Annotated in this window: 146 protein-coding genes, 2 tRNA genes and 1 rRNA gene (1 of these 149 cut by a window edge); 39 read left to right on the forward strand and 110 right to left on the reverse strand. The window is 39.9% G+C overall.

Annotated features, from left to right (window positions below; translation table 11 throughout):
• The 33 genes from KIH23_RS03875 to recR form a co-directional block, all read right to left on the reverse strand.
• Positions 1-105, reverse strand: partial view of an NAD-dependent epimerase/dehydratase family protein gene (locus KIH23_RS03875; protein ID WP_213211353.1) — the 5' portion only. 954 nt of this gene lie to the left of the window's left edge; only the first 105 of its 1,059 coding nucleotides appear in the window; the start codon lies at positions 103-105; its stop codon lies beyond the left edge, outside the window.
• A 19-nt stretch (positions 106-124) separates the two neighbouring features.
• The gene (locus KIH23_RS03880; protein WP_213211354.1) at positions 125-1,261 is read right to left on the reverse strand and encodes a glycosyltransferase family 4 protein; all 1,137 of its coding nucleotides are present in this window, start codon (positions 1,259-1,261) and stop codon (positions 125-127) included.
• Entirely contained in the window at positions 1,261-2,178 is a 918-nt protein-coding gene (locus KIH23_RS03885) for an NAD-dependent epimerase/dehydratase family protein (RefSeq protein WP_213211355.1), read from the reverse strand. Before KIH23_RS03885 ends, KIH23_RS03880 begins: the two co-directional genes overlap by 1 nt.
• Before the next feature lie 15 nt (positions 2,179-2,193).
• A complete protein-coding gene (locus KIH23_RS03890; protein WP_249684771.1) occupies positions 2,194-2,727 on the reverse strand; it encodes an acyltransferase in 534 nt (177 codons plus the stop codon).
• Positions 2,724-3,791, reverse strand: a complete 1,068-nt coding sequence (locus KIH23_RS03895) for a glycosyltransferase (RefSeq protein ID WP_213211356.1) — start codon at positions 3,789-3,791, stop codon at positions 2,724-2,726. Before KIH23_RS03895 ends, KIH23_RS03890 begins: the two co-directional genes overlap by 4 nt.
• Positions 3,781-4,800, reverse strand: a complete 1,020-nt coding sequence (locus tag KIH23_RS03900; RefSeq protein WP_213211357.1) for a hypothetical protein — start codon at positions 4,798-4,800, stop codon at positions 3,781-3,783. Before KIH23_RS03900 ends, KIH23_RS03895 begins: the two co-directional genes overlap by 11 nt.
• Positions 4,797-6,692: an asparagine synthase (glutamine-hydrolyzing) gene (gene asnB / locus KIH23_RS03905; protein WP_213211358.1), complete on the reverse strand. Its 1,896-nt coding sequence runs from the start codon at positions 6,690-6,692 to the stop codon at positions 4,797-4,799. The genes KIH23_RS03900 and asnB overlap by 4 nt, the downstream gene beginning before the upstream one ends.
• A gap of 1 nt (position 6,693) precedes the next feature.
• Positions 6,694-7,824, reverse strand: coding sequence for a CapA family protein (locus tag KIH23_RS03910; RefSeq protein WP_213211359.1), 1,131 nt, complete (start codon positions 7,822-7,824; stop codon positions 6,694-6,696).
• 1 nt (position 7,825) lies between these two features.
• The gene (locus tag KIH23_RS03915) at positions 7,826-8,716 is read right to left on the reverse strand and encodes a hypothetical protein (protein WP_213211360.1); all 891 of its coding nucleotides are present in this window, start codon (positions 8,714-8,716) and stop codon (positions 7,826-7,828) included.
• Between the two features lie 12 nt (positions 8,717-8,728).
• Positions 8,729-10,189, reverse strand: coding sequence for an MBOAT family O-acyltransferase (locus KIH23_RS03920; RefSeq protein ID WP_213211361.1), 1,461 nt, complete (start codon positions 10,187-10,189; stop codon positions 8,729-8,731).
• Positions 10,190-10,199: 10 nt separating this feature from the next.
• Positions 10,200-11,324: a hypothetical protein gene (locus KIH23_RS03925; RefSeq protein WP_213211362.1), complete on the reverse strand. Its 1,125-nt coding sequence runs from the start codon at positions 11,322-11,324 to the stop codon at positions 10,200-10,202.
• 2 nt (positions 11,325-11,326) lie between these two features.
• Positions 11,327-12,397 carry an EpsG family protein gene (locus KIH23_RS03930; protein WP_213211363.1) on the reverse strand — a complete coding sequence of 357 codons (1,071 nt, stop codon included), beginning with the start codon at positions 12,395-12,397 and terminating at the stop codon, positions 11,327-11,329.
• Positions 12,398-12,547: 150 nt separating this feature from the next.
• Complete coding sequence (locus tag KIH23_RS03935) at positions 12,548-13,657, reverse strand: glycosyltransferase (protein ID WP_213211364.1); 1,110 nt, start codon at positions 13,655-13,657, stop codon at positions 12,548-12,550.
• A 12-nt stretch (positions 13,658-13,669) separates the two neighbouring features.
• On the reverse strand, positions 13,670-14,752 hold the full coding sequence (gene wecB / locus KIH23_RS03940; protein ID WP_213211365.1) for a non-hydrolyzing UDP-N-acetylglucosamine 2-epimerase: 1,083 nt from the start codon (positions 14,750-14,752) through the stop codon (positions 13,670-13,672).
• Positions 14,745-15,266 (reverse strand): acyltransferase, encoded by a 522-nt coding sequence (locus tag KIH23_RS03945; protein WP_213211366.1) that lies wholly within the window; start codon positions 15,264-15,266, stop codon positions 14,745-14,747. The genes wecB and KIH23_RS03945 overlap by 8 nt, the downstream gene beginning before the upstream one ends.
• A gap of 2 nt (positions 15,267-15,268) precedes the next feature.
• Positions 15,269-16,258 carry a glycosyltransferase family 2 protein gene (locus KIH23_RS03950; protein WP_213211367.1) on the reverse strand — a complete coding sequence of 330 codons (990 nt, stop codon included), beginning with the start codon at positions 16,256-16,258 and terminating at the stop codon, positions 15,269-15,271.
• The gene (locus tag KIH23_RS03955; RefSeq protein ID WP_213211368.1) at positions 16,258-17,226 is read right to left on the reverse strand and encodes a glycosyltransferase family 2 protein; all 969 of its coding nucleotides are present in this window, start codon (positions 17,224-17,226) and stop codon (positions 16,258-16,260) included. Before KIH23_RS03955 ends, KIH23_RS03950 begins: the two co-directional genes overlap by 1 nt.
• Positions 17,223-18,710 carry an oligosaccharide flippase family protein gene (locus tag KIH23_RS03960; protein WP_213211369.1) on the reverse strand — a complete coding sequence of 496 codons (1,488 nt, stop codon included), beginning with the start codon at positions 18,708-18,710 and terminating at the stop codon, positions 17,223-17,225. The genes KIH23_RS03955 and KIH23_RS03960 overlap by 4 nt, the downstream gene beginning before the upstream one ends.
• A gap of 1 nt (position 18,711) precedes the next feature.
• On the reverse strand, positions 18,712-19,836 hold the full coding sequence (locus KIH23_RS03965) for a DegT/DnrJ/EryC1/StrS family aminotransferase (protein WP_213211370.1): 1,125 nt from the start codon (positions 19,834-19,836) through the stop codon (positions 18,712-18,714).
• Entirely contained in the window at positions 19,833-20,714 is an 882-nt protein-coding gene (locus KIH23_RS03970; RefSeq protein WP_213211371.1) for a formyltransferase family protein, read from the reverse strand. The genes KIH23_RS03965 and KIH23_RS03970 overlap by 4 nt, the downstream gene beginning before the upstream one ends.
• On the reverse strand, positions 20,707-21,486 hold the full coding sequence (locus tag KIH23_RS03975) for a DegT/DnrJ/EryC1/StrS family aminotransferase (protein WP_213211372.1): 780 nt from the start codon (positions 21,484-21,486) through the stop codon (positions 20,707-20,709). Before KIH23_RS03975 ends, KIH23_RS03970 begins: the two co-directional genes overlap by 8 nt.
• 146 nt (positions 21,487-21,632) lie before the next feature.
• Positions 21,633-22,571 carry a hypothetical protein gene (locus KIH23_RS03980; protein WP_213211373.1) on the reverse strand — a complete coding sequence of 313 codons (939 nt, stop codon included), beginning with the start codon at positions 22,569-22,571 and terminating at the stop codon, positions 21,633-21,635.
• Positions 22,553-22,972, reverse strand: a complete 420-nt coding sequence (locus KIH23_RS03985) for a sugar 3,4-ketoisomerase (protein WP_213211374.1) — start codon at positions 22,970-22,972, stop codon at positions 22,553-22,555. Before KIH23_RS03985 ends, KIH23_RS03980 begins: the two co-directional genes overlap by 19 nt.
• Before the next feature lie 4 nt (positions 22,973-22,976).
• Positions 22,977-23,387 carry a sugar 3,4-ketoisomerase gene (locus tag KIH23_RS03990; protein ID WP_213211375.1) on the reverse strand — a complete coding sequence of 137 codons (411 nt, stop codon included), beginning with the start codon at positions 23,385-23,387 and terminating at the stop codon, positions 22,977-22,979.
• Positions 23,388-23,396: 9 nt separating this feature from the next.
• Complete coding sequence (gene rfbB, locus KIH23_RS03995) at positions 23,397-24,443, reverse strand: dTDP-glucose 4,6-dehydratase (RefSeq protein WP_213211376.1); 1,047 nt, start codon at positions 24,441-24,443, stop codon at positions 23,397-23,399.
• Between the two features lie 132 nt (positions 24,444-24,575).
• Entirely contained in the window at positions 24,576-25,091 is a 516-nt protein-coding gene (locus KIH23_RS04000; protein ID WP_249684772.1) for a UpxY family transcription antiterminator, read from the reverse strand.
• Positions 25,054-25,560 (reverse strand): ArsR family transcriptional regulator, encoded by a 507-nt coding sequence (locus KIH23_RS04005; protein WP_213211377.1) that lies wholly within the window; start codon positions 25,558-25,560, stop codon positions 25,054-25,056. The genes KIH23_RS04000 and KIH23_RS04005 overlap by 38 nt, the downstream gene beginning before the upstream one ends.
• A gap of 110 nt (positions 25,561-25,670) precedes the next feature.
• Positions 25,671-27,056, reverse strand: a complete 1,386-nt coding sequence (locus tag KIH23_RS04010; protein WP_213211378.1) for a UDP-glucose 6-dehydrogenase — start codon at positions 27,054-27,056, stop codon at positions 25,671-25,673.
• A gap of 9 nt (positions 27,057-27,065) precedes the next feature.
• A complete protein-coding gene (locus KIH23_RS04015) occupies positions 27,066-28,343 on the reverse strand; it encodes a nucleotide sugar dehydrogenase (protein WP_213211379.1) in 1,278 nt (425 codons plus the stop codon).
• A 23-nt stretch (positions 28,344-28,366) separates the two neighbouring features.
• Positions 28,367-29,350 carry an SDR family oxidoreductase gene (locus KIH23_RS04020; protein WP_213211380.1) on the reverse strand — a complete coding sequence of 328 codons (984 nt, stop codon included), beginning with the start codon at positions 29,348-29,350 and terminating at the stop codon, positions 28,367-28,369.
• 6 nt (positions 29,351-29,356) lie between these two features.
• Positions 29,357-31,828, reverse strand: coding sequence for an exopolysaccharide transport family protein (locus KIH23_RS04025; RefSeq protein ID WP_213211381.1), 2,472 nt, complete (start codon positions 31,826-31,828; stop codon positions 29,357-29,359).
• A 3-nt stretch (positions 31,829-31,831) separates the two neighbouring features.
• The gene (locus tag KIH23_RS04030; RefSeq protein ID WP_213211382.1) at positions 31,832-32,626 is read right to left on the reverse strand and encodes a polysaccharide biosynthesis/export family protein; all 795 of its coding nucleotides are present in this window, start codon (positions 32,624-32,626) and stop codon (positions 31,832-31,834) included.
• A gap of 73 nt (positions 32,627-32,699) precedes the next feature.
• Positions 32,700-33,320 (reverse strand): recombination mediator RecR, encoded by a 621-nt coding sequence (gene recR, locus KIH23_RS04035; RefSeq protein WP_213211383.1) that lies wholly within the window; start codon positions 33,318-33,320, stop codon positions 32,700-32,702.
• Positions 33,321-33,408: 88 nt separating this feature from the next.
• On the opposite strand from recR, the gene KIH23_RS04040 reads away from it, so the two are divergent.
• The gene (locus KIH23_RS04040; RefSeq protein ID WP_213211384.1) at positions 33,409-34,908 is read left to right on the forward strand and encodes a sodium:solute symporter; all 1,500 of its coding nucleotides are present in this window, start codon (positions 33,409-33,411) and stop codon (positions 34,906-34,908) included.
• Positions 34,909-35,027: 119 nt separating this feature from the next.
• Here the strand turns inward: KIH23_RS04040 and KIH23_RS04045 are convergent, their stop codons facing one another.
• Positions 35,028-35,393 carry a CoA-binding protein gene (locus tag KIH23_RS04045; protein ID WP_213211385.1) on the reverse strand — a complete coding sequence of 122 codons (366 nt, stop codon included), beginning with the start codon at positions 35,391-35,393 and terminating at the stop codon, positions 35,028-35,030.
• 107 nt (positions 35,394-35,500) lie between these two features.
• Here KIH23_RS04045 and KIH23_RS04050 point away from each other — a divergent pair, with 107 nt between their 5' ends.
• Positions 35,501-36,124, forward strand: a complete 624-nt coding sequence (locus KIH23_RS04050; protein ID WP_213211386.1) for a MarC family NAAT transporter — start codon at positions 35,501-35,503, stop codon at positions 36,122-36,124.
• Between the two features lie 58 nt (positions 36,125-36,182).
• Here the strand turns inward: KIH23_RS04050 and ctlX are convergent, their stop codons facing one another.
• The 37 genes from ctlX to rpsL all read right to left on the reverse strand — a co-directional run bounded on the left by ctlX (position 36,183) and on the right by rpsL (position 59,784).
• Positions 36,183-37,118 (reverse strand): citrulline utilization hydrolase CtlX, encoded by a 936-nt coding sequence (gene ctlX / locus KIH23_RS04055; protein ID WP_213211387.1) that lies wholly within the window; start codon positions 37,116-37,118, stop codon positions 36,183-36,185.
• Between the two features lie 179 nt (positions 37,119-37,297).
• Positions 37,298-38,218, reverse strand: a complete 921-nt coding sequence (locus KIH23_RS04060; RefSeq protein WP_213211388.1) for a dimethylarginine dimethylaminohydrolase family protein — start codon at positions 38,216-38,218, stop codon at positions 37,298-37,300.
• 135 nt (positions 38,219-38,353) lie between these two features.
• On the reverse strand, positions 38,354-39,637 hold the full coding sequence (locus KIH23_RS04065; protein ID WP_213211389.1) for a citrate synthase: 1,284 nt from the start codon (positions 39,635-39,637) through the stop codon (positions 38,354-38,356).
• Positions 39,638-39,820: 183 nt separating this feature from the next.
• Complete coding sequence (gene eno, locus KIH23_RS04070; RefSeq protein WP_213211390.1) at positions 39,821-41,107, reverse strand: phosphopyruvate hydratase; 1,287 nt, start codon at positions 41,105-41,107, stop codon at positions 39,821-39,823.
• Between the two features lie 112 nt (positions 41,108-41,219).
• Positions 41,220-42,329 (reverse strand): glutamine-hydrolyzing carbamoyl-phosphate synthase small subunit, encoded by a 1,110-nt coding sequence (gene carA, locus KIH23_RS04075; RefSeq protein ID WP_213211391.1) that lies wholly within the window; start codon positions 42,327-42,329, stop codon positions 41,220-41,222.
• 318 nt (positions 42,330-42,647) lie between these two features.
• On the reverse strand, positions 42,648-43,205 hold the full coding sequence (gene rplQ, locus KIH23_RS04080; protein ID WP_213211392.1) for a 50S ribosomal protein L17: 558 nt from the start codon (positions 43,203-43,205) through the stop codon (positions 42,648-42,650).
• Between the two features lie 32 nt (positions 43,206-43,237).
• Entirely contained in the window at positions 43,238-44,230 is a 993-nt protein-coding gene (locus KIH23_RS04085) for a DNA-directed RNA polymerase subunit alpha (RefSeq protein ID WP_213211393.1), read from the reverse strand.
• A 16-nt stretch (positions 44,231-44,246) separates the two neighbouring features.
• Positions 44,247-44,852, reverse strand: a complete 606-nt coding sequence (rpsD, locus tag KIH23_RS04090; protein WP_213211394.1) for a 30S ribosomal protein S4 — start codon at positions 44,850-44,852, stop codon at positions 44,247-44,249.
• A gap of 89 nt (positions 44,853-44,941) precedes the next feature.
• Positions 44,942-45,325, reverse strand: a complete 384-nt coding sequence (rpsK, locus tag KIH23_RS04095) for a 30S ribosomal protein S11 (RefSeq protein WP_026714629.1) — start codon at positions 45,323-45,325, stop codon at positions 44,942-44,944.
• Between the two features lie 11 nt (positions 45,326-45,336).
• Complete coding sequence (gene rpsM, locus KIH23_RS04100) at positions 45,337-45,711, reverse strand: 30S ribosomal protein S13 (protein WP_213211395.1); 375 nt, start codon at positions 45,709-45,711, stop codon at positions 45,337-45,339.
• A gap of 2 nt (positions 45,712-45,713) precedes the next feature.
• On the reverse strand, positions 45,714-45,830 hold the full coding sequence (ykgO, locus tag KIH23_RS04105; RefSeq protein ID WP_002987490.1) for a type B 50S ribosomal protein L36: 117 nt from the start codon (positions 45,828-45,830) through the stop codon (positions 45,714-45,716).
• Positions 45,831-45,843: 13 nt separating this feature from the next.
• Positions 45,844-46,059 carry a translation initiation factor IF-1 gene (gene infA / locus KIH23_RS04110; RefSeq protein ID WP_026714631.1) on the reverse strand — a complete coding sequence of 72 codons (216 nt, stop codon included), beginning with the start codon at positions 46,057-46,059 and terminating at the stop codon, positions 45,844-45,846.
• A 1-nt stretch (position 46,060) separates the two neighbouring features.
• Positions 46,061-47,404, reverse strand: a complete 1,344-nt coding sequence (secY, locus tag KIH23_RS04115; RefSeq protein WP_213211396.1) for a preprotein translocase subunit SecY — start codon at positions 47,402-47,404, stop codon at positions 46,061-46,063.
• A gap of 10 nt (positions 47,405-47,414) precedes the next feature.
• Positions 47,415-47,867: a 50S ribosomal protein L15 gene (gene rplO / locus KIH23_RS04120; RefSeq protein WP_213211397.1), complete on the reverse strand. Its 453-nt coding sequence runs from the start codon at positions 47,865-47,867 to the stop codon at positions 47,415-47,417.
• Positions 47,868-47,878: 11 nt separating this feature from the next.
• A complete protein-coding gene (gene rpmD, locus KIH23_RS04125) occupies positions 47,879-48,061 on the reverse strand; it encodes a 50S ribosomal protein L30 (RefSeq protein ID WP_213211398.1) in 183 nt (60 codons plus the stop codon).
• Positions 48,062-48,077: 16 nt separating this feature from the next.
• Positions 48,078-48,602 (reverse strand): 30S ribosomal protein S5, encoded by a 525-nt coding sequence (gene rpsE / locus KIH23_RS04130; RefSeq protein ID WP_213211399.1) that lies wholly within the window; start codon positions 48,600-48,602, stop codon positions 48,078-48,080.
• A 7-nt stretch (positions 48,603-48,609) separates the two neighbouring features.
• Positions 48,610-48,960: a 50S ribosomal protein L18 gene (gene rplR, locus KIH23_RS04135; protein WP_213211400.1), complete on the reverse strand. Its 351-nt coding sequence runs from the start codon at positions 48,958-48,960 to the stop codon at positions 48,610-48,612.
• A 13-nt stretch (positions 48,961-48,973) separates the two neighbouring features.
• Entirely contained in the window at positions 48,974-49,516 is a 543-nt protein-coding gene (rplF, locus tag KIH23_RS04140; protein ID WP_213211401.1) for a 50S ribosomal protein L6, read from the reverse strand.
• Between the two features lie 19 nt (positions 49,517-49,535).
• The gene (rpsH, locus tag KIH23_RS04145) at positions 49,536-49,934 is read right to left on the reverse strand and encodes a 30S ribosomal protein S8 (protein WP_213211402.1); all 399 of its coding nucleotides are present in this window, start codon (positions 49,932-49,934) and stop codon (positions 49,536-49,538) included.
• A 107-nt stretch (positions 49,935-50,041) separates the two neighbouring features.
• Positions 50,042-50,311, reverse strand: coding sequence for a 30S ribosomal protein S14 (gene rpsN / locus KIH23_RS04150; RefSeq protein WP_213211403.1), 270 nt, complete (start codon positions 50,309-50,311; stop codon positions 50,042-50,044).
• Between the two features lie 3 nt (positions 50,312-50,314).
• Positions 50,315-50,866: a 50S ribosomal protein L5 gene (rplE, locus tag KIH23_RS04155; RefSeq protein WP_213211404.1), complete on the reverse strand. Its 552-nt coding sequence runs from the start codon at positions 50,864-50,866 to the stop codon at positions 50,315-50,317.
• Positions 50,867-50,868: 2 nt separating this feature from the next.
• A complete protein-coding gene (rplX, locus tag KIH23_RS04160; protein ID WP_213211405.1) occupies positions 50,869-51,183 on the reverse strand; it encodes a 50S ribosomal protein L24 in 315 nt (104 codons plus the stop codon).
• Between the two features lie 11 nt (positions 51,184-51,194).
• Positions 51,195-51,563 carry a 50S ribosomal protein L14 gene (gene rplN, locus KIH23_RS04165; RefSeq protein ID WP_007803649.1) on the reverse strand — a complete coding sequence of 123 codons (369 nt, stop codon included), beginning with the start codon at positions 51,561-51,563 and terminating at the stop codon, positions 51,195-51,197.
• Between the two features lie 2 nt (positions 51,564-51,565).
• Positions 51,566-51,823 carry a 30S ribosomal protein S17 gene (rpsQ, locus tag KIH23_RS04170; RefSeq protein WP_213211406.1) on the reverse strand — a complete coding sequence of 86 codons (258 nt, stop codon included), beginning with the start codon at positions 51,821-51,823 and terminating at the stop codon, positions 51,566-51,568.
• Between the two features lie 15 nt (positions 51,824-51,838).
• Positions 51,839-52,030, reverse strand: a complete 192-nt coding sequence (gene rpmC, locus KIH23_RS04175; protein WP_213211407.1) for a 50S ribosomal protein L29 — start codon at positions 52,028-52,030, stop codon at positions 51,839-51,841.
• Between the two features lie 11 nt (positions 52,031-52,041).
• Entirely contained in the window at positions 52,042-52,467 is a 426-nt protein-coding gene (gene rplP, locus KIH23_RS04180) for a 50S ribosomal protein L16 (RefSeq protein ID WP_213211408.1), read from the reverse strand.
• An 18-nt stretch (positions 52,468-52,485) separates the two neighbouring features.
• Positions 52,486-53,235 carry a 30S ribosomal protein S3 gene (gene rpsC / locus KIH23_RS04185; protein WP_213211409.1) on the reverse strand — a complete coding sequence of 250 codons (750 nt, stop codon included), beginning with the start codon at positions 53,233-53,235 and terminating at the stop codon, positions 52,486-52,488.
• Between the two features lie 8 nt (positions 53,236-53,243).
• A complete protein-coding gene (gene rplV / locus KIH23_RS04190) occupies positions 53,244-53,654 on the reverse strand; it encodes a 50S ribosomal protein L22 (RefSeq protein WP_213211410.1) in 411 nt (136 codons plus the stop codon).
• A gap of 6 nt (positions 53,655-53,660) precedes the next feature.
• Positions 53,661-53,939 (reverse strand): 30S ribosomal protein S19, encoded by a 279-nt coding sequence (rpsS, locus tag KIH23_RS04195; RefSeq protein WP_213211411.1) that lies wholly within the window; start codon positions 53,937-53,939, stop codon positions 53,661-53,663.
• Between the two features lie 6 nt (positions 53,940-53,945).
• Positions 53,946-54,770: a 50S ribosomal protein L2 gene (gene rplB / locus KIH23_RS04200; RefSeq protein WP_213211412.1), complete on the reverse strand. Its 825-nt coding sequence runs from the start codon at positions 54,768-54,770 to the stop codon at positions 53,946-53,948.
• 14 nt (positions 54,771-54,784) lie between these two features.
• Entirely contained in the window at positions 54,785-55,075 is a 291-nt protein-coding gene (rplW, locus tag KIH23_RS04205; protein WP_213211413.1) for a 50S ribosomal protein L23, read from the reverse strand.
• Between the two features lie 5 nt (positions 55,076-55,080).
• On the reverse strand, positions 55,081-55,710 hold the full coding sequence (gene rplD / locus KIH23_RS04210) for a 50S ribosomal protein L4 (RefSeq protein WP_213211414.1): 630 nt from the start codon (positions 55,708-55,710) through the stop codon (positions 55,081-55,083).
• Entirely contained in the window at positions 55,710-56,327 is a 618-nt protein-coding gene (rplC, locus tag KIH23_RS04215; protein ID WP_213211415.1) for a 50S ribosomal protein L3, read from the reverse strand. Before rplC ends, rplD begins: the two co-directional genes overlap by 1 nt.
• A gap of 96 nt (positions 56,328-56,423) precedes the next feature.
• Positions 56,424-56,729, reverse strand: coding sequence for a 30S ribosomal protein S10 (gene rpsJ, locus KIH23_RS04220; RefSeq protein ID WP_091141407.1), 306 nt, complete (start codon positions 56,727-56,729; stop codon positions 56,424-56,426).
• A gap of 11 nt (positions 56,730-56,740) precedes the next feature.
• Complete coding sequence (gene fusA, locus KIH23_RS04225; RefSeq protein WP_213211416.1) at positions 56,741-58,897, reverse strand: elongation factor G; 2,157 nt, start codon at positions 58,895-58,897, stop codon at positions 56,741-56,743.
• A 5-nt stretch (positions 58,898-58,902) separates the two neighbouring features.
• Positions 58,903-59,379, reverse strand: a complete 477-nt coding sequence (gene rpsG, locus KIH23_RS04230; RefSeq protein WP_213211417.1) for a 30S ribosomal protein S7 — start codon at positions 59,377-59,379, stop codon at positions 58,903-58,905.
• A gap of 24 nt (positions 59,380-59,403) precedes the next feature.
• On the reverse strand, positions 59,404-59,784 hold the full coding sequence (gene rpsL, locus KIH23_RS04235) for a 30S ribosomal protein S12 (RefSeq protein WP_213211418.1): 381 nt from the start codon (positions 59,782-59,784) through the stop codon (positions 59,404-59,406).
• A gap of 179 nt (positions 59,785-59,963) precedes the next feature.
• On the opposite strand from rpsL, the gene KIH23_RS04240 reads away from it, so the two are divergent.
• From KIH23_RS04240 to rlmB, 6 genes are all read left to right on the forward strand, one after another.
• Positions 59,964-61,631, forward strand: a complete 1,668-nt coding sequence (locus tag KIH23_RS04240) for a hypothetical protein (protein WP_249684773.1) — start codon at positions 59,964-59,966, stop codon at positions 61,629-61,631.
• A gap of 96 nt (positions 61,632-61,727) precedes the next feature.
• Positions 61,728-64,919, forward strand: a complete 3,192-nt coding sequence (locus KIH23_RS04245; RefSeq protein WP_213211419.1) for a SusC/RagA family TonB-linked outer membrane protein — start codon at positions 61,728-61,730, stop codon at positions 64,917-64,919.
• Positions 64,920-64,931: 12 nt separating this feature from the next.
• Entirely contained in the window at positions 64,932-66,371 is a 1,440-nt protein-coding gene (locus tag KIH23_RS04250; protein WP_213211420.1) for a SusD/RagB family nutrient-binding outer membrane lipoprotein, read from the forward strand.
• A 5-nt stretch (positions 66,372-66,376) separates the two neighbouring features.
• Positions 66,377-67,114, forward strand: coding sequence for an immunoglobulin-like domain-containing protein (locus KIH23_RS04255; protein ID WP_213211421.1), 738 nt, complete (start codon positions 66,377-66,379; stop codon positions 67,112-67,114).
• A 10-nt stretch (positions 67,115-67,124) separates the two neighbouring features.
• Entirely contained in the window at positions 67,125-67,622 is a 498-nt protein-coding gene (locus KIH23_RS04260) for a lipid-binding protein (protein WP_213211422.1), read from the forward strand.
• Between the two features lie 62 nt (positions 67,623-67,684).
• Complete coding sequence (rlmB, locus tag KIH23_RS04265) at positions 67,685-68,419, forward strand: 23S rRNA (guanosine(2251)-2'-O)-methyltransferase RlmB (protein WP_213211423.1); 735 nt, start codon at positions 67,685-67,687, stop codon at positions 68,417-68,419.
• Here rlmB and KIH23_RS04270 read toward each other — a convergent pair whose 3' ends face one another.
• On the reverse strand, positions 68,420-69,205 hold the full coding sequence (locus KIH23_RS04270) for a rhomboid family intramembrane serine protease (protein WP_213211424.1): 786 nt from the start codon (positions 69,203-69,205) through the stop codon (positions 68,420-68,422).
• Positions 69,206-69,351: 146 nt separating this feature from the next.
• Between KIH23_RS04270 and KIH23_RS04275 the strand changes: the two genes are divergently transcribed.
• Positions 69,352-70,629 (forward strand): replication-associated recombination protein A, encoded by a 1,278-nt coding sequence (locus KIH23_RS04275; RefSeq protein WP_213211425.1) that lies wholly within the window; start codon positions 69,352-69,354, stop codon positions 70,627-70,629.
• On the opposite strand, the gene KIH23_RS04280 is transcribed toward KIH23_RS04275, so the two are convergent.
• The 5 genes from KIH23_RS04280 to KIH23_RS04300 all read right to left on the reverse strand — a co-directional run bounded on the left by KIH23_RS04280 (position 70,626) and on the right by KIH23_RS04300 (position 74,933).
• On the reverse strand, positions 70,626-71,342 hold the full coding sequence (locus KIH23_RS04280; RefSeq protein ID WP_213211426.1) for a hypothetical protein: 717 nt from the start codon (positions 71,340-71,342) through the stop codon (positions 70,626-70,628). The two genes, KIH23_RS04275 and KIH23_RS04280, sit on opposite strands and share 4 nt — an antisense overlap.
• Positions 71,342-72,025 (reverse strand): YjjG family noncanonical pyrimidine nucleotidase, encoded by a 684-nt coding sequence (locus KIH23_RS04285; protein WP_249684774.1) that lies wholly within the window; start codon positions 72,023-72,025, stop codon positions 71,342-71,344. Before KIH23_RS04285 ends, KIH23_RS04280 begins: the two co-directional genes overlap by 1 nt.
• Before the next feature lie 54 nt (positions 72,026-72,079).
• Positions 72,080-72,775, reverse strand: a complete 696-nt coding sequence (gene radC, locus KIH23_RS04290) for a RadC family protein (RefSeq protein WP_213211427.1) — start codon at positions 72,773-72,775, stop codon at positions 72,080-72,082.
• Between the two features lie 103 nt (positions 72,776-72,878).
• A complete protein-coding gene (locus KIH23_RS04295) occupies positions 72,879-74,234 on the reverse strand; it encodes a UDP-N-acetylmuramate--L-alanine ligase (protein ID WP_213211428.1) in 1,356 nt (451 codons plus the stop codon).
• On the reverse strand, positions 74,235-74,933 hold the full coding sequence (locus KIH23_RS04300; RefSeq protein ID WP_213211429.1) for a tetratricopeptide repeat protein: 699 nt from the start codon (positions 74,931-74,933) through the stop codon (positions 74,235-74,237).
• Positions 74,934-75,212: 279 nt separating this feature from the next.
• Here KIH23_RS04300 and KIH23_RS04305 point away from each other — a divergent pair, with 279 nt between their 5' ends.
• The 3 genes from KIH23_RS04305 to KIH23_RS04315 all read left to right on the forward strand — a co-directional run bounded on the left by KIH23_RS04305 (position 75,213) and on the right by KIH23_RS04315 (position 97,665).
• Positions 75,213-82,013 carry a fibronectin type III domain-containing protein gene (locus tag KIH23_RS04305; protein ID WP_213211430.1) on the forward strand — a complete coding sequence of 2,267 codons (6,801 nt, stop codon included), beginning with the start codon at positions 75,213-75,215 and terminating at the stop codon, positions 82,011-82,013.
• Between the two features lie 306 nt (positions 82,014-82,319).
• Positions 82,320-89,801, forward strand: coding sequence for a fibronectin type III domain-containing protein (locus tag KIH23_RS13855; RefSeq protein WP_213211431.1), 7,482 nt, complete (start codon positions 82,320-82,322; stop codon positions 89,799-89,801).
• A gap of 241 nt (positions 89,802-90,042) precedes the next feature.
• Positions 90,043-97,665, forward strand: coding sequence for a T9SS type A sorting domain-containing protein (locus tag KIH23_RS04315; RefSeq protein WP_213211432.1), 7,623 nt, complete (start codon positions 90,043-90,045; stop codon positions 97,663-97,665).
• Between the two features lie 62 nt (positions 97,666-97,727).
• On the opposite strand, the gene KIH23_RS04320 is transcribed toward KIH23_RS04315, so the two are convergent.
• The 5 genes from KIH23_RS04320 to hpt all read right to left on the reverse strand — a co-directional run bounded on the left by KIH23_RS04320 (position 97,728) and on the right by hpt (position 103,910).
• Positions 97,728-99,878 carry a S46 family peptidase gene (locus KIH23_RS04320; RefSeq protein WP_213211433.1) on the reverse strand — a complete coding sequence of 717 codons (2,151 nt, stop codon included), beginning with the start codon at positions 99,876-99,878 and terminating at the stop codon, positions 97,728-97,730.
• 336 nt (positions 99,879-100,214) lie between these two features.
• Positions 100,215-101,216, reverse strand: a complete 1,002-nt coding sequence (gene obgE, locus KIH23_RS04325) for a GTPase ObgE (protein ID WP_213211434.1) — start codon at positions 101,214-101,216, stop codon at positions 100,215-100,217.
• Between the two features lie 157 nt (positions 101,217-101,373).
• Positions 101,374-102,648: a hemolysin family protein gene (locus KIH23_RS04330; RefSeq protein WP_213211435.1), complete on the reverse strand. Its 1,275-nt coding sequence runs from the start codon at positions 102,646-102,648 to the stop codon at positions 101,374-101,376.
• A 90-nt stretch (positions 102,649-102,738) separates the two neighbouring features.
• Positions 102,739-103,311, reverse strand: a complete 573-nt coding sequence (locus tag KIH23_RS04335) for an adenylate kinase (RefSeq protein ID WP_213211436.1) — start codon at positions 103,309-103,311, stop codon at positions 102,739-102,741.
• Positions 103,312-103,376: 65 nt separating this feature from the next.
• Complete coding sequence (gene hpt, locus KIH23_RS04340; RefSeq protein ID WP_213211437.1) at positions 103,377-103,910, reverse strand: hypoxanthine phosphoribosyltransferase; 534 nt, start codon at positions 103,908-103,910, stop codon at positions 103,377-103,379.
• A 10-nt stretch (positions 103,911-103,920) separates the two neighbouring features.
• Here hpt and KIH23_RS04345 point away from each other — a divergent pair, with 10 nt between their 5' ends.
• The 4 genes from KIH23_RS04345 to KIH23_RS04360 all read left to right on the forward strand — a co-directional run bounded on the left by KIH23_RS04345 (position 103,921) and on the right by KIH23_RS04360 (position 108,471).
• Positions 103,921-104,544 (forward strand): hypothetical protein, encoded by a 624-nt coding sequence (locus KIH23_RS04345; RefSeq protein WP_213211438.1) that lies wholly within the window; start codon positions 103,921-103,923, stop codon positions 104,542-104,544.
• Positions 104,545-104,631: 87 nt separating this feature from the next.
• The gene (locus KIH23_RS04350; protein WP_213211439.1) at positions 104,632-105,789 is read left to right on the forward strand and encodes a 5-(carboxyamino)imidazole ribonucleotide synthase; all 1,158 of its coding nucleotides are present in this window, start codon (positions 104,632-104,634) and stop codon (positions 105,787-105,789) included.
• Positions 105,790-105,831: 42 nt separating this feature from the next.
• Entirely contained in the window at positions 105,832-106,320 is a 489-nt protein-coding gene (gene purE, locus KIH23_RS04355; protein ID WP_213211440.1) for a 5-(carboxyamino)imidazole ribonucleotide mutase, read from the forward strand.
• Positions 106,321-106,446: 126 nt separating this feature from the next.
• Entirely contained in the window at positions 106,447-108,471 is a 2,025-nt protein-coding gene (locus KIH23_RS04360) for a M3 family metallopeptidase (protein ID WP_213211441.1), read from the forward strand.
• Positions 108,472-108,487: 16 nt separating this feature from the next.
• Here the strand turns inward: KIH23_RS04360 and KIH23_RS04365 are convergent, their stop codons facing one another.
• Positions 108,488-109,837: a T9SS type A sorting domain-containing protein gene (locus KIH23_RS04365; RefSeq protein ID WP_213211442.1), complete on the reverse strand. Its 1,350-nt coding sequence runs from the start codon at positions 109,835-109,837 to the stop codon at positions 108,488-108,490.
• 257 nt (positions 109,838-110,094) lie between these two features.
• Complete coding sequence (locus KIH23_RS04370; RefSeq protein ID WP_213211443.1) at positions 110,095-110,913, reverse strand: hypothetical protein; 819 nt, start codon at positions 110,911-110,913, stop codon at positions 110,095-110,097.
• A gap of 143 nt (positions 110,914-111,056) precedes the next feature.
• On the opposite strand from KIH23_RS04370, the gene gcvP reads away from it, so the two are divergent.
• The 9 genes from gcvP (at position 111,057) to KIH23_RS04415 (ending at position 120,376) form a co-directional block, all read left to right on the forward strand.
• Entirely contained in the window at positions 111,057-113,906 is a 2,850-nt protein-coding gene (gene gcvP / locus KIH23_RS04375; protein ID WP_213211444.1) for an aminomethyl-transferring glycine dehydrogenase, read from the forward strand.
• Positions 113,907-113,960: 54 nt separating this feature from the next.
• A complete protein-coding gene (locus tag KIH23_RS04380) occupies positions 113,961-114,341 on the forward strand; it encodes a group III truncated hemoglobin (protein WP_213211445.1) in 381 nt (126 codons plus the stop codon).
• A gap of 119 nt (positions 114,342-114,460) precedes the next feature.
• Positions 114,461-115,519: a 3-oxoacyl-ACP synthase III family protein gene (locus tag KIH23_RS04385; RefSeq protein ID WP_213211446.1), complete on the forward strand. Its 1,059-nt coding sequence runs from the start codon at positions 114,461-114,463 to the stop codon at positions 115,517-115,519.
• 180 nt (positions 115,520-115,699) lie between these two features.
• Positions 115,700-116,335, forward strand: a complete 636-nt coding sequence (locus KIH23_RS04390; protein ID WP_213211447.1) for a WG repeat-containing protein — start codon at positions 115,700-115,702, stop codon at positions 116,333-116,335.
• A gap of 99 nt (positions 116,336-116,434) precedes the next feature.
• Complete coding sequence (locus tag KIH23_RS04395; RefSeq protein WP_213211448.1) at positions 116,435-116,959, forward strand: methyltransferase; 525 nt, start codon at positions 116,435-116,437, stop codon at positions 116,957-116,959.
• 145 nt (positions 116,960-117,104) lie between these two features.
• Positions 117,105-117,740, forward strand: coding sequence for a WG repeat-containing protein (locus tag KIH23_RS04400; protein WP_213211449.1), 636 nt, complete (start codon positions 117,105-117,107; stop codon positions 117,738-117,740).
• Between the two features lie 91 nt (positions 117,741-117,831).
• Entirely contained in the window at positions 117,832-118,680 is an 849-nt protein-coding gene (locus KIH23_RS04405) for a glycosyltransferase family 2 protein (protein WP_213211450.1), read from the forward strand.
• A gap of 182 nt (positions 118,681-118,862) precedes the next feature.
• Complete coding sequence (locus KIH23_RS04410; RefSeq protein ID WP_249684775.1) at positions 118,863-119,609, forward strand: MlaE family ABC transporter permease; 747 nt, start codon at positions 118,863-118,865, stop codon at positions 119,607-119,609.
• Positions 119,609-120,376, forward strand: a complete 768-nt coding sequence (locus tag KIH23_RS04415; RefSeq protein ID WP_213211451.1) for an ABC transporter ATP-binding protein — start codon at positions 119,609-119,611, stop codon at positions 120,374-120,376. The genes KIH23_RS04410 and KIH23_RS04415 overlap by 1 nt, the downstream gene beginning before the upstream one ends.
• Positions 120,377-120,392: 16 nt before the next feature.
• Here KIH23_RS04415 and KIH23_RS04420 read toward each other — a convergent pair whose 3' ends face one another.
• From KIH23_RS04420 to KIH23_RS04440, 5 genes are all read right to left on the reverse strand, one after another.
• Complete coding sequence (locus KIH23_RS04420) at positions 120,393-124,226, reverse strand: gliding motility-associated C-terminal domain-containing protein (RefSeq protein WP_213211452.1); 3,834 nt, start codon at positions 124,224-124,226, stop codon at positions 120,393-120,395.
• 123 nt (positions 124,227-124,349) lie between these two features.
• On the reverse strand, positions 124,350-125,408 hold the full coding sequence (locus KIH23_RS04425) for a mannose-1-phosphate guanylyltransferase (RefSeq protein ID WP_213211453.1): 1,059 nt from the start codon (positions 125,406-125,408) through the stop codon (positions 124,350-124,352).
• Position 125,409: 1 nt separating this feature from the next.
• Positions 125,410-126,009, reverse strand: coding sequence for a SprT-like domain-containing protein (locus tag KIH23_RS04430; RefSeq protein ID WP_213211454.1), 600 nt, complete (start codon positions 126,007-126,009; stop codon positions 125,410-125,412).
• 3 nt (positions 126,010-126,012) lie between these two features.
• The gene (locus KIH23_RS04435; RefSeq protein WP_213211455.1) at positions 126,013-126,687 is read right to left on the reverse strand and encodes an SDR family NAD(P)-dependent oxidoreductase; all 675 of its coding nucleotides are present in this window, start codon (positions 126,685-126,687) and stop codon (positions 126,013-126,015) included.
• 176 nt (positions 126,688-126,863) lie between these two features.
• On the reverse strand, positions 126,864-127,178 hold the full coding sequence (locus KIH23_RS04440) for a hypothetical protein (protein WP_213211456.1): 315 nt from the start codon (positions 127,176-127,178) through the stop codon (positions 126,864-126,866).
• Between the two features lie 345 nt (positions 127,179-127,523).
• Here KIH23_RS04440 and KIH23_RS04445 point away from each other — a divergent pair, with 345 nt between their 5' ends.
• Together KIH23_RS04445 and KIH23_RS04450 are read left to right on the forward strand one after the other, a co-directional pair.
• Complete coding sequence (locus KIH23_RS04445) at positions 127,524-130,427, forward strand: sensor histidine kinase (protein WP_213211457.1); 2,904 nt, start codon at positions 127,524-127,526, stop codon at positions 130,425-130,427.
• Positions 130,427-131,173, forward strand: coding sequence for a LytR/AlgR family response regulator transcription factor (locus KIH23_RS04450; protein WP_213211458.1), 747 nt, complete (start codon positions 130,427-130,429; stop codon positions 131,171-131,173). The genes KIH23_RS04445 and KIH23_RS04450 overlap by 1 nt, the downstream gene beginning before the upstream one ends.
• On the opposite strand, the gene KIH23_RS04455 is transcribed toward KIH23_RS04450, so the two are convergent.
• The 10 genes from KIH23_RS04455 to KIH23_RS04500 all read right to left on the reverse strand — a co-directional run bounded on the left by KIH23_RS04455 (position 131,170) and on the right by KIH23_RS04500 (position 138,200).
• Positions 131,170-131,805 carry a hypothetical protein gene (locus tag KIH23_RS04455; protein WP_213211459.1) on the reverse strand — a complete coding sequence of 212 codons (636 nt, stop codon included), beginning with the start codon at positions 131,803-131,805 and terminating at the stop codon, positions 131,170-131,172. The genes KIH23_RS04450 and KIH23_RS04455 overlap by 4 nt on opposite strands.
• Before the next feature lies 1 nt (position 131,806).
• Positions 131,807-132,841: a D-alanine--D-alanine ligase gene (locus KIH23_RS04460; RefSeq protein ID WP_213211460.1), complete on the reverse strand. Its 1,035-nt coding sequence runs from the start codon at positions 132,839-132,841 to the stop codon at positions 131,807-131,809.
• A gap of 2 nt (positions 132,842-132,843) precedes the next feature.
• Positions 132,844-133,548 carry an NRDE family protein gene (locus KIH23_RS04465; protein ID WP_213211461.1) on the reverse strand — a complete coding sequence of 235 codons (705 nt, stop codon included), beginning with the start codon at positions 133,546-133,548 and terminating at the stop codon, positions 132,844-132,846.
• A complete protein-coding gene (locus KIH23_RS04470; RefSeq protein WP_213211462.1) occupies positions 133,536-134,024 on the reverse strand; it encodes a DinB family protein in 489 nt (162 codons plus the stop codon). The genes KIH23_RS04465 and KIH23_RS04470 overlap by 13 nt, the downstream gene beginning before the upstream one ends.
• Positions 134,025-134,045: 21 nt before the next feature.
• Entirely contained in the window at positions 134,046-134,447 is a 402-nt protein-coding gene (locus tag KIH23_RS04475; RefSeq protein WP_213211463.1) for a DoxX family membrane protein, read from the reverse strand.
• Positions 134,444-134,908, reverse strand: coding sequence for a YHS domain-containing (seleno)protein (locus KIH23_RS04480; protein WP_213211464.1), 465 nt, complete (start codon positions 134,906-134,908; stop codon positions 134,444-134,446). Before KIH23_RS04480 ends, KIH23_RS04475 begins: the two co-directional genes overlap by 4 nt.
• Before the next feature lie 3 nt (positions 134,909-134,911).
• On the reverse strand, positions 134,912-135,808 hold the full coding sequence (locus KIH23_RS04485; protein WP_213211465.1) for a hypothetical protein: 897 nt from the start codon (positions 135,806-135,808) through the stop codon (positions 134,912-134,914).
• Position 135,809: 1 nt separating this feature from the next.
• On the reverse strand, positions 135,810-136,232 hold the full coding sequence (locus tag KIH23_RS04490) for a DM13 domain-containing protein (RefSeq protein WP_213211466.1): 423 nt from the start codon (positions 136,230-136,232) through the stop codon (positions 135,810-135,812).
• Positions 136,233-136,301: 69 nt separating this feature from the next.
• Complete coding sequence (locus tag KIH23_RS04495; RefSeq protein ID WP_213211467.1) at positions 136,302-136,982, reverse strand: Crp/Fnr family transcriptional regulator; 681 nt, start codon at positions 136,980-136,982, stop codon at positions 136,302-136,304.
• 78 nt (positions 136,983-137,060) lie between these two features.
• Entirely contained in the window at positions 137,061-138,200 is a 1,140-nt protein-coding gene (locus tag KIH23_RS04500; RefSeq protein WP_213211468.1) for an acyl-CoA dehydrogenase, read from the reverse strand.
• A gap of 96 nt (positions 138,201-138,296) precedes the next feature.
• Between KIH23_RS04500 and KIH23_RS04505 the strand changes: the two genes are divergently transcribed.
• Positions 138,297-139,364, forward strand: coding sequence for an anhydro-N-acetylmuramic acid kinase (locus KIH23_RS04505; protein WP_213211469.1), 1,068 nt, complete (start codon positions 138,297-138,299; stop codon positions 139,362-139,364).
• Positions 139,365-139,375: 11 nt separating this feature from the next.
• Here the strand turns inward: KIH23_RS04505 and KIH23_RS04510 are convergent, their stop codons facing one another.
• Together KIH23_RS04510 and KIH23_RS04515 are read right to left on the reverse strand one after the other, a co-directional pair.
• Positions 139,376-140,281, reverse strand: coding sequence for a T9SS type A sorting domain-containing protein (locus tag KIH23_RS04510; protein WP_213211470.1), 906 nt, complete (start codon positions 140,279-140,281; stop codon positions 139,376-139,378).
• A 181-nt stretch (positions 140,282-140,462) separates the two neighbouring features.
• On the reverse strand, positions 140,463-143,741 hold the full coding sequence (locus KIH23_RS04515) for a zinc-dependent metalloprotease (protein WP_213211471.1): 3,279 nt from the start codon (positions 143,739-143,741) through the stop codon (positions 140,463-140,465).
• 239 nt (positions 143,742-143,980) lie between these two features.
• Here KIH23_RS04515 and KIH23_RS04520 point away from each other — a divergent pair, with 239 nt between their 5' ends.
• The gene (locus KIH23_RS04520) at positions 143,981-145,207 is read left to right on the forward strand and encodes a Glu/Leu/Phe/Val dehydrogenase dimerization domain-containing protein (RefSeq protein ID WP_213211472.1); all 1,227 of its coding nucleotides are present in this window, start codon (positions 143,981-143,983) and stop codon (positions 145,205-145,207) included.
• A gap of 80 nt (positions 145,208-145,287) precedes the next feature.
• On the forward strand, positions 145,288-146,181 hold the full coding sequence (locus KIH23_RS04525; RefSeq protein ID WP_213211473.1) for an energy transducer TonB: 894 nt from the start codon (positions 145,288-145,290) through the stop codon (positions 146,179-146,181).
• A 79-nt stretch (positions 146,182-146,260) separates the two neighbouring features.
• Here the strand turns inward: KIH23_RS04525 and KIH23_RS04530 are convergent, their stop codons facing one another.
• Positions 146,261-146,656, reverse strand: a complete 396-nt coding sequence (locus tag KIH23_RS04530; RefSeq protein WP_213211474.1) for an ExbD/TolR family protein — start codon at positions 146,654-146,656, stop codon at positions 146,261-146,263.
• Positions 146,637-147,350 (reverse strand): MotA/TolQ/ExbB proton channel family protein, encoded by a 714-nt coding sequence (locus KIH23_RS04535; protein WP_213211501.1) that lies wholly within the window; start codon positions 147,348-147,350, stop codon positions 146,637-146,639. Before KIH23_RS04535 ends, KIH23_RS04530 begins: the two co-directional genes overlap by 20 nt.
• Before the next feature lie 125 nt (positions 147,351-147,475).
• Here KIH23_RS04535 and KIH23_RS04540 point away from each other — a divergent pair, with 125 nt between their 5' ends.
• From KIH23_RS04540 to KIH23_RS04550, 3 genes are all read left to right on the forward strand, one after another.
• On the forward strand, positions 147,476-148,696 hold the full coding sequence (locus KIH23_RS04540; protein ID WP_213211475.1) for a bifunctional folylpolyglutamate synthase/dihydrofolate synthase: 1,221 nt from the start codon (positions 147,476-147,478) through the stop codon (positions 148,694-148,696).
• 67 nt (positions 148,697-148,763) lie between these two features.
• A tRNA-Val gene (locus KIH23_RS04545) sits at positions 148,764-148,838 on the forward strand.
• Positions 148,839-148,879: 41 nt separating this feature from the next.
• Positions 148,880-148,956, forward strand: a tRNA-Val gene (locus tag KIH23_RS04550).
• A 182-nt stretch (positions 148,957-149,138) separates the two neighbouring features.
• Here the strand turns inward: KIH23_RS04550 and KIH23_RS04555 are convergent.
• Positions 149,139-150,425 (reverse strand): UDP-N-acetylmuramoyl-tripeptide--D-alanyl-D-alanine ligase, encoded by a 1,287-nt coding sequence (locus KIH23_RS04555; protein WP_213211476.1) that lies wholly within the window; start codon positions 150,423-150,425, stop codon positions 149,139-149,141.
• A gap of 57 nt (positions 150,426-150,482) precedes the next feature.
• A complete protein-coding gene (gene gldJ, locus KIH23_RS04560) occupies positions 150,483-152,201 on the reverse strand; it encodes a gliding motility lipoprotein GldJ (RefSeq protein WP_213211477.1) in 1,719 nt (572 codons plus the stop codon).
• Positions 152,202-152,501: 300 nt separating this feature from the next.
• Between gldJ and porU the strand changes: the two genes are divergently transcribed.
• The 6 genes from porU (at position 152,502) to KIH23_RS04590 (ending at position 162,721) form a co-directional block, all read left to right on the forward strand.
• Complete coding sequence (gene porU / locus KIH23_RS04565; protein WP_249684776.1) at positions 152,502-156,239, forward strand: type IX secretion system sortase PorU; 3,738 nt, start codon at positions 152,502-152,504, stop codon at positions 156,237-156,239.
• Between the two features lie 37 nt (positions 156,240-156,276).
• Positions 156,277-157,458 (forward strand): type IX secretion system outer membrane channel protein PorV, encoded by a 1,182-nt coding sequence (gene porV, locus KIH23_RS04570; RefSeq protein WP_213211479.1) that lies wholly within the window; start codon positions 156,277-156,279, stop codon positions 157,456-157,458.
• 71 nt (positions 157,459-157,529) lie between these two features.
• Entirely contained in the window at positions 157,530-158,012 is a 483-nt protein-coding gene (gene cdd, locus KIH23_RS04575; protein WP_213211480.1) for a cytidine deaminase, read from the forward strand.
• A 139-nt stretch (positions 158,013-158,151) separates the two neighbouring features.
• The gene (gene pdhA / locus KIH23_RS04580; protein ID WP_213211481.1) at positions 158,152-159,150 is read left to right on the forward strand and encodes a pyruvate dehydrogenase (acetyl-transferring) E1 component subunit alpha; all 999 of its coding nucleotides are present in this window, start codon (positions 158,152-158,154) and stop codon (positions 159,148-159,150) included.
• Between the two features lie 13 nt (positions 159,151-159,163).
• Complete coding sequence (locus KIH23_RS04585) at positions 159,164-160,786, forward strand: 2-oxo acid dehydrogenase subunit E2 (RefSeq protein ID WP_213211482.1); 1,623 nt, start codon at positions 159,164-159,166, stop codon at positions 160,784-160,786.
• Between the two features lie 81 nt (positions 160,787-160,867).
• Complete coding sequence (locus KIH23_RS04590) at positions 160,868-162,721, forward strand: hydrolase/aminopeptidase (protein WP_213211483.1); 1,854 nt, start codon at positions 160,868-160,870, stop codon at positions 162,719-162,721.
• Positions 162,722-162,933: 212 nt separating this feature from the next.
• Here the strand turns inward: KIH23_RS04590 and KIH23_RS04595 are convergent, their stop codons facing one another.
• The 5 genes from KIH23_RS04595 to rrf form a co-directional block, all read right to left on the reverse strand.
• Positions 162,934-164,136: a reverse transcriptase/maturase family protein gene (locus KIH23_RS04595; RefSeq protein ID WP_213211484.1), complete on the reverse strand. Its 1,203-nt coding sequence runs from the start codon at positions 164,134-164,136 to the stop codon at positions 162,934-162,936.
• 24 nt (positions 164,137-164,160) lie between these two features.
• Positions 164,161-164,391, reverse strand: coding sequence for an FISUMP domain-containing protein (locus KIH23_RS13730; RefSeq protein ID WP_317197020.1), 231 nt, complete (start codon positions 164,389-164,391; stop codon positions 164,161-164,163).
• Positions 164,392-164,505: 114 nt separating this feature from the next.
• Positions 164,506-164,847, reverse strand: coding sequence for a four helix bundle protein (locus tag KIH23_RS04605; RefSeq protein WP_213211485.1), 342 nt, complete (start codon positions 164,845-164,847; stop codon positions 164,506-164,508).
• 71 nt (positions 164,848-164,918) lie between these two features.
• The gene (locus KIH23_RS04610) at positions 164,919-165,602 is read right to left on the reverse strand and encodes a fibrobacter succinogenes major paralogous domain-containing protein (RefSeq protein WP_213211486.1); all 684 of its coding nucleotides are present in this window, start codon (positions 165,600-165,602) and stop codon (positions 164,919-164,921) included.
• Positions 165,603-166,526: 924 nt separating this feature from the next.
• Positions 166,527-166,635: ribosomal RNA gene (rrf, locus tag KIH23_RS04615) — 5S ribosomal RNA — on the reverse strand.
• Positions 166,636-166,829: the final 194 nt, after the last annotated feature.

Genomic DNA, 166,829 nt, shown 5'->3' on the forward strand with positions numbered 1-166,829 from the left:
TTGATTGTTATCTACTCCGTGAATTTCCCATCCCAATTCGGCAAAATGCATACACACTTCTGAGCCGATTAATCCGGATGAACCGGTTACAAGTAGTTTTTTCATTTTTATTCTAGTAAAATAGTTAGGTCAAAATTTTCAATAAAGTTTGGGCCGCACGAGTCACGCGTTGCTCATAACTTTCATATATAGGTGTTGGAATTGCCGAGAAGTCACGGCCAACAAGTATTTCGCTGAGTTCTTCGTCGTTGTGTGGTGAAAAATAAGTGCCTTTTTCTTTGAGTTGCTCAACATTCACCGAAAGATTTGAACAAATTACCGGTTTCTGAAGCGAAATTGCATCTTCAATCACAGTACTCCAACCTTCAAACAAACTCGGTTGCAAAATGGCATCGGCATGACGCATAATTGACAGTTGTTTATCCCGTGGTAATACACCCAAAAAAGTTACTTGGTTGTGCAAGTTGTTTTGGTCCAGTATGCTTTTGAGTTCCGCAACATAAGGCGATTGCGTGTCTTCGGGAAGTTTTCCGGTAATAGCCAAATGAACGGTTTTGCCTTGCTTTTTGAGTCTTGCCAAAGCTTTCAAGGCAACCATATGATTTTTGTGTTTGTGAAACTGATTACTGATTACAAAATAATGTTCAGGTAAGTTGAATTGGCTGCAAACTTCTTCTTTGGAGTAGGTCGGAAATTTATCAACGATAGATACAAAGTGATATACGTGAAAGTTTACATGGCTCGGAATATCAAAAAAACGATAAAAATCACCTTTAACATCATGGCTTGAAACCACTAAATCTTGTGTATTCTTCAAAATGAATAAAACGCGTAAATGACGTTCGATTCGCTTAGCCAAACTAAAAAACTGCGGGTAATGTTTGTGCTGCAAATCAGCATACCACGAAATGAGTTTGCAATCTTTTTTGGATTTGACCGGATAATCGTGCAACGGAAAAATACTGTCTAATTGATATTGATCAATTAAATCATCAACAAAAAGATTTTTTTGTGTCAAGATTGATTTTAAAAAAGTGGTGTGTACCGTTGGATAAGGGCGAATAATTTTATGCAAATACGGATAATTGAGCTCATCAACAAACCGCTGCAAATCAGGCTTATAAAACAAATATATTTCAGGCTTGTCTTCGTCTGGCAAAAAATCAAGTGCTTTGATTAAGTTGACAATATAAATCACCCCACCCATCCATTTGGTAGAAAAGTGATATAAAATCCCGACACGTTTTCGTTTAACTTCCATTATTTCCAATTGTCAATTAAATCTTTGATACCTTCTTCAATGCTCCAATTTGGTGACCATCCGGTGCGCGTTTTGAGTTTATCGACATTGGCTAATAAATGCATACGTTCTACTTTTCGGGTACGTGCCGGATCAATCTCGACAGTGATTTTTTCGCCGAGTAATTCCTCAAAAGTAGCGACAATTTCAGTGACTGAGTATTCTATTCCTCGCCCTAAATTAAAGGTATCATAGCCTGTGTTTTCAAGGATTACCAATGCATAAACGGCATTAGCCATATCAAAGGTGTGAATAAAATCACGTTTTGGCGCTAAATTTCCGAGCGCAATAGTTCTGGCTCCGTTGCGCAATTGCTTTTCTATTTCAGGAATCAAATGCGGATTGGTTTCATTAGGGCCAAAGGCGTTAAAAAATCTGCAACAAATGGTGTCAATTCCTGTTGATAAATGAAACTCACTGCACAAACGCTCTCCGGTTAGTTTGGTTAATCCGTAAATATCTAAAGGTAAAAGCGTATGATTTTCGTCAACCGCGTGGTCTGAAATTGGGTATACGGCAGCAGTAGAGGCAAAAAATACCTTCTTGAGATTTTTAATCTTTCGGGCTGCATCAAGTATATTCATTGTCCCGCGGATGTTTATATCGGCCGACTCAAATGGGTTGGCATTGCAATACGGAATAAAGTGTATGGCTGCCAAATGAACAATTGCATCGGGCTGGACGCTATCAAATGTCTTATTTACAAAATCGGCATCTCGAATATCACCCTCAAAAAAATGTGCGTCATCCACCGAAATAAAAGCGCGACTTCCGAAACTCAAATTATCTAAAACGAAGACATCATGGCCTTCTTTTTGCATTTTCGGAACTATAGCCGAACCAATAAATCCTGCTCCTCCGGTAACTAATATTTTCATGTAGTATTTTGCTTTTTATTTTTTATCAATAATAACTTCTTGGTTTGATCGACTTTTGGTTTTATGGGCATATTCGCGAATGTCGCCAATAACTGTGGCTGGGTTTCCGGCAACAATACTATTTTCTGGAATGTTACCTCGTACTACTGAACCTGCACCAACTATAACGTTGTTGCCTATAGTTGTTCCGGGTAAAATGATTGAATTCATTCCGATAAAAACATTGTCGCCAACAACAATATCTCGAAAAATACCAATATCAGTTTTAGGTTTTTCATCAATGGCAATAAGTGCTGTAGTAAAGCTGTAATCGTGCGTTAAAAAATATACGTTCAGAGACACAACCACACGATCACCCAACGTTATTCGGTGAAAATCGTCAAAGTTGGCACTTTTGGCAATAAATCTCGGTTCGCCTTTTAAGTTCATCCCTACATGTCGCAACAATTGGTTGTAATAATGCATGTATTTTCGCGAATCAAAATACATCCACAAGCTGATCAAAAACTTGAGTACATAATAGATTAATTTATTGATTTTGCGTTTCATGAGGTGATGAAATTTAAAAACTGTTCTGCAACCACATCGGTTTTATACTTTTCCGAATCAATTAAAGATTGTTTTCTCATTTGCATACAAAGAGAATCATTTTTCATGAGTTCAGCCAATTTCTGGGCAAAGATTTCGGTATTTAACAACGGAATTAAAAATCCATTGGATCCATCACCAATGATATCTGATGGTCCGGCTACACAATCAAATGAAACACAAGTTACTCCATAAGATTGTGCCTCTATTAAAACATTCGGGAAACCCTCAGAAATTGAAGTAAAAGCAAAAATCTTAGCTTGTGCATAAAAGGCACCAATATCTTTTTGAGCGCCCCAAAGTTTTATATGTTGCTGATTTTTGAGCTGCTGATGTTGCTGTTCGAGTTTTTGGCGTTCTGGGCCATCGCCTACAATCCAAAGTTCCCAATCAGGTAGTGCAATTTGGTCAAAAATATCCAAAAGCAAATCAACTTTTTTGTTGGGAATCAAACGACCTACATACAGTACAATATTTTTCTTTTCAGTCATTTGATAATCATGGTCACGCCCTGGATTGGGTATTACTCGGATGTTTTTGTGGTTGAGTTCACGTTCAAAAAAAGCTTTGGAATAACTGGTTTGGGCAACAATTCCATGCGCTCTTCGGTAAACCAACTGACGCATTTTTTCATGAAAAAAGCCCCATTTTCTATCGGGCTGACTACGATCAGAGACATAGTATTTTGACGATGTAAAAAAAGAACTCAACAAAACAAATGAATTGTACATTTCGCCAAAACTCAAAACTGATTTAGGTTTTATCCTGCGAATAGTTTGAATCAAAAACCACAAAAGTTTGAGTGAATGATATAGGCGTAATCGTGGATTAAAAAAGAAATCGGGTTCAACCAAATCTACGCCTTCAGGTACCTGGTAAAAATTGTTTTGGCTTCTGGCCAACTTGATAATGGTTACTTGATGATCAGAATTTTTCTTGATGTATTGCGCAATTTCAATCATTACGCGTTCCATTCCGCCTACATTAAGTGAGGGAATCGCCAAACAAATTCGCTTATTCTCCATCTTTCAACATTAAATCAATCATCCAGCCGTACGGATCAAATGAACCCTCATACCAATTGAGATTTTCATCCCAATAACCTGTGCAAGGATCATAAACTTTATTGGCAAAACCGTAGCTTATTTCAACCAGCAACGGATTGTTTTGCTCATCAAAGATATAGTCGTATGCCACACATTGCGCATTGAGCTTTTGGGTATATTCAAAAGACATTTTAACACACCTTTCACCAAAAACACTGCGCTCATAGGCAAAAATTCCGCTGCCCGAAGCTCTGAAATCATTTTTACGCACCATCCGTTTTAATGCAAAAGCTTTATGGTCAATCACAATAATTCGGGTATCAGAGTCATTATTAGGAATAAAATCTTGAAACAAAATATAGTTGATTTCACGACCCATCACTTTTGAATATCGCGGCGGTATAAACAACCTGATGAAACCTTTGGCAATATCTTTAAGCTCTGCTTTACCGATGCCCCAACGACGAATCCGTTCTTTAAAACTTCCCCAGGCGTCATAGGCTTTAAAACCTGAGCCAAAAGCGGTTTTGATCATTCTTTGTGCTTCACCCAAACTGCGAACCAATTTGACATTCTGTGAACCGGCACCACCACGAAGCTTAAATACTTTCGGAAACTGCTGCTGTTTGGCCCACTGCAAAGCCGTTTGTTTTTCATAAAAAACCCAAGTCTGAACCGCCTCAAAACCCAATTGTTCAAACAAATATTTTTGCCCGACTTTATCGTCAAAATGCCAAGCAGTATTATAATTTGGAAATACTTTCACACCACATTGCTCAAGCGAAAACAAGAGCGATTTGGCCATGACAATATCTTTTGAATTTGACTGATGGTAATGCCACATCAGGGCTGAACAACCTTTGAGCTGTTCAATGATATCATTGGCATAGCAATCAACCAATTTATAGGCAATGCTGTTTTGCTGGCAATATTTTATCCAACGATAGTGAAATAAATCTTCGCTGGTATTTTTATGAATGGCTATCATGCGTCTAAATATTGTTGTGCCCACAATTCAAAACCCAACATGAGCCAAATGGCGTCGAGTTGTTCAGGTGTGGCTTTGATACTATTGCTAACCCATTGATTTAAAGCGGATGTTTCAAATAAACCTCGACGACTAATAGCTGGAGCAATTTGATTATTCCAACGATTTTGAAAACCCTCAGATGACATAAACGACCTAAGCGGAATTCCAAACCCCATTTTATCGCGATAGGCAAACGCTTCACCAAATTTATCGGCGCAAATTTCTTTTAAAACGGCTTTGGCTTCAAGTTTTTGGTTGTGTTTATCTACTACAATATGTGCAGGAATGTTTAATGATGTATGCACCATTTCATTATCTAAAAACGGTACGCGATTCTCAATAGAATGTGCCATCGACATTTTGTCTTGACGCATCAACAAATCGGGTAAATAGGTCAAAAGCTCGTATTTTCGTTGCCTAAGAATAGTGTCGCCGGTAAGTTTATCCAACATCTGAGTTCTTGAAGCAATAGCTTTTTTGAGTGAAAAATCTTTGCGTAAAGCTCGGGCATTCTTCGGACTTCCGTAGGCAGTTTCCATGACCAAGCGTTTGCTCTTTTGGCAATAGTAACTCAAAAACTCCCACAAATTGTCTTTGTTTCGTTTGAGTAATCCCAAAAATGATTTACTCAAATATGGCGATTGTGTAGCACGAACAAATCGGCTGTATCCCGCCAATGATTCATCGGCACCTTCACCACTGAGCAAAACCGTGACGTGTTTGCGAGCTTGTTCGCTGAGCAAAAAAATACCAATAGTGTTCGGATGATTGAGCGGCTGTTCAAAATGCCAAATTGCTTTTTCAAGAACATTAAAATAATAGTCTGCGTTCATTTCATACTGATGTGATTGCAGCGAAAGCGTTTGGGCAACTTGGTCAATATATGGCTTTTCGGTAAATTTTGGATCGCTAAAGGTGATGGATATGGTTTCAAGATTTCCTTCAGCCAATGACTTGGCGGCATAATAGCTCACCAAAGACGAATCAACACCTCCTGAGAGTTGACTGCCTAATTTTACATCGCTAATCATCTGTGAAGCCACACTTTTTTTGAGCGCATCTTCAAGACTTGCTTTAGCTTGATTTTGGGATATTGGCTGCAATCCTTCAGAATCAATCTGATAAAAAACATGGGTTTGTAATTGACCTTCATGAACGCTTAAATAGGTTCCGGGTGTGCAATTTCGAATGTCTTTAAAAAGGGTATTGTTGACTACGTTTCTGAACAATAAAAACTCATCAAGCCTTGAAAAATCAGCTTCAAATTTAAAATCGGGCAATGCTTTGAAACTCTTCATTTCAGAAGCAAAGGCCAATCTGCCTTTTTGCTCAAGCAAGTATAAAGGCTTAATACCAAAACGATCGCGCGCCAAAAACAAAGTATCAAGATTAAAATCGTAAATAGCCATAGCAAACATACCATTGAGTAACTCAATCATGCGTTCGATTCCGTATTCTAAATACAAATGCAAGACAATTTCAGTATCTGAAGTGCTTTTAAAAATGTGTCCTTTACTTTCGAGTTCAGGTTTAAAATCAAAAGCGTTATAAACCTCACCATTCATAATAAGAACCACTTTCCCGTCTGGGCTTTCCATGGGTTGATGCCCCATAGGCGATAAATCAAGAATGCTCAAACGATTAAAACCAAAAATCAAATCACATGGCTCATCAAAATCTTTATCGTTTTGAACATCACCCACAAAAGCTTTTTTTGCTAGAGTATTGATGCCAACTATACCTGAATCATCAGGACCTCTATGCTGCTGAATAGCAAGCATTTGCCTGATGTTTTTATTGGTTGATTCTAAGCGTGAATCAGTGTATAAATATCCTGTAAATCCGCACATACTATTCTATTGGATTGATGGAATGAATCAAAATATCTCGGTGTGCTTCGCAACGAACTAAGTTGGTCAGCAACATTTTTTTATCTTTTGAAATAATTGAAGGCAAAAAGCCTTTCTTGTATAAACTAGGTAAGTACTTTCCTTTGTAGGGCTGAATCCATGTATTCATAATCGGTTTCCAAGAAGCTACATATTTGTTGAATGCATGTTCAAGTTTTTCATCGTCTAAAATAATTTTATTGAGCTCTAGCAAATGATGCTTCATGCTCTGACTCTCAGATTCTGAGCACAAATAAACACCTGGCATCTGATTATTGTGGTTGGTAAAAGTCATTTCAAAACCAACTGACTGTCCTTTTTCAAATTTGAGACGAACCATCATGCCACGGTTCCAAGCTGAATCACACATTCCGTCCCAATCAAAACAAAAATTTCCCAAACTGTAAAAAATAGGAGCGTTTTGATAAACTTCATAACCCGAAACAATATGGGTGTGGTGTGCAATAACTGCAGAAGCTCCGGCCTCAACAAAAAATCGATACCAGTTTTTCATACGCGGACTCGGAAGATTGTAATGCTCGTGTCCGCCATGAGCTATTACCACTACAAAATCTGCTTGATTCTTGGCTTTTTGAATCTGACGAAAAACCGAAACCAAATCAATCGGATGACAACCGGGCTGATCTCCATGTGTTGTTGTCCACTCGTTTTCGGCTACATTAATAAAAGCCAAGTTTACTCCGTCTTTTGACCAATAATATGTTCTTGAGGCTTCGTCTAAATTGGCACCACTGCCCAAATAAGCAATCTCATGATGTAGTAATGCAGTATAGGTCTCTTGCATTCCAGAGGTACCGTAATCTTTAAAATGGTTGTTGGCAGTAGCCACAACAGCACAATTTAAATGCTTAAGTAAAACTGCCGTGTCCGGATGTGCCTTGATATGAGGCCCCGTTTTTTGAATAGCCGACCGACTTTGTGTGAGCGGACATTCTAAATCAAGTATATTTAAATCATTCTGCTGAAAAAAAGGCAAAACTTCTGAAAACATATAAGCCCAATCACCTTTTTGAAAGGTTTGTTCGACACGCTTCCACGGACAAAAATCACCGGTAAAACCAACCTGAATCATCTTATTGTGGTTTTGAAGTTGAAAACAAAGGTTTTAAAACAGTTTGATACCAATAGGCAGTTACTTTCTGACCGCCAAATTGGTTGAGATGATCGGCTGCCAACCAATCTTTATCTGCATCAAGAATGCTCTGACTTGTTTGAAAGTTGTTTAAGTTGTGCACAATACATTTTTGACCGTCGCTTAAAGTAACTTCGGAAACATACGGAAAATCATTTCTCCGGGCATTTGAACCCGGCAATTCAAGCAACAAAACTTTGATTTGATTTTGGGCACAAATCGAGACTATTTGAGCCAAATACGGATTTGTGTATAAAATGGGCTCTGCTTTTTGAGATTTGTAATCAGAATTATCCGCGATAATTTTTTTGGTTTTCCATTGACCTAAAACCATTTGCGCCTGACGATGATCGGCCGACATGAGAATCTTTAAAATGTCTACAGCCAACCATTGAAAGTTTAAAAGTGGAGGATTACTGATTATCTCTGTCAAACTCGGATGATAAAAGAATTCTATTTCGGGGTTTTTAAAAGGCTGATCATTGAGATATGATTTTCCGATAGCAGAAGACAAGCCAATAGCCACTATTTTGGGCTTTTTATTGTTTTTGAGATAAGCCTCTAACATCATTTTAGAGCTTGAAATATGATCACCGGCAATTGCCATATTATAATTACTGATGCCTTGTTTTTGCAGATATTCTGAATCTATACCGTCTAAGGCCATACTGTTGCCAAAAATAAGCAGATCAAAATTTTGATTTTTAAAAGAATGAACCTCATATACTTTTTTGAAACCCGGGCTCAAAACCATTAAAATTCCCAAATAGGCCACATTGACCAAAACGATAATCGCCAAAAACCAAATACACTTTTTAACAAACTGATTCATTGGGTTGCGCGTTTAAAATTGGAAATAAATAAAGTTGCTTTGTTTTCCGCCAAAAAGTAAAATCAAAACCATAACAAAGGTATAAATCATCCAACGTCGGGCGGGCTTTTGCATCATCGTTGGATTGAATTGCAAACCGAATTGCTTGTCGCGGTGCATCCATTCAACGAGCAGTAAAAAACCTATAAGCCCCAAGTGAATGACAAAATAAATCATATCATTTTTGCCTAAATAATCAGGCACTTGCAGCAAACTCTTTGAAAATATTTTACCGATGATATCAATTGCTTGCTCCATATTGGTTGCTCTGAAGAAAATCCAAGCGATAACCGTCATAAAAAAAGTAATCAAAATTTGGAAAAATTCTTTTATTGAAGGAAAAAAACTTTGGGTTGAGATAACCTCAAGATTATTTCTGTTTTTATTGAGTAATAATAGCGGAATAAAATAAATCGCATTAAGTAAGCCCCAAGCTAGAAAAGTCCAATTGGCACCATGCCAAAAACCGCTGACCAAAAATATCGCAAAAGTGTTGCGTACTTTCATGAGTGTTCCGCCTTGACTTCCGCCCAGCGGAAAATATAAATAATCTCTGAACCATGTTGAGAGCGAAATATGCCATCTTCGCCAAAATTCGGCAATATCTCTTGAAAAATATGGAAAGGCAAAATTGCGTAATAGTTCTATACCCAAAAGCCTTGAAGTACCTAAGGCAATGTCTGAATAACCCGAAAAATCACCATAAATTTGGAAGGTAAAAAATAAAGCTCCCAACAACAAACTGCTTCCGTTGTGCTCGCCACTGGCATTAAAAATTTCATTGGCGTAAGTGGCACAATTATCGGCAATAACTACCTTTTTAAATAAACCCCAGAGAATTTGACGCATACCATCAGCCGCCTTATCGTAGTTAAAACTACGTGGCTTTTTCACCTGTGGTAATAAATGTGTTGCGCGCTCAATAGGACCGGCCACCAGCAGCGGAAAATAGCTCACAAATACTGCGTATTCAACAAAATTCCTCTCGGCAGTAATGCGTTTTTTATACACATCAATAATGTACGAAAGCCCGTGAAAAGTATAGAATGAAATGCCAACCGGAAGGATGACTTTGAGCGTCCAAGGATGAATTTGCACTCCTGCATGTGTCAAGGCATTGGTGAGTTCCGTGACAAAAAAGTTGTAATATTTAAAAAAACCCAGAAAACCCAAATTGATCCCTATACTCAATATGAGCCAAAATTTGCTCTTTGATGGTGTGTTTGCTTGTTCAATTTTAAGTCCTGAAAAATAATCCAGAAAGGTTGAAAATGCCAATAAAAAAAGAAAACGCCAATCCCACCAAGCGTAAAAAACATAGCTAACCAGCAATAGCATGAGGTTCTGAGCCCTAAGATTTTTTTGAAAAACAAACCAATAAAGTATAAATACTAAAGGTAAAAACAGCGCAAATTCAAGTGAATTGAATAACATATAATTTCTTTTATTTTATAGTTATATCACAGAGTTCATCGGTTGAAATAAAACGGATATCGGGCCATTGCTTTAACATTTTTGAAAGCAAAATATCCAAGTCGTTCAGGCCGCGGGTTCTGTTATCAGTATTGATGAATCCGATAAAATTAATGCGATGTGCACAAATCACTGCCGGTTTGTTCCAATGAAATGCACTGGCAATTTGTGCCATACAGCTATTGACCCAATCTCGGTTGGGAGCCATTGACGGTTCAAACATACAGTTGCGCACATTGTACCGCATACCTAAAGAGTTCGTTTGCCCAAAGTAATGACGAACAGGATGATAACAATCAAACTTTCCGGTGGGAACTAATTGTGATCGCATACCTTGAATCCAACGAACACCATGGCTGGCGAGTGTAGATTCAATTTCTGTATCCCAGTTGTAGCAAGGGGCAATAAAAGATTTGCTCTCATATCCAAAGGTTTCTTTGAAAATTCGAAGGCCATCGGCTATAACTTCTTTTTGCTCGGGAATATCCGTTGGGCTGTCCCAATCATATGCTTCCATAAAACTGTAGTCATCTTGACCTGAGTAGGTAGCCTTTTGATTAAAACAGTACAAAGCCGCGGGATTGTTATTTTGCAAAACCCGAAGCCAACGCTTGTAATTGAGATGCTCGCGTCCGTGAAATTGAGGCTGAAAAACACCAGCTCGACTTCCTTGCAACCACAAATCTAAATTGCGGTTGTGCTCTGGATACTTTTTGAAAGTTTCAGTGAATTTCTCGTAGTGAAACTCTGTATAATTTGAGGCCTTAATTTTATCAAAATCCGGATTAGCCATAATTGCATTGGCTGTTAATTTAGCCAACTTACCGTCGGAACCCTTATGCTTTGACAATACCGCAAAAAGCATTTCTAAATCATCTTCTGATTCTAGCGCATCATATTGATAAACACTTTGACCTACACCAAATCCTTGCTTTTTGAAATCGGCAAAAACCTCGCTCGAAGGTGTTCTTATCGCTCCCCAATCATCTGATTCTATCAGCACTAACTTTTCATTTACCTTACAACCGGTTCGGTTAACTCCGGTAGCATTGAGGTAAGATTTAAGACTTTGCAGAATTTGCTGTTTTGATTTCAAAGCTATTTGATTAGATTAATGAGCGGAAATGGCAAATCAACAAAAAACACCAAAACAGGATTGGTTAATACTGTGGTAAAGGTGAGGGTTTCAAGCGAAACTCGCATCGAAATAAAAACAAAGAAGATCATCAATGGCGAGGCGATTTTGAACCATTTTCGGTAGTTGGCAAAATCGTATTGTGTCCAAAAATAAATAATCATCGCAAGGCCAAACATTTGTCCAATCATTTCAAATCGACTTCCCGAAGGCAACAACGACATGATATTACCAACAGCCATAATCAGCATTGAGAACCCATAGAGATTGATAAAAGTCGGCGATGATTCGGATTTTTTTTTGGGTGTAAAATAGATGACCGTAAACAAAATTGCGATAAACCATGTGAGTGCTTTGGTGTAGTAATCAATATACCAAACAGCCTGAGCATTGAATTCGGTAACGGTTTCAACATACTCATCACTGGTATAACGATTTACACGCGGAAGCAAAAACTCCGGTGCGGTACTTTCAATTTGGTTTCTGACAGCTTGAATATTGAGCGTAGATATAAAAAAACTTCCTAAAAAAACAAAATACAAAAATCGCCAAGAACTCTTGATCAAATAAAATAAAGCCAAAGCAATTAAAGGAACTACAAAAGAAAAATGCACCAAAATACTTGATGCTGCAATGAGAATTCCCTTTTTTTGATTATTAAACAAATGCAAAAATGCACCATAAAAAAAGATGTGCCCCGCGGTCCACATTCTGACTCCGTTAAGATTCCAAAAACCAATAACACAAGCAAAAGCTGCAATCATTATCCAGAATTCTTTCCCGGGCCATCTTACTCGCGCAAGATCAATCATCAGCCAAATGTTTCGGGAGTAAAAATAGCCGAAAACAAATCCAAACACAGCAAACAATAGGTTTCCACTATCAGTTACCATAGACATTAAGTAGGTCACCAATGGCTGATAAATATCAACCGTATCGCCGTCTTCAGAATAAAAACTGCTTATGAATGATTCCCAACTAATAGGCTGTTGATACAATTCTTGAAGTTTAGCTACATATCGCGTTGAGTCCATAAGCTCCGGACGGTACATAGTAAAACCATAAAAAATAATGAATAACCAAACGCTATTTTTCGCCCAAGTTTCACGATAGTGTTTAAAAGCCTGAATGACTCCCAAAACAGGTGAAAGCAGAAAAAAATTAAAGGCGTTATTCATATTTTCTTATTCTATATTTAAGAATTGCTGTGCAACACGCTCTATTCTGTATTGGTCAGCTTGCTCAATTTTGAATGCATTTTGGTAATCTTGATTTAGAAATTGATCGACAACTTCAGTTTTTAACCCACCAAATTTGATAGACAAAATAGGCTTTTCGATGATGGCAAAATCAATGAGTTTACTTGGTGTTTGTGTACTGCCGACATTTTCAAAATTGACTACAAAATGCATTTTACTCATTTCAAATAACAGCGCATCTCTTTTGACAATAGGTTTGAGTATAATTCTTCCTTTTGAATTTTCGATAAATGGTTCAACCATGTGCGGTGTGGTTGTATACACATGGAATTCAAATTTGATAGATTGATCAAGTGAATTCAAATAATTCAAAAACTCTGAAGGATCGCGACGACCCGGAATAAACATGCCTCCATAACCAAATATGATTTTTTCTTGATTAAGTGGTTCATTACTGCGTTGCACATCTTCAAATTTGAAACCTTGTGGAATAACGCGAATTTTAGATCTAAACTCCGGGTAATAACCATTGATTGATGCCGAAGTAGGCACCGTAATATAATCGGCCTTTCGACAAAATCTTTTCTCTAACCATCCAAAGTAGAAAGGTGGCTTAAAAGTATCGTTTTCTTGACCCATGTAGGGATCTCCGCAATCAGCTATCCATTTTTTGGCGATGGGTTTTTTTGAAGTTCTTACAGCGGCCACTCCCCAATGAATCGGATACGGAACAGCTACAGAAATCATCAAATCATAACCTGAAAATTGGCAAAGCGTCTTTTTGAGCAAAGAAATAATTTGAATGTTCGGATACTCAAAAAGCAAACTGCTGAATCTTGTAACCAACCGCCAAAATAAACGAACCAAACCAGAACCTTTGATGGTAAATGGCTTCCAAGTTATAGCGCCCATATTTTTGTATTCAATACCGTGTTTCGCACAAAACTCTGACACGTCCTCACGAGGATGGGTTAAAACAGTTACTTGATGCCCTTGTCTCACCAATTCTTTGGCAAGCTCGGTTGCTCTAAAGGAACGCGGTGAAATTTCAGGATAAAATCCGTTGGTGACGATTAATATTTTTTGAGCACTCATGTATTGAATTTATTAAAGTTTAATCAAGCAATCAACAATGCGCTCAGCGGCTTTTCCATCCCACTTTTCTGGAATTCCACCTTTTTTCCAATCTTGATTTAAGATTTTCTGCAAAGCGGGTTTGAGTGCTTTAGGATTAGTGCCAATCAATTCATTAGTTCCAATTGAAATGGTCTCCGGTCGCTCAGTATTGTCGCGCAAGGTCAAACAAGGAACGCCCATGATGGTTGTTTCTTCGGTAATTCCGCCTGAATCGGTAATGACTGCTTGGGCATGTTCAACCAAATAATTGAATTCTAAATAACCCAGAGGCTCAACAATATGCAAATGATTTGCAGTAATACCTGTTGATTGTAAAACCTTCGCCGTTCTAGGATGAATCGGAAAAATGACCGGCTTTCCGTTGGTGTTTTCAATAATTTCAGAAACCAATTGTTTTAAGTTATCCGGCTCATCAACATTGGCCGGGCGGTGAAGGGTTACAACAAAATAGGATTGAGGCTGTAACTGAAATGCGGACCAAAAATCCGGTTGTTTAAACTTAGATCGATTGGCCAAAAGTGTATCAATCATAACATTGCCCACAAAGAAAATTTTGTGCTCTTCTACACCGGCTTTTTTGAGGTTATCACCGGCCCAATGGGTTGTGGTAAAGAAATAATCTGTCAAAGCATCTGTCACTAGGCGATTAATTTCTTCAGGCATGCTCATATCAAATGAACGTATACCTGCCTCAACATGAGCCACTTTTACGTTTAATTTTTTGGCTACAATACTACAAGCCATAGTACTGGTTACATCGCCAACTACCAAAACCAAATCAGTCGGATGAGCCAAAAGTTCTTGTTCAAAGGCAACCATGATGGCGGCAGTTTGTTCAGCTTGTGTTCCACCTCCGCAATTTAAATTGATATGAGGTTCAGGAATATTGAGCTGCTGAAAAAAAGTGTGACTCATTTTTTCATCAAAATGCTGCCCTGTGTGCACTAATCGATAAGTGAGTGAAACATCAGACCTTTTGTTAATGGCATGAATGATGGGCGCAATTTTCATGAAATTAGGTCTTGCCCCAGCAATGATGGTAATTTTATTCATTTTTTGATATTATTTTGGCGGGAACCCCCGCAACAACTACATTCGACGGAAAAGATTTACTGACTACCGCACCGGCTGCTACCACTACATGGTCTCCCAAAGTGACTCCGGGCAAAATGACCGCGTTAGCACCTATCCAACAATGTTTCCCAATGATAACAGGATGGGTTGTTTTATCGTGTTTATGAAGATCTTTTTTATCGTGATTGGCCGAAATAATTTTAATGCCAGGGGCAAAAATGGTATAATCGCCAATATATATATTATTTATCCCTTGTACGTAACATCCTCCAGAATTAGCAAAATACTGAGCCACACCTTTGCCTAAATAAACGGTTTTACTGACAGTCGATGTAAAATGAACCATAAATGGAACTTCAGCATTGATGCGTAGAATTTTCTGAAAGAAAAAATTCACTAACCGAATATTGTTATTGGCCGGAGACAAGAGGTATTCCAACCAATTTGAAGGTTCATTTTTTTTCCAATTTTGATATTTAAATCTGTTGAACATAACTAATTGATCAGTTTAAAATAAACAGGAAATAACCATTTTGAAAAATTATAAACTTTGATGTATTGCTTATATTTAAAACGAAGCCCATTGGTTTCCAACTTAGAAAACCCTGCTTGTTTGAGTTTCTGAATGACCTTAAAATAAGATTTAAAATCTCTGCTGGCAATACTTGGTGAAAGGGATAAAACCACAAATTTAGCCATCACATGATGAATTAAATCCGATTGTTGATGGGTGAGTTTATTTTTTTTTCCAAAATGTTTGATATCGTCAATAGCCAAGATAAAACCATTGATAGCTTGTTCAGAATAAAATAATCTCGAATTGGTAGCTGAACCTTTTCGGGTAGTTCGCTGATAAAAAATTTCGTGATCAAAACCAACGCGCTCAGCCACAGCAAATACTTTCGCCAAAAACAAACCATCTTCTAAATACGGAACTCCTTTGGGATAATCTATTGAAAATTGGGTGAGTAGAGAGCGTTTGTAGAGCATGGCCCAGGAACGATCGGGGTCGCGAACATCATAATCCCGTGCGCGAAAATAAGCCTCTACTCCTGGATATATTTTGTCTGTAAAATTACTGTAACGGGTTTTCCACTCTGAATTTCCGTCGGCATCAAAAATTTCAAAGCCCATATACAGCACATCTAGGTTTCTACCTTCGGCTAAACTTAAAATACGCTCAAAAGTATTAGGCAACACATAATCATCCGGATCAATGGGTAAAATATAGTTTCCTTTAGCTTGGGCTATAGCATGATTACGCGCCATGGAAACCCCTTGATTTTCTTGATTTATTAGTATGATATTCGGATAAACTTGTTGCAATCCTGTAACGATAGCCGCGCTGTTATCCGGAGAACCGTCGTTGGTAACAATGATTTCGTAATCAGAAAGCGGAATATCTTGATGCTCGAGACTGCGAATGCTTTTCTCGATAAATTTTTCAACTTTATAAGCAGGAATAATAATACTTAAACGCACCATTATTGATAGAATATTTTTGATTTATTTTGTGGTAATCGCTTGTTAAAAGCATACACATATTGAAACGGATTCAAATATACTATTGCTAATTGATATAGCCTTTTAATCCATGGCTTATTTTGATTCAAACCTGCTTGCTCAAATGCTTTTGAGAAATAATATGTTTGATACTCAGAAGCGACGATTTCCCACGGCAAGTATGGATGTGCGAAGGTTTGACGAACTTTGAATGAATTAATAACCGAGGGTTTGAACAGCACTTCTTGTCCGGTATTATTAGTAGCTTTAGAGTGAATTCTGTAGCCTACCGTTGGCTCATGAAAATAGAACAATCGTTCTCCGGCCTGTGTTAGCTTTAACCACATCGGATAATCTTCAACCAATTTGTTTTCTTCATCGTAACCGCCTACTTCAAGAACGGCTTGTTTGTTCTGAAAAAAAGACGGTGTATAATGAATGCGATCTGAAAGCAACAACAATTGATATTGATCATGTGCTGTTAATTTTTCATCCATCAAATTATGTGGATAATCAAGCGGTGTGGTTTTGACATACGATTCGGGCTTAAAATAATCTTGATAAACCTTAATCTGACTAAAAACGATGCGAGCTTGTGGATTTTTGGCCACAAAATTCATATATTTTTCAATTCCGTCCGGAAGAATGATGTCATCACCGGCTATGAACTTCACGTATTCTGAAGGCGCAGCAGCGATGCTTCGGTTACAATTGGCCGAAATCCCGGTATTTTTAGAAACTGTAACCAATTCAATGCTGTGAAATCGCTCGTTAACCCGCGGTTGTGAAATCCAACTTTGAACCAACGCAACGGTGTTATCTTGAGAACAATCGTCTGAAACCACCAGTGCAATCGGGTTGTAGCTTTGATTGAAGATACTCTCGAGCGTTTCTTCGACAAAAGCGGCTGAATTGTACGTAGCTACCGCAACCGTTACCAATAGATTCATCCGGAAATGCGCGCTTTGAGGTTTAACAATATAGATTTGATGTTCATTCGCTTATTGAGTTCAACATAACACATCCCAAGGGTAATGGCTACAATAATAGCTTCAAAAAAATACGCCTGAGGGTAGCCCAAGGTATAAATGCAAACCATACACAAAGCCAACGGAATCATATCTTTAGCCAAGAGCAGATAAACATTTTTTTCAAAACTAAAGCTATATTTTACCTTAAGTACACTGAGCATCATGATGATAAATACCAGGTAACTTACCAACATAGATATACCCAAACCATCAATTCCTTTATAAGTGTAAAAACCAATATTAAACAACAACAACAGCATATTGGCTGTGATTTCTACACCCAAAAACAATTTATTGTCGCCTTTGGCTAGAATAATAAAACCCAAAACCCAAACCAAACCTTTGAGCGGTATAGCTAAAACTGCCCAAAAAATAAAGTTTTGTGCCGGCAAAAAAGAAGCACTCAATAACAATCTTATTAGTATTGGGGTGGTTGAAATAAGTAAGACCAATACGATTCCCAGAATGATTAAGACTAGTTCTGCTTGTTGATTTACTACTTGTTTCCATTGCTTTTCGTCGTGAATTAAAGCGGACAACCTCGGAAAATAATCGGTTGACATGGCAGTAAATACCATTCCTACATAACCATCAACGATAGCTAAACCAGCATTATACAAACCTACCTCAGACAAGGTTCCGGTTTTTGAAATATAACCATTCAGCGCAAAGGCAACAGCCGAGGCTAATAAATTTACTACTGTTAAACTAAGTCCAAGTTTAACCATGGGCATACCCAGATTTATGGTTTCTTGCCAACTAACTTTGACTTCGGTTAATTGTATTTTATTCTTAAAATAAAGCGATACCAAATAAGTAGCAAAAGCAGTAGCTATAATAGCAGGAACCACCCCTTTTATGCCCATGAAAAATAATATTGGCAAAGCCACCAACAAACCGGCAACGCCCCCAAATATATTAGCTTGAGCAAGATACTTGAGCTGTCTGGTTCCGCGCAACATGGTGTAAATTCCACCCATGAGTGCTCCAAAAATAAAGGTGCTGCTCAAGGCGATATATGACCAAGTATAATCGTGATTATTAAACGAAAACTGACTTAGCAAGGATGAAAATAACACCGTAATGAGAATTCCCAAGGCAGCAGTAATCCATATCCACTTTTTAAAAACTGCAAAAGTGATTTGCATTTGATGTTCGTCGCCCGAGGCATGAGCTTTTGACAAATCGCGCACAGCACTTTCGGTGAGCCCTAATGAACTTACCGTTTTAATTAAATTTAATCCCGACATAAACAAACCGTTTAAACCCATACCTGCGGTACCAATGAGCAACGCGACTGCTTTTCCGCGAATAAGTGTAACCAGTATATTAAATACTTGAACACCTCCAAAAATAGAAGTGGCTTTAAATATTGATTTGTAATGTGAGGCTTTCTCGCTCATTTCAGGCTTTAAAATGATTGATTGCGGTAATCACTTGGGTCACTTCGTCCTGAGTCATTACCGAACTAATGGGCAAACTCAAAACCGTATCGTGAATTTGATTGGTCAGTTCAAAATCAAGATGATTCATCTGGGCATACGCACCTTGTTTGTTGGGCGGAATCGGATAATGAATCAACGTTTGAATGCCACATTCGCTCAAATAGGTCTGAAGCGCATCGCGATTTGGATGACGAATCACAAACAAATGCCAAACGTGTTCCGGGTTTTCATTCGCCGAAAAACTTTTGTTCACCGGCCTCGGAAGAATCACCTCTGGATGTGTAATTTCTTGTAGATATCGCGCTGCTATATTTTTCCTGATTTGATTCTCAGTTTCAATATGCTTGATTTTGACGCTCAAAAAAGCCGCCTGAAGTTCATCTAATCGGCTGTTGAGACCAATAAATTCATTGACGTATTTTTTCTTGCTGCCGTAATTGCCCAAAGCACGCACACGCTCGACTAATTCAGCATCGTTGGTTGTTACGGCTCCGGCATCGCCCAAAGCGCCCAGATTTTTTCCTGGATAAAAACTAAAGCCCGATGCATCACCGAGGTTACCGGTTTTGACACCGTTGAAACTCGCGCCTATCGCCTGAGCATTATCTTCAATGATTTTAAGTTGATGCTTCTGCGCCAAAGCTGTCAAATCATCGCTCCAACAAACCTGACCATACAAATGCACCACCATAATGGCTTTGGTTTTGGGCGTAATATGCTTTTCAATCAAATTCAAATCAAGATTGTAACTTTCTAAAGTAGGCTCAACCAAAACCGGAACAAGCTGGTTATCAGTAATTGCCAAAACAGAAGCTATATACGTATTCGCCGGAACAATTACTTCATCGCCGGCAGCCATAACGCCCATATCAATGTAAGCTTTGAGAATCAGACGCAAAGCATCGAGTCCGTTGGCCACACCAATGGCGTGTTTTGCTCCGGTAAATTCGGCGAGTTGTTTTTCAAAAGTAGCGAGTTTATCTCCGGTCAAAAACCAACCTGAATCAATGACCTCAGCAGCTGCTTGTTTGAGCTCATCGGCATATTGCGCATTGATTTTTTGAAGATCTAAAAACTTGATCATAATCGTTGTCCTATTTTAAATAATGCTGACGGTATTATTTCTTGTCCGTCTAAACTGAGGCTTTCAATGGCCAAAGCGGTATCGGCTGTTTTGATCCAAACCGCACCTTCAGAGGTGATTAAAACCACCGCGCCGGGTACGCCTTTAGAGTGCATAAATCCGGAAATCATTGAAAGTTTGTTGATTTCGTATAAAGTGTTGTTGTATTTGAGTTTGAAACCCGTTCCCAAAGGGCGAGCAAAAACCATATTCCGCCCTATAAAATCTTGTGTTGGCTTGTTCCAATCGGTAATGATGCCGTCTTCGGGAACCAGCGGACAAGCATATATAAACGAAGCGCCTTCTTGGCTTTGCGGTTGTATTTTTCGTTGTAGAATGTCTTCAACTTTATGCGCTAGATTTTGCTCCATATCTGTTTTCATCGCTTGCTTGGCGTGAAAATACGTTTGATTGGGCTGGATTTCATAGCCGAACTTATAATAAATATCACCATCGTCTAGCTTGTCGTTGATGGCGTGTACAGTATAACCAACGGTATAATCGCCATTGAGAATTGACCATGAATTGGCATTGTTTCCGCGATAAACGGGCAACAATCCCATGTGAATGTTGAGCAAAAACTCAGTGCGAACCTCATCAACCGGAATAATCTTGTTGTAATTATAAACGATGATGGCTTGCGGCTGAAGCTCATTGGCTTGTGCAAAATCTAATATCGGGAGTTGATGTTCTTCTAAAAACGCATAAAAAAACGGAAACTTCGCACGTCGGTGATAATCGGGTACCACGCCTAAAACATCAAAACGACTTTCAAGCCAATGATACAAATCAATCATCGGCTGACCGAATCCGGCCAAAACAATTTTGGGTTTAGACATTTGCAAAATTTTGTTGATAATAATGAATTACTTGAATGAAGTAATCGATATCCGTTGTATTTAAATGTTGATGGCACGGAATAAAAAAAGCATCTTCACCATAAAAAACGCTGCTTTGAATTCCGTGATTGGCCAAAAAAACTTTCAGTGCCGGTAAATCTTTGATTTGATGATGATTGTTGAGCATAAGTACAGAAGGCACAACTGAATCAGAACTTTCAAATCTCAAACTGAATCCCATCTTTTGAAACGCTTCGGCCGCATATTGAAAATTGTCTTTGCGTTGGGCTATAATCGAATCGTTTTGAGACAAATAATGCGATAATGTTTTTTCAATATATACTTGCTCGTTATGATTTAACTCAGTGGTGAACGGTTGTGAAAATACTTGATTTGAAACGAGCAATCCTCCTATTTGTATCGGAAAAAATTTCGGAAAACTATAAGTGGTAAAATTGCCGTACTGCCCTACTTTATGCGCTGTATCTTGGCTAAAAAAAGTAGTACAACAATCTTCAATAATGGGCAACCCCAAAGCTAAGATTTCTTGCATTTTCGGGTGCGGATAACCAAACTCATGGTTGACAATGATGACTTTGGTATCATGCGTGACGGTTCGGTTCCACTGACAAAATTCTTCGATGGTTTTGGTCACACAAGAACTGATGTAAAAATTCTCAGAAGTGGTCAAAATCGTCACCACATCAAGCGGTTTGAGGTGGTACTGTTGGAGCGCCAAACGAATAGCTTCACGACCGTTAAAAGTAAACATCCACTTATTTTGACCGAATCTGTTATCAAAATAATTCTGGGCGAAATTACTTTCAGTGTATTGCGTATTCTGAGCCAAATGACACGTCTGAAAAGGGCTGATTCTATAAGCCGGTAACAAAAACGGGTCAGGATTCAGTACAAACATTAGTTCAAATCTTTATAAAATTCGGTTTTGATGCCGATACTGCAACCAATACTTTCTTTAAATTCACACAAACCGTGGTTCGGAATTGAATTCTCGGTGGACGGCCCAATATCAATGAGGCGAATACCTTGTTTTTGGTAGTATTCAAACAAATGATAGGATAAGAAATTCATGGTTTTACATTCGGCATAAGCCGGTAAATCGCCCCAATAAACTACTTGAACAATGCCATCGGCCACGTGAAAAACAACCGCTGCGGCTATATCATCTCTTTCTTTTTTGACCAAGAAAAAATCAACTTGAACCGCCGTCATGGTTTCTTGAACTTGCACCCAAGTCATTCTGAGCGGAAAACCTCTTTGTTGTCGGTTGAGCGCAATGATATCATAAGCTTGCTGACCATCTTGTGCAGAAAGCGGAATAAATTCAAGACCGGCTTGCAAGGAACGTTTGTAGTTTTTTCGGGCATTATACCAAAGAACTTTCATCACATAATCTTCGGTAAATTTTGCAGTTTCAAACTGATAATTGAGTTCAATATTTTGGCTGACAAAGCCGCTTCGGTACAAACAATTGTGGAATTTATTGAGTAAATCTGAACCGTAAATAAACGGCGGTTGTACGATGCGAATGCCGATATAGTTTTTAGATTTTGCCCAAGCGGTTAAAGCTTCAAGCGCCAAATCAATGGTTTGCAGCCGAACATCAACCGAGGTTGCTTCAAATCCGCCGAAGGGCGCAGAAAAAGGCGAAATTAATTTGCCTTCGCGAACGCCTAAAATCAATCCTAATCGGACTTTGGAATCTTTGAAAATCAAATAATAAACTTGCTCACATTTGTAGGCATTGAGCGCATTAAAAGCCGCCGAATTAAACACATGCGACGGTTGAGCAAAATTTTGCCCGTATAATTGATCGTTTACTTCGATGATTTCCATTGCGTAAACTGATTGTAATCTCTAAAATAATCGGCCTCATCATATTTGTGTGAAGCCAAAACAAAACAAATTGAGCCGCTCGAAAAATTGTCTAATTCGCGCCACAATCCCGAAGGCATATACACGCCCATATTCGGTCTTGAAAGGTGAAAGGTGCGCTTGACTTTTCCGTCATCGACAATCAAATCAAAACTACCGCTCAGAGCAACGATAAGCTGTTGTAACTCAGCGTGCCCGTGTCCGCCACGACTAAAACCACCCGGAACATCATATAAATAATACACCCGCTGCACATCAAACGGTACTTCTTGGCTGTTGCTCACGGCCGTTAGGTTTCCGTTGGCTTGATGATTAATGGGCAAAGTAACCATCGTGCAATCATAAACGGTTGATTTTTTCATAGCCTTAAGAAATCAAAAATTGAGGATAATCGCGGATGTAGTCTTCTTCAGAAAAATCGGCACTTGACAAATGAACCGAAACCGAATTAGTAGAAAAATTCTCTAAATGGCGCCAATGCATTGGTGGAATATACAACGCTGAATACGATCGATTTAAAACAAAACGCTTGGTTTCACCTTGTTGATTCACCACCACAATATCAATACTTCCGCTGATGACAATGATGATTTCTTCTTGTGTTTTGTATGCGTGACCACCTCTGGTTTCTCCGCCCGGAACGTCATAAATCCAAAAAACACGCTTGATGTCAAATGGAATATGTTCTGGATTTTGCATAAAAGACAAGTTCCCTCGCGCATCGGCGATTTTGGGCAACTCAATAATATGCGGTGTTGTGAAGTTTTCAGTGTTCATATCCAACGGTTATTGATATTGTTGGTCGTAGTATTTTTGGTAATTTCCGCTGGTAACACTCTCGAGCCAATCTGTATTTTGCAAATACCAATCAATGGTTTGGCTCAAGCCTTCTTCAAAAGTAACCGATGGTTTCCAGCCAAGTTCTTTGTTGATTTTGTTCGCATCAATCGCATAGCGCAAATCGTGGCCCGGTCGGTCTTTAACATAAGTAATCAATTGAGCAGAAGTGCCTTCTGGTCGACCGAGTTTTTCATCCATTTTTTGACAAAGCAAATGAACCAAATCTATATTTTGCCATTCGTTGAAGCCGCCAATATTATATGTTTCATGATTTTTTCCTTCGTGAAAAACCAAATCAATGGCTACGGCATGATCAATGACGTAGAGCCAATCACGCGTATATTTTCCGTCACCATACACCGGAAGCGGTTTGTTGTTGATGATGTTATTGATCATGAGCGGAATGAGTTTCTCCGGAAAATGGTTCGGCCCATAATTGTTTGAACAATTGGTAATAACATACGGCAAACCATAAGTTTCACCATAAGCACGAACAAAGTGATCTGATGCTGCTTTTGAAGCAGAATAAGGTGAATTCGGACTATAAGGCGTGGTTTCGGTAAACAATCCTTCGGCGCCTAAAGTTCCGTAAACTTCATCTGTGCTGATGTGGTAGAAACGTTTGCCTTGTTTATTGTCTTTCCAGATTTCGCGAACCGCATTGAGCAAATTCATAGTTCCGATGACATTGGTTCTGACAAAAGCGAGCGGATCGGTAATAGAACGATCAACATGAGATTCTGCGGCCAAATGCAAGACACCGTCAAACTGATGCTTAACAAACAAATCATTGACAAAATCAGCATCAGTGATGTCACCTTTTATGAATTCGTAGTTGGCTGATGACTCGATATCGGCAATATTCTCAAGATTTCCGGCATAAGTAAGTGCGTCGAGATTGTAGATTTTATATTCCGGATATCGATTTACAAATCGTCTGACTACATGCGAACCGATAAATCCTGCGCCACCGGTAATGAGTATTTTTTTCATGATGTTAAAAACTGAAAACGCTTAAACAATGATTTTAGGCGTAAGGTTTGGATTTATTTTGTTTTTTAGGAATGGCTCCGCCCCATCAGTCCCATTTTTGGCACTAACGAGGTAATTTATTTATTTGTTTTTTTACAGTTCTTCTCGATGAAGTGTAATCAATACACCCAGCTCACTCAGAACTAACTGCAAACTATTTTTATTCAGTTGGCGAATCATTCCTTCTTTGCCTTGGAATGGTCCAGCAGGAATCGATATCACATCCCCTATTTTATAAGCGCTAACCTCATACGAAGCTAATGCATTTTGAAGATGCTCTTGGAGCGCTTCAATTTCTTCATCGCGAACTACCGCAGGTCTTCCGAGCCAATAAACATAGCGAACCACTCCGCTGACTTGAAAAACCAAGTTCCTCTCTTTCTCATCCAATCGAACAAAAACATAAGAACTCAATAAAGGTTCTTGTATCTTTTTTTTTCGGTCAGACCATTGCTTGATGGTAGTTACCAAAGGGCAATAAACTTCAACACCCATTTGCGCCAACCGTTCGGCTACTTTTTTTTCTGTTCGGGGTTTAGTATAGAGCACAAACCAATTCATCGCAATATGCTTAAGCTGATTCGTAGATAACCAAACCGTCTCCGACATAGGTTTCTGCTAGATTAAACTGAACCTTGCGCTTGATTTCTTTTTCTACTTTGGCCCTGAGTTGTTCAATGTATTTCGAATCTAATTGTTCTCCAACTAAAATCACTTGAATTAATCCGCTGTCAATGCCTTTAGCATAGTCGCCAATAACGACTACTTTTTGCACTCGTCCCATACGCTGCAAAACAAGTTCAACCAGCGCATCTAAACCGATATGCTGGCGAACAATTTGCTGTAAAACACTAAATAATGGGTGTTTGGTATTGGCCTTGTATAAGACCTTATTTTGAAGGGATTCCTTTTTTAGATAACCTGCCTCCTGAAGATTATTGAGCTCTTTTCGGATGGCATTGGTAGATTCGTTGAGTTCTTCTGCTAAACCTCTAAGATATCCGTCGTTGGCTACATTGATAAAAAATTTAACAAGTATGCGCAGCCGAGTCTTGGAAGTGATTAAAGTTTCGAGCATTAAATTCGAATTAAAAATCGAGTAACAAAAGTACTCGAATTATTTCAATCACTAAAATTAAAATAAAATTTTAATTAAGCCAAGAAAGGTTGATAAATCTTAAAAAAATCTTAATATGCGCTTCCTACTGAGCTAAAAACGAAACCAATTTCTTTCATTTTCTTAGCGTCTAAAATATTTCTACCGTCAAAAACAAAGGCAGGCTTATGCATGCTGTCAAAAATTCGTTTCCAATCATAGTTCTTAAATTCATCCCACTCGGTGAGAACAGCTATGGCGTGCGAACCTTTGCATGCTTCATACGGATCTTGATAAACAGTGACATTTTTATCAATATTTGAAAGCTCATTTGTTGCAGAATATGCTAAGTCATATCGGACTTGTTTTTCACCAACCTTTGGGTCAAATACTGCTACTTTGGCCTGCTCAAGCAATAAATAATCTGCTACATCAATAGCTGCGGATTCACGAGTATCATTGGTGTCTTTCTTGAAAGCCCAGCCTAAAAAGGCGATTTTTTTTCCTGAAACGGTATTATATAACGTTTGTACAATTTTGTGGGCAAATCTTCTTTTTTGATGATCATTCATAATAACCACTTGCTCCCAATAATCAGCTACTTCGTCTAGTCCGTATGATTTTGCAATGTATACCAAGTTTAGAATATCTTTTTGAAAACATGAACCGCCAAATCCTACAGATGCCTTTAAGAATTTTGAACCTATACGACTGTCCATTCCAATAGCTCTGGCTACTTCATTGACATCAGCGCCTGTTTTTTCACATACTTCAGAAAGCGCATTTATAGAAGATACGCGCTGCGCTAAAAAGGCATTAGCAGTTAACTTGGACAATTCAGAAGACCATAAATTTGTAGTTAATATTTTGTCTCTTGATACCCAATTGGCATATATTTCAACCAAAGATTCTATAGCTTGAGCATCATTGCCGCCAATGAGCACGCGATCAGGGTTTAATAAATCTTCAACAGCAGTGCCTTCAGCAAGAAATTCAGGATTTGACAAAATCTGAAATTGTACTCCATTACCAGTATTGTCTAAAATATTCTTAACTGCCTCAGCTGTCCTAACCGGAAGCGTTGACTTTTCAACAACAATTTTATTATCCTTCGCAACAGAGGCAATCTGTCGAGCACACAATTCAATATACTTCAAATCAGCAGCCATGCCTTTTCCCAATCCGTACGTTTTGGTTGGCGTATTAACTGATATGAAAATCATTTGCGCCTCATCAATACCCTTTTCAACTTCGGTAGTAAAAAATAAATTTCTACCGCGGGCTTCACCAACCATATCACTTAAACCAGGCTCAAAAATCGGAATATTATTTACATCCGGATCGTTCCATGCAGCGATTCTCTCTTCATTTAAATCAACAACAGTAACTTTGATATGAGGGCATTTTTGGGCAATAATGGCCATTGTTGGGCCTCCAACATAACCGGCTCCGATACAACAAATTGAAGTAATTTTCATAGTTCTAAATTATAGTTTACCATCAGCTACATTACCTAAAATTCCTTTTACATCATATAAAACAGCATTTTCTTTTTTAATTTTTTTATAGTCTAAGTTGGCAAATACATCGTGTGCCACACCCAAAACAACGGCATCAAACTGATCTTTTGGACACTCTGAATTGGTGATCAAACCATATTCGTGCTTGACTTCATCTGGGCTTGCCCATGGATCGTAAATACTTACTTGAATTCCGTAATCAGCTAATGAAGAAATAACATCAACTATCTTGGTGTTGCGAACATCAGGACAGTTTTCTTTAAAAGTAATTCCCAACATTAAAAGCTTTGCGCCATTGACAACAACACCTTTTTTAATCATGAGTTTAACCACTTGTGAAGCTACATATTCACCCATACTATCATTGAGCCTACGACCTGCCAAAATAATCTCAGGATGATAACCAACCTCTTGTGCTTTTTGTGCTAAATAATAAGGATCTACTCCGATACAATGTCCACCCACAAGCCCCGGTTTAAACGGAAGAAAATTCCATTTGGTTCCTGCCGCTTGTAGTACTGCATGGGTGTCAATTCCGAGCAAATTAAATATTTTTGAAAGCTCATTCACAAAAGCAATATTGATATCTCTTTGAGAATTTTCAATAACCTTAGCAGCTTCGGCTACTTTAATGGTTGGTGCCAAATGAGTTCCGGCAGTGATAACCGATTTATATAAGTCATTAACTTTTTTACCAACCTCAGGAGTTGAACCCGCTGTTACTTTGAGAATTTTTTCAACTGTATGTTGTTTATCACCAGGATTAATGCGCTCCGGAGAATAACCTGCAAAAAAATCAACGTTAAACTTGAGCCCGCTTACACGTTCTAGCACAGGTACACATTCTTCTTCGGTAACGCCAGGATAAACCGTTGATTCATAAATAACGATATCACCTTTTTTAAGCACCTTTCCAACTGTTTCACTCGATTTGTACAATGGAGTTAAATCAGGACGATTGTTTTTGTCAACCGGTGTCGGCACAGTCACTATATAGTAAGTACAATCCCGAATATCATCTAAAGAAGTACTGCACAACAAACCTAAAGCAAGTGCATCATCTGATTTTTGTTTAAGCACCGATTGTAATAATTCGGCTTCAACTTCAAGTGTACTATCAACACCAAGATTGAGCTCGTCAACCCTACTTTGATTGATGTCAAAACCTACTACCGAATATTGGGTAGCAAACAATCTTGCTAGCGGCAAGCCTACATAGCCTAATCCAATTACTGCTATTTTCATTTATATAATTGTTATAATCTGTATTATTTTAAATTTTCCCAATACCATTGAACTGCTTGGTTTACGCCTTCTTGTAAGGAGAACTTAGGATCATAACCCAATAGTTCTTTGGCTTTGTCAATACTAGCCAACGAATGCGGGATATCACCTGCTCGATTAGGTCCGTAAACAACTTCAACCTCAGCAATTTTAGCATCAAAGCTTGACAAAGCTGATTTCAAGTATCCAACCAAATCATTAAGTGTTGTTCTATCGCCAAAAGCGGCATTAAAAACGGTATTGACAGCCTGCGGATTTTGTGTTAACATAGCCCGTTCATTGATTTGCACTATGTTATCAATATAGGTAAAATCACGAGAATAATTCCCATCACCATTAATAATAGGGCTTTCGTGTTTCATGAATTGCATCACAAATTTTGGTATCACAGCCGCATAGGCTCCGTTTGGGTCTTGCTTTCGTCCAAAAACGTTAAAATATCTCAATCCGATGGTTTCTAAACCATATACTTTATAAAAAATATCAGCATATAATTCGTTTACATATTTGGTGATGGCATAAGGAGATAAAGGCTTTCCAATAACATGCTCAACTTTAGGCAAGGATTCAGAATCACCATATGTTGAAGAACTCGCTGCGTAAATAAATCTTTCCACTTGAGCATCACGGGCCGCTACAAGCATATTCAAAAAACCTGAGACATTTACCTCATTTGAAGTAATAGGATCATTAATAGAACGCGGAACCGATCCTAATGCTGCTTGGTGCAATACATAATCTGCATTTTGAACTGCCTTTTTACAGTCGTTTAAATTTCTAATATCCCCTTCAATTAAAGTAAAATTTGGATGTTGGATTACTGCGTTTAGATTATGTCGATGACCTGTTGCGAAGTTATCTAAACAAACTACCTGATGCCCTTTTGCAATAAAATGCTCACAAAGATTTGATCCGATAAATCCGGCACCACCGGTAATAGTTATTTTGTAGACTTCTTTGGTTGACATGATCGCTTATTGTTTTTTTCGTCTAAAAATGGACAAAATTTTCTCAAAAATATTCTTTGGCTTATCATCTTCATGATAACCGTTTCCGTAGTTTCCGTAACCATAACCATAACCGTAACCGTAACCATAGCCATAACCTGTTCCATATTTGGCTTTGTTTTCAAAACCGTTCAGAATGATACTGATATTTTCAAGCTCACCCCGTTTAAATCGGTTGTTAAGCAAAGTAACCATGTCTTTCTTGGTATAATTCTGACGCATGATATACAGCGTTAAATCGGCATATTCAGCCAGCTCAATTGCATCAGAAACCAAACCAACAGGCGGTGTATCAAGAATAATGTAATCGTAACGCGATTTGAGCTCTTGCATAAAATCACGCATACTTTGCCCGATGATTAACTCTGAAGGATTAGGCGGAATTGGCCCAGAGGTAACCACATCCAAATATGGAATATGTGTTTTTTGAATAACCTCATCAATGTTTTTTTGGCCGATGAGATAATTGACCACACCTACATCATTCTTAATATTGAAATCTTCAAAGATTTTTGGTTTACGCAAATCAAGACCAACTATAACGGTATTGCGCTCACTCATGGCAAAAACCGTGGCCAAATTTAACGAACAGAAAGTTTTACCTTCACCACTGATGGACGAGGTGAGCATCAAAGTTTTTGAACCGGATATGTCTTTCTTTTTATACATGAACTGCAAAGAAGAACGAACTGCTCTAAACGATTCTGACAAAGCCGATTTTGGTTTTTCAAAAACCGAAAGATTTGAACTGGTATATTTTAGCCCAACTACACCAATAAGTGGGATATTGGTTAGTCGACTAATATCTTCTGTATTGAGAATTGAATTTTCTAAAAAGAAAATAACAAAAACAATAAGCAAAGGAATCAACAACCCGAGAAAAGTTGCCAAAACATAATTTACACTGGTATTCGGACCAATAAGCCCTCCGCCAGTATCTTTGGCGGTATCAATAAAATGAATATCTGATAAATTGGCCGCTTTGACAATTTCGGCCTCGTTTCGTTTTTGTAAAAAATTATTGTAAATATTGTCGCTCAAATCATATTTGCGCAATATCTTGAGGTATTCTTGTTTGTCTTCAGGCAGTTTTTTGATATCACCCTCAATCTTACCGATTTTGTTGTTCACCAAACTCAAATCGTATTTTAAAGAACTTGTTAATGAAGCAATATTTTCAAGCAAAACAGATTTCATAGATTCCATCTGCATGTCAAAGTCTTTAAAAATGCGCTCACTTTTAACCGAGTAGGCCAATTGTGATCGCTGAATTGATAATTCAATCAACTTTGAAACGTTGGCCAAAATATTCGGATCTTCAATACCCGCAACAGTTGGTGCCGGAAGTTTTGAATAATCTGCATTGTTCCTGAGGTAACTCTTGAGTGTATTGCAATAGGCAATTTTACGAGCAATTAAATCTTTTTCTACATCATAATTCATGAGTTGACCCGACATACTTGAGCCTTCTTCTTGAATAGCCAAAATGTTTTTGTTGCTGTTAAAAGATTTGAGTTGATCACCGGTAACTTTGAGTTGATCTCCTAATGAAACCAATGTACTGTCAATAAATTCAATCGTATTGGTGGCAAATTGATTCTTGCGATCTAATTGAACTTTGATGAGCATTTTGACGGTCTCATTGAGATAATCTTCCATGCGTTTTTTGTTCGTTCCTTGTAGGGAAAGCCTCAAAATTGAAGGTGCCTTCTGATCAATATCAACTTTGATTCCTTGGTAACGAGCCACTGTTTCATCAAAGTCTTTGAATCGAATATAGTATTCATTGCCTTTATAAAATCCGGGATTGTCTTTAATTTCAAGAACAAAATTCATGAAAGGCAAATTCACGCGTTGACCTGTGCGATAACGCTTTTTAAATTCACCGGGAACTACTGCTGTTTGACTTTTAGAGTTATCTGTATAATTGACCAAGTTTACGCTTTTTCCTTCAAAGGGAATGTCAATATAATATTCTGATTCTGTGATGAATTTAATTTTCATCAAAGTTTCATACAACTGTGGTTTGCTTGGATCAACGGTTACATAAAACGGAACTCTTCCGTAAGCGTCTTGGTAGTTGTATTTTCCTTTTTCAAGATAATCCACGTAATAATGTAACTTATTCACCACCAATTCATTATGCGAACGAGAACGCATAGTATTGGATATATTCTGAACTTGGTCTGAAGTTCCTCCCCAATTAAAAACCAAACTCGTATTGGTGGTAAAAAACGGATTATTTTCTTCTTTGATGGCAATAGAAGTTTCCATTTGATACACTTTTTCTTTGCGAATATTGACCTGATGTGCAATAGTAAAAGTGATGATTAATGACAATATAAACCATTTCCAGTAGCTGGTGATTTTGATTAAAAAGCCTTTGAAGTCAAAGCTATTCTGACTCTCAAAAAACGAAAAATCTTTGGTATCAATCATGGTTTAGTTGCTTCTTAAAAGGATCAATGATGTGGTAATCAACGTAAGAACTGACAAAACGGTTGAAAGTGATTCTATACCCGTTTTTCCGGTGCCCCAAGATTTTTGTTTGAGTGGTTTAATATAAATATAATCATTGGGTTTGATGTAATAATAAGGCGATTTCATGGCAGTCACATCAGTCAGATCTAAATCGTGCATTTCATATCCTGATGGCGTTTGACGAATCACTGTTACGTTGTGTCGGTCACCGGTCATGGTGATATCACCAGCATTGGCAATGGCTTCCATGATGTTAAGCTTATCAACATACAAAACTTTACTCCCCGGAGCATTTACCTCGCCGTTGATGGTATATCTAAAACCAGATAATTTAACCGTAACAAAAATATTAGCTTCTTTATTAAAGTATTCTTTGAGCAATCGGTCTTCAATATGCAAACGCACTTCATCAAGAGTTTTACCTAAAACATTAACTTCCTCAAGTATGGGCATTCGGATATTTCCGTGATCATCAACCGAAAAGCCATCGTAATACAAGGCTGTTTCTGTTCGGTTGCCTTCCAAAACTTGATTCTTAGGCGAAAAAATCTCAACCAATTTAGGATCGTTAGCTTTGATTGAAATTGTAATAATATCAGAGATTTGCAATCGATATGGTTTCGAAGCTATCTGATTAACCTCTGTACTTTCTTGTTGTGATCCCTTTTTTTGAAGATATATTAAATCTTTAGTCGGTACACATGAGGAGAGTAATAACCCAAAACCAATAAGTACCAACAATAAGCGCTTGTTCATGCTGTTGTAAAAATTTAGCCAACAAAGATAATTTTTATGGCGGAATAACAAAAAAGAACCCACTGAATATTACCTAATTATTTTTGAAAGAAATTTCAAGCGGAATTCTTTGTCTAATGCTTCTACCCAAGGTGATCTCATCAGCATACTCAAGCTCATCTCCAACTGAAATTCCTCGGGCAATAGTTGTTGTAATTACATCAGTATCTTTGATTTGTTTGTAGATGAAAAAATTGGTTGTATCACCTTCCATAGTTGAGCTCAAAGCAAAAACAAGCTCTTTAACCGACCCTGATTTTACTTTGTCAACCAATGAAGAAATTTTGAGTTGGCTAGGGCCTACACCATCAATAGGTGAAATTTTTCCGCCCAAAACATGATAGATTCCACCAAACTGACGCGTATTTTCAATAGCCATAACATCACGCACATCTTCAACCACACAAATCAGTGCATGATCACGGCTTGAATTAGCGCAAATATCACAAAGTTCTGTATCTGAAATATTGTGACAGCTCTGACAAAACCTAATATCCTCACGTAAAGCTGTAAGTGCTTGGGTTAAAAAAGCCGTTTGCTCTTGAGGTTGACGCAACAAATGCAGGACCAAACGCAAGGCAGTTCGCTTGCCGATTCCAGGCAATTGTGCCATTTCGTCGACGGCTTTTTCTAGTAATTTTGATGAAAATTCCATAGTCGCGAAGGTACATATTTTGACTTTGTAATGGTTGCAATTTTTGAAGATAATTTGTGTAATTTGGCCGCAACTAAAAAAACTTCGCATGACGCCAACGTCCATTCTCACCTTGATTATTTGTTATTTCGGGATGTTATTTTTCATCTCGTATTATACCAGCCGAAAAAACTCCGGAAACGACGCTTTTTTTAAAGCCAACAAAAATTCAAAATGGTATTTGGTAGCCTTCGGGATGATTGGAACCGCGCTGTCAGGCGTTACTTTTATCTCGGTGCCCGGCGAGGTCGGAAACCCCGACAATCAGTTCAAGTATTTTCAGTTTGTGCTGGGCAATGCCATTGGTTTTCTGATTATTGCCAAGTTGCTTTTGCCGCTCTATTACCGTATGAATTTAACCTCAATTTACGGTTATATCGAGAAGCGTTTAGGAACAGTCAGCTACAAAACCGCAGCTTTTATTTTCTTGCTCAGCCGAACCATTGGCTCTGCTTTTAGATTGTACTTGGTGGTGATTGTTTTGCAGCGTTATGTATTTGATTTTTACGGAATTCCGTTTGCCGCAACGGTGCTCATTTCACTCGGGTTGATTTTTGCCTACACCTATCGCGGCGGGCTCAAAACCATTATCATCACCGATACTTTGCAAACATTTTTCTTGGTATCCTCGGTGTTTTTGACCATTTATTTTGTGTGCGACAGTTTGCATTTGTCTTTTTTTCAAGCCTTTGAACAAGTCAAAAACAGCGGTTACTCAAAAATCTTTTTTTATGAAGATTACCTCAAAGGAACCTACTTTTTAAAACAAATCCTCGGCGGAATTTTTGTAACCATTGCCATGGTTGGGCTCGATCAAGATTTGATGCAAAAAAACCTCAGTTGTGCCACCATTGGCGAGGCGCAAAAAAACATGTTCACTTTTACCGGGATTTTTGTGGTGATCAATTTGTTCTTTTTGAGCGTAGGTGCTTTGTTGTATATGTATGCCGCGCAAAACCACATTGAGGTTCCTACAGATTTGATGACCGGAAAACCGCGAACTGATTTGCTCTTTCCGGAGATTGCATTTCACCATTTGAGTTTGATACCGTCGGTAGTGTTTTTGCTGGGCTTGACGGCCGCCACTTTTGCCACAACCGATAGCGCGCTCACAGCATTGACCACTTCATTCTGCGTTGATTTTCTCGGGATGGATAAAACCGAAAACGCGCACAAACACTCCGTTAAAACGCGTCATATGGTGCACATTGGGTTTTCAATATTGATGTTTTTGGTGATTGTGATTTTTAACGCGATCAACGATGCCTCGGTGGTGAGTATGATTTTTAAAATTGCCTCTTATACCTACGGACCGCTTTTGGGCTTGTATGCCTTTGGTTTGTTTGTCAAAACCAAAACGGTTCACGATAAATTTGTGCCTTTGATTTGTGTGATATCGCCGGCCATTTGCTTTTTGATCAGCAAGAATTCGGCATTGCTTTTTGGCGATTATGTTTTTGACAACGAACTCATCATCGTCAACGGACTGCTCACATTTATCGGATTGTATGCCATCAGCAAACCGGCCGAATCGCAAACGCAGTTTTAAGCCACACGACTGCCCTAGCCCGGATGGCAGCGGCATCCTTTTGAACCTGCGAGGTTTTGAAAACCTTGTAGGTTTAAAAGATAAAGCGAACAGCCGGACCGAGCTCCTAAAAAGGTATTTTAATACTGATTTGTAGCCAACAAAACCAACGTACAAGCTTCTTCTACGCCAATGCTATTGCTTTTGAGCAACTGGTAAAACTCAGGGTTTTCGGTACCCGGATTAAAAATCACGCGCTTGGGTTGTGACTCAATGATGTAATTGTAGTATTCGCGTTGGTTGCGCGGATTGAGATACAGCGTGACGGTGTCAATGTTTTTAACGGGAACCATTTTGGTCTGGATTTTCACACCAGCCACCTCACCTGATAGCTGCCCAATGGCCACCACAGGATGGTTGTGATTGATGAGTGAATGAATGGCACGATTGGCGTAACGGTCTTCTTTGGTGGTAGCACCCAGCACTAATGTTTTTTTCTTTTCCATGGCGCGAAGTTACGAAGATGAAGGCTTTTGACGCGCTAAAATTAACTTTAGATTAATTTATAGTTTAACTTTGCGGGCATCGATGGCGGTAACTTTACCCAAAAAATATGGAAATTTTTGTTTACCTTTTTTTCGCATTGTTCTCGGTATTAAACCCAATCGGAACGGTTCCGATTTTTGTGGGGCTCACACAAGATGACACGCAAAAAGAACGTTCGCGCATTTCGCTCTGGACTTCGATTGATGTTTTTATTATTTTGTTGATTTCGTTTTTTGTTGGGAAATATGTACTTGATTTCTTCGGAATCACCATTACTGCACTGCGTATTACCGGAGGAATCATCATTGCGAGTTCTGGTTTTTCGTTGCTCAACGGCCGATTCAACAAAAACAAAGGAATCAACAAAAAAGTAGAAGAAGAAATTCAGGTGCGCAACGATATTGCTTTAACACCACTCGCCATGCCCATGTTGGCCGGTCCGGGCTCAATGTCTTTGCTGATTACTTATTATCAGGAACACCATTCTACTGAAGAAATTATAGCGTCATGTTTGGCGATAATGGCGACTTCGTTGGTGATTTTTATTATTCTCAGAAGTGCGCATTATCTTTCTAAAATGTTGGGCACTTCAGGAATTGTAGCGATTTCGCGAATTGTCGGTTTCTTGACTATTGCCATTGGTGTTCAATACATCATCAGCGCGATTTTGAGTATTATTCGCGGGATATAAAACAAAAAATCCGATGAAATCTACATCTCATCGGAATTTATTATTTCACTTTTGTTGATTACTGCTTTGGCAGAAAAACCTCGGCCATCATGCAACGCGCGCTTCCGCCGCCGCAAGCTTCAATGGTGTCTAAACTTGAACTCAAGATGGTGGCGTGTTTTTCGAGCTGGGTAATTTGTGCCGGTGTTAAACTTTTGTGTGCCGATTGGCTCATGACCAAATAACGACGGTTGTCGCTGCCGCGCACTTCAAGCATATTTCCTGCAAAATTATTGACTTGATCTTCGGTAATGAGGATGATTTCTTTGCCGTCTTCGCGCAGGTTGTCGAGCACCATTTTGCGCTCTTGCTTGTCGTCAATGCAATCCGCACAAATTACAGCAAAGGTTTCGCCCAAACACATCATCACGTTAGTGTGATAAATGAGTTTGCGCACACCGTCAACGGTTTGATAGGCTTCAAAAATAATAGGATTATATTCAAAATCTTCACAGAATTCGATGAATAATTCTTCATCGGCACGCGGTGAAAGCGCACAATAAGCCTTGCCGTTTTGTCGGTCTAAAAGCAAACTTCCGGTGCCTTCGAGAAAAATATCATCGTCTTCAGCCGAAGTGTAATCCATGATTTCATTGATAGCAAAACCGCGCTCTTCAAGCAAATCAAGAATGTCTTCACGGCGCTCATGACGGCGGTTTTCGGCAAACATCGGATAAAGCACTACATCGCCGTTTTCGTGAAACGATATCCAGTTGTTCGGAAAAATCGAATCAGGCGTATCGGGATGCAAGGTGTCTTCAACCACCACCACATCAACACCCACCATGCGCAGTTTGTTGACAAAAGCGTCAAATTCTTCGCGGGCACGGGCATTGACCGTCTCAGGTGTAAGTCCGTCGAGTACTTTTTGGTAGTAATTATTTACGGCCGTTTGCTCGTTCATTCTAAAAGCTACCGGTCGAATCATCAAAATGGCGTTGGCAGTCTGTTTCATTTTGTAAACTTCAATATTCGTTATTCGTTAATCAAATTTCTGAGTTATTCTTTCATTTTTTTTTGAACGCGAGGTTGATTTTGACGCTAAGCCCGCGTTAGGGATTGTAGCAAAAAGCCCGCAGCGCAGCGAGGACTTGAAGCGAAAGCCCGGCCGAAGGCAACGCCCAAAACAACCTATTAGTCGCGAATGAGCGGCAAGGTTGAACAGCGCAAAAGGCCTTCTTGCTTGGCGATTTCGGCATACGGAATTTCTTCGACGGTAAAGCCTTGGCTGCGCAACCAGTTGTTGAGACGCGTGAAATTCTTTTCTGAAACTACCACATCAGGCGCAATGGAGAATACGTTGGAGTTCATATCGTACATTTCATCGCGGGTGATGTGAAATAAATTTTCTGGACCGAACAAATCAACGAGTTGTTGGTATTCGCGCTCATCGCGGAATCCGCCTTTGTAAATGATGGCTTTGTTGGTTCCGACGGGCTGAAAACAGCAATCAAGATGCAAGGCGTTGTCGCGCGCATCGCTCCAAGATTTGACCAAATCAAAGGTGAGCACTTTTTTGTGCGGAAAATGTTCTTTGATCAAATCAATACCGGCTTGGTTGGTGCGAGCGGTTTTTACATCTTTATAATCGGCGCCGCGATAGGTTCCGATAAAAATATATTCGTTCCAAAGCAAGACGTCGCCGCCTTCAATGTGGATGTTTTCTTTGTCGTGAATGCGGATGACTTTGGCCGGATCAACTTGATCGATGATGTATTGAATGGCCGGGAATTCTTTGTCGCGCTCGGGCAAAATGCCGGCTTCGATGATCTTATCATCAATAACAAAAGCGATGTCGCGCGAGAAGATTTGGTTTTCGTTCGGGACGAGTTCGGGGCGGTAAACTTGTACGCCGTATTTTTGGAACACTTGGTTAAACGCTTCCATTTCTTGAATCATATCGGCTTCTTGCGGGTAAGTTCCGGCCAATAGGTGTTCTAATGATTTAGGATCGTAGGCATCTTGGGCTTTGGGTGTCGGTCCGTTGCTCACGGCAGTTCCGAGCACCACGGCCCTCAGTCGGGAAGTTTCGTTGGTTACGTGTAAGGATAACATAAAGTGTTTTTGTATAAAAGCAAATATAAAGAAAGTGGCGTGATGGCAAAATTTCGAAGCAAGTTTCGTTGATAAATATTTTTGGGATGAAAAAAGCCACTCGTTGGAGTGGCTTTCTCTGTAACTGAAATTTGATTATCGCTGATTCATCGGTTTGAAATCACGCAACGGATGTCCGGTGTAAATTTGACGCGGACGGCCAATAGGTTCTTTGTTGATACGCATTTCTTTCCATTGAGCAATCCAGCCCGGAAGACGGCCAATGGCAAACATCACCGTAAACATATCGGTTGGAATTCCTAAAGCTCTGTAGATGATTCCCGAATAGAAATCTACGTTTGGATACAATTTTCTTGAAACGAAATAATCGTCAACCAAGGCAGCTTCTTCGAGTTTTTTGGCAATGTCCAAGATCGGATCATTCACTCCTAAAGTTTGTAATACTTCATCCGCCGCTTTTTTGATGATGCGCGCACGTGGATCAAAGTTTTTGTATACGCGATGTCCGAAGCCCATCAATCTAAACGGATCGTCTTTATCTTTGGCTTTGGCCATGTACTTATCGCAATCACCACCGTTTTTGTGAATTTCTTCGAGCATTTCTAAAACCGCTTGATTGGCTCCGCCGTGTAATGGCCCCCACAAAGCAGAAACACCTGCAGAAATTGAGGCAAACAATCCGGCATGTGATGAACCCACAATTCTAACGGTTGAAGTCGAGCAGTTTTGTTCGTGATCAGCATGCAAGATGAACAATTTATCTAAAGCGTCAATCACGACCGGATTAGCGCTGTACGGCCCTGTGGGTAAAGCAAACATCAAATGCATGAAATTCTCAACGTAACCTTTGGTGTTATCGTAATAGTTGAGTGGATAACCCATCATTTTGCGGTACGTCCAGGTAGCAATCACCAAGAATTTACCCATGGTTTTGCAAACGGCCTCATACATTTCTTTTTCATTGTCAACATTGACTACTTTCGGGTTAAAAGCCGTAAGCGCACTGGTTAATGAAGAAAGAACACCCATAGGATGCGCAGTTTTCGGGAAACCGTCGATGATGTTTTTCATCTCTTCATTGACCAAAGTATACTTGCGAATATCGTTTTCAAATTGTGTCAATTGCTGTTTTGTTGGCAATTCACCGAAGATGATTAGGAAAGCTACTTCTAGGAAATCAGCTTTGTCAGCCAGATCTTCAATGGCGTATCCGCGGTAACGCAAAATACCTTCTTCACCGTCGAGGAAAGTAATTTCGCTGGTACAAGAACCTGAATTTTTGTAACCCGGATCCATAGTAATGGCTCCAGATAAGTCGCGCAATTTGTTGATGTCGATACCGACTTCGTTTTCGCTTCCGACAATAACCGGAAACTCATACTTTTTGCCGTCTAACTCGAGTGTAGCAATTTTTGACATAATATTTAAGGAAATTTTTATTGGAATAATAATTTAACAAAACTAGGGAATTCAAAATGAAATAGAAAAAGAATTTGACAACGATTTCGTTAATAATATTATAAAAATTGCAAGATTAGTATATACTGATTGGTAAAACAAAAAACCCGCCATGAAGACGGGTTATATTTATGAATTGATTAATTATTTAAAAGCGCGCTCACCCGGGAAATAAGCCGTATCGCCCAATTCTTCTTCGATGCGCAAAAGTTGATTGTATTTGGCCATACGATCAGAACGCGAGGCTGATCCGGTTTTGATTTGGCCACAGTTTAATGCTACCGCTAAATCAGCAATGGTGTTGTCTTCGGTTTCGCCCGAGCGGTGCGACATCACCGAAGTATAACCTGCATTGTGTGCCATATTGACCGCGGCTATGGTTTCAGATAAAGTTCCGATTTGGTTTACTTTGACGAGTATTGAATTAGCAATGCCTTTCTCAATTCCGGTGGACAAACGTTGCACGTTGGTTACAAATAAATCGTCGCCCACGAGTTGCACTTTGTCGCCGATGAGTTCGGTCAAATATTTCCAACCGTCCCAATCGTCTTCATACATACCGTCTTCAATAGATATGATGGGATAGTTTTTGCTGAGTTCAGCCAGATATTCGGCTTGTTCTTTAGACGATCGTACTTTTCCGGTTGGACCTTCAAATTTGCTGTAATCGTATGTTCCGTCTTTGTAGAATTCTGAAGCAGCACAATCTAAGGCAATCATGACTTCATCGCCAAAACGATAACCTGCATTTTCAACTGCTTTCTTGATGGTGTCTAAAGCGTCTTCGGTTCCGCCTGCTAAATTCGGAGCAAAACCACCTTCATCGCCCACCGCTGTTGATAAACCGCGATCGTGCAATACTTTTTTAAGGTTGTGGAAAATTTCGGTACCCATTTGCATCGCATGTGTGAAGTTTTTGGCTTTGACCGGCATGATCATGAATTCTTGAAAGGCAATCGGAGCATCTGAATGCGAACCTCCGTTGATGATGTTCATCATCGGCACCGGAAGCGTATGCGCAGAAACTCCGCCCACATAGCGATACAATGGCATGCCTAATTCATTCGCAGCGGCTTTAGCCACAGCCAATGAAACGCCTAAAATAGCGTTGGCGCCAAGGTTTGATTTATTGGGTGTTCCATCAAGCTCAATCATACGCTGATCAATCAAGTTTTGTTCAAACACAGAAGTTCCAAGTAATTCTTCGGCTATTTTGATGTTGACATTTTCAACCGCTTTCATCACGCCTTTACCCATGTAGGCTTTACCGCCATCACGCAATTCAACAGCTTCGTGTTCTCCGGTTGAAGCTCCTGACGGAACCGCAGCACGACCCAAAACGCCGTTCTCGGTAACTACATCAACTTCAATGGTTGGATTTCCTCTGGAATCTAAAATCTGCCTTGCATGAATTTTTACGATAATGCTCATAATTTTCTATTTTAAATTTTAAATAATCAATTTTGGTGTTGTTGTTTTACAAATATATCGCATCTGATATTTTATCAAGCCTATTTTTCTGAATCTTATCAACGATAACGATTTAGTGCACTACAGTTTTGAGTAAGCCTACAAAATCGTCGAACAAATAGCTCGAATCATGTGGGCCGGGACTGGCTTCAGGATGGTATTGCACTGAAAAAACAGGTTTTGATTTCATGCGCATTCCCGCCACCGTTTGATCATTGAGATGATAATGCGTGATTTCTAAATCAGGATGTGCTTCTAGTTGCTCTCTGTTGACGGCAAATCCGTGGTTTTGCGAAGTAATTTCGCCTTTGCCCGTGAGCAAATTCATGACCGGATGATTGATTCCGCGGTGACCGTTGAACATTTTATAGGTAGAAACGCCATTGGCCAAAGCTAAAATCTGATGCCCAAGGCAGATGCCAAAAACAGGTTGGTTAGAAGCCATCATTTGCTGCGCAGTAGCAATCACCTCAGTGAGTGGTTCGGGATCACCGGGCCCATTGGATAAGAAATAACCATCAGGCTCAAAAGCTTGCAATTCTGAAAACGGCGTGTTGTACGGAAAGACTTTTATATAACAATCACGCTGAGCCAAATGACGCAAAATGTTGGTTTTAATACCCAAATCAAGCGCAGAAATTTTGTGTGTGGCTGATGGATTTCCGAAAAAATAAGGCTCACGAACCGAAACTTTTGAAGCCAATTCCAAGCCTTTCATATTCGGAACTTGGGCTAATTGTTTTTTGAGTTCTTCAATCGGAGTTCCATCAGTGCAAATAACCGCATTCATGGCACCGTTGTCGCGGATGTAACTGACCAGTGCGCGCGTATCAACATCTGAAATTACAACCAGGTTTTGTTTTTCAAAGTAATCATACAAAGAGCCTTCTGAATCCGGGCGGGAATGATTAAAACTAAAATTGCGGCAAACCAGGCCGGAGATTTTGACCGAATCAGATTCGATTTCTTCTGCATTGACGCCGTAGTTTCCGATGTGGACATTGGCCGCCACCATGATTTGTCCGAAATACGACGGATCGGTAAAAATTTCTTGATAGCCGGTCATTCCGGTGTTGAAGCAAACTTCGCCAAAAGTGGTTCCGGAAACACCAATGGATTTACCGTAAAAAACAGTGCCATCGGCCAAAAGTAAAATAGCTTGAGGTCGGGTTGTGTATGTCATGAGTTGTGTGTTGTTGCGCAAATTTAATGGTATCGCTTTAGGTTACAAAGTCAAGAGATTGCTTTTTTATGAGCGTTTATGAACATGTTTTGAAAAAGAGATTTTATGGATAGCCCCGATTGACGTGGAAATCCTTTTAAAATGGGCTTCCGGTGTGAAGCAGCGGGAAGCGATTTTAAAAGATTGCAACGCAAAGCGGGACAGGTGTTGGTGGTGAAACATGATGTTTCGCTTCTGATTTTTAGAATGGTTTGAAAAGACATAAAAAAAGGGACAAAACTAATGTCTTGTCCCTTGATATTTAGAATTCTGAATTCATTACTCAGCGTTCTCTTCGTTGGTTTCTTCAGCAGCAGCTTCTGGAGCTTCAGGAGCTTGCTCTGTAGTTTCAACAATTGGCTCTTCAGCTTTAGGCTCTTCAACTTTTGGAGCTTCTGCTTTGGTTTCAGCTGCTTTAGCTTTACCTCCACGACGGCTTTTAGTTTTCTTAACCTCTTTTTTGCCTCCGTTGTACAATTCGTTGAAGTCAACTAATTCGATCATCGCCATATCAGCGTTATCTCCTAGACGATTCCCCAACTTGATGATACGAGTGTAACCACCCGGACGATCTCCTACTTTAGCTGCTACATCGCGGAACAAATCTGTTACCGCATATTTGCTTTTCAAGTAAGAGAACACGATACGACGATTGTGCGTAGTATCTTCTTTTGATTTTGTAATCAAAGGCTCAACATATTGTTTTAAGGCCTTAGCTTTAGCAACAGTCGTATTGATGCGCTTGTGCTCGATCAATGAACAAGCCATATTAGCCAACATAGCTTTTCTGTGTCCAGACTGTCTGCTTAAGTGATTTATTTTCTTTCCGTGTCTCATTTCTGTAAAATTTAAACCTCAGTGGGCTTAGATTAATCTTTGTCTAATTTGTATTTTGATAAGTCCATTCCGAAAGTTAAATTCTTCACAGCAACTAATTCATCCAGTTCTGTCAAAGATTTTTTACCGAAGTTGCGGAACTTCATCAAGTCATTTTTGTTGAACGATACCAAGTCACCTAAAGTCTCTACTTCAGCTGCTTTCAAACAGTTCAAGGCACGCACTGACAAGTCCATATCAACCAATTTGGTTTTGAGCAATTGTCTCATGTGCAATGATTCTTCATCATATGATTCTGTTTGTGCGATTTCATCAGCCTCAAGGGTAATGCGCTCATCAGAGAACAACATGAAGTGGTGAATCAATACTTTGGCAGCTTCTGTCAAGGCGTCTTTCGGATTGATCGAACCGTCGGTCTTGATTTCGAAAATCAGTTTTTCGTAATCCGTTTTTTGCTCCACACGGAAGTTTTCGATCGCGTACTTCACATTGATTACCGGAGTATAGATTGAATCGGTAAAGATAGTACCAATAGCAGCATTTTGCTTTTTGTTCTCTTCTGCAGATACATAACCGCGCCCTTTTTCAATCGTCAATTCGATGTTGAGCTTGATTTTGCTATCCATGTTGCAGATCACCAATTCAGGATTCAATACTTGGAAACCAGAAATGAATTTTTGGAAATCGCCCGCTGTTAGTTGGTCTTTTCCTGTAACCGAAATAGTCACAGATTCGTTATCGACATCTTCGATTTGACGTTTGAAACGAACTTGTTTCAAATTCAAGATGATTTCGGTAACATCTTCAACAACTCCAGAAATTGTAGAGAACTCATGGTCAACGCCTTCAATACGAACAGAAGTAATTGCATAGCCTTCTAAAGCAGAAAGCATAACTCTTCTGAGTGCGTTGCCCACAGTCAATCCGTAACCAGGTTCTAAAGGTCTGAATTCAAATTTACCTTCAAAATCGGTAGAATCGATCATGATCACTTTATCGGGCTTCTGAAAATTAAATAATGCCATAGTTACGTCTTAGTTATTATTTGTTGTACAATTCGACGATGAGTTGTTCCTTGATATTTTCAGGAATCTGCAATCTAGCAGGAACAGAAACGAATGTTCCTTCTTTGGTGTCATTGTTCCAAGTAATCCACTCATATACATGTGCAGAATTTGACAATGAACGCTCAATTGATTCCAATGATTTTGATTTTTCACGAACGGCAACTTTATCGCCAGGTTTCAATTGGTATGAAGGGATGTTGACCACTTCACCATTTACCGTAATGTGACGGTGAGAAACGATTTGACGGGCAGCTCTTCTTGAAGAAGCAATACCCATTCTGAATACTACGTTGTCTAAACGGCTTTCGCAAAGTTGAATCAAAACTTCACCAGTTACTCCACGAGCAGCTGATGCTTTTTCGAACAATCCACGGAATTGTTTTTCAAGGATTCCGTAGGTATATTTTGCTTTTTGCTTCTCCATCAATTGGACAGCGTACTCAGATTTTTTACCTCTCTTTTTAGCCAAACCGTGTTGTCCTGGAGGGTAATTTCTTTTTTCGAAGGCTTTGTCATCTCCGAAAATAGCTTCGCCAAACTTACGGGCGATTTTTGTTTTTGGACCAGTATATCTTGCCATTTTAAATTGTTTAAGGCAGCGATTATGAATTCAGGTCTTATCCTTCGATAATCGAGAACCTGCCTAGGTTATACTATAAATTTTGAGTATTAAACTCTACGTCTTTTAGGAGGACGACATCCGTTGTGCGGCATAGGTGTAACGTCAATGATTTCAGTTACTTCAATACCACCGTTGTGAATTGAACGAATCGCAGACTCACGTCCGTTACCCGGTCCTTTCACATACACTTTTACTTTCTTAAGTCCAGCCTCAAGAGCTACTTTGCTGCAATCTTCAGCAGCCATTTGCGCAGCATAAGGAGTGTTCTTTTTAGAACCTCTGAATCCCATTTTACCGGCAGAAGACCAAGAAATCACTTCACCTTTTTTGTTGGTGAGTGAAATAATGATGTTGTTGAAAGTGGCACTAATATGAGCTTCACCCGTTGACTCAACGATAACTTTACGCTTTTTTGTAGTTGCTTTAGCCATATTATTACTTATTATTTAGTTGCTTTTTTCTTGTTAGCAACAGTTTTTCTCTTACCTTTTCTCGTTCTAGAGTTGTTTTTGGTTCTTTGACCTCTAAGCGGAAGACCAGATCTGTGACGGATTCCTCTGTAACATCCGATGTCCATGAGACGTTTGATGTTTAATGAAGTTTCTGAGCGCAATTCACCTTCAATTTTGAATTGTGAAACTGCATCACGGATAGCACCGATTTGCTCATCATTCCATTCTTGAACTTTGATGTCTTCGCTAACGTTAGCTTGAGCCAAAATTTCGCTAGCACGGCTTTTTCCAATTCCGAAGATATAGGTCAAAGCGATAACTCCTCTTTTGTTTTTTGGGATGTCTACCCCTGCTATTCTTGCCATAATTATCCTTGTCTTTGTTTGAATCTAGGATTCTTTTTGTTGATTACGTATAATCTTCCTTTTCTACGAACGATGATGCACTCGGCACTACGTTTCTTTACTGATGCTCTTACTTTCATCTTTTTTAATATTTTAGTATCTGTAAGTAATTCTTGCTTTTGACAAATCGTAAGGGCTCATTTCAAGTTTAACTTTGTCGCCTGGAAGCAACTTGATATAATGCATACGCATTTTACCTGAAATGTGCGCAATTACAACGTGTCCATTTTCTAATTCTACGCGAAACATTGCATTGGACAATGCTTCAATGATTGATCCGTCTTGTTCTATTGCTGATTGCTTTGCCATATTAAGCTACTGCTTTTCTGTTTTTACCGCTCTTCATCAAACCATCATAATGCTTGTTCAACAAATATGAATTGATCTGTTGGATGGTATCAATCGCAACACCAACCATAATAATCAAAGACGTGCCTCCGAAGAACATAGCCCATGATTGTTGTACACCCAAACCAACTATAATAGCTGGGAACACAGCAATTAAAGCAAGGAATAATGAACCAGGGAATGTAATTAAGGACATAATGTGATCTAGATAATCAGAGGTTTCAACTCCGGGACGAATTCCGGGAATAAATCCACCGCTTCTTTTTAAATCATCGGCCATTTTATTGGTAGGAACTGTAATTGCAGTGTAAAAGAATGTAAAGATTACAATCAATGAAGCAAAAACAAAATTATACCAAAAACCAAACATATCACTAAACGCAGCCGCAACTGATTGAGATGTCTCAGTTTGAGACAAACCAGCAAGAGCTGCAGGAATGAACATAATGGCTTGAGCAAAGATGATTGGCATAACACCGGCAGCATTCAATTTCAATGGAATCCATTGTCTGTTTCCGCCCATCATATCTTGTTCAAAATCACCTGTAGTTGTACGACGTGCGTATTGAACCGGAATTCTTCGAACAGCCATAACCAACAATACACAGGCAATAATGACCAACAACCAAATAATAACTTCAAGCACCAACAACATTGGTCCACCGTTATTATTAGTAATAGTTGAAGTAAACTCTTGGATAAATGCTTGTGGAAGGCGAGCCAAAATACCCACCATAATCAAAAGCGAAATACCATTTCCGATTCCTTTATCTGTAATTTTCTCACCCAACCACATCGCGAAAATAGTTCCGGTGGTCAAGATCAATACCGATGAGAACAAGAAACTGAATGAGTCAAAACCTAACAAGAATGCACTTGAAGGAATGGTTCTGTACAAATTGTAAATGTAACCAGGGCCTTGAACCAATGTAATTACAATGGTCAACCAACGGGTAATTTGGTTGAGTTTTTTTCTACCGCTCTCTCCGTCCTTTTGAAGTTTTTGCAAATATGGAATCGCAATTCCCATAAGCTGAACTACAATCGAAGCAGAAATATACGGCATGATACCCAAGGCAAATACTGAAGCTTTTGAGAAAGCTCCCCCGGTAAACATGTCCAAAATTGAACCAATACCATTTTTGGTTTGACCTGCCAGACTGTGCAATTGTGATGCATCAATACCCGGAAGGGTAACGTGCGCACCAAAACGGTACACCAACAAAAGTCCTAAAGTGAAAAGGATTCTGTTTTTCAGCTCCTCGATTTTCCAAACATTGGCTAATGATTCAAAAAACTTCTTCATCGTAAGAAAATTATAGGGTTACAGCTTCTCCACCAGCAGCTTCAATAGCAGCTTTTGCAGTGGCAGTAAACTTGTGAGCAGATACTTTTAATTTAGCTTTCAATTCACCTCTACCCAAAATTTTTACAACTTCGTTTTTGGTAGCTAAGCGATTGGTCACAAATACAGACATATCTACTGTATCGGTAACCATTCCGTTGTCAACTAAAGCTTGTAATGTATCTAGATTAACACCTTGATATTCTACACGATTGATGTTTTTGAATCCAAACTTAGGAACACGTCTTTGAAGCGGCATTTGACCACCTTCAAAACCAATCTTTTTAGAATAACCCGAACGAGACTTAGCTCCTTTGTGACCTCTTGCAGCAGTGCCCCCTTTTCCAGAACCTTCTCCGCGTCCTACTCTTTTATTCTGATTGTGCGTTGAACCTTCAGCTGGTTGTAAGTTACTTAAATTCATAACTATGATTTTTATTTAACTTCCTCAACGGAAACTAAGTGTTTAACTTTATTTATCATTCCAAGGATGGCAGGATTTGAATCGTGTTCAACTACCTGACCCATTTTGCGCAATCCTAATGCTTCCAAACCTCTTTTTTGAGTCAATGGGCAGTTGATTTTGCTTCTGATTTGTTTTACTAATAATTTAGCCATAATTTCTCCTTGTGAATTAACCTTTAAATACTTTCTCTAAAGAAACACCTCTTTGTTTGGCAACCGTATGAGCGCTTCTCATTTGCATCAAAGCATCAAACGTAGCTTTTACCACGTTGTGTGGATTAGATGATCCTTGTGATTTTGACAATACATCGTGAATACCCACTGACTCAAGTACGGCACGAACTGCACCACCGGCAATTACTCCGGTACCGTGAGAAGCTGGCATCAAAAATACACGTGCTCCGCCAAATTTACCTTTTTGTTCGTGTGGAACTGATTGACCAGCAAGTGGAATACGCACCAAGTTTTTCTTAGCATCTTCAACTGCTTTAGCAATCGCCTCAGAAACGTCTTTAGATTTACCTAAACCGTGACCTACTACACCGTGCTCATCGCCTACTACAACAATAGCAGAAAAGCCAAATGCTCTACCACCTTTAGTTACTTTAGTAACACGATTTACCGCTACCAAACGATCTTTTAATTCAAGACCGATGGGTTTTACTATTTCTATGTTTTTATACTTATTAGACATGATAATATTAGAATTTAAGCCCGGCTTCTCTTGCGCCTTCAGCTAGTGATTTAATACGGCCGTGGTATAAATAACCTCCTCTATCGAAAGTAACTGTATCAACCCCAGCTTTCAACGCTTTCTCTGCGATGAGTTTTCCAACTGCACCTGCAACTTCAACGTTAGTTCCTTTATTTACTCCTTTTTCTCTTGAAGAGGCAGCTGCCAAAGTAACTCCATTCACATCGTCGATAAGTTGTGCATAGATCTCTTTATTGCTTCTGAACACAGAAAGTCTTGGTTTAGCAGCAGTACCGCTAACTATCTTTCTAATTCTGAATCTAATTCTCTGTCTTCTATCAGATTTTGTTAATGACATAATGTTATCTTTTTTAAGCTGATTTACCTGCTTTTCTTCTTAATACTTCGTCTACAAACTTAACTCCTTTTCCTTTGTATGGCTCCGGTTTACGGAAGCTTCTGATTTTAGCAGAAACTTGACCCAACAATTGTCTATCGTGAGAAGTTAGTTTTACAATTGGGTTTTTACCTTTTTCAGAAATGGTTTCCAATTTTACTTCTGGAGCGATTTCTAAAACAATGTTGTGTGAAAAACCTAAAGCCAAATCCAATTTCTGTCCTTGGTTTGAAGCTCTATAACCTACTCCAACCAATTCAAGTTCTTTGGTGAAACCAACAGATACACCGGTAATCATGTTGTTGATTAGCGCACGGTACAAACCGTGTTTTGCTCTTTGATCTTTGTGGTCAGAAGAACGCTCAACGAGAACGCTACCTTCTTCAACTTTTACAGTTACATCTGAGTAATCTTGTGATAGTTGACCTAATTTCCCTTTTACGGTTACGTTTGAATCAGTAACCTCTACAGTAACACCTGCAGGGATTGTGATGGGGTTTTTACCTATTCTTGACATCTTTCTTCGTCTTTAAATATTAGTATACGTAGCAAATTAACTCACCACCCACGTTCAATTGTTTCGCTTGCTTTCCGGTCATCAAACCTTTAGAAGTTGAAACGATTGCTATACCTAATCCATTAAGGATTCTAGGCAATTTGGCAGCGCCAGCATACTTACGTAAACCCGGTTTACTAATTCTTTGAATATCTTTGATTACAGGCTCTTTAGTATCTTTATCATACTTCAAAGCAATTTTGATAGAACCCTGAACGGTATTCTGTTCAAACTTGTAACTTAAGATGTAACCTTGATCAAACAAGATTTTTGTGATTTCTTTTTTCAGATTAGAAGCAGGAATCTCAACAACTTTGTGGTTTGCTGCCACAGCGTTTCTGATTCTTGTCAAATAATCCGCAATTGGATCTGTATACATGTTTATTGATTTGCGGTAGTGGTTTTCAATAGAAACTATTTCTTCGAACCTGCTACCAATTATACTCTGTTATTTACTTTACCTTTATCAAAAGGCAATGCCAACTGTTACCAGCTGGCTTTTTTTACTCCTGGAATTAACCCTTGATTGGCCATTTCACGGAACGTTACACGCGAGATACCAAACTGACGCATATAACCTCTTGGTCTACCGGTAAGTTTGCAACGATTGTGCATACGAACTGGCGAAGCGTTTTTAGGTAACTTTTGTAAGCCTTCATAATCTCCGGCTTCAATTAAAGCTTTTCTTTTCTCAGCGTATTTAGCAACCGTTTTAGCTCTTTTTACCTCACGGGCTTTCATTGATTCTTTAGCCATATCTTAATTCTTTTTAAAAGGTAATCCTAGTTCAGCTAATAATGATTTTGCTTCTTTGTCTGTTTGAGCATTGGTTACAAAAGTAATATCCATACCTGAGATTTTGTTCACTTTATCAATGTCAATTTCAGGGAAGATAATTTGCTCCAATACACCCAAGTTGTAGTTACCTCTTCCGTCAAAACCAGTAGCTTTGATTCCGCCGAAGTCACGTACACGTGGCAAAGCTGAAGTAATCAAACGATCAAGGAATTCATACATTCTATCGCCGCGCAAAGTAACTTTGGCACCAATTGGCATTCCTTTTCTCAATTTGAAAGAAGCAACGTCTTTTTTAGAAATCGTAGCTACCGCTTTTTGACCTGTGATTTTTGTCAACTCGTCAACAGCATAATCAATCAATTTCTTGTCAGAAACCGCTGCACCAACTCCTTTGCTTACAACAATTTTCTCTAATCTAGGAACCTGCATTACATTTTTGTATGCGAATTCTTCTTTAAGAGCAGCGACTACGCGACTCTTATATTCTTCTCTAAGTCTTGGTGTATAAGCCATAACTATAATACTTGATTAGATTTTTTAGAAACTCTTACTTTTTTGTCTCCTTCTACTTTGATTCCAACACGGGTTGCTTTTTTAGATTTTGGATCAATCAAAGCAATGTTTGAAATATGGATAGGAGCTTCTTTCTTAACGATTCCGCCTTGTGGGTTTTTAGCACTTGGCTTAGTGTGTTTAGACACCATGTTTACCCCTTCAACAATCGCTTTGTTTTTCTCACGGTCTACTTTAAGAACTTTGCCTTCAGCACCTTTATGGTCACCGGCAATTACTTTTACAGTATCGCCCGATTTGATTTTTAGCTTTGTCATATTCTTCAATATTAAAGCACTTCAGGTGCTAGTGATACAATTTTCATGAATTGTTTCTCGCGCAATTCTCTCGCAACCGGACCAAAAACACGTGTACCTCTCATTTCACCTGCAGCGTTCAAAAGAACACATGCATTGTCATCGAAACGGATGTAAGAACCATCGGCTCTTCTCACTTCTTTTTTGGTACGTACAACTACTGCAGTTGAAACCGCTCCTTTTTTAACGTTTCCGTTTGGAGTAGCGTCTTTAATAGATACTACAATCTTGTCACCAACAGAGGCATAACGACGTTTCGTTCCTCCTAAAACACGGATGGTAAGAACTTCTTTTGCTCCCGTGTTGTCTGCTACTTTTAGTCTTGATTCCTGTTGTACCATAATTATTTCGCTCTTTCAATGATTTCAACTAATCTCCAACATTTTGATTTACTGAGTGGACGCGTTTCGCTGATTCTCACAGTATCGCCAATGTTGCAGTCATTTGTTTCGTCGTGTGCTACGTATTTTTTCGTTTTCAATACGAATTTACCGTATAACGGGTGCTTTACTTTAGTTACTTGTGCAACAACAATAGACTTGTCCATTTTGTTTGAAGTAACCACACCGATTCTCTCTTTTCTTAAATTTCTTTTTTCCATTTTCAGCTACTTTAATTATTGTAACTCTCTTTTGGTAAGCTCAGTTGCTAATCTGGCAACAGTTCTGCGAACTGATCTGATTTGCATAGGATTCTCAATAGGAGAAATCGCATGAGCCATTTTGAGATCGTTATAGGTTTTTTTTGTCTGAGTCAATTTTTCCTGTAACTCTGCTACGGAAAGATCTTTAATTTCTTTTTGTTTCATAATGCTTAATATTATGCTTCGAAATCTCTGGCTACAACGAATTTAGTTTTTACAGGTAGTTTTTGAGCGGCCAAACGCAATGCTTCTTTTGCAACTGCTAATGGCACCCCACCTACTTCAAACATCATTCTTCCTGGTTTAACAACAGCTGCCCAATATTCAACGGCACCTTTACCTTTACCCATACGAACCTCTAGAGGCTTTTTGGTAATAGGCTTATCTGGGAAGATTTTAATCCATAACTGACCTTCACGTTTCATGTAACGAGTTGCAGCAATACGAGCAGCTTCAATTTGACGTGAGGTTAGGAACATACCTGTTTCGTGTACTGATTTAATTCCGAACATACCGTTAGAAAGTTCATGACCACGATTGGCATTTCCTTTCATTCTACCTTTTTGTACCTTGCGGTATTTTGTTCTTTTAGGCTGTAACATTTTTCTTTAATTTAAAAATTACTTTCTCTTACGAGCTTCACCTTTTCCGCCTTTAACAGATTTGCGTTCTCCTCTAGGAGCATCGCCTTTTCCGCCAGCAGCTTGTTTTTTGTCCATTCCTACAAGCGGAGAAAGATCTCTCTTGCCGTAAACTTCACCTTTCATGATCCATACTTTGATACCCATACGACCATAAGTAGTATGCGCTTCAGCCAAAGCATAATCGATGTCAGCTCTGAAAGTTGATAGAGGAATACGTCCTTCTTTGAAATTCTCTGAACGAGCCATCTCAGCACCGTTTAAACGACCAGAAATCATAACTTTGATTCCTTCTGCATTCATACGCATTGAAGCAGCAATGGCCATTTTAATTGCTCTTCTGTATGAAATACGGCTTTCGATTTGACGAGCGATGCTTGACGCAACTAGAAAAGCATCTAATTCAGGTCTTTTGATTTCAAAGATGTTGATTTGAACCTCTTTGTCTGTAATCTTTTTCAATTCTTCTTTGAGCTTGTCTACCTCTTGACCGCCTTTACCAATGATGATACCTGGACGAGCCGTAGTGATAGTAACGGTTACAAGTTTCAAAGTTCTTTCAATGATTACTTTTGATACACTAGCTTTTGATAAACGAGCGTGGATGTACTTTCTGATTTTGTAATCCTCAGCGATTTTGTCGCCGTAGTCATTACCGCCAAACCAGTTAGAATCCCAACCTCTGATGATACCAAGTCTGTTTCCGATTGGATTTGTCTTTTGTCCCATACTGTTTATTAATTGCTTTGTGTGTTATCTAATTGTCCTAATACGATCGTTACGTGGTTAGAACGTTTTCTAATTCTGTGTGCTCTTCCTTGTGGAGCCGGACGAAGTCTTTTCAACATCATACCACCATCAACACGGATTTCTTTCACGATTAAGCCTGCTTCAGCTACGTTTCCGCCTTCATTCTTCTGCTCCCAGTTATTGATCGCAGACAACAAAAGTTTTTCTAATTTGCGTGAAGCTTCTTTAGTGCTGAATCTTAAAATATTCAACGCTCTTTCTACCTTCTGACCTCTTACCAAGTCTGCTACTAAGCGCATTTTTCTAGGTGAAGTAGGGCAGTTATTCAATTTTGCAAAAGCAATCGATTTGTTCGATTCTTTTCTTGCATTTGCTGTTTCTCTTTTACGAACTCCCATGACTTCTTATTTTTTACCTTTATTTTTTGCTCCAGCATGACCTCTAAAAGATCTAGTTGGTGAAAACTCTCCTAATTTGTGCCCAACCATGTTTTCAGTCACATACACAGGAACGAATTGACGTCCGTTGTGTACAGCGATGGTTTGCCCAACAAAGTCTGGAGTAATCATAGAAGCTCTTGACCAGGTTTTCACCACGCCTTTGTTTCCATTTTCAACATTATCCAGAACTTTTTTCTCTAATTTATAGTGAACGTAAGGTCCTTTCTTTAATGAACGTGCCATATCTTATTATTTCTTTCTGCGTTCTACAATATACTTATTGCTCGGATTAGCCAAGGCACGTGTTCTGTAACCTTTAGCCGGAAGACCTTTTCTTGAACGTGGGTGACCTCCAGATGAACGTCCTTCACCACCACCCATTGGGTGATCAACAGGGTTCATTGCTACCGGTCTTGTTCTTGGTCTTCTGCCCAACCATCTTGATCTACCTGCTTTACCTGAAACGATTAATTGGTGATCAGAGTTAGACACTGCTCCAATCGTAGCCGAACAAGTTAACAAGATCAATCTTGTCTCACCTGAAGGCATTTTGATGGTAGCATATTTTCCGTCTCTCGCCATCAATTGCGCAAATGTTCCAGCCGAACGAGCAATAACAGCTCCTTGACCAGGACGCAATTCGATGCATGAAATAACAGTTCCCAAAGGAATTTTGCTTAATGGCATGCTGTTGCCGATTTCTGGTTGTGCACCTTCACCAGACACTACTGTCTGACCCACTTGCAAACCATTTTGGGCAATTACATACGTTTTCTCTCCATCAGCATAAGCCAACAAAGCGATGAACGCCGTTCTGTTTGGATCGTATTCAATTGATTTAACTGTAGCAGGGATTCCAGCTTTAGTTCTTTTAAAATCAATAACACGATAACGTTTTTTGTGACCACCGCCTGTGTAACGCATGGTCATCTTTCCTTGACTATTTCTACCTCCAGAGCTTTTTATCGGCGCTAACAATGAGCGTTCCGGCTTATCAGTCGTGATAGCGTCAAAACTATTCACAACTCTAAAACGCTGGCCCGGGGTAATAGGTTTTAGTTTTCTAACTGACATAATGCTGCCTCTTATTAGATGTTGTTATAAAAATCAATTGTTTCTCCTTCTTGTACTTGAACAATCGCTTTTTTGAAAGCGTTCGTCTTTCCGCTGATCAGTCCGCTCTTAGTGTATTTAACTGAACGATCTGGTCTTACATTCATAGTATTAACAGAAACCACAGAAACCCCATAAGCAGCTTCAACCGCTTTCTTAATCTCTACTTTGTTGGCTTTCTTGTTTACCACAAAACCAAATTGATTCAGCACCTCACCTTGTTTGGTTACTTTCTCAGTTACGATAGGTTTAATTATGATGCTCATCCTAATTATTTACTTAAATTTTCTTCAATTCCTTCTAAAGAACTCTCTAAAAGTACTAAATTATTAGCGTTTAAAACAGCATAAGTGTTTAATTCTGAGCTAGTTACAACGCTAGACGCCTTTAAATTGCGTGAGGACAAATATACATTTTTATTTGTATCACCCAACACGAACAAAGATTTTTTGTTATCTAAGCCCAAAGCTTTCAATACAGTAAGGAAATTTTTGGTGCTTGGCGCTTCAAAATCAAAGTCTTCAACTACGATTAAGTTTGACTCTTTAGCTTTTAATGTCAAAGCTGATTTTCTAGCCAAACGCTTCAAAGTTTTGTTCAATTTGAATGAGTAGCTGCGCGGACGTGGTCCGAATACAGTACCTCCACCTTTGAACAATGGACTTTTTTTACTTCCTGCACGAGCCGTACCAGTACCTTTTTGCTTTTTGATTTTGCGGGTACTTCCGATTACTTCAGCACGTTCTTTAGCTTTATGCGTTCCTTGTCTTTGGTTAGCCAAGTATTGTTTAACATCTAAATAAATCGCGTGGTTGTTAGGCTCAATAGCGAAAACAGAGTCAGAAAGTTGTACTTTTCTACCTGTTTCTTTTCCGGTTTTATCTAAAACTTTTACTTCCATTACTTCTGAATGATTACATAAGAGTTATTGTGTCCTGGAATACACCCTTTAACAAGTAAAAGGTTTTTGTCAGCTACCACTTTTAAAACTCTAAGGTTTTGAACTTTAACATTATCAGCTCCCATTCTTCCAGCCATTCGCATTCCTTTGAATACACGTGAAGGATAAGAGGATGCACCCACAGATCCAGGCGCTCTCAAACGGTTGTGCTGACCGTGAGTTGATTGTCCAACACCACCAAAACCGTGACGTTTAACAACACCTTGGAAACCTTTTCCTTTAGATACTCCTTGAATATCTACAAATTCACCTTCTTCAAAAATAGTTACGTCGATAACGTCACCTAATTTTTGTTCTGTTGCGAAATCTTTGAATTCAACGACTTTTTTCTTAGCTACAGTTCCAGCTTTTTTAAAGTGACCAACAGCCGCTTTAGTGGAATGTTTCTCATCTTTGTCATCGAAACCAAGTTGCAACGCTTCATACCCGTCAACCTCATTGGTTCTGACTTGGGTAACAACACATGGTCCAGCTTCGATTACAGTACAAGGAATGTTTTTCCCGTTCTCATCGAAAATGCTGGTCATGCCGATTTTTCTACCAATTAACCCAGACATATAAAATAATTAATAATTAATAAATTCTTTTTGATTTAGACATAAGTAAAGTACCGAGACCGAAATCCCGGTACTTTTACCTAGATGTTTTTATGATCACACTTTGATTTCAACTTCAACACCACTTGGCAACTCTAATTTCATAAGCGCATCAATGGTTTTTGAAGATGATGAATAAATATCAATCAATCTTTTGTATGACATTACTTCGAATTGCTCTCTCGCTTTTTTGTTTACGTGCGGAGAACGCAATACGGTGAAAAGTTTTTTATGCGTAGGCAACGGAATAGGACCTGTCACTACAGCACCAGTACTTTTTACTGTTTTTACGATCTTCTCTGATGATTTGTCCACCAACATATGATCGTAAGACTTCAATTTTATTCTGATTTTTTGACTCATCTTGTTAAGAATTAAGCGTTACCTTTTGCTTTTTTAATTACTTCTTCTGAAATATTAGAAGGAGTTTGTTCGTAGTGAGAGAACTCCATAGTTGAAGTTGCTCTACCAGAAGAAAGTGTTCTCAAAGTAGTTACATAACCGAACATTTCTGACAAAGGAACGTGTGCTTTAATAGTTTTAGCACCAGCTCTGTCTCCCATGTCGTTTACTTGACCTCTTCTTCTGTTCAAGTCACCAACGATATCACCCATATTTTCTTCTGGAGTAATTACTTCGATTTTCATGATTGGCTCAAGAATTACAGCTCCAGCAGCTTTTGCTACTTCTTTGTAACCCATTTTAGCAGCCAATTCAAAAGAAAGCGCATCAGAATCTACCGGGTGATATGAACCGTCCAAAAGAGTAACTTTTAAACTATCAACCACATAACCAGCTAAAGGACCTTGCTTCATAGCTTCGCGGAAACCTTTTTCTACAGCCGGAATAAATTCTTTAGGAACGTTACCTCCTTTTACTTCGTTCACAAATTGCAAACCTACAGGAACTTTACCATCTACTTCATCAGCAGGTTGTAAACGGAATACGATGTCACCGAATTTACCACGACCACCCGATTGTTTTTTGTAAACCTCGCGATGTTGCGCTGATTTTGTAAAGGCTTCTTTGTACTCAACTTGTGGCTCTCCTTGATTTACTTCAACTTTGAACTCACGTTTCATACGGTCTACCAAGATATCTAAGTGAAGCTCACCCATACCAGAAATAATGGTTTGACCTGAAGCCTCATCAGTTCTAACTGTAAACGTTGGATCTTCTTCAGCCAATTTAGCCAAAGCCATACCCATTTTATCAACGTCTGCTTTAGTTTTAGGCTCGATAGCGATACCAATTACCGGATCAGGGAATTTCATTGACTCAAGGATGATTGGGTGTTTTTCATCACACATAGTATCACCTGTCTTGATGTCTTTGAAACCTACAGCAGCTCCGATATCACCCGCCTCGATATATTCGATTGGGTTTTGTTTGTTCGCGTGCATTTGGTAAATACGAGAAATACGCTCTTTGTTACCTGAACGTGTGTTCAAGATATAAGAACCTGCATCTAAACGACCTGAATAAGCACGGAAGAACGCCAAACGACCAACATATGGATCGGTAGCAATTTTAAATGCCAAAGCAGCAAATGGCTCGTTTACATCTGGACGACGTAAAATTTTAGTTTGATCTTCTTCTAACAAATCAGCATCATCAGGGTGAATACCTTGAATACCTTCTTTGTCAAGTGGAGATGGTAAATATTTACATACAGCATCCAACATAAATTGAACACCTTTGTTTTTAAATGATGAACCAGCAATCATCGGAATGATCGCCATATCAATGGTAGCAGCTCTTAACGCATTGTTGATTTCTTCCTCAGTGATTGAGTTTTCATCTTCCATGTATTTATCAAGCAAGTTCTCATCGTACTCAGCAACTGCTTCAATCAAAATTGAACGGTATTCTTTTACCTCAGCAACCATATCAGCAGGAATATCTACAATATCAAAAGTAGCTCCTTGCGTTTCATCATGCCATACAATAGCTTGGTTCTTAACCAAATCAACCACACCTTTGAAATCAGCTTCTTCACCAATTGGCAAAGTAATCGCTACTGCATTTGATTTCAACATATCGCGAACTTGTTGACAAACTCCTAAGAAGTTTGAACCTTGACGGTCCATTTTATTAACAAATCCCATACGAGGAACGCGGTATTGGTCAGCCAAACGCCAGTTGGTTTCTGATTGCGGCTCAACACCGTCAACCGCAGAAAACAAGAATACCAATCCATCTAATACACGCAATGAACGGTTTACCTCAACGGTAAAATCAACGTGTCCTGGAGTATCAATAATATTGAAGTGATATGGTTTTGATTCTGGAATTAATTTACCTTGAACAGTTGGAAAACTCCACTCACAAGTTGTAGCAGCAGAAGTAATGGTAATACCACGCTCTTGCTCCTGAGCCATCCAGTCCATAGTAGCCGCACCATCGTGCACCTCACCAATTTTGTGAGACTTACCCGTATAGAACAAAATACGCTCTGTAGTAGTTGTTTTACCGGCATCAATATGCGCGGCAATTCCGATATTTCTAGTGAATTTTAAATCTCTTGCCATCTTAATTAAAATCTAAAGTGAGAGAATGCTTTATTAGCTTCTGCCATTTTGTGGGTATCCATTCTCTTTTTAACAGCAGCTCCTTCTTCTCTGGCAGCAGCCAAAACTTCTGAAGCAAGTCTTTGAGCCATAGATTTCTCGTTTCTTTTACGAGCATAGAGAATCAACCATTTCATCGCAACTGAAATTTTGCGATCTGGTCTGATTTGCATTGGAATTTGGAAAGTAGCTCCACCTACACGACGCGAACGAACTTCTACGTGCGGCATTACATTAGTCAATGCATCTTTCCAGATTTCAAGCGCTGACTTCTCAGCATCCTGCTTTTTAGATTCAACGATATCAATAGCATCGTAGAACACTTTGAAAGCAGTTGATTTTTTACCATCCCACATCAAGTTGTTTACGAAACGCGTAACCAATTGATCGTTAAATTTAGGATCTGGTAAAAGAGGTCTTTTTTTAGCCTGTCTTTTTCTCATGTCTTTTCTTTAAAAGTTTTTAGATTACTTTTTGTCTTTAGGGCGTTTAGCTCCGTATTTAGATCTTCTTTGCGTTCTTCCGGCAACACCTGATGTATCAAGCGCTCCACGAACGATGTGGTATCTAACTCCCGGTAAATCTTTTACCCTTCCTCCCCTAACTAATACTATCGAGTGCTCTTGTAAGTTGTGACCTTCTCCTGGGATGTAAGCATTCACCTCGTTACCGTTTGTCAAACGCACACGCGCAACTTTACGCATCGCTGAGTTTGGCTTTTTAGGTGTCGTGGTGTAAACACGCGTACATACGCCTCTTCTTTGTGGACAAGAATCTAAAGCAACCGATTTACTCTTCTTAGTTATCTGGGTTCTTCCAGTTCTTACTAATTGTTGAATTGTTGGCATAATTAATACTAAAAAAATATTATGTTATAAATTCCCGCTTTTTACGGGGTTGCAAATGTAGAAATATTTTTTTTCAAAACAAATCTTAATTCATTAATTTTCAAACGTATTCTTCAACATTTTACATCATACGATAAAGTGTGGTTTTTTGCGTTACATTTGACCTAAGGAAATTGATTTTGAAAAAGTTTTTTTACTTTTTGATTATGTTGCTTTTATCCGGAAATGCTCTGGCTCAAAAACAATATCTAAAAATTATAGCCGAAAACAGAGTAGAACAAAAACGCATCGACTCAATCGGATACAATGCAAAATTTGAAAGCCTGAAAAGCATTATTGATGAATTCAACTTGTTCCATAAAAAACTTCAAACTATTGGGTACATAGAATCTGAAGTTATCAGGCAAGAAAAAGTGAATGACTCGGTTTTTGCTTTCAGAATAAAACTTGGAAATCAAGTAAAGGAGTTGCATATATATATAGGTAAAGATTCACCCCTTAAAAAACTCGAAATAATTGACACTAAAACAGACACCGTCAAAGTCACTTATTCTGAGACAGAAAAATATTTACAACAAATCTTAAATCTTCTTGAAAAGAAAGGTTGGGCTTTATCACAAGTCAAACTCACCAATATCACACGCAACCACCAAAAACTATTTGCTAACCTCGAGATAAAAACTGAAAGCGAAAGACATTTTGACGATATTGTTATTAAAGGTGACGTAAATTTTCCGGCAAGTCATTTAAAACAACTCAAAAAAAATTACAGAAAAAGAATCTTTAGTCAACAAAATTTAAAAAGTTTCGCCTCAGAGATTGACAAATTCAGATTTATCAGACAAACCAGATATCCGGAAATTCTTTTCAAACCAGATTCAACCAAAATTTATTGTTATCTAGAAAAAGCAAAGGCCAATAACTTTGAAGGCTTCGTAGGTTTTACCAACAGCGAAACCAAAAAACTAACCGTAAACGGATACCTTGATTTGACACTGAACAATCTTTTAAAATCAGGCGAAACTTTTTCACTGTATTGGAAGAGCGACGGAAAAGACCAAAAAACATTTAACACCAACATCAATTTGCCTTATATCTTTAAAAGTCCATTGGGCATTAAAGCGCAGTTGAATATCTTCAAACAAGACAGTACTTTTCAAAACACCAAAACCAATCTTGACCTGGGATATTTTTTCAATTATAGCACACGCTTATATTTAGGATACCAATCAACGGAATCTAGCGACATTCAAAATCAAAACACCCAAATACTCAATGATTACAGTAATCAATTTGTAACTTCAGAATTTGAGTTTACAGATTGGAAGCCCGACAATTACTTGTTTGCCGAAAAAACCAAAATCGATTTAAAAATCGGAGCTGGATCAAGAAGCTCAAAGACCAACCAAGACCAACAGTTTTTTGGACAATTAACCACAAGCCACATTATATACCTAAATTCAAAAAACAACATCTCACTTAAGAGTGAAAACTTTTACCTAAACAGCAATAATTATATAACCAATGAGCTTTATAGATTTGGCGGAATCAATTCAATTCGCGGATTTAACGAAAACAGCCTTCAAGCAAATCTTTTTAACTCAATTTTGAGTGAGTACAGATATATTCCATCACCCAACTTTTATTTATACACAATTATCGACTACGGCTACTTTCAAGACAAAACTATTGACAAAAGCGGAAATTTAATCGGTTTAGGAATCGGATTGGGTGTAATTACAAAAAATGGTTTATTGAACTTGATTTATGCCAACGGAAGCAATCAAACTACAGACATTAAAGCTTCTAACGCATTAATTCATCTTAGTTTCAAAACTATTTTTTAACCTTTTTTTAAAGTTGTGGATAAAAAATATGCACGCATATTAGGTTATTTAACAGGAATTTTAGAATTTTATCGGGCTAATTCAAAATTACCCACAATGAAACTTAAGTTTAATCGAATTTTAACACTACTTATGGTGTTAATGGTGCAAATAACATTTGCACAAGACATGGCCGTTAGCGGTACTGTCACGGATCAGGCCGGAATGCCTCTTCCAGGCGTTAATGTTTTGGTTAAAGGAACCAAAGACGGTATTCAAACCGACTTCGACGGAAAGTTTAAACTTTCTGCCAAAGAAGGGCAAGTACTTGTTTTTAGTTTCTTAGGATTCAAAACACAGGAGATGAAGGCCGCGGCCAACATGAAAGTAAAAATGAGTGATGAATCACTTCAATTAGAAGGAGTGGTTGTTACCGCACTCGGCATTAAAAAACAAAAACGTGAGTTGGGTTATGCCACAGCTACAGTAAGTTCAAAAGACTTAACTGAAGTCAACAACACCAACGTTTTTGAATCATTATCCGGGAAACTTGCCGGTGTTGACATTACTGCACCTGCACAAGTAGGAGCATCAACAAAAGTTGTAATTCGCGGGTACAACTCGTTAACTATTGGTGGAAGCAGTCCTCTTTACGTAATAGACGGAACACCAATCAACAATGACACATCAAGTAGAACCGGCAACACCCGTAGTTTCGATGGTGGTAATGGGCTAAGCGATTTAGATCCGAACAACATTGAGAGCATGACGGTACTCAAAGGAGCCGCCGCATCTGCCTTATATGGTTCGAGAGCCGGAGCCGGGGTAATTGTTATTACAACAAAATCTGCCAAAAACAAATCAAAAATTGGGGTTGAAATCATCACTTCATCTGAATATTCTGAAGTTGCCAGAGTTCCTCACTTACAAAATGATTTCGGACAAGGCTGGTCAGGTTTTTCATGGTCAAACTGGGCCGGAAGCTCAAATACTGCCAGTAATGAAAATGGTTCATGGGGGCCTGCATTTAATGGTGAAATTCGCCCTTGGGGTGCCATCATCAACAATGCACAACAAATCAAGCCTTATGTTGCTTTAAAAGACAACATCCGTGATTTTTACGAAATTGGCCAAACCTTCTCAAACAGTATTCGTTTGAGTGGTGGTGGTGAAAACAGTAATTTTTCAATCAACTATTCTGATGTAACTTCAGATGGTGTTATTCCGACCAACAATGATTCATTTAAAAGAAAGTCATTCTCTGCCAACGGTGGAGTATCAAATGACAAATGGAACGTTAAGGCCAATTTTACTTATGTAAAAAAAGATCAAAATGCGGTTAATACCGGACAAGGAAACGATGCCGGCGAAGGAAATACACTTACCCAGGAAATGCTACAAATTCCGCGTGATGTTAGTGTTGTTGATTTAGAAGACTATACCAACAACCCATACAACACCAACAGCAATTACTTCACGCCATATGCATCTAACCCATATTGGGTAGTTAATGAAAACGGAACCAAAATTACGGGGAATAGAATCTACGGAAACACCACGGTTGGATATACTTTTAACAAAAACTTCTCGGTAAGTTATAGAGCCGGTGGCGATTACAGAACCGAAAAAGTAAAATCTTACGGAGCCATTGTTAAATATGAACCGGGTTCTGCACAAGCTTTAGCGGGTACAAATCCGGTTGTGGGAGGTGTTACTGAAACCACCAATGAATTTGTTGAGTTTGATGCGACTTTGATGTTGAATTATAACACTGCGTTAACTGATTACATCAATTTAAACGCAATGTTAGGTTACAATTCAAACGAAAGAAGAAGTTCATTCTTAACTGCTTCAATAACCAATTTAGATATTCCAAACTTTTACGAACTTTCGAATTCATCGGTAAAACCCAATGTACTTCAAAACGATAACTTAAGAAAAGCATTCGGCGTATTTGGTTCACTTGAAGCTTCGTACAAGAACAAATTGTTCGTCACAGTTACTGGCCGTAATGACTGGACTTCAACCTTACCTCAAAATGCCAATTCATATTTTTATCCTGCGGTTAGTTTGAGTTATGTTGCCCTAGACAGCAATGATTATTTCTTGAAGTTAAGAGGCTCCGCTTCAACTATTGGAAACGATACCGATTTATACAGAACTGAATCTGCTTTAGCTCAAGGAAATGCTGTATTGGGATTTGGAAACATTCTCTTACCAGTGGGTGGAGTAAACGGGTATGAGTTCGCCGGAAACCTAGGAAACGGCAATTTAAAACCTGAGAGAACAACAGAATTTGAATTAGGTTTTGAGACTCGATTGTTCACAAGCAGATTAAATCTTGACGCGTCTTTTTATTCAAAGAAAACAACTGATCTACTTTTCCCTAGACCTCTACCTACATCAACTGGTTATACATCACAAACAGGGAATATTTTGGATATCGCAAACAAAGGTGTAGAATTGGTTTTGAATGCAGTACCTGTTAAAACCGAAAATTTCCAATGGGATTTTACCACAACCTTTACCAAAAACATGTCAGAAGTAACTGATATTGCTGGCGGAGTAGATAAAATTCAATTAGCCTCTAACTATGGTATTACTTTCAATGCGGTAAAAGGAGAACCTTTGGGAGTATTCAGCACCTTTGTTCCAAAAACCAATGCTGCAGGTCAATACATTGTTGACCCTGCTACAGGCTACTACAAGGTTACAGACGATGAGCAAAATGTTGGAAATGCGCAAAGAGATTTTGTTTTGGGTATTAAAAACCGTCTTACCTACAAAAACTTTGTCTTATCATTTGGTATTGATTGGAAACAAGGAGGTGAAATGTACTCTTACACCAAACAATTGTCTCACTTTACCGGAAACGGTATTGAAACTACCTACAACGGAAGAAATCCATTCATCATTCCTAATTCTGTTGTAGAAGTTGTTGATGGTGCCGGTAATGTTACCTATGAAGAAAACACAACTGCGGTAAGCTTTGATCGTATCACAGATTTCTGGAACCAAAACAACAATCCGGGTGTTGAGCAAACGCACATCATTGACAAAACATTTGTTCGTTTGAGAGACTTATCACTTACCTATAACGTTCCTTCAAAATTGGTTAAAAAAATAGGTTTGGTAAATGCATCATTTAGTATTTATGGCAAAAACTTGGCGTTGTGGACACCGGATGACAATTCATATGTTGACCCAGAGTTGTCTACATTTGGAGACGGCTTACTAAGTGAGCAAGGAGAGTTTGGTGCTAATATGTCACAAAGAGCTTATGGCGCTAGCCTTAAATTAACCTTCTAAAAATTGTTACAAATGAAAAAATATATAACCAGTATTTTAGCTTTATCCATGGTATTTACAGCATGTAGTACCGACACGGATATCAATCGTGACCCAGATTTATTAAACCCAGATAATGCACCTTTATCAGCTCAATTACCTGCGGGAATTTCTGGTTTAGCCGGTTCTGAAGGCGCTGCTATGGCCATTATCGGCGGTATGTGGGCGCAATATTGGACGCAAAGTAATGCGGCCAACCAATATAAAGATATTGACAATTATAACTTAGGTACCGCTGATTACAATTATGTATGGGACGGTATGTATGATGCATTGGGCGATATCAGAAATGTAAAAAGAAAAGCAGCCGCTAGTGGCAATTGGAAGTATTACCTTATTGCAACCACACTTGAAGCGCAAGCATCACAAATTCTGACCGATTGGTATGGAAGCGTTCCATATGAAGAAGCAAACAACAAAGACATTCTTGCTCCTAGATTTAATACAGGAGAGGAAATTTATGACTTGATGATTGCAGATTTAGATGATGCATTATCAAAAGATTTAAGTGCGTCACAAGGAACAAACCCGGGAACTGATGATTTCATTTTTGGTGGAGACATGACCAAATGGACTCAGTTTGCCAACACTATGAAACTCAAAATTTACATGAGACAAACCAATAGCAGTAGAGCTGCTGCTGCTGGTACAGCTATCACAGCTATGTTAAATTCTGGGGTAACATTCTTGAGTACAGATGCAGCTATGACACAATTCACAGATGCAATCAATCAAAGTAATCCGCTTTATGAGTTCAACAACCGTCGTTTGAATGTGGCTACCAACTTAAGAATGAGCACAACGCTTGCTTCATATTTTGCAGCAAATTCAGACCCAAGAAGAGGGGCTTACTATTTAGCAGGAAACTCACTTAATCAAGGTTTTTACAATAGTACTGTTGGAGCTGGAACAATCGCTGTAGTTAAATTAGCAGCAACAACTCCGGTTTTATTTATGAGTAAAGAAGAAAGCTTATTTTTACAAGCTGAAGCTGCTGCTCGTTACAACGGCGGTACTGGTGCAAAAGCTTTATACGATGCTGCTGTGAATGCAAACTTTGCAAGATACTCGTTAGCTGAAGGAGGCTTGTTGGCTGGTGCTTACGCATACCCTTCTGCTGGAACAGTTGACCAACAAATTGAAGCTATTATAGTTCAAAAATGGATTGCAAGTTTCCCTGGAAATGGTTTTGAAGGTTTCTTCGAAAAAAACAGAACCGGTTATCCAAGAACATCAGCCGTTCCACAATCAGACCCTTCTTATGTTCCGGGTCAAATCACCTACTCTGTTAATGGAGCTACCGGAGGTTTATTCCCTAAAAGAATGCCTTATCCATTAACCGAGAGAAACGCAAATCCAAATGCTCCTACTTTAGTTCCAATCACCACTCCTGTTTGGTGGGCAAATAATTAATGATTATGAAAAGAATATTTCTAACACTCATAATTGCAAGCTCATTTATTGCTTGTGATGACAAGGATGACACAGCGAGTGTGTCAAGAATCACCAACTATCCAATTATAACGGTTTTAGGAGACGATCCAATCTACATTGAAAAAGGTGGAGAATATGTTGATCCAGGAGCCATCGCTATGGAAGGTGAAAACGAAATTGAATACACCACATCTTCAACAGGAAAATACAGAGGCGGAAGTCTTGACGCTAATGTTGTTGATGAGTACAATGTAACCTATACTGCTACCAACAAAGACGGTTTTGACGGAAGCGCTACAAGAAAAGTGATTGTATATAAAAACGGTGATTTAGTAAACAGTATTGAAGGTTTGTACAAATGTACAATTAGCCGTAATGGAGTAATTCCAAGTAATGCCTACAGAGATATTGAGTACATCTACATCTGGAAAAATGATGATGGCACCTATGGTATTTCAGATGCATTTGGCGGTTGGTATGAATACGGACGTGCTTTAGGTCTGGCTTATATCACACCAGGTGGAATTATCAATGCTGTAGACATTGCAACAAACTCATTCACTTTCCCGGGCAATCCACTTTCAAATGATGGATTTGGCGGGGTTGCTAACATCACAGATGTGAATGTTGACGCTGCAACCAAAAAAATAGTACTTACTTGTACTTGGGCTGCTCCAACAGCTTACACGTTTGTAGCTACCTTAACACAAGTTCAACCTTAATACCTTCAAAATGAATAAGATTAAAAATAATATTGTAAGAGCACTTTTTGCAGTTCTTTTATTTACTGCTTTCTCATGCGATGAAGGTGGTGATCCAAATCCTGGCGGAACCAACACAGGACAATTTGCAGGTGATTGGTTTATTGACTTAACTGATAGTGATGGTCATGCAATTGTATCGCATGCATTACATTCAACATACAATACAGCGGCCAATGATAACACAATGTGGATTGATGATTATGAAAATGGTTATTGGATTAAATGTAAAATAACTATTAACTCAAATGGAACTTTCACCGCGACCAATGCTGATAATATTATCGCAGCAGATCAAGGCACAGTTACCATTACGGAAGGAAAAATTGAAAAAGGGGCCGGTTTATCAAAAGCGGGGCACAGAGTAGACAAAATTTCTTTCAGAGCACATTTTAGTTATGATGCTGATGGATATGACATCATCTATACCGGTCATAAAAGAACAGGTTTCTTAGAAGATGAATATTAATGTTCATTGACTTTAAAATAAAACCACCCTACAAAAGGGTGGTTTTTTTATATCTTTGGGCCATGAAAAATGAACATCAGATATTTGGTATCCGTGCTATTATGGAAGCCGTTCAATCAGGTAAACCGGTTGACAAAGTTTTTATTCAAAAAGACGCTTCTGGCGAACTCATGAAAGAACTCATCAAAACGCTCAAACGTGCGAATATTAATTTTACCTATGTTCCCACTGAAAAACTTCATCGATTAACCAATCAAAACCACCAAGGGGCTGTAGCCAGTATTTCACCGGTTGAATTTGTCGACATAGAATTTTTGGTCGAGCAAGCACAAAATTCAGATAGACCGCCTTTTTTGTTGATTCTCGATCAAATTTCAGACGCCCGTAATTTTGGCGCCATCATCCGAACAGCCGAATGTACTGGCGTTCATGGCATCATTGTTCCAAAAAACGGTTCAGCACCGGTCAATGGCGATACGGTAAAAACTTCTGCCGGAGCCGTTTTTAATGTTCCAATATGCAAAGTCGAGCACATCAAAGATGCCTTGTTTTACCTTCAAGGTTGCGGAATCAAATCCGTAGCGGCAACCGAAAAAACTGATCAATCTATTTACGATATTGATTTAAAAGAACCCGTGGCTATTGTTATGGGAAGTGAAGACCGCGGAATCAATCCATCGGTTTTAAAAATCATTGACGAAAAAGGAAAACTACCTATGTTTGGCAACATTGGTTCACTGAATGTATCAGTAGCGTGTGGTGCTTTTCTGTATGAAACCGTTCGTCAACGCGCTTAATTATTCTTTTTTTGGCTGAATAACATATACATTTCGTTGAGCATCATAATAGACCTCATGGTAAGCCGAAGTTGATTGCAAGCTTCTTTGGGGTTCTATTTCAACCATAGGCTCCGGTGGTGGTGGATTGACAAAATTGCCGTTTTCATCAAAGCGTTGCATAAATTTATCTCGCGAAGAATCGTAATCAGGTTTCTCCCAATCATACCGATATTCTTTGACAAAATCAGGTGTTTTAACGGTATAGGCAAATACCAACCCGACGAGCATTCCCGCTAAATGACCTTCCCAAGAAATTCCTTCTTTTACATTCGGAAAAATATACCAAACCAAACTTCCGTAGGTCAAAACAACCAAAAATGATAAAGCAGCCAAGCGATAATACCCTGTGAGTATTCCTTTAAAAAAGATAAAACTCACGAGTAAATAAACCAAACTACTCGCCCCAATATGATAGGATTCGCGACCAATGACCCAAGTAATAAAACCACTAAGCAACCAACCATAGCCCAAAACCAAAAAAGTTTGATCGCGATAAAAATAACGCATAGCTGCCAAAAGCATCAAAAGCGGAATCGAATTATTGTATAGATGTTCAATATTACCGTGAACAAGCGGACTCAAAAAGACACCTTTAAAACCGTCTAAGGCACGCGGATAAATACCCAAGGTTTCTAAATCTAAATGAAATCGCACTCCAACCCAAAAAACAATCCACAAACTCAGCACCGTTAAAAACGGAAACCAAATGACTGAAGTTGAAAATTTAAAAGGTTGTTCTTGCATATTATTGGTTTGAGCCACGGAATTGTCAAATATACCACCAAAGAACTTTTTATGCTATATTGTCAGCAACTTGTCAGGCAAACCTTTTGAATAAAGCCTCTCAAAACATTACCTTTGAGCATCATTTTTTTTCAGATTTAAATCAGATGTCAACACCGCTTGCCGAACGCATTCGCCCTCAAAAACTTGCCGACTATGTAAGCCAAACACATTTGGTCGGACCCCAGGGCTCATTAACCTTGCAGATGCAAAACGGGTTGATTTCATCGATGATTTTCTGGGGTCCACCCGGCACCGGAAAAACCACTTTGGCCAACATCATTGCGCGCGAATCCGGGCGGCCTTTTTATGAGCTCAGCGCTATTAATGCCGGAGTAAAAGACGTGCGCGAAGTGATTGACAAAGCCCGCCAAAGTGGCGGATTGTTCAGCGGCAAAAACCCAATTCTATTTATTGATGAGATTCATCGCTTTAGCAAATCACAACAAGATTCACTTTTGGCAGCTGTTGAAAAAGGCTGGGTAACACTCATTGGTGCCACTACTGAAAATCCCAGTTTTGAAGTGATTCCTGCCCTACTCTCGCGTTGTCAGGTATATGTACTCAATGCTTTTACCAGAGCAGATTTAGAAGCTTTACTCTACAGAGCTATTGCATTAGACACCGAACTTCATAAGAAAAAAATTGATCTGAAAGAAACCGAAGCGCTGATTAGGTTATCGGGCGGTGATGGACGAAAATTGCTCAATATTTTTGAGCTTGTGGTAAGTGCCATCAGCGGTAATGACATTCAAATTACCAATGACAAAGTTTTAGAACTCGTCCAGCAAAATACCGTACTGTATGACAAAACGGGTGAACAACATTACGATATTGTTTCAGCGTTTATCAAATCTATCCGCGGAAGCGACCCAAATGCAGCTGTGTATTGGTTGGCGCGTATGATTGAAGGCGGTGAAGATTTAAAATTCATTGCCCGTCGCATGCTGATTCTGGCTAGTGAAGACATTGGTAACGCCAACCCTACAGCGCTCATTATGGCCAACAACACCTTTCAGGCCGTTTCAACTATTGGCTATCCCGAAAGCAGAATTATCTTGAGTCAATGTGCCGTTTATTTAGCCAGTTCAGCCAAAAGCAATGCAAGTTATATGGCTATTGGCCAGGCGCAAGCCATTGTCAAACAAACCGGCGATTTACCTGTTCCGATTCATCTGCGCAATGCCCCCACCAAACTCATGAAAGAACTCGGTTATGGAGAAGAATATCAATATGCACATGATTTTGCCAACAATTTTATTGATCAAGAATATTTACCTGAAGCTTTGCAGAACACCAAACTCTACGAACCAGGTAACAATGCCCGAGAGAACGAATTGCGAGCCTTTTTGAAAAATCGTTGGAAAGATAAATACGGCTACTAATTCGGCATCACAACATCTATAGGTTCTGAAACAAAGTTTTCACCTTGATAATATTCAAAAAACCAAGTGTTTTCTTTGAAAATCAGCGCTCCTTGCTGGCTAGATTTAAGAGCCGTAAACATATCAACTCGTGAAGTTTTGAGCAATTTCATAACAACTTTCTTTTCGGTATCAAGTAATTCATAGCCATTGGCCGTTGCACGAGCAGTATATAAATGCTCAGAAAGTTGTTTTTTAGGCTCTGAAATTGTCGATGTAGCATTATCAGTAGTCAGCTCATTTTCTTTTGGTTCATAATGGTAATTGAGTTTTTCAAATGAGTTTAAAGCTTGACGAAGTGCCAAATTATAGCTAACATTAAAATCTTTTTCTTTACTGGTTCCGACATCTGACTTATAAATAGTATCTTTTTTACAATCAAGTAAAAAAACCTGCATTTTGGTTTTCATGAAATTGCCTTTTTCAACAACTGAAGCATACATGGCATCACAAGGATTTGCTGCAAGTTCAGATGGAACTTCTGAATTCAAATAAACTTGAAATCCGGATTTTTCAAAAAACAATTTGGTCAAAACATTCAAGTTGTATTGATTTTCTTTTTTGACGAAATTAAACTTGTTCGGAACAATAATTTTTTGGTAGTTGTTAATACTTTTTTGTGCAATTAACGCAAGAGGCAATAAAAAGCAAATAATCAAATAAGAATTTCTCATTAAAAAAGTTTTTTGAGTTCGGCTAAATTAGTTATTTGAACAACATCAAATTCTAATGGGATTTGATTCGGATTAAAAAAAACCGCTTGCATTCCAAAATCTAGCGCGCCAAGAATATCAGCTTCAATGCTATCGCCTACCATAATACTTTGTTGCTTATCAGCTTTGGCTACTTTTAAAGCATGTTCAAAGATAATCGGATTGGGCTTTTTCGCACCGGCTTGCTCCGAATTGGTAATGGTTTTAAAATAGGGCGACAAATGAGATCGAGTCATTTTTTTGAACTGAACCTCGGCAAAACCATTAGTAATGATATGCAAATCATAGCGCTGCTGCAGATAACCCAGCGTTTCATGAGTATGCTCAAATAAGTGATTAAACTCAGGCAAAAGTGCGATATAAGCTTCTGAAATATAATCAATTTGAGCATCGGTAACAGGCAGTTTGAGCGCGTCAAATGATTGCTTGAGCCGCTCATAACGCAAGGTTTCGTGCGTAATTTTGTCAACTTGATAGAGTTTCCAACACGCTTGATTAATCGGAATATAATGCATTAAAAAAGCATTGATATTCAACTCAGGAAACAAGTCTTGAAATATAACTTCGAAGGCTTTTTCTGAATTGGTATCAAAATCCCAAAGCGTGTGATCTAAATCAAAAAATATGTGCTGAATGTTGTTCAATTTGATTCAATAAAGGCACAAAAATCGGGAAGTTTTTTCAGGCAACCATGCATGCTATAAAATTCCTTCATCGGCAAAACTAAAATAACCATGCTCTGTGATGATGAGATGATCTAAAACTTTGATATCGAGTTGCTCTCCGGCTAATTTGAGTTTTTTGGTAATTTGCTTATCAGACTCACTCGGACGCAAAGTACCCGACGGATGGTTGTGCGTTAGGATGATGCCCACTGCGCTGAGTTCTAAAGCCGCTTTATAAACCAAACGAACATCCACCAAAGTACCGGTAATTCCGCCTTTGCTGAGCTGTGCTTTGAGGATGATTTTATGCGCATTGTTCAAATATAATATCCAAAATTCTTCATGCGGAAGCTCGCCTATAACCGGTTGCATCAGCTCAAAAACACTCATGCTTGACGAAACAGTTTGCCATTGCGGAAGTTCGGCAGCACGGCGTCTTTTTCCGAGTTCAAGAGCAGCCTGAACCGACACGGCTTTGGCATCGCCCATACCTTTAAAAGCAGTTAATTGTGCAATAGATAATTTGCCCAGTGTGTTTAAATTGTGTGACACACTCGCCAAAATGCGCTGGCTCAAAGCAACGGCTGATTCATTTTTAGAACCCGAACCAATAATAATGGCTAAAAGCTCGGCATCGCTAAGGGTAGCTTTGCCTTTTAAAAGCAATTTTTCGCGCGGTTTATCATCATCAGACCAACTGCTGATGGGAAAGAAAGTTTTCTCAGACATAATTTGTATGGCGTTTAAAATGAGCTCCTAAGGTAACAGAATTTATAATTAAAACAAAAAAGCCGCTCAAAAATGGCGGCTCTTATTTACAATACAATTTGATTTATTGAATCAAATTCTTGACTTCATCAAAATTCAAACCTCCGTAGTTTCCGGAGCTCATGAGTAATAAGGCCGAGTTATCTAGATTCAACCCAAACAAATATGCTTTAAAATCTTGCGGACTGGTATAAATAATCAAATCATCACGCTTGAAACTTTGGGCAATTTGCTCATAGGTTACTTCTTCAAGACGTTTGATTTTGACCGCATCTGGCGAATAAAACACCACAGCTACATCAGCAGCATCAAGCGCGCCTTGATATTCTTTCAGAAATTCGGCGTTCAAACTACTGTAGGTATGCAATTCTAAACAAGCCACCAGAGTTCTATCCGGATATTGTTCTTTGACTGCTTTGGTCGTTGCGGCTACTTTACTGGGCGAATGTGCAAAATCTTTGTAAGCCACTTTATTTGAACTCTCGGCTATTTTTTCTAACCTTTTTGAGGCGCCTTTGAACGATGCAATAGCTTCATAAAAATCAGCCTCATCTACACCCATGTTTTGGCAAATCCATTTGGCACCAGCCAAATTGTTTAGGTTGTGCGCGCCAAAAACCTCGATGGGCATATAACCTTCGGGTGTGCTGAGCATGGTTTTTCCGTTTTCAACTTTATAATCGGGTGTTGCGTATGACAATTTTCGGATCGGATTGGTAGCTGCTTCTGCAATTCTTTTGACTTCAGAATCATTTTCGTTGTATACCAAAATGCCGCCGGGAGTAATTTTTTGGATGAAAATCTCAAATTGTTCTACATAGTTTTCATAGGTCGGAAAAACGTTGATATGATCCCAAGCAATTCCAGAAATCAAAGCTATATTAGGTTGATATAAATGAAATTTCGGACGAAGATCAGTAGGTGATGATAAGTATTCATCTCCCTCAAGCACCATGAAATCATTTTCTTCGGTAAGATGCACCATCGTGTCGAAGCCTTCGAGTTGCGCACCTACCATATAATCAACCTCAATATTGTGGTAATGCATGACATGCAAAATCATCGAAGTGATCGTGGTTTTGCCGTGCGAACCACCAATCACTACTCGGGTTTTGTTTTTGGATTGTTCATATAAAAATTCCGGATACGAGTATATTTTCAAACCCAATTCTTGAGCGCACATGAGTTCTGGATTGTCAGATTTGGCGTGCATTCCCAAAATAACAGCATCAATATCCGGCGTTATTTTCTCGGCAAACCATCCCATTTGGGCAGGTAGCAAACCTTTTTTTTCTAATCGAGTTTTAGAAGGCTCAAAAATAGCATCGTCGCTGCCGGTAATTTGATAGCCTTTTTGATGAAGTGCCAAGGCTAAGTTGTGCATCGCGCTTCCGCCAATGGCAATAAAATGTATACGCATTTATGATTTATTTTTTTCTGAATATGCTCTGAGTATTTCGTTGGCCTTTTCCGGCTGATGTAACTTTTGTTTATAGAGTTGGGCTAAACGTTCGTAGGTGTTTTTAGAACCGCCCACTTGAATGGCAAATTTATAGTTTTTTTCGGCGCTCAAATATCTTTTAAAATATTCATCGATATGTGCTTTTGAAAGATAACCATCTACAGGAGATAATTTCATGAGTTCGTTGGCATAAACTTGAGCTTTTTTCTCGCTACCGCCCACAAATGCAGGGAGTTGTAAGTAATATTCTATCATGGCCCATCGGGCTTCAATGTGCTTGGGATTAAGCTGTATGGCTCGTTCAAAGGCAGCACGCATATCGCCAACAAGCCTGATAGCTACCCATTTACCGCCCACCTTTGCTTTCATGCCTAGTGCACCACCGTATTTATAATAATAATTAGCCTCTGACGGTTTGAGTGTCTTAAGCTTTTCGTAGTAAAATATTGATTTATCCCAATCGTCTTGATGACTTGATATATCGCCCAAATATTCAATGATTTTCAGATTGTTGGGCTCTTGCTTCAAAAGCGAAAGAAACAAGGGTTTGGCTTGTACATAATTTTCTTGATCAAACAGCTTAACCGCCTTTTCATAGTTTGATTGTCCGAGCATTGGCATCGAAATCAACAATAAGACAAACATCCATTTTTTCATGAGCGAAGATTGGTTTTCAAAATTAGAAAAATAAACACAGACGAATTCAGTTCGCTGTTTTTCTTTATAAAAAAGAGTTGAAAATAGTGTAAAAAACAGATTAATTCCTTTACAGAAAAAATTCGCAAACACTTATTTAACAATGGTTTGCAAGCTGTTATCAACAATCGTTGTGAAAAACGACACTTCATCGATTTTAATGGTTAGTCACCCGATAAATTATTTTGCTCTGATGGTTCAAAATAAATTTGTTATGCCAAATCAATAGTCTTAAGCCATATGAAGAAGAATTTTTACAATTCTAAGTTTCCTTTTTGGAATAAAACATCCATTGTAAAAGAGTTTTTTTTAACCCTTTTATTCACGGTTAGTTTCTTAGTATCGAACTCAGCCCAAGGTCAAATTGCCTTGAGAGGCGCTGCAACAACATCAACCACCAACAATACTAATATTACCATAAACAAGCCCACCGGAGTAGTTGCTGGCGATGTTATGTTGGTGAATATTGCCAAAGCCGGAAACAATACTAATGCTCCTACTTTAGCCGGCTGGACCTTGATTAGCGGAGTTGCTATTGGCGGCGGCGGAACCCAACGATACGGTGCAGTTTTATACAAAGTGGCCGGAGCTACTGAACCGGCGAATTACACTTTTGCCCTCGGAGCGGGCACCAATACAGGATCAGGTGGTATCGTAGCATTTTCTGGTGTTGACGGAACCACACCCTTTGATGTGACTCCCGGAACTATTTCAGTTCAAGCAAGTCAAACCGGTGTAGTTGCAACGGGTTTAACAACAGTTACGGCAAATACTGCAATCATCATGTTCGGACAAGCTGGCGGAAACGATCCAACGTATAACAATGGAGCATGGAGTACAACATCGCCAGGTGCATTGACAGAACTATTTGATGTAGGACACGCAGCCGGAAATCAATCATCTGCCGGTGCGGCATGGGCCACAAAAGCAACTGTGGGTGCCACCGGAAATGGCGCCGCTACCCTATCGGTTGCCGAGCGCAACGGAGGAATTCTAATAGCCCTTAGACCCAGTTGCACAGTTCCTTCTGCACCAAGCCAACCTACTGCTTTTACACTTGGAACAGCTACTTCTAGCTCTTTACCGGCAAGCTTTACAGGTTCGGCTTCAGGTTATTTGGTAATTCAATCCCTTACAAATTCTTTGCCTGCACAACCTGTTGATGGAACTACGTATAATGCCGCAAATATTTCAAGTTTAGGAGCTGGCTTAAGTTTTATACAAAGCAGTAATTCAACCAGTATTCCCGGAACAGGTTTAAACGGAAACACGCGCTATTATTATTTCGTTTTTGCATATAATACGCCCCCGTGTTCGGGCGGACCAATATACAGCACTGCAGCTCCACTTACGGGCAATGGAACAACATGTCCGGCAATACCTAATTCAGTTAGCATAAACAGTTTAACCCACAATGGTTTTACGGTTGATTGGGCAACTCCAACCGGCGGAAATGCACTGCCGATTACATATACTTTGCAAGTTTGTACCAATGCAGCATATACCGTAAACGTTGCAGGGTCACCTTTTACAATTAATGACCCAACAGTAACAAGAGTTATTACGGGTTTAAACCCAAATACAATTTACTATTACAGAATATTGGCTAGCAATGGCTGTACAAGTGCTTATGCATCCGGAAACGTCACCACACTCCAACCCCCTTGTGTGGCACCGGTAGCACAGGCTTCGGCATTAGTTATTGGGACGAGAACTTCAACTTCGGTTCCGGCAAGTTTTTCAGGTTCAGCCAACGGTTATTTGGTTATTCAATCACAAAACAGTACACCGCCTAGTCAACCCGCTAATGGAACAACCTATAATGCAGGTAATATAGCCACTCTAGGTAGTGGCCTAACTTTTATTCAAAGCAACAACACTACCAACATTGCCGGAACCGGTTTGATCGGAAATACCACCTATTATTACTTTGTATACGCTTATAACAATTCCGCTTGTTCTGGCGGGCCTGTGTACAACACATCCGGACCATTAACAGGCAATGGAACTACCTGTCCGGCGGTTCCGAATTCGGTTACCATCAACAATCTAAGTCATAACGGATTTACGGTTGATTGGGCAACACCCACCGGTGGAAATGCACTGCCGATTACCTATACTTTGCAGATTACAACCAATGCAGCCTATACTGCAAATATTCCCGGATCTCCATTTACTATTGCCGCACCGACCAACACAAGAATCATTACAGGCTTAAATCCAAACACAGTATATTATTACAGAATCTTGGCAAACAACGGATGCAGTAGCACTTATGTAACCGGAAATACGACTACATTACAAACGCCTTGCCTTGCACCAGTAAATCAAGCATCTGCATTGACTTTTGGCACGGCTACCAACACGACTTTACCGGCCAGTTTTACAGGAACAGCCAATGGCTTTTTGGTGATCAGATCGCTGAGCAATATACCGCCAAGTCAACCTGTTAATGGAACCATTTACAACGCAGGAAACATCAACACTTTAGGAAGCGGGCTTACTTTTATTCAAAGCAGCAACGCAACTACCATAGCTGGAACCGGGCTTACCGGAAACACTCGTTATTATTATTATATATATGCCTACAACAACACCGCTTGTTCAGCAGGACCAGCATACAATACATCCGGCCCTTTATCTGGCAGCGGAGTAACTTGTGTAAACACACCTAATTCTCTGACTGTTACAGGCTTGAGCCACAACGGATTTACACTTAATTGGATTTATCCTACCGGTGGAAATGCCTTGGCGGTTACATATACAGTACAAATCACTACGAATGCGGCTTATACGGCCAATATCCCTGGATCACCATTTACAATTGCTGACCCTACGGTAACCAAAGTGGTCACAGGACTCAATCCGAACACCCAGTATTACTACAGAATATTAGCTAGTAATGGCTGTAATAGCGCCTATGTTACCGGTAATACAACCACCCTGCAAACTCCGTGTGTAGCGCCGGTGGCTCAAGCCTCTGCTTTTGTAGTTGGCACAAACACATCAACCTCGACGGCGGCATCTTTTAGCGGTACGGCAAATGGCTTTTTAGTGATTCGCTCGTTGAGCAACACACCCCCTAGCGCACCTGCAAACGGCACTCTGTACAATGCCGGAAATATTGGGACATTAGGCAGTGGTTTAACTTTTATACAAAGTAGTGCCGCCACGACCATTGCCGAAACAGGACTCATCGGAAACACGCGTTATTATTATTTTGTATATGCTTACAACAATACGGCATGTTCCGGAGGGCCTGTCTATAATTCTGCTGCACCTTTGAGCGGCAGCAGTGTGACTTGCCCTGATATTCCATATTCGGTGGCCAATACAGTAACTACCAGCAGCAGCTTTACTCTGAATTGGTCAACGCCTTCAGGCGGATCGGCAGCTGCAATCACGTATGTTTTACAAATTACCACAGATGCGGGCTACACGGCAAATATTGCTGGGTCACCATTTAGCATTGCCGACCCAACAAACACCAAAACAGTTACCGGTTTAGCAGCCAATACAACATATTACTATCGAATTTTAGCCAATAACGGTTGTAATAGTGCTTATGTTACTGGAACTTGTTATACCGGATATTGTCCTGCCACTGGTAGTACTGCGGGTTACTTCATCAATAACTTTTCAACTACAGGCGGAACTTTAAACATTACCAATAACGGTTCAGGATTATCAGCCGGCGGGTATGGAAATTTCACTGGCTTGACTGTGAGCCAACAATATTACGGAACAGTTAACTTTTCATCAGCATATACCGGAGGAACATTTGGGTTTAATATTTGGGTTGATTGGAACAATGATTTAGACTTTGATGATTCAGGCGAAAAAGTTTATGGTTCAGGAAGCTTCAACAACGCCAACACAGGGAGCTTTACGATTCCTGCTTCGGCTACTTTAGGAAATCACCGTATGCGTATTAGAGCCGATTATTGGGCCACCAATCCGAATCAATGCGGAACAATTACTACCGGAGAAACAGAAGATTATACACTGACTGTTTTGGCTTTAGCTTGCAGCAGCAACCCTTCAAATCTCTCGGCTAGTTCGGTAAGTTTTACAACAGCCACTTTAAACTGGACAGCTGCTAGCCCGGCACCAGCTAGTGGATATCAGTATTATTATTCGGTTTCGGGAACTCCTCCGAATCTGGCAACTGCGCCTTCAGGTTCAGTAGCAGCCGGAATAACAACAGCATCTCTTTCAGGTCTAAGTAGCGGAACTTTTTACAATGTATGGATTCGCTCTAATTGCGGCGGAACCAGAGGTCTTTGGATTGGGCCAATTAATTTTACAACACTCAATGCTCCGCCGGTGACTACGGGAACTACTTTTTGTCAAGGCGGAAGCGGAACCGTATCAGCTACAGCCTCGTGTACAAACCTAGTCAACATGGGTACGACCATCAATGGAGGTTGGGATGCATCAAATGACCCAAGAGCAATCAGACCAATAGTCTTTATGGCCAACTCTACGACTTGTGCTTTTGATCCGGGCAACAATACCGCGAATTATGCTGCCATGGATTTTCAGGTAAGTGTGACCGGCACTTATACTTTTACAATGGCTCCGACTACTGCTTATGACAGTATGGGTTATATAGTTATAAATCCATTTAATCCGGGTGTTTGCGGAAGCGGAACTTGGGTGGTTGGTGATGACGACAGCGGGCCTACAACCTTTGAACCACAGATGTCAGCAACCCTTACCGCAGGAGTTACTTATACATTAATTTCAACCTTGTATGGCGCTTCAAGTTTATTGGTTACCAATTCATTTCAGTGGAATGTTACTGCACCTCCGGGAGGTTTTATTGCCGGTGTAGCTTCGGGCTCAATTGAATGGTATACAGCTGCTTCGGGTGGAACGCCAATCGGAACAGGAAGTCCATTTAACCCTGTAGGTGTTTCAGGCTCAGGATTAACCGACACCAATACACCGGGCACTTACACGTTTTATGCTGCTTGTCCAAACAATCCATCGGTCAGAACTGCTGTTGACTATGTCATTAATGGTCCAACGGCAACTATTTCAGGAACAGGAAGCGTTTGTCAAGCCAATACAGATATTTCTATTGCCCTAACCGGAACCGCCCCTTGGACAGTAACCTATACTGATGGAACTACACCAGTAACGGTAAGCGGAATCAACTCCAGTCCGTATATTTTTAATGTGAATCCTTCATCGGCAACCAATTATACCCTTGTTTCTGCCAACGACGCAAATTGCAACGCTTTGGCTGCTAATTTGACCGGAACTGCTACCGTTAGTGGTGCATTTCAATGGCAAGGAACAGTTGATAATGATTGGAGTAATGCAAGCAACTGGTCAACCGGACTGGTTCCGACAGCAACCGATTGTGTGATTATTCCAGCAGCCGCAAATTCACCTGTGATTACGGGCACCGGATATCATGCTTTTGCTTTTAATTTAACAATTCTCAATGGCGGAATTTTATCAATAGACTCATCCAATGATATTACCGTAACCCATTGGGTACATGTTTTATCAGGTGGACAATTTTACATCAAAGACAGCGCAAGTTTAATTCAGATCAACAATGTGCCCAACACCGGAAACATCAATATGGAGCGTATTACCCAACCCATGTATCGATTTGATTATACTTATTGGGGATGTCCGGTAACATTGGCATCAAACTTTACCCTGGGCATGCTGTCACCCAACACACTTTCTGACAAGTTCTTTAGTTGGATACCCACCACCGGTGCAAATCAATTTGGAACTTGGAATTTTGAAACTTCATCCTCGGTTATGAATCCTATAAAAGGATACATTGTTCGGGCTCCGCAAACATTTTCTAGTTCCCCGAGTGTAAAAGTTCCTTATACGGCTAATTTTATAGGAACACCAAACAACGGAGATATTGCGTGTCCAATCTACCACGGAACTTTGGTCGGAAACAACAATGACAAATACAATTTACTCGGAAACCCTTATCCGTCAGCAGTTGATGCACAAGCCTTTTTAACAGATCCAGCCAATGCCGCTGTGATTGATGGAACCATTTATTTCTGGACACACAATTCTGCTCCATCAACTACTTATGTTGATCCGTTCTATGGCGATTACGTCATTAACTATAATGCCAGTGATTATGCTTCATGGAATAGTTTAGGAGCCGTGGGTTCTAGAGGTTCAGCAGCACTTTCAGGAGGTATGGTTCCGAATGGTTATATAGCTGCTGGCCAAGGTTTCTTTACCAGAAGTACCGCAACAGCACCGAGCGGAGATCCGGTTGTGTTCAAAAACACAATGCGTTCATCAGTGAATAATCAATTTTATAGAAACGCATCGATTGTGAGCAGTGCTCAAAAACTAATGACCGATACCACTGAGAAACACCGCATTTGGCTCAACTTGATCTCGAACAGCGGAGTATTTAATCAAATCTTGGTTGGTTATGTTTCGGGAGCTTCTAGCGGTTGGGACAGAACTTATGATGGTGTGCGTTTTACTGATGGCATCAGCAGTACTTTTTATTCAATTATTCCTGAACAAAATCTGGTAATTCAGGGCAGACCATTGCCTTTTGATGTGACAGATCAAGTTCAACTTGGATTCAAGACTACTACTGCCGATACTTTCTCGGTGCGCCTAGACCAATTTGATGGATTGTTTGACACACAAGATATTTTTATTGAAGACAAATTACTCGGAATTGTACACAACCTTAAACAAAGCCCGTATTCATTTAGCTCTGGAGCCGGAACTTTTAATGATCGCTTTGTACTTAGATACAATAATAATCTACTCAATATTACTCATCCGCAAATGGAATCGAATATTTGGGCGCAAATTCATAACGGTATTTTAAAATTAGATTCTAAAAAATTTATGCAACAAATTGAGTTATTTGACTTAACCGGAAAATTGATTATATCTCAAAAATTTGATGTTCCTATACTTGAACATCATGAGTCATTTACCTATGCGGATGGAATTTATTTGTTAAAAGTTCACCTGAATGACGGAAATATCCAAACCAAAAAACTGATTACAAAATAGCATACAAGGCCCCTTAAGTGGGGCTTTTTTTATGAATGCTTGAAAAAAAGTGTGATTCTGAGTGCCGCCCAAACACCAAAAGCAGATTTATATTTTAAACATGCATTTGGTCGGATTTTTAAATAGTTTTCAACAATTTTGATTTTTATAAAGATATCCTTCTGATAAATAGAAAAAAGACTATAAATTTACCAACCCTTTTTTCAATTTATCTCAAACATGATACAACTAGAGCAGCTCAGAGGCTTTCTCTGCGTACGTCCTATACGCACAGAAAAACCAATTCTAAAAAGCGCTTCTACAACTGTGAAGTTTCTTTTGTCAATATTCTTTTTTATTAGTTTTAGTAAAATTTCGGCTCAATGTACTGCTTATCAAAACTTTGAAAGTTTTGGCACAAGCATACCAAGCTCGGGAGGCACTTGGCTAGATAACTCAATGACTTATGCCACAACTGTACCGCCAACTTATTCTTATTCAGGTTTAAATCAATTGCAATTTGATGCCGTTGGAGATTACATCATTACTCCTAAAATTGTTACTCCGGGCATATTTTCATTTTATCACCGCAGAGGGGGCGTTGCCACAGGTACTCCAAAATTTACCGTTAGAACCTCACCAGATTTAATCACTTGGACTACAAGAGGTTCGGTAACACCAGGTTTGTTATGGACTCAAATGTCGATTAACTTGGGGGCTTTGGGACTAACTAATGTTTATGTCCAGATTATTGACGAAAGGGTTAGCGGGACTGATTTTCGTTGGATTGACGACATTGCTTGGACCTCAACCAACGCAGCCGAAAACACCATTATTCCTGCAATAGGTAATTGTAGCCAAACAATTCAATGCGGAACAACCTACAATTTTATGGACCAAGGCGGTATCAATGATGCATACAACATTACAAAAGATTACACCATCACTTTTACCCCTTCGGTAGGAACCAGTAAAGTTGAATTGGTTTTTAACAATTTTAGCACTGAATCTGGTGAAGACGGTATGGTAATTTACGATGGTCCAAACACAAGTTCACCACAAATTTCATCTGGTTTACCTGCTGGGACAAATGCCACAAACTGCCCAGCAGGAGCATTTTATGGAGTTATTAGTCCGGGAACTGTCACTTCATCTGATCCAACGGGGGCCATTACCATAAGATGGAGGTCAAGCAGCGCAAACAATTTTCCGGGTTGGCTTGCTAGCGTTAGTTGCGTTTCGCCTAGTTCTTGTCAAAAGCCGGTGCTAACGGCAACTAATTCAATTACCACAACTACAGCAACTATCAATTGGAATGCACCCAGTACCCCTCCTGCTAATGGCTATGAATATGTGGTTACAACATCAAGCCTAACACCTTCAGGGAGCGGAACCTTTACTGCCGGAACTACTGTTAATCTAACAAGTCTGGCTCCCAATACCACCTATTATATTTTTGTTAGAAGCGATTGTGGTTCCGGAAATTTTAGCAGTTGGACTTCGCCGGGTACTTTCACAACTTTATTACCTTCATGCGTAGCGCCTGTAAGCCAAGCCTCAGCCTTAGCTCTTAGCAGTATTACCAGCACTTCAATAGCGGGCACATTTTCAGGATCTGCTCAAGGTTATTTGGTTATACAATCAACTAGTGCTACACCTCCCACCCAACCCAGTAACGGCACGATTTACAGCAGTGCCAATGTTTCAACTCTTGGATCCGGTTTAACGTTTATTCAAACCGGAGCTACCACCACATTCACTTCTGGTTCTTTATTGGGCAATACTCAATATTACTATTATATTTATGCCTATAACAACACAAGCTGTTTGGGCGGACCTGCATATAACTTATCAGGGGCACTGACTAGCTCTGCAAATACTTGTCCGGCTGTTCCAAACTCAGTAACAACCTCAGGAATTACCTCATCTGGATTTTCAATCAATTGGACAGTACCCAGCGGAGGTTCGGCTGCAAGCATTACTTATTTAATTCAGGTAACCACCGACGCTGGTTTTACAACAAACATTAGTGGATCACCATTTACAACATCTTCTACAACTATAAATATCAGCAGCTTAAACAGCAATACTACATATTATTATAGAATATTAGCACAAAATGGCTGTTCAAGTTCTTATGTAACCGGATCAGCTACAACACTACTCCCAAATTGTAATGCACCAACTCTTCAAGCTAGTGGTTTTACTTTAGGGGTAATTACCGCGTCGTCAATTGCAGCTAATTACTCAGGTTCAGCTAATGGCTATTTAGTGATTAGATCTTTGTCAAGTACTTTTCCAAGTCAGCCCATTAACGGAACAACCTACAGCGCAGCAAACATCGGAACTTTGGGAGCTGGTTTGACTTTTGTTCAATCGACAAGTGCTTTGTCTTACACTGATACGGGCCTTAATTCGAGTACTACTTATTATTATTTCATTTTTGCCTACAACAACACTTCATGTTTGGGTGGTCCGGTTTATAATTCGTCTGGGGCTCTTACAGGCTCAGCAACCACACTTGCAGCATTTAATGACAATTGCAACACTGCATATCCGTTGACTGTCAATACCACCTTAACTTGTACCACTTCAAGTTCAGGAACCACAGTAGGCGCAACACAAACGCAAGCGGGTTGTGCCGGAACTGCTGATGACGATGTTTGGTATAAATTTACAGCAACAGCCAATACCCATGTTCTTACTGTTACCCCTGGCACTTTGACCGATGCCGTTCTTCAAGTTTTTTCAGGAACTTGTGCAGGAACATTAACCAACCTTGGTTGTATTGACAACACCTCAGGAACGGGTATTGAGACTAATTCATTTTCAGGATTAACTCCGGGAACCCAGTATTTTGTTCGAGTATATAGTTTTGGAAATGCCACCGGACAAGGCACTTTTTCATTGTGTGTTACAACTACTCCTGCGTGTACCACTCCAAGTCCTGCAACAAGTTTGTCATTCTTAACACCAACAGCCACAACAATTTCGGCAAATTATACAGGTTTGGCCAACGGTTATTTGGTCATTCAGTCAACCAGTAGCACTCCGCCATCAACACCTGTCAACGGAACAACATACAACGCTCTTAACATCAATACATTAGGAGCAGGATTAACCTTTATTCAAAGCAGCACATCTACAACCATTTCGGCAACAGCTCTTACAGGTAATACACGTTACTATTATTACATTTATGCATACAATAACACTTCGTGTTCGGGTGGTCCGATGTATAATTCAACCGTATTGAGCGGAAACAATATAACGTGTGCAGCAGCACCAAGTTCAGTAAACATAAGCAATGTCAATACTTCAAACTTTACAATCAATTGGGGTTCATCAGCAGGCGGAAATGCTAATGGTGTTACTTATACATTACAGGTTACAACAGATGCAGGTTTTACAGCAAATATTGCAGGCTCTCCTTTTTCTGTTGCCGCGCCTAATACCTCATATAATGTTTCCGGCTTAAGCTCAAGTACACTTTACTACTACAGAATTCTAGCCAGTAATGGCTGTCTGAGTTCTTATGTAAACGGAAGCATTAGCACCACCTGTACAGCCACAAACGTACCTTATTTTCAGAATTTTGACAGTGTAACACAACCAGCTCTTCCGACTTGTGTAAGTGTCCAAAACAACAACAGCGATGCACAATTCTGGAAAACCTGTAACACAACTTCACTCGGAAACGCTACAGCTGTTACTCCGTTTTCAGGAACAAACCAAATGGGTATTCAGTACAACTCGAGCAGTCCGATGGATGATTGGTTTTATATTCAAGGAATCAACATGACTGCAGGAACAGCCTATAGACTAACATTTTACACCAGAGCTTATGTTTATTCTGGCAGCAACGAAAATATTGAAGTTAAATGTGGCAATTCTCCGTCATCGGCGGCAATGACACAAACCATTCTTGGCCCTACAGTAGTAACAGGAAACATAGCATACACACAAAAAGTAATTGACTTTTTAGTACCCACTACAGGAATTTATTATGTAGGTTTTCACGGAATATCTGCTGCTAACATTTGGTATTTGTTTGTTGATGATGTAAGCGTCACCTTAAGCCCTAGTTGTCTTACTCCAACCGTAAATGCCGCAACGAATCTAACTGGTACAACGGCTACTATAAACTGGAGTGCACCAATCATAGCACCAACAAATGGATATCAATATGTAGTTTCAACTAGTAGTACAACCCCAGTTGGAGCAGGAACAGCAAGCTCAGGTTTATCGGCCAATGTTACCGGATTATCTACCAATACTACTTACTATGTATTTGTTCGAAGTGATTGTGGCAGTGGTAATTTTAGCTCTTGGTCAAGTCCGTTAACTTTTTATAACGGTTATTGCGCGTCAACCAGTACAGGAACGGGTTACTACATCAGTGATTTTTCTACTACTGGTGGTACAACTAATATTACCAACAACTCATCAGGGATTTCGGCTTCAGGTTACGGAAACTTTACAGCAATGAGTGTCAGTCAACAACCCTATGGAACGGTTAATTTTTCATCAACATACTCAGGCGGCACATTTGGATTTAACATCTGGATTGATTGGAATAACGATTTAGATTTTGACGACCCGGGTGAAAAGGTATACGGCTCCGGCAATTTTTTCACGGCAAATACAGGTAGTTTTACAGTACCCGGATCAGCCACTGTGGGCAATCATCGAATGAGAATACGCGCACACTTTACCGATACAAACCCACAAGCATGCGGTTCTATTACCAGTGGTGAAACCGAAGATTACACTTTTACAGTTCTGGCGCTTCCGTGCAGCGGAAACCCATCAAACTTGTCGGTTTCATCAATAAGCTTTACAACCGCAACCCTCAGTTGGACAGCAGCTAGCCCGGCACCAACCAGTGGTTATCAATACTATTATGCTACCTCAGCTCTAGAGCCCACCTACAGTACAACTCCAAGCGGTAGCACCGGAGCTGGCATAACCTCAGCCAATTTAAGTTCACTTACCTCTGGAATGCCTTATTATGTTTGGGTGCGATCAAATTGTGGAGCCAATCAAGGAGTATGGATTGGGCCTTTAAATTTTTCGACTATTGCTTCGCCTCCGGTAACAACTAACTCAACCGTTTGTCAGGGCGGGAACACAACCATAACTGCAACCGGAACTTGTACAGGGTTGATGAATTTAGGAAACACCATCAATGGCAGTTGGGATGCCACATCAGACCCGAGGGCTATTCGACCTATCATTTTTATGAACAATTCAACTACTTGCGAATTTGATCCGGCTAATCTAACAGCCAATTATACATCTATGGATTTTCAGGTAAGTACAACAGGAACCTATGTATTTACCATGGCTCCGACAACCGCTTATGATTCGATGGGTTATATTGTTATTAATCCGTTTAATCCGGGTGTTTGTGGCAGCGGAACATGGGTTGTAGGCGACGATGACAGCGGCCCAACCACTTTTGAACCTCAAATGACCACAACCTTAACGGCAGGAATAACATATACTTTAATTTCAACTCTGTATGCAGCATCCAGCATTTTAGTCACCAATACGTTTCAATGGAATGTTACCGGGCCCGGAACTATTTCAGGTGTTGTGGGCGGATCAGTTGAGTGGTACACAGCCGCTTCTGGTGGAGTTCCTATTGGTACCGGAACTCCTTTTAATCCGGTGGGCGTAACAGGTTCTGGCCTAACCAATACAAACACTCCCGGAACTTATACTTATTATGCAGCTTGTCCTAACAATCCAAATGTTCGTTCAGCAGCCAATTTTGTTATTTCAGGGCCAACAGCTACAATCTCAGGTTCAGGAACCACTTGTTCGGGCGGAACAATCATGAGTATTGCGCTTACTGGTACTGCGCCATGGAATTTTACCTATACCGATGGTACAACTCCGATAACCGTTACCGGAAATACGACAAATCCATATACTTTTACGGTTAATCCTTCTACACCAACCAATTACACCTTAACAGCTTTGAGCGATGCATCTTGTACAGCCGTGTCATCAAACTTAATGGGCACCGGAACCGTTGGCAGTTCAAAAACTTGGAATGGATCATCAGGAACCAATTGGAATATTGCAGCCAATTGGACCCCAAATGGCGTACCTACTTCATCTGATTGTGTTGTTATTCCGTCTTCGGCCAATGCACCAATCATCAGCGGAACATCATACCAAGCATACGCCTACAGTTTGACTGTTCAAAACGGAGGAATTTTGACGATTAATTCAACCAATTATATAACCGTTACCAATGCTGTTACAGTTAATACGGGTGGGCAATTTTTGATTAAAAACGGAGCAAGCCTCATTCAGACCAATAACGTAGCCAATTCAGGGATCGTAAATATCGAGCGAATTACCCAGCCTATGTATCGTTTTGACTACACCTATTGGGGATGTCCGGTAACTTTTGCTTCTAACTACACATTAGGTATGCTTTCACCCAATACATTATCTGATAAGTTTTTTAGTTGGATTCCAACAACTGGAGCCAATCAATTTGGCACTTGGCAATTTGAAAGCACTGCAACTATAATGAATCCTATTAAAGGTTATATTGTGAGAGCACCGCAAACATTCTCATTCACTCCAGATGTAAAAGTTCCTTATACTGCTAATTTTATCGGAACACCAAACAATGGTAATATTTCATGTCCGATATATCACGGAACTTTGGTGGGCAACAACAACGACAAATACAACCTGCTCGGAAATCCTTATCCTTCAGCAGTTGATGCGCAAGCTTTCTTGACTGATCCTGCCAATGCTGCTGTGATTGACGGAACCATCTATTTCTGGACACACAATTCCGGACCAAGCACCACTTATGTTGATCCCTTTTACGGAGATTATGTTATTAATTACAACGGAAGCGACTATGCTTCATGGAACAGTTTAGGACCGGTTGGATCAAGAGGTTCGGCAGCTACAACCGGAGGTTCGGCACCAAACGGTTATATTGCTAGTGGTCAAGGCTTTTTTACACGAAGCACAGGAACAGCTCCTAGCGGAAACCCTGTAGTATTTAAAAACACTATGCGTTCATCAATTAACAGTCAATTTTTTAAATCAGCTTCAATACTCTCCGGAGAGCGCCAACTACGCACCAATGACAACTCAGAAAAACACAGAATTTGGTTGAATTTAATTTCAAACGGAGGTGTATTTAATCAAATATTAGTAGGCTATGTTGAAGGCGCATCTATTGGCTGGGATCGAACTTATGACGGTGTGCGTTTTATTGACCAAAGTAGTAGCACATTTTACTCAATTATTCCGGAACAAAATTTAGTAATTCAAGGAAGACCACTGCCTTTTGACCAAACTGATCAAATAGCTTTAGGTTTTAAAACTACAGTTGCCGACAACTTTGCCATAAGATTAGACCAATTTGATGGTTTGTTTGATAACCAAGATATTTTTATTGAAGATAAACTCTTGGGTATTATACACAATTTAAAGCTGAGCCCTTATGCATTTAGTTCGGTTATTGGAACTTTTGACAATCGTTTTGTATTGCGATTTACCAATGCTGCTCTTAGTATAAACTCAAATGTTGCGCATAATATTTTTGCTAAAATTCAAAATAAAACCATTGAAATTTCGGCTAGTGATGCCTTTTCAAATGTAGAAGTATATGATATGACCGGGAAATTAGTTGCCCGTTATTCAACAACAGCTATCCTAGACACAAAAATGAATGAGCCTTTTTTATTTTCTGATGGATATTATTTAGCTAAAATTTATTTCAAAAACGGAACAATTGCAGCCAAAAAATTAATCAGCAAAAATTGAGATTTCTATCGCAATTAATGATATTAATTTCATAAAAAAATCATCGAAAACCGCTTCAATCGAGGCGGTTTTTTAATTATCATTCAAGAATTTCAACAATCTGTTACTATATCCGCGAAAATTCCTGAAAGCACTAAAAACACTAGTCTGTTATGATTTTTATTTCTAATTTTGATAGTTCGTCCGACTTGACAATCAATTGATTAAAAGTCGGATTTTGTGTCAAAAGAAAACATAGAATATGAAACATACTTACGGCTGTTATTTAAGACTCTTGCCTTTGATTTTTTTATGTCAAATGCTCAATGCTCAAAACAATTGGGACGGCGATAATGCCATCGGTGAGTTTACTCTTTGCGACAACTGGTTTGGCAATTCTTGTCCGGCAGTTTGGAATGCAACCACTGATTTGAATATTCAATTAAAAAACAGTGGTTTTCAAACCACCATGTATTTGAACTATGGTTCATGGATTGATTTGAATAATCTAACCTATTTTGCTTCATATACTCCTTCGGTAAATCAGTTTGATGCCGATGGCCCGGTGGGCAATGAAAACGGAATCAATTTCTACGGAAAAATCGAAAACTACTCTCCTAACCACACACAAGTTTTCAACTTGCCTTTTCACGGCAGAAATGCAACTGTAATCGAAATCAACCCGATTAACGGAGGCTTAACTTTTAATCGTCCCATCCTAAATAGCGGCAACCGAAATTTTAATATTTGGGGGCCAAATTCAAGAAAACTAACCCTCAATAGTTATCCTGCCGGTAATGGCAGCGTGGGTTTATACATCAAACAATACTCAATTGTTGAAGTCAATTATAATGACCCGGCCTCGCTATCAGGCGGTTATTTTGTTGAAGAGGGTGAATTATGGGTCAATTCAGCAGGAGTGATTCAAGGCCCGATTCAGGTTGGAAACGGAACAACAGCCGTCAATAAATTATACATCAGTCATGCTTCAACTGCTACTACGGTAGCCAACAATATTTCAGTTCCAACAAGCTCAGCCAACGCAACCATTGGCGCCTTAAACACCTCTAACACACATACTTATTCAGGCAACATCAATTTAAACAACAACACCGTTAACTTTGATGAAGTAAGTGCAGGAGGAACTGTTAATTTTACCGGTGGAATTTCCGGCACTGGAGGAATGCTCAAAATTGGCGCCGGATTGGTTCGATTATCTAACAGCTGTACTTACACCGGAACCACAACCATCAACGCGGGAACGCTTCAATATGGTGTTGCCAACGCGATTTCAAATTCAAGCAATGTTATCCTCAACGGAGGAAAATTCAGTACCGGAGCTACTACAGGTTATAGTGATACCGTTGGTACATTAACCCTTACCGATAATTCTACTATTGAACTCGGAACCGGAACCCACACCTTAAACTTTGCCAACAGTAATGCTGTGGCTTGGACAGCCGGACGAACACTGACCATCACCGGATGGACCAATAGCTGTTCAGGGGCTAAAATATTTGTCGGAACTGATAATACCGGATTAACCACAACACAATTGGCGCAAATTACTTTTCAAGGTTATGCCGCCGGAGCCAGCATTAGTCCTGTAGGTGAACTGATTCCGGGGAATATTGTATTGACTGCCACAGGCGGAACTTTATTGGCCAAATACAGCACATTAAAAGCTGCTTTTGACGCAATGAATTTGAGTACACATTTAGGTGTGATTAATATTTCGGTATTGAATGATATCAACGAAGGAGCCAACACCGCCGCACTAAATCAAGTAGCCGGAATTACATCAGTATTGATTCAACCGGGAGGTTGTGGCCCCAGAACCATTACCGGAACAGGTAATACTGGCGGCAGTAATCCTTTGATTGACTTAAACGGAGCTGACAACGTCACTATAGATGGCTTGAACACCAACGGAAACAGCTTAACCATCAGCAACACCAGTACTTCAGCAGCGGGTGGCACTAGTACCATTCGTTTTCTGACCGATGCAACCAACAATGTTATTACTAATTGTTCTATTTTAGGTTCGGCTACCGGTCCGGGCGCAACGGCTACCGGAAACATCTTTTTTGGTGCCGCTGCCGTTACTACCGGAAATGACAACAATACCGTTTCATACTGTAATATTGGCCCGGCCGGGGGGAATTTACCGACCAAAGGAATTCATTTTACAGGTACTTCAGGTAGAGAAAACAGCGGCATTATCATTACCAACAACAATATTTACGACTATTTCAATGCGACGGTAGAATCAGCAGGAGTTTATGTAGGTGTAGGAACAAGTACATGTACTTTTAGCAACAACCGGTTTTATCAAACCGCCAATAGAGCACAAACAACAGCTTCACAACACTCAGCTATTAAGATTGCAACTGGAGCCACCGGAAATGGTTTTTTAATTTCTGGCAACATCATCGGATACCGTTCATCTTCAGGAACGTTAACTTATCCGTTTAACGGAATTGCGGGTACAAGTTTCACTCCTATTTCGCTCTCGGTCGGAACTACCGCAACCACAGTCCAAAACAACACCATTGCCGGAATCATGTATAATATAAATACAGCTGCTGCCGGCACTATTTTTCAGGGAATTTCATCCACAGGAAGTGGCACTGTTAACGTAATCGGAAATACCTTCGGGTTAACAACAGGAACTCTTGGATTTTTCTCAACTTCAACCGCAGGTGGAAATATATTTTTCATCAACCTTTCGGGAACCGGCACGATGAACATTCAAAACAATATTGTTCAATCAGTAACTACCGGTAATAGCTTAGGATCCGCAGCTTTCAACATTACCGGAATTTCTGTAGCCGGAACTGCTGCTTATAACATTAGCAATAATACGATAGGCCACACTACGCCCGCCAATAGTATTACTATGGGTACTCTGGGCACTTCTACCACCGCGGCAACTTTTACGGGAATTACTTCGTCTGCTACCGGTAACTTGACCGTTGGTTCTTCTGGAAATTCAAACACTATTCAGAACATAACCATCAACCCTGCTGCAAACAACGCCTTTATTGGTTTTAGTAACTCTGGAGCAAACACTGCTACTTCTATTAGCTACAATGTGGTGAAAGGTGTTTCATTTGCCGCTGGTTCATCAACCGGCTCAACTTTTAGAGGCATCAACAATACAGGAGCCGTTACTGGAACTATTGATCTCAACAACAACAGTTTTGGCGTTTCAGGAACCGGAATGGTTAGCTACTCTGCAGCCAACACCGGAACATTGATTGTTTTCAATAATACTGCCGGAGGTGCAACTGCCGCTCTATCGGTTCAAAACAATGACATTCAAGGAATCACACATGCGGGAGCTACAACTTGTGCACATACGTACATCACCAACACAGCAGCAACTTTATCGCAAAACATTAGTGGTAATACATTTACCAATTTAAATGCAGCTACTACAGGAGCGGTTGCTATGATTGTTGACAATGTAATTCTCTCAGCAACAGGAACAATAAACATCGACTCAAATAGTATTGTTACCGGTTTTACAACCACAACCACCAATTTAACTTTAGTGAGTTGTACTGGAGCATCATTTACGGGGGCTGCTATTAGTTGTAGTAACAATAATTTTTCGAATATTACAGGTAGTTCAGTTGCTATTTTATCAGTTATTAATTTAGGCACCGTAAGTAACTTTCAGACCAAAACGATTTCAAACAATACGTTGAGTAATTTCACATTAGGGGTAGTAGGGATTACTGCAATCAATGCTGGAAACATTGGCGGAACCTCAACCATCAGCAACAATACTATTACCGGATTATCAAACAATTCAACCATCTCTGGGATTATTATTGGGGCCTATAACACAGGAGCGACACTCAATTGTACTTCGAATACATTGAATAATTTTAATACCACAACTGCCATATACGGAGTTTCGAGTAGTTCAGCAACTGTAGCAACCGCAACTGAAAATATATCTAATAATACGATTGGCTCATTAATTACTAGTGGCGCTTCTATTGTATATGGTATATATTCTACAGGAGTAGTTTCTAACAAAATAATTAATAATAACAACCTAACTACATTTAATTCTAACGGAAATTTTACTTATGGAATTAACCATTCCGGCGGATCCACAGTAGCCATTACCAACAATACCATCAGTAACTTTTCACAAAACAATCCAAATACAATATACGGAATTAATTCTTCTGCCGCCAGCACCACGAATACTATAACCGGAAATCAAATCAACAACATAGTAAATACTGGTTCAGGTGTTTTTTCATTGATATACGGAATTAATTATACTGGAGCAGTAGCCGCTACAATTTCAAACAACACGATCAGCAATCTTGAATCAGCATCAACTAATGCAAATCCAACCATAGGAATTAATTTAGGTATGACTGTAGCCGGAAACACGGTTAGCGGAAATACCATTTATGGACTCAATGGTTCTTTAACTTCTGCAGGAACAACCAATGTGTGCGCTATCATTAGTTCCTCTACAACCGCTGGAGGTAACATTTCAGGCAACAGAATTTACAGCCTTAGTAACGGCACTACTTCTACTACGAGTATGATTGTTGGTTTTAAACCCAACGGAGGCAGTTGGACAGTTCATAACAACATGATTTCACTCATCAACAACCAAACCGTTTCTGCTTATGGTGTTTATGACTCAGGAGCTACTGGGGCCAGAAAGTACTTTTACAACAGTATATACATTGGTGGTACCAATGCAGGTTCTAACCCTTCAGCTGCGATGCAATACAATGCCGGAGCCGGAACGGTCGACATCAAAAACAACATTTTGGTCAATGAGCAAAACAATTCTGGTAAAAACTACGCCATTGCCAATACCGCTGCGAACTTCACAGGCATGACCATGAATTACAATGTACTCAACGCGAGTAACATCAATATGGTTGCCATCAACAATACCACGGATCAAAATTTTGCCGGATGGAAATCTGCCTCAGGATTGGATGCCAATAGTTTATCTGGCATCGTAGTTCCATTTGCCAACACCGCCACCGCTGATTTACATATTACCACAACGTGTAATGATTTAGAATCAACCGGAACACCCGTAACTGTTACTACCGATTATGATGGTGTAACCCGTAATGCGACCACACCTGATATTGGAGCTGATGAATTCGCCGGATCAGCACCTGCAGCCATTACACTTTCGCCAGCCACTTTAACAGTTTGTGCCGGAAGCGGCATTGCCATTACAGCATCGAGTACTGATGCAACATACGCTTATACCTGGAGCCCAGCCACTGGTTTGAGCGCTACAACGGGCGCAACGGTAACTGCTACTCCAGCGGCCACTACTACTTATATTGTTACAGGAACTTCGCCGTCAGGTTGTACCAAGTCAAAATCATTTGTGGTTACAGTTAACCCGTTGCCAACCGCAATCACTGTGAGTCCGAGTTCGGTGAATTCTTGCCCGAATATTATTCAGACTTTGACGGTTACGCCTAATCCGAGCACGATGATTCCGATTGGAACACCAAACTCTAACACTGCTGTGGTTGGAAACACACCTTATCGTCAAGCGTCAAGCACTCAGCTCAGAATACAGTATTTAGTAACCAAAGCCGAGCTTAATGCTGCCGGAATTAACAATGCTACCAATTTAAAATCAATTTCATTCAATGTGACTTCGGCCGGAACCGGAACCATGCCTACTTATGATATTAGTATGGCACATACTGCCGCCGCTGCCTTAACTGCAACCTATATAGCTACAGGTTTTACAACGGTTTATAACGGAGTAAACATACTTCCGGTCAACGGAATCAACACCCATACATTTGCAACACCGTTTGCTTGGGACGGAACATCTAATATTGTTATCAATATATGCCATACGGCAACCGGAACCGGACTCAACCCGTTTAGCTTAGTTACATTGTGTACACCGGCAACTACAAGCACCACTTCAAGAACCGGAGGCGGGTCTTGTACCGCAGCTTCAGGAACCACCAATGCTGATAAACCTGTTATTTATTTTGAAGTTGATGCTCCGATTACCTGGTCACCAACAACTAATTTGTATGCTGATGCATTAGCTACTACAGCTTACAATCCGACAGTTCATACCAACATGCCTACTATTTATGCCAAGCCTACAGTAGCAACTACTTATACCGCATCGGTTACCAATACCGTAACCGGTTGCGCGAGTACCAGTACCGGGGCAATCACCATGAACCCGAATATTTGGAACGGAACAACTTGGAGTTTGGGAGCACCATCAGGAACCACCAATTTGGAGTTTAACGGTAACTTTACATCTTCAGCTAATTTATCAGGATGTAATTGTTCAGTAACTAGCGGAACTATTGTGTTTAATGATCCGGCAACCCTTACTTTATCAGGAGGATTAAACGTATCGGGAGGCTCGCTTACTTTTATGAACAACGCTAGTCTTTTGCAAACCAATGACAGCTCTTCCAACTCAGGAACTGTAACCATTGAGCGCATCACTCAACCTATGTATAAATTTGACTACACCTATTGGGGTAGTCCACTCACACAAGGCTCGGGCTATACCTTGGGTATGCTATCGCCCAACACTCTGATTGATAAATATTTTAGTTGGACACCTACCATTGCTAATGCGGGTGGAAATTGGGCGTTTGAAACGCAAGCAACCGTAATGGACCCTAGAAAAGGATATATTGTTCGTGCGCCACAATCGTTTTCGCCTAACCCACTGGTAAAAACAACCTATACCGCCAACTTTGTTGGAATTCCGAACAATGGTGTAATATCAAGTCCTATTTTACACGGAACATTAGCACTCGGAGTGAATGACGACAAATACAATTTATTAGGCAATCCATACCCTTCGGCTCTTGATGCGCAAGCTTTCTTGACTGATCCTGCCAATACACCAATTATTGACGGAACCATATATTTCTGGACGCACAACTCACCTATTAGCGCTTCAAATCCAAACCCGTTTTACGGAACTTTTGCTTTGAACTACAGCAGTAATGATTATGCAGCTTGGAATAGCCTAGGAGCTGTGGGCTTTAGAGGTATACAAGCAATATCAGGTGGTGCTGTGCCCAACGGATACATCAGTGTAGGTCAAGGATTCTTTACCAAAAGCTCCGGAACGGCTCCTTCACCTTCGCCGGTTACTTTTAAAAACGCAATGCGTGTTGCCGGAAATAACAGTCAATTTTTCAGAAATGCAACGGTTGCCAACCACCGTTTCTGGGTTGACTTGATTGACAACAGCGGAAGCTTTAGCCAAATTCTTATCGGCTACAAAGACGATGCTACTTTGGGTTGGGACAGAATGTATGACGGTTCGCCAATGGATGAAGGAAGTGGTCTAACCTTATATTCAATTATTCCGGACAGACATCTGAGTATACAAGCACGTCCGTTGCCGTTTGACCAACAAGACCAAGTAATTTTAGGTTATAAAGCAACGCACCCCGACACTTATTCATTCGGATTAGACAGCGTTGACGGCATGTTTGACAATCAAGATATTTTTATTGAAGACACTCAACTCAACATCATCCATGACCTGAAACAAAACCCCTATGTATTTACATCTGAAGCTGGAACATTCAACGAGCGCTTTGTGCTTAGATACAACAATACAGCTCTGACTAATGCCAATTTTGATGAGCAAAATGTAAGTGTTGGCATCATGCAACACGAATTGATGGCTCAAAGTAATGCTCAAATCAAAACAATCGAGGTATTTGACATCACCGGAAAACTAATTGCCCGCTATGAGCCGCAAAGCAATCAATTCAAAACCTTGTTCAATTTTGCACAAGGCGTTTACCTTGCTAGAATAACACTTGATAACGGTAAAGTAAGTTCAAAGAAAATCATGAACTAAAAAATATTACAAAAACAAAAAAGCCGCTCGAATTGAGCGGCTTTTTTTATTGAGCTATTACATTATTTTACAATAGTCATTTCATCCACAATGTGTTTTGCGCCTGAGAAATTCTCAATAACCCACAACACATAACGAATATCAACGTTAATGGTTCTTTGCAATTTGTTGTCAAAAATAACATCACCTGCCATAGCCTCAATGTTTCCGTCAAAAGCAAGTCCAATCAATTCACCTTTACCGTTCAAAACCGGAGAACCTGAATTACCGCCGGTAATATCGTTATCAGTCAAGAAATTCACGTGTAAGCTTCCGTCTTTATCAGCATATCTACCGTAATCTTTAGCTTTGTTCATGTCTAAAACACGTGTTGGCAAATCAAACTCTTGGTCGCCTTTTTTGTATTTTTTTACTTGACTGTCTAAAGTTGTGTAGTTGTTAATTGATACCGGATTGCGTTTATCAGCAGGCAATGCGCGTACTTTTCCGTAGGTCAAACGCAAAGTAGAGTTGGCATCCGGATATTTAATAGTTCCGATTTTTGATTCTCTCAAACCTTCCACCAATTTGCGGAATGCAGCGCCATAATCATTTTGCGCTTTGGCAATTGCATCTGATTTTGAACTAAAATGCGCTACCATATCATTAGATAAAGCATACAATGGATCATTGTCTAAAACCGCTTGACTTGGCCAATTCAAGAAAGCAGCAATGCGTTCTTTTGAAGTTAAAATACTCAAATCAATAATCGATGCTGCGTATTGAGAAAAGTCATTGTTGGTTTCTTTACCCACTTTCTCCACCATTGGCGCAATCGGATAACCCGCAGATTTAGTCGCGTATAATTTTAATTGAGCGGCCAATAAATCTTTCTCCGCCGGAATATACAATTCTTTGAACATCTCATCAGCCATTTCAGTAATCGCCGGAGCCATTTCTTTGCGTTTAGCTGCATCAGCTTTTACATAATTGTCCAGTTGTTTCCCTAAGCTACGACCAATCGTTCCAAACGCAGTGGTTCTGAACAATTGTTGTAAATAGTTGTCATGACGAGACTTTTCGTTGGTCATAGCGTAATACTTGTTGATGGTTTCTACCACAGTTCCGTATTTGGCTTTGTTAGCCGCTTTATTGGCCCAACTATTGAATTTTGCTTCTTGAGCCGCTTTTGCTTTTGAAGTTTGGAATTTAGTGAGCGCATCAATCATTCCTTGACGGTTTTTCCAGTAATTAGCCGTTGAAGCATATTTTGAAGCATACACCAAGTTCAAAGCAGCGCTCTGATCCATATACTTTTTCATGTTGTCCATACCGGTTTTGGCACCTTCCACCCAAGCCGGATAACCGAATTTTACGTTTTGCTCAATTCCACCCGCCGGCATCCAACGGTTGGTTCTGCCCGGATAACCCAAAATCATCGCAAAGTCACCTTCTTTTACACCACCCAAATTCACAGGTAAATAGTGTTTTGGTTGCAAAGGCACGTTATCAGCAGAAAAATCAGCAGGATTTCCGTTTTTATCCGCATAAATTCTAAACATAGAAAAATCTGCTGTTTGACGTGGCCATTCCCAGTTATCAGTGTCACCACCAAATTTACCTAAGCTTTCAGGTGGAGTTCCTACCAAACGAACATCTTTATAATCTTGGTAAACAAAGTAATAAAACTCATTTCCTTGAAAAAACGAACGAACCGAAACCACATATTTTCCGCCTTCATTGTTTTCTTTTTCAATTTTAGCAATCTCAGCATTGATGGCTTTTTCGCGTTCAGCTTCAGTCATTTTGTCGTTTACTTGCGCCAAGATGCGTTTTGAACAATCATCCATACGCACAAAAAAGCGCACAAATAAACTCGATGGTTTGAGCTCGCCTTTTTTGCTGTCGGCCCAATAACCGTTTTTCAGATAGTTTTTGTCAGCGGTTGAAAGCTCAGCAATGGCGTCATATCCGCAGTGGTGATTGGTGAGCACCAACCCGTCTTTTGAGATAACCTCAGCCGTACAACCTCCGTTAAACTGTACAATCGCATCTTTCAAACTGTGGTGATTGATGCTGTAAATTTCTTCAGCGGTCAATTGCAGACCCATTTTTTGCATGTCGCGGTGATTGAGTCGTTCAATAAACATCAAAAACCACATTCCTTCATCGGCCTTCACGCTCATGGGCACAAGCATCACAGCAGCAATTACGGAAAGAATCATTTTTTTCATCGGTAATTAAATTGAATTAGTTAATAATCGAGCTTATAGTCGGCGCATGAGACGGTTTGTTACAATATCAACCTCATGAGTTCCAACTCGTGCGTGCGAAGATAACGCATTTTGGCCAAAAACTTTCTCAAAAACTACAACGATGTCGTTATGGATTATGATGATTTTTGGGGCGAACGGCCGGGCTGTCCGCTTATAGTCCTCGCCGCTGCGCTGCGCTCCGCGGCTGTGGGCTACCGCTTCCATCCCTGTCGCGCATTTGAGCCAACAAAAACATCAGCACACAAAAAAAGCGCCTCATCTCTAAAGCGCTTTGGTTTATTGGGTTGCATCTGATTAATTATTGAGCATCGCCCACAATTTGTCTTTGAGCTCGGTCAAACCTTGTTGTGCCACCGACGAAATAAACAAATACGGAACTTTTTTAAACTCTTTGTCGAGTTGCTTTTTCATCTCAGCTTTGAGTTCGTCGTCGAGCATATCACATTTTGAAATCACGAGCAAACGTTCTTTATCGAGCAATTCCGGGTTGTATTCTGAAAGCTCTTTAACCAGAATATCATATTCAGCTTTGATATCTGGCGCATCGGCCGGAACCAAAAACAACAGTGTTGAGTTGCGTTCAATATGGCGTAAGAAATAATGCCCGAGGCCTTTTCCTTCGGCAGCGCCTTCAATAATTCCAGGAATATCAGCCATCACAAACGACTGAAAATCGCGGTAGGCCACAATGCCCAAATTGGGTTTCAAAGTCGTAAACGGATAATCGGCAATTTTGGGTTTGGCCGAAGTCAAAACCGAAAGCAACGTTGATTTTCCGGCATTCGGAAAACCTACCAAGCCCACATCAGCCAATACTTTGAGCTCCAAAATGATGTCCATTTCAGCACCGGGCATTCCGGGTTGTGCATAACGCGGCGTTTGGTTGGTCGAGCTTCTAAAATGCCAGTTGCCCAATCCGCCTTTTCCGCCAGGAGCGAGGATTCTTTTTTCGCCGTCTTGGGTAATTTCAAACAAGATTTCGTTGGTTTCAAAATCGCGTACCACGGTTCCGAGTGGCACTTCAATAATTTTGTCTTCACCATCGTGCCCGGTACTGCGCGAACTTCCGCCATCACCGCCGTGTCCGGCTTTCACGTGGCGCGCAAACTTCAAGTGAAACAAAGTCCACAAGCCGCTGTTGCCCACCAAATACACATGACCGCCACGACCACCATCACCGCCGTCAGGGCCGCCTTTTTCAATAAATTTTTCGCGGTGCAAATGGCTTGAGCCTCGGCCACCTTTGCCTGATGCGACATATATTTTTACGTAGTCAACAAAATTGCCTTCGGTCATATTTTTAGTTTGTTATTATGATACGACCCATTAGATGATTAAAATACCTTACAGCCACCGGCTGTCCTCCTTTTAATTTCAAATCCTCGGTCATATTTTTAGTTGTCGATTGTCAGTTGTTGTTAATGAATAAACAACAGTCAGTAACAAAAATTAATTATTCTTTTAAGGCACGCATGCCTACTTTACTTATTTTCACGCCGTCCATTTCAAGCACTTCCAGTTCAAATCTTTGCCAGATGAGTTTCTCTCCTTTTTTTGGAATGTTTCCGAGCTCAGTGATTACAAATCCGCTCACGGTGGTTACTTCATAATCGCTGGTGAGTTCATCCAAATCAAAATACGTCAAGAAATCGTGCAGCGAATATTGCCCGTCAATGGTCCAGGTATTGTCAGGATTCGCTATGAGTTGATATTCGTCATCGTCAAAATCAGCGGCGTCGCCCACGAGCGCCTCTAAAATGTCATTCAAAGTAATAATGCCTTGAAAAACACCAAACTCGTCCATGACAAAAGCATAATGAACTTTAGAGCGTTTAAAATTTTCGAGTGCTTTATAGGCAGAGGTTTGCTCAATGAGATACACGGGTTCTTTGGTGATTTTTTTCAAATCAAACTTTCCGGTTTCAATGGCTACAAATAAATCTTTGAGCAAAACAACACCCAGAACTTCGTCGAGGTTTTCGCCACACACCGGATATACCGAATGCAATTCTTCAAGCACTTTGGCTTTGAGTTCTTCAACAGTATCCTCAACCGAAAGATAGACTATTGAACTGCGGTGCGTCATGAGTGAATTGACTTTGCGATCGCCAATGTGAAACACGCGTTCAACAATATCTTGCTCGATTTCTTGCACCTCGCCCACTTCAGTACCTTCTTTGATGATGGCTTTGATTTCGTCTTCGGTGACTTTGCCGTCGGCGGTAGGTTTGATATTGAATAGATTGAGTAAACCGTCGGTTGATTGCGTGAGTAACCAAATAAACGGAGCAGTTACTTGTGAGATCACCTTCATCGGAACGGCCACCGATTTGGCGATGCTTTCAGGGTAATTGAGTCCGATGCGTTTGGGCAACAATTCGCCCAAAACGAGTGAAAAATAAGTCAAAACCACCACGACAATTCCGACCGCCAATGAATGTGCATACGGTTGCAACATCGGGAATCCTTCGATGAACAGTTGTACATCTGTAGTGATTTTATCACCCGAATAAATACCGGTTAAAATACTGATGAGCGTGATGCCGATTTGCACCGTCGAGAGCAATTTGTTGGGCGCGTTGACCAAATCAAGCGCGGTTTTGGCGCCATCGCTTCCTTTTTTGGCAGCGGTTTCAAGACGGTTTTTGCGTGCCGAAATCAGTGCGATTTCAGACATTGAAAACACGCCGTTGAGCAAAATCAAAAAAAGAATAATCAGTATTTCCAAAGATGGTTGTTTTAGTGAAACATGAAGTAACACGGCTGCCCTAGCCCCGATTGAAGCAAGCTACCGCGTAGCGCGAAAAGCGGGAAAAAGCTACAAAGAATCAATCACAGCACTCAAACGCTCGGTGATTTCGGCAATAGCGCCAATGCCATCTACCGCGTGAAATTTGCCTTGGGCTTTGTAAAAATCCATAAGCGGAGCCGTTTTTTCGTTGTATTCTTGATAGCGATTTCTGATTTTTTCTTCGTCTTGATCATCCGGACGGCCTGAGGTTTTTCCGCGTTCTAAAAGGCGTTGCACCAAGATTTCATCGTTGGCCTCAAGCGCCACGGTGGCCGTAATGCTTTGCCCTTTGGTGGTTAAAAAAGCATCGAGCGCCTCGGCCTGAGCAATGGTTCTCGGAAAACCGTCAAACAAAAATCCGGCTGAATCAGGGTTTTGATCGACCTCGCTTTGCAACATCTGAATGGTGACTGCATCGGGCACCAAATCGCCTTGATCCATATAGCTTTTGGCCAATTGACCGAGCTCAGTGTTGTTTTTGATGTTGTATCTAAAAATATCACCGGTGGACAAATGCGTGAGGTTGTATTTTTCTTTTAAAAATTCGGCTTGGGTTCCTTTGCCTGCGCCTGGTTTTCCGAAGAGAACGATGTTGATCATTGTGAAAGTTTATAAGAGTTTATAAAGTTTAGAAAAGTTTAGGAAGTTTAAAAGGTTTATATAGTTTAGTTGGCGGCGAGTTGATAAACGTCGGGCAAATTGCGGCCGAGTCCGTCATAGTCGAGTCCGTAACCCACGATAAATTTATTCGGGATACGAATGCCAACATAGTCAATTTTGATGTCTTTTTTATACGCATCGGGTTTGAAAAACAAAGTGGCAAACTTGAGGTGTTTGACGTTTTGTGCTTTGAGCAGGGCTTTGAGTTCTTCGATGGTGTTTCCGGTATCAACAATATCTTCAATCACCACTACGGTGCGCCCTTCAAGGTTTTGGTTAACGCCGATGAGTTGTTTGACTTCATGGGTAGTTTGTGTGCCTTCATACGAAGCCATTTTTACAAAACTCACCTCGCACATACCGCGGTAGTGTTTCATTAAATCGGCCACCACCATAAAAGCACCGTTGAGTACGCCTATAAAAACCGGAACTTCTTCAAAAAAATCGTCGTCCATTTGTTTGGCCATATTTTGAATGGCGAACTGAATTTCATCGGACGAGATGAAAGGTTCAAAAGTTTTGTCGTGTAAACGTATCATGTTGTGCTGTTTGAATAAGCTGCAAATTTACACAAGTATTGACTACCACCTCAATTGGTTGTGGACTTTTTTGCAAAAATGGTATATTTATGCAATGAATATGAACTTCTACAAACAAATCACCACCGGTAACGCCGGACTTAAATGCCGAAACGCGAACATCAAACGCGTACTCGATGCGCCCGAATTGCTGCATGATTTGGTGCAGATAGCCACCAATCTTTCAGACAAAAATCAGCACAAAGCCATCTGGATTGTTGAAATGCTCGCCGAACAAAACGCGGCTATACTCCAACCTTACGCGCAAAAATTATTAGATACGATTCCGCAATTTAAGCATGAATCGGCCATTCGTGGCTCGTCAAGGATTGTATTGTTTATGAGCAAGTTTGAGCCCATATTCTTGACCGAAGCCCAACAGCAAACTTGCATTGAAATCGCGTTAGATTGGCTCATCAACGACCAAATTAAAGTTGCACCCAAAGCCAATGCCTTGTATACTTTGGCGCATTATATGAAAAAGCAAACCTGGCTCAAAGATGAGCTCAGAGAAATCATCGGCAAAGATTTCGCCCAGCAATCGGTAGCCTACAAAGCGGCGGCGAAAGTCGTGCTCAAAAAGCTCAAAGCTTGATGCATTGTTCCGGGATAAAAATTATCTTTGCGCACACAACAACACAACACGTACTGATTAAGTACAAAACCAAAATAACTACAACCCATGAATTATTTCTCTTCCGATTTTACCCTCGGAATCTTGGGCGGCGGTCAACTCGGCAAAATGCTCTTGACCGAAACGCGCAAATTTGACCTCAAAACTTTTGTGCTCGACCCCTCTGCTGAAGCGCCCGGACAATTTGGCTGCAACCGTTTTTTTCAAGGCGATTTGATGGATTTTGACACCGTTTACCACTTCGGAAAACAAGTTGATTTGCTCACCCTAGAAATTGAAAACGTCAATCTTGAGGCGCTCGAACAACTCGAAAACGAAGGTTTAAAAGTTTATCCATCTGTCCAGACTTTAAAGCTGATACAGAACAAAGGCACCCAAAAAGATTTTTACCAAAAGCATCAAATTCCCACTTCGGCACATCAGAGATTTTCTGATTTAAATGCATTACAAGCTGCTGTAACATCAAGCGCAGTCAAGATGCCGTTTGTCTGGAAAGCCGCTCGATTTGGCTATGACGGCAACGGAGTTAAAATTGTGCGCAACTCAGAAAACTTAAACGCGTTGCCCGATACAGAATGTATTGCCGAACAACTCGTTCCCTTCACGCATGAATTGGCCGTCATTGTGGCGCGCTCAGCATCAGGCGAAGTCAAAACCTATCCGGTGGTTGAAATGGAATTTCACCCTGAAGCCAATCAAGTAGAATACGTGATTTGTCCGGCGAGAATTCCGGAGGATATCGCACAAAAAGCTACCCAAATTGCGCTGCAAGTCTCCACTGCTTTCGCGCACGTAGGCCTTTTGGCGGTTGAAATGTTTTTAACGGCAGACGGCGCCATTTATGTCAATGAAGTAGCGCCACGTCCGCACAATTCAGGCCATTACAGTATTGAAGCCAGTTACACATCGCAATTTGAAAACCATCTGCGCGCCATACTGGGCTTACCGCTCGGAAACACCCAGAGCAAAGTAGCCGGCGTGATGGTCAATTTGGTCGGCGCCGAAGGTTATTCGGGCGAAGTTGTGTATGAAAATATCGAAAAAATCATGACGCTAGACGGAGTCACACCGCACATCTACGGCAAAAAACAAACACGCCCTTTCAGAAAAATGGGCCATGTAACCATTGTGCATCCTAGTATGAACCAAGCGCGCAAAACCGCCGAAGAAGTTAAAAAAACCATCCGCGTGATCAGTAAAAAATAACCGCCGATTGTCTACATTTACAACGTCAAAAAAATCCAACCGATGAAAGTAGCCATCATCATGGGAAGCCAAAGCGACCTTCCCGTCATGCAAGAAGCCATAGATGTTTTACACCAATTGGGCATTGCCACGCAAGTTGATATTGTATCGGCCCACCGAACCCCCGAAAAACTCGTCGAATTTAGCACCAGCGCACACAAAAACGGCATCAACGTCATCATTGCCGGCGCAGGCGGAGCGGCACATTTACCCGGTATGGTGGCCTCAATGAGTCCGCTTCCGGTGATTGGCGTTCCGGTTAAATCAAGCAATTCTATAGACGGCTGGGATTCGGTTTTGTCGATTCTGCAAATGCCAGGCGGTGTGCCTGTGGCCACAGTAGCGCTCAACGGAGCCAAAAATGCAGGCATCTTGGCCGCCCAAATCATCGGCGCATCCAACCCTGAAGTGCTTCAAAAAATCATTGATTACAAACAAAGTCTCAAAGAAGCCGTTTTAAAAGCTTCGTCTGAATTAAAGAATAAATATTAGAAGCTTTTTCCCGCTGTTCGATTACAAAGTGTTTTGCTAAAGCAAAAATACCTGAAGCCCACCGGGCTTCCTCCTCTTAATATCAAATCATCGGGGCTAAAGCCAACGTTTTCGCTCAATAACATTATGCAAATACTTACCCAACGTTTCACGACACCACACAATACGGCACCGTTTAGCCAAATCAAACTCGAAGATTATCAACCGGCTTTTGAGGCCAACATCGCCGCCGCCCGCGCCGAGATTGACGCCATCATCAGTAATCCCGCAGCGCCCACTTTTGAAAACACCATTGAAGCTTTGGAATGCTCCGGGCAAGCGCTTGATCGGTTATCATCGATTTTCTTCAACTTAAATTCAGCCCAAACCAACGAAACCATGCAAAAAATAGCGCAAGAAGTTTCACCCTTGCTCACGGCTTTTGGCAACGATATTGCGCTCAACGAAGATTTGTTCAAACGCGTCAAAACGGTCTACGAGCAGCGCGATCAGCTGAATCTTACCGCCGAACAAAGTATGTTGCTCGAGAAAAAATTCAAAGGTTTTAGCCGCAACGGAGCTTTGCTCTCTGAAGATAAAAAAGAGCGTTTGCGCGAAATTGACACCGAACTCGCCAAACTCAAACTCACCTTTGGCGAAAATGTCTTGGCCGAAACCAATGACTATCAGTTGCACATTACCAACGAGGGTGAATTATCAGGTTTGCCCGAAGGCGCTAAAGAAGCTGCGGCTGCACTGGCACAATCTAAAAACCTTGAAGGTTGGTTGTTTACGCTAGATTTTCCGAGTTATATGCCGGTGGTTACCTATGCCGACAACCGAGCTTTGCGTCGTGAAATTGCTTTGGCTTATGGCAAAAAAGCATTCCAAAACAACCCATACAACAACACACAAAACATTCAAAAAATAGTAGCGCTGCGTCATGAACGCGCACAATTGTTGGGCTACGAATCACATGCGCATTTTGTACTTGAAGAACGTATGGCGCAAAACCCCGAGCGCGTAAAAACCTTTTTAGAAGAGTTACTGCAAAAAGCCAAACCGGCTTCTGAGCGCGAATTTGCACAGCTGAGCGCTTTTGCAAAAAAATTAGATGGCATTGAACAACTCGAAAAATGGGATGGCGCTTATTATTCTGAAAAACTCAAACAAAAATTATTCAGCTTAGACGATGAATTGCTCAAGCCGTATTTTAAACTCGAAAATGTTTTAAATGGAGCGTTCACGGTAGCTGAAAAACTCTTTGGCATTACTTTTCACGAAGTATCCAACATTGAGAAATACCATCCGGAAGTGCAAACCTATGAAGTGCGCGATTTTGAGCAGGAACTCGTGGCTATTTTTTATGCCGATTTCTTTCCGCGCAAAGGCAAACGCCCGGGCGCTTGGATGACTTCGTTTAAATCGCAATCTATTCAGAATGGCATCAACGAACGTCCGCATGTATCGATTGTGTGCAACTTTACCCCGCCAACACCATCCAAACCATCGTTGTTGACTTTTAATGAAGTGACAACTTTATTCCACGAATTTGGTCACGCACTACACGGCATGCTCGCCAATACAGTATATCCGAGTTTATCGGGTACTTCAGTATATTGGGATTTTGTGGAACTCCCAAGCCAAGTCATGGAAAACTGGTGTTACGAGCCCGAAGCTTTGGCTTTGTTTGCGCATCACTACCAAAGTGGCGAAGTAATTCCGCAAGAATACGTGAACAAAATCAAAGAAAGCGCGAGCTTTTTAGAAGGTATGGCTACTGTGCGTCAACTGAGTTTTGGTTTGCTCGATATGGCCTATCACACGCAGGCAACCGAAATCAAAGACGTCAAAGCTTTTGAAGTGGCAGCTACCGAGCGCACCGCTTTGTATCCGGATGTGACGGAAAATTGTTTGAGCGTGTCGTTTTCGCATATTTTTCAGGGCGGATATTCATCGGGCTATTACAGCTACAAATGGGCCGAAGTTTTGGATGCCGATGCTTTTGAGTTCTTTCAAGAAAACGGAATTTTCAACAAAGAAATTGCCGAGCGTTTCAAAGAAAATGTTTTGTCAAAAGGCGGAACCGAATTACCGATGGAACTCTACAAACGCTTTCGCGGACAAGAACCCAAACCGGAAGCTTTGCTCAGACGCGCGGGTTTGTTGTAATGCTCAATTCTGAAAATTATAGTTTGATTACTTTTAAGGATCTTGGTTTTTCTTGCTCAAAGACTTTCAACCAATAAACACCTTTTTCTAATGAACTTATATCAAGTTCTGTTTGATTGATTTGAGGATAACTATGATCTATTACAGATTTTCCGAGCACATCAATCACCTGGATTTTTTGTATGTTTTGACCCGTAACCGTTAGAGATTTTTCAGTTGGATTTGGAAAGGCTTTGAGTGGATTTTTAGATGTAAAATCAGTAATTGCAAAGCAACCACAAGGTGTAGCATTCCATTTAAAAATTCCGCCAACCAAAGGGCTTTCACTATAACCGCCTGCAAAACCATGACTTAGACTAAACATAGATATTTGGTTTCCATCAACCGGGACTGAATCATATATAGGCTCCCAAGTAATTCCTGAATCTACTGTGTAAGAAGAGCCTCTTTGAAAAATATGATCACTACCTATCACAATATAGGCATGGAGAAGTCCGGGAATTGAAGAAATTGAGCCGTCGCGAAAATCCCCAGACCAAGCATGTTCAAACCAACTATTGCCTCCGTCAGAGGTATAATACAAATTGAATTCTGATGCCAATATTCCGTTGTTTTGATCTGTAAAAGCAAAATCAACAGTTTCGTTATTGATCATTGCACCGCCAAAATCAGGGATTGGAGATGACAAAGCAGTCCAAGTAAGGCCTCTGTCAGATGATTTTAAAAGCCGGTTATAAGTGGTCAGAATCCAAATGGTGTTTTCGGTAACTGTGTATTTATTGCGTATACCGTATTCATCGGTAGCTAATGGAATTAATGCTTCTGAAATAGCCACGCGTGACCAATTCGCTCCGCCGTTGGTTGTGGTATAAATTTCAAAATAACCACCCGCCGGATCGCCCATGGCTACTCCTTGATTTTGATTCCAAAAATGCACTAAGTTTGGATAGGATGATTCATCAGAGAAATCAGCTGAATTCTGTCTGTTCCAATGAACACCCCCATCGATGGTTTTCCAGATACCGCCCAAAACATTAGATGTTGTAGGAAAAACGGCCGCATAAGCTTCAGACGCAGAAGTTCCGGATATGTTGGCAATTTCTAAATTGGGTGCATCTGAGCCTAAATCAATTTCTGCAGAGGCCCAAACAAAACCGCCATCAAGGGTTTTTGAAAAACGTCTGATAGAACTTTGAGTTGATGCTCCGGATTCCATATTGAGCCATGTGACATTTTCATCGACAATTGAAATACTTCTAACGCCGGTGCCTTGAGCGGTTTGTGCTGTGGAATATTGTGTCCAAAAATCTTGGGCTTGGGCTTTTGAAGCCAGAAATAAAATAAAAATGAGGACTGCTTTTTTCATGATTGGATGGATTATACAGTTTAGAATCAAACAAATATAGTTTTAAATGAATAAGATTTAACATCAAAAATGAATTGATTAAAACCCATTTTATAGGGAAACACTTGCGCTAGGGATTGCAGCAGAAAGCCCGCAGCGCAGCGAGGACTTGCCGCGAAAAGCCCGACCTGAGCCAAAAGGAATGAAACAATCTTGTAGACTTTTTTTAGTGAGCAACACGAATTTGCAGTGACGCGTATGCAAGGGAGCGCCCAAAACTAACGCGATAAAAACCAAACCGCGGCCCACCAAACCACCGGAATACTCTCGGCCCAAAACCATGAAAAATACCGTGATTGGTTGGCGTTGGCTTGCCACAACATCAGCGCTACTGTGGCGGCTAATCCGAATTTGACCAAGGAAATTTGCCACAGTTGGTGTGGCCAAACCAATTCAATGAACACAAAAATAGCCATGAGTAGCCAGCCCAAGCGGCGGGTAGCCTGCACCCCTATTTGTTGCGGAACGGTTTGCAAGTGTGGATCATCGGTTTTGAGATCGACAATTTCAAAAATGAGCACCAACGAAAATATCAGCAAAATGCGTTGTGCCGCAAATAAATAAAACGCTGAATCGATGGGCATTTGGGCATTAATCACCGGCAAAAAAAGGGTAACGCCCAGCCAACAAATCGTAACGATGTAGATTTTGATTCCGGCCCAATTGCGCGCGTTTTTTCGGTTCGGAAAAAAGGGCAAAGTATACAAAACAGTCAACAACAAAACCAGTAAAGAAAGCAGCTGAGTAAAGGCGTGCAAATGCCAAAAACAATAAACTGCACCGAGCACAGCCATAAAACTGAGACCGGCAATGAGCAAATGTTTTGATTGGGGCGGCCTTTTTTGGGTTCGGACCAACGCGTCGTATTTGACAAAATTATAACCGACGATGGTTCCGAAAAAAGCAAAACCCGAAACGGCTTTATCATCGGGTAAGTGAAACCAGCATTGCGTGAGTTTGACCAAGGACCAACACGAAAGCGCCACATGAAAACTGGCTTGCAGGTAAAAATCGAGTATGCGCTTAAAAATCGACATAGCACAAAATTAGCAAACCTGTTAATAAGACTTGATTTTGGTTAACAAATTAATATAAATGAACCGTTAAATGGCCCTGATTTTTGAGATTAATCCATAAATTTGTGCATCAAAATTTTAAACCTCTACCCTATTAATACCTTATGAAAACGGACGCTTTTGCTTTACGACACATTGGACCAGGTGAACAAGATTTGGCTCATATGTACAAAACCATCGGAGTTGAATCAATGGAGCAACTTATATACGAAACCTTGCCCGATGATATTCGATTAAAAGCACCACTTAATTTGCCCCCGGCGATGACCGAATATGAGTTTGCTTTGCACATTCAGAAGTTGGGCGAAAAAAACAAAATGTTCCGCTCATACATTGGTTTGGGATATCATCAAGCGATAGTTCCTGCGGTGATTCAGCGTAACATTTTAGAAAATCCGGGTTGGTATACAGCCTACACGCCTTATCAAGCCGAGATTGCGCAAGGCAGATTAGAAGCGATTTTGAATTTTCAAACCATGGTGATTGAACTCACCGGAATGGAAATCGCGAATGCCTCTTTACTCGATGAATCAACTGCTGCGGCTGAAGCCATGGCACTTTTGTTTGATGTTCGTTCACGCGATCAGAAAAAAAATAATGTGTGCAAATTCTTTGTATCAGAAGATGTTTTGCCACAGACCATTTCGGTTTTGCAAACGCGTTCAACGCCGCTGGGTATTGAACTCGTGATCGGCGATCACAAAACTTTTGATTTTTCGACAGAATTTTTCGGAGCCGTATTGCAGTATCCGGGCAAATATGGTCAGGTTGAAGATATTTCAGGATTCATCGCACAAGCAAAAAACAACGAAATTAAAGTGGCTGTTGCCGCTGATATTTTAAGCTTGGTAAAACTCACACCTCCGGGTGAAATGGGCGCCGATGTTGTTTTTGGAACTACACAACGCTTTGGAATTCCATTGGGTTATGGCGGGCCACACGCGGCTTATTTTGCCTCAAAAGAAGAATACAAACGCAGCATGCCGGGTCGTATTATTGGCGTAACGGTTGATACCGACGGCAATAGAGCTTTACGTATGGCTTTGCAAACACGCGAGCAACACATCAAACGCGATAAAGCGACCTCAAATATTTGTACTGCTCAGGTTTTATTGGCGGTCATGGCCGGAATGTACTCGGTTTATCACGGTCCGAAAGGCTTGAGATATATTGCTGATAAAGTTCATGCATCAACGGTTACTTTGGCAAATGCACTTAAAAATATCGGTGTCGAACAAACCAACACGAGTTATTTTGACACTTTGGTGGTGAAAGCCGATGCACAAAAAGTACGCCCCTTAGCCGAAGCCAAAGAAATCAACTTTTATTATATAGATGCGCAAACCATTTCAATCGCTCTCAATGAAACCGTGAGTTTGAATGATTTAAATGATATCGTTTCAGTGTTTGCTCAAGCAGTCGGAAAATCTGCTGATACTATAAACGCATTGAGTTCTACTGAATATATTCCGAATGAATTACTGAGAACTTCAACTTTTTTAGAGCATGAAGTGTTTAACCAACACCACTCTGAAACTGCCCTGATGCGTTACATCAAAATGCTCGAGCGCAAAGATTTGGCGTTGAACCATTCGATGATTTCATTGGGTTCTTGTACGATGAAACTCAATGCTGCGGCCGAGATGATTCCGCTGAGCAACCCACAATGGAACAACATTCATCCATTTGCGCCGCTTAATCAAGCGCAAGGTTATCAAGAAATGTTGTCGCAACTTGAAAAATACCTCAACGTAGTAACCGGTTTTGCGGGCACAACTTTACAACCGAATTCAGGCGCGCAAGGTGAATACGCGGGGCTGATGGTGATTCGTGCGTATCATCATTCCAGAGGTGATTACCACCGAAACATTGCACTGATTCCTTCATCGGCACACGGAACCAATCCGGCATCAGCGGCCATGGCAGGAATGCAAGTTGTAGTGACCAAAACCTTAGAAAACGGGAATATTGATGTGGACGATTTACGCGAAAAAGCCATTTTGCACAAAGACAATTTATCGTGTTTGATGGTGACTTATCCGTCAACGCACGGTGTTTATGAAGCATCGATTATTGAAGTAACCAAAATCATTCACGAAAACGGCGGACAAGTTTATATGGACGGAGCCAACATGAATGCCCAAGTTGGACTCACCAATCCGGCTACCATTGGTGCCGATGTTTGCCACTTGAACTTGCACAAAACCTTTGCGATTCCACATGGCGGAGGCGGCCCGGGTGTAGGCCCAATTTGTGTAGCGCCGCAATTAGTTCCGTTTTTACCGACCAATCCGGTAGTGGCAACCGGTGGTGCGCAAGCCATTACAGCTATTTCGGCAGCACCGTGGGGTTCGGCTTTGGTTTGCTTGATTTCATACGGATACATCTCCATGTTAGGCGCAGAAGGTTTGACCAAATCTACAGAAATGGCCATTCTGAATGCCAACTATATTAAGGAACGCCTGAGCGGACATTACGATACGTTATATTCTGGCGAAATGGGTCGCGCGGCACACGAAATGATTTTGGAGTGTCGTCCGTTTAAACAAAAAGGAATTGAAGTAACCGATATAGCCAAACGTTTGATGGATTACGGTTTCCACGCACCAACGGTATCGTTTCCGGTAGCCGGAACTTTGATGATTGAGCCAACCGAAAGTGAAAACTTAGAAGAACTAGACCGTTTTTGTGATGCGATGATATCCATCAGAAAAGAAATCGAAGCGGCATCAGCAGAAAATCCGAACAACGTTCTTAAAAATGCACCGCATACTTTGAACATGTTGACCTCAGATGTTTGGAATTTACCATACACCCGAGAACAAGCGGCTTTCCCGCTGGAATATATTGCAGAAAACAAATTCTGGCCAACGGTTCGCCGCGCCGATGATGCTTATGGCGATCGCAACTTGATTTGCAGTTGCGCTCCGATAGAAGCGTATATGCAAGAATAAATTTTAAATATAAAATCCCAAATTCAACTCAGAGTTTGGGATTTCTTTTTCATCATGAAAGACATACAAAACCAAGATGATTTGTTGCAATTGGTGACTTTGTTTTATGAAAAGTTACTCGCCGATGAATCCATCAGTTATATTTTTACGGAAGTAGTCAAAATCAAACTTGAAGAGCACTTACCTATATTGGTGACTTTTTGGTCGCAAGCAGTTCTGGGAACCGGTGGTTATACCCATAACCTGACGCAAATTCATTTGGAAGTAAGCGAAAAATCCTATCTATCACCTGAGCTTTTTAAGATTTGGCTGGGGCATTTCAACAATAGCGTAGATGCACTTTTTACTGGTGAAAAAGCCGAACAAATTAAAACCAATGCACTGAGTATTGCAACGATAATGCAGATTAAAATTCATCAGCAAAAACAGCAATAATTCTGACTTTCAAAAAAATAGCTGTTTTATTTTAAAGAATTCGCAAATCGGATTCACAAAAGAAACTATTTCGCATTGCCTGTGTTTTTTATGGGTACATTCGTTAGAAATCTACCTATATGAATATCAAAATTATTGGTTCCGGAAGCTACATACCATCAATAGAGGTTAAAAACGAAAACTTCAACCAACATCAATTTTTGACTGAAGAATGTCAGGAGATTTCTGACACTAATGAAGTTATCATTGAAAAATTCAAAGCCATCACTGGCATAGAAGCGCGAAGGTATGCCGAAAGTCAATTCAACACTTCAGACATGGGTTTTATGGCCGCGCAAGAAGCCATTGAACAATCAGGCATAGACCCTGAAACTTTAGATTACATCATTTTTGCGCACAACTTTGGCGATGTAAAACCCGGCGCGATTCAATCGGATATGCTTCCGACTTTAGCGACCAGAGTTAAGTTTAAACTCAAGATCAAGAACCCGAATTGCGTGGCCTATGATTTACTTTTTGGTTGTCCGGGTTGGATTGAAGGTATTTTGCAAGCACGTGCTTTTATCATGTCAGGTATGGCGAAACGCTGTTTGGTGATTGGTGCTGAAACTTTATCACGTGTGGTTGATGTGCACGACCGCGACAGCATGATTTATGCCGATGGTGCCGGAGCTTCGGTAGTTGAAGTAAGTCATGACCAAACCGGACTGATATCTTATAAAAGCGCTACTTATACTTTTGATGAAGCTTATTATTTGTATTTCGGGAATTCCTACAACAAGAATCTTGATCCGGATGTTCGATACATTAAAATGCACGGGCGAAAAATTTATGAATTTGCGCTGAATCAAGTTCCGATGGCGATGAAAGCATGTTTGGACCAAAGCGGCATTGACATCAGCCAAGTTAAAAAAGTGCTCATTCATCAAGCCAATGAAAAAATGGATGAAGCCATCATTCATAGATTTTATAAGTTACACGGCCAACTCCCTCCGAAAGATATTATGCCGATGAGCATTCACAAACTGGGCAATTCAAGCGTAGCAACGGTTCCTACCTTGTTTGATTTATTGCAAAAAAACCAAATTAAAGACCATAGGTTGAGCAAAGGTGATATCTTAATTTTTGCTTCAGTAGGCGCTGGCATGAACATTAATGCTTTTGTATATCGTTATTAATTTTGATCAATTATTTGAGGTTTATATGAAATGTATTATTTTTATTTTGTAAGAATTTTATATCTTAAAAAATAATATTTATGCATTTCATCGATTTTTTTTGTTTTTAATCGAACAATCGTTGTACTATTGCCTCGTGTTTAAACGAAAACAAAATAAATTAATTAAACCCTAAATTTTATGAAAGCATTTTACACCTACGCCGCTTTGGCCTTTTGCTCAATCTCATTTGGTCAACAATTATTCATCGTTAACTCTGACAACAAATATGGTGTTGTGAATGAGAACGGTGTTGAAATTATTCCTGCTAAATATTCTTCAGTAGAAGAGTTTGACAAAATTCATCCAAACTGGTCAAAAGTTGGATTGGGAAGTTTGTACGGATTCATCGATAAATCAGGTAAGATTATCATCGAACCTAAATATGAAGAAATCAGTGCCTACAACGTTTATCATGAAGGTTGGGCATTGGTGAAAAAAGATGGAAAATTCGGATTTATTGACAATGCCGGAAAAGAAATTGTTCCAACTGTATATGACAAAGTAGGTGCTTTTGGCGACTATGTAAAAGATTGGATGTTGGTTGAAGCCAATGGTCTGAAAGGATTTGTTGATAAAGAAGGAAACGTAATTGTTCCTATTAAATATGTTCAAATTGAGAAATTTGACAACGTAAGAAAAAACTGGTCTTTGGTTAAAGACAGTAAAGATAAGCTTGGATTCATTGACAGAACCGGAAAAGAAGTTATTCCGGTGGTGTATGACAACATCGAAGCTTTCGTAAAAAAACCCACAGCGCTTGCCAACGCTGACTAACCTTAAGTTTTGAATTAGTAATGAAGGAGCCTGAATAAGGCTCCTTTTTTTATGTCTTTTTTTTTTGCTTCGTTATATTTGCAAGACTAAAAATTCATCATGTACGAACAGAGTTACCCCACCAAGAGATTTGAAATCACCTTGAAGTTTTTAAAAAAGCACATCACAACCTCAGAAACTATTCTGGATTTAGGTGTAGAAAATCCATTTTCGGCAATTATGAAAGCCAATGGTTATGTAGTTCAGAATACAATGGGTGAAGATTTAGATCAAAATCAAAACACTTTGCAAAACTCTGACGCAAAAGTGATTACCGCTTTTGAAATTTTTGAACACTTGCTCAACCCGTATACCATTTTACAAGAAATCAAAGCCGATAAAATTTTAATTTCTGTTCCGCTCAGATTATGGTTTTCTCCGGCTTACAGAAGTAAAACTGATCCATGGGACCGACATTACCACGAGTTTGAAGATTGGCAACTTGATTGGCTTTTGGAAAAAACCGGTTGGCGCATTATCGATCGAAAAAAATGGACGCATCCGGTTAACAAAATAGGAATCAGACCATTACTAAGATACTTTACACCGAGATATTATATGGTGTATGCTGAAAAAGTTCGATAGAGAAATCGAACTTTTTTTGTAAGATTTTTATATGTTATTATTTCATTTTAGTGCATTTCATCGATTATTTTTGCTTTTTATCGGTTTTTTGACGTAACATTGCTCCGTAATAATAATTCGAAAAATTAACGAAATTTAAATTTTTATGAAAGCAATCTACACCTACGCGGCTTTGGCTTTATGTTCCGTTAGTTTTGGTCAAAAATTATTTATCGTCAGTTCAGATGATAAATTTGGCGTGATCAATGAAAATGGAGTAGAAATCATACCTACCAAGTACAGCTCGGTAGATGATTTTGACAAAGTACACCTCAACTGGTCAAAAGTTGGGTTGAATAATCTTTATGGTTTTATCGATAAAAAAGGTAAAATCATTGTTGAACCAAAATATGAAGTCATCAACGCGTATGGCAAGCTCAACGAAGGTTGGGCCATGGTTCAAAAAGAAGGTAAATTTGGATTTATTGACGATTTAGGAAAAGAAATCGTTCCGCCAATTTACGACAAAATAAGTGGCTTTGGTGAATATACCAAAGACTGGATGCTTGTTGAAGCCGATGGACTAAAAGGGTTTATTGACAAAGAAGGCAACATCATTGTTCCGGTAAAATATGTTCAAATTGATAAATTTGACAATGTGCGTAAAAACTGGGCTTTGGTTAAAGACCGAAAAGAAAAACTGGGCTTTATTGACAAAACCGGAAAAGAAGTTATTCCGGTGGTGTATGACAACATCGAAGCTTTTATGAAGAAAAAATCGACGGTTGCCGAGTCAAACTAATCTAATCCAACCTTTCAATCATACAATCTAAAAGGGATTTCTTAAATGGAATCCCTTTTTTTTTATTTTTATGGCATAAACCCATCACCGAATGCAATATTACCTCATTATTCCGGCGCACAATGAAGCGCGATTTATCAGCGCTATGATTGAATCTGTTTTGAATCAAACCTTAGCCGCCAAAAAAATAGTCGTGGTAAACGATCATTCAACCGATCAAACCGAGCAAATTGTTCGTGATTTGGCACAAAAAGATTCGAGAATCGTTTTGCTCAACAATCTATCAGATGCGGTTCATCAACCGGGCAGTAAAGTTATTCGTGCCTTTGAAAAAGGTTTGTCAGCAGTAGATGATACCTATGATTTTATTGTCAAACTAGACGCGGATTTGATTTTGCCACAGAATTACTTTGAAACCGTTGCCAACCATTTTACACAAAACCCAAAAGTAGGCATGGTGGGTGGATTTGCTTATATCGAAAAAAACGGAAACTGGGTTTTAGAAAACCTTACTGATAAAGACCACATTCGTGGAGCTTTTAAAGCCTATCGAAAAGAGTGTTTTGAACAAATGGGCGGTCTCAGACCTGCGATGGGTTGGGACACCGCGGATGAACTCTTGGCGCGTTATTATAATTGGGACATTTTGACCGATGAATCCCTCAAAGTAAAACACCTTAAACCCACCGGAGCCAATTATAATAGAGACGCTGGACTCAAACAAGGCGCCGCTTTTTACACGTTGGGTTATGGTTTTATGATTACACTGATTGCCTCGATTAAATTGGCATTGCGCAAAAAAAGGCCTTTGCTTCTTTTTGATTATATGTTGGGGTTTTATCAGGCCAGAAAAAATCGAAAACCCATGCTCGTAACGCCACAGCAATCTAAATTTATTCGAGATTATCGCTGGATGAAAATCAAACAAAAACTCACCTGAAAACGCGTTGCGTGAGATTTGAAATTAGTCTGAGTCGCGTGAGGGATAGCAGCGAAAATCCTTTTGTGCAACAAAAGATTGCAGCGCATAGCCCGACCCGCAGGGGCACGCCCTTAAAAAAACTCAAAACCCATAACCGAGAACTGACAACTTCTTCCTAATTTAGCGCATATTTAAAAACTATGATGCTCGTACGCTATTTGTCGCAAATTGGACGGTATTTCTTGATGCTCAAAGACATTTTTAATAAGCCTACCAAATGGTCGGTGATGCGCAATTTGATCTTTAAAGAAATTGACGATTTGATCATTGGTTCGCTCGGAATTGTTGCGTTTATCTCATTTTTTGTGGGTGGTGTTGTATCAATTCAAACTGCGCTCAACTTGACCAATCCGCTGATTCCGAAATATTTGATTGGTTTTGCGACGCGTCAATCGGTGATTTTAGAATTTGCCCCGACGTTTATTTCGATTATTATGGCCGGAAAAATGGGCTCGTTTATTACTTCGAGTATCGGAACTATGCGCGTTACTGAGCAAATTGACGCACTTGAAGTAATGGGCATCAACTCACTGAACTATTTGGTTTTTCCGAAACTGATTGCTCTGCTGCTCTACCCATTTTTGATTGGGATTAGTATGTTTTTGGGTATTTTGGGTGGATGGATTGCTGCCGTATATGGTGGTTTTGCTTCGAGTTCACAATTTATTGGCGGAATTCAGCAAGAATTTATTCCGTTTCACATTGCTTATGCGTTTATCAAAACCGTAGTTTTTGCTTTGCTGTTGGCCACCATTCCGTCGTTTCACGGTTATTATATGAAAGGCGGCGCGCTTGAAGTAGGAAAAGCCAGCACCATATCATTCGTTTGGACTTCAGTGTCTATTATTTTGATGAACTACATACTAACCCAGTTATTACTTGCCTGATGATAGAAGTAAAAAATGTAGAAAAATCGTTCGGAGATTCAAAAGTACTCAAAGGAATTTCTACTGTTTTTGAAACCGGAAAAACCAATATGATCATTGGCCAAAGTGGTTCCGGAAAAACGGTTTTGCTCAAATCATTATTGGGTATTCACACGCCTGACGCAGGAACTATTTCATTTGATGGACGTGTTTATTCTGAGCTTTCACGCGATGAGAAAATGGAACTCCGTACTGAAATTGGTATGGTATTTCAAGGCAGCGCGTTGTTTGACTCGCTTACGGTGGCCGAAAATGTAGGCTTCCCGTTGCAAATGTTTACCAACAATTCAAAATCTGAAATCAACGATCGTGTAGATTTTGTGCTCAAACGGGTAAACTTGATTGATGCGCATAAAAAACTGCCTTCTGAAATCTCGGGTGGAATGCAAAAACGGGTGGCGATTGCCCGCGCTATTGTTAATAATCCGAAGTATTTATTTTGTGACGAACCCAACTCCGGGCTTGATCCGAACACGTCGATTTTAATTGACAATTTGATCAAAGAAATTACTGAAGAATACAACATCACCACCGTGATCAACTCACACGATATGAACTCGGTGATGGAAATTGGCGAGAACATTGTCTTTCTCAAAAACGGTCTCAAAGCATGGCAAGGGACACGTCATGACATTTACAAAACTGATTCGCAAGCCTTGGTTGATTTTGTGTATTCTTCTAATTTATTCAGAAAAGTACGCGAAGTTCAATTAAGAGAGAACTTATAGATAATTACCCATACGTTTATTTGGTTACATACACCCAGCCTGTCTTTTCCTCACCTGATTGTAGCTTCAGATAATAAAAATAAATTCCGTCAGGCAATGTATGGTCATTGTAATCTTGTCCGTGCCATTGGTCTGTATAATCATCTTGTTCATAAACTAAGGTGCCGTATCGATTAAAAATCTCTAACTCGATTACCCCAAATCCGGTTAAATCAAATGTTTCATTGGATCCGTCAACATTCGGTGAAACTCCGGCCGGAATAGCACATTTAGTTTTGAGAATTTCTGTGCTTTGCGTTTGTGAACAACCATTGACATCAGTTACCGTTACCGAATAATTTCCGGTGTTTAAACTATTCAAAACTACCTGTTCATCATGACTGCTATAACCATCAGGACCTTGCCAAAAATAAGTAGCTGTTTCTGGATCAAAAGAATTTTCAAGCGGCACAACATATAAAATTTGATTATTGTTGGCACAAATTGTTTTCATGCTCAGCAACAGCTGTGGACTAACATTTATTTGGATTTCTGCCGAAGATTCACACCCGTATGCCTGTGCTTTTACTGTGTAAACACCATTGTTTTCAGGGGCGGCTTGCAAAATCTGAGGATTAGCATCAAGTGAACTAAAATTATTAGGTCCGGTCCAAGAGTAACTTACATTGGGCATAGTCTGTATTTGAAACTGTATCGCATCGCCTTGGCAAAATTGCTGTGACATGTTTATATCGGGGGCTTGTAGCACATCTATCAAAGTAATATCAAAAACAGCTTCATCAAAAAAATCACAAAAACCAGGTACAATATATTTAAAGGTATAGGTTCCGGCAGAAAGTCCGGCAGGCAACCAAAAATGCCCGTTGAGCATACCGCTATTAGTGGTTTCAATCCAATATCCGTATGCATCATATATACCACTTCTGAACAGATTTAAATCAAAGGCATTTCGAGCACAAATGGTAGCTGCATTATCTTCACCTGCCCGAGGATTGGTTCGGTCTTGAATGGTATACGGAACCGTTATGTCTATACATGACAGCGGTGATTCTGAATAAATACGAACATAATAAGTTCCCGGAGTTGTATTAACTGAAAAGGGACTAAAATGCAAATTACTAGTGGTACTCAATATTAGATTTGGATCATTGGCACTCCACCACTGATAACTCAAAAACGAAAAAGGCTGAACACTGAGTTGTCCTTCTTGTCCATCGCACAATTCAGAAGCTGAAACAACAGGCTCTGACAAAACCGTAACGTCAAACAATCGCATGGCAATGTTGCCGCAACCATCGGTAACTTTAAACTTGTATATGGCCGGAGCCAATCCGTTGAACAAATTTGAGTTTTGATTGTTTACATAAAACGACTGCCCATCTTTTTCAATAATTTCATAGGTTAATGGCGAGGTATCGCCAGCCACAATCAGCACTTGCGAAGTTCCTCCTGAGCAAGCCATTTTGAAAGCATCGGTTATTTTTAAAGTGCCCAGAAAATCAAATTCAGTCAAAACATTTACACACGGAATCATAGCTGAAGATCCGTTTGAATAAATATAATTTACCTTGATAACTCTAAAATGTCCGATAGCAGTTAAATTGTAATTGTTGCTTGAAAGCAAAAGTGAATTCTGTCCATTCGGAAATGAGTTCGGACTATAGGGCACGCCTGTATATGGGTGCTCCCAACGATTGAAGTTTGGATTAAATTTTTGCAATAAAAAAGCAGGACCTGTTGTAAATGAGTTTCCGTCTTGAGTCAGAAACAAATTAAACGCGCCACAAAATCCCTGAATCTCAACATTCGTATTGTAAAAATGATTGCCTATGTTGAGTGTGCCGGTGTGCACTTTTCCGCAAAAATCTGTACCTGTAAACTCGTAATCGCCTTCTGGTAAATTATTCATATACAACCTCTTGATAAAAGGATCTATCAAAAAGCTAACATCATACGGCATGGTTTGGGCATAACTTGCGGGTGCCGAAATCATGGTAATAGAACTCAATCCGGTATTGGAAAAAAAGGGAACCCCAACCTGAATAGAACCCAGGCCCGGCAAACAACCTTCTGATACTGAACATTCTAATGCGCCTTCATACAATATCAACGGAACATTAACCTCAAGCGGAGGGTAATAAAAATTACATTCGTCATTTACTTGAATAACATAATCTCCGGAGGGCAAATGTTCTAATTTAATTTCGTTATCAAAATCGGGACTGTTGAGCAAATCTGAAACATCATGCGGTAATGGATGGTTATATCCCAAAGGCGCTTGAACCACTACAACAGATGTAATTTCAGGGTTATCCTGAAAAGAAACCGTAATAGAACCGAGATTATCACAGCCAAACTCATTGCCTGTCTCAGTAATTGCTTGCGGAAGTATTTCAGGAATTTCAAGAATAACCGTATAAGGATTTCCACAAATATTGACCCCTGTATAGGTGTAAATTCCCGGAATACTCAGATGATCAATAAAGGCGCCTCCTTCTATTTGACCTGTAAAATCATGAGGTAAAGCAAGCGGGTATCCTTGGGGAGCTCCGCTTAGTGTGATTGTCTGAATAGGAACAGTTGATGCAGGAATATTAATCGGAAAATACAACACACAATCTTCATAATATTTATAGTCAAAATCAATAACCCCAAGAGATTTTGGAACGGGCACTTCAACACTACCTTGTATGACCCTACCACAAGCATCAGTCACTTGAATTAAATAATTACCCGTTGGAACTTGATATTGATCATTTGAAAAAAACACCACTGGTGTATTGTATGGACCTAAACCACCGGGATTAAAATGAATTGGATTAAAACCTGCCGGAGCTGACAAAAAATTTAACGTTATAGGGTACATCACCCCGCAAGGTGCGATTCCGAGTCTGGTTTCGCATACATTCGCGTCTTGCGCTGACAGTTCAAGAGTAACACAAGCTGAACCAACAGCAACCACAGGCCCTTGGGAAACATTGTTGCAAAAATCGGTTATCTTAATACTGTATGAAACGCTCTGGTGGTTGTAAAACGGAACAGCAAACTCAATAGACTCTGCAAATGGGTTACCCGAATTGACCGTTTGATTGATGATCACTGGCGTGCCTCCGCCGGGCGGATAAATGGTAATCTCAGCATAAAACGGATAGGGAATCGTAGCATTTAAAGCCGCATTGATTGGCACGCTAATTTGTGCCTGATTACATGATAATAAGCTGCATTGTTGATAGGTAATGGTTGTTGGAAAAATTAAATCATCCGGGTCAAATTCATAAAAAAGCGTACAAGCTTGAACCAGCGCATCACCACAAGTGTCGGTAACCTTTACCGTGTATTGACCAAGCGGCAGATTGGCTAAGATGTTTGAACTTTGTGGCGGTACAATCACAGGCCCAGAAATAATTTCATAAGTAACCGGATTTCCGTGGGCCACTTGCACATCAATATTCGCCCGTTGACAATTAATGGGTACGCAAACTGCCTGATATTGAAGCAAGTTGCGATTATCGTTTACCGTGACCGTTTGTTGCTGGGTATTGCTTAGTGCCCCTAATGATTGTGTTGCAATCACTTGATATAAACCAGAGCTTAAGCCCGTCAATAGGTTACTACTAATTACGGCAATCGGTGTTGTGGTGTCAGGCAATCGATATATAGAGTAAAAAATACTAGCTCCGGGCGAGGTGTTACTGACAGTAAATGAAAGTGATCCGTTTCCGGTACAAGTTTCGTGATTCGGGGTTATGGTCAATGAAAAATTTGATAATTGTGCATAAACTCTTGAATGAGGTAAGAGAAAAAAAAGCACAACAATACAAGCAAAAAAACGGATTGGTTTCGATATCATAGCAGTTTGTTTAATTTGGGTTAAACCCTCTCAAATGTAAAAAATAATATTTTACTTACGAGCTAAACCGAGCTTAATTAACTGATAAAGAATAAAAAAGCGGAATATGTATTCCGCTTTACTTTATTTTGGCAATTGACTCACAATTCCCTTGATTTCTTGCTCTTTGCTTTTGGGATAAATGAGCAGAACATGGTCTTTATCGACAATGATAAAATCTTCCAATCCGTCAATGATCACCAACTTATCTTTTGACGTACTGATGATGTTGCTTGAAGCGTTGTTGATCATTACCGTAGCATTGACTACTGCGTTGTTGTTTTCATCTTTATCAAGCTTTTCATGCAATGAACCCCAAGTACCTAAATCGTTCCAGTCAAAAGTAGCCGGAAGCACATAGACATTTTGGGCGTTTTCCATGAGCGCGTAATCAATTGAAATGTTTTCGGACTGAGCATAATACTGATCAATAAAGTCTTGTTCTGAATTGGTATTGTATTTTGTCCAACCTTGCATAAACAAACTATTCATCGCTGGCTGATATTGTTCAAATGCTTGGGTAACCGAGGCGACGCTCCAAATAAAAATACCTCCGTTCCATAAAAAGTTTCCTTGCTCTAAAAACGATTTGGCCGTTTCATAATCAGGTTTTTCTCTGAATTGATTGACTTTTTTCACGGCATTTGCATCGGCTTTATCAAATTCAATATAACCAAATCCGGTATTCGGAAAAGTGGGCTGAATACCCAAAGTCATGAGCGCATTGTGCTCGCTGCAAAAATCAAAACACTGTTGCACATTGGCAGTAAAAGCCGCTTCGTCTTCAATCCAGTGATCGCTGGGCGCAACAATCATCAATGCCTCTGGATTTTGCTTTTTTATTTTGAGTGAAGCGTATAAAATACAAGGAGCCGTATTGCGCATGGCCGGTTCGGTCAAAACCTGACTCGGATTGATTTGCGGCAACTGATCTAAAACAATCGAACTGTATTTTTCATTGGTAAGCACCAAAATATTTTCGGCCGGAATGAGTTTTGACAAACGGCTAAAAGTTTTTTGTATCAAGGTTTGCCCGGCACCGAGCATATCGTGAAATTGTTTCGGAAAATCAGCAGTACTCACAGGCCAAAACCTAGAACCTACTCCGCCGGCCATAATTACGGCATAATAATTTTTGTTCATACTAATTGTGTAATAATTCTACTTCTGCATTCGGGTTGAATAAGTACAATCTTCCGCTGCTGATTTCAAGGCATTCATAGCGTTTAATTCGCAAAGCGCCTTTCTGAAAAATTTTCCCGTTGTGGATTCTAAAACGGCTTCCGTAAGGGATTTCAAAGATATAACTTTTATCGTTTTGACCATCGAACTGTTTGAGCGCCAAAGTGAGCGTAGCATCAACATCGCTACTGGCCGAAGGATTTTTAAAATGCCGCGCCACCAGCGGAAGCAATGAGCCGGGAAAAATTTCAGGCCTGATGTACGGAACCATCAATCGCTGAAAAGTGTATTTCCACTCGTTTCCATGCGGTTTGATGTTGTGTCCAAACTTTTCAAAAGCAACCAAATGTGCTATTTCGTGAATAAGTGTAATGAGAAATTTATATGGATTTAAATTGGCATTGACTGTAATTTCATGCTTTCCGTCGGGGCCTTTTCTGTAATCGCCATGACGTGTTACCCGCTGATTCACCACTTTTAGATGCACACTGTTTTGCACGATTAAATCAAAAACCGGTGCCACGGCATGCTCAGGCAAATATTTAGACAGAACCGGATTCATGTTTTAAGGCGTAGTTGACGAAACCTGAATGATTTTTCCGTTGTGAAATTGATTTCCGGTCAAGGCAAAATGAGCAATATAATGCGCCATCTGAGCAGCCGTTACCGGAGCTTGATAGCCCGGAAAAGCTTCGGCAAGCATTTCTGTTTGTACTGCGCCCAAAGCCAAAACATTAAAGGCTATGCCTTGTTCTTTGTATTCTTCAGCAAGTAATTCAGTCAAGGTTATCAGCGCCCCTTTACTAGAACTATAAGCCGAAAGTCCGGAAAATTTCATACTGCCTTGAATTCCGCCCATAGAACTGATGCTCACTACATGACTCCCGGGCTTGAGATAAGGCAAACAAATTCTGGTCAAGTTGGCCACCCCGAAAAAATTGGTTTTATAGACATACTCAAAATCTTCTTGTGTAGTTTGAGCGAAAGGTTTTGATAAGAGCAAACCCGCATTGTGAATCATGATATCAACCTGATGCCAAGTTGAAGATATAAATTCGTTTACCTGATTTAATTCTTTTTCTTTGGCAATGTCAACAGAAAGCGATGTAACATTAGGTTGTGACAAAAGTTTGGGGTTGATCTTTCTGGAAATAGCTAAAACTTCATGTCCAAGAGCAGAAAGTTGTTTGGCTAGTTCAAATCCGATACCGCGAGAAGTACCCGTTATAATAATTTTCATTTAGATGAATTTGCTTGTAAAAATAACAAAAAAAGGCAACCCTCACGAGCTGCCTGCACCTAACTAAAACAATAAAAAATAAAAATACCGATGGCTGCATAAATACAAAACAAGAGTATTTCTAAGCGGTACTTTTCAATAAAAGGCTCCATTAAAATGAGTATTAATAGTCATTTTTAAAGAAAAAAAACAAAAATGCTACCTAAAAAAACAAATGACAAAATACTGACGGTTTTTAAGCCTTTATTTTGCTCTTTCAAAAATAAAAAGGCACTCAAAGCAAACATGATATAACCCAACAAGGCCATAAAACAAGGATAACCCTGATACAGGTCTCGGATTGCTTCAGGAACCGACAATAAAGTTTGCGTTTTAAACCCTGTTGACGATAATTCATAGAAACCTTCGGAAGCACTTAATCCAATAAAACTCAAAAGGATAAGACAAGCCAATCCGAAAATAGTTAGCACGGAGATTTGTCTGAAATTCATAGCTGCATTTTTTAAAAAAATACACTGAAGGCACCAGTTTATTCTATTACTTAATTATTGATTGCATCATTCTCAAAAAAACAATATAAAAAACCACCACCGATGCCTTGCGAAGTGTATTTTGTTACGTTTTGCACTACCCAAAAATTTACTCAAATTGGGCTTAATGCGAAACTAAGGTATTCAATTGTGAGAAAAACCGCTTAAAAACTTGATAACTGCATTCAAAAATGAGTAAGTGCTGCTTTGGATGAGATAAGTGATAAAGCACTAAGTATAACTGAACTTCATCTAAGGCATAAGGTTTTAAATAATGATTACTTTTACCTTTAAATAAGAGTCAACTTGAAAAGTTTTTTACTTACTTTATTTTTGTTTTTAACCTCATTGCTTTGGGCGCAAGATCCGTTTTACATTCGTTATTCAACTGCTGATGGGCTGCCATCGGCCAATGTATACTCAGTATTTAATGGCTCAGACGGTCAAATATGGTTTACAACCGATGCCGGAATTGTCAGATACAACAGCCATACTTTTACCGTAATAAACACCGATAACGGCCTTTCAGACAATGAGATTTTTCAGATGAAAAAAGATCATTTAGGTCGCATCTGGATGCTCACCTTAAGCGGAAAAACATGCTATTTATACAAAGGAAAAGTCTATAACCAAAATAATTCAAAATTAGTTCAAGCGGTTTCGGGTTCTAGTGTTATGCTTGACTTTTATCAAACCGCCGATCACACCATTTATTTTCAATATCGCGATCGAGAAATTACCGTATTAAAGCCCAACGGAAAAGTACTAAAATTAGACCCTTTGAAAGTGCCTGTCCCTGAAATGAAAAAGATACGAAGCGAGTATTTTTTTCTCAAAAATTGCGGAATCATCAAACAAATGCATCCTTTATTTGCGCCCGGCCATCCGGAGTCAAACACCTATCGCTCTTATCACTATGGCTATAAAAATTTCTTTAGCAGCGGCCAAGGCTTGTACCAAATTACAGCTCAGCAGGAAATCGTTAAAGTAGCCGAAATTCCGGACAAAACCGAGATCATTCAGATGTATCAGGAATCTCGAAATAAGTTGTGGATTTGCACACGAAACGGGCTTTATTTATTTGAAAATCAAATTTTTGTAAAAAAGTATTTTAATAAAGAAAGCATATCTTATATAGCGCAAGATTTTGAAGGAGGCTATTGGATTTCAACGCTCAAAAATGGGGTTTTCTATGTTCCCTCATTTGATATTTATATCGATCAACTCGGATTTTCAGAACCTACAAAATTTAATTGCCTCAATGTAAATCACAATGGTGTGTGGGTTGGAGGCGATAACAACAAGTATTTTTTCAGATTATTTAATGGTGATGTAAAAAAATTTGAAGTTATAGACAAAAAAGAAATCCCGGATCAAATCAGTCGCATCAGGCAAATAGACGGAAAAATTTACATCATCGGAAAAAAACAAATTGAAAGAATAGATGCAAATAATCAAAGAACGCCTTTTGGATTTGGCGGAAATGATTATCTGTCAACCGATAAAGATTATTTTATAGCCTACAATTACACTTTTAAAGTGGCTCGAAAAAATTTATCCGAAGAAAATCTCAGTCAAGTTATTTATGACAGCATTTTAATCAACAGACGAGCTACGGTGTTTGAACAAGACCAATCAAAAAATGTCTGGATAGGAACCAATTATGGCTTGTACGAATATAAAACCAATGGAGAAATTAAAAATTGGAGTCAAAAAATTCCCGAACTACAAGTTTCAATTTTAGATTTATATTATGATACTGTATATCATTTTTTGGTCATAGCCACAAGCTCCAAAGGTTTGTATGTGATCAAAAATGACAAAATCATCTTTCACATCACCAACCGCCAAGGGCTCAATAGTGTTTCTTGTAACACCATCAAAAAACTAACAGATCATTATTATCTAATCGGATCAAACAACGGAATCAACGGAATTATTTTAGGTAAAAACACATTTGAAGTCAAAAATCTCAATGCTTTATTAGGGCTAAAAAACAAAAAAATAAATGATATTGATTGTTATAAAAACTCGGTCTATTTGGCAACTGATGAAGGTTTATTAAATTTTGACATTCAAAAAATTCGCCGAAAAAAAAGCCGGCCGATTTGCTTGATTGAATACCTCAAAAATGAAAATCACTACTGGCAACCCATGCTCGGTCAAGAATATCGCTTTTCATACAACAACAATGATGTCAGCATAAGCTTTAACGGCATTTCTTATATCAACCAAAACAATCTCAAATATTATTATCGGTTGGGCGGACAAAATGATCGTTGGTTTGAAAGTTCAGAATCGCAAATCAACTATAAATCCTTGGCACCAAACCATTATACTTTTAGCGTTTATTGCGTTGATGGTTATGGCGTAAAAAGTAAAATTCAAACAGTACATTTTGAAATTGAAACCCCGTTTTGGCAAGAAACCTGGTTTAGTTTGTTGTGCATATTGGCTATTTCAATGGTTATTTATGGTTTTGTAAAATATAGATTGGTTCAGCAACAAAAAACTTTTGAAACCGAAAAAGCGGCCATCCAACTTGAACGCGACAAAGCCAACCTCGAGAAACAAATGACCGAACTCGAACAAAAAGCACTCAGATTACAAATGAATCCGCATTTTATTTTTAATGCACTCAACACCATCAAAGGTTATTATTCTGAGGGCGATGTAGTTAATGCCAGCACCTATATATCAAAGTTTTCGCGACTATTGCGCATGTTACTCGAAAACACCGATCCAACTTTATCCTTGGCCTCAGAAATTGAAATGTTGCAATTATACCTAGAACTGACCAAAATCAGATACAAAAACAAATTTGAATACGAAATCAACGTTGACCCAAACCTAAATCAAAATGACACAGCCATACCTACTTTGCTGCTACAACCCATTGTTGAAAATGCCATCATTCACGGATTGGCGCCCAAAAATGACCCCGGAGGAAAACTCACTGTATCATTTAAAATGAACAACAACATGCTGGAATGTGCGGTACAAGACAATGGCATTGGACGTAGAGCCTCTGAAAAAATGAAAACGCATCGGGATCACGAATCAAAAGCTTTAGAAATTACCCGAGAACGCATCAAACTTTTTGACCACCAAAATGGCCTGTCAAATATTGAAATTACTGATTTAGAAACCCATCAAAAACCCAGCGGAACACTAGTAGTAGTAACAATTCCAATAACAAATATATGGTAATGAGAGTACTAATTATTGAAGACGAAGAACAATCCATTTCAGCTTTGCGCTCAGAAATCGCTTTGAATTGCCCAAGCCTTGAAATTATTGGCGTGGCAAAAACGGTGTCTGAAGGCATCTTAATGATTGAAACTTTACAACCTGAGTTGATTTTTTTAGACATTCAACTCTCTGATGGAATTGGTTTTGACATCTTGACCCATTTTCAAGATAAAATTGATTTTAAAGTTATTTTTACCACGGCTTACAGCCAATATGCCATTAAGGCGATTAAGTTCAGCGCGCTCGATTATTTGCTCAAACCCATTGATGCTGAAGAACTCAAAACAGCTGTTGACAAGGCTTTGAAAGCTCCGCAAAACGAACTGACCACCAAAATTGAAACATTAATTCGCAACCAAACTGAATCGTCAGCGCGCAAAAAAATTGTACTGGCCACTTCTGATGGAATCTCAGTTTTTGATGTTGAAACCATTTTAAAATGTTCGGCCGAGAGTAATTATACCTGTGTATATTTTACCAACGGCAAGAAAATGTTGTTCTCAAAAACGCTCAAAGAATTTGAAGAATTACTTTGTAACAGCGGCTTTGAGCGTATTCACAATTCGCACATCATCAACCTAAATCATTTGAGCAGTTTTGTTAATAAAGATGGCGGTTATGTGATTTTATCCGACAAAAGCACGCTGCCGGTTTCGCAACGAAAAAAAATCAATTTGATGGCTGCCCTGAGCAGGCTGAGCTAATTTACGTTGTACTTTTTTCTGTATCGAAAGATTTGATACAAAGCCAACAAAACAAAAAACAGCGGAACGATAAAAGACAACAAATACTTTTGCAACTCTGCTGATTGTTCTGTAAAATAAGCCAATACAAGAACAATAGTCAGCATTCCGAGCATTGTGCCGGCCAAAGCGCCCAGAAAATAAAAATTTCTACCCAACAGATTCGGACGGTAATTTTGGTTCACGTATAAATGCCATCCCAACCAAAACGGAATTTGCATCAAATTGATTAAGTTCAAACCAATTCCTTTCAAGTAAAAAGAGCCTTCGCCCAAGCTGTATTGGTTAAATTGCTGATGATTTTCGCTGGTTCCGCTTGACCCAAAAACAAAGGCCAAAACCAACAAAAAAACAATACTGAACAACTCTATAAAACGTTTTATTTGGGTTTGCTTACTCAAAAAAAGAGCGCTTTTATAGGTAAAATAAAGGATGAAAACCTCAACCGAAACAACCCCAAAAAGGTAAGCCATCAATGCTTGTAAACCCGCTTGCTCATATACCTGAAAACCAATCACATTGAGATAGCCCAGCGGAATCGAACCCAAAAAACTGATTGCAAATCCGAGCAGCAAATGCTTGAGCAAAACCATTTTAAAAATTCAAAATTTGACGATTGTGTTTGCGGTGCAGTCTGTATTGCTCCATTCCTTCTGTAAAAGACAAATAAGCCAATCCTTTTTTGTGGTTCATTTGACTAATTTTGAACATATAATGAATGTGTCGCAGAAGCTCTTTCCAGCCAAAAAACAGACTGTGCTTCGGATCGTAAATATGAGTAGGCTCGCTGGCCGAACCGTTGAGTTCAACAATCTGAAAATTTTGCCCGGCTTCAAGCTGCGCCCAACTTTCAAACATCAAGTCTAATCGGCCAAAATAAAAACCCGGAATTTGTTGACAAACCTCATCAATTGCTTGATTGAGTTTGGGTGTAATGCGGTGGCTGGCGTCAATAAATTTGGCTCCGCGGATGTGATTTCCATACGGAACCAACGTACATTTTTCACCCGCCGGTAATATCTTTTTCATTGTAAGCCCGTGCTCTTTAGCAATGGCTTTTTGTTGCATCTGATGTCGCGGATCTTTTTGAAGTAAGGCTTCGATGGTTGATGTTCCGTCACCGGTAACGGTGAGAAATTCTTTGGCCACAATGCCCGTAATCTGGCCTTTGGAGGCACCCGGAAATCGAACATAGAAAATACCAACTTCATTTTGATACGGAATCAAATCCTGAATTAAATAATCAAAACCGGCGCGCTGATGATACTGCTTTAGCAGGCTTTCAGATTCAATTTTCTTTACCGCTGAACCGCGTAAACCAATGTCAGGCTTGGCTATGAGCGGATAAGTCAAGCCCAATGTTTCTATTTGTTCTTTGACTTTTTCAAATGAGCAACCTGAGAGAATCAATTGTGTTTTGGGATAAAATGGCTTCGGAATAAGCGAATATATATTCATTTTAGATTCCATAAAAAAGCCGCCATTCTTAATACCCGGATTGGCTGCATTAAAAAAGAAAATGGTTCTGCTGCGCAAAGCATACCAGAGCCAAACCAAATAAACCGGAATATAAACCAGCTGCATAGGCCAATATTCCCAATGAGTGAGTTTATGAAAAAACAACCGCATTTTTAAATCTTGATAAATGAATAATCAAACGCTTCTTGGGCTATCAAATCGCGATAATGCATTTGCCATTTGTTGGTATCAATGACCGTTTGTGTGATGCTCAAAGTTTTCAGACTATTGCGATGAATCACCAAACCATTATGCTCGTCATCAGAATGGGTAAATTGATGAAATTCTAATATTTGACTCGGCGTGGGCTGCGGATGCTTCTGCAAAAACAGCTCAAACCATGCTGTCCGCTGGGCTCTGACCGGCGCCGGATACAAAGTAGAAGAAGACCAAATATGTGATTGCTGCGGATAGAGCAGCAGCGTGCTTTTTTGTCTTCCGTCCCAACGCAATTGATACAATTCAGACTTAAAATACAGCACAATCGTAAAAGGTTCTACTCGGTCTAAATCAAGAGCATCCCAAAAATCGAGCATTTCATTACTGCTGATGATGTCAAGCGCAATCAATCCTCGGCTGCGTCTGTACGGTGGTTGCCACAAGTGTTTTTCGTCGGCTCCGTTGAGCAAAACCAAAACATGGGCGTGTTCATCAGCCGCATACCAAGTTCCACCGGCCTTGGGGTCTTTCGGAAAGCAAATGTTTTTTCCGTTGATTGAATAGGTTTTGGGCGCCCAAGCAGGTCTGGCCACTTGTTCATCGCGATTTGAGGTAATGATTATTTTACCTTCTGAAAAAACATAGCTTACTGTGCACATTGTTTTCTGTATTGAATTGTGGCTCTTGCTACGCCAAAATGATCATCAAAAACCACTTCTGGCATGGATAACAAAGCCACTCGAATCAGCGCTTGATGATGCACACAATGCTCAAGGTTATAAGCCAATTCGCGGTGGTAATTGGTTTTCATTTTTATGATGCCTTGATCAAAACTTTGGGTCAGGGTCAACTCTTTATTGGGTTTATCCAACTTACTGAGCAATGATTGAATGACTTTGGCTGCAACGGTTCGATCGCTTTGAACCGATAAATCACGGGCGCGCAACTCATAGTTAATCTCTTGAGCATCGTACTGATTCACCAAGCAAACAAACAATTCCAAAATATGTCGCACGTGCGCTCCAATACTGGCTCCGCTGAGTTGGGATTGGGGTACACTATATTGTTCGTTGGTGAGTTGGCTCAGTATGTCGAGCAATTCATTTAAAACAGAATCTATAGCTGATTTTAACATATATTACCGTTTAGAGTTCATTTAATTTTTGAAAAGCCCGTAATGTTTGAGCAACTCTTCAATCTGCTTTCGATGTAAAAAAAGCAGTACAACACAGCTCAAGGCAGTTACTAGCGCCAGAAAAAACAACAAGCCACCGTCATTTTGAACTTCAACACCCAAAACAAAAAGATGACTAAAAATAGCTCCGAACATCGTTGCTAAACCCATCAAAGCTCCGAGCCAAGTGGTGCGCGGCCAAAGAATCAAAATAGCCGAAATCAATTCAAAAACACCCGAACCAATTCTTCCGTAAGGTTCAATACCAAGGGTGCTGAAAATATAAACGCTTTCGGGAGCTGCCGTAAATTTAAAGAAAAGAGTCTGAAGTAAAATTACTGCTGGTATCAGGCGCAAAGTCCAAAGTATGCTGCTTGTTTTCATGATTTGATGATTTTTTGCCAATTTTTATCTGCTTGTTTTTTGAGTTTTGTCTCGTCTTTATTCCAACTTTTGAGCGTGTTGTTGAAGTAGGCATTGTAAAATAAGTACAACTTTCCGTCTAGAATTTTATAGGTTTCCGAGTCAACTTCGACCTTTTCGCCATTGCTGCCCATGGCATAAGCGCACCAACCACCATATTGCGGCTCATAATTCTGTGGGTTCTTTACAAAAGCGTCTTTGTGGGTTGGATTGGCAAAATAGTAGGTAACACCTTCAAATTGAACGGCTAATTCCTTTTTCCCTTTTAAAGGTTTTTTCTGTAAAAAATAGCTCACCGGATCATATCCTTGTAGCGCTAATTTGTTGTCTAAGTTGAAATCTTGTTGTCTTTGTTTAACAGACTGAGCTTGTATACTGAGGCTTGTGACCATCAGCCAAAGAAGAATTTTAATTTTCATCATGATTTATTTAAGTTGTATTTGATAATTTACTGAAACCACCCAAGCGCGTGTGAGCCCATCAGGTCTAGAATCGCGAACCACAAAAGGAGTGGCAGCTACGAGCTCTATTGATTGTTTGGGCGACCATTTCCAGCTAGCAGATAATACACCGTTGAGTGTAAGTCCGCTTGAGCCGTCGATAGAAACCCTGCGCCCGTATATGTTTTCATACGAATCTTCGCCTAAGTGATAAATTGCCAATAAAGAAGGCTGTAATTGAAATGAAGAACGACGAATGAGTTTATAAGCCATTTTGAGTAAAGCATCGGGTTTTCGTTCAAATAAATTGGTCGATTCAAAATCATCGGTCGGACTGTATTCTTTGAAATAAGAATTTCGGTTTTTATTTAAAAATGGCCATTGCAATCCGCTTGAAAAACGCCAATTATTGCGCTCATAAGAAAGCCCCAACAACACATCAAAAGTTCCTAAACTGGGCTGATAATCCATCGGTAAAGAATAGCCATTGATTTTGAGGTTGGCTGCACTTAATGGCGCTTTAAACCCGACAGATAGATTCCACAACTGATGCTTTTGGGTGGACCATTCATAGCCGCCTGTGAGATATACATCGCCAAACTGACCGCGGGTTCCCAATTCGCCGTGGACTTGATTATAAGTGATTCGAGAGCTAAATGAATATCCTTTATGAAACTGACGTTTATAGGTAATAGCTGGTGCAAAATAAATAACACCGGCGGCTCCTTCGGCTATTTGCGGACTGAATTCAAGTGAGTGTGTCGCGAGAGAATCTACCGAAATACTTGAATCAAAATTGCAAATACCAGCATCACTACAACCTTGTGCCGATAATGAAAATGGCATCGCCCAAAAAACCAGAAAATAAATTGTCTTTTTCATCTTACATCTGAGGAATTAATTGCCCATAAGCAAACAAATGACTGTATTGCTGACAATGAATCAGCACATGAGTGTATACCGAAAAATCAATTGATTCAGGCAAAACATAAATTTGTTTTCGGGATAAGTTGCCCAAATTGACAAACTCATGCTGTGCATTGCTTTGTGAGAGATAAACTTTTAAATCAGGGCCATCTTCAATGGAATAATCTACCAATCGAAGCTTGAATCTGTTTTGATCTGAATAAACCTCGGCCATACCGGTGCCGGAAATACCTTCAGTAGTGATAAAAGTAGTGGTGTAAACCAATCTGGCTTGATCAGACAAAGCTGAATCTGAAGCGTGATTACGGGTTAAATCACCATCCATCTGACAAGAAATCAGCAATAAGAATAACGGAATTGTTTTTAAATAACGACTCATCTTTTTTTATTCAAAAGTAGAGAGCCGCGAAATGCAGAAATGTCAGCAACCCGACATTAGCGATAAATTTTATTTTAATTTTTCGATATCGTCAATAATGATTTCTTTTCGGCTGTAATAAACCAATCCTGAAGATTCTAATTCTTGGAGCAACAAAACAGCGGTTTGCCTTGAAGTACAAATGATTTGGGCGATGTCATTTTGGGTGAGATAATTCTCGATATAAACTTTTCCGTTGTGCGGTTTGCCTTCTCTTTCGGCCCATTCGCGAATAAATGTTATCAGCCGAGAACGCGCATCTTTTGACATCAAATTATTGTAGTTGTTTTTGAGACGCTTCATCTTTAAACCTACAAACTTGGTATATGACAAAGCCAAATCAGGATGCTTGAGCATTAAATGTTCAAAATCAGATTGCAAAAAACTACAGATAGATACCTCTGGCGATAATGCTTTTGCGTATTCGTTGATTTCCTGCGAATCATCGAGTTCTAAATGTCCGAATAAATCGCCTTTCTGAATAACATCCTTAACCACTTCGTTACCATCTTCATCTAAAGCGACAATCTTAATGCTGCCTTTTTTCAGTAAATAAATTCGGGGAAGCTCTCCGGAACCAAAATAAATCACATCGCCTTTTTGGGCTTTTTTATATCCGGTGATGATGCATAATTGCCTGATTTGAGACATACTCAAAGCCCGAAACAACTTGTGGTCGCGCAGATACCAATATTTGAGCTCTTCATACATAAAGCTAAAGTAAGAAGATTTGCATCAAAAAACCCGTTCATTGGGTTAAACGGGTTATTTATTTTATGCTGACAAGGTCTATTTCACCAAACCTCTTGATATAACAATGCGTTGAATTTCAGAAGTTCCTTCGTAAATCTGAGTGATTTTGGCATCGCGCATCATACGCTCTACGTGGTATTCGGCTACGTAACCGTTTCCACCGTGAATTTGCACTGCCTCATTGGCCACTTCTAAAGCAATTTCAGAAGCGTACAATTTAGCCATCGCGCCTGAGTGAGCAATGTCTTTGCCTTCGTCTTTTTCGCAAGCTGCTTTCATGACTAAAAGTCGAGCCGCCGTTACTTTGACAAACATATCGGCCAACTTAAAGGCAATTGCTTGGTGATTGAAAATTTCTTTACCAAACGCTTTTCTTTCTTTAGAATACTTCAATGCGATTTCATAAGCTCCAGTGGCAATTCCCAAGGCTTGTGAAGCAATTCCGATGCGGCCTCCGTTGAGCACGGCCATCGCAAAGTTAAACCCGAAACCGTCTTCGCCAATGCGGTTTTCTTTCGGAACCTTTACATCAGTAAACATCAATGAATGCGTGTCTGAACCGCGAATACCCATTTTCTTTTCTTTCGGACCAACCTCAAATCCGGCCCAGCCTTTCTCTACAATAAACGCATTGATTCCTTTGTGGCCTTTTTCAACATCAGTTTGTGCAATCACGATATAGGTAGATGCTGTTGAACCATTGGTAATCCAGTTTTTGGTTCCGTTGAGCAAATAGTGATCTCCTTTGTCAATCGCAGTTGTTTTTTGCGAAGTAGCATCAGAACCCGCTTCAGGCTCTGACAAACAAAATGCACCGATTACCTGACCTTGCGCCAGAGGAACCAAGTATTTTTGCTTTTGCTCTTCTGAGGCATATTTTTCTAAACCGGCACAAACCAGTGAATTGTTGACAGACATAATCACCGCAGCCGAAGCATCTACTTTGGCAATTTCGGTCATGGCCAACACATACGATACGCTGTCTAAACCTGAACCACCGTATTTTGGGTCAACCATCATTCCTAAAAATCCCAGCTCAGCCATTTTTTTGACTTGCTCTTCCGGAAATTTAGAATGTTCGTCTCTTTCAATAACACCCGGCAACAATTCTGCTTGTGCAAAATCTCTGGCGGCTTCTTGAATCATCAGGTGTTCTTCGGTTAAATTAAAATCCATCGTATGTTGGTTTTTTGTTAGTTGATTCTTTATTTTTAGTGCCCCAAAAGTATGATATTAATGTTAATTTTTCAAACGATTTCGTAAATTTAAAAGATGTTGAACAATCGCTATAATGTGGTCGGTGTAATGTCAGGAACTTCGCTCGACGGAGTTGATTTGGCGCATCTTAAATTCAGTGTTGATGAAGGTCATTGGTCATTTGAAATTTTAGAAGCCCAGACGATTACTTATTCAGATTTTTGGGTCAATCAACTCAAATCAGCCGTTGATTTTTCTGAGCAACAATTGCAAAAACTCAACGAAGATTACACAGAACTTTTGGTCCATCACATCCGCGATTTTATACAAAAACACCAACTTAAAAATCTCGATGCGGTATGTTCGCACGGACACACGATTTTGCATCAACCTCAAAACGGTTTTACTTTACAAATTGGCAATCTACCCGAAATAGCTAAGCATTGCGGGCAAACTGTGGTCTGTGATTTTCGCGTGCAAGATGTAAAACTCGGCGGACAAGGCGCTCCACTAGTACCGATTGGCGATCGTTTGTTGTTTGCCGATTATGATTATTGCTTGAATTTGGGTGGATTTTCAAATGTTTCTTTTGAAACACCCGCCGGTAGAATTGCTTTTGATATTTCACCGGTGAATACCGTTTTGAATTTTTATGCCCACCAACTCGGGCTTGTTTATGACGACCGCGGAACAATCGCGCGCTCGGGCCAATTGAACCCGATGCTTTTAAAAGCACTCAATGAGTTGGATTACTACCAACTTGCCTATCCAAAATCATTGGGCATCGAATATGTCAAAAATACCTTGTTGCCTTTAATTGAAAAGTTTGAAATCCCGACCGAAGATAAACTACACACTTTTGTACAACACATTGCCTATCAAACAGCTTTGGCTTTGCCCAAAAAAACAGGAAAATTATTGGCTACCGGCGGCGGCGCTTACCATGATTTTTTGATGCATCACCTCAGAAGTGAACTGCCCGAAATGGAGATTGAAATTCCGTCAGCTAAAATATTAGAATACAAAGAAGCGCTCATTTTTGGTTTGTTGGGCGTACTCAAACTTCGTGGCGAAATCAATGTTTTATCGAGTGTAACGGGTGCAAAAAAAGACCACAGTAGTGGCCTTGTTTATAAAATTTAAATATTGAATTTTTATTTCTTGACTAACTTAAAGGTTTGTTTTTGGTTGCCTTGCGATACAGAAACCATGTAAAAACCGCTTGGATAGCTTTGACCAAATTCTTGTTTACTTACTTCAGAGGCATCTATTAATCGTCCCTCAACTTTTCGTCCGGTGGCATCAAAAACTTCAACATTAACAGCACCGCTCAATTGGGTATCGCTCAATTTAAAAGTTTGCTCAAACGGGTTTGGATAAGCCGTCCAATTTTGTGATTCAAAAGCCATATTGTTGAGCAATCTGAACATATTGACATGTACTGATGGCGTGGTGGCGGTTTCGCTTTGTAATACTAAATTGTTGTTGGCTAAGGCTATTGCTGTTGAGACCGTATTCTGTTCACAGTAAACTACTAAAACATTCAAAGTAATTCCGGGTGTTGAAGTAGTTGGAAAAGTCAAATCAGTTTCTGAATTGATATCCCAATCCATTGAGCTTTCGAATCTGAATCGCGCAAATTTGAGCGCTATATTGGATGGCAAATCAACCGCATTAGCTCGATTTGTTGGGGTTTGAGCCCAACGCAATTGTCTCATTGCCGCAGAATGTTGCGCTGGTGAAATATTATTAAATGTTGCAAAATTACCCGTTTGATTAGGCTGTTCAACAACGGTCAAAGTGCCTTGAGCACCCATCGGCAAAAAATTATCGCCATAAAGTACATTTCCACCAAAACCAGCCATTTTGAGCGATGTAGTTCCGATGTTCTTTACAAAAATATCATATTCTAGAGCGTTAGCGGTTGCTGTAACATTGTCAATATAAATAAGGACTTTGTTGCCCACGCATTGCTGTGCTTGTACTTTTATGACCGAAAAAAACAAAGCACCCATAAGGATTATTTGACAGAATTTAATAAAAGTAGTTTTGCTCTTCATATCATATTATTTTTAAACTCTAAAATCAAAGATAGAGAATTCATTATTAACATTTTAAAAAATAAATCAGCTTTAAATGGTTTGAGACTTCAATTGAGAATATAATTGATAAACGCACTATACAAAAAAACAAAAAACGCCACTCAATGAGCAGCGTTTTTTAATTTATAATAATCTAAAATTATTTTTTGATAAAACGTTTGACAACCGTTTCTCCGTTTGATTCTAGTTCTAACATATAGATATTGGCGGACAATCCTGAAACAGAAATTGCTCCGTTTTGAATGGTTCCTTTTGAAACTTCTTGCCCCAGCAAATTGATAATTCTGTATGATGCGTTCTCAGCCTCTGAAACGTTCAAGAAATCACCCTGAACCGGATTCGGAAATAATTTGATGTTGCTCAAACTTGAAGTCGCTGCGGCCGGACGATTGTTTAATCCGCCACAAGTATCCGTAGCAAAAGAATCCCATTCACCCGTTAAATTAAAGGTAGCATTAGGTGACAAAATGGTAGCTTTTCTTCTGAGGGTAACATCAATGGCAAAGTTGGCCGTACCTCCGTTAAAAGTTCCGATGATGTCAATGAGCACGCCGTTCTTGAACAAGCCCACAGCATCATTACCGTTAAAAGTCAACTCAGTTCCGGCGGTTGAAATATTGGCCGATGCAGCACTGTAACAAGCCACATTAATTGAGCTGTTGACCATAACAAACTTGGCTCCGTTGTTCAAAGTACCTGAAAGCGTAATTCCGGTTGACCATGCTCCTGCTCCGTTGGTTTGTTTTTTTACGGTGTAAATAGAAAGGTTTACAGCGGCACCTGTATTGTTGGCAATTTCAAGCGCTTTGTTGTTTGATGAACCTTCTATGTATTCTGAAAACATCAAATCAGTCGCGTTGCCTGAATTGGCCAAAGTAGTTACATTAACCGTATTACTAGCTGCTGAAATATTTCCGGCAGCATCTTTGGCTTTTACCGTAAATGCATAAGCCGTTGAAGCCGTCAAACCGCTCACCGCAAAAGTAGTTGCCGTTGTTGTCGAGCCTATTAAAGCAGCACCTTGATAGACATCATATCCGGTAACTGCAACATTGTCGGTTGAAGCCGTCCATGATAAATTAGTAGTCGTTTGTGTGGTTCCTGAAGCAGCTAAGCTTGTTGGCGCGGTTGGTGCTGTGGTGTCAGATGCTGCTAAGGTGGTCACGTTTACTGTATTGCTCGCCGCTGAAATATTTCCGGCGGCATCCTTGGCTTTTACCGTAAATGTATAGGCAGTTGAAGCGGTTAATCCGGTTACAGCAAAAGTAGTGGCTGTAGTGGTAGAACCTTTTAAAGTTGCCCCTTGATATACATCATAACCCGTAACACCCACATTATCGGTTGAAGCTGTCCAAGATAAATTAGTTGTAGTTTGTGTGGTTCCTGAAGCAGCTAAGTTTGTCGGAGCTGTTGGCGCTGTAGTATCTGATGAACCCGCGGTAATCGTAAAATTGGTATTTGAAACATCAAAGAAAATATGATTGGTTCCTTTGACCATAATACGATTGGTTGTTCCCGGCGTATTCGGAATAGTTACCGCCTGCGTTCCGTCATTTGGGGTTGCAGCCAATAAAGTACTCCAAGTGGTTCCGCTGTTGTTAGAAATTAAAATGTCTACATTGGCGCAATTCACACCGTTGGCTGTTGTTCCTGATACGTTCCAAGTTACGGTTTGCGTACTTCCGCCCACATACGAAACAGCCGTATTAGGAGCTGTTACAGCAAATGGCCCGGCAGTTCCGTTAACAGTTACAATCATATCGTCGCTGTTGTTTCCGGCTCCACCTGCTCTATTGTCGCGAACGGTAAATCTAAAGTTGAGTGTTCTGGCTACTGAAGACAAAGCCTCAACGGTGATTTCGCTTCCCGCTGTGGTGGTTGCACCGGTTAATACCGATGACATTTTCGGAAAATAACGCGTTGGAGATGTGGTTGGTGAATATGAACGATAATTAACTCCCGTAGTTTTAGTCGCACTTGGCGCTGCAGCTGTTGTTTGAGAATTCATTTGCTCCCAGTTGTAGGTCAGCGTATCTCCGTTGGCATCAGTACCTGTTCCGGTTAACATGAATGGAGTGCTTTTCGGAATTGTATAATCTAAGCCGGCATTGGCTGTAGGTATAGAATTTCCGGTAGCCGAATTAACTTGACAAGTCGTGGTTTTAACATAATTGGTTACCTGCTGAATACTAACGGCATGAAAATAAGCATCAGAATGCGGCTGAACATCCAATGTGGTAATACCTGCATAACCCATGATGGTTGAACCCGAACCCGGTTCTACCTGAACTCCAGTTCCTTCATTACCTCCGTGTGTCCATGTATGGTTGGCGCCGAATTGATGCCCCATTTCATGAGCAACATAATCAATGTCAAAATTATCACCTGAAGGAATTCCATCGCCTGGCGAAGTGTATGCACTTCCTTTATAGTTGTTAGGGTAAGTGATTCCGGCATCGACAAATGTAGACATGTCATTGCTGCAAACACAACCAATACAGCCTGCGTTTCCGCCGCCGCCGGTGGCTCCGAAAAGGTGACCAATGTCAAAATTGGCGTTTCCAATTACCGAACTCAGGGTATTCATCAATTGATAATTCCAATTATCTAAAGCTGATGCCGGCGAATAAGGGTCTGTTGATGCACTCGTATAAATAACAGAATCGGTATTGGCAATCAAATTTAAGCGAACCGCAAAATCTTTTTCAAAAACGCCATTGACACGCGTCATACTGTTGTTGATGGCTGCCAATGCCAATGCTTTTGTACCGCCAAAATAAGCAGTGTATTCACCCGTTACTGACATTGCTAAACGATAAGTTCTCAGAGTAGCATCATCTGCATTTGGTCTTGCAGCCGCAGCTACCCCCAAATCTTGCTGTACATCTTTGACCACTTTACATTCAAAACGGTTCAACGAGGCAGTTCTATCTGCTCTGCGATATACGGCATACGTACTTAAATTGGTGGTGTATGGCTCGATGAATTCTGTTGATTGGTCAGCTCTCATCACCATGGTTTGCAAACCTAGTGGCGATAAACTAAAATAAATGGTCGAACTTGGCGAAGTTACGCCTTGACCAACATACGATTTTATTTCAGGATATCGAGCTGCCAAAGCCGGATCCATGTTGGATGATTCTTTAATTCGGTATTGTTCCATTTTACCCTCAGCATTAGGAAAAGAAACAATCACATTTGATTTTCCTGCTACTGACCTATCAGGCACATTGATCAACGATTGACGCAATGCAACTACGTCTACTGAAAATAGTCTCGGGTTAATTAAACCGGTCTTGTTGGCAACCACTACTTCATTAGCTTTATGAGTGGCTTGAGTGAAGGCAATCCTTCCCGTTTGGGCAAAGGAAAAACCAGAGATTGCTATAGCAGCAATCAAGAGTAATTTGTTTTTCATCCTTATTGTAATGAGTTAGATTAGATGCCAAATATATTGATTTCTAACTATCATTTACCTATTGTTGAAAACTCTTTATTTATTTAACGTTTAGCTTAAAATACTTTTAAGTTAAAATCACAATTTAATAACATAAAAACAATCAACTTCTCATTGTTTGTTTGACGTTCAATTGCATTAAAATGCTCTTTTCTCAGATGGTATTTGTTATATTTGCCACGCCCAAAAGCATCATAATTATGAAAGATTTACTCGAAAAATTTGAAAATAAAAGCCCTGAAATAGTATTCAATTGGAAAGACCCTGAAACTGAAGCCGAAGGCTGGACTGTGATTAATTCTTTGCGTGGCGGAGCTGCAGGCGGAGGAACACGCATGCGCAAAGGTTTAGACATGAACGAAGTTTTATCGTTAGCCAAAACCATGGAAGTTAAATTCTCGGTTTCAGGACCGGCGATTGGCGGAGCTAAATCAGGCATTAACTTTGACCCGAATGACCCGCGCAAAAAAGGCGTTTTGCAACGTTGGTACAAAGCCGTTTCACCACTGCTGAAAAGCTATTACGGAACCGGTGGTGATTTGAACGTAGATGAAATTCACGAAGTAATTCCGATGACCGAAGAATGTGGTGTTTGGCATCCGCAAGAAGGTGTTTTCAACGGGCATTTCAAACCAACTGATGCCGATAAAATCAACCGCATCGGGCAACTTCGCCAAGGTGTTATTAAAGTAATTGAAAATCCGAAATTTTCTCCGGATGTTTCCCGAAAATACACCGTTGCTGATATGATTACAGGTTATGGCGTGGCCGAAGCGGTTCGTCATTACTATGACATTTACGGGGGTAACTTCAAAAGCAAAAAAGCCATTGTGCAAGGTTTTGGCAATGTTGGGTCGGCGGCTGCTTTCTACTTGGCCGAAATGGGCGTAAAAGTAGTCGGTATTATTGATCGCGATGGTGGTTTGATTTCAGAAAACGGTTTTACTTTTGACCAAATCAAAACCTTATTCCTCAACAAAGACGGCAATAAACTCGTAGCGCATAACCTTAAGCCATTTGAAGAAATCAACGAAAAAATTTGGTCGATGGGCGCTGAGATTTTTGCTCCTTGTGCAGCCTCAAGATTGGTTACACAAGACCAAACCGAGCGTATGATTGCCTCAGGATTAGAAGTCATTACGTGCGGAGCGAATGTTCCGTTTGCTGATCAAGCTATCTTTTTCGGACCCATCATGGAAGCAACCGATGCCAATACAAGCTTGATTCCGGATTTTATATCGAATTGTGGTATGGCACGCGTTTTTGCCTATTTTATGGAAAAGAAAGTACAAATGACCGATGAAGCTATTTTTTCAGACACATCAGAAACCATCAAAAAGGCGATTCAAAAAGCATATGATCAAAATCCGTCTAAGACAAACATCAGCGCAACCGCTTTTGAAATTGCGTTGAAACAATTGTTATAAACTTAGCCAAACCCGTCTTTTTACATCGACAATTTTGTGTAGATTTATTCGTTTTAAAAGACAAGTTAACGCTATTACCTATGGATATTACAATTAATAAAGACCAGCAAAAATCTATGCTTTTGACCGCTTTGGTCATGGCTTTACTGATTTTAATTTTGTTTTTTATTCGTTTTTGGCCACCTTCAAACTTAGAGGAACTCATAGGCGGCGGTGGCGGTGGCGGCATTGAAATGAACTTTGGCGACAGCGATTACGGCTTGGGTGACAACTATAAAAGCCAAACGCTCAATGTGAAAAATGAGGCTCAATCAGCCCCAACTCCTACAGCAACGCAAGACAATGTGCTCACGCAAGACAACGACGATGAAGATGTTGTTTCGATGACACAAAACGAGAAGGTAAAAAAAACCACACCGGTTCCGACCAAAGTTGAAACCAAACAACCTTCGCCTGAAAAACCAAAAGTTTCAAAAAACACCAACGATGCTTTGGCTAATTTATTAAACGGAAACAAAGGTGGCGACGGAAATGACAAACAAGCAGGTAACAAAGGTCGCCCTGACGGCAGCTTGAGTTCATCCGGATACAGTGGCTCTGGTTCAGGAACAGGATCAGGCACCGGAAACGGATCCGGAAATGGTTCTGGCAACGGTTCAGGAAATGGCAGCGGTAATGGCTCAGGAAGCGGAAACGGTAGCGGACCAGGTTATTATTTAGGCAACCGAAAAGCACTGAGTAAGCCTGTTCCGAATTATACTTGTAATGAAGAAGGAAAAGTAGCAGTACAGATTTCAGTAGACCGATCAGGCAATGTTATTGATGCCAAACCCGGCGTCAGAGGAACCACCAATGCCGCAAAATGTCTTTTAGACGAAGCCAAAAATGCAGCACTGCGCACCAAATGGCAAGCCGATGATAAAGCTGCTGACAAACAAGTCGGGATGATTATTTACAGCTTTAGTTTGAATTAAAACTGCACATCATAAAAAAACAAAAAAGCAATAGCCGCGAAAGAAACTATTGCTTTTTTTATGTTCTGTTTTAAATGTTCTATTTTGGACTTGTGGCGATCACAAATTTGAGTTTGTTTCTTACACCAATCTGAAGCACATCAACCAAATCTTGAACTTGCATATTAAACGGAATGCGAATTACTACTGTTTGATCTTTATCGCCGCCCATTTTTGACAGCAAAGTTTGTTCGAGGTTTTCAAAAGGAACTTCTTCTTTATCTACAAAATAGCGTTTCTCTTCAGTTACCGAAAGCGAAATGTGCTGCTTGTTGGTTTTTTCGTTGTTCTTTGATTTGGGCAACGTCATTCGAATCACGTTCGGATTGGCCAAGGTGGAAATAATCAAAAAGAACAGCAACAAAAAAAACATGATGTCGCTGAGCGAAGAAGTAGCAACTTCTGCGTGGAATCGTTTATTTCGTTTTATCGCCATGATTTGGTCTTTGAATGATACTGACGAATTCTAATACTTGCTTTTGGATAGCCAAAGTAAAACTGTCGATGCGACCATTAAATAAATGGTAAGCACTATAGGCTAAAATTCCAACGATCAAACCGGCACCACTACTGATCATTTTTTCATACAAACCACCTGAGATGTTACCGATACTGATGTCTTCGGTAACTGAGATGCTGTAGAAAATTTTAATAACCCCAGAAATGGTTCCGATAAAACCAAGCGTAGGTGCAATTCCGGCAATGAGTCCGAGTTGACCAAGTTTCTTTTCCATCTCGCCAATTTCAATGTTGGCAGCGCGCTCCATATTGGATTCAATTTCTGAAATCGGACGGCCAATAGTCAGAATACCTTCTTTGAGCACATTTCCTTGAGCATTACCCACACGATCAGCTACAGAATAAGCCATATCTAAGTTACCTGTATTGAGGCTGTTGCGGATGTCTTTGATTAAGTGCGTGTCCATTTTGGCCACTTTTTTAATATACATGGCGCGTTCAAAAATCAGATAAATGGTGTACACCAATAAAACAACAATTGGAATCAGGAAAAAACCACCTTTGAAAATAAATTCAAGAACAGAAATTTCATTTGTTAATGGCGAATCTTGCAGTGCTTGAACGGGAGCTTGAGCAAGAGAATCAGCTTGTACCTGTAAGAAAGTAATCAGCATAGAGGATTGAATTTTGACTTTAAATTAAATAGTTTGACATTTGTATCGACGAGCGACAGCTACAATATTAAACTAAAAATGATAGAAAATATTTTGCGCTAAAATAATTTATTAAGAAAGTAATGAACTACAACGATACCGTACACTGGATGTTTGCGCAATTACCTATGTATCAACAACAGGGCGCTTCGGCTTACAGAAAAGATTTGCACAACATTCAGGCATTGACAAAACATTTACAGCATCCTGAGCAGAAAATTAAGTGCATTCACGTGGCCGGAACCAACGGAAAAGGCTCTACTTCTCACCTAATCGTCTCGGTATTGCAAGAAGCTGGGTATCGTGTCGGACTGTATACTTCACCGCATCTGAAAGACTTTCGCGAACGAATTAAAATAAATGGTGAAATGATTTCAGAAGAATATGTTGTTGATTTTATAGCACAACACCAACCTTTTTTTGAAAAACATTCATTGAGTTTTTTTGAAATGACTGTCGGATTGGCTTTTGATTATTTTGCACATCAAAAAGTGGATATTGCGGTTATTGAAGTAGGCATGGGTGGCCGATTAGACGCTACCAACATCATCACACCTTTGGTTTCAGTGATTACCAACATCAGCAAAGACCACACGGCTTTTTTAGGAAACACATTGGCCGAAATTGCCGGTGAAAAAGCAGGCATCATCAAACCCAATATCCCGGTGGTGATTGGTGAATATACCGCTGAAACAAAACCTGTTTTTGAAGCAAAAGCCAAAGAATGCAATGCGGAGATTTTCTATGCGCAAGATTTAATTCAAACAACGCCGGCCACTGAATTGCTCGGCGAATATCAGGAGTTCAACAAAAAAACAGTAATGCAAACCTTGCGCATTTTGCAATCGAAAAAACTACTATCCATTTCAGAAAATCATATTTCGGATGGTTTTATGAACGTAATCATCAACACCGGACTTCAAGGCCGATGGCAACAATTGGGTTCAAATCCGAAAATTATTTGCGATACGGCGCATAATTCGGCCGGACTCAAAATCGTGATGCAGCAAATTGAACATGAAAAATTTGAAGAGTTACACATGATTTTAGGTGTGGTTAACGATAAAGATTTGACTGAAATCCTGCCTTTGTTGCCTCAGAAAGCACATTACTATTTTTGCAAGCCCGATTTACCCCGCGGTCTTGATGCTGAAATTTTAAAAAAAATCGCAACTAATTTTGGCCTTACAGGCGATGTGTATAGCTCAGTTTCAGAAGCTTACCAAGCAGCCCAAAACAAGGCAGCTCAAAATGATTTTATTTATGTAGGTGGCAGCACCTTTGTAGTAGCAGAAATATTGTAATAAATCTGATTTTTTATTTGCACATAACAAAACTTGCTTTATATTTGCACTCGCAATCAAGCTGTACGGGCGATTAGCTCAGCTGGTTCAGAGCACCTCGTTTACACCGAGGGGGTCGGGGGTTCGAACCCCTCATCGCCCACAAAAGCAAGCCTCACCGCTTGCTTTTTTCATTTTAACAGCGGGTCATTAACTCAGCGGTTCAGAGTGCTACCTTGACAGGGTAGAAGTCACTGGTTCGATTCCAGTATGACCCACCAAAAACGCCTTCTCATTCGGGAAGGCGTTTTATTTTTATGGATATGGTTTTGCGTTAGGGATTGAAGCGAAAAGCCCACAGCGCAGCGAGGACATGCAGCGGAAAGCCCGACGCGTAAATCACAAGCGGATGAATGATTCGGATTGAACTGAAACTCTGCGCGCGTGATTTGCGGGAAACGCCCTATTGAATATAGGCCAACAAACGTTCAAGCGCCATTCCACGTGAACCTTTGATGAGCATGGTTTGGTTTTGAAAAGTCTGCGTCTGGATGTGCGCGGCTAAATCATCAAAATGTTCAAAAAACTGCAACTGAGGCGCTGAAATGGTTTGGGCAGAAAAATCTTTTCCGACAAAAATACAAGCGGTTTCCGGATGGGCAGCCACCAACGCAACGATGCTTTGATGCTCTTGAGCACTTTCTGGGCCCAGCTCAAACATATCGCCCAAAATCATGAGCTTGTTGGGCTTGTCTAGCTGAACAAAGTTTTCAATGGCTACCTTCATACTGCTCGGATTGGCATTATAGGCATCGAGAATGATTTCATTACTGCCTTTTTGCAGCAGTTGCGAGCGATTGTTTTCAGGAATATAACTTTCAACCGCGGCTTTGATTTGCTGATGGCTGACACCGAAATATTTTCCGATGGTGGCCGCTGCCAAAATGTTGTTGGCATTGTAAAGCCCGATGAGATGAGAATTGATTTGAACGTCTTCAAAGGCTACTTTTACGAGCGGATTGGCTGAAACTTCATCAATTTTGAGATAGGCATCTGAAGATTTTTGCGAGAATCCGAAGCGTTCAATTGAAGTTGTTTTTTCATTTTGAAGCGCATCGTCAAGATTGACAAAGGCTTTGCGATTGTGCTCAATCAGAAAATGATACATTTCGCTTTTGCCTTTGATGACGCCTTCAACGCCACCGAATCCTTCAAGATGAGCCTTGCCGAAATTGGTAATATAGCCGTAATCAGGACGAGCGATTTCGCACAAAAACTCGATTTCTTTTTGGTGATTAGCACCCATTTCAACAATTCCGATTTCGGTTGAAGCATCAAACGACAACAAGGTAAGTGGAACCCCGATGTGATTGTTCAGATTGCCCAAGGTTGCTTTGGTGTTGAACTTTTGTGAAAGAACCGCATAAATCAATTCTTTGGTGGTGGTTTTTCCGTTGCTTCCGGTTAATGCAATGATTGGCAAGTTGAGATAGGCGCGATGAAACTGAGCCAAGGCTTGCAAGGCACGCAAACTATCCGGCACCACGATGGTTCGCTCATCAATGTAATAGTTAAGATTATCAATGACTACGTAAGCTGCTCCCTTTTGAAGCGCTTCGGCAGCAAAAGTGTTGGCATCAAAACGGTCACCTTTGAGTGCCACAAACATTGAGTTGAGCTCTATTTTTCGTGTATCGGTTGAAATGGAAGAGCATTGTAAAAACAGCTCGTGAATTTTTTGAATATTCATAACCGTATGAAAAAACAAAAGCCCTAGAGAAGGGCTTTTGCAATATTTGATATTTGATTAATTTCTTGGTCTTTTCTTTTTGTCGGCCTTAGGACCAACTCTTGACATAGCACAACGGAATCCGATGTAGTCAGTAGCCATATCTTGCGGGAAGTATCTTCTTTGCGCAGGATCTAACCAATAAGCTCTGTCTCTCCAAGAACCTCCTTTGTATACACGAACATTGTCGTTAACCAAAGTAGTTCTTTTACTTGACTTGTCATATTTTCTAACCATGTTCCCCAAACTGTCAACGGTTACGTTGTGTACCGGAGAATCATACATTCTTTGTTGTGTTTTGTTTTTCCCGTCTTCTTCTTCAGAGTTTCCGAATTTAAAATAACGTGTTGATTGTTTGTCACCATCACGGTAATTACGCTCATCACTTTTATCAAAGTTTTGTCTGAGGTAGGTTTCTTTTTCATCAACCGGAACCTGAGCCAATTGACCCGGATAGTTACGTGCCATAACACGACCATTAGCAAGCGTATCAAAAACCTGTGTTTCAGCAGTTACTAATTCGGCTTTACCATCGTCGCCAATTTTGTTTTTGGTGTAGATGTTACCTCTGTAGTAGTTAAAGTCACTGGCTTCATCATCAACAATTGGTCTGTACACATCGGCAACCCACTCAGCAACGTTACCTGCCATATCATACAAACCAAAATCATTTGGCGGGTAAGATTTTACGGCATTGGTAATATCGGCACCATCATCTGACCAACCTGCGATTCCGCCGTAGTCACCTTTTCCTTGTTTAAAGTTTGCCAATTGATCGCCACGTACTTTGCGTTTTCCTGAACGAGTGTAGGTTCCTGACCAAGGGTATTTCTTTTGTCCTCTGTAAATATTGTATTCACGTTGACCTACATCGGCAGCAGCAGCATACTCCCACTCTGCCTCGGTTGGCAATCGATACTCTGGCAAAATCAAACCAGAAGTACGTTGGGCATATACATTTTTCTGAGCAGATTCTGTTGCCGGCTGATCTTTTGTTCCTTTGGTTTTTGTAGCCTTAGCTTTTGAATTTTTTCGGCCTTTTAAAATAACTTTATCGTCACCGCCGAAAGCTTTAGTTGGCTGATTCAAGTATGTTTCTGTACTAAATGTTTTATCAGCACTGACCTCAGTAACTTTGGCGTCTTTTTTCAAGAAACCTTCTCTTTCGAGCACGTTTTCGTTCACACGATCAGTTCTCCATTTGCTGAATTCAACTGCTTGAATCCAATTCACTCCTACTACCGGATAATTGGCATAAGCCGGATGTCTCAGGTAGTTGTTGGTCATGGTTTCATTATAACCTAAACGATTTCTCCAAACGAGTGTATCTGGCGAAGCTCCTTCATAAATATTTTTGTAGTTTTCTTGGTCTGGTGGAAAAACGCGCTTCAACCAATCTAGATACTCCATGTACATGAGGTTGGTTACCTCTGTTTCATCCATGTAGAATGACTGAACGTGTTGCTGATTAGGCGTGTTGTTCCAGTCGTGCATTACGTCATCTTGTACTTTACCCATGGTAAAAGTACCACCCTCAACCATTACTAACCCAGGACCGGTTTCTTGCTTCTTGAAATTAGAAGCATATTGGAAGCCACCTTTCTTGTCGTTGATCTTCCAACCCGTAGCCGAAGAAGTGTTCTTGGCATTCGACTTTTTACTACAACCTGTAGCCGCCCCTAGTACAACAACCATTGACAATAGGAGTCTTACAGTCATAATTTTGTTTAGTTTCATACGTATAGTAGGTAATAAATTTTGTGGCGCAATATAACAATTAACCTTTATATAGCAACACCTTTTTTAATTTTTTTCTTTCCGTTTAGCGGATTTATTGGCTCAAACGCAAATTTGAATTTAATATTGCCAATCGAAAATCAAAATTTTATTTTTACAGACTTTTGTAATAAATCATACCCAAATGCGTTTCTAAAAGCGATGAAAAAAATCTTGACCTTATTTACTCTTCTTGCTACGAGCTTATTTTTTGGGCAACCAAAGGACAACATCACTATTGAGTGGACTGAAAAATCTCCTATGACAATAGGCGAAACCAAAATAATCATCCCGCAATTCAACCCCAAGAACTTTCAATTTGACAGCTACAAAAAGCAACTTTTTTTTTGCTGGAGCATAAAAACAACTTCTTTAATTGATGAAAATTTTATTGAGCTGACCAACATTGTTTATGAGAACATCACTCAAAATCAATTAGGTGATTTATCGATAGCAGCCATTCCGAATGAAATTAGTGTAAAAGTCAATAATGCGAGAGCTCGCAGTGATATGTATGCACAACTTTCACTAAACCCTATTATAAAAGACGGAACCGGTTTTAAACGACTCAAATCTTTTAGTTATTCACTCAAAAACGCAAACAATCAAAACCGATTAAACACCAATCAAAATTTCACTCCCATATCAAATTCAGTATTAGCATCCGGAAACTGGTTTAGATTTTATGTAACCAAATCAGGTGTTTACAAATTATCGAAAGAATTTCTCAGAAATATTGGCGTAAGTGTAGATGGCCTTGACCCAAGAAAAATTAAAGTATACGGCAACGGAGGAAGAATGCTGCCACTCAAAAACGGCGATGATTATCCAGCAGATTTGGCAGAAAACGCAATAGAAGTTGTGGGCGAAGATGACGGTATTTTTAACGATTCTGATTATGTTCTTTTTTATGCTGAAGGTGTAGACCAATGGAATTCCGAGAGCCAAACCACCAACAATTTATACGATTCCAAATCATATTATTACGTAAATGTTGACGGAAATGACGGAAAACGCATTACTGATATGCTACAGCCAAGTGCATCGGCAGCTGTAACCGTTACTGAATTTGACAGTTATACTTACCACGAAACAGACCAGGTGAATATTGCCCGATTAGGCCGAAGATGGTTCGGAGAACAATTTGATTTCACTGAAGAACAAAGTTTTGACTTCAACATCCCGAATATTGTTACCACAAGCCCGATTAACCTTTATATATATGCCGCCGCTATATCATCAACCACAACCTCAATGAGCGTCAAAGCCAATAATGATGTGGCCGGAACCATCAGTTTCTCGGCAATTGCCGGCTCACTCAAGGCTGACTGGGGCACGTTAAACACAAATATCTCAGCCACTGAAAACACCCGAATTACTTTGACCTACAACAACAATGGAGTTCCTGATTCAAAAGGTTTTTTAGATTATATTTTACTCAAAGCAAAAAGAAATTTAGTTGGACACAACAAGCAATTTGCTTTTCAGTATGACGCTTCGGCAACAAGTTCGCAAATTGGAGAATATCAAATCACCAATGCCGGCAACATTAAAAAAGTCTGGGACGTGACTGATATTTATAATGTAAAGCAAGCCATCAATAACAGCCAAAGCGTTTTTTCATTTAAAGCAAATTTTGGTTCGCTCAAAAAATACATTGCGGTTGATGCCAACGATTTTTATACTCCCAGCACAGAGTCGCGAACTCGAGTAAGTAATCAAAACTTAAAAGGCACCATTTTTAACGATGACCAAGGCCAATTTAAAGACATTGATTACATAATCATAACACCTAATTTTTTAAAAACTCAAGCAGAAAAGCTGGCTGCCTTTCACAGAACCGACAGCCAACTCAACACCAAAGTAGTTACTCTTGAAAGTATTTATCAAGAATTTGCTTCCGGCAAACAAGACGTAGCGGCTATTAGAAATTTCATCAGGTATGTTTATTTAAACGCTTCAGCTCAAGACAAGCGAGTTAAATATGTAAATTTATTTGGCGACGCTTCATATGATTTTAAAAACAGAATATCAATATCAGCCAATGTAGTTCCGATATATCACGCCCTAAACAGCTTCACGGTTGACCCAAGTTCTTTTGCTTGTGATGACTTCTTTGGTTTAATGGATGATGACGAAGGAAATTTAGACGCAACTTATCCTGTAAAAACCGGCTTGATAGATATAGCTGTAGGCAGAATGATTGCCAACAACACAACCCAAGCAGCTGAATTAGTCAACAAAGTAGTTGAATATCGCGACTTAAAATCGTACGGAAATTGGCGCAACAACATAGTCGTAGTGGCAGATGATGCTGACAAAGACAGCGATAGTTCACTTCAAGTTCGAATCAATAATATGGCTGATGCCATTATAGCCCAAAAGCCATTTTTGAATTATGAAAAAGTTCTTTTAGATGCTTATGTTCAAGAAACTTCAGCCGGAGGTAGTCGTTACCCTAAAGCCCGAAAAGACTTTTTTGATTATTTTGAAAAAGGAGCGCTTATTGTAAACTATCTCGGGCATGGCGGTGAAGATGGCTTATCGCAAGAACGCATCTGGGAAAAATCTGACGGCCAAAACCTGGCCAACCGATACAGATATCCACTCTTTATAACCATTACTTGTGAGTTTTCAAGATTTGACAATCCGTTCAGACCTACTGCCGGTGAATATGCCTTTTGGAATCCGAAAGGCGGAGCCATCTCAATGATTACAACGGTTCGTGAAATTTTTCAATCTACCGGTGAGAACTTCAATGATGTTTTGTCAGAATTCTTGTTTTCGTATGGCTCAGATCAGTATATCTCTATGGCCGAAGCACTTCGATTGGCCAAAAATGATTTTGGCTCCAGAACTGATATCGTCTTTTACTTAGGTGACCCGGCACTCAAATTAGCTATTCCTTCGCCAAGAGTTATTCTAACAAAAGTAAATGATGTACCGCTCAACGGACCTAACACCGTTGATGATTTTAAATCTTTGGCATACGTAAAATTAGCCGGTGAGATTACTGATGAAAACAACCAACTACTCACCCAATACAACGGTGAGTTATTGGTTAACATTTTTGACAAAAACATTGTGCGCACAACTCTAAACAACGACGGAAACAGCACGCCAATGAACTTTAACACTCTGGGCGAAACGATTTTCAGAGGCAATGCAACGGTAACCAACGGACAGTTTGAATTTGGGTTCGTGGTTCCGAGAGACATTAATATTCCGGTAGGCAACGGAAAAGTGAGTTTCTATTCAAAACAAACCGGACAAAAACTTGACAAAACCGGATACAATACCAACATTAAAATTGGCGGAATAAATCTTAATGCGGCTACCGACAATATTGCGCCGAAAGTCAAATTATACATGAATGATGAGAGTTTTATTTCCGGAGGAATCACCAACCAATCACCGCTTTTCTTAGCCTTTTTAGAAGACGAAAACGGCATCAACACCGCCAGCGGAATCGGCCATGATATTGTAGCAATTCTTGATGGTGATGAAACCAATCCGTACAAACTAAATGACTACTATGAAACTGCACTTGACAATTATAAAAGCGGAAAAGTAAAGTTTCCATTCAGAAATCTCAAAACCGGATTACACACCTTATTATTTAAAGCTTGGGATGTTTATAACAATTTAGTTACTGCTGAAATTCAGTTTGTAGTAGTTGGCGATGATTCACTTACATTGAGCAACGTGCTAAACTATCCGAATCCCTTTACAAGTTATACAGAATTTTGGTTCAACCACAATAAACCACTAGAGCCGCTTGAAGTACAAGTGCAAGTATTAACCATTACAGGTAAAATTGTCTGGACCAAAAACCAAACCATTACTACCGATGGCACTTTGGCTCGAAGCATCACTTGGGACGGTCGTGATGATTTTGGCGACCGCATCGGAAAAGGTGTATACATATACAAGTTAACCGTTAAATCCCTGTTGAGTAACTCAAAGGCAGAAAAGTATGAGAAACTTGTAATACTTTAATAAAATACTATATTTGTAAACTTTTTAAAAATTCAGAATGAAAAAGATTTTAGTCGGATTTCTTTGTTTAATATCCCTGCAATTTTCATTTGCCCAAACCACAACTACTAGAGTAATTACTACAGGTGTTCCGTTTTTATTGGTTGCCGGAGATGCTCGTGCTGCTGGTATGGCAGACAATGGTGTTGCTACCTCTGCCGATGTTTTCTCACAGCAATGGAACCCTTCAAAATATGCCTTCTCAATTGATCGTCAAGGTTTTTCTGTAGGATATACACCCTATTTAGTTGAGTTGGTCAACGATATCTCTTTATCGCAAGTTACTTACTTTAATAAATTTGATGAGCGTATGGCTTTTGCCGGAAGTATACGCTATTTTAGTTTGGGTGAAATTGAACTTCGAAATCAAGCAGAAGATGCTCCGAACATTGTAAAACCGGCCGAATACGCCATTGATTTGTCCTACGCATTGAAACTCAGCGATTATTTCTCGATGTCGGTGGCAGGTCGCTTTATTCGTTCCAACTTAAGAATTCCTACTGAAGGTCAAAGTTCTGCTGCGGCTAACTCATTTGCTGTTGATGTATCAGGTTTTCACCAATCAGAAGAAATGGCTTTTAATAACTTCAACGGAAAATTGCGTTGGGGATTCAACTTTCAGAATTTAGGGCCAAAAATTAATTATGACAAATCACAAGGCGATGCAGGTTCAAATTTCTTGCCTTCAAACATGAAATTAGGAGCTGGCTTTGACTTTATCTTAGACGATTACAACAAGGTCACATTAAACACCGAAATCAACAAACTCTTAGTTCCAACACCTATCGAACCAACTGATGCTAATGATAACGGAACCATTGAGGATTCAGAAAAAGCTCAGGCCATTTCAGATTATGATAAAATTGGTTGGGTTGAAGGCATTTTCAAATCGTTTGGAGATGCGCCGGACGGATTCAGTGAAGAGCTAAAAGAATTTACCTACTCTATCGGAACTGAATACACCTACCAAGATTCATTTGCTTTCAGGCTGGGTTATTTCAATGAAAGCCCTGACAAAGGAGCAAGAAGATTTGCTTCGTTAGGTGCCGGGTTCAAATACAACGCCATCAAAGTAGATGTTTCCTACTTGTTTGCTATTTCAAAAGTTAAAAACCCACTTGAAAACACACTGCGCTTCTCGCTGAGTTTTGCTTTCGGTGATAAATACGATGAATACTAGACCACAAATAATTTAATTAAAAATCCAAATTTCTACTTTTGAAATTTGGATTTTTTTTCCCTTGTACTTTTATGAAGAACATTTCGATCAACACCCAACTCACGGTTTTCGAATCACTTTCTGAATTGCCGCAAAACATTCAGCAACTCATGCAACAAGCCGTAACGATTAGAAAAAAAGCCTATGCCCCGTATTCAAATTTCAGAGTGGGCGCTGCTTTGCTCTTAGACAACGGTCAAATCGTGTTGGGCTCTAATCAAGAAAATGCTGCTTATCCATCGGGCTTGTGTGCCGAGAGAGTAGCCATTTTTCATGCCGGTGCTGTAGCTCCTGAAGCCAAGATTGTTGCTATGGCCATTACCGCTGCTTCTGACACCAATCAAACCCAATCACCCATTCCGCCTTGTGGTGCTTGCCGACAATCAATAGCCGAATACGAATTCAAGCAAGAGCAGTCTATTCCTATTTATTTTATGGGTGAAATCGGCAACATTTACCTGTCCGATTCGCTTAAAAATTTACTGCCGTTTACCTTTGATAAAAACTTCTTGTAAGGGTTGTAAAAATTACGGTTTTAAATTTCAATTCTTGGTTGGAATGTTTACTTTTGCCTTTCGCAAAATGGTGTGAGGCGAAAGTTTTGCGTTTTCAAAAAAAACATCATTCAACAACCATCAAGTCTAAAGAAACACGATGAAAGAAATTACAAGAGAAGTTTACTTAAAATGGTATGAAGACATGCTATTTTGGAGAAAATTTGAAGACAAACTAGCCGCTCTTTACATTCAACAAAAAATTAGAGGATTCCTTCACTTATACAACGGTCAAGAAGCTGTTTTGGCAGGTGCATTACATGCCATGGATTTATCCAAAGACAAAATGATTACCGCTTACCGCAACCACGTTCAACCTATTGGTATGGGCGTTGATCCAAAAGCCGTTATGGCTGAGTTACTCGGTAAAGTTACCGGTACTTCAAAAGGAATGGGCGGATCAATGCACATTTTCTCAAAAGAAAAAGGTTTTTACGGCGGACACGGTATTGTAGGAGCACAAATTCCGGTAGGTGCCGGAATTGCATTTGCCGATCAATATTTTGGTCGCGATGGTGTAACCCTTACCTATTTTGGCGATGGAGCCGCCCGTCAAGGTTCTTTACACGAAGCCTTTAATATGGCCATGCTTTGGAAACTTCCGGTGGTTTTTATCGTTGAGAACAACGGTTACGCCATGGGAACTTCAGTTGAAAGAACTGCCAACCACACCGATGTTTGGAAACTCGGTTTGGGCTATGAAATGCCTTGTGGCCCTGTGGATGGAATGAATCCAGTAAAAGTAGCCGAAGCCATGCACGAAGCCATTGAGCGTGCCCGTCGTGGTGATGGCCCAACTTTCTTAGAAATGAAAACGTATCGCTACAGAGGTCACTCGATGTCTGATGCGCAATTATATCGCTCTAAAGAAGAGGTTGATGAATATCGTAAAATCGACCCGATTACCCAAGTGCTTGATGTGATCAAAGACCAAAAATATGCTACCGATGCAGAAGTTGAAGCCATCGATGAGCGTGTGAAAAATTTGGTTGAAGAATGCGCAACGTTTGCCGAAGAATCTGACTTCCCGGATATTCAACAAATGTATGACGTAGTATACGAACAAAGAGATTATCCATTTATTCCACACAAATTGTAATTGCGTATTGACTATGGCAAAGATTATAACCATGCCCCGTTTGAGCGATACCATGACTGAAGGTGTTGTGGCCAAATGGCTCAAAAAAGTAGGAGATAAAATTAACGAAGGAGATATTTTAGCCGAAATTGAAACTGACAAAGCCACCATGGAATTTGAGTCGTTCAATTCAGGAACTCTTTTACACATTGGAATCCAAGAAGGCGAAACCGCTCCGGTTGATTCACTTTTGGCCATTATTGGTGCCGAAGGCGAAGACATCACTCCGTTGTTACACCTAGGAAAAGCACCCGCAGCTTCAACGGCTGCCACTGAAACTCCGGCAGCAACTGAAGCTCCTGCCACGGCTGCCACTGCATCAGCATCGTCTGAATTACCTCAAGGAGTAATTGTGGTCACCATGCCAAGACTCAGTGATACCATGACCGACGGAACCGTTGCTACTTGGCTCAAAAAAATAGGCGATACTGTTAAAGAAGGCGATATTTTAGCCGAGATTGAAACCGACAAAGCCACCATGGAGTTTGAATCATTCAACGCGGGAACTTTGTTATATATTGGTGTACAAGAAGGCCAAACCGCTCCGGTTGATAGCGTACTGGCCATCATCGGACCTGCAGGCACCGACATCACCGGCGTGGCCGAAAACTTCAAAAAAGGTGGAAACACTGCTGCTCCGGCTTCAGCTCCGGCAGCAACACCAACCGTTATAGAAACAACTACACCAGTTTCTTCTTCAGATGACCGAAGAGTATTCATCTCTCCGCTCGCCAAAAAAATGGCCGAAGAAAAAGGAATTGACATTGCCCAAGTAAAAGGCAGTGGCGAAAATGGTCGCATCGTTAAAAATGATATTGAAAACTTCAGCCCAAGTGCAGCGCCAATGGCTACTTCTGTAGCTCCGGCTGCTACAAGTTCTGCAGCAGCGGTTCAACCATTTGTACCGGCAGGCGAAATGTACTCTGAAGAAATCAAGAATTCGCAAATGCGCAAAACCATTGCCAAGCGTTTGTCTGAATCTATATTTACCGCACCGCATTTCTATTTAACCATTGAGGTTGCTATGGACGAAGCCATGCGCTCGCGCGGCAAGATCAACAGCATCCCGGATACCAAAGTATCATTTAACGATATGGTGATCAAAGCTTGTGCGATGGCCTTGAAAAAACATCCGAAAGTCAACTCACAATGGAGAGAAGACGCCATCATCATCAACCACCATGTCAACGTGGGTGTGGCTGTTGCGGTTGAAGACGGATTGGTGGTTCCGGTATTGCGTTTTACCGACCAGATGAGCCTTTCGCAAATTGGTGCCCAAGTAAAAGATTTGGCCGGAAAAGCGAAGTCTAAAAAACTACAACCTGCCGAAATGGACGGAAGCACTTTTACCGTTTCTAACTTGGGTATGTTTGGTATTACTGAGTTTACTTCAATCATCAACCAACCCAATTCTGCCATTTTATCGGTAGGAGCCATTGTTGAAAAACCGGTGGTGAGAAACGGTCAAATTGTAGTAGGCAACACCATGAAAGTAACTTTGGCGTGCGATCACAGAACTGTTGATGGCGCTACAGGAGCACAATTCTTGCAAACGCTCAGACAATATTTAGAAAATCCGGTCACGATGTTGGCCTAACAATTCAATACATTGAATCAAACCCGTCCTGATTTTTCTAGACGGGTTTTTTGTTTAACTTTCGCTCAAATTTCAAAGAAGATGAAAAACCTATTTTTCCTGAGTTTGCTATGGATGGCTTTTGCTTGTCAGAAAAAAGAAAACAACGTCGAGCTAAAAAATGCAACGGCCCAAGACAGTCATACTTTTTCAAATCCGCAAGCAGCTGTAGTCAAACATTTAGACTTAGATATCAAAGTTGATTTTGACACGCAAACCATCGCCGGAAAAGCCTCTTGGACCATTGATAATTTGAGTAAAGGAAACGAAATCATCTTGGATGAAAACACCCTAAACATCAGCAAAGTTACCTTGGGCAAAGACGAAAAACCCACCACTTTTACACTAGGAAATGAAGTTGAATTTCACGGAAAACCACTACGCATCAGCATCGAACCCAACACCACACAAGTCAACATTTACTATTCAACCACTAAAGATGCCATCGCATTACAATGGTTAAAACCCGAGCAAACCGCTGATAAAAAATATCCGTTCTTGTTCTCACAAGGCGAAAGCATTTGGTCGCGCACCTGGATTCCGTGTCAAGATTCTCCGGCTATTCGCTTTACATATAACGCAAAAGTGAGTGTTCCCAAAGAACTCATGGCCGTAATGAGCGCTGTAAATCCGCAACAAAAAAACAACACCGGAATCTATACTTTTAGCCAAACCAAAGCGATTCCATCTTATTTAATGGCGATTGCCGTGGGCGATATCGGTTTTAAATCAATTGACCAGCGCACCGGAGTATATGCCGAAAAATCAGTTCTAAACAAAGCTGCCTGGGAATTCGGTCAGCTCGGGCAAATGGTTACTGCTGCCGAAAAATTATTTGGTCCGTATCGCTGGGGACGCTATGATGTACTGGTTTTACCACCTAGTTTTCCGTATGGCGGCATGGAGAATCCGAACCTTACGTTTTTGACTCCAGGCGTGATTGCCGGTGATCGTTCGCTTACCAGTTTACTCGCTCATGAACTCGGTCACAGTTGGAGCGGTAATTTGGTGACCAACGCCACTTGGAACGATGTTTGGCTCAACGAAGGGTTTACCACCTATGTTGAACACCGCATTGGCGAAACAATTTTCGGTATTCAAGAAGCTAAAATGCAAGATGTTTTGAGCCGAAAATCATTGCAGGACAACATGGAAGCTTATGGTCCGAAAAATCCTGCTACCCAACTCAAAGTCAAGGTCGACGGGCTCAATGCCGATGAATCGCTGAGCGATATTCCGTATGAAAAAGGATATGCATTTCTGCAAACCGTAGAAAATGCGGTGGGGCGCAAAGCCTTTGACCAATTCATTACCGAATACTTCAATGCGCATGCTTTTCAATCCATCACCACTGAAGATTTCCTCAAATATTTTAACGAGCATCTCATCAAAGGCAACAAAGAACTCGCCAATCAAATCAAAGCCGAAGAGTGGATTTATCAACCCGATATTCCGTCAAATATCATCCCGGCAACCTCTGAAGATTTCAACGCCATTGACCAAATTCAAAAAACTTGGCGACAAACCGGCGTGAAAGGACTCAGTGCAAAAATCAAATCCACCAACGAAAAACAACACTTCATAGATTATCTCCCGGCAGATATGACCCAGAAAGAAATGGCCGCCATTGACCAAGAATTCAATTTTACTCAAGGCGGAAATTTTGTAGTCAAACGCCAGTGGTTTGTGCAGGTCATCAAACACCAATACCAACCGGCTTACCCGGCCGTTGAGCAATTCATGATCGGCACCAGTCGCACCGGCTCATTGCAAACACTCTATACCGAAATGGTCAAAACACCGCAAGGAAAAACTTGGGCCAAAAGCATTTTTGAAAAGGCCAAATCGGGCTATCATTTAACCACGGTTCAAGATTTACAGAAAACCGTACAGTAATTTTTTGGGCGTGCCGGCTCGTCAATGATTTGCTTTCCTGAAAGTTTACACGCTCGCCGTCGGGCTGTGCGCTTTATCTCTCCGCTACGCTACGAGGATATCGCTGCTGCCTGCCGGCAGGCAGGTCCCTCACGCTATTTAATCTAACATCTCAAGCTAGTTTAAAGTTTTTTCAGACGCATTGATACTTAACTCAAAATAAAAGCTATTAACTATATTGTCTTTATCTTTTTTTTTAATACAAATTTTGCAATTCCACCGCTCAAATAAACTTGGTTCCACCACCAACCACTCAAATTTTTGAAAAGCATTTTCTTTCTTAATCGATAAGTCTTATAGTGTTTCATAATTCCCAAATAGGAATTCATGCTACTTAAAAATTGCTTTTGGTCATCACTACTAGGCTTAGTATTTTGAACAACCTCATTTTGTTTCATAATAGCTGTATAAAAATTCCCCTTTGTTCGATTACTGATGAAAATGCGATTGGGCTTGATAAATGTTCCCAAAAACTTAACCCCTTTACTGTAATGCTGAAAATATATTTTCTTTGGGTGTAAAGTTAGTTGTAATTTTGTTTTAAGAAAATTGGTAATTATTGGTAATAATGATTTTAGATATTCTTTATCTTGATGCACAATTACAAAATCATCAACATAACGACCATAAAACTCAATATCTAGTTCTTTTTTGACATAATGGTCAAAAATGTTCATATAAAAATTAGCAAAAACTTGACTGGTTAAATTTCCTATTGGCAAACCAAAATTTAATGGACTGTAAAATAAGCTTTTGCTATTAGGCAATCCAATCCAATTGCTTTTATTGCCTTTGATGATACAATTTTTTGTTGGGTCATTAAAAATAATTTTGCTGCATAAAAAAAGAACCAGTTCTCTGTCTGGTTCGTGATATTTTTTATTGATAAAGTCGAATAGCCTTTCATAAAGAATGCTTCTATTGATATTCATAAAAAATCCTTGAATGTCTAACTTCAAAATAAAACAATCTTGTTTGTAGTTATTTGAACAAGACTTAATAAAACCATCGACTCTTTTTATACCAAAATGAGTTCCTTTTCCTATTCTACATGCATAACTATCTTGTATAAATACATCCTCAAAAATAGGATTGAGCTTGTTGATTAGAAAATGATGCACCACTCGGTCTCTAAAATCAGCAGCGAAGATTTCTCTTTTTACAGGTTTGTTTACTATAAAGGCTATGGATTTGCCTGGAAAATAGGTTTTTGTTTTGATTTGCTCTATAAGTACAAATAAGTTGTGCTCTAAATGTTTTTCAAAACGAAGTGCATTAAGTGTGTTCCGTTTATTTTTTCTACAAGCATAATAAGCCAAAAAGACTTCTTCGGCTAAGGATAGTGGTACTGTATCAGAAAAAAGTTCTAATTGCATACTATAAACAATAAACCTCCGATTTTATCGGAGGTTGTTTCCTATTGAATCCCTGAGGCAACGCACCGAGAAACCGTTTTTCTTATTATTGTTGTTTCTGTTTGCATTGCTGTTGTTATAATTCAGGTTGCGGTTCCAAGCGTTTGTTGTTGAGTACTCTGACGAACTCCACCAGTTACCGTTGTTGCCAATGTTGTTGAATGTTCCATTGTTGTTACGATAACCTCCCGGAAGACCCGACGCTGAAGTAACCACTATTGTTTTAGCTACACCAAACCTTACTATTAAAGGTATTTACTAATGCAGCGGGTTACCGGATTTAATTTGATCTCTTCTGTTTGCCGTAACATTCAGAACGCTGTCTGGAAACTATTGAGTTGATTTGTGCCAACCTGTGAGTTGTTTTGATACATCTTCTACCTTAGAATTGATGTTTACAAAATTTTTAATGCTTATTTGATGTAAATCTTTCATTAAGCGTATTAATAGACGAATCACTTCTATTCGTTCTTTGGCTTCTTCTAGCACTTTTCCTTTATCATGCCTTGAATTTACTCTATAAATAAGGATTAACAAATCTATAGTTTCTTTTTTCAAGCTCTCCCCCACTGTATATTTATACTCTTTACTAAAGCTTTTGGTAAATTCAAAAATTCCTAAAAGCAAGTCATAGGTACTTTTATAAACTGGTAAATCAGAATATAATTTCATTTTTTCAAAAAAAAGGGGCTTACGCCCCTTATCAATTTTTCAAAGAGTCAAAGAGTCAAAGGGCAAAAGGGCTAATCCCTGAGGCAACGCACCGAGAAACCGTAAATCTTATTAGTGTAGCCTCTGCCTGCACTGCTGTAGTAATAATTCAGGCCGCGGCCCCAAGCGTTCGTCGTAGAGTACTCTGACGAACTCCACCAGGTACCGTCGTAGCCAATGCTGAAGAATGTTCCACCGTCGTAACGAAAACCTCCCGGAAGACCCGTAAAACCACTGCTGTTGGTATTTGTAATACCGGGATAAGTAGCCCATCCTGTTGTGGCTTTCATTTTGTTTCCTGCTAATGCTTCGCCGCCTAAAAAGGTGGTTAAAGTTGTCCACTCGGCATCGCTGGGCACATGGTAACCCGTTGGTGCTAAACCACGGGGGTCGTTTACGGCATACCAATTGTATAATTTGCCATAAACAATCCCATTTGCAGTATTGTTTTGATAATAACACCATGCACCACTCGTAAGGTTTGTCCATTGTGACGGATCCTGTACTTGTGGAATTATATCTCCATTCTTGTAACGACTCACATTTAAGTTTTTAGTCATCCAGATTTGGTTGCCGATTTGAACTTCTGCGGCCTGAACCGGTACTGAAGGTCTGGAAGCTGGCTGTGTTTGAGATTTATTATCTTCTTGCTGTGAACAAGAAATCACTACGATAACTAAACAGAAGATTAAGGTTGCTGAGAAGTAGTTTTTCATGGCTTGTTTTTTCAAATATAAAAAGAAAACTACTAAATTGATTGTTGTTGATAATTTTATACAATCATCCTTGTCATGCTGAGGAACGAAGCATCTCTCACCCTGTTGTCATGCTGAGGCACGAAGCATCTCATTCATGGAGTACTGATTTTAGAACAAGATTCCTCCTTGCGTCGGAAGGACAAAAGGGTTGAAAAATAAACAGAGTGATCGTATTAATTATAAAGAACAAAACTATTTGCTTCCCATTCTTATAAGCGCAACTTTGTGACAAATTTGAAAACAATTTTTATTTTGTCACAAAAGTTGTGACAAATTTTAAATTTACTTTTATTTTGTCACAGATTCTGTGACAAATTTTAAGTTTTGTTTTTTTTTGTCACAAATCTTGAACTCATCAAAACTTATAGGTATGAGCAAGCTCGGTGAGCTTGAGATTTAGCTTTGCTCAGTTCGGCTGCGCCTCGGGTAGATATTAAGAGGAGGACTGCCAGTGGCAGTCAGGTACGCGAACTTCAGTTCGCTAATACTATAAAAACAAAAAAACCCTCACGTTAGTGAAGGGTTTCTAAAAGACCCGAGGGCACCGCCCGAACTGAGCGAAGCTAAAGGCGACATTTGACACGAGCAAAGCGAACTGGCGAAGCATATTAAAAGGAGGAAGCCCGGTGGGCTTCAGGTACGCGAGCTTTAGCTCGCCTATAAAACCATATAAAAACAACAAAGCCTGTCTAAAAAGACAGGCTTTGAATAAAGAAAGGCGACGAACCGAGCCCGCAGGGCGAACACATTGCCACCAAAAACAAAAGCCCCGACTAAAAAGTCGGGGCTTCACTAAAAAAGGCAATGACTTGAGGCTTTAGCCGACAGCGTCGTACCTATAAACAAAAAACCCCAACCTTTTCAGGTTGGGGTTCTCTAAAAGAAAGGCGACGACATACTCTCCCACAAAATGCAGTACCATCTGCGCAGGCGGGCTTAACTTCTCTGTTCGGAATGGGAAGAGGTGAGCCCCGCCGCAATAATCACCTTAAGTTTTTAATTACGAATTAAGAATTATAAATTACGAATTATCATAAATAACATCCCTCAGACGTAATTGCAACATCGGTTGCTAATATCTTAACATACTGAGATAAAGAAATACATTTGGAAAGATTGCACTCCCGTCTTGCGACGGGAGATGCGACGTACATAAGCTTACGGGTTATTAGTACTACTCGACTA

Source organism: Flavobacterium sp. CYK-55 (assembly GCF_018413465.1).
Taxonomy (GTDB): Bacteria; Bacteroidota; Bacteroidia; order Flavobacteriales; family Flavobacteriaceae; genus Flavobacterium.

Bases quoted from the DNA above. Each gene is read 5' to 3' on its own strand.
- KIH23_RS04610 (WP_213211486.1), bottom strand. From the start codon at position 165,602: ATGAAAAACTACTTCTCAGCAACCTTAATCTTCTGTTTAGTTATCGTA.
- porU (WP_249684776.1), top strand. From the start codon at position 152,502: ATGACAATAGGCGAAACCAAAATAATCATCCCGCAATTCAACCCCAAG.
- KIH23_RS04540 (WP_213211475.1), top strand. From the start codon at position 147,476: ATGAACTACAACGATACCGTACACTGGATGTTTGCGCAATTACCTATG.
- KIH23_RS03965 (WP_213211370.1), bottom strand. From the start codon at position 19,836: ATGATCAAGTTTTTAGATCTTCAAAAAATCAATGCGCAATATGCCGAT.
- KIH23_RS04245 (WP_213211419.1), top strand. From the start codon at position 61,728: ATGAAACTTAAGTTTAATCGAATTTTAACACTACTTATGGTGTTAATG.
- KIH23_RS04585 (WP_213211482.1), top strand. From the start codon at position 159,164: ATGGCAAAGATTATAACCATGCCCCGTTTGAGCGATACCATGACTGAA.
- KIH23_RS03935 (WP_213211364.1), bottom strand. From the start codon at position 13,657: ATGAGTGCTCAAAAAATATTAATCGTCACCAACGGATTTTATCCTGAA.
- KIH23_RS04300 (WP_213211429.1), bottom strand. From the start codon at position 74,933: ATGAAAAAATGGATGTTTGTCTTATTGTTGATTTCGATGCCAATGCTC.
- KIH23_RS03970 (WP_213211371.1), bottom strand. From the start codon at position 20,714: ATGTCTAAACCCAAAATTGTTTTGGCCGGATTCGGTCAGCCGATGATT.
- KIH23_RS03960 (WP_213211369.1), bottom strand. From the start codon at position 18,710: ATGAGCGAGAAAGCCTCACATTACAAATCAATATTTAAAGCCACTTCT.
- rplW (WP_213211413.1), bottom strand. From the start codon at position 55,075: ATGAGCATCATAATTAAACCTATCGTAACTGAGAAAGTAACCAAACAA.
- KIH23_RS03985 (WP_213211374.1), bottom strand. From the start codon at position 22,972: ATGAAAAAATCAACCGTTTATGATTGCACGATGGTTACTTTGCCCATT.
- KIH23_RS04065 (WP_213211389.1), bottom strand. From the start codon at position 39,637: ATGTCAAAAATTGCTACACTCGAGTTAGACGGCAAAAAGTATGAGTTT.
- infA (WP_026714631.1), bottom strand. From the start codon at position 46,059: ATGGCAAAGCAATCAGCAATAGAACAAGACGGATCAATCATTGAAGCA.
- KIH23_RS04510 (WP_213211470.1), bottom strand. From the start codon at position 140,281: ATGAAGAGCAAAACTACTTTTATTAAATTCTGTCAAATAATCCTTATG.
- KIH23_RS04420 (WP_213211452.1), bottom strand. From the start codon at position 124,226: ATGATATCGAAACCAATCCGTTTTTTTGCTTGTATTGTTGTGCTTTTT.
- KIH23_RS03910 (WP_213211359.1), bottom strand. From the start codon at position 7,824: ATGATTCAGGTTGGTTTTACCGGTGATTTTTGTCCGTGGAAGCGTGTC.
- KIH23_RS03900 (WP_213211357.1), bottom strand. From the start codon at position 4,800: ATGATAGCCATTCATAAAAATACCAGCGAAGATTTATTTCACTATCGT.
- KIH23_RS04405 (WP_213211450.1), top strand. From the start codon at position 117,832: ATGCAATATTACCTCATTATTCCGGCGCACAATGAAGCGCGATTTATC.
- KIH23_RS03955 (WP_213211368.1), bottom strand. From the start codon at position 17,226: ATGAATCTATTGGTAACGGTTGCGGTAGCTACGTACAATTCAGCCGCT.
- KIH23_RS04415 (WP_213211451.1), top strand. From the start codon at position 119,609: ATGATAGAAGTAAAAAATGTAGAAAAATCGTTCGGAGATTCAAAAGTA.
- KIH23_RS04590 (WP_213211483.1), top strand. From the start codon at position 160,868: ATGAAAAACCTATTTTTCCTGAGTTTGCTATGGATGGCTTTTGCTTGT.
- KIH23_RS04255 (WP_213211421.1), top strand. From the start codon at position 66,377: ATGAAAAGAATATTTCTAACACTCATAATTGCAAGCTCATTTATTGCT.
- rplQ (WP_213211392.1), bottom strand. From the start codon at position 43,205: ATGAGACACGGAAAGAAAATAAATCACTTAAGCAGACAGTCTGGACAC.
- KIH23_RS04280 (WP_213211426.1), bottom strand. From the start codon at position 71,342: ATGAGAAATTCTTATTTGATTATTTGCTTTTTATTGCCTCTTGCGTTA.
- KIH23_RS04515 (WP_213211471.1), bottom strand. From the start codon at position 143,741: ATGAAAAACAAATTACTCTTGATTGCTGCTATAGCAATCTCTGGTTTT.
- gldJ (WP_213211477.1), bottom strand. From the start codon at position 152,201: ATGAAACTAAACAAAATTATGACTGTAAGACTCCTATTGTCAATGGTT.
- KIH23_RS04030 (WP_213211382.1), bottom strand. From the start codon at position 32,626: ATGAACAAGCGCTTATTGTTGGTACTTATTGGTTTTGGGTTATTACTC.
- carA (WP_213211391.1), bottom strand. From the start codon at position 42,329: ATGACATACACAACCCGACCTCAAGCTATTTTACTTTTGGCCGATGGC.
- rpsS (WP_213211411.1), bottom strand. From the start codon at position 53,939: ATGGCACGTTCATTAAAGAAAGGACCTTACGTTCACTATAAATTAGAG.
- rpsL (WP_213211418.1), bottom strand. From the start codon at position 59,784: ATGCCAACAATTCAACAATTAGTAAGAACTGGAAGAACCCAGATAACT.
- KIH23_RS04400 (WP_213211449.1), top strand. From the start codon at position 117,105: ATGAAAGCAATCTACACCTACGCGGCTTTGGCTTTATGTTCCGTTAGT.
- KIH23_RS04250 (WP_213211420.1), top strand. From the start codon at position 64,932: ATGAAAAAATATATAACCAGTATTTTAGCTTTATCCATGGTATTTACA.
- asnB (WP_213211358.1), bottom strand. From the start codon at position 6,692: ATGTGCGGATTTACAGGATATTTATACACTGATTCACGCTTAGAATCA.
- rpmC (WP_213211407.1), bottom strand. From the start codon at position 52,030: ATGAAACAAAAAGAAATTAAAGATCTTTCCGTAGCAGAGTTACAGGAA.
- KIH23_RS03980 (WP_213211373.1), bottom strand. From the start codon at position 22,571: ATGGAAATCATCGAAGTAAACGATCAATTATACGGGCAAAATTTTGCT.
- radC (WP_213211427.1), bottom strand. From the start codon at position 72,775: ATGTCTGAGAAAACTTTCTTTCCCATCAGCAGTTGGTCTGATGATGAT.
- rplB (WP_213211412.1), bottom strand. From the start codon at position 54,770: ATGTCAGTTAGAAAACTAAAACCTATTACCCCGGGCCAGCGTTTTAGA.
- KIH23_RS04060 (WP_213211388.1), bottom strand. From the start codon at position 38,218: ATGTTATCCTTACACGTAACCAACGAAACTTCCCGACTGAGGGCCGTG.
- KIH23_RS04440 (WP_213211456.1), bottom strand. From the start codon at position 127,178: ATGAATTTCAGACAAATCTCCGTGCTAACTATTTTCGGATTGGCTTGT.
- rpsQ (WP_213211406.1), bottom strand. From the start codon at position 51,823: ATGGAAAAAAGAAATTTAAGAAAAGAGAGAATCGGTGTGGTTACTTCA.
- KIH23_RS04555 (WP_213211476.1), bottom strand. From the start codon at position 150,425: ATGAATATTCAAAAAATTCACGAGCTGTTTTTACAATGCTCTTCCATT.
- ctlX (WP_213211387.1), bottom strand. From the start codon at position 37,118: ATGAAACAGACTGCCAACGCCATTTTGATGATTCGACCGGTAGCTTTT.
- gcvP (WP_213211444.1), top strand. From the start codon at position 111,057: ATGAAAACGGACGCTTTTGCTTTACGACACATTGGACCAGGTGAACAA.
- purE (WP_213211440.1), top strand. From the start codon at position 105,832: ATGAAAGTAGCCATCATCATGGGAAGCCAAAGCGACCTTCCCGTCATG.
- KIH23_RS04605 (WP_213211485.1), bottom strand. From the start codon at position 164,847: ATGAAATTATATTCTGATTTACCAGTTTATAAAAGTACCTATGACTTG.
- KIH23_RS04500 (WP_213211468.1), bottom strand. From the start codon at position 138,200: ATGGATTTTAATTTAACCGAAGAACACCTGATGATTCAAGAAGCCGCC.
- KIH23_RS04275 (WP_213211425.1), top strand. From the start codon at position 69,352: ATGTCAACACCGCTTGCCGAACGCATTCGCCCTCAAAAACTTGCCGAC.
- KIH23_RS04385 (WP_213211446.1), top strand. From the start codon at position 114,461: ATGAATATCAAAATTATTGGTTCCGGAAGCTACATACCATCAATAGAG.
- KIH23_RS03915 (WP_213211360.1), bottom strand. From the start codon at position 8,716: ATGAATCAGTTTGTTAAAAAGTGTATTTGGTTTTTGGCGATTATCGTT.
- rlmB (WP_213211423.1), top strand. From the start codon at position 67,685: ATGAAAAATGAACATCAGATATTTGGTATCCGTGCTATTATGGAAGCC.
- KIH23_RS03990 (WP_213211375.1), bottom strand. From the start codon at position 23,387: ATGAACACTGAAAACTTCACAACACCGCATATTATTGAGTTGCCCAAA.
- pdhA (WP_213211481.1), top strand. From the start codon at position 158,152: ATGAAAGAAATTACAAGAGAAGTTTACTTAAAATGGTATGAAGACATG.
- KIH23_RS03895 (WP_213211356.1), bottom strand. From the start codon at position 3,791: ATGGAGAATAAGCGAATTTGTTTGGCGATTCCCTCACTTAATGTAGGC.
- secY (WP_213211396.1), bottom strand. From the start codon at position 47,404: ATGAAGAAGTTTTTTGAATCATTAGCCAATGTTTGGAAAATCGAGGAG.
- rpsE (WP_213211399.1), bottom strand. From the start codon at position 48,602: ATGTCTAATAAGTATAAAAACATAGAAATAGTAAAACCCATCGGTCTT.
- KIH23_RS04365 (WP_213211442.1), bottom strand. From the start codon at position 109,837: ATGAAAAAAGCAGTCCTCATTTTTATTTTATTTCTGGCTTCAAAAGCC.
- KIH23_RS04350 (WP_213211439.1), top strand. From the start codon at position 104,632: ATGAATTATTTCTCTTCCGATTTTACCCTCGGAATCTTGGGCGGCGGT.
- KIH23_RS04335 (WP_213211436.1), bottom strand. From the start codon at position 103,311: ATGATCAACATCGTTCTCTTCGGAAAACCAGGCGCAGGCAAAGGAACC.
- KIH23_RS03920 (WP_213211361.1), bottom strand. From the start codon at position 10,189: ATGTTATTCAATTCACTTGAATTTGCGCTGTTTTTACCTTTAGTATTT.
- KIH23_RS04595 (WP_213211484.1), bottom strand. From the start codon at position 164,136: ATGCAATTAGAACTTTTTTCTGATACAGTACCACTATCCTTAGCCGAA.
- fusA (WP_213211416.1), bottom strand. From the start codon at position 58,897: ATGGCAAGAGATTTAAAATTCACTAGAAATATCGGAATTGCCGCGCAT.
- KIH23_RS04050 (WP_213211386.1), top strand. From the start codon at position 35,501: ATGGAAATTTTTGTTTACCTTTTTTTCGCATTGTTCTCGGTATTAAAC.
- KIH23_RS04525 (WP_213211473.1), top strand. From the start codon at position 145,288: ATGGATATTACAATTAATAAAGACCAGCAAAAATCTATGCTTTTGACC.
- KIH23_RS04475 (WP_213211463.1), bottom strand. From the start codon at position 134,447: ATGAAAACAAGCAGCATACTTTGGACTTTGCGCCTGATACCAGCAGTA.
- KIH23_RS04040 (WP_213211384.1), top strand. From the start codon at position 33,409: ATGACGCCAACGTCCATTCTCACCTTGATTATTTGTTATTTCGGGATG.
- KIH23_RS04390 (WP_213211447.1), top strand. From the start codon at position 115,700: ATGAAAGCATTTTACACCTACGCCGCTTTGGCCTTTTGCTCAATCTCA.
- rplD (WP_213211414.1), bottom strand. From the start codon at position 55,710: ATGGAAGTAAAAGTTTTAGATAAAACCGGAAAAGAAACAGGTAGAAAA.
- rplX (WP_213211405.1), bottom strand. From the start codon at position 51,183: ATGACAAAGCTAAAAATCAAATCGGGCGATACTGTAAAAGTAATTGCC.
- KIH23_RS04520 (WP_213211472.1), top strand. From the start codon at position 143,981: ATGAAAGATTTACTCGAAAAATTTGAAAATAAAAGCCCTGAAATAGTA.
- KIH23_RS04315 (WP_213211432.1), top strand. From the start codon at position 90,043: ATGAAACATACTTACGGCTGTTATTTAAGACTCTTGCCTTTGATTTTT.
- KIH23_RS04455 (WP_213211459.1), bottom strand. From the start codon at position 131,805: ATGGTTTTGCTCAAGCATTTGCTGCTCGGATTTGCAATCAGTTTTTTG.
- KIH23_RS04380 (WP_213211445.1), top strand. From the start codon at position 113,961: ATGAAAGACATACAAAACCAAGATGATTTGTTGCAATTGGTGACTTTG.
- KIH23_RS04015 (WP_213211379.1), bottom strand. From the start codon at position 28,343: ATGAAAATAGCAGTAATTGGATTAGGCTATGTAGGCTTGCCGCTAGCA.
- rplN (WP_007803649.1), bottom strand. From the start codon at position 51,563: ATGGTACAACAGGAATCAAGACTAAAAGTAGCAGACAACACGGGAGCA.
- rpsC (WP_213211409.1), bottom strand. From the start codon at position 53,235: ATGGGACAAAAGACAAATCCAATCGGAAACAGACTTGGTATCATCAGA.
- KIH23_RS03890 (WP_249684771.1), bottom strand. From the start codon at position 2,727: ATGAAACGCAAAATCAATAAATTAATCTATTATGTACTCAAGTTTTTG.
- KIH23_RS04020 (WP_213211380.1), bottom strand. From the start codon at position 29,350: ATGTCAACCAAAGAAGTCTACAAAATAACTATTACCGGTGGTGCCGGA.
- KIH23_RS04395 (WP_213211448.1), top strand. From the start codon at position 116,435: ATGTACGAACAGAGTTACCCCACCAAGAGATTTGAAATCACCTTGAAG.
- recR (WP_213211383.1), bottom strand. From the start codon at position 33,320: ATGGAATTTTCATCAAAATTACTAGAAAAAGCCGTCGACGAAATGGCA.
- KIH23_RS04305 (WP_213211430.1), top strand. From the start codon at position 75,213: ATGAAGAAGAATTTTTACAATTCTAAGTTTCCTTTTTGGAATAAAACA.
- KIH23_RS04450 (WP_213211458.1), top strand. From the start codon at position 130,427: ATGAGAGTACTAATTATTGAAGACGAAGAACAATCCATTTCAGCTTTG.
- rplO (WP_213211397.1), bottom strand. From the start codon at position 47,867: ATGAATTTAAGTAACTTACAACCAGCTGAAGGTTCAACGCACAATCAG.
- KIH23_RS04085 (WP_213211393.1), bottom strand. From the start codon at position 44,230: ATGGCATTATTTAATTTTCAGAAGCCCGATAAAGTGATCATGATCGAT.
- KIH23_RS04045 (WP_213211385.1), bottom strand. From the start codon at position 35,393: ATGGAAAAGAAAAAAACATTAGTGCTGGGTGCTACCACCAAAGAAGAC.
- cdd (WP_213211480.1), top strand. From the start codon at position 157,530: ATGAAGAACATTTCGATCAACACCCAACTCACGGTTTTCGAATCACTT.
- obgE (WP_213211434.1), bottom strand. From the start codon at position 101,216: ATGACCGAAGGCAATTTTGTTGACTACGTAAAAATATATGTCGCATCA.
- porV (WP_213211479.1), top strand. From the start codon at position 156,277: ATGAAAAAGATTTTAGTCGGATTTCTTTGTTTAATATCCCTGCAATTT.
- KIH23_RS04370 (WP_213211443.1), bottom strand. From the start codon at position 110,913: ATGTCGATTTTTAAGCGCATACTCGATTTTTACCTGCAAGCCAGTTTT.
- rplP (WP_213211408.1), bottom strand. From the start codon at position 52,467: ATGTTACAGCCTAAAAGAACAAAATACCGCAAGGTACAAAAAGGTAGA.
- KIH23_RS04490 (WP_213211466.1), bottom strand. From the start codon at position 136,232: ATGAGTCGTTATTTAAAAACAATTCCGTTATTCTTATTGCTGATTTCT.
- KIH23_RS04505 (WP_213211469.1), top strand. From the start codon at position 138,297: ATGTTGAACAATCGCTATAATGTGGTCGGTGTAATGTCAGGAACTTCG.
- KIH23_RS04025 (WP_213211381.1), bottom strand. From the start codon at position 31,828: ATGATTGATACCAAAGATTTTTCGTTTTTTGAGAGTCAGAATAGCTTT.
- KIH23_RS04010 (WP_213211378.1), bottom strand. From the start codon at position 27,056: ATGAAAATTACTTCAATTTGTTGTATCGGAGCCGGTTATGTTGGAGGC.
- KIH23_RS03885 (WP_213211355.1), bottom strand. From the start codon at position 2,178: ATGAAAATATTAGTTACCGGAGGAGCAGGATTTATTGGTTCGGCTATA.
- KIH23_RS04000 (WP_249684772.1), bottom strand. From the start codon at position 25,091: ATGTCGGAGACGGTTTGGTTATCTACGAATCAGCTTAAGCATATTGCG.
- KIH23_RS04410 (WP_249684775.1), top strand. From the start codon at position 118,863: ATGATGCTCGTACGCTATTTGTCGCAAATTGGACGGTATTTCTTGATG.
- hpt (WP_213211437.1), bottom strand. From the start codon at position 103,910: ATGATACGTTTACACGACAAAACTTTTGAACCTTTCATCTCGTCCGAT.
- KIH23_RS04295 (WP_213211428.1), bottom strand. From the start codon at position 74,234: ATGCGTATACATTTTATTGCCATTGGCGGAAGCGCGATGCACAACTTA.
- KIH23_RS04430 (WP_213211454.1), bottom strand. From the start codon at position 126,009: ATGAATCCGGTTCTGTCTAAATATTTGCCTGAGCATGCCGTGGCACCG.
- KIH23_RS04485 (WP_213211465.1), bottom strand. From the start codon at position 135,808: ATGAAAAAGACAATTTATTTTCTGGTTTTTTGGGCGATGCCATTTTCA.
- rplE (WP_213211404.1), bottom strand. From the start codon at position 50,866: ATGGCTTATACACCAAGACTTAGAGAAGAATATAAGAGTCGCGTAGTC.
- KIH23_RS03930 (WP_213211363.1), bottom strand. From the start codon at position 12,397: ATGGACTCAACGCGATATGTAGCTAAACTTCAAGAATTGTATCAACAG.
- rplR (WP_213211400.1), bottom strand. From the start codon at position 48,960: ATGTCATTAACAAAATCTGATAGAAGACAGAGAATTAGATTCAGAATT.
- eno (WP_213211390.1), bottom strand. From the start codon at position 41,107: ATGAGCATTATCGTAAAAATTCATGCAAGGCAGATTTTAGATTCCAGA.
- KIH23_RS04005 (WP_213211377.1), bottom strand. From the start codon at position 25,560: ATGCTCGAAACTTTAATCACTTCCAAGACTCGGCTGCGCATACTTGTT.
- KIH23_RS03975 (WP_213211372.1), bottom strand. From the start codon at position 21,486: ATGTTTACTTTTAACGGTCGTGAAGCTATTCGTTTGGCGCTCCAACAG.
- wecB (WP_213211365.1), bottom strand. From the start codon at position 14,752: ATGAATAAAATTACCATCATTGCTGGGGCAAGACCTAATTTCATGAAA.
- rfbB (WP_213211376.1), bottom strand. From the start codon at position 24,443: ATGAAAAAAATACTCATTACCGGTGGCGCAGGATTTATCGGTTCGCAT.
- KIH23_RS04460 (WP_213211460.1), bottom strand. From the start codon at position 132,841: ATGCGGTTGTTTTTTCATAAACTCACTCATTGGGAATATTGGCCTATG.
- KIH23_RS04425 (WP_213211453.1), bottom strand. From the start codon at position 125,408: ATGAACAAAAATTATTATGCCGTAATTATGGCCGGCGGAGTAGGTTCT.
- rpsK (WP_026714629.1), bottom strand. From the start codon at position 45,325: ATGGCTAAAGCAACTACAAAAAAGCGTAAAGTTATCGTTGAGTCAACG.
- KIH23_RS04320 (WP_213211433.1), bottom strand. From the start codon at position 99,878: ATGAAAAAAATGATTCTTTCCGTAATTGCTGCTGTGATGCTTGTGCCC.
- KIH23_RS04435 (WP_213211455.1), bottom strand. From the start codon at position 126,687: ATGAAAATTATTATAACGGGTACTTCTCGCGGTATCGGATTTGAACTA.
- rpsJ (WP_091141407.1), bottom strand. From the start codon at position 56,729: ATGAGTCAAAAAATCAGAATAAAATTGAAGTCTTACGATCATATGTTG.
- rpsH (WP_213211402.1), bottom strand. From the start codon at position 49,934: ATGTATACAGATCCAATTGCGGATTATTTGACAAGAATCAGAAACGCT.
- KIH23_RS04260 (WP_213211422.1), top strand. From the start codon at position 67,125: ATGAATAAGATTAAAAATAATATTGTAAGAGCACTTTTTGCAGTTCTT.
- rpsM (WP_213211395.1), bottom strand. From the start codon at position 45,711: ATGGCAAGAATAGCAGGGGTAGACATCCCAAAAAACAAAAGAGGAGTT.
- KIH23_RS04270 (WP_213211424.1), bottom strand. From the start codon at position 69,205: ATGCAAGAACAACCTTTTAAATTTTCAACTTCAGTCATTTGGTTTCCG.
- rplF (WP_213211401.1), bottom strand. From the start codon at position 49,516: ATGTCAAGAATAGGTAAAAACCCCATCACAATCCCTGCAGGTGTTACT.
- rpsG (WP_213211417.1), bottom strand. From the start codon at position 59,379: ATGAGAAAAAGACAGGCTAAAAAAAGACCTCTTTTACCAGATCCTAAA.
- KIH23_RS03950 (WP_213211367.1), bottom strand. From the start codon at position 16,258: ATGGTGCGTTTAAGTATTATTATTCCTGCTTATAAAGTTGAAAAATTT.
- KIH23_RS04480 (WP_213211464.1), bottom strand. From the start codon at position 134,908: ATGATGAAAATTAAAATTCTTCTTTGGCTGATGGTCACAAGCCTCAGT.
- rpmD (WP_213211398.1), bottom strand. From the start codon at position 48,061: ATGGCTAAATTATTAGTAAAACAAATCAGAAGCAAAATCAACTGCCCA.
- KIH23_RS03880 (WP_213211354.1), bottom strand. From the start codon at position 1,261: ATGGAAGTTAAACGAAAACGTGTCGGGATTTTATATCACTTTTCTACC.
- rpsN (WP_213211403.1), bottom strand. From the start codon at position 50,311: ATGGCTAAAGAATCAATGAAAGCCCGTGAGGTAAAAAGAGCTAAAACG.
- rpsD (WP_213211394.1), bottom strand. From the start codon at position 44,852: ATGGCAAGATATACTGGTCCAAAAACAAAAATCGCCCGTAAGTTTGGC.
- KIH23_RS04495 (WP_213211467.1), bottom strand. From the start codon at position 136,982: ATGTATGAAGAGCTCAAATATTGGTATCTGCGCGACCACAAGTTGTTT.
- KIH23_RS04530 (WP_213211474.1), bottom strand. From the start codon at position 146,656: ATGGCGATAAAACGAAATAAACGATTCCACGCAGAAGTTGCTACTTCT.
- ykgO (WP_002987490.1), bottom strand. From the start codon at position 45,830: ATGAAAGTAAGAGCATCAGTAAAGAAACGTAGTGCCGAGTGCATCATC.
- KIH23_RS04465 (WP_213211461.1), bottom strand. From the start codon at position 133,548: ATGTGCACAGTAAGCTATGTTTTTTCAGAAGGTAAAATAATCATTACC.
- KIH23_RS03945 (WP_213211366.1), bottom strand. From the start codon at position 15,266: ATGTTCAACAGATTTAAATATCAAAATTGGAAAAAAAATGAACCTTCA.
- KIH23_RS04470 (WP_213211462.1), bottom strand. From the start codon at position 134,024: ATGTTAAAATCAGCTATAGATTCTGTTTTAAATGAATTGCTCGACATA.
- KIH23_RS04360 (WP_213211441.1), top strand. From the start codon at position 106,447: ATGCAAATACTTACCCAACGTTTCACGACACCACACAATACGGCACCG.
- rplC (WP_213211415.1), bottom strand. From the start codon at position 56,327: ATGTCTGGGTTAATTGGTAGAAAAATCGGCATGACCAGCATTTTCGAT.
- rplV (WP_213211410.1), bottom strand. From the start codon at position 53,654: ATGGGAGTTCGTAAAAGAGAAACAGCAAATGCAAGAAAAGAATCGAAC.